The organism is Microbacterium sp. BR1, assembly GCF_002812725.1.
Classification (GTDB): domain Bacteria; phylum Actinomycetota; class Actinomycetes; order Actinomycetales; family Microbacteriaceae; genus Microbacterium.
In genome coordinates this window covers 1-228,797 of the sequence record NZ_NMUN01000005.1, presented here as the reverse complement: position 1 = coordinate 228,797, position 228,797 = coordinate 1, and the positions used below count along the sequence as shown (strand labels likewise).

The following is a 228,797-nucleotide window of genomic DNA, read 5'->3' as shown; positions in this document are numbered from 1 at the left end:
GCGAGCGGCACACCGTCTCGCGGCTGGTCGGTGCCCCTCCGGGGTACGTCGGCTACGACGAGGCCGGGCAGCTGACCGAACGCGTGCGGCGCAACCCCTACGCCGTCGTGCTGTTCGACGAGATCGAGAAGGCGCATCCGGATGTCTTCAACCTGCTGCTGCAGGTGCTCGACGACGGACGCCTGACCGACGGGCAGGGCCGCACGGTCGACTTCCGCAACACGGTGATCGTCATGACCTCGAACATCGGTTCCGAGTTCCTGGCTTCTCGCTCCGGCGCGATCGGCTTCATCGCCGACGGCGGCGGATCGACCGGGTTCGGAAGCGAGAAGGACCTGCGCGACCGGGTGATGGGCAAGCTCCGCGAGGCGATGCGCCCCGAGTTCTTGAACCGGATCGACGAGATCGTGCTGTTCCGCAAGCTCGAAAAGGAGCAGCTCCGCGAGATCGTGAGCCTGATGCTCGGTGCGACAGCGCGTCGCCTGACCTCGCGCGAGGTGTCGTTCGAGGTGTCGGATGCCGCGATCGACTGGCTGGCCGAGCACGGCTACGAGCCGGAGTACGGGGCGCGCCCGTTGCGCCGCCTGATCCAGCGCGAGGTCGACGACCGCATCGCCGACCTGTTCGTCTCGGGCGCCCTGAGCGACGGGGGAGCGGTGAGCGTGGATGCCTCGGGCGGCGAGCTCGCGGTGACGAGCCTCGCCCTCGCCCGGGCGGCATAAGAACGACCGAACGCACGCGCCGGCACGGAGAGCATCCGTGCCGGCGCGTGGTGCGTTAGCGCGCCGCCTCGTCTCGGCGTCTTCCCTCTTCTCGGCGCCTTTGCCCCTCGCTACGCTTCTCCCGAGATGAAGATCGACCTGAAGAAGCAGATCGCGACATACGCCGCGCCCCGCGGCCGCTTCGAGATCGTGACGGTTCCGCCCCTGCGGTACCTCGCGATCGACGGCGCGGGCGATCCGAACACGGCGCAGGCGTACGCGGATGCGTTGGCCACGCTGTATCCCGTCGCGTACGCCCTGAAGTTCCTGAGCAAGCGCGAGCTCGACCGCGACTACGTCGTCATGCCGCTCGAGGCGCTCTGGTGGTCGGACGACATGGCCGCGTTCACGGCCGCGCGGGACAAGACCCGCTGGCGCTGGACCGCGATGATCCTCGTGCCCGACTGGATCGACGACGCCCGTGTCGAGGTCGCCGCGCAGGCGGTGCGGACGAAGGGCGGGGCGCCCGCGATCGACGCGCTGCGGGTGGAGGCCCTCGACGAGGGGCTCTGCGTCCAGACGTTGCACGTCGGGCCCTACGACGCGGAGGGCCCCGTGCTCGAGGCGATGCACGACGACTTCATCCCCGAGCACGGCCTGCGGATGACCGGACGCCACCACGAGATCTACCTCGGCGATCCGCGGCGCACGGCGCCCGAGAAGCTCCGGACGATCCTGCGGCAGCCCGTCGAGCGGGTCGGCTGAGGTCGCCCGCATCGATTGAACGGTCGCGACTCGCCGTGTGCCATCGGCGCGAGCGGCGTGTCGCGACCGTTCGCGCGGTGCTTCGACGCCCGCCGTCGTGGAACACTGAGGACGTGGTGGAACGCGCATCGACAGACCCCGCGGGGATCGCACGCACGGTCGGGCGCGGGGCGCTCGCGGCCCTGCTGATCGGCGCGGGGGTGTCGCACCTCACCTGGGGTCGTCGCGGGTACCGCATCGTGGTGCCGGAGTGGGCGACGCGGATGCTGCGGCTCGACAAAGACGCGATCGTGATCGGCTCGGGGGTCGTCGAGGTGATGCTCGGGGCCGCGCTCGTCGTCCTGCCGCGCGAGCGCCGCCGCATCGGTGCGGTCGTCGCGGCCTTCTTCGTCGCCGTGTTCCCGGGCAACGTCCACCAGTGGCGCACCGGCCGCCCGGCACCCCTCATGCGCACCGATCGTGCCCGATTCATCCGTCTGCTGCTGCAGCCCCTGCTCGTCGCGTGGGCGCTGTGGAGCACACCGTCACCCTCCTCCCCATCCCGACCGTCCCCGCGATCGCAGAAAGGCCGCAGATGAGCGCCACCGCATCCTCCCGACACGTCCGTTCCCTCCGCACCGCCGAGGCGCAGCACGACAGCGAGCTCGGCAGTATCCGTCGCCTGACGGTCGACAACTTCCCGATCCTGCGGCGGCTCTCCATCAAACGGCTCGTGCTGGCGCCCGGCAGCGTCCGTGAGCCGCACTGGCACGCCAACGCAGACGAGCTCGGCTACTGCCTCGCGGGGTCCGTCCTGGTGTCGATCGTCGAGAACGGCAGCGTCTTCTCGTCCTTCACGATCACGGCGGGGCAGATGTTCACGATCCCGTCCGGGGCCCTGCATCACATCGAGAACATCGGCGACGCCGAGGCCGAGATCGTGGTGGCCTTCTCGAACGAGGCGCCCGAGGACTTCTCGCTGCGCGCGGCGTTCGGCGAGATGTCGGATGCCGTGCTGGGCAACACCTACGGGCTCCCGGCATCGGACTTCGCAGCCTTGCCGCGCGACACGACCTCTCGCGACATCGTCCGCCGGGAGGGCCCGCCCGTGGTCCCGGACACGGCAGGCTACGGCAACCCGCACAAGTTCGACATCGCGTCGCAAGAGGCACCGCTGCAGCATCCGTTCGCCGCCGTCAAGCTCGCGCGCAGCCAGTACTGGCCCGCCCTTTCGAGCATGTCGATGTACTCGCTCACTATCCGCGACGACGGGATGCGCGAACCGCACTGGCACCCCGGCACCGCCGAGATGGGCTACGTGCACCAGGGACGCGCCCGGATGTCGATCCTCGACCCCGACGGCACCGTCGACACGTACCTGCTCGAGCCGGGCGATTGCTATTTCGTCCCGCCCGCGTACCCGCACCAGATCGAGGTGATCGGGGACGACGAGATCCACTTCCTGATCTTCTTCGATCAGCCGACGCCCGGCGACATCGGCTACCGCGAGTCGGTCTCGGCGTTCTCCCGCCCCGTGCTGGCCGCCACCTTCGGTGTCGCGGTCGATCAGCTGCCCGCGTTCCCGTTCACCCCGGTCGATCCGCTGCTGGTCGAAAAGGTGAACCCGACCGATCCGGTCTGACCCGCCCTCGACCCCGCCTTCGGGCGAGGGCCTCGTGGCCCGATGTGTAATATGTTGCATTCCCGACCCCTGGAGAACCATGCCGCTCAGTGACTTCCCGCGCCACTCGCTCACCTTCGGACCGAGCCCCGTGCATCCGCTCGACCGCTTGAGCGATCACCTCGGCGGCGCGCGGGTGTGGGCGAAGCGCGAGGACGTCTCGAGCGGCCTCGCGTACGGCGGCAACAAGGTGCGCAAGCTCGAATATCTCGTGCCGGACGCCATCGCGCAGGGGGCCGACACGCTCGTGTCGATCGGGGGCGTGCAGTCCAACCACACCCGGCAGGTCGCCGCGGTCGCCGCGCATCTCGGCATGAAGGCCGTCCTCGTGCAGGAGAACTGGGTGGACTGGCCCGATTCCGTGAACGACCGCGTGGGCAACATCATGCTCTCGCGCCTGATGGGTGCGGACGTGCGGCTGGATGCCTCGGGCTTCGGCATCGGGTTCAAGGACTCGTGGAAGCAGGCGATCGCGGATGTCGAGGCATCCGGCGGCACGCCCTACGCGATCCCGGCGGGGGCGTCGGATCACCCGCTCGGCGGACTCGGATTCGCGAACTGGGCGCACGAGGTCGCCGCTCAAGAGGCCGAACTGGGCGTCTTCTTCGACACGATCGTCGTCTGCAGCGTCACCGGATCGACCCACGCCGGCATGATCGCGGGCTTCGCCGACCTGGTCGAGAACTTCGGCGGCCGCGAGCGTCGGGTGATCGGCATCGACGCGTCCGCCAAGATCGACGAGACGCGCGATCAGGTCGCCCGGATCGCCCGGCGCACGGCCGACATGATCGGCGTCGGTCGGGACCTGCGCGATGACGAGATCACCGTGCTCGAGGGGTGGGCCGGGGACTACTACGGCATCCCGGTCGCCTCGACGGACGAGGCCATGCGCCTGACCGGCAGCCTCGAGGGCGTCATCATCGACCCGGTGTACGAGGGCAAGTCGATGGCGGGACTCATCGACCTCGTGTCCTCGGGCGAGATCCCGCGCGACTCGCACGTCCTGTACGCGCACCTCGGCGGCCAGCCCGCTCTGAACGCGTACAGCGGCCGGTACCACTGACCGGGCGCTACTGACCCGGTACCACTGCCCGCGTTCCGGGTGTTGACTGAGGGCATGGCCGCACACGACATCGCATCCTCGCCCCCGCGCACGATCGCTCGCTGGGCACTCGGCGGCGCGCTCGCCTTCGCCGGTATCTCTCACCTGTTCTGGGCGCGCAAGGAGTTCCAGGCGCAGGTGCCCGACTGGACGACCGAGTACACCCCGCTCGACAAGGACGCGGTCGTCGTGGCATCCGGAGCCGTCGAGATCATGCTCGGGGCGGCCCTGATCGCCCTGCCGAAAGAGAGGTCGCGCATCGGCCTGCTGCTCGCGGCGTTCTTCGTCGCGGTGTTCCCGGGCAACGTCGAGCAGTACGCCAAGAAGCGCGACGGGTTCGGTCTCGACACCGACCGCAAGCGATTCGTCCGGCTGTTCTTCCAGCCGGTGCTCGTGGCGTGGGCGTACTGGTCGACGCGCTCGCGCTAGCTCAGCGCTTGTCGGGAACCAGCCGCACCAGGCGGATGTTGTCGGTCTCGTTCATCTCGACGATCGCCGGGTGGGCCTTGATGAAGTCCGAGAACGACTTGAAGCCGAGCCCCTTCTCGCTGAAGGACGGGTCCATCCGCTTGATGAGGTTCTTGATGACCGAGCTGTGCATCCAGTCGGCATCGGTGCGCTCGTGTTCGAGGCGCAGCGCACGCTCGAGCAGGTCGGCCGCCGGGTCCTTGCTGCTGCGGCGCCTCTGGCGCACGGGAGTATCGGATGCTGTGGCATCCGGTTTCTGCTGCGGCTTGTCGGTGGGCACCGAAACGCCGGGCAGGGCGTCGTAGGCATCGAACTGGTCGCACGCGGCCGCGAGCGACTTGGCGGTCGAGCCCGCCACTCCGACGCCGACGACGAAGCGTCCGAGCCGCTTGCAGCGCTGCGCGAGGGGCACGTAGTCGGAGTCGCCCGCGACGATCACGACGTGCGTGAGATCGGGGAGTCGGAACATGTCTTCGACAGCGTCTACCGCGAGGCGGATGTCGGCGCCGTTCTTCGCGTAGGCGGCGGCGGGGAAGAGCTGCACGAGGTCGACCGCGCGGGCGACGAGCTGACTGCGGTAGACCGCATTGACCGGTGACGACCAGTCCGCGTAGGCGCGGGTCAGCACCAGGGTGCCGAACGATGCCGCGTAGTCGATGATCGCGCCCACGTCGATGACGGCCTGGCTCAGGCGTTCCGCGATCTCGGGCTCGGCCGGATTCTCGGCGATGCGTTGACGGTCGCGCCCATAGGCGTTTCGGCCGTGCACGCGGTCGTACCAAGAGATGACGATGTTGTCGAAGTCGAGATAGACCGCGACGCGGCCGCCTTCGGCCATCTCAGGCCTCGCTCGGGTAGACGAGGCCGATCTGGCCCCGGATCTCGTCGAGTGTCGCCATGATGTCCACCGTCTCATCGATCGTCAGGAGGTCGCCGACCAGATTGCCTTCGGCGACGAGTCGCTCGGCCGCGAGGGCCTGATACTGCATGCCGCGACCCTGCACGTGCGAGACGTAGTGTTCGCGCAGCGTGCCATCGGGTCCGGTCAGCCGGAACGACGTCGCGTTGTACCAGGTGCGATCGACGTCGATTCGACCCTCGGTGCCCACGATATGCGCCGTGTTGGGCCCGGCCGCGCGCGACGACGAGATCGTGGTCGAGATCGCCCCGGACGCGTGCGTGAAGATCGTCGCCACCTCGGTGTCGGCGCCCGTATCGCTCTTGCGAGCGGACGCGAGGACCGTCTCGGGCCGACCCAGGATGTTCCAGACGAACGACACGGGATAGATGCCGAGATCGAGCAGTGCGCCACCGCCGAGCTCGAGGGCGTTCAGGCGGTGCCGGGGATCGGCCGTGATCTGCTGTGTGTGGTCGGCGAAGACCGTCCGCACCTCGCCGACGGCGCCGTCGGCGATCAGCTCGCGGATCCGCGCCATGTGCGGCAGATAACGGGTCCACATGGCCTCGAGGACGAGCACGCCGCGCGCTGCCGCGGCGTCGCGGACGGCGGCGGCCTCGGCGGCGTTCAGGGTGAACGGCTTCTCGACCAGCACGTGCTTGCCCGCGGCGATGACCGCGAGCGCGTTCTCTGCGTGCGACGGATGCGGCGTCGCGACGTAGACGATGTCCACGTCCGGATCGGCGAGGAGGGCCTCGTACGAGCCGTGTGCGTGGGGGATGCCGAACTCTTCGGCGAACGCCCGCGCCGAGACATCCGATCGCGACCCGACCGCGACGATCTCTCGGCCCGCGACGTGCAGGTCTTGGGTGAAGGTGCGGGCGATGCCGCCCGTCGCGAGGATTCCCCAGCGCAGTCCGCTCATGCCCCGAGCCTACCCGCGGGGTGGGACGTGCCGCGGGGTCGTCGCGCTGTGCTCGAGTCTTCGCGCGGATGGCACGAGCGGGGCCCGGGCGCCGCGACCTACCCTGGAGCTGTAGACGGGAGAACCATGTCCGACATCCTCATCACCCCCGACGCCCTCGCCGCCCTGATCGCCGCGGGTGCGCCCGTGCGCGTGCTCGACGTGCGGTGGCGCCTGGATCGACCGGACGGGCGCCCCGAATACCTCGGGGGGCACATTCCGGGGGCCGTGTACGTCAGTCTCGACGACGACCTGGCGGCGCACGGTGAACCGACGGACGGGCGTCACCCGCTTCCGGACGTCTCGGCATTGCAGGCCTCGGCGCGCCGGTGGGGGATCGACGACGGCGACACGGTGGTCGTCTACGACGACCTGAAGTCGCTCTCGGCCGCGCGGGCCTGGTGGGTGCTCACCGACGGCGGCATCGTGGACGTGCGGATCCTCGACGGGTCACTGCGGGCGTGGACCGCCGCCGGGCTGCCCCTCGAAGCGGGCGATGTCGTGCCGGCACCCGGGTCCGTGACCCTCTCGGCAGGGCACCTCGCACAGGTTTCGATCGACGAGGCCGCGGAACTCGCGGCATCCGGCGCCCTGCTCGACGTGCGCGCACCCGAGCGCTATCGCGGCGACGTCGAGCCGATCGATCCACGGGCGGGTCACATCCCGGGGTCGCTCAACGCGCCGACCACGGGCAATGTCGACGAGGACGGGTGGTTCCTCCCGCCCGGCACCCTGCGAGCCCGCTTCGAAGAGCTTGGCATCGACGCGTCGGCACCCGTCGCCGTGTCATGCGGATCGGGCGTCACGGCATCCCACGCCTTCGTCGCTCTCACCCTGGCGGGACTCACGCCGCGGCTCTACCCGGGCTCGTGGAGCCAGTGGTCGAATCTTCCCGATCGTCCCGTCGTCACGGGGCCGAACCCGGTATAGGTCCTCAGGGGACGATGACGATCTTGCCGTCGACGCCGTCCTCGATCGCTCGGTGAGCCTCGGCGGCCTCGTCGAGCGAGAACGACGGGCCCTCCTCGATCGAAAAGGCCCCCGCGGCGAGCAGCGCCATCGTGACGGGGAATGCCTCGGCGCGCCACGCGAGCTCGGTTTCGGTCAGGGGCGTGGAACTGCCGCCGCCGAAAGCGCGTACGCCGTAGTCTCCGGCATCCTGTCCGCGCACGATCGTGCCGATGCGGTTGCGGTCGGGGACGAGTTCGCACGACACCTCGAGCGCCTCGTCGGTTCCCGCCGCGTCGAACGCCACCGTGACCCCCTGCGGTGCGGCCTCGCGAACGCGCTCCAGCAGTCCATCGCCGTACACGACCGGAGTCGCGCCGAGCGCACGAACGCGATCGAAGCGCCCCTCGCTGGCGGTTGCGATGACGGTCGCGCCCCAGAGCACGGCGTACTGGATGGCGGCCTGGCCGACGGATCCGGATCCGGCGTGCAGCAGAAGGGTGTCGCCCGCGCGCACGTCGAGCGAGCGCAGCACCTGGTAGGCCGTGCCGACGGGGATGCCGATGCCGGCTCCCGCGGCGGCCGAGACCGACGGCGGCCGCGGGATCGCGTTGTGCGCGGCTACCCTGACCTCGCTCGCGTAGGTGCCCGATGTCTCGCGGAACGCGACCGGGTCGCCGACGCGGAAGCCCTGGACGTCATCGCCGACCGCGACGACCACGCCGGCGCCGTCACGTCCGATGTGGCGGGGTGCGTCGATCGTGGCGGACGGGCGGATCCCCGCGCGCAGCTTGGCATCGATGGGGTTTACGCCCGCAGCCTCGACGCGCACGATCAGGTGGGCCGGGCGGATGTCGGGAGTCGGAGTTTCGACGACGGTCAGGACGTCGGGACCGCCGAACTCGGCGTAGACGACTGCACGGGTCATGGTGATGAGTTCTCCCTCGTCGGCGACAGCGCTGTGTCTCGAGCGTAGCCCTCGGTGTCGCGCGCGAGCCCCGAACCGGGGCGGCCGGTGTGCTGTGGGGCGCGGCAGAACCTGCCCCGCAGCATCCGAGCCGCCCCACATCCCGCCGGAAGGATGACCGACGGGCGTGTCAGGAGTCGCCGCGCAGGGCCTTCGTGATGCGGGGGAGCGAGACCGGCTCCGCCGTTCCCAGGCGCTGCGCGAACAGGCTCACGCGGTACTCCTCGAGCAGCCAGCGCGCGTGCACGAGGGCGGGTGATGCATCCGGACTCACCGGGATCGTGCCGCCTGCCTCGGTATATGCCGCCGCGGCGCGCTCGTACTCGGTGAGGCGCTGCCGGTCGCGGCCCGGGGTGTCGGCGAGCTCCTCGAGCCGCAGCCGAGCCCCCTCGAGGTAGCGCGGAAGCTGCGCGAGTCGGGCGGTGCCGGTGCGCAGAACGAAGCCCGGATAGATCAGGCCGGCAACCTGCGCGCGCACATCGCCGAGGGCCGCGAGCAGGGTCATTGCGTTCTGGCCGCGCAGCGCCCGGTCGACGTCGCGTGCGGCGAGCAGGATGCGTGCGGTCAGCGACACGGCGGCGAACAGGGAGTCGACGATCCCTGCCGAGACGGCGTCGCGAACGCGCGCGAAGTCCTCCGCGTTGCGCACGACACCGGTCGGCGCCACGGTCCGGATGAGCGCGTCGGCCGCGGCCGCCCGGCAATCCTCGATCAGCGCCTTTGCCGACGCGTACGGCGAGGCCGCGAGGGCAAGCTTCTCGTTCGCGGTCAGATGCTCCTGCACGTACGACACGGGTGAGGGAACGGCGAGCAGAACGAGACGCCGGATGCCCACGCGCAAAGCACGCTCGGCCGCATCCGGGGTGGTCTCGATGCGTAGCGAAACGCTCGAGCCCTGGTCGACGAGCGTCGGGTACCCGCGGACGACCCCGCCGGCCACGCGCGTGTCGACGACCGGCGGCAGCTCGCCGAGGTCCCAGGCGGTGATTCCCTCGCGTTCGCGGACGGATGCGTCGCCTGCGGGCGACGGGCCGACCGGTGCGGCGGGGCCGCGGCGGGGCTTGCCTGTCGAGGGCGGGGCCGCGAGTCGGGTCGCGACGCTCTCGCGGGCGCGTCCCGACAGGGTCTCTTGCAGGTCGCGCAGGTCGCGACCCGATCCGACCGTGCGTCCGCGCTCGTCCACGACACGGAACGTCGGGCGCAGGTGCGCGGGGACGCGGTCCATCTCGAAGTCATCGACCGTCACGGGCTGATTGGCGACTCGCTGGATGAGCTTCGCCAGCGCGGCAGCGAGGGACGTCGGGGGCAGGCCCGCGTGATTCTCCGGCCCCGCGCCGGCCAGGTCGTCGGCGAACTTCGCGGCCCAGTCGGCCGCGGGCACGACGTGCCGCCGGATGGACTTCGGCAGCGCGCGCAGCAGCGCCGTCACGAGATCCGGTCGCAGCCCCGGAACCTGCCAGTCGAAGCCATCCGGGCGAACACTCGCGAGGAGCGCCAGCGGCACGATCACCGCGACGCCGTCGTCGGGCGCGCCCGGCTCGAAGCGGTAGGCGAGCGTCAGGGTCTGATCGCCCTGGGTCCACCGGGTCGGGAAGTCCGCCGCATCCGATCGCGCCTCGCCCTCGAGCAGGTCCTGCTCGCGCATCGTGAGCAGTTTCGGGGTGCGGGCGGATGCCTCGACCCACCAGTTCTCGAACGAGCGCACGTCGAAGACATCGCGCGGGATGCGTGCGTCGTAGAAGGCGAACACGGCCTCGTCGCCGGCCAGGATGTCGCGGCGCCGTTCGCGCTCCTCGACGCGTTCGAGACGACGGCGCAGCTCGTCGTTGGCCCGCGCGAAGCTCGTCAGGCGCTTGTCGATCTTCGACGGATCCCACTCGCCCTCGACCAGGGCGTGGCGGACGAAGAGCTCCCGCGCACCCGCCCGGTCGATCCGGGCGAACTGCACACGACGGCGGGGGATGATCTCGACCCCGAAGAGCGTGACCTTCTCGTAGGCGACGGCGGCCCCGGCATCCTTCGACCAGTGCGGCTCGCTCACCTGGCGCTTCGCGAGGTCGCCCGCGAGGGGCTCGGCCCAGGCGGGATCGATCGCGGCGACCGTGCGGGCGTACAGGCGCGAGGTCTCGACGAGCTCGGCGGCCATGACGGCCTTCGGGCGGGCCTTGCGGAGCCCCGAGCCGGGGAAGATCGCGAAGCGGATGCCTCGGGCGCCGAGGTACTCGGGGGACGGGGCGCGGCGGGCGGGAGCGGCGCTCTTCTGGGCGGTGCCCTTCTGCGCCGCGCGCTCGTCGATCAGACCGATGTGCGAGAGCAGGCCGGCGAGGATCGCGCGGTGGATCGCGGCGGGGTCGGTGGCTTGCCCGTCGGCGGTGGAACCGGCACCGTCTCGGTCGGAACGGGCACCCTCGCGCGGGCGCTTCTGCGCGGGGACGAGGCTGCGGATCTGCCGATGGACGTCGAACCACTCCCGCACGCGGACATAGTTGAGGTGCTCGGCGCGGCACAGGCGCCGGAACGCGCTCGATCCGTTCTCGCGCTGCGCCTCCTGCAGGTGATTCCAGAGGTTGAGCAGCGCGACGAAGTCGCTCGTCGGATCGGCGAAGCGCGCGTGCAGCCGGTCCGCCTCTTCGCGGCGTTCCTCGGGGCGCTCGCGGACGTCCTGGATCGACATGCCCGCCACGATCGGCAGCACCTCGTGGATCGCGCCGGTGCGCTGAGCCTCGATGAGCATGCGGGCGAAACGCGGATCGATCGGCATCCGCGCGATGTCGCGCCCGATGCGCGTCAACCGCGGCGCGCCACGCCCGGGCTCGACCGCGCCCAGCTCGCCGAGCAGGTCGAGCGCGGCCTTGACCCCGCGGGAGTCCGGCGGCGTGAGAAACGGGAAGGCCTCGATGTCGCCGAAGCCGAGCGAGAGCATCTGCAGGATGACCGAGGCGAGGCTCGTGCGCAGGATCTCGGGCTCGGTGAACTCCGGGCGCTTGGCGAAGTCGTCCGCGGCATACAGGCGGATCGCGATGCCCGCGCTCGTGCGTCCGGCGCGGCCGGACCGCTGCTGAGCGGATGCCTGCGAAACGGCCTCGATCGGCAGGCGCTGCACCTTCGCGCGATTGCTGTAGCGCGACATCCGGGCGGTGCCGGTGTCGATGACGTAGCGGATGCCGGGCACGGTCAGGCTGGTCTCGGCGACGTTCGTGGCGAGCACGACCCGTCGCCGCACGCCGGCGACACGCGAGGGCTCGAAGACGCGGTGCTGCTCGGCGGACGACAGCCGCCCGAAGAGGGGGAGGACCTCGGTCGGTGCCGTGGCCTGCGCGTAGGCGCCGCGGACGGCGTCGGCGGCGTCGCGGATCTCGGCCTCGCCCGGCAGGAAGACGAGCACATCGCCCGGGGCCTCGCGCTCGAGTTCGCGCAGCGCCTGCACGATCCCGGCCACCTCGTCGCCCTCGACGTCGTACGGTGCCTCGTCGATGGGTGCCTGCTCCGCCGCATCCCGGACATCACGGAGGTCCGATGGGGCTGGAGTCGTGTCATCGGCCGCGTCCGGCACGTTCTGCGCGGGTCGCTCCTTCGGGATGTCCGCCTCGCGGACGAGGGGGCGGTACCGGATGTCGACGGGAAAGGTCCGCCCCGACACCTCGACGATGGGGGCGGGTGTGCCCGAGGCATCCGCGAAGTGCTTTGCGAAGCTCTGCGGGTCGATCGTCGCGGACGTCACGATGACCTTCAAATCGGGCCGCTCCGGCAGGATCCGCGTGAGGTACCCGAGCAGGAAGTCGATGTTGAGGCTGCGCTCGTGGGCCTCGTCGATGATGATCGTGTCGTAGCGGCGCAGCAGCCGGTCGCGGTGGATCTCGTTCAGCAGGATGCCGTCGGTCATGAGTGCGACGAGCGTCTGGTCCGACACGTTGTCGGTGAAGCGCACCTTGTACCCGACGAGGGTGCCGAGCGGCACCTCGAGCTCTTCCGCGATGCGCTCGGCGATCGTCCGGGCGGCGAGCCTGCGCGGCTGTGTGTGCGCGATGCGGGTGCGGCCGAGCTCGAGGCAGATCTTCGGCAGCTGCGTCGTCTTGCCCGACCCGGTTGCTCCGGCGACGATCACGACCTGGTTGCCCTCGATGGCGCGCGCGATCTCTTCCCGGGCGGCGCTGACGGGCAGCTCCGGCGGGAACGTGATCACGGGGACGGGCGCGGGCATAGCCCTCCATCGTATGACGCGCGCGCCGTGGCAGGACGTGCGGTCACGGGGGACGGGCTGGCGCGACCCTAGGATGACCGCATGGGCTCGGAGGGTTTCGCACACGTGCGTTTCATCGGCTACGCGATTCCGACGGCCCCGGCCATGATCGTGCCGCTCGGAAACCCCGACCGCGGCTCGGCTGTGGGCGGCACGTATCTCGGGCTCGCCGATGTGGACGCGGATGTCGGGGGCCGACTCTCGGTCATGCGGGCCGCCGTCCACGCCGCACGTGACGCCCTGCCGGCGGGCGAAACCGATGTGCTGAACGTCTTCGTCGCCCCCGAGTTCTTCTGGCACGGTCCGCAGGGCCCCTACCTGCACGCGACCGGCGCGCCCGATCCGGTCGACCGCATCCTCGAGCGCCTCGTCGCCGAGTTCCCGCCGGCCGAGTACCCGAACTGGGTCTTCGTCTTCGGCACGGCGGTCACCGCCGCAGCGGATGACCCGCGCGAGGTGTTCTCGCGCGCCACGACGACCGTCCGCAACGGCGTCGTCGCCGACCTCGCGCACCGCTACCGCCAGGCCGCGGCCGATGACGCCGCGAAGGTCTTCGACATGATCGACGACTACCTGCAGTGGGGCCACGCGCATCCGGTCCTGCAGGTCCGCAACCGGGCGGTGATCGTCAGCGCCACCCCGCTCGGATCGCCGGGCGCGGCGTTCGCCGCCCACGCCGCCACGACCGACAAGGTCTTCGACTCGGCCGAGGATCTCGTGCTCTGGGACGTCACGGGCCGCGACGACGTCGTGACCGAGCAGATGACGGCCCATCCGTACGTCGACCTGTCGGCGGGCGACCTCAAGCGCGACCCGTTCGACGCCCACGCGATTCTGCGGTTGGGAACCGGCGAGGGCGCGGCCACGGACATCGCCGTCGAGATCTGCCTCGATCACGCCGACGCCCGCCTGCGGGGAGCGCTGTCGCGAACGCGCTGGCCCCGCGGAGACGGATTCGTCGACGAGGGCATCGACATCCAGATCGTGCCGTCGTGCGGCGCGGCTCTGTCGCTCGGTTCCATCGCGTCGATAGCGGGCGGCTTCGCGTTCAACGTCGACGGTCAGATCGCGGCGGGCGACAGCATCATGCCCACCGGGTCGGGGCCGGTGTTCGGGGTGCAGAGCGCCTACGGCAACTACATCGATCCCGCAAACCCGCGCTATCGCGCGCACACGCAGCTCGCGGGTGTCGTGAGCCCGGCGGTGGGGGATGACGGTCGGTCACCGAGCTCGTCGGATGCCCAGCTCGCACGATTCGCCGATGACCTCGTCACCGTGGTCCCGGTGGCGGCGCCGCCGACGCTCGACACGTTCTTCGCCGGTGGCCCCGGCGCCGTGCACGTCTACGGCCTGCGCGCTCCGCTCGCGCTCGGCCCGCCTGCACCGCCCGCGGGTTGACTCGTCGCCGTCGCGACAGGTCAGCCCCGTGAGTGGACGCAACATGCCGCGTGGGCGGCGGGGCGCACGGCATGTTGCGTCCGTTCGCCGCGCCGTCGGGGATGTCAACCCCCGCCCCACGGATGCGCGAGGCTCCCTAGGCTGGGCGGATGACGATTCCCACCATCGCACTCCGTTCCGGCTACGACATCCCGCAGCTCGGCTACGGAGTCTTCAAGGTTCCCGCCGACGAGACCGAGCGGGCCGTTTCCGAGGCGTTCGAGATCGGCTACCGCCACATCGACACCGCCGCGATCTACGGCAACGAGGAGGGCGTCGGCGCCGCGATCGCCGCCAGCGGCATCCCGCGCGACGAGCTCTTCATCACCACGAAGCTCTGGAACGACCGGCACGACGGCGACGAGCCGAACGCGGCGATCCGCGAGAGCCTCGACAAGCTCGGACTCGAGCACGTCGACCTGTACCTCGTGCACTGGCCGACGCCCGCCGCCGACAACTACGTGCACGCGTGGGCGAAGCTGATCGAGCTGCGCGACGCCGGGCTGTCGCGCTCGATCGGCGTCTCGAACTTCCTCGTGCCGCACCTCGACCGCATCGTCGCCGAGACCGGCGAGGTGCCCGCCGTCGACCAGGTCGAGCTGCACCCCGCGCACCAGCAGCGCGAGGTCGTCGCCTGGGGCGAGCAGAACGACATGCACGTCGAGGCGTGGGGGCCGCTCGGGCAGGGCAAGTACGACCTGTTCGGGCTCGCGCCGGTGCACGAGGCATCCGTCGCCCACGAGAAGACCCCGGCCCAGGTCGTGCTGCGCTGGCACATCCAGAAGGGCTTCATCGTCTTCCCGAAGTCGGTGCGCCCCGAGCGCCTGCGCGAGAACGCCGACATCTTCGACTTCGCCCTCTCGGACGCCGAGATGGTGGCGATCGATGCGCTGGACGCGGGCGACGGCTCGGGGCGCGTGAGCGCCCACCCGAACGACGTCAACTAGCGCACATGGCCTCCCGCCTCGCCGAAGCGCGGAGCCCCTACCTGCGCGCGCACGCCGGCAACCCGGTCGCCTGGTACCCGTGGGGCCCCGAGGCGTTCGCCGAGGCTGCCCGGCGGGACGTGCCGGTGCTCGTCTCGATCGGGTACTCGACCTGCCACTGGTGCCACGTGATGGCCCGCGAGTCGTTCTCGGATGCCGCCATCGCCGCGCAGCTGAACGAGGGGTTCGTGGCCATCAAGGTCGATCGTGAGGAGCATCCGGATGTCGACGCCACCTACCTGGCTGCGGCAGCCGCCTTCACGCCCCACCTCGGCTGGCCGCTGACCGTCTTCGCCACGCCGACGGGGGTGCCGTTCTACGCCGGCACGTACTACCCGCCGGAGGCGCGCCCGCCGGTGCCGGCCTTCCGCGACGTGCTGAACGCCGTGCGCGAGGCGTGGACCGACCGTCGTGACGAGGTCGACGGCACCGCCGCCGCGATCGCCGAAGCCCTGCGCGCCGTGCCGGACGGCGGTGACGGGTCGCTCCCGACCCTCGAAGACCTCGCCGCCGCGGTGGAATCGGTCGCCGCGGCCGAGGACGCCGAGTTCGGCGGTTTCATCTCGGGCGGGTCCGCGGATGCGCCGAAGTTTCCGATCGCGACCGTGCTGCGCTTCCTGCAGGCGCCCGGACTCGCGGACAAGGACCCGGCTGCGGCCGCGCTCGCCGCGCGCACCGTCCGGACGATGGCCGCATCGCCGCTGCGCGACCCCGTCGAGGGCGGGTTCTTCCGCTACGCGACGCGGCGCGACTGGTCGGTGCCGCACTACGAGCGCATGCTGACCGACAACGCGCAGCTGCTCGACGCGGCCGTGCGTGCGGGGGACGAGCCCGTCGCGGCCGGCATCGCTTCGTTCCTGATCGAGGTTCTGCAGCAGGCGTCCGGCGGGTTCGGCGCGGCGCAGGACTCCGAGTCCGTGATCGGCGGGCGACGGAGCGAGGGCGGCTACTACGCACAGGATGCGGCGGGTCGGGCGGTCCTGTCGCCGCCGGCGGTCGACGGCAAGGTCGTCACCGGCTGGAACGGGCTCGCGATCGGTGCGCTCGCGCGTGCGGGGGCGCGGCTCGGACGCCCGGCCTGGATCGAGGCGGCGGCCCGCGCCGCCGAGGACGTGCTGCAGAACAACCTGCGCCCCGACGGCACGCTCGTGCGGGCCTCGCTCGACGAGATTCCCTCGCGCGCCCCGGCGGTCCTCGCCGACTACGGGCAGCTGGCCTCGGGACTCGTCGCGCTCTCGATCGCGGCTGCCGAACCCGCGTTCGCGGTGGCAGCGCGCACGCTCGTCGACCTCTGCGTCGAATCCGGCGTCGACTCGGGCGACGGCCCCGCGACGGGGACTCTGCGCGCGCCCGGCGGGGGCGACACGGTACTCGGCGCGCAGGGTTTCGCCGCGGCGGCGGGGGAGTCGGACGGCGACGAGCCCTCGGGCCACGCCGCGATCGCGGGCGCGTGCCTGGACCTCTGGCTGCTCGGAGCGGGCGAGGAGTATCGTGCCCGCGCATCCGTCGTCGTCGCGTCGCGCGCTGCCGAAGCACTCGCCCGGCCGCTGGGCTACGGCGCCCTGCTGGCCGTCGCCGTCGGGCTCGCCGCAGCCCCGCGGCAGGTCGTCGTCGTGGCGGATGACGCGGACGACCCGCTCGCACGGGCGGCTCGGGTCGCCAACGCGGACATCGTGGCCGTGGTCCCGCCACACCGCGCCGCGCAATTCGCGGGCGCGGGATTCTCGCTGTTCGAAGCGAAGACCCTCAGCGGTGGCCGGGCAACCGCGTACGACTGCCGTGCGTTCGTGTGCCGTCTGCCGACGACGGACCCCGAAGATCTCGCGGATGCTCCACGCCTTGGCTGATTCGGGAGGCTAGCGGGACGTCGTGACGTGCGTCAGATCCAGCTGAACATCCAGTTGTGCAGCCGCCAGAATTCGTACGGCACCTCGAGGGCGGTCCACAGCGGATACCAGAAGACCGACACCGCGAACGCGACCAGCAGGAACGCCGCGACCGCGCCCTGGCCGCTCGTACGGCGGTCGGTCGGGGCACCGGGCGGACCGGCGATGCGACGCAGCGCGAGCACGAGCGCGAGGATCAGGAACGGCACGATCACGATCGTGTAGAACTGGAAGATCGTGCGCTCGGGGTAGAGCAGCCAGGGCAGGTAGGTCGCCGCGACACCGGTCAGCACGAAGGCCGATCGCCAGTCCCTCGATCGCCCCGTGCCCGGCCAGGCGAGGCGGACCGCCAAGAACACGATCGCGCCGACGCCCGCGTACCAGATCAGCGGGTTCGGGATGCTCGAGATCGCCTGCACGCAACCACCGGCCATGTCGCATCCGTCGACACCCTGCTCGGTCTTCTGCCAGTACATCGACGTCGGGCGCAGCAGCAGCGGCCATTGCCAGGCCGGTGAGGCATAGGAGTGACCACTGGTCAGTCCGACGTGGAAGTTGTAGATCGCCTGGTGGTAGTTCCACAGGGCGAGCAGGGGATTGGCGTCCGAGTCCCGGTCGTAGCCGCCCTGGGTGACGAGCCATCCCGTCCAGGTCGTGAGGTAGACGATCGCCGCGACCGGCACCAGGAGCAGGAACGTCGCGGGCCCCTGGCGGAGTGTCGCATCCGGAAGCCAGCGCCGGATGCCCGCGCGGCGGCGCGTGAGAGCATCGGTCACGACCAGGTAGATGCCGAGCGCCGCCAGCACATAGAGGCCCGACCACTTGACCGAGGTCGCCGCGCCGAGAGCCGCACCCGCGGCGAGGATCCACGGGCGAGACCACAGCATCGGGCCCCAGGCCGGCGGGTCGTCGCCGGTCGCCGCGAGGGCGATGCGGGTCTGCATCCGTTCGCGATCGATCAGGACGAACCAGAACGCCAGCAGCACCAGCAGCATCAGGAATCCGTCGAGCAGAGCCACACGGCCGAGGACGATCCCGAGCCCATCGACCGCGAGGAGCAGGCCGGCGATGCACGCCCAGACCGTCGAGCCGGTCAGTCTGCGGGCGATCAGGATCAGCACGAGCACGGCCGCGGTGCCGGCCAGCGCGGCCGCGAGGCGCCATCCCCACGCGGTGTCGGCGCCGAAGACGCCGTAGCCCAGGGCGATGAGCCACTTGCCGAGCGGGGGATGCACGACGAAGCTGCCGTCGGTCAGGAAAGACATGGTGTCGCCGGACAGGAAGGCCTTGTCGGCGCCCTCGGGCCATTTCGACTCGTAGCCGAGGTGCGCGAGCGTCCAGGCATCCTTCGCGTAGTACGTCTCGTCGAAGACGAGCGCGTGCGGATGGCCGAGGTTGGCGAGGCGCAGCACAGCCGCGAGGAGCGTGACCAGGGCGGGCGCGAGCCAGTGCCAGAGGCCGCCGACGCGGGGCAGACTCCGGAGTCGCCGCCCGAATCGCTCGAACACGGTCGGGCGATCCGGCGGCAGCAAGGGATCTGCGGCGATCGGGCCTGTCGCGATCGGGCCCGTGGCGACAGGGCCTGTGGCGATCGGTCCCGTGGCGATCGGGCCTGCGCCGGCCGCGTCGGTGCTGACGGGACCCGTGCGTGCGGGGTCGAGGTCGCTGGCCGGCTGCACGCGACAAGCCTATGGCTGCGCGGCGCGAGCTCTGTCGAACCGGCCAGCGAACATCCGGAAGGTACCGTCGGCCGCGTGCAGCCCAGCGGTCGGCGTGTCGGGACTTTTCGGGCTCGTCGTTCCTCCCGGATGCACGGGCGTGCTGACCAAGGGTGCGAGACTGGCGGCGTGCTGATCCTCGCCGCGACCCCGATCGGAAACCTCGGGGATGCCTCGCGCCGACTGGTCGAGGCGCTCGAAGCCGCCACGATCATCGCCGCCGAGGACACCCGCACGACGCAGCGCCTGCTGGCGGGCCTCGGCATCACCAACCGACCGCGGCTGATCGCCCTGCACGATCACAACGAGAAGCAGCGCGCCGCCGAGATCGTCGACCTCGCGGCCGAGCAGGACGTTCTCGTGTTGAGCGACGCGGGGATGCCGACGGTGAGCGATCCGGGCTTCGGGCTCGTCGCCGAGGCGGCCGCCCGAGGCGTGACGGTCACCGCGCTGCCCGGCCCGAGTGCGGTCCTCACGGCGCTCGCCGTGGCGGGGCTGCCGACCGATCGCTTCACGTTCGAGGGTTTCCCCGGGCGCAAGCAGGGCGAGCGCCGCTCGGCATTCACGGCGCTGGCGCGCGAGCCCCGCACGATGGTCTTCTTCGAGGCCCCGTCCCGGATCGCCGCGACCCTGGCCGACATGGCCGCTGTCCTCGGTGCCGATCGCCCGGCGGCCGTGTGCCGCGAGCTGACGAAGATGTACGAAGAGGTCAAGCGCGGCGGCCTCGCCGAGCTCGCGACCTGGGCCGAGGACGGCGTGCGCGGCGAGTGCGTCATCGTGGTGGGCGGTGCGTCGAACGCCCGGCCGCCGCTCGCCGAGGCCGTCGCGCAGGTGCTCGAGCTCGTTGCCGCGGGCGGACGACTGAAGGATGCCTGCACAGAAGTCGCCGCCGCCACCGGACACGCGTCGCGCGAGCTGTATCAGGCGGCCCTGGCGGCCAAGTCCGACGCGAAGTCCGACACCAACTCTGACGCGAAGCAGAAGTAACCTGGCGGGCATGAGTCGTCGCGGTGGAGTCGCACTCGTGCTGATGGTCGGGCTGCTGCTGACCGGGTGCATGCCCGAACCGGGCGGCACCGAACCGGGTGATGCGGGCTCGACCGTGCCCTCCGGTGGGCCCTCCGATGCGCCCGCGCCCGAGGCATCCGTCGGCACGGGATCGGCCGTCGTTGTGCCCGGCGACTGCGGCGAGGTGCTGAGCGATGCCGAGCTCAGCGAGCTGACGGGACAGGAGCAGTACCTTGCTCCGGACCTCCCGTCGCTCGAGGCGCTGCCCGGCCCGGTCGCGCGCGAGACGGCGCAGCGGGCGGACGAGCGCCTCGACTGCATGTGGTGGGTCGTGAACGTGTGGGAGGGGTCGCTTCCGCTGTTCATCTCACGCACGACCGCTGAGGCGCAGGCGGCGCTCATCGACGGACTGCTCACCTCGACGCTCTACACCGAGACGACGGTCGGCGGCGAGCGGGCGTTCACTTCGTCGTACACCGACGAGATCGCCGTGCACCAGGTCGTGTACGTCTTCGTCGAGGATGTCTGGATCGCGGTGGTCGCGGCGGTCGCGCCCGCCACCGCCGTCGCGATCGCCGAACGGGCACTGACCGCTGTCACGGGCTGATCCCACCGCCGGGCCCGAGCAGGGCCGACGAGCCGCCGGCCCGGGCGTTCGTCACACCGCGGAGCCGACGCATCCGTCCCGCCTAGAATCGACGGGTGACTTCCGGCCGTTCGTTCTACATCACCACCCCCATCTACTACCCCAGCGACGTGCCCCACATCGGGCACGGGTACACGACGGTGGCGGTCGATGCGCTCGCGCGCTGGCACCGCCAGGCGGGCGATGACACCTGGATGCTCACGGGCACCGACGAGCACGGCCAGAAGATGATCCGCGCGGCGTCGGCGAACAACGCCACCCCGCAGGAGTGGGTCGACAAGCTCGTCGCCGAGTCGTGGTTCCCGCTGCTCGAGACCCTCGACATCGACAACGACGACTTCATCCGCACCACGCAGGAGCGCCACGAGACCCGCGTGCAGACCTTCCTGCAGGCGATCTACGACCGCGGCTACATCTACGCAGGCGAGTACGAGGCGCTGTACTGCGTCGGGTGTGAGGAGTTCAAGCCCGAGTCCGAGATCGTCGACGGCACCGGTCCGTTCGAGGGCCTGAAGGTCTGCGCCATCCACTCGAAGCCGCTCGAGCTGCTGCAGGAGAAGAACTACTTCTTCAAGCTCAGCGAGTTCTCCGACCGGCTGCTCGAGCTCTACCGCGACGAGCCCGACTTCGTGCGCCCCGAGTCCGCGCGCAACGAGGTCGTCTCGTTCGTGCGCAGCGGCCTGAAGGACCTCTCGATCTCGCGCTCGACCTTCGACTGGGGCATCGAGGTGCCCTGGGACTCTTCGCACGTCATCTACGTGTGGGTCGATGCTCTCCTCAACTACGCCACCGCCGTCGGCTACGGCGCGGATCCCGAGACGTTCGAGCGCCGCTGGCCGGCGTATCACGTGGTCGGAAAAGACATCCTGCGCTTCCACGCCGTGATCTGGCCTGCCATGTTGATGGCGGCCGGGCTCGACGTGCCGCGCGGGGTGTTCGCGCACGGCTGGCTGCTGGTCGGCGGAGAGAAGATGTCGAAGTCCAAGTTGACGGGCATCGCGCCATCCGAGATCACGGATGTCTTCGGTTCGGATGCGTACCGGTTCTACTTCCTCTCGGCGATCGCCTTCGGCCAGGACGGCTCTTTCTCGTGGGAGGACCTGTCCGCCCGCTACCAGGCCGAACTCGCGAACGGTTTCGGCAACCTCGCCTCACGCTCGATCGCGATGATCGAGAAGTATTACGAGGGGATCGTTCCGCCGCCGGGGGAGTACTCCGACGCCGACCTGGCCGTGCAGAAGATCGTCGCGGATGCCGCGGCCACCGCGGACGCGGCGATCGACCGATTCCGCATCGACGAGGCGATCACCGCGATCTGGACGATCGTCGACGCGCTCAACCTGTACATCACCGAGAACGCGCCGTGGGCCCTGGCGAAGGACGATGCCCAGCGCGAGCGGCTCGGCACGGTGCTGTACACCGCCGCCGAGGGTCTGCGTGCGCTCGCCGTGCTGCTCTCGCCCGTGACGCCCGAGTCCACCGAGAAGCTCTGGATCGCTCTCGGCGCTGCTGAGAGCATCGGGCGGCTGCGCGATCAGCCGATCCGCGAGGCCGGAGCTTGGGGGGTCCTGCAACCCGGCACGAGTGTCAACGGTCTGGCGCCCCTGTTCCCGCGCGTCGAGCAGAGCGTGTGAGCGACCCGCGCCATCGCGAACGGTCGCGACACGCCGTCCGCCCTCGGGGTGACGCGGCGAGTCGCGACCGTTCGTGGTGCCCGACGGGGCGAGGCGACATGGACGGCGCGACGTGACCGACCCGAGCCAGTACGTGCGCGAGCGCACGCAGGAGGGGCGGCGAGACATCCGGTATCCGGATGCTCCCGAGCCGCTGCGCGTCGCGGTCTACGACAACCACGCTCATCTCGAGATCATGGACGGCCCCGACCCGCTGAGCCTCGACGAGCAGCTCGAGCGGGCCGCGGAGGTCGGCGTGATCGGGGTCGTGCAGGCGGGCGGCGACATCGAGTCCAGTCGCTGGTCCGCGTGGGCCGCGGCGTCGCACCCCCGTGTGCTCGCCGCCGTCGCGATCCACCCCAACGAGGCGCCGGCCTACGCCGCGGCCGGCCGCCTCGACGAGGCCATCGCCGTGATCGACGAGCTCGCGGCGCAGCCCCGCGTGCGCGCGATCGGCGAGACGGGCCTGGACTTCTTCCGTACTGAGGAGGAAGGGTTGCCCGCGCAGTTCGAGAGCTTCGAGGCGCACATCGCGCTCGCCAAGAAGCACGGCATCGCGATGCAGATCCACGACCGCGACGCGCACGCCGCCGTCCTCGAGACGCTCGAGCGCGTTGGTGCTCCCGAGCGCACGGTCTTCCACTGCTTCTCGGGTGATGACGTCATGGCGCGAACCGCGGCGGAGCGGGGCTACTACCTCTCGTTCGCGGGAAACGTCACGTTCAAGAATGCCCAGAACCTGCGCGATGCCCTCGCGGTCACCCCGCGCGAGCGGATCCTGGTCGAGACCGATGCCCCGTTCCTGACGCCGGTGCCGCATCGGGGGCGCCCCAACGCTCCGTATCTGATCCCGGTGACGGTCCGCTTCATGGCCGCCGAACTCGACGTCGACGTCGACGAGTTGTGCGCGCAGCTCGCCGCCAACACCGTCGCGGCGTACGGCGAGTTCTGACCTACCGCGCGCGGGCGGCCTTCGCGGCGGCGCGGTCGTCGGCCGCGACGGTGAACAGCGTCTCGGTCTGCTCGAGCTCCATGCCCTTGGTCTCGGGGATGCGCAGGAGCACGTAGAAGAACGACAGGGCCGCGAACACGGCGTACATCAGATAGGTGAGCGGAAGCGACCATCCGGACATCGCCGGGAAGCTGACGGTGATCAGGAAGTTGGCGATCCACTGCGCCCCGGCGGCGACGCCGAGCGCCTTGCCGCGGATGCGGCTGGGGAAGATCTCGCCGAGCAGAACCCAGACCAGCGGGCCCCACGACGCACCGAAACCGATCACGAACAGGTTCGCCGCGACCAGCGCGATCGGACCCCACGCGCCGGGGAGCGACACCTCTCCATCGACCGTCTCGGCGAAGGCGAAAGACAGAGCCATGGCCCCGAGGGAGACGGCCATCATGACGGAACCGGTCAGCAGGATCGGTTTGCGCCCGACGCGGTCGACCAGCACGATCGCGACGATCGTGACCGCCACGTTGGTGACGGAGGTGATCACGCCGATGAGGAGCGAGTTCTGTTCGGTGAAGCCCACGGCCAGCCACAGCGTCGTCGAGTAGTAGAAGATCACGTTGATGCCGACGAACTGCTGGAAGACCGACAGGATGATGCCGGTCCAGACGATCGGCTGAAGCCCGAGCGCCTTGCCCCGGAGCGAAACGCCCCGTGACTTCTTGTCCTGCTGGATCTTCTGGTCGAGCTCGCGCATGGTCTGCTCGAGGTCGGCCTCGGGCACGAGTCGTGCGTATACCGCGCGGGCCTCGTCGTAACGCCCCTTCGCGATGAGGAAGCGGGGGGATTCGGGCATCGTGAACGCCAGTACGCCATAGACGAGCGCGGGAACGGCCTCGACGAGCAGCATCCAGCGCCACGCCTCGAGTCCGAACCACAGCTGCGACGACGCGCCACCCGCGACTCCCGCGAGAACGGCGTTGGAGAGGAGGGCGCCGAAGATTCCGAGGGTGATCGCGAGCTGCTGGAGCGAGCCGAGCGTGCCGCGGATCTGGCGCGGCGCGACCTCGGCGATGTAGGCCGGCGCAACCACGGAGGCGATTCCGATGCCGAGTCCGCCGATGAAGCGCCAGACCGTGAGGTCGATCGCGCTGACCGCGAGTCCGGAACCGATAGCGCTCGCAAAGAACAGCACGGCGCCGATCATCATGACCCGCAGGCGACCCCACCGGTCGCTCAGGACGCCCGCGAGCACGGCGCCCAGGGCGCAACCGAGCAGCGCGATGGCGACGACGAATCCCGTGACGACGGCATTGAGGCCGAACTGGTTCTCGATCGACGCGACAGCGCCGTTGATGACCGACGAATCGAAGCCGAAGAGGAACCCGCCGACGGCCGCCGCTATGGAGAGCCCCACCGCCCGTCGCCCGAAAGGGCTCTTCATCGAGAACGCTTGCGTGGGGATGGCTCCGGTGCTCACGACCGAAACACTACCCCCGCGTGCGGGAGGTGGCACGCATCACGGACCGGGCGATTCGAACATCACCCGGGCAGCGCAGCCAGCCACGCGAGGAGGAGGGAGCGGGCGTTCCCCGCGTCGATCGCCGAATCGGGGAGCGAGTCCAGCGCCTCTGCCGCCCCGGATGCCGCATCCGCTCCGCCCAGCGCCGCATATGCCAGGACGTAGTCGCCGAGCGCCCTCGTGAAGGCATCCGCGCCACCCGCCTCGGCGACGTTGCGCCGCACGCTCTCGGGGTTCTCGGCCAGGTAGGCGTAGCCGATCGGCGACACGGGGATCAGCTGGATGCCGAGAATCGCGGACGGCTCGGCGCTGAACCAGGTCGCGTAGTCACGCTTGCCACCCCACATGAGAGACAGCATGCCGTGCGAGAAGGCATCGCGGTTCGGGATGTCCGCCAGATCCGGTTCGAGCCAGAGCGTGCGAGCGGCGTACGCCTCGGCCGACAGCATCCAGGTCGCCTGCTCGCTCAGGGCCCCGTCGCCGACCAGGTCAGCCCAGAGCGCCAGCGCGTTCCAGGCCATGACCGCTTCCGAGGTCGATTCCTGGTTGTTGCCGTCGGCGAAGGGCGCGAGACCGGATGCCCAGGAGTGCCCCCGATAGGGGTCGAAATGGCGCAGACGGGGCAGGGACTCACCGTCGCCCGCGGCGATGTCGGCGGCCAGTGCCGAGATCACGGGGCGCATGCCGTCGATGCGGTCGGGGTCGAGCGCCGCGAGGGCCGTCGCCGCCGAGAGGAAGTAGCCATAGTGGAAATGGTGGTCGTTGGCCTCTTCCGAGCCGAACGACGGGGTCAGCCCGACGACGGTGCGCAGGACGGGGTCGTAGACGAAGCAGCGCGCTTCGCGCTTCTCGCAACCCGCCGGGTCCATCCACTCGGCCAGCTCGGACCACAGTCGGCCCGCCGCCTGGTCCGCGAGTTCCGTTTCGCCGAGACTCTGAGCGAGCAGACCGAGCGAGCCGATCCGGGCCATCGCCTTGCCGCCGCCGTAGGTGTCGGAGGGCAGCGTGGGCGTCGCGGCCAGGTCCTCGCGCAGTGCGTCGGTGATCCGCTCACGCGTGATGGCATCTGCGCCGGCTGGCGTGTCGATGTCCCCGAGGTCGAAGCTCGCCGTCGGCGTGAGCCGCGGTACGGATGACGTGAGTTCGGCGCCGGGGCAGGGTATTGCCGTGCCGTACGCGGTCGCGAAGGTGCCGAGAGCGCACGACGCATCGTCGCGCTGCCCGGGCGCGGCAACCAGGATGGTCGATCCGCTCCCGGTGTACGCGAGGCGGGTCGTTGCGGAGGTGTCGTCGAGGGCGAAGGATGTCTGGACTCCCGTGACCGGTTGACCCAGCGCATCCGCCCATGCCTCGATCGTCGAGTCCTCGGGAACCGCGAACCACTGAGCGCTCGCGCCCGCGCGCAGCCGCAGCGTGGATCCGCTCACGTCGGCATCGGGGGCGACGACGCCGTAGGTCTGGCCCTGAGCTGCGACGCTCCAGGTGCCGTCGCCCTCGGCGACGAGCGACGCGGGTGCCGACAGCGCGGTGTCGCGCTCCGCCACGAACCCGACGACGGGCCATCCCTCGGCGATCGTCAGGTGGCCGACCGGACCCGTGTCGTCCCGGTACTCCAGCGTGATCGAGACGGGGTCGTGACGGGTCGCGGCGAACGATGTCGCGTCCGTCTCGATCATGAGACCGACGCCGGCGGACGCCGCGATGGTCGTCGGGGTGACCGTGACCTTCGGAAGCTCGACCGAGAACGACGAACCCGTGGCGCGGAAGGCGAGCGGGTAGGGATAGACGGCCTGGGGTGCGTCGCCGAAGACCAGCCCGGAGTACCAGCGGTTCGTCGGCGGCACGTCGCCGTCGGCGAGACGCATCGTCACGCCCGCGGCGACCTGTCGTTCGGGAAGGGGCGCCCATTCCACGATCGCGGCGGCATCCGGCCCCCGCGGGGTGTGCTCCGCGGGCGCGGGAGACAGCGAGCAGGCGGCGAGGATGCACCCGAGCACAGCGACGCCGGCCGCAGCGACGACGCTGCGGCGCGCGCCGGAGGTCACAGCCCGACTTTTCGCAGCAGGTCGCTCACGGCGTCCGCGACACCGGCGAAGGGGCCATCGTCACGCAGCTCCAGGGTCGCCACGACGGGTGTCCCGGGCTGGAAAGGCCCGGTCGTCAGGGCGCCGGCGAGCTCGTCGCTCTCGATCCGCAGCGTCGACAGTGCCTGGCCGTCGACCGTCGTGACCTGGATCGCCGTGACCGTACCGGGCAGCGTGGACTGGTTGGGCAGACGGAGCGAGACGGAACTGCCGACCTCGATGCGGCCGTAGTCGCGCGCCGTGAGGACGAACTCGGCCTCGACGAACAGGCTGCCCGCGCGGTCCACCGTCGCGAGGACACCACCGGCCTGAGCGAATCCGCCCTGCGGGACATCGATCGAGGACACCGTGCCATCGACCGTCGAGACGACGGTGGCGGTGCCGTCGGCGTCGACGGTCGCGATCCCATCGCTCTCGTCGAGCGAGGCCGTTGCCGTCTCGCGCTGCAACTGCAGGCTGCGGACGGCGAAGAGCGGCTGACCGGCCACGACCTCATCGCCCTCGTCCACGAGCTGTTCGACGACGATCCCGCCGAAGTCGGTGCCCACCGGGTAGCGCTGCGAGACGAGCATCGCGCTCGCGCTCTGCACCTGGTGCTGCCGCTGATTGAAGACGAGCGTGCACGCGGCGACGATTGCGAGGGTCAGCACCAGACCGACCGCGAGACGGACCCTGTTACCCCACGTCATCCGACAGAACCCCCGCCGGCGAGCTGCGCCTGTGCCCGTGCGCGCCGAGCTTCGGCCCGGGTCGCCGGAATGGGCGCAGGTGGGGGAGTGATCGAGGGGACGGTCGTCGAGGGGAGGGGGGTTGCTCGGGCCGTCGCCGAGGATGCTGTCGCGGACGGGGCGGTGGCCGGAATCGCCACGAAGCCCGGACGGGAGACCACGGTGCGGTTCGTGCTCGGCATCGTCGGCGTGAGGCTCGAGAGGTCGCGCGGAAGCTGCCGTCTGATCCATCGCGATTCGCGTGAGACCGCGATCAGGAAGGCACCGAGGATCACGGTGTTCGTCGCGTTCCAGGCCGTGGCCAGGGTGAAGGTCTCGTTCTGGGTATCGCGCCAGACCGCCACGACGGTCGTGAGCGCCAGGAAGACGAAGAACATCATCTGCGGCAGGACGAAGTTGAACGGCGACCGTCTGGACGACGAACCCGTCACATGCCAGCCGACATCCTTGCCCGAGATGACGTTGACGAGGGCTTTGGTGTAGATCGGGAACGACACCGTCGCCAGGGTCAGTGTCTCCCACTTGAAAGATCCGACCGCGAACCATGCGAGAAGGATCTGCATCACATAGAAGCCGGCGTAGTACAGGAACCAGGTGCCGACACTGAGTTCCATCGTGACCGGACGCAGGTCGAAGTAGATCTCGAACGGCGGCACCAACAGCAGGAGCAGTGGCGAGATGCCCGTCAGATAGAAGCTCGCGGTGACGAGGTACTGGATGCGCTGGTCCATCGTCAATCGCCGGGCCGGACTGAGCGGGTTGTACCTGAGCAGGATCTCGAATCCGCCCGTCGCCCAGCGCAGCTGCTGCTTGCTGTAGGCCTCGACGGTCTCGGGCGCGTCGCCGATCGCCAGGACATCGGGGATGAACACGGACCGCCACCCGGCCTCGTGCAGGGTCAGGGTGGTCCAGACGTCCTCGGACTTCGAGTCGGTGTAGAGCCCCCCGATCTCGTCGATCGCGCGCCGCCGGAAGATGACGTTCGTGCCCACGCAGAGCGCGGCGTTGAAGCGATTGCGGCCGGGCTGGACGAAGCGGTAGAACACGCTCTGCATGTACGCCGCGCCCCGCGAGATGACCGTGTTCAGGTTGCCGTACACCTGCGGCGTCTGCACGAACGCGACGCCTTCTTCGACGAAGAACGGCACGGTCTCCAGCAGGAATCGGGGCGACGGGACGAAGTCCGCATCGAGCACGACGAAGAAATCACCCTTCGCCAGCGTGAGGGCGTGGTTGACGTTGCCGGCCTTGGCGCCGTGCGAGGTCAGGCGGCGGACGTAGCGCGCACCGAGCTCCGCCGCCAACGCGCGCACGTCGTCGGAGCGGCCGTCGTCGAGGATCCACGTGTGGTGGCGTCCCTCGATCGCGATCGCCGCCGTGACGGTGCGGCGGATGATGCCGAGATCTTCGCCGTAGACCGTGATGAGCACGTCGATGTCGACGGGTCGACCGCTCAGCGAGAGCCTGCCATCCGGTCCCCGCAGGCGCGCCGCCGCGTCGTGATAGGCGAACGTCCGCGGGTCGCGCGCGCCCGAGAGGATCGTCCACATCGACAGCAGGGCATGGAAGACGAGGATCGACTCCGCCACGATGACCATCACGTACGGAATTGTGTCGCCTCGGTGCTCGGGGCTGAGCAGGAAGAACGAGTAGGCGAGGATGCCGATCGTCGCCACGACGACCATCAGCGTCATGACGGGAGTGGGACCCCCGCGTGCCGCCGCGTGCTGGTCGTAGGCGTTGGTTCGAGGCGAGCGCCGGTCGGCTCGTAGGGGCGGCTCGGCCGTCAACTCGGGGGCGTCGACGACGGGCCGTGCGGGCGCCGGATGGACGCCGGGGTGCAGCGCCGCCGGAACGGAGCGCTCGGGGGCAGCGGGATCGAGGGCGGGGGCGGGTGGGGAGCGGCGCAGGGCGAGTCCATCGCCGCGGGCGCGGGCATCCGCGATGGATGACACGCGGGCCAGGGGCGACTCGGGCGAGGGCGGAGCCGCCGTGCGCGCTTCGCCCGCGATCTGATCGTCCGATTCGTGTGACGCGCGCTGCTGCGTGAGCGTCGTCGTATCCAAGACGATTGCCATTCATCCCCCAGTGGTCCCGCTATCCCCGTTTGCGATCGCAGCCTCACGGGCCGCTCGGGCTTCCGGCCCCAGATGAGCAGCTTCCCCGGCCGCTGAGCTTCGAGGTTAGCGGGGAGCGCCGCCCACGACAGTCCCCGGTTTGTGAACATCATGTGACGATTCGCGCGGGGCGGACCCGCATCGCGGACGGGCGATGGGCACGGTGTCGCGGGGAACGCACGGCCTAGGCTGGATCCCATGTCGGTGACACTGCTCGGCGCCTCCGAGATCCGCCGATTGGCCGCGGAACTGGACGTGACCCCCACGAAGAAGCTCGGCCAGAACTTCGTCGTCGACGCCAACACGGTCCGACGCATCGTGCAGATCGCTCGCGTGGCCGAGGGCGATCGGGTCCTGGAGGTGGGGCCGGGTCTCGGATCCCTCACCCTCGCGATCCTCGAGACCGGAGCATCCGTCACCGCCGTCGAGATCGATCATCGCCTCGCCGCTCGCCTGCCCGAAACGGCGCGCGCGCACGGCGTTGCGGACGGCGCGTTCACGGTGGTCGACGCCGATGCGCTGCGGGTCACCGAACTGCCGGGCGATCCGCGCGTGCTGGTCGCGAACCTGCCGTACAACGTCTCGGTGCCCGTTCTGCTGCACCTGCTCGAGCATTTCCCCGGCCTCGGGCGCGGGGTCGTCATGGTGCAGGCCGAGGTGGGCGAGCGTCTCGCGGCGCCCCCGGGGTCGAAGGTCTACGGCGCCCCGAGCGTCAAGGCGGCGTGGTACGGCACGTGGCGTCTCGCCGGGATGGTCTCGCGCCAGGTGTTCTGGCCCGTCCCGAACGTCGACTCGGTGCTCGTCGCGTTCGAACGCGACGACCAGCCGCGGGGGAGCGACGACGATCGCCGCGCGGTGTTCGCGATCGTCGATGCCGCGTTCCAACAGCGCCGCAAGATGTTGCGCCAGGCGCTCGCCGCCGTGCTCGGCGGCAGTGCGGCGGATGCCTCGGCCATCCTCATCGCGGCGGGTGTCGCGCCGACCGCGCGCGGCGAAGAGCTCGGCATCGACGAGTTCGAACGCATCGCCGCCGCTTTGCGCGAGGCATCGCCTGGTGCACCGGGGATCGTTAGCCTGGGTGGATGAGCGACAGCAACCGGTTTGCCCCCACGACTGAACTGCACCGCCCGTACGCGGCCGCCGCGGAACGCTACAGCGGCACCGGATACCGCCAGGTCGGCACATCCGGGCTCTACCTGCCCCCGATCTCGCTCGGCCTGTGGTGGAACTTCGGCGACAACATTCCCTTCGACGACCAGCGCGCGCTGCTGCGCGGCGCGTTCGACCGGGGGATCACGCACTTCGACCTGGCCAACAACTACGGCCCCCCGTACGGCTCGGCCGAGACCAACTTCGGGCGGATGATGCGCGAGGACTTCGCGCCCTATCGCAACGAACTGATCATCTCGTCGAAGGCCGGCTACGACATGTGGCCGGGACCGTACGGCAACCACGGTTCGCGCAAGTACCTGATCGCGTCCGCGGAGGAGTCGCTCACGCGCATGGGGCTCGACTACGTCGACATCTTCTACTCGCACCGGGCGGACGCCGTGACCCCGATCGAAGAGACGATCGGCGCGCTCGACACACTCGTCCGGCAGGGTAAGGCGCTGTACGTCGGAATCTCGTCCTACAGTGCCGCGCGCACGGCCGAGGCCGCCGCGGTGGCACGCTCGCTCGGCACGCCGCTCGTCATCCACCAGCCGTCGTACTCGATCCTCAATCGCTGGGTCGAGGACGGGCTGACGGGTGTTTTGCGCCAGGAGGGCATGGGCGCCATCGCGTTCACGCCTCTCGCGCAGGGCCTGCTGACGTCGAAGTACCTGGGCGACGGATCGGCCGATCGCGCGCAGAAGCGCGGGTCGCTGCCGAGCGGGCGGCTCTCGGACGACGCGGTCGCGAAGCTCCGGGGCCTCGACGTCATCGCGAAGGAACGCGGTCAGACGCTGGCGCAGCTCGCGCTGCAGTGGGTGTTGCGCGACGGCGTCGTGACGTCGGCACTGATCGGGGCATCCCGCACGGAGCAGCTCGACGAGAACATCGCCGCTCTGGCGGGCCCGGCGTTCGACACCGAGGAACTGGAGCAGATCGACGCCTTGTCGGATTCGCTCGACGTCAACCTGTGGGCGGAGTCGTCCGCGCTGTGAGCACCGCTGGCCCGATGATGCCCGAAGCTCAGCGCGTGCACGTGCGTGCGCCGGGCAAGGTGAACCTCTTCCTCGAGGTCGGTCGGGTCATGGACGATGGTTACCACGAGCTGGCGACCGCCTTTCAGGCCGTCTCGCTGTTCGAGGACGTGTGGGCCACGCCATCCGATGACTTCTCGGTCTCGGTCCACGGTCCGGTCGACACCTCGGGGGTGCCGCTCGACGATCGCAATCTGGCTCTGCGCGCGGCGCGGTTGCTGGCCCGCAAAGCGGGTTACGGCGGTGGTGTGCACCTCGAGATCCGCAAGGGCGTGCCGGTCGCGGGGGGCATGGGCGGCGGTTCCGCGGATGCCGCGGCGGCCCTCGTCGCGTGCGACGCGCTGTGGGACACGCGCCTGACGACCATCCAGTTGCAGAGCCTCGCGGCCCGACTCGGAGCAGACGTCCCCTTCGCGTTGCAGGGCGGGACGGCGGTCGGCACGGGTCGCGGCGATGAGCTGAGCGCGGCGTTGGCCCGCGGCCGATTCGAGTGGGTCTTCGTGACGGATGACGGGGGCCTGTCGACCCCGCAGGTCTATGCCGAGCTCGATGCGCATCGCGAGCGCGGTCGCACCGACATCGCGCCCGCGGCCCGCCCCCCGGTGGTCGATGCCGATGTCCTGCACGCATTGCGCGCGGGGGATCCCCTCCGTCTGGCGGCGTCGCTGCGCAACGACCTGCAGATCGCGGCACAGAACCTGCGTCCGGACCTTGCCGCCCGGATTGAGCAGGGGGAGCGCGCGGGAGCCCTCGCGGGCATCGTCTCGGGGTCGGGCCCGACGACCGCGTTCCTGTGCGCCGACGCCGAGGCCGCGCTCGACGTACGCGTCGCCCTGTCGGCATCGGGGCTCGTCGCCTTCGGCGCGCACGGTCCGGTGCCCGGCGCCCGCGTCGTCCCCTGATCCCTTCGCGCCGCCCCGCCGAGATCGCCGCTCGTCGCCGAGTCCGCCGGATGCTTGCTGCGGACAACCGGCGGGCTCGAGGCCGGCGGGCGATCTCGACGGGGAAGGTGGTGGTGCGAGCGAAGTACATCTGTCCTCAAGTTGGATCCACTCGTGGTAGTTTTGGATCCTCACTGTGAAGGGCGATGGCGGATGGAACCGATCGAGGCGGCGCACGTACGTCCCGTTGACGCGAGTGCCCCGGTCGCGGACGCCGCGCTCGACGCACACACCGTTATCGATGTGGCCGCCGAACGCGCGCGCACCGTCGGCGCGGGCCTGTCGCACCACTTCAACGCCGCGGGTGCGGCTCTGCCCTCCGCCGATGTGGTCTCGACGGTCATCGATCACCTGCGGCGCGAAGAACGCCTGGGCGGGTACGAGGCCGCCGCGGCGATGCGGGATCAGAGCGATGCCGTGTACGACGCGGCCGCCGCGCTGATCGGGGCATCCGCACCCGAGATCGCGATCTTCGACAGCGCATCCACCGGCCTGCGCGTGCTGATGGACGCCCTGCGCCCGACGCGGAGCGATCGGATCGTCGCGTCCAGCACGACCTACGTCAGCCACGCACTGCAACTCATGACGATGGCCCGGGAGCAGAACGTCGACCTCGTCGTCGCTCCCGTCGATGAGCACGGACGGATGGATGTCGCGGCGCTCGACGCTCTGCTCGCCGATGGTCGCCCCTCGGTCGTCACGGTCTCGCACATCCCGACCTCGTCGGGTCTCACCGAGCCGGTCGAGCGGATCGGAGAGGTCGCGCGTCGGCACGGTGCCACCTACATCGTCGACGCGACGCAATCCATCGGCCACCTCGCCGTGGACGTCGACCGGATCGGATGCGACGCGCTCGTCACGACGGGACGCAAGTTCTTGCGAGGGCCGCGCGGCACGGGCTTCGGCTACATCCGTTCGTCCCTGCTGGAGCGGCTCACGCCGACGGCGCCGGATGTTCGCGGCGCGAAGTGGACGGGCCCGACCGACTGGGAGCTGAGCCCCTCGGCTCGCAGATTCGAAACCTGGGAGAGCTCGGTCGCCACGCGGCTCGGGCTCGGCGTCGCGCTGCGCGAGGCACTCGAGCGCGGGCCCGAAAGCACCGAGTCGTGGCTGCTCGAGCGCGCCCTGCTGTTGCGCCGCTCGCTGTCTCTCATCCCGGGCGTCTCTGTCGTGGACCCCGTGGGTTCGACCTCGGCGATCGTGACCTTCGTCGTCGAGGGAGTCGCGGCGGGCCGGGTCGTCGAAGCGCTCGCCAGCGTCGACGTCCGCGTGGTCGCCGTTCCGGACACCCACGGGCAGTGGGATCTCGGGGCGCGCGCGATACCCTCTGTCGTGCGCGCATCGATCCACGTCTACAACGACGAAGCGGATCTGGACGCGCTGCTGGCGGCCGTCGAGGGGGTCAGTCCCGCTTCTCGACCCCGGTGGGAGGTGACGTCATGAGCGAACGCATCGACGTCGTCGTCGCCGGTCTCGGAATCCACGGCAGCGCGGCGGTGGCGAGCCTCGCTCGCCGCGGGCGTCGCGTCGTCGGCATCGACCGGTTCGACGACGGGCACGCGCGCGGATCGTCGCACGGACGCACCCGCATGATCCGCCGCGCCTATCCGAACCCCGTCTGGAACGGCCTGGTCGACAACGCCTACGAGGCCTGGGCCGCGCTCGAGCGCGAGACGGGGCGCAAGCTCGTCTACCGGACCGGCGGCATGTATGCACACGCGGGCGACTCGCAGCTGCAGGGTCCCGACTGCGAACTGATCGATGACCGTCAACGGATGCAGAAGCGGATGCCGGCCTTTGCCGTCCCCGAGGGGTATCACGCCGTCTTCGACCCGCACGCCGGGATCATCGAGGCCGAGCGTGCCCTGATCTCGCTGCGCGAGGTGGCCACCAAACGTGGCGCCGAGCTGCGATTCGGCGAGTCCCTGCTCGGCTGGGAGCCGCACGGTGATGGCGTGCGCGTGCGTACCTCGAGCGGCGTGGTCGATGCCGGTCGCCTGGTGATCGCGGGTGGCCCGTTCATGGGGGCCCTCATCCCGCAGCTCGCCCCGCTGCTCGAGGTCTGGCGCATCCTGACCCTCACGGTTCCGTCCGGACAGTCGCTCGGGGGCCCACCGAGCCTGGGCGCATTCTCGGTCGATCGCCCCGAGGGCCTGGTCTTCGGGATTCCCGATGTGGATGGCAACGGCACCAAGATCGGCGTCGACGCCGGGCTCGTCTGGGATCCGGAAGAAGCGCCCGACCCGCCCACGGCGGCAGAGATCGAATCGCTCCAGGCGCTGCTGTCGGAATACGTTCCCGGCATCGACACGACGCCCGTCGAGGCAGCTTCCTGCCTCTACACGATGACCGAGGATCGCCGCTTCGTGATCGGTGAGCTCGCCGATCAGCCCGGCGTGATCATCGCATCGGCCTGTTCCGGTCACGGGTTCAAGTTCGGCCCCGCGGTCGGCGACGCCCTCGCCGACCTGAGTGACGGCGTCACGCGCGACGACCTCTCGTTCGTCTCGACCGAGAGGAGAGGGTTGTGAGCACCGAGCGGGTCGTCGCTCTCGCCGCACCGCACCGCGAGGCCGTGGCGGCCGGGCAGCGGGCGAGCGCGGCCGGCGGCAATGCCATCGACGCCGCGCTTGCCGCGGCCACGATGCTCACGGTCGTCTACCCCCACCAGTGCGCCCTCGGCGGCGACCTGATCGCGCTCGTCCGGACGCCGACGGGCGAGACCCTCTCGATCGTGTCGGCGGGCGCGGCACCGCGCGACATCCTGTCGGCCGCGGGCGAATGGTCGACGATGCCGCGCCAGGGCGCGCATCCCGTCACCGTGCCGGGGATCGTGGCGGGATGGCTCGCGCTCGAACGTCTCGGCGCGCGCCTGCCGCTCGGCGAGGCCCTTGCCGAGGCGGCGGCCGTCGCCGCGAACGGAACCGAGGTCAGCCCCGGGCTCGAACGCGCGATCGACTCCCGGATCGACGCGGTGCGTGCCGACCCGGGACTCTCGGCCGTGTTCGCGCCGGGCGGGCGCCCGCTGCGCGCGGCCGACACCCTCGTTCAGCCGGCCCTCGCGGCGACGCTGCGCCGCCTCGCCGCCGACCCGCAGGACATCTACACCGGCGACACCGCCCGTTTGCTCGTCGCGGCGCTGCGCGCGGCGGGTGGGACGCACGACGTCGCCGACTTCGCCGAGCACGTCGCCGAGGTGGCGCCGAGCCTCGAGGTCGAGACCGCGGGCGCCCGCTGGCATGCCGCGCCGCCTCCATCCGTCGGGGCCGTGCTGCTGGGTCTCGTGAAGACGTTCCACGAGGATGGCCGCATCGAGGGGCCGTCGCTGCTGGACGCCGCGCTCCGCGGGGTCGACGCGCGTGCCGAGTACCTCGGGGACCCCCGCACGGCGCCGGTGAACGTCTCGGCGATGCTCGCGCTCGGCGGTCTCGATCCTCGCGTCCTGGACGAACCGCCCGCGCAGGGCGACACCGTCGCCGTCACCGCGTCGGACGACGAGGGATGGGGCGTGACGCTCATCCAGAGCGTCTTCCACACCTTCGGCTGCGGCATCCTCGAACCCGAGACCGGCATCGTGCTGCACAATCGCGGCGCGGCCTTCTCGCTCGATCCCGCCTCGCCCGCGCGGCTCACGCCCGCCTCGCGCCCGCCCCACACGCTCTGCCCCGTGATCGTCGAGGATGACTCGACCACCGTGATCGCCGGGTGCCAGGGCGGTCGCGCCCAGCCGTGGATCCTGTCGCAGCTGCTGCCGGCCCTCCGCGACCCCGGCTCCGCGCTCGACGATACGCTCGCGGTGCCGCGCTGGTTGGTCGGCGATGTCGATCTCGGTCAGCCGCGGCTCTCGCTCGTCATCGAACCGGGCGTCGACCCTCTGGTCGTCGAGCGGGCCGAAGCCATCGAGCTGCCGATCGCGCGATTCCCGGGACCCGACGACTCCGCGGGGCACGTTCAAGTCATCCGTCGCACCACCGCAGCGGGCGCCACCCGCCTCGAGGCGGCCAGCGATCCACGCGCCGACGGCGCGGGCATCGTCGCCACCTTCCCGAGCCCGCACGACCGAGAGGACCCGTCATGACCGCCCATCTCAGCACCGAGCATCCCCGCACCGAGCAGCTCAGCACCCCGCACCTCGACATCGGGACACGTCGCTGGAGCGACCCGCTCACCACGGCCGAGATCGAGGGTGTCGTCGCGCTCGTCAAGCGGGACGAGCGCATCGGCGAGCACCCGCGCTTCTGGGGCATGGCCGTCGAGGAGAGCCTCGCGCGGAGCCTCGCGCCGGGCCAGGGACGGCCGGTGCGGCTCGTCGTGATGAACCCCCACGCGCACGCCGCGTGGGAGGTCACGGGCTGGACCACGGGCACCGACCGCGAGGCATCCGTCGCCGCGTGGGCGCCCGTCGATGCCAAGCGCCCCGGCGTCTCCTCCGACGAGGCGCGCCTGATCGCGCAGGCCGCCAAGAACCACCCCCTCGTCGTCGAGGCGCTGGCCAAGCGCGGCATCACCGACACCTCGCTCGTGTGGGTCGACCCCGAGTCGATCACCGGCTTCGAGCCCGAGGATCTGGCCGACCGCCGCCTGTCGTGGGGCACGGTCTGGTACCGCGAATCGGTCGACGACAACGGATATGCCCGGCCCGTCGCGGGCCTCGTGCCGATCCTCGACCTCGAGACCCTCGACGTCATCCGCATCGAGGACCACGGTGTCATTCCCATGGCGAGCGAGGGCGGCAACTACCGCTCCGGCACGTGGGGCCCCGACCGCACGGTCGCGCCGCTCGAGATCACGCAACCCGAGGGACCCGGTTTCGCGGTCGACGGGCACGAGGTCACCTGGCAGAACTGGTCGTTCCGTATCGGCTTCACGCACCGCGAAGGTCTCGTGCTGCACGACATCGCCTACAAGGACGGCGACACCGTCCGTCCCGTCATGCGCCGTGCATCCGTCAACGAGATGTACGTGCCGTACCTCGACTCGGACCCGACCGCGTACCGCAAGAACTTCTTCGACTGGGGCGAGTACGGCGCGGGGCCGCTGACGGCGTCGCTCGAGCTCGGTTGCGACTGCCTCGGCGAGATCCGCTACTTCGACGCCCACGTGCTCGACGGGCTCGGCGCGACCAAGACGATCAAGAACGGCGTGTGCCTGCACGAAGAGGATGCCTCGATTCTCTGGAAGCACGTCAACACCCGCACCGATGAGGCCGATGTGCGCCGTTCGCGGCGCCTGGTCATCTCGTTCTTCGCGACGGTGGCGAACTACGACTACGGGTTCTACTGGTCGCTGTACCAGGACGGCAACATCGAGCTCGAGATCAAGCTCACCGGCATCCTCTCGGTCTCGGGGATCGACGACGGCAAGATGCCGTCGTTCGGCCGCATGGTGAGCCCGAACGTGCAGGCCCCGACGCACCAGCACTACTTCGCCGTGCGCCTCGACACGGCGGTCGACGGGTCGAGGAACCGCCTGGTCGAGGTGCACGCCGAGGTCGAAGACGACGACGAGCTCAACCCCTACGGCAACGCCGTCAAGATGGTCGCCGAGACGATCGCCTCCGAGAAGGACGCGGGTCGGATGGCGGATGCCTCGCGCGCGCTGCACTGGCGCGTCGAGAACACCGAGAAGACGAACCGGTTCGGGGAGTCGACGGCGTACCGCCTCTACCTCCCGCACACGACGCGGCTGTTCGCCAAGCCCGGCAGCGTCGTCGCCCGCAAGGCGCCCTTCGTCGCCAAGCACCTGTGGGCTACGGCGTACGACGCGAACGAGCGCTTCATCGCGGGGGAGTACCCCAACCAGGCCCCGCTCGAGGCCGAGGGCATCACCGCGTGGCAGCAGGCCGACCGGCCGCTGGATGGCGCAGAGCTCGTGCTGTGGCCGATCGTCGGCATACATCACTACCCCAAGCCCGAGGAGTGGCCGATCATGCCCGTGCACCGCATCGGGCTGCGCCTCGAGCCGGACGGATTCTTCACGCGCAACCCCTCGCTCGACCTGCCGCCCTCGTCGCCCGGTCACTGCGCACCCGGCGCGGGCCACGATCACTCGGGCCACGATCACTCCGCGCACGATCACCACTGAAGCCCGTGAGCGAGTTCCTGCACCTCGCGGCGCTCGCACCCGCGGGAGTTGCGGCGTGCTGCGTGGCATCGGGTCGGGGACGCCGCCGCGGGCGGACGGTCGAGATCGCCGTCGCCGTGCTGATGCTCGCGGCGATGATCGACGTATCGCGCTCGGCGCCCCTCGTTGCGCCGGTGCTGTGGGCGGGCCTGCTGCTCCTCGGCGGGCTCACGCTCGCGGCCACGACGGGGCGCCGATCGGGACCCGCGCGTGCCGAGCCGGGCACGCCTGCGTTCGCGCACGGGTCGATCCACGGGGCCCTCGGGTGCGTCGTCATGGCGGCGCTCGTGATGGTCATGGTCGCGCCGACACAGGGCGCGAGCGCGGGTGTGGCGAGTCATCACGGGGCTCCGCTCCTGGGGGCCTCGGCATCGGTCCTCACCGTTGCGATCGGCGCGGGCGTGCTCGCGTACGCCGTGTACTCGGTCGTCGCGCTCCGGCATGGACCGGTGCGCGAACGCATCCAGTTCGCCGCGATGGGCGCGTCGACGCTCGGGATGGCCGCCGCCGTCCTGCTCTGACGTCGAGCATCCGCGTGCCCCTCGCACCCCGCCGGCCCTCTTCGCCGAAGCCCCAGATTCGCGGCGAAACACCCACCGTCGTGGGGTGTTTTGGCGCATATGGGGCGTTTTGCGCAGGAGCGGCACGTGGTCGCCTGTGTCGGGCGATGCTTCGTCGCGCAGCGACGAAGCGAAATACGGGCTCGGGGCGACTCAGCCGACGAAGACGGTGGAGGAGCGCTGCTCGTACCAGCGCGCGAGGTGCTCGCCCGCTGCGAGGACGTGCGCCCTCATCTCGGTCCGCGCGCGGTCGGCATCGCCGCTCTCGAGCGCCTCGATGATGCGCTGGTGCTCGAGGAAGTTCTCTTCGCGGTGGCGCGCATCGTGCACCAGCAGCTGAGCCGAGACGTTGCGCGGGAAGGTGTCGTTGATCTCCTCGATCGATCGCGCGAGCCGGTTGTTCGCGGCGACGCGGGCGATCGTGGTGTGGAAGGTGTCGTTCTCTTGACGGCTTTCGAGTGCGGCCTCGGTGCCCGGCTCCGACTCGGTCAGCGGACGATCGAACATCTGCTGGTTCGCGAGCCTCAGGGTGTCGAGATCACCACGCGAGATGCGGCTCACCGCGCGAGATGCGGCGAGAGCTTCGAGTTCGGCACGCACCTCGTACGCCTCGCGCACCTCCCAGGGCACGGGCACGCGCACAATGGCGCCCCGGTTGGGGACGACCTCGATCAGGCCGCCGCTCTGCAGTTGGCGAAGGGCCTCGCGCACCGGAGTGCGGCTGACGCCATAGTCGCTGGCGAGCTCGGCCTGGCGTAGCTGCGCGCCGATCGGGATGTCTCCCGACATGATCCGCGCGCGAATCTTGGCCGCGATCTCGTCCACCAGGGCATGACCCGTGGCTCCCGAAATGAGCGTGTCCTCGTCCGACGCCATGCCTTCCCCCTGGTTTCCGCGCCTGTTCTGCGCGTTCGAACGGTAGCAGACAGGTCCGGGGCGGGGAACGATCGGCGCACCTTTGCGTCCGCTTTCCGAAGTATTGGATCCAGAAGTACGTGAATCGGATCCACGCGCTGCTAGGCTTCTCGCATGGTCACCCACGACGATGCCCCCGACATCGCGGTGCGCGTGCGCGCTCTCCGCGTCGAGGCGGACGGCGTGATGTCGGTCGAACTCGACGCGCTCTCGGGAGTCCTTCCTCCCTGGGAGCCCGGCGCGCACATCGACCTCGTCGTGCCCGGCGCCCCGGTCCGCCAGTATTCGCTGAGCGGCGACCCCGCGGCGCCCCACTACCGGATCGCCGTGCTCCGCGAGAGCGACAGCCGGGGTGGGTCGCGCTACGTGCACGAGACCCTGCGCCCGGGTGACGAGGTGGCCATCCGCGGCCCCCGCAACCACTTCGCGCTCGAACCCGCGGACGAATACCTGTTCATCGCCGGAGGCATCGGTATCACGCCGATGCTGCCGATGGTGAGTGCCGCGGCAGCGGCCGGCGCGCGCTGGCGGCTGGTCTACCTCGGATCCGCGTGCTCGCGCATGCCGTTCGTCGACGAGCTGACGGCGCTGGGCGGAGACATCCGCCTCGCGCCCCGCGACGAGGTGGGCCGTGCGGACCTGGTCGAAGAGATCGTCGCGCGCCCCGACGCGCTCGTCTACGCGTGCGGACCGGAACGGATGCTGAGCGCCCTGCGCGAGGTGATCCCCGACGATGCGAGCGGCAACGGACGGCTCCGCTACGAGTACTTCTCTGCTCCGGTCGTCGAATACGAACCCGGTGGGCCCTTCGTCATCCGTCTGGAGACGACCGGGGTCGATGTCGAGGTCGACCCCGACACGAGCGTGCTCGAAGCGTTGCGATCCGTCGGCGTGGAGGTGCTCTCGGACTGCGAAGAGGGCATCTGCGGCAGCTGCGAGACGCACGTGATCTCGGGTGAGGTCGAGCACCGGGACTTCGTCCTGACCGCCCAGGAGAAGGAGCGCAACGACTGCATGATGGTCTGCGTTTCGCGTGCCGCCTGCCCATTGCTCGTGCTCGACGCATAGAACTTGGATACAATATGGTGAACATCGGATACCGAAGGAGTCGCGGGTCATGCTGAAGCAGGAAGACAACGACAAGATCACGCGCTCGGGTCCGGGGACGCCCCTGGGCAACCTCCTGCGTTCGTACTGGCAGCCCGCGGGTCTCGTCTCCGAGATGCCGGGGGATCGTCCCGTCAAGCAGGTCCGCATCATGAGCGAAGACCTCGTGCTGTTCAAGAAGCGCGAGGGATGGGGCCTGATCAGTCGCTACTGCGCCCACCGCGGCGTGGACCTCTCCTACGGGCGACTCGAAGAGGACGGCATCCGCTGCCTGTACCACGGCTGGCTCTACGACGGCGAGGGACGCTGCGTCGAGCAGCCCGCCGAGCCCGAGCACAGCCAGTTCCTCGGCAAGATCCGCATCGCGAATTACCCCTGCATCGAGCGCAACGGCATCATCTTCACGTACATGGGCGCGGGCGACCCGCCCCCGTTCCCGCACTACGACTGCTTCGTGGCGCCCGAGGAGTACACCTTCGCGTTCAAGGGACTGTGGGACTGCAACTGGCTGCAGGGGCTCGAGGGCGGCATCGACCCGAGTCACGTCTCGTTCCTGCACCGTTTCATTCAGGAGGACCCGCGCGAGGTCTACGGCCAGCAGTTCAGCGAAGAGGTCGAGGGCACCGGCAAGAAGCTCTCGATGCTCGTCGGCGAGAGCTTCCGGCCCGACATCGAGGTCGAGAGCGCCGACCACGGCCTGCGCGTCTTCGCCATCCGCCAGCTGACCGAGGACATCAAGCACGTCCGCGTCACCAACCTGATGTTCCCGAACGCGTTCGTCGTGCCCTTCGGCAACTCGAAGGTGTTCACGCAGTGGCACGTGCCGATCGACGACGAGCACCACTACTGGTACATGATCTGGTATGACTTCGCCGAGGTCACCGACAAGGACACGCTGCTCCAGCAGCGCCTCGAGGGCGTGAGCCTGCCCGACTACCGGCCGCTGCGCAACCGCGACAACAACTGGGGCTTCGACCCGCAGGAGCAGAAGGACCTCACGTACACGGGTATGGGCCTGGACATCAACGTCCACGACCAGTGGGCCGTCGAGAGCATGGGCCCGATCCAGGACCGCACGGTCGAGCGCCTCGGCGTCTCGGACCGCGCCGTCACGGCGAACCGGCGTCTGCTGCTGCGCGCGATCGACTCGTTCGCGTCGGGCGGCGAGACGCCCTCGCATCCGATCAGCGAAGAGGATGCCGCAAAGCTCACCGGCCCGCTCGCGATGGACACGATCGCCGCCAATGACGCATGGCAGACCCGGTGGATCGAGCGCGAGCAGCAGCGTCGCGACGCCTCGCCCTGGGCCGCGCCGCAGGCCAGCGCCGAGGTGAGCATCGATGCATGAGCGCAACGTCGACGAGCGCGCGGTCGCCGAGGGCGGCGGCGGGATCTCGGCGCGCCCCATGCTCGCGAAGGACCGCGACGGGTTCATCCACCGCCACGACCTCTGGACCGAGGCGCAGTACGCCGCGGCGGGCCAGATGCGCCGCGTCATGGACGAGATCGGCATCGAGATGGTGCGTTTCTCGTTCGTCGACCAGCACGGGATCCTGCGCGGCAAGACCCTGACCCGCGCGGCCGTCCCCACGGCCCTGCGCTCGGGCGTCACGGCGCCGAGCTCCCTCCTGCTCAAGGACACCTCGGGCCAGTCGGTCTTCTCGGTCTTCTCGGAAGACACCGGGGTCGGCGTCGAGGGCTTCAGCGGCGCGGGCGACATCGTGCTCGTGCCCGACCCCCTCACGTTCCGCGTGCTGCCCTGGGCCGATGGCACCGCCATGGTGCTGTGCGACCTGCGTTTTCCGGATGGCTCGCCCGTGCCGTTCTGCAGCCGTTCCATCCTGCGCACGGAGCTGACCGCGCTCGCGGCGCGCGGCTACGGCATGACGGTCGGTGCCGAGTTGGAGTTCCACGTCTACCGCGACGACCAGACCCCGCTCGCGGCCGAGGACATCGGCGCCCCGGGGCGCCCGGGTGCCGCCGCCGCGGGTCTGCCGACGACGCGCGGCTCGCAGCTGCTGCACGAGGAGGGGCTCGATGCGATGCAGCCCCTCGTCGACGCGCTCTACCGCGGCCTGACGCTGCTCGATCTGCCCCTGCGCTCGATCGAGCTGGAGTTCGGACCCAGCCAGTTCGAGCTGACGATGGAAGCGGGGGACGCCGCGCAGATCGCCGACGCGATCGTGCTGTGCCGCAGCGCCGTCCGCCGGATCTGCGCGCGGATGGGCTACCACGCGACGTTCATGTCCCGCCCGCAGGGTGCCGAGGGCGCCTCGACCGGATGGCACCTGCACCAGTCGCTGTACGAACTCGAGACCGGACGCGGCGCCTTCGTGCCGGATGCCGAGGGCACGACGCTCTCTCTGGTCGGGTCGGCATACCTTGCGGGTCTGCTCGAACACGCGCCCGCGGCATCCGCCTTCGCCACCCCGACCGTCAACGGCTACAAGCGCTACCAGCCGTTCTCGCTCGCACCCGACCGGGTCGCGTGGGGGATCGACAACAAGGGCGCCATGATCCGTGCCGTCGGCGGCGTCGGCGACCCGGCGACCCGCCTCGAGAACCGCTCTGGCGAGCCCGCCGCGAACCCGTACCTCTACATCGCGTCGCAGCTGATCAGCGGGATGGACGGCATGGAGCGGGGCCTGATCCCGCCCGCGCCGACGACCAACCCCTATACGGCGGACGCCCCGCGCCTGCCCGCGAGCCTGGCCGCCGCCGTCGATGCGCTCGTCGTGGACGAGGCGTTCCGCTCGGCGCTCGGGCCCACCGTGGTGGACTGGTACGCGACGATCAAACGTGCCGAGTTCGACCGGTATCTTCGGCACGTCTCGGACTGGGAACAGCGCGAGTACTTCGGGATCTTCTAGGCCCGCCCCGGACAGCCCGCCGCACACCGCACGACGAAGAAGGATGAAGACATGACCTTGAGAGCCGGCGTCACCGCCCTGCCCCCGTACGAGCCGTTCCTGCTCGGAGGAGTGTGGACCGAGCGCGGCGAGCGTGACGTGCTCGACATCTTCGACCCGGCGACCGAGGAGCTGCTGACGACCGTCGCTCAGGCGACGGACGCCGACGTGGACGCGGCGGTCTCGTCTGCGGTCGCCGCGCACCGCGACCGGCGGTGGATCGGCCTCGCCCCGCTCGAGCGCACCCGCATCCTGCACCGCGTCGCCGACCTGATCGAGGAGCGCCTGGAAGAACTGGCGATCCTCGAGACGCGCGACAACGGCAAGCCGATCGAGCGCTCCCGCGCCGATACGGCCAGCGCGGCACGCACGTTCCGTCACTTCGCCGGCGCACCCTCGCGCCTGGGCGGAACCGTCATCCCGATCGACGGCGGCGCCCACCACGTCTACACGACGCTCGAGCCGGTCGGTGCGGTCGCGATCATCCTGCCCTGGAACTTCCCGATCATGACCGCCGCGTTCAAGCTCGCCCCGGCGCTCGCCGCGGGCTGCACGGTCGTCGCCAAGCCCGCTGAGGACACTCCGCTGACGCTCCTGCGCCTCGGCGCCATCATGATCGAGGCCGGCGTGCCCGAGGGCGTCGTCAGCATCCTCACCGGGGACGGCCGCGTCGGCGCCGCGCTGACGAAGCACCCCGGCATCGCGAAGGTGTCGTTCACCGGATCGACCGAGGTCGGGCGCAGCGTCATGTCCGCCGCCGTCGACGGGTTCAAGCGCCTGACCCTCGAGCTCGGCGGCAAGAGCCCCAACATCGTCTTCGAGGACGCCGACCTCGACGCCGCGGTACTGACCGCTATGCGCGCTTCGTTCGGCCACTCGGGGCAGATGTGCACGGCCGGCAGTCGCCTGCTCGTGCAGCGCTCGATCCTCGACGAGATGACCGAGCGCCTCGCGGCGGCCGTCGCGAAGGTGCCCGTCGGCGACGGCCTGGATGGCGGCGTCACGGTCGGCCCGCTCGTGTCGGAAGAGCAGCGCCAGCGCGTGCTCGGCTACATCCGCGAGGGCGAGCGCGAGGGCGCGACCCTCATCGCGGGCGGCGGAACGCGCGGGCCCGGGTTCTACGTCGAGCCAACCCTCTTCTCGGGTGTCACGAACGACATGACGATCGCGCGCGAGGAGATCTTCGGCCCCGTCGTCGGCATCATCGCGTTCGACGACGAGGCCGACGCCGTCCGCATCGCCAACGACACGAACTACGGTCTGGCCGCGGGCGTGTGGACCCGCGATCTGGGGCGCGCCCACCGCATGGCCGCCGCGATCCACGCCGGAACCGTCTGGATCAACACGTACAACATCTTCGACCCCGCCCTGTCGTTCGGTGGGGTGGGCGAGTCCGGCCTCGGGCGCGATCTCGGCGACGAGGGCCTGCGCGGGTTCTGCGAGTCCAAGAGCGTCGTCATCGCGATCTGATTCGCCCGGCCCGCTCCACCCCACCTCCCCGAAAGGAACCCGATGGACACCGTCCAGAGCGTGACCGGCCCGCTGCGCCCGGAGCAGTTGGGTGTGACGCTGCCGCATGAGCATGTGTTCATCAACATGACGCTGACAACACCGCAGGATGGCTATCTCAACGTCTGGGACGAGATGGCGACGGAGCTCGCGACCTTCACCGCCGCGGGCGGGTCGACGATCATCGACATGACCAACGGCGAGTTGAGCGACTATGCGGCGCCCATCGGCTGGGCGGACCAGCACGACATGCAGCAGAACGCCGACACTGGCTCGCGCTCGGTGGCGAACGTCCTGGCCACCAAGGCGATCGCCGAGGCGACCGGCGTGCAGGTGATCCTCGGCACCGGCCATTACTACGACCACTATCTCGACAAGCGCTGGTTCGACCGCAACTCGGTCAACGCGATCGCGGACTACCTGATCGGCGATCTCGTGCACGAGATCCCCGGCACGGGCGTGCGGGCGGGGATCATCGGCGAGATCGCGTCCGACCTGTCGCACATCACGGCGACCGAGGAGCGATCGTTCCGTGCCGCCGCGCGCGCCTCGCTCGAGACGGGCGCCATGATCTCGACCCACGCGGCGACGTTCCCGACCGGTACGGCGCAGCTCGACATCCTGATGGAAGAGGGCGTGGACCCGGGTCGCGTCGTGATCGGCCACGCCGACACCGTCAAGAGCGTCGACTACGCGCTCGATCTGCTGCGTCGCGGAGCGTTCATCGAGTACGACTGCCTGATGACCTGCCGCATCGGCGGAAACCTGGTGATGCCGCAGATCGAACGCCGCATCGACTACCTGAAGCAGCTGATCGCCGCCGGCTACGCGGACAAGATTCTGCTGTCGCAGGATGTCTGCCAGCGATCGCACATGCGGTCCCTCGGCGGGCCCGGTTACACGTTCCTGTTCGAGGAGTTCGCCGCGCTCGCGATCGAGCGGGGGATCGATCCCGAGATCCTGCGCGGCATCCACGTAGACAACCCCCGTCGCGCCGTCTTCGGCGCGTAGGGTTCGAAGCCCCGAGGAGATCCATGCCCATCCACACCGTCCTCGGCCCGATCGAGGCAGCCGATCTCGGCCCCACGTCGATGCACGAGCACCTGCTGAGCGACCTCCGTATCTGGGCCAAGGAGCCCCAAGAGCTGCCGCCCGTGGGCGTGCCGATGGGCCCCGAGCTCATGGCGTACCTGCGCTGGAACTTCCTCTCCATTCCCGAGAACATCGTGCTCGACGATCCGGATGTCGCGGCGCAGGAACTCGCGCACGTCGCGTCCGCCGGGGGGTCGGGAGTGGTCGAGCTCACGCTCGACGGCATGGGTCGCCGCCTCGCCGAGTTGCCCGAGATCTCGCGGCGCGCGGGCGTGCACGTCATGGTGGGCTGCGGCTTCTACGTCGAGGACACCATGGCCGACGACGTCAAGACGGCATCGGTCGACGAACTCGCCGCGCGTCTCATAGGCGAGTTGACGGACGGCATCGGCGACACCGGGATCCGTCCCGCCCTCCTGGGCGAGATCGGCACGAGCTGGCCCGTGACCGATGCCGAATGGCGTGTGCTGCGCGCCGCCGCTCGAGCCGGGGTCGAGACGGGGTCGACCGTGTACACGCACCAGTCCTTCCGGGGCAAGGGCGGCACGGCGGTGCTCGAGGTTCTGCTCGAGGAGGGGATGAGTCCCGACCGCGTCATCATCGGCCACTTGGACGAGTTCTGGGACAAGGGCTATCACCGCGAGGTCGCCCAGGCGGGTGCGGTGCTCGCCTACGACACGTTCGGCTCGGACTTCTACTACGGCAGCGCAGCGATGCGGAACCCGACCGACGGAGAGCGGCTCGAAATGGTCGAGTGGCTGCTCTCCGAGGGATACGCCTCTCAACTCGTGATCGCGCAGGATGTCTGGGCCCAAGCCAACCTGCGCCGCAACGGCGGCAACGGCTACGACCACCTCTTCCGCAGGATCGGACCGGCGATCGCACAGATCGCCGGGGACGCATCCGTCGCCGACCAGATCCTCATCCACACCCCTCGACGACTTCTGGAGCGGCCATGACCAAGCCCATCGCGTCCACCACGCCCCAACGCGCGCACATCGTCGGGCGGGCCGTTCTCATCGTCGTCGACATCCAGGGGGGCGCCGGCGAGTCCGCACCCGGCGAGGGCGGCATCCCCATCATGGGCGGTCGCGCGGAGCGCGCGCCCCGGCAGCTCGCGCTCGTCGAGGCCGCACGCGCCGCGGGAGTACCGGTCGTATTCATCCAGGAGGTGCACAAGCCATCGCTCGTGGACATCGGTCGTGAGCTCGACGGGGTCGAGGGCCCGCACTGCATCGAGGGCGACGACGGCACCGAGTTGGCCTCCTGGCTGCTGCCGGAGCCGGAGGAATTCCTCATCCGCAAGCGGCGCTACTCGGCCTTCTTCGGCACGGAGCTCGAGATCGTGCTGAAGGCGTACAAAGCCGAGACGCTGATCCTGATAGGCGGGCTCACCGACGTGTGCATCCACTACACGTTCGTCGATGGCCACCAGCACGACTACCGCGTGCGCGTCGTGCAGGACGCCGTCGGGGGATCGAGCGAGCGCGCGCACACCGCGTCGCTCGAGGCGATCGAGTACCTGCAACGGGACGCCCTCGTCGACACGGCCGACGTACTGGCGTACTTCGGCACCGTCGCCGACGCGAACGCCGTGGGTTCCGACGCGCTCCTGTCGCGATGACCGCGGGCCTTCCCTCCGAAGCGGCGTTCGTCGTGGTCGGCGGCGGCACGGCGGGCAGCGTCGTCGCGGCGCGCCTCGCCGAGGCCGGGCACGACGTGCTCGTGCTCGAGGCGGGTCCGGACTTCGGTCCGGAGGGTGATCCCGCCTGGCCGGCCGACTTCGTCGACGCGACCCGGCTCGGCCGATCGCACGACTGGGGCTACGACTCGGGCGACACGTACCCCTGGACGGTCGGTTTCGAGCGTGCCCGCGCGATCGGCGGCAGCTCCGACGTCAACGGATGCACGCAGACGTGGGGGCATCGCCGCGACTACGACGCCTGGGCCGAATCCGGTCTCGTCGGCTGGGCCGCCGACGATCTGGTTCCCCTTTTCGAGGAGGGCATGCGCCGGATGCGGGTGCGCCAGTTCACCGCGACCGAGCTGACTCCCTGGCAGCACGCCTGGTACGACGCGGCACCGGCCGTCGGGATGCCGCGGCTCGCCTCGCTCAACGGCCTCGACGAGTCGGCGGGCTTCGCCCCCGAGGCGATGAACATCCAGGACGGCGTCCGCGTCAACGCATCCTTCGCCTACCTCGACGCCGTGCGGTCGCTGCCGACCCTGCGGATCGTGGGTGACGCGCTCGTTGACCGGGTGCTGGTCGAGAACGGCGCGGCCACCGGGGTCGTCGTGCGGTACGGGGGCGAGAACGTCGTCGTTCGCGCGGGCACGGTCGTGCTCGCGGGCGGCGCCTACAATTCGCCGACCATCCTGCTGCGCTCCGGGATCGGCCCGTACTCCCAGCTGGCACCCCTCGACATTCCGCTCGTGCAGCACCTGCCGGGCGTCGGCGAGAACCTCCACGATCAGCCGTTCCTCCTCATGAGCTTCGCGGGGTCGGATCGGATGGCGGACGAGATGCGCGCCGCGCGGGAGGCCGGCTGGACCCCCGACGAGCAGGCGATGGGCAAGGCGGCATCGAGCTTCGAGACCGAGGCCTTCGACCTGCATTTCCTTCCGTACAGCCCCACGCACCGCGGCGACGACAAGCGCTGGAGCATCGGGACATCCGCCCTGCTGCCGCGCTCGCGCGGATTCGTGCGTGTACGCAGCGCCGATCCCGAGGCGAAGCCGTGGATCGACCACCGGTTCCTCTCCGACGCCGAGGGCACCGACGTGGCGATGCTCGCCGAAGGGGCGGAGATCCTCCGTGAGCTCGCCGCGACATCCGCCCTGTCCTCCCTTGTCGGCGCCGAGATCCATCCCGGGCCCGAGACGTTCTCGCGCGCGGCGCTGACCACGCACCTGTACCGGCATCCCGACAACTACTGGCACCCGGTCGGCACGTGCCGGATGGGCGTCGACGGCGACCCGCGCGCGGTGGTCGACGCCCGCGCCCGCGTGCACGGGATCGCGGGACTGCGCATCGCCGACTGCTCGATCATGCCGCGCATCCCGCGCGCGACGACCGCCATGCCCGCGATCGTGGTGGGCGAGAAGGTTGCTCGCATGTTGCTCGAGGACGCGTCATGAGTCGCCAACGAACCGGAGGAACGAGATGACCGTACCGAAACCGACCGGATCCGCACTGACCGAGCTGACGATGCGGGCGCTCGCCGAGGGCATCCGCACCCGGGCGTTCAGCGCCGAAGAGGTCGTCGCGGCGCATCTCGACCGCATCGAAGAACGGAACCCGCAAATCAACGCGATCGTGTCGCTGCGCGCCGAAGAAGCACTCGACGACGCGCGCGCTCTCGACGCCCTCACCGCCCGCGGACTCTCGCGGGGACCGCTGCACGGCATCCCGATCGCAGTGAAGGATCTGATGGACGTCGCGGGGCTGCGCACGACCCACGGCTCGCGGATCTACGTCGACCACGTGGCGACGGCGGACAGCGTGATCGTGTCGAAGATGCGCGAGGCCGGCGCCGTGTTCGTCGGCAAGACGAACGTGCCCGAGTTCGGTGTCGGGTCGCACACGTTCAACGAGGTCTTCGGCGTCACCCGAAACCCGTACGACACCGCGCGTTCGGCGGGCGGCAGCAGCGGGGGTGCGGCCGCCGCGGTCACGAGCGGCATGCTGCCCATCGCCGACGGATCGGACCTGGGCGGGAGCATCCGCAATCCCGCATCGTTCGGCAACCTCGTGGGCCTGCGCCCCACCGCGGGGCGCGTCGCGTCCGCCCGTCCCGGGAACGCGTGGGACCCGGGCTCGGTCCTCGGCCCGCTGGCCCGCAACGTGTCGGACGCCGCGGCCCTGCTCGGCGTGATCTCGGGGCCGGAGCGTCGAGCGCCGATGGCGATCGACGAAGACCCCGCGCAGTTCTTCGCCCTCGCCCCGCGGCCGTTCGCGGGAACGCGGATCGCCTACAGCGCGGACCTGGGCGGTCTGCCCCTCGACCCGGAGGTGCGCGCGGCGACGGATGCCGCTGCCCGACTGGCCGCGGACCTCGGGGCGGAGGTCGTCCCCGTCGACGTCGACCTGTCCGAGGCGGATCTGGTGTTCGAGACGTTCCGGTCGCTGGAATTCCTCGACGGCCACGGCGAGGAGGCGGCGGCGCATCCGGAGCTCGTCAAGCAGACGCTCAAGGACGACATCGCGTGGGCCAGCGGATTCGACGCGGCGCTGATCGCCCGGGCCGCGGGGGCGCGCACGCGCCTCTTCCGCCGGTTCCAGGCGCTCTTCGAGGACTACGACATGGTGCTCGCGCCCTGCGTGCAGGTCCTGCCGTTCCCGGTCGAGTGGGAATACCCGACCGAGATCGACGGGGTCACGATGGACCGCTACTACGCGTGGCAGCGCTCGTGCAGCCGGATCACCGCGACCGCCATGCCGTCCCTCGCGATGCCGATGACGTTCTCGCGGGCGGGTCTGCCGATCGGCGTGCAGTTCGTCGGACCGTACCGGGCAGACAGGGCGTTGCTCGAGTTCGGTCTGACGTGGGAGGCGGCCGTCGCCGACGTCATCGCCCGCCGCCCCGTGCTCTAGGTGCGCGGGTCAGAATCGGGTGGCGTGGCGCGCGGCGTTGACTCTGGCATCGCGCGCTGACGGTCGCGAACGGGAACGGGCGGGCCGTTGCGGTGTGAGAGCGTGCGGGATCGCACGGCGAGGGGCTCGTGGCGACTGTCGGTGCGTGCTGTGACGCCCAGGGACCCCTGGGGAGGCCTATGCGGGCGCCAGCCCGGCGGCTGTAGCGACGCGGAGCTTGCGGAGGTTGTGGCAGATCGTGTGGAGTAGCCATTCGCCTTGGGCGCCGGCGAGTCCGCGTAGCCGGAGCTGTCCGGCGTTTTGCCGGGTCTTCATCTGCCCGAACGCGGGTTCAACGATGGCTTTGCGGCGCGCGTAGTCGGTGCGGCCCTGCTCGGTGCGCAGCGCGTGCGCCATCCGCTCCCGCCGGCTCGCGTCCTCTGGGGCCGGGTCCGGGGCGCCGGCGGTAGGGAAGCTCTCGCCGTGACGTTGCCGTCCCGTCGCGATCAACACCTGTGCGTCCAGATCGTCGGCGGCTTCGAGGTTGGCTTCCGAGCAGTAGCCCGCGTCAGCGAGGACGACCTCTGGGGAACGCTCGATTCCTGCCGCGTCGAGGTTCCGTAGGGTCTGCTCGGCCATCGGGACGAACTGCTGGATATCGGTGGCCTGCTGGGTGACCTCGGCGCTCAACACGATCTGGTGGCCCTCATCGACAACGGCCTGCGCGTTGAACGCGTAATCGAAGCCGCGGACCGTCTTCATCATCCGCGCCTCAGGATCGGTGAAATTGCGTTGCGCTTTCGGCTTCGGCGCCGCCGTGTCCACCGCAGTCGCGACGGCCGCGTCGGCCTGCTCAGGGGGCTGACCGGCGGCGTCGGCCTTCTTCCGCGCCACGGCTGCCGCCTTCTCGGCGGCGTCGGCCTCGATCGCGTCCTTCGCGGCACGTAGTTTTGCCAGGCGCCCCTCACGGCGGGCCAGCTCCGGGGCGACCTCGTCCCCGCGCCGGTCCTGGCCGAACTGCTGATCCTCGGCCTCATCGACCGCCTCCGCCTCGGCGAGCAGCGCAGCGACCTCGGCTTGGAGCTGATCGATCTTCGGCACGATCCGGTCATAGCTCATCGCCTTATGCCGCGACGCGTTCGCAGCCAGCTTCGTGCCATCCAGCGCGACCCGCCCCAACCGCACCAGCCCCGCCTCCGCGCAGACCCGCAGCACCTGCAGGAACAACCCCGGCAGGGCATCCAGGTGACGCCGACGAAACCGGGCCAGCGACCGGTAGTCGGGCGCCTGGTTGCCCGACAGCCACCGGAAGGCGATATCGCGCTTGCAGCGCCGCTCCAACTCACGAGACGAGGTCACGCCCGTCGCGTACGCGAACAGCAGCAGCTTCAACATCATCCGCGGGTCATACGGAGGCGCACCCGAGGCGGACGCGTACGACGCGTAGACCGGCGTCAGATCCAAGAGCTCTTCGACGACCTCGGAGATGAACCGGGCCTCATCATCCTCGTCCAGCCAGTCATCCAGACTCGGCGGGAGCAGGAAACACTGCCCCTGGTCATACCCACGGAACGTCTTGCCCGCACCCGCCGGTGCAGCCGATCCCGGCGCCCGCGCCTCACCCGGCTCGACCTCGAACAGACCCTCCAGGCTGGCAGTCACCGTCATGAATCGATTCTCCCAGCACCCCGCGCTATCCACCGGATTCACCCCGGCGCGTTAACGGAAGGATCTGACCCACGCACCTAGCCGAGGTTCCGTCCGCCACACGCACGCCACAGACGAGGAAGCGCATGACCGCACCGTTCAGCTGGACCGCCCCGAACCCCGCGATCCTCGGAACCCGCCACTCGGCGAGTTCGGGGCATTACCTCGCCTCGTCCGCCGCCTTCGCGATCCTCGAGGCCGGCGGCAACGCAGTGGACGCGGGTTGCTGCGCGGGGATGGCGCTCGCGGTCCTGCACGCCGACGAGGTCAACTTCGCCGGCGTCGCTCCGATCATGATCCGCATGGCCGACGGTGAGACCGTGAGTCTCGACGGCCTCGGGGTGTGGCCGCGGCGGATACCCGCGGACCTGTTCATGACCGAGCACGACGGCACGATCCCCACGGGGCTGCTGCGCACGGTGGTGCCCGCGGCGCCCGATGCCTGGATCACAGCGCTCCGCGACTACGGCACGATGACCTTCGCCCGCGTGGCGGAGGCGGCGCTCCGTCTCGCCCGGGACGGCTTCGCCGTGTTCCCGCTGCTCGCGAACGGGATCGCGAACCGCCAGGCGGGGTACCGCAAGTGGCCGGCGAACGAGAAGATCTACCTGCCGGCCGGTCGGCCGCCGGAGGTCGGCGAGCGCTTCGTGCAGCGGGATCTCGCGCGCACGATCCAGCTCATGATCGATGCCGAGCGAGCGGCGGGCGGTTCGCGTGCGAGCGCGCTCGAGGCGGCGCGTGCCGTCTTCTACGAGGGTGAGATCGCCGAGCGGATCGTCGCTTACCACGAAGAGAACGGCGGATACCTCGGCCGCGACGACCTCGCCGAGTTCCGTTCGCGGTACGAGCCGGTCGTCGAGACGCGGTGGCGCGACTTCACGCTGCTGACGTGCGGGGCGTGGTGTCAGGGGCCGATCCTGGCCGAGGCGCTGCTGATCCTCGAGGCGTTCGGTCTCGACGGGATGGAGCACAACGGGGCGGAGTACATCCACGCCTCGATCGAGGCGCTCAAGGCCGTCTTCGCCGATCGCGAGCACCACTTCGGTGATCCGGCGTTCGTCGATGTACCCCTGGAACGCATCCTCGGGCGGGAGCACATCGCCATGCGAGCCGCGGGAATCGATCCCGATCGCGCCCACCCGGGGCTGCCGCCCGCACTCTTCGGCGAGACCCAGACGCTTCCGGACGCGATCTCCGCCGCCGAGCTGCGCCACATCGGCGAGGGTGGCACGAGCTACGTGTGCGTCGTCGACCGGTGGGGCAATGCGTTCTCAGCGACGCCGTCGGACGGAGCCTCGACGGCCCCCGTCATCCCCGGCACGGGCATCGTGCCGTCGCTGCGCGGACTGCAGTCGCGGCCCGACCCGGCGCATCCCGCGGGTGTCGCGCCCGGCAAGCGCCCGCGGCTCACCCCGAACCCGGCGATGGCCGTGCGAGACGATGGCAGCGTGATGCCGTTCGGATGCCCCGGCGGCGACATGCAGGTGCAGGCCATGCTGCAGGTCTTCGTGAACGCGTTCCACTTCGGGATGGACCTCCAGGAGGCCGTGAACGCGCCGCGATTCTCGACCTGGAGCTTTCCGAACTCGTTCGCCCCGTTCGACTACCTCGCGGCGCACGTCTTCCTCGAGGACCGCTTCGACGACGAGGTCTACGTCGAGCTCGAGCGGCGCGGTCACGACGTGCGGCGCTGGCCGCCGTACACGCGGGACGCCGCGGCGGTCGAGGCGATCTACCTCAACGCGCGGACGGGATTCCTCGAGTCGGCCGCGGACCCCCGCCAGCCCGCGCAGGCGGTGGTGTCGTGAACGAGCCGATGCCCCGCGGGCCCGTGGTCTTCCGTGCCCGCGTCGTCACGATGGATCCGGAACGCCCGGAAGCGGAGGCGTTCGCCGTCGATCGCGGGCGGATCGTGGCGGTCGGCGCGGCCGACGACGTCGCGCGTTCCGTGCCCGGGGCACGCGTCGAAGACCTCGAGGGTGTCGTGCTGCCGGGCCTGATTGATGCGCACCTGCACATGGAGCGCGGGGGGCTGAAGGCTCTGACCTTCCTGGCTCCGGGCGCGGGTGTGGACGAGTTCATCCAGACGATGCACGACACCTTCGACGAGGAGGACGATTGGCCGGCGGGTACGACCCCGACGCTGGCCGACAGGGTCCGCGGGCTGGGCGTGGTTCAACCCCTGCTCCACGCGCTCGGCATCACGGGCGTCGTGGATCCCGCCGTCACGATCGACGAGATGCGCGGCTACCAGGAAGCCCACCGGCTCGGGGCCCTCACGATGCGCACCGTCGCGATGCCCTATCTGGAATTCGGATCCGTCGCCACGCCGGATCTCGCCGCCGTCCTCGCCCACCTCGACGGAACGGGCGTCTCGACGGGGTTCGGGGACGACATCCTGCGTCTCGGCCCGATCAAGGTCTACGCCGACGGCGAGGCGCTCAAGGGTCAGGCGCTGCTCGATACGCCGTGGGATGGCTCGGGGTACACCGGGCTGCAGCGCATCTCGGAGGACGATTTCGGCACGCTCGTGCGTTTCTGCGCCGAACGCGGGTGGGGCGTCGGCACCCACGCCGTGGGGGCGGGCGCGATCGCCTTCGTGACACGCGCCTATGCGGCGGCGGGAGGGGCGGTGCGCGATCGTCGATTCCAGCTCATCCACGCCTATCTCGAACCCGGCTCCGCGACGATGCGCTCCGCCGCCGAACTCGGCGTCATCGCCTCCCTCCAGCCCTCGATCATCTGGCACAACGGTGTGGGTCTGCGGGAGAAGATCGGCGCCCGCGCCGAGACGGCGAACCCTGTGCGTTCGTGGCTCGACGCGGGGGCGACGGTCGCATTCGGCTCGGATGGCCCCTACTTCGCCTTCGACCCGCGCCACCTCATGTGGCAGGCGATCACCCGCCGCGTCGCGGGATCCGACGTCCCGCTCGCGGCGAGTGAGGCGATCACGATCGACGAAGCGCTCGGCGCGTACACGACGGGTGCCGCGTACGCCAGCCTCGCCGAGAACGACCGCGGAGTGCTCCGAGCGGGCATGTACGCCGACTGGGCCCTCTGGTCGGCCGATCCGCGCACGGTGCCGGTCGACGACATCCGATCGCTGCGCGTACATCGGACGGATGTCGGGGGTCGCACGGTCCACCGGAGCACGTCGTGATCGAGACGGTCCTCGGCCCGATCGAACGCACGGCACTCGGAGTCGTCTCGACGAACGAGCACGTGCTCACCGACTCGCGCCACCTGCTGCGCCCCACCCGCGAGGGCGGCATGCTCGAGGGGCCGATCCGGCCCGAGATGCTCGGCGACCTGCGATGGAGCTGGATGTCGCTGCCCGACAACCTCACGCTGGACGACGCGGATGACGCCGCCCGAGAGCTGCGCGAGGCATCCGGCGCCGGCCTCGGCACCATCATCGAGGCCACGTCGTGGGGGATGGGTCCCGCTCACGAGAACGGGCCCGCGGCCCTGCCGGACATCGCGCGGGCCAGCGGAGTGAACATCGTCGCGGCATACGGGAGCTACATCGACAAGACCCTGCCCGCCTGGTGGGCGGAGCTCGCCGAGGAAAGGATGCAGGAGCTGTTCGAGACCGCGCTCACCCGCGCGATCCCGGGCACCGAATACCGGGCGGGGGTGCTCGGCCTGCTGGGGACGAGCGCCCAGATCACGCCGGCCGAGGGGCGGGCCCTCCGCGCGGCGGCACGGGCGGCCGCGGAGAACGGCGTAGCCGTCACGATCCGGCTGGACGCGGCAGCGCGGCGTGGACCCGAGGTGGCTCGGATGCTGATCGGCGAAGGCCTGCCGGCCGACCGCATCCTCTTCTGCAACATCGACAAGGTGCTCGACGCGTCCTACGTCGGCGACGTCCTCGACACGGGGGCGGTCGTGGAGTTCGCCTTCGGCAGCGAGCACGCGTTCGCCGACCGTGCTCGGGACGCGACGGATGCCGAGCGGATCGACTTCCTGCTCGCGCTCCTGGCCGACCGCCCCGACGCCGCCGTCACACTCTCGTGCTCGGTGTGGACCAAGGGGCAGCTCACGCGCCATGGCGGCATGGGCTACGGGCACGTCGTGCGCCGCGTCGCGCCCGCGCTGCGGCGGCTCGGCGTGACCGACGAACGCATCGACGAGATGCTCATCGCGCGGCCCGCCGCGCTCCTCGACCGAACGGACATCCCATGACGAACACCGACACCCCGTTGCACGCGTGGAGCGTCGTCGACCTCGCCGCCGGGATCCGGTCGCGCGACGTCTCGGCCGTGGAGGTCATGCGCGCGCACCTCGACCGCATCGAGGAGCACAACGACGCCCTCAACGCGATGGTCGCGATGATCCCGGAGTCGGCTGCGCTCGCCGCGGCCGAAGAGGCCGACCGGGCCGTCGCCCGGGGCGACGAGCTCGGCATCCTGCACGGCCTCCCCACCGGAGTGAAGGATCTGATGGATGCCGCGGGCCTACCGACGACCCACGGGATGGTGGCGCACGCCAACGACGCGGCCGCGGCATCCGATTCGTTCATCGTGCGGCGGGTCAAGGCAGCCGGCGCGATCGTGATCGGCAAGACGAACACGCCCGAGGTGGGCCTCGGGACGCTGACCTTCAATGATCTGCACGGCGTCTGCCGCAACCCGTGGGACACCTCCCGCCACGCCGGCGGGTCGAGCGGCGGGTCGGCCGCCGCGGTGGCCGCGGGCATGCTGCCGTTCGCCGACGGCTCGGACAGCGGTGGAAGCCTGCGCTACCCTGCCGCGTTCTGCAACGTCGTGGGCCTGCGCCCCACCGCCGGCCGAATCGCGAGCGGGCGCCCCGACAACGGCTGGACCGCTCACGGTGTGCTCGGGCCCATGGCCCGCACGAGCCGGGACGCCGCAATCGTCATGGCGGCGATGGCCGGGTCCGACCCGTACGCGCCCATGTCGATCCCCGAGGACCCGGCGCAGTTCCTCGACGTCGCACCGACCGATCCGTCACGCGTGCGCATCGGGTGGAGTGCCGACGCCGGGGGAGTGCCGATCGCCGACGACGTCGCGCGGACGCATGCCGAGACCCGTCGCGCGCTCCTCGTCGCGGGCTACGACGTGGTCGACCTGGACCTCGCGCCGTCACTCGAGCGGGCGGAGGAGGCGTGGGAGACGATCGAGGTCTTCAACTTCTTCGCCTCGTGCCGCGAAGACGTGGCGAAGTACCCCGAGCTGTTGCGCCCGGACCTGGTGCGAAACGTCCGCCAGGGCGAGGCGCTGACCGCGGCGCAGATCGCCGACGCGCTGCGCATCCGCACCGACATCTTCCGCCGCTGGGAACGGCTCTTCGACGATGTCGACCTCGTGATCACACCCGCGACGCCCGTCGTCGCGCCGCTCGCGGAGGTCGAGTGGGTCGACCGCGTCGGGGACGTGACCTACGACCGCTATTTCCGCTGGCAGATGCTCGCGAATCGGCTGACGGTCACGGCGCATCCGGTGCTCGTCACTCCCGCGGGTTTCTCGCACGGCCTCCCGGTGGGAATGCAGGTGGTCGGGCGGCACCGCGGCGAACGTGACCTGTTGGCCCACACCGCGGGCATCGAGTCCGTGTTGGGTCTGGTCGGGCGAAGCCCCGCGATGACTTCCGCAAGCGTTACCGGAGCGTAACGAAGAGGACTCAAGAAAGGATCCATTCAGGAGTACTTTGGATCCAAATCTCACACCTTCCCGAGGAGCAGCCCGTGTCGCACATCTTCCGTCGCACCATCCTCCCCATCGCCGGACTCGTTGCCGTCGCCACTCTCGCCGCCGGATGCGCCGGGTCCGGCGGCGACGCCGCGTCCGACGCGTCCCCGGTGCCCGAGCTGTCGGGTCCCCTGATCTGGGCCGACTACGGCGGTCCGACCAACGAGAGTCGCCAGATCGCGTACTTCGACGGCTTCTACGACGAGACGGGCGTCGAGGTCACGTCGGTCTCGCTGGAGGACGCCGTCTACTACGCCATGCTCGAGGGCGATGAGGGCGACTACGACGTCGTCCAGACGAGCGGCGCGGACGTGCTCGCCTACCAGGACAACCTCATCGAGGTGCCCGAGGACATCCAGGGCGACCTCCTTCCCGAGGACATTCGGCCGTACATCGTCGGCGGATTCGTGTTCGGGATCGCGCAGGGCTGGATGACCGACACGTTCCCGAATGGCGGACCACAGGACTGGGCGGACTTCTTCGACACCGAGAAGTTCCCGGGCAAGCGGGCTTGGCCAGGCGCTCCGGGCAGCTTCGACGCGTCGTACGAGATCGCGCTGCTGGCCGACGGCGTGGCCGAGGAAGACCTCTACCCGCTCGACATCGAACGGGCCGAGGCGAAGCTCGACACGCTGCGCGACGACATGGTCTTCTATCAGTCCTACCCCGAGGTGCAGCAGCTGCTCACGAGCGACAGCGCCGCCATCGCCGTCACCGTGACGGGGCAGTACAACGCCCTCAAGAACGCCGGCGAAGACGTGACCGTCCAGTGGAACCAGGCGTTCATCGTCCCCAGTGGGTTCACGGTGCCCGCGTCGTCCGCGAATCCCGATGCCGCCTTCGCGCTCGCCGCGTGGATGAACGAGCCCGAGTACCAGGCCGTCTTCACGGAGCGCACCGGCTATGGTCCGGTCAACTCCGAGGTGTTCGACCTGCTCTCGGACGATGTCGTCGACGGACTCGTCAATTCGCCCGAGCACGAGAAGGCCGGCATCTACTGGGACACGCAGTGGCGAGCGGACAACCTCCAGACGCTGCTCGACTCGTACACGGCCTGGCTGGCAGGCTGAGCGCGGACGAGCGACATCGAAGGGCGGGGGACCGGCGTCTCCCGCCCTTTGTCGTGGTCGCGACGTACCCCGGCACGCGTTACACGGAAGAAACACAATCGATACCAAAGAGGATCCAGTTAGCGCTACATTGGATCCACGCACCAATGTTTCGTCCAAATCCCGAGGAAGAGCATTCGACATGACATCCACCATCCGCATTCGCCGCCTGGCGACATCTGGCCTGGCCCTCGCCGCCGTCGCGGCGCTCGCCGTGGGCTGCGCCGGCTCCGGCGGCGACACCCCGAGCGGAGACGCCAGCGGCGCCGAGATCAGCGGCTCCGTGATCTGGGCCGACTACGGCGGTCCCACGAATGAGAGCCGTCAGATCGCCTACTTCGACGGCTTCTACGACGAGACCGGCGTCGAGGTCGTCTCGACGTCGATCGAGGACGCGATCTACAACGCGATGCTCGCCGGCGACGAGGGAGACTACGACGTGTTCCAGGTCGCCGCGGCAGACGTGCTGTCATACGGCGACAACCTCGTCGAGATCCCGGCGGACAGCCAGGGGGATCTACTCGACCCCTCGCTGCAGCCCTACTTCGTCGGCGGATTCTTCATCGGCATCGCGCAGGGCTGGCTGACCGAGACCTACCCGAACGGTGGTCCCACAGACTGGGCCGACTTCTTCGACACCGAGAAGTTCCCCGGAAAGCGGGCCTGGCCGGGCGCTCCGGGCAGCTACGACCAGTCGTTCGAGATCGCCCTCCTCGCGGACGGCGTCGCTCCCGAAGATCTGTACCCGCTCGACTTCGAGCGCGCCCGGGCCAAGCTCGACGAGCTCCGCGGCGACATGGTGTTCTACCAGTCCTACCCCGAGGTGCAGCAGCTGCTGACGAGCGGGAGCGCCGCCATCGCGGTGACCGTCACGGGGCAGTACACGGCCCTCGAGCGGGCCGGCGAGGACGTCACGATCCAGTGGAACCAGGCGTTCGTCAATCCGAACGGCTTCGTGATCCCCAAGAACGCGTCGAACACGGATGCCGCGCTGGCTCTCGCCGCCTGGATGCGCGACCCCGAGAACCAGGCCGTCTTCGTCGAGCGCACCCTCTACGGGCCGGTGAACGAAGACGTCTTCGACTACCTCGACGCGGATGTCGCGTCGAAGGTCGCGAACTCGCCCGACCACGACAACGTCCTCTACAACGACGACCAGTGGCGAGCCGACAACACGGCCGACCTGGTCGACAACTACACCGCCTGGCTCGCCGGGTAACACCGCACACAACACATGACGGACGCCGAGGGGTGGCCGGGGTCTCACTGCCCCGACCACCCCTCGGTCGTTCCGCCCGCGGGGTGCAGACCCCGCCTCCGATGACGACCAGCTCGACCACGACGACAGAACGGATGATCGATGCAGACGCTCAACACGGTCAGCGGACCCATCACCCCGGACCGGCTCGGGGTCACCCTGCCGCATGAGCACCTCTTCGCCAACGGGACCCGGATGATCCCCCGCGACGGCTTCTCGACGATCTGGGCCGAACGGGCGGATGACATCGCCCGATTCCTCGCGTCCGGGGGCAGGACCCTCGTCGACCTCAGTTGCGGCGAGCTGACCAATCACGCGGCACCCGTGCTGTGGGACACGGACCCCGAGCATCAGCTCCAGAACCGGGTCACCGGCTCGCGGTCGATCGTCAACGTCCTCGCGACGCGGGCTCTCGCCGAGGAGACGGGCGTGCAGGTCGTGCTCGGCACGGGTCACTACTACGACGCGTACATGGATCACGACTGGATGGATCAGACCAGCACGTCCCGCATCGCCGACTACCTGATCGCCGATCTCGTCGACGAGATCCCCGGGACAGGTGTGCGTGCGGGAGTCATCGGCGAGATCGCCTCGGACTTCGCCCACATCACGCCGCGCGAGGAGAAGTCCTTCCGCGCTGCAGCCCGGGCGTCACGGGAGACGGGCGCGCTCGTGAGCACGCACGCACCGACCTTCGCCGTCGGCCTGGCGCAGGTCGACCTGCTGGTCGACGATGAGGGGCTGGACCCGAGCCGGCTGGCGATCGGGCACACGGACACGGTCAAGAGCGTCGAATACTCTCTCGCGCTCGCCCGCCGCGGGGTGTTCGTCCAATACGACTGCATGATGGCCTGCAAGACCGGCGGCCAGCTCGTGCCGACAGAGCTGCGTCGTCGCGTCGAACACCTGAAGATCCTCATCGACGCCGGGTTCGAGTCGCAGATCCTGCTCTCGCACGACGTGTTCCAGCGCAGCCATCAAGCTGCGCTGGGCGGGCCGGGCTTCGTCTTCCTGTTCGAGGAGTTCGCCGATCACGCGGAGGCCGCGGGAATCCCGCGCGATGCGCTGCACCGCATCCACACCGACAACGCCCGTAGGGCCCTGTTCGGCGAGTGAGCGAATGTGGGCGTGAGGCTGATTCCCGCCACGGCGTAACCTCCTCGAAACACGACAGCAACAGGATCGGATCCATGTATTCCTATATTGGATCCACGGGGGTACATTGTCGGAAAGACATGTCGCCTACGGAAACACCACCGCAATCTCGACCCGGGAGCATGACGGAGTGAGTACCTCAACCCTGGCCTTACCGCAGACGCGGAGCAAGTACTCCGCGCGTGCGGCCCTCGGCGCCTCGCGCGCGGAGACACGGTGGTTGCTGTGGCCACCGCTGATCTTCTTCGGCGTAGCACTCGGTCTGCCGGTGATCGCACTCCTGATGCAGTCGTTCGAGACGGGCGGAGCGGCCTACATCGGCATGTTCTCAGTGCCGGCGTTCGTGGCATCGCTCATCCGCACGGTCGTCCTGGCCGTGATCGTCATGATCCTCACGATGCTCTTCGGCACCGCCTATGCCCTTGCCATCAGCGCATCGGCGACCTGGCTGCGCCTGGTGCTGCTCGCGGCGCTGATCCTGTCGTTGTGGACGTCGGTCATGGTCCGATCGTTCGGCTGGATGCTGCTGGAGCTTCCCAAAGGTGCGATCTATTGGTTCCTGAATCTGGTGGGGCTGACGGACGAGCCCGTGGAGTTGTATCAGACGACCATCGGGATGTATCCCGCCATGATCGCCGTCATGCTGCCGTTCGCGGTGCTGCCCGTGATGTCGGCCCTGCAATCCCTCGACCGCGAGCAGCTCAACGCCGCGACGATCTTCGGGGCCGGACCGTGGTTGACGTTCCGCACGGTCACCTGGCCCCAGATCCTGCCCTCCGTCATCAGCGGAGGCGTGCTGGTCTTCGTGATGTCGCTCGGCTTCTACGTCACGCCTCTCCTTCTGGGCGGTCCCGGCAACATGACGGTGTCGGGCGTCATCAACGCTCAGATCAACCAAGCCAACCGACCTGAACTCGGCGCGGCCATGAGTATCCTGCTCGTCGCGGGAACGATGCTCGTCTACCTGATCGCCGATCGCCTGTTCAAGGTGAGCGAGAAGTGGGGCTGACCGCATGAAGAACCCTCTCGCCAGATCTCTCGGCTGGTACCGCAGCCCGATCATCCTCGTCGCCGTCCTGGCCAGCCTGCTGTTGATCGTGCCGTTCCTCGTGCTCGTCTCGACGTCCTGGACCTCCGGCAGCTTCATCCTGTTCCCGCCCGAGGGCTTCTCTCTGCAGTGGTACGCCGAAGTGCTCTCCGATCGGCGATGGATGGGATCGTTCTGGCTCTCGCTCTGGACGGCGACGATCTCGACGGTGCTGGCCGCCGCCCTCGGGACCGCGGGGGCGATCGGACTGACGCGCGTGCGCAGCCGGACGGCCCAGCGCTGGATCCGCACCCTCTTCATCGTGCCGATCGCGCTGCCGCCGATCGCGTACGCGGTCGGCCTGTACGGCGTCAACCTCGAGCTCGGCTTCCTGCGGGGGACTCTGGTCACGCTGATCGTGGGCCACGCACTCATCGCTATGCCCTATGTGTTCGTCATCGTGTCGGGCGGCATCGCGCGCATCGACCCGGCACTCCGACCGGCCGCGAGCACGCTCGGCGCGCGGTGGCCGCTCATCCTCTGGAAGATCGAGCTTCCGGCGCTCCTGCCGTATCTGCTCTCGGGTGCGCTGTTCGCGTTCATCATCGTGTTCGACGAGGTCGTCCTGGCGGTCTTCCTACTGCCTCCGGGCATGCAGACCCTGCCGCTGCGCATGCTGAACGCGTCTCAAGAGGCCTTCTCGCCCGAACTGACGGCCGCCTCGACACTGGTCTCGCTCCTGGCCATCCTCGTCCTCGGCCTTCTCCCGCTCTCGAACGCGCTCCGCAGGCGTCGTGCCGGTCGGTCCTCATCCGCATCATCCTCATCGTCTTCACGCCGGCGTCCCCGCCCGGCCGTGCTGGAAGGAGTCATCGAATGACCATCGCCCTCTCCATCTCCGACGTCCACGTCACCCTGGGCCAGAATCACGTCCTCAAGGGGGTGTCACTCGACGTCCGCCCCGGTGAGTTCGTGACCCTGCTGGGCGCGAGCGGCAGCGGCAAGTCGACCCTGCTCAATGTCATTGCGGGCCTTCAGGCCGTCGACAGCGGCCATGTCATGTTCGACGCGGTGAACGTCGAGCGCCGCCCGCCGCAGAAGCGCAACGTCGGCGTGGTGTTCCAGTCCTACGCCCTCTTCCCGCATATGTCGATCGGCGAGAACGTCTCGTTTCCACTGCTGGCCGCACGCCGCCCCGACAAGGAGCGTCGTGCCGTCGCGGACGAGATGCTCGCGCTCGTCCAGCTGCCCGGCATGGCCGATCGCTCACCGGCCTCTCTGTCGGGAGGTCAGCGCCAGCGCGTTGCCCTCGCACGGGCGATCGCCGCGAACCCGGGCATCCTGCTGCTCGACGAGCCGATGGCCGCTCTCGACAAGCAACTGCGCGAGCACATGCAGGTGGAGGTCACGCGCATCCAGCGCAAGGTCGGCATCACCACGGTCTCGGTCACGCACGACCAGACCGAGGCGCTCACGATGTCCGACCGTGTCGCGATCATGTGCGATGGGCAGCTGGTGCAGGTCGCATCTCCCGAGGACCTCTACCGCCACCCGGTGAACGCCTACGTCGCGGGCTTCCTCGGTGAGGCGAACCTGCTGCCCACGTCGGGCGGGCGCATCCTCGACGACGAGGCCGGGGCACGCCTCGACGGGACCGCCGTGCTGCGACCCGAGGACCTCGAACTCGTGTCGGCCACCGAGGCCGCCCCCGCCTGGTCGGTGGAGGGTACGGTCCGGCTGCTCAGCTTCCAGGGCACACGCTTCCGCCTCGAGCTGCAGACCGATGGCGGGCGCAAGGTCGTGTGCTCGCTTCCCACATCCCTGGATGTCTCGACGCTCGGCGTCGGCGCGCGCGCCCGCGTGGCATGCCGCAACCCCGAGCGGGTCCACGTCATCCCGGCCGCCGACGAGCCGGCGCGCGAGGCGATCGCCGCCTAGCGCGCGAGCGGCACGAAAGGACCCCGCGGGACCTCGCCAGGCGAACGAGCCGCGGGTTCTCGCGGGTTTTCGCCTGCGTTTACCCGAAACGGGCCCGAGCGCAGGGAGTCTCGACCGTGCGTGTCAGGCTGCCGGGTCGCGGGGCTCTTCGGCGTCGAGCGTCGAGCGCGGTGTCTCGTCGCGGGTGAAGATGGTGACGACGGCCAGCGCCACGAGCTGCAGGCCGGCCACGAGCAGGAACGCCCACATGGACGACGCGAATCCGATGACGAATCCGCCGACGAGCGCCCCGCCGGCGTAGCCGACGCTGGTGAAGCTCGAGAACAGGCCGAGGCCCATGGCGCGGTTCTCGGCGGGCAGACCGCGGGTCGCGAGCATCGTGAGCGAGGGATACAGCGGGGAGAAACCCACCCCCATGAGAGCCGCGCCGGCCGCCGCGACCCAGAAATCCTGGGCGAACGCGAGCGTCGTCAGGCCGGCGAAGAGGGCGCTGAGCGAAATCGCGGTCGAGCGGAGCGGGCCGATGCGGTCGGGCATGGTCGCGAGCACGAGGCGGGCGCCGATCACACTGACGGCGAAGACGCCGAAGACGGATGCGGCGCCCAGCAGGCCCGTGGCGGGAACGCCGACACCCTGCAGGTGGATGATCAAGAAGGCGAGGATGAGGCCCTCGCCGCACCAGGCGGCGGCGGCCACGACCCCGGGCACCCAGACGGCCCGGAAGGCGCCGAGCAGGTTGCGGACGCCGCGGGGCGGGGTGGTGACGTCTCGGGGCGTGATCAGGGTGGGGCGGGGGAGCCCCATGATCAGCGATACCGTGATCACCTCGATGACGGCGCAGACGGCGAACACGGACGCCGGCCCCCACAGCTGGTTGACGAACGTGCCGAGCTGCGGCCCGAGCGCGACGCCCATCCATACGCTCAGCCCGTAGATGCTGAGAGCCTTGCCGCGCTGTCCGGGCGGAGCGAGGGCGACGAGCCAGGCCATGATGAGCGTCATCGCCGCGGAGTTACCGAGTCCGAAGATCAAGCGGCTCGCGCCGGCTGCCCAGAGCTGCGGCACGGTGGCCAGCAGGACCAGCGCGACGACCGCCATGGATCCCCCGACGAGGGCCACGGTGCGATAGCCGCGCCGATCTGCCAACGACCCGGCCAGAGGCATCGCGAGGATCGACGACAGCGCCGCGAGCGCGATGATGAATCCCGACAGTGATGCGCCGCCGCCGAGCACCTCGCCGACGTAGACGGGGATGATCGGGGTGCTCGCGGCGTTGGTCATCGCACCCAGCGCCGAAGCGCCGAAGATCAGCCAGAACGGGACCGTCCGGGTGATGTCCCGCGGGGTCATGCCGGAATGGAAACGGGTGGGGTCGAGTCGGGCGCGCACTCCAGGCTGAGCCACAGTTCGAAGCAGTTGTTGCGCGACAGCGCGGTCGCGCCGATGGATGCCCGGCCCATGGCGCCCGCGACCGGCCCGAACACCTCGATGAAGAGATCGCTCGCCCCGGCCGACACCTCGTGCAGAAGTTCGAATCCCGGCGGGCACAGCACGAAGCACAGGCCGCGCGACAGACTGACCACGTTATCGAGCGAGCCCAGGGCGTAGCGGATCATGCCGAGGGTGTGGACGGCCGTCAGGCGCGCGGCTTCATATCCCTGCTCGATCGTGATGTCGACACCGACGGATCCGGGGTGCAGGCGGTCGCCCGCGCGATTCTCCGGGGTGAGCCCGCTGAGTTCGAGGAGATTCCCGATGCGGTGGAAAGGCTTGAGCGGTCCGTACCGAAGTCCGTACGGGGGGTTCGCATAGTCGGGGATCTGCAGACCCAGTTCTCGAACGCGTGCCTCAGCACCCATCTCACACCATCCCTAGAATGTATCCGATATCAGCTACTATGGATCCATTCTATCGGAACGGAGTCGGCTCATGTCGTGGAGTGCGGAAGCCCGCGTCGCAGAGCTGGGCCTCCAGGTTCCCGACTACGCCGACCCGCCGTACGGCGAACGATATGCGGCGATGAGCGCGTTCCGGCGGTCGGGACGGATCCTCACGCTCGGCAGCATGACCCCGGAGGACCGCTGGGGCGCGCGGGTGCACCCGGGGCGCGTGGGCGTGGACGTCACCCTCGAACAGGGATATGCCGCGGCCCGGTATGCGGCCGTGAACGTCCTGGGTCTCATCCGATATGCCGTCGGCTCGCTCGACGAGGTCACGGGCTTCGTGCGCACCCTGACCTTCGTCGCGGTCGGGGGAGGCTTCACCGACATCAACAAGGTCACCAACGGCGCGGCGGACCTGTGGGTGGAAGTGTTCGGCGACGCGGCCGGACGCTCGACATCCGCCGGCATCGGCGTCACGAGCCTGTCGGGCGGCAACGTCTTCGAGATCACGGCGAGCGTGCAGACCCGCTTGAGCGCCGACGCATGAACAACGAAAGAGCAGGAGACCGGATGTCCTGGAGTGCCGAAGCCCGAGCCGCCGAGCTGGGGCTCGTGATCCCCGATTACGCGAACCCGCCGTACGGCGAGCGCTACGCGACGATGAAGGGTTTTCATCGCACCGGGCGGACGCTCACGATCTCGGGCATGACACCGGAAGACCGTCAGGGCAACAAGGTGTTCCCGGGGCGCGTCGGCGACACCGTCACCCTCGAGCAGGGGTACCAGGCGGCGCGCTACGCGGCGATCAACGTGCTGGGGCTCATCCGCTTCGCGGTCGGCTCGCTCGACGAGGTCACCGCAATCGTGCAGACGCTCGCGTTCGCGGTCGTCACTCCGGAGTTCACCGACGTGAACCTCGTCACCAACGGCGCTACCGACCTGTTCGTCGAGGTCTTCGGCGACCGGGTCGGACGCTCGACCTATGCGGGTATCGGCGTCTCGAGCCTGTCCGGCAACAACGTCTTCGAGATGGTGACCGTCGTCGAGACCCGTACGAGCCCCGAGGGGGAGTAGAGCATGCGAATCGACACCCACCTGCACGCCTACGCCGATGCGGCGGAGGGCGAGCACGACCTGACGACCTACCCGATCGTGGAGTACGGGGACAAGGACGTCGCGTTCGCCGGTGTCGCCGGCACGATCGACGACGCCCTCGACGCCCTCGCCTCGGCGCGCTTCGACTACGCCGCACTACTCGGGAGCTTCGAACTCCCCGATCTGCCGCATCCGGCGGACGATGCGCGGCATTGGCCCGCGCAACCCGCCTACGCGCACCTGCGCGACGAGCTGGTCGCCTACAACCGCTGGCTCTGCGATCAGGGGGCGGCGCACCCCGTGCTGCTGCCGTTCGTCACGGCGAACCCCGCGGTCATGACGTCCGACGAGTCGCGCGAGCACCTGAGTGAGGCTTTCGGATCGTGGGGCGCGCGGGGGATGAAGATCCACCCCATCGCGATCCGCACCTATCCGGACGACCCCGGGATGGAGGGCGTGTACGACGCGCTCGAAGAGGCGGACGCCCCCATCGTCTTCCACGGCGGCCCCGATAAGCGCGGGTACGGATGGTCGGTCCCGAGCGCCTTCGCCGGACTGGCCGAGCGGCGGCCGGGGCTGAAGATCGTGGTCGCACATCTCGGCGGTGCGTCGTGGCGGGACACGGCGACTCTCGCCGCGGCCTACCCGCAGCTCATGTTCGACCTCTCGGAGGTCGTCATCTGGAGCGGCGCCCCGCTCGCGCCGACTCCCGAGCAGATCGTCGCGCTGGTGCGCGAGATCGGTGCGGAGCGCGTCGTGCTCGGGTCGGACTTCCCCTGGTACACGCCGGGCGAGACGGCCCGGATCGTCGAGGAGGACCTGCCGGGTCTCTCGGCGGACGAGCAGGCCCTCGTCCTGGGCGACAACGCCGCCCGGCTGTTGCGCCTGACCTGAGCCTCGCGTCCGTTCGTGGGGACCGCGGTGCCGACTCAGGCCGAGCGCAGGCCTCGCTCGCGCAGGAGCGGCAGGATGTCGGTCTCGAACCGCGCCATGCCCGACTCCCAGAGCGGCCAGCCGAGGAGGCATCCGTCGATCCCGACGTCCGCGAGCCATTCGAGACCGTCCGCCACCTGCGCGGGCGTGCCGATGAGCGGCACGCCGCCGTCGCCCGCGACCCAGTTGAAGCGGCGCGCGGCGGTGGAGTTGTCGCCCGCGACGGCCGCCTCCATGCCCATGATCGTCAGCGCGTTGATCGCCGCGTCGTGCATGCCGTGCTCCTGCGCGTAGTGGTGCAGGAAGTCGCGGGCGTCCTTCTCGGTGTCGCCGTCGACGACATAGCCGAAGGTCCAGACCTCGATCTCGCGCCCGAAGCGCTCCCGTGCCTGGCCTTTGATGTCGGCGACCTGCGCGGCGGCGGCGTCCCGGTCGTCGCGGAGTTTGACGTAGATCACGTCGGAGTTCTGCAGGGCGAAGTCGAGCCCGCGGCCCGACATCGCGGCGTTCATGATGCGCGGGCGCGCGCCGAGCGGCTTGGGCATGGAGAAGAGCCCCTGCAGCTGGAAGTAGTCGCCCGCGACGTCGAATTCGTCCGACTCGGTCCAGAGGCGACGCACGATGTCGATCCACTCGTCCGCCATGTCGTAGCGGGCGTCGTGCTCGAGCAGGTCGCCGCCGAACATCGGCATCTCGGGGCGGTACCAACCTCCGAGCACATTGACCCCGGCCCGACCCCCGGTCACGTGATCGATCGTCGCGAGCTGCTTGGCGGCGATGACGGGATGCACGATCGGCATGGAGACGGTGGCGAAGATCCGGGCGGATTTCGTGACGGCCCCGACGGCGGCGGCCCAGGTGAGGGTCTCGTACGCGTCCGAATGCGGGTTGTGCTCGCCGCCGTAGCCCTTCCATCGCGAGATCGGCACGATCGCTTCGAAGTCCATGGCCTCCGCGGCGAGCGCGAGGTGGCGCACGCGTGACCATTCGGTGGTCAGCGCACCCGGGATCGTGGTGAACGTGATGCCCGGCGCGAGGTTGGTGCCGAAGGTGCCGAGCTGGAGGCGGTTATTGTCTGACATGATTGGATCCCATTATTGCACAAATGGATCCGCACATATGGTGGAACACAACCCGAGGGGGACGTCCATGATCATCGACGCGTACAACACCACCCAGAACGTGCGAGGGCGCTCGGACTACCTCACCGGAGCGCGGCCGGGAGAAGAACCGCCCGTACACGTGCCTTTCGATCCGCAGCGGATCCTTTCGCGGATGGATGCCGCGGGTGTCGACATGGCGATGGTCTGCTCACTTGCGCAGCGCATCGAGAACGATTTCATCATCGAACTGCAGCAGGCGTACCCCGACCGTTTGATCGGGTTCGGCCAGGTCCTGCCTCAGGACGACAACGCTCTTGCCGAAATCGAGCGGATGGCGGCTGCCGGTATCCGCGGTCTGAAGCTGCACCCGAGCATGCACGGGTATCACGTGGCCGATCACGGCCTTCTCGATCCCGTGTTCCGCCTCTGCGCCGAGTTCGGCATGACCGTGCTGATCAATGCCCTCGACGATGCCTTCTGCGCCCCCTTCGCGATCGAGGAGATCGCCAAGGACCACCCTGAGGTGCCGACGATCATCGCCCACATGGGCGCGGTCTGGAACGTTCCCGAGGCCATCATCGTCGCCGAGCGCCGCCCGAACGTGTACCTCGAGACATCTGCGACCCTCCTCGCCGACGTGCGGCGCGCCTATGCCCGCGTGGGCGCCGAGAAGATCGTGATGGGCTCGGAGTGGCCGGGCTCGGACTTCGATCTCGAGCGGATGAAGATCGCCAAGGCGATCGCGGACGACGGTGACCGCGCGCTGATCGAGGGTGGGAATCTCGCCCGCATCCTGCGGATCCCGACATGAGTCGACCGGAACTGAGCGGCCGGCCCGCGGGCATGGGGGAGTCAGACGCCGAACTGCTCTCGGCCGCGCGCGATCTCCTCGGACGGGTCTACCTGGCCGGGCGGCACGAGGTCGCGACGGCGTTCCGGATGTCCGACGGCGCGATCCTCACGGGGGTGCACGTCGACGGGACCGCGCGCCGCAGCACCGTGTGCGCCGAAGGCGTGGCCTCCGGCGCGGCGATCGCCCATGCCGCGGGACGCGACGTCGGGGTCGTCGCGCTGGTGAGCGTGCTGCGGCGCCCGGTCGGCACCGAGCACCTGATCGACCCGTGCGGGGTGTGCGCGGAGCTGCTGAGCGACTACTGGCCGGATGCGCGCGTGTGGGTCACGGAGGGCGATGACGCCCGGGCCGTGCCGGTTCGCGACCTGGTGCCGTTCAAGAAGGTGCGCGAGAGCTGAGTCGGGTCGGTACGGCGTCTCGCTGCGCTCACTCGACGGTCGGGACGTTCTCGGCCATGGACCGAGGAGCGCGGCGACGAGTCGAAATGGCGCTTCCGCAGCAGTCGGCTTATTTGTAGACCACGTACAGCTTGCGGAGCTTCTCGGTGACGGTCCACACGCCCGTCCACCCGATGGGGAAGTATGCGGCGTCGCCGGGCGTCAGGTCGACGGGATCCTCGCCGTCGCGCTGCACCGTCATGGCGCCCGACACGACGTGGATGATCTCGCCGCGGGTCAGGAACTCCCAGCGCGATGTGCCCGGCTCGCATTCCCAGATACCCGAGATGACGGTCTTGTCGTCGTTCATGAACACGACCTTCGACCTCGTCGTGATCGGGCCCGACAGGGGCTCGGCGCTCGGCGGTGCGAGAGGCTTCTCGTCGAGGTCTGCGGGGGCGATGTCGAGGGGGCGCGTCACGAGGGTCATGATTGGATCCTAAGTGCGTAAGAATGGATCCGCAATCGTCGGTGAACAATCGCGGTCAACAGCCGTGGTGGAGAAGAGGGTGCTCGTGATCGAAACCGTGCTCGGCCCCGTGCCCGCAGAGAACCTGGGCCCGACGTCCTTCCACGACCACCTGCTGAGCGACGCGGCCACCCTCCGTCGTGACGGCGCGGTGCCGCGCCCCGACAGCGATCGCGTGGGTCCGGAGACACGCGGGTACCTGCACACCAACATGCTCGCGCTGGCCGACAACCTGCGGCTCGACGATCCCGACCTGGCGGTCAACGAGCTCGAGGCCGCCGTCGCCGCGGGACAGCGCGCGGTGGTCGATCCGACGTCGTGGGGATTGGGGCCGAATCACGCGGGCTTGCCGGACATCGCCCGTCGCACCGGCATGACGATCGTCCGCGGGTACGGCGACTATGTGATCCGCACCCTCCCGGCCGAGAGGCTGGATCTCGGTGAGGACGGCTGGGAGCGCGACTTCCTCGGCGCACTGCGCGATCGTGTGCCGGGGGCCGACTACCGGGCGGGGATGCTCGGAATCCTCGGCACGACGGGCGATCTGCCGCCGGTGGAGCGGGCTCTGTTGCGTGCCGCGGCGCGCGCGTCCGCCCGCATGGGCGCATCCGTGAGCGTGCGTCTCGATCCCGACCGGGTGCGTGGGATCGAGGTGCTCGAGATCTTCGCTGCAGAAGGTCTGTCGGCGGATCGCGTCGTGTTCACGAACGCGGACGAGTATCCCGATGCCGCTGTGTGGGACGAGCTCGTCGGCGCGGGCGCGGTGCTGGAGATGTGCTTCGGCACCGAGGACTCTCACGGCGACCGCGTCGTGAACATGACGGACGCAGATCGACTGGACTACTTCGTCGCGTTCTGCGCCACGCATCCGGGATCGCGACACGTGCTGGGTCAGTCGGTGTGGACCAAGACCCAACTGAGCGCGTACGGAGGGCGCGGCTACGGGCATCTCTTCGGCGAGATCGTCCCCGCGCTGCGGGCGGCCGGCATGGCGGCCGAGCGGATCGACGCGATGCTCGTGGACGAGCCGCGTCGCCTGCTCGACCGGCCCGCGGGGGACCGGCTCAGGCGCTGAAGACGGCGCGACCGCCCACGACGGTGCGCAGGACGGATGCATCGAGCAACGCGTCGTCCTCGCACGTCAGCGGGTCGACCGACACCTCGGCCCAGTCGGCGAGCATGCCGGGCGCGAGCGCGCCGCGCCGATCCGCGAAAGCGGCATACGCAGCGTCGATCGTGCAGCCGCGCAGTGCCTCTTCCGGGCTCAGCCGCTGGTCCGCGCCGAGCGGTTCGGCGATGTCGCGGCTGCGCCGCGTGCGGGTGAACCACATGACGCGCAGGGGATCGAAGGGGAAGTACGGACCGTCCGAGCCGAGGGCGACGCGCACACCCCCGTCGATCCACCCGCGCAGCGGGTTCGCGTCCGCCGCCGCCGCGCCGAGCGTCTCGACGAGCCACCTGCCGCTCTTCCACTGGATCGCGGGTTGCGACGACACGAGCACGCCGAGCCGCGCCGCGCGCGCGATCGTCTCGGCGGAGGGTTCGAGGTAGGCATGAATCAGACGGAAGCGGAGGTCCGCGATCGGGGTGCGCTCGTCCACGCGCTCGAAGGCGTCGAGGGCGAGACGCATGGCGCCGCCGCCGATCGCGTGCACGCCGAGTGCCCAGCCGTGCTCGGCGCAGAACGCCGCGATGCGCTCGAGGTCGTCCATCGCGATCGCCTGCACGCCGTGGTCGTCCGTCCCCGGCCAGGGCTCCTCGCGCAGCGCCTGCCGTCGGCGTCCCTCACCATCGGCGTAGACCTTCAACGCTCCGAAGGCGAGCGTGTCGTCGCCGAACCCGGTACCGACACCCAGTCCACCCACCGCTGCCATGACCTCGTCCGGAGTCGTGAGATGGTCGCGCAAGCCCTCGAAGTACGGCATGCACGTCACCCGCATCGTCAGCTCGCCGGCTCGGTGGGCAGCTTGGTAGGTCGACATCTGTTCGGCCGTCGCCCAGGGATCGGCGATCCCGGTGATGCCGAGCGCGTGCAGCAGCGGCTGGACGCGTCGGAGCCCGTCCCGCCTTTCCGCGACCGACGGTGCGCCGTCCGGCCAGTCCGGATCGAGCGCCGTGTCGGCCATTGCGCGCTGGAACTCGTCGGCGTCGGGATCGCGGTCGGGGAACTGATCGGCCAGTTTGATGCCCGCTCGCTGCAGGTAGAAGTGCGAGTCGATGAATCCGGGCACGACGGTGCCGCGGGCCGCGATGACGGGGGAGTCGTCGGGGCTCGCGGCGAGGACGTCGTCGAGGTCGCCCGTCTCGGCGATCCGCCCGTCCACCACCCGCAGGGCCCGTGCGCGCGGGCGACCGGGGTCGAGCGTGATGATGTCGCCAGTGAGGACGAATGAGGACGCCGAGATCTGCGATGTTGGATCCATGTATCCTACTTTAGGATCCAAACGGGAGGCGAGATGCGCGATGTCACGGTCATCGGCGCGGGAATCATCGGACTGACCGCCGCCCTCACGCTCGCGGAGCGCGGGCACGCGGTGCGCGTCGTCGCCCGCGAGATCGCGGAGGGCACGGCGTCCGCCGCCGCAGCGTCGCTGTGGTCCGCCCCCCTGGTCGAACGGACCGAGCGGGCGCGCCGCTGGGCATATCTCACCCTGGCGCGACTGCGCGTCGATGCGCTCGACGAGACGGCGGGCGTGCGGGATCAACTCGCTCTGGCCGCCGGCATCGTGGCCGGACCGCCCGATCCCTGGATGCGTGCCTTCGCCCCTCCGTTGCGCGCGGCGGCACCCGGCGAGTTGCCTCCCGGTACCGCGGCGGGGACGCTCTCCGTCATGCCGCTCATCGACACGGCGGCCTACTTGCCGTGGCTTCGCGCGCGCTGTGCGGTCGCGGGCATTGCGCTGGAGCACGGCACCGTGACGTCGCTCGCCGGCTTCGCCCGTCCCGGCGATGCTGTCGTGGTCGCGGTGGGGGCGGGTGCGGCCGCGCTCGTAGGGGACGACACGCTCCGTCCCGTTCGCGGACAGGTCGTGCACCTCTCGAATCCCGGTCTCACGCGCACGCTGGTCATCCGCGACGGCGAGTTCGGTCCGCTCTTCGTGGTTCCGCGGGCAGCGGACGTCGTGGTCGGTGGGCCCGCGCAGGACGGGGTCTGGGAGCCCGAGGCCGACGCCGCGCTCGAGCAGGACCTGTTGCGCCGCGCGCGCGCCGTCGAACCCCGTCTCGAAGATGCCGCCGTGCTCGGTCGCGCGGTCGGTCACCGCCCGGTCCGCGACACCGTCCGCGTGGAACGCGAGGATGTCGGCGGGGCGCGGTTCGTGCACTGCTACGGCCATGGCGGTGCCGGCGTCACCCTGTCGTGGGGCTGCGCGGCCGACGTCGCCGATCTGGTGGGGGCGGCATGAGTAGGCACGTCATCGCGGTCGACATCGGCGGGACGCACACCGACGCCGCCCTTCTCACCGCGGACGGTCGCCTGCACGTCCGGAAGGTGCGCTCGACGCCGGCGGACCCGGGTGTCGCCATGGTCACCGCCGTCGAGGCTCTCGTCGACGCCGCGGCGATCCGTCTCGATGAGGTCGCCGCGGTCGTGCACGGCACGACGGTCGCCACGAACGCCGTGATCGAGGGTGACTTCGCCCGAGTCGGGCTGGTCGTGACGGAAGGGTTCGAGGACATCCTCGACATCGGTACGCAGCAGCGTCCGGATCTGTACGACCCGTGGCGCGCGAAGGGCACCGGAATCGTTCCCCGCGACCGCGTGTACGGTGTGCGCGAGCGCACCGGCGCCGACGGTGCCGTCGTCGATCCGCTGGACGAGGACGGCGTGCGTCGCATCGCGGGCGAGCTGCTCGGCACGGTCGATGCGGTCGCGATCGTGTTCCTCTTCTCGTTCGCCGATCCGACCCACGAGCGCCGGGCGGCCGAAATCCTGCGCGACGCGCTCCCCGGCATCCCGGTGACGCTCTCGAGCGCGGTCGCCCCCGAGTTCCGCGAGTACCCGCGCGCGGCCACGACGGTGCTCAACGCGGCGCTGCTGCCCCGCACGGGCGGGTACATCGCGCGCCTCGACGACAGGCTCCGGTCGCTCGGATTCGGCGGCGCCTTCCAGCTCATGACCTCGAGCGGCGGTGTCATCCCCGCATCCGTCGCCCGCGACCTGCCGGTGAGCCTGCTCGTGTCGGGCCCGGCCGCGGGGGCGGTCGCGGCGGCCGAACTCGGACGACGACTCGGGATCGACGACCTCGTGATGCTGGATGTCGGGGGCACGAGCGCCGATGTCGCGCTCGTGCAGGCGGGCGCGCTGCGGCGCCGCTACCGCGGGGACGTGGCGGGGATGCCGGTCGCGCTGCCCCAGATCGACGTGCTGCCGATCGGAGCGGGCGGCGGGTCGATCGCTCGAGCGGACGCGTACGGATCGCTCGCCGTCGGACCCGAGAGCGCGGGCGCGGATCCCGGGCCCGCGGCATACGGCACGGGCGAGCGTGCGACCGTGACCGACGCCCATCTGGTTCTCGGCTCGCTCGATCCGGCGGGTCTGCTGGGGGGAGCGCTGCCCCTCGATCCCGAGCGGGCGCGCACCGCTATCGGGATCGACGTCGCCGAGCCCCTCGGCATCGATGTCGAGACGGCGGCCGGCGCCCTCATCCGCATCGCGAACGGACGGATGGCCGAGGCCCTGCGTATGGTCACCGTCGTCCGCGGCGTGGACGTCCGTTCGTGCGCCCTCATGGCGTTCGGCGGTGCCGGCCCGTTGCATGCCGTCGCGATCGCCGATGAGCTCGACATCACGCGGGTGGTCGTGCCGCGGTACCCGGGTCTGACATCGGCGCTGGGTCTGCTCATGGGCGATGCGCGATACGAACTGGGCCGGACGTTCGTCGCGCCCCTGCGCGGTCTCGATCATGACCGAGTCGACGCGCTCATCCGCGAGCTCGCCGCCGAGGCCGCAGCGGCGCTCGGCGTCGATGATGCTTCCACGGGGGATGCCGGACCGACGATCAGCCTCGATCTGGACCTGCGCTACGCGGGTCAGGCGTACGAACTCACCGTTCCCGTTGCAGATGCAGCAGCATTCCACGCAGCCGACGTGGACCGGGTCGAAGAGAGCTTCCACGTCGCCCACGACGCGATGTACGGGCATTCCTGGCGCGGGGCGAGCGTCGAGCTCGTGACCATCCGGGTGCGCGCGGGCCTGCCGCGTATCGCCGTCGACTGGCAGGGCAGCGATGACCGGGGCGATGGGTCGAAGCGGGAGCGTGCCGGGCGAGACGCCGCGGGAGCCGAGGTCGCTTACGCGGTCGTCGATCGGGCCGGCGTGGCCGAGGGGATGCGGGGACCCGCGATCGTGACCCAGGTCGACACGACCACCCTGATCCCCGCGGGATGGTACGTCGAGCGCACCTCGGGCGTCGCCATGGTCCTCACCAACATGGTGCTCGCGAAGGAGGCATGATGCGCGTCACGGATCCCGCCACGCGAGAGTTGCTGTGGCACGGTTTCCAATCCGTCGTCGACGAGATGGCGCTCATCCTGCAGCGCAGCTCGTTCTCACCGATGATCCGCGAGATGCTCGATTTCTCGTGCGGCTTCCTCGACGCCGACGGACGTCTCGTGGCCGATTCGTGCCTGATCCCGGCGCAGGCGGGCACGCTCGAGTTCGCGCTCGCCGGGGTTCTGGCCCGTACCGGGCCGCTCGCCGAGGGGGACGTCGTCGTGACGAACGACCCCTACTCGGGCGCGACCCATCTACCGGACGTCGAGCTGTTCGTGCCCGTCTTCGTCGGCGACGACCTGCTGGGTTATGTCGCGACGGTGGCCCACCACGTCGACATCGGCGGGATCGCCGCGCGCAACAGGGGAACCGTCCCGGGCCAGAAGACCGCCTCTCGTGACCTGTACGAGGAGGGTCTGCAACTCCCGCCCGTGCGCCTGTACCAGGGAGGTGCGCGCAACGAGGCCCTCTGGGACGTGCTGCTGCGGAACGTCCGCGATCCCGACTCGGTCGCCGGCGACGTGGCGGCCCAGTTGTCCGCGTGCCGCCGCGGCGTCGAGCGCGTGCGGGAGCTCGCGGGGCGGCACGGGGCGTCGACCGTGCAGCAGGCGATCGACGATCTCATCGACGACACCTCGGCGCGAGCAGGTGCCCTGATCGCTTCGTGGCCCGACCGCACCGTGACGGTCGCCGGGTTCCTGGACGGAGATGGGCTGCACTACGACACGCCCCTGCGGGTGCAGGCGGATGTCTCGGTGAGCGGTGATCGTCTGATCGTCGACCTCTCGGGGTCGTCCGAGCAGACCACCGGGACGTTCAACGTGCCCTGGTCGAGCACCTACTCCGGCCTCTACTACGCGCTAAGGTGCTTTCTCGGCACCGGCATCCGGCAGAACCACGGCTATATGCGCCACATCCAGGCCATCGCGCCCGAGGGGTCGCTGTTCAACCCGCGTCGGCCCGCGGCCGTGGTCTCACGTCACATGCCCGTTCAGGTGCTCACCGACACGGTGTTCCGCGCCCTGGGCGAGCTGCTGCCCGACCAGGCGGTCGCCGCGAGCCACGTGTCGTTCCCCGTTCTGCTCATGCGCGGGGTGGATCCGCGCACCGGCGCCGAGAAGACCCTGATGGACACCGTCGGCGGCGGGGGCGGGGCACGCTTCGGGTTGCCCGGCGACGACGGCATCGATTCCTACACCTCGAACTGCGCGCTCATCTCGGCCGAGGTCATCGAGATCGAATACCCCTGGCGCATCCGGGCGAGCGAGCTCGTCCGCGGCAGCGGGGGTGCCGGGCGATGGCGCGGCGGGCGTGCGGTGCGCCGTGACTACGAGCTGCTCGCCGAAACGGCGAGCGGCCGGGTCGCGTGCGAACAGCGCACTCCGGCGCATGCCGCGCAGGGCATCGCGGGCGGTGGGCCCGGAGCGCCCGCGTCGGTCGCGGTCCGTCGGGGCGCGGAGCCGTGGCGTGAGGTCGGAGTCGAAGAGTCGTCGATCACCCTCGTGCGCGGCGATGTCGTGCGCATGACGGCGGCGGGCGGCGGCGGGTACGGTGAGGCCGAGACGACCGGGCGAGAGGGAACGATGTGACCGATACATCCGAGCCGGGCGCGCCGACGTCCGGGGCGAAGACGCCGTCGGCTCCCCAGCGCGCTCCCGCGCCCATCGCGTGGGCGGATGCCGCGCCCCTGGCGCTCGCCGGACGTCCGCGGCGCGTCATTCCCTTGGTCGTGGGATTCGAGGTCATCGCCGAGGCCATCTCGGTCGCCGGTGGCAGCAGCTTCCGGCATCTGATGGAGCCGGTGACCGCGGCGGCGGTCGTCTTCGACGAGGGATGGGTGCTGGTCGACGGGGGTTTCGATCCCGCGCGCATCCGGCATCGCTCGCTGCGCGTCACGAGCTTCGATTACGAGAACTACGCCCCGGTCGTGCCCGCGGGCGACCCGCTCGTCGACCAGGTCGCCGCAGCGGGCCTCGCGTGGTCCGACCTCGCCGCGGCCGCCGTCTCGCACGCGCATTTCGACCACACGGGCGCGGGACGGATGCTGCGGCCCGATCAGCCTCTCCTCATCCAGCGCCGGGAGTGGGAGCACGCGCTCGCGGTCACGCAGCCGCGCGCGCACTTCCTCTTCCTCGACGACCTGGTGCGGTCCAACGTCCAGCCCGTCCTGCTCGACGGCGACACGCGTATCGCCGAGGGCTTCGACGCGCTCGACACCGCGGGGCACACGCCCGGCCACCAGTCCTTCTCGATCGACCTGGAGGAGCGGACCATCGTCCTGGCCTGCGACGCGGCCGACCTGCGGGTCAACATCGAGAAGATCATCCCGTGCGGTTCCACGGCTGGTCCCGACGCGGCGCGCCAGGCCGAGGCATCCATCCGCCGCCTGCACGAGCTCGACGCGCTGCCCGACACCGAGGTGTGGCCCGGCCACGACCCCGAGTGGGGCCCGTGGCGCGAGGTCATCGACGCCCAGTCCTGACCTGCCCCTCTATCCGGATCCGCCGGGGTTTCGCAAGCCCGGCCCCCGTGTCTGCGGGGGCCGCTAGGCTCGGACGCACCGCTCTCCGAGGAGGAACGATGCGCGCAGTCGTGGGCGACCTGGTGGTCGCAGAAGCACCCGAAGAAGACCTCGTCCGGATCGAGGGGAACTGGTATTTCCCGCGGTCCAGCCTCACCGAGGGGCTGCTGGTCGAGAGCCCCACCCCCTACACCTGCCCGTGGAAGGGCGCCGCGCAGTACTGGCACCTCCAGACGGACGACGGAATGATCGAGGACGTGGCGTGGAGCTACCCCGATCTGTACGACGGTGCCGTCGAGCGTGTTGGTCGCGACTTCGCAGGCCACGTCGCCTTCGGGAAGGATGTCTCGGTCGTCCCGTGACGGCTGAGCCCCGACGATGATCGAGTTCCGCTCGGTCTCCAAGGAGTATCCGGACGGCACCGTGGCCGTCGATGACTTCTCGCTGACCCTGCCCGCCCACCAGACGACCGTGCTCGTGGGATCGTCCGGCTGCGGCAAGACGACCCTGCTGCGGATGATCAACCGGATGGTCGAGCCGACCGGTGGGTCGATCGTCATCGACGACGAGGACATCCGTTCGCGAGACGCCGTGCAGCTGCGGCGCAGCATCGGCTACGTCATGCAGAACTCCGGCCTCTTGCCGCACTTCTCGGTCATCGACAACATCGCCACGGTGCCGGTTCTGCAGGGGACTCCCCGCAAGCAGGCGCGCGAGCGTGCACGAGAACTCATGGACACGGTCGGGCTCGATCGCGCCATGGCCGACCGCTACCCGAGTCAGCTCTCGGGTGGCCAGCAGCAACGCGTCGGTGTGGCCCGCGGATTGGCCGCCGATCCGAACATCCTGCTGATGGACGAGCCCTTCGGCGCGGTCGATCCGATCGTGCGCGCGGAGTTGCAGGAAGAGCTGCTGCGCCTCCAGCGTGAGATCGGCAAGACGATCGTGTTCGTCACCCACGACATCGACGAGGCGTTCCTGCTCGGCGACCAGGTCGTGATCCTCGAGAAGGGGGCAGCGGTCGCACAGGTCGGCAGTCCCGACTCGATCATGGAGTCTCCCGCGAACGACTTCGTGGCGAGCTTCATCGGCGCAGACAAGGGCAAGCGGGCGCTCCGTCTCAAGCAGACCGATCACGGCACGGTGGTGATCGACGCCGAAGGCCGCACGCAGGGCGCGCTCGTGGATCGGACGATGACGTGAATCGGGCGCTGACGTGAACTGGGTCGGCGACAACCTCGACCTGATCGCCGAGCTCACGCTCCTGCACCTGCGTCAGAGCGTCATCGCGATCGTGGTCGGCTTCTTGCTGGCGGTGCCGCTGGGCTGGGTGGCCTTCCGATACAAGCTCCTGCGGAGCGGCCTCATCACGGTCGTCGGACTGCTCTACACGATTCCTTCGCTCGCGCTGCTCATGCTGCTGCCCGCGGTGTTCGGGTATCGAGCGACGAGCCCGACGAACCTCATCATCGCGCTGACCATCTACGCGATCGCGATCATGGTCCGTTCGGTGTCGGACGGCCTGCAGTCGGTCGATCCGGCTCTCCGTCAGGCATCCACGGCCCTCGGGTACGGTTCGTTCCGCCGGTTCTGGGCGGTCGAATTCCCGCTCGCGGGCCCCGTCATCCTCGCGGGTCTCCGAGTGACGGCCGTGAGCACGATCTCTCTGGCCACCGTGGGGATCCTCATCGGCGTCGAGAACCTCGGCTATCTCTTCACCAACGGGTTGCAGCGGCGGATCATCCCCGAGGTGCTCGCGGGTGTGGTGGCGGTCGTGGTCATCGCGCTGATCCTGGACTACCTGCTCGTGCTCGCGGGTCGTGCCCTCATGCCGTGGGCCCGCAAGCCCAGCCGACGCGCCGAGCGTCGCGCCCGCCGGGCGCAGGCCGCGACGGAGGTCACGGCATGAACCTGATCGTGGAAGCCTTCGCGTGGATGCTCGCGCCCGAGCGCTGGTCGGGCCCGATGGGAATCCCCGTCGCTCTCGCGCAGCACCTCGGGTTCACCTTCCTCTCGGTGCTGATCGCCGCCGCCGTCGCGGTTCCTCTCGGCTGGATCATCGGACACACCGGCAGGGGACGAGAGATCGCCGTGGCGATCTCCGGTGCGGCGCGCGCCATCCCGTCGTTCGGTCTGCTCGTGCTGCTGGTGCTCGTCATGGGGGTGCTCCAGACTCCGGCCGCCGCGGTGATCACGTTCGTCTTGCTGGGGATCCCGTCGATCCTCGCGGGCGCGTACACCGGGTTCGAGGCCATCGATCGTCGGGTCGTGGACGCGGGGCGGGCGATGGGCATGACGGAATGGCAGATCCTGTGGCGCGTCGAGGTGCCGCTCGGGCTCCCCCTGCTCGTCTCGGGCCTGCGCGCCGCGACGCTGCAGATCGTCGCGACCGTCACGATCGCGGCCTACGTCGGCCTGGGCGGGCTCGGGCAGTACATCATCCAGGGAATCAACCTCAATCGGTTCAACCAGGTGCTCGCGGGCGCGATCCTCGTCGCGGCCCTCGCCCTGGTGCTCGACGGAATCTTCGCGATCGCCGAACGGCTTGTCGTGCCGCGCGGGGTGAAGGCCGGGCTCGTGAGCGGATCGGGCGCCCGGGGGCGCAAGCGTGGCGCGCGCGTGTCGACCTCACCGAGGGTCTCCGCCGCCTGACCGGGGGGACACCGATCCGGAGCAGACCGAACACCCACCCAGATCACCAGACCCAGCACAGATCCATCACAGAGAGAAGGACAGCACCATGCTCACAGCGAAGAACAGGCTCGCGCTCGGCGCGGCCGTCGCCGCCACCGCAGCGCTCGTGCTCGCGGGGTGCTCCTCGAGCAACCCGCTTGAGGAGGACACCGCCGGCGGCGGGCCCGCCGCCGGCGACACGATCGTCGTCGGTTCGCAGGCGTACTACTCCAACGAGATCATCGCCGAGATCTACGCTCAGGCGCTCGAGGGCGCCGGGTTCGAGGTCGAGCGTCAGTTCAACATCGGCCAGCGTGACGCCTACATGCCCGAGATCGAGTCCGGCGCCATCACGCTCTTCCCCGAGTACAGCGGAAACCTGCTGCAGTACTTCGACGAAGGGACCGAGGCTCGCACGTCCGAGGACGTCTACGCCGCCCTGCAGGAGGCACTGCCCGACAATCTCACGGTTCTCGATCAGGCCGAGGCGAGCGATCAGGATTCGTACACCGTCACCGCGGCTTTCGCCGATGAGAACGGCCTGACGTCGATCGCCGACTTGGCAAACGTCACCGTTCCGCTCACGCTGGGTGGCCCGCCCGAGCTCGCCGAGCGTCCGTATGGCCCGACCGGCCTCGCCGACGTCTACGGCGTCGAGGTGACCTTCTCGCCCACGGGTGACACCACGGTCGAGAACCTCGTCGCCGGGACCGTCAACGTCGCGAACGTCTTCACCGCCGACCCGCGCATCCAGACCCAGGACCTCGTCGTGCTCGAGGACCCCGACGGCCTGTTTCTCGCGTCCAACGTCGTCCCCGTCGTGAACGCGGATGTCGCTGACGAGATCGCGGACGTCATCAACGCCGTCAGCGCGGCCCTCACGGCGGACGCCCTGGTGGCGTTGAACGTCCAGAGCACGGAAGACGAGATGTCGCAGGACGACATCGCGGCGCAGTTCCTCGAGGAGAACGGCCTCGTCTGAGGTTTGACGGGACCTTCCGCAGCACGAGGCGCCCGGCGGCATACACCCCGGGCGCCTCGTGCTTTCTGCGAGCGCGTTCATCCGGGTCGCATAGCCTAGAGCGGATATGGCTCATCTTCTCGGGGCTGAGGCCCTGCACCTCGAATTTCCCACCAAAGTCGTCTTCGACTCGATCTCGCTCGGCGTGAACGAGGGCGACCGCATCGGTATCGTCGGCCGGAACGGCGACGGCAAGTCGAGCCTGCTCGCCATGCTCGCCGGGCGTCTCGAGCCCGACGGCGGGCGGGTCACGGTGCGCGGGGGCGTGCGGATCGGCGTGCTCGACCAGGGCGACACCCTCGACGATGACGAGACCATCGGTGGCGCGGTCATCGGCGACACTCCCGAGCACGAGTGGGCGGGCGATCCGCTCGTCCGCGACGTCGTCTCGGGGCTGCTGGGCGACCTGCCGTGGGAAGCCAAGCTGGGCGCCCTCTCGGGTGGTCAGCGCCGCCGCGTCGCGCTGGCGCGCCTGCTCGCCGGGGACTGGGACATCCTGGCCCTCGACGAACCCACGAACCACCTCGATGTCGAGGCCATCGCCTGGCTCGCCGAACATCTGAAGCGACGGTGGGCTCCGAACTCCGGCGGGCTGCTCGTCGTGACCCACGACCGGTGGTTCCTGGATGAGGTCTGCAACACGACCTGGGAGGTGCACGACCGCATCGTCGAACCCTTCGAGGGCGGCTATGCCGCGTACATCCTGCAGCGGGTCGAGCGCGACCGCCAGGCGGCGACGATCGAGGCGCGTCGTCAGAATCTCGCCCGCAAGGAGCTGGCGTGGCTGCGTCGGGGGGCGCCGGCTCGCTCCACCAAGCCCAAGTTCCGCATCGATGCCGCCAACGAACTCATCGCCGACGTGCCCGAGATTCGCGACCGCGTTTCGTTGCAGTCGCTCGCGGTGACGCGGCTCGGCAAGGACGTGGTCGACCTGCTCGACGCATCCGTCGCCTATGACGGGGTGCCCGTTCTGAACGACGTGGAATGGCGCATCGCGCCGGGCGAACGCACCGGAATTCTGGGTGTGAACGGCGCCGGCAAATCGACGCTGCTCGGGCTGGTCGCGGGGACGCTCGAGCCCACGACAGGCCGGGTGAAGCGCGGGAAGACCGTGAAGGTCGCGACCCTCACACAGCAGATGGATTCGCTCGAGCCGTACCTCGCCGACCCCGTCCGGGTCGTGATCTCGGGATTGCGGACGAGCTACACGATCGGTACGGGCTCGAAGGCGCAGGACCTCACCCCGGGTCAACTGCTCGAGCGGATGGGCTTCGCATCCGAGCAGCTCTCGACGCCGGTCAAGGATCTTTCGGGCGGCCAGAAGCGCCGCCTCCAACTCCTGCTCATCTTGCTCGACCAGCCGAACGTGCTCATCCTCGACGAGCCCACGAACGACCTCGACACCGACATGCTCGCGGCGATCGAGGACCTGCTCGACTCGTGGGCGGGCACGCTCATCGTCGTCAGCCACGACCGGTACTTCCTCGAGCGCGTCACCGATCAGCAGTACGCGATCCTCGACACGCGGCTGCGCCACCTGCCGGGCGGCGTCGAAGAGTATCTGCGCCGTCGACGTGAGCAGCAGAAGGCCGGCGGTGCGCAGGCGGCATCCGCCGCCGTGGGGACGAAAGCCGCGGCCGCGGGGCTCAGCGGAGGTGAGCTGCGCACCGCACAGAAGGAACTCGCGGCGATCGAACGTCGGATCGCGAAAGTCGATGCCGAGATCACGGCGAAGCGCACGGCCCTCGCCGACCACGATCAGGCGGACTTCGTCGGGCTCGGGGCGAAGATGACGGCTATCGGGCAGCTCGAGGCCGAGAACGTCAGTCTCGAGGAGCGATGGCTGGAGCTCTCGGAGCAGCTCGAGTAGTCGAACCGCGGGCAGCTCCCGCGTCAGTGCACGGCGTAGTTCAGGATCATGATCGCCAAGCCGAGGATGGCTGTGCCGACCGCCCCGATGATCCGCACGACGTGCCCCGCGCCGCGGCGCTCATAGGCCGAGTAGCCGAGCACACCGAGCACGATGGTGGCGACGAGCAGGGCGAGGCCGACCGAGTCATCCGCATCCATCCGCGTCGTCGCGCCCGCGATCAACACGATCGTCGAGGGGATCGCGGCGTACAACATCCCCGCAGACTCGCGCACCCCGCCCTCGAGCGCGTGCCAGAAACCATGCTCGCCGTGGTCGCTCAGCGTGTGCGCGAAGACGTGGGCGATGAAGAAGATGATCAGGGAGAACAACGAGACGATCAGCACTTCGAGGCTGTCGGTGGATTCGTCCGAGACGCCCGCGATGAGGGCGGAGTACAGGATCAGCCCGTAGACGGCGGATGGGCCCCCGAAGACCCGGCGGAGCCATCCACGAAGGCCGGTCTCGTCCGATCGGGTTGCGTTCGTCATAGCGGTCTCTCTTCGATCGATCCGGTCGGTCGGGATGATGGGCGCCGCGCCCGAGTCGACGGCTGCGGCCGTGTCATCCGGCGTCGAATCCCAGGCTCAGTTTGCGAAGCAATCCTGCCAGTCGTTCGCGGTCGGAGCGCGACAGTTCCGAGAGCAGATGTGATTCGGCATCGACCAAGCGGGTGATGGCGGCGTCGACGCGCGTCCGTCCCTCGTCGGTGAGCGTCACGAGCACGCTCCGCCCGTCGCCGGGATCGGCCTCGCGACGCACCAGTCGTCGGCCGACGAGGCGGTCGATGCGGTTCGTCATCGTGCCGCTCGAGACGAGCGTCTGCTGCAGGAGTTGCTTGGGGCTGAGCTGGAACGGCTCGCCGGCGCGGCGCAGGGCTGACAGGACGTCCCATTCCCACGAGACGAGCTCGCTCCGCCCGAATGCGGCGCGGCGTGCGCGGTCGAGATGGCGGGACAGCCGGTCGACGCGAGAGAGCACCTCGAGCGGCGAGAAGTCGAGGTCGGGACGCTGCGCGGTCCACGCGGCGACGATCCGGTCGACTTCGTCGCTCTCGCGTGGCATCCCCCCATCATGGCATCGGGCGTCGTTTCGTCTCGCCTGCGGCTCGCGGGGCGATCGGGCGCGATGAAACGCCGGAGGTCCGCGCCGGGCTCTGGCAGACTTGAGGGGCGATCCACGGTGGTCGCGGTCCGCCGTGGTGTAACGGCAGCACGACAGCCTTTGGAGCTGTTAGGTCTAGGTTCGAATCCTGGCGGCGGAGCATGACTGATCAGAATCTCGCCATCGTCGTCCTCGCCGCGGGTCAGGGCACGCGGATGCGATCGCGAACGCCCAAGGTTCTGCACCGCATCGGCGGCAGGTCGCTGCTGCAGCACGTGCTCGACACGGCGGGCGCGCTCGACCCCGATCGGCTGCTCGTCGTCGTGCGGCACGAGCGCGATCTGATCGCGGACGCGGTTCAGGATGTCGCGCCCGAGGCGATCGTCGTGGATCAGGACGAGATCCCGGGCACCGGTCGCGCCGTGCAGGTTGCGCTCGAGCATCTGACGGAGTTCGGCGGCGACATCCTGATCCTGAGTGCGGACGTGCCGCTGCTCGACGCCGAAACCCTCGCCGAACTCGTCGCCGGGCACCGCGCGGCGGACGCGGCGGTCACGCTGCTGAGCGCCCGTGTCGAAGACCCGACGGGGTATGGCCGCGTCATCCGCGCGGCAGACGGCGCCGTCACCGGCATCGTCGAGCAGCGGGATGCTTCGCCCGACGAGCGCGCGATCGCCGAGATCAACGCCGGGGTATACATCTTTCAGTCCACCCCGCTGCGGCGAGAGATCGTCGCGCTCCGCGACGAGAACGCGCAGGGCGAGCGGTACCTGACCGACGTCGTCGCGCTCTTCCACACGGCCGGGATGACGATCGGTGCCACGCTCGCGCCCGACCCGGCGGCCGCACTCGGCATCAACGATCGTGTGCAGCTCTCGGCGGCCGCCGCTGAGCTCAACGCCCGCACGGTGCGCCGCTGGCAGCTCGAGGGCGTCACCGTTCAGGACCCCGCCACGACGTGGATCGATGTGACGGCATCGCTCGCGCCCGACGTGACGGTGCTGCCGAACACGCATATCCTGCGCGCCACGAGCATCGCCGAGGGTGCCATCATCGGCCCCGACACGAGCCTTGTGGACTGCGAGGTGGGCGAGGACGCCACCGTCACGCGCACCGACGCGACGCTCGCCGTGATCGGCGCGCGCGCGACCGTCGGCCCCTTCGCGTACCTGCGGCCCGGCACCTACCTGGGCGCACGCGGGAAGATCGGCACGTTCGTCGAGACGAAGAACACCCGCATCGGCGACGGCAGCAAGGTGCCCCACCTGTCCTACCTGGGCGATGCCGAGGTCGGCGTGGGCGCCAATGTCGGCGCGGGGACGATCATCGCCAACTACGACGGCGTCGAGAAGCACCGCACGCAGGTCGGCGACCACGTGCGTACCGGCGCACACAACGTGTTCGTCGCGCCCGTTAGAATCGGGGACGGGGCCTATACCGGTGCCGGTACGGTCGTGCGGAAGGACGTTCCGCCGGGCGCGCTCGCACTGACCGTGGCCTCGCAACGCAACGTCGAGGGCTGGGTCGTACGCAACCGACCCGGCACTGCCGCGGCTCAGGCCGCAGAGAAGGCCCCCAATGGCTCGCAAGAAGAAGACGGTTGACCTCGATCGCGATCTGGACATCGCGCCCGGACTCGTCGCCAAGACGAAGAAGCGGCTGGTCGTCGTCTCGGGACGCTCCGCACCCGACCTCGCCAACGAGGTCGCCGAGGCTCTCGGGATCCAGCTCGCGCCGACCGAGCACCGCACGTTCGCGAGCGGCGAGATCTACACGCGCTTCGAGGTCTCGATCCGCGGCTGTGACGTCTTCGTCATCCAGTCGTTCGGACACCCCGTCAACGAGTGGCTCATGGAGCTGCTCATCATGCTCGATGCCCTGAAGCGCGCCTCCGCCAAGCGCATCACGGTGGTCGCGCCGTACTACCCGTACTCGCGCCAGGACAAGAAGGGCCGTGGGCGCGAGCCGATCAGCGCGCGCCTGATCGCCGACCTGCTGCGCACGGCGGGTGCCGACCGTGTGATGAGCGTCGATCTGCACGCCGCGCAGATCCAGGGCTTCTTCGACGGTCCCGTCGACCACCTCTTCGCCAAGCCCGTCCTGCTGGAGTATTTCCAGCGGACGCTTTCACCGGAAGACCGGGCAAAGCTGACCGTCGTCTCGCCCGACATGGGTCGCGTGCGCGTCGCCGACACCTGGTCCGACAGCCTCGGGGCGCCGCTGGCGATCATCCACAAACGCCGCGACCCGAAGGTCGCCAACACGGTCACCGTGCACGAGATCGTCGGTGACGTCGAGGGGCGCGTCTGCCTGATCGTCGACGACATGATCGACACCGGTGGCACGATCGTGAAGGCCGCGCAGGCTCTCAAGGCCGCGGGTGCCGAGCGCGTCATCGTCGCGGCGACCCACGCGGTCTTCAGCGATCCCGCGTCCGAGCGCCTGCAGGACGTCGCCATCGACGAGGTCGTCGTCACCGACACGATTCCGCTCTCCGAGAGCCGCCGCTTCCCGGGCCTGACCATCCTGCCGATCGCGCCGATGCTCGCGCGCGCTATCCACGAAGTGTTCGAGGATGGCTCGGTCACGAGCATGTTCGACGGCGCGGCCTGATCCGCAGGGCATCCGGCTACCGAATCACCCGCTGGTTGCTCCGAGATAGTTCATAGGAAGCTCGACCAGTATCGGGGAAGCGGCGTTCGACACCCGGCTCATCGGGCTGTGGACCCCGGTCCATCCCCGAAGGAGTCCCCAGATGATCCGCGATACCCTCGCCCCCCGCCCGCTTCGTATCGGCGTCGCCCTGGTCGGCGTTGCCGGAACCCTCGCGCTCGCCGGATGCAGCACCGCGGCAACCGGGGCGACGGACGCGGCCAGCACCGGCTCGTCGTCCTCGCAGCAGTCCTCGGGCACCTCGACGGCAGCCGCGACGTACAAGGATGGCACCTACACGGCGGCGGGTTCGTACCAGACTCCCGAAACCGTCGAGAAGATCGAGGTCACGATCACTCTCGCCGATGACGTCGTCACCGCCGTCGAGGTGAAGGGTGACCCCCAGGCATCCGAGTCGAAGCGGTACCAGTCCGAGTTCATCGGCGGTATCACCGGCGAAGTCGTGGGAAAGAACATCAACGAGCTCTCGGTCGACCGGGTCGCCGGCTCGTCGCTGACGAGTGGCGGTTTCAACAAAGCGCTCGACGAGATCAAGGTCGAAGCGGCAGGCTGACCGTGTCCCCGCTGGCGCGCTCCCCGGGGCAGCTCCCGGCGACGTGGGAGTTCGACGCGATCGGCACGCGCTGGCGTGTCGATACGGTCGATGACCTGTCCGCGGATGCTCGCGCGGCCGTGGATCGGGTCATCGGAGAGTTCGACGCCGCGTGGTCGCGCTTCCGCTCCGACTCGCTCGTCTCGCTGCTCGCGCGCGGTGGGGGGCCCGTACCCGTTCCGTCCGACGCCGCGGCGATGTTCGAGGCGTTCGAAGAGCTCTCGCTCGCGACATCCGGTGCCGTCAACCCGCTCGTCGGGGCGTCGCTCGAGCGCCTGGGTTACGACGCGGAGTACTCGCTCCGGGCCGCGGAGCCGCTCGCGGCGCCCGGAGACTGGTCCGCCCGCGTGCGGTGGCGCGATGCGCGCCTGGCGCTCGATGCGCCCGGCACGATCGACGTCGGAGCGCTGGGGAAGGGCCGACTCGTCGACATCGTGGCGCGCACGCTCGAGCCCTGGACCGACGGCCGCGTCGTGGTCGATGCGAGCGGCGACCTGCTCGTGACCGGCGTTACACAGCGCATCGCGCTGGAGCATCCGTTCGATGCCGCGCGCGCGATCGGCGTGTGGTCGGTCACCGATGCGGCGCTCTGCGCGTCGGCCGCGAATCGACGCGCGTGGGGCGACGGCTTGCACCACGTGCTCGACGCCCGCACCGGCGTGCCCGTGCGGACCGTCGCGGCGACGTGGGTCGTCGCCGACACGACGATGCGGGCGGATGCGCTGGCCACCGCCCTCTTCTTCGACGGCGGTGACGCGCTCGCACGTCGCTGGGGGGCCGAGTGGGTGCGGATGCTGACCGATGGGCGCGTGGAGTGGTCGAACGGATGCTCCGCCGAACTGTTCACGAGCGCCGCTAGCCTGCGAGACCGACCCACGGGCGCCTGACCTGACCTGACCTGACCTGATCTGATCCGTCCTGACCTGACCTGACCTGACCGACGTAGGAGAAACTCGTGATCGCAATGGTGGTGGGCGTGTGGACGCGCGTGCGCGGATACCTCGGACGCATGTCGATGTATCGCCTCGTGCTGCTGGCGCTCGCGGCGCTGACCCTGGTCGCGCTCGTGCTGTCGTTCTTCGGGCTGGTCGTGCCCGGACCGCTCGAGCTCGTGGCCACTCTCGCGGTACTGCTCGTGGCGACCGTAGGGGCGAACGCGCTCGTGCAGCGGCTGCTGAAGATGCCGATCCGGCACGAGTCGTCGCTGATCACCGCGGGCATCCTGCTGTTCATCCTGCGCCCGACGCTCGTTCCGCTCGAACTGGTCTGGATCGCTTTCGCCGCTGTCGTCGCGGTCGCGTCGAAATACCTGATCGCGTGGCGCGGCCGACACATCCTCAATCCCGCCGCCGTCGGCGCCGCCGTGCTCACGATCACGGGCCTCGGCGCATCGGCGTGGTGGGTCGGATCGCCCGTGCTGGCGGGTCCGGTGCTCGTGCTCGGGCTGTTCGTGCTGATCCGCACCGAGCGGCTGCGGGTCGTGGCGACGTTCTTCGTCATCGCGGTCGGGGTCTCGGTGCTGCGCCTCGCGGTGCAGTCGCAAGCGGCGGGCCTCGCGGTCGACGCGGGGCAGGCACTGCAGTTCGCACTGTGGTCGTCGCCGTTCCTGTTCTTGGGCGCGTTCATGCTCTCGGAGCCCCTGACCTTGCCGCCCCGCCGCTGGCAGCAGCTGACGGTCGCGGCCGTCGTGGGTGTTCTCGCGGGCTGGCCGATCCCGGTCGGATCGTTCACGCTCGGGCAGGAGCGTGCGCTGCTGATCGGGAACCTGCTCGCATTCCTCTGGGCCGCACACCACACGGTGCGGCTGCGTCTGGCGGATGCGCGCATGATCACGCCGTCCGTCCGGCAGCTGACGTTCGAGGCGCGTCGCCCGGTGCGATTCGCGGCCGGGCAGTACCTGGAACTCGAGGTGCCCCACGCTAAAGCCGACGCCCGCGGCACGCGACGGGAGTTCAGCATCGTCTCGGCACCGAGCGACGCGCCGACCGTGCGGATCGCGTACCGCGTCAAGGCGGGTGTGGGTGCGGTTGCGGGTGCTGGTGCTGGTGCTGGAGCGGGTACGGGGGCCGGAGCGGGCGAGAGCACCTACAAGAAGGCGCTTGCCGTCGCGTCGCCGGGTGTGGACTATGCCGCGACGGGCGTGTGGGGCGACTTCCTCCTGCCGCGGAACCCGAACGCGCCCGTCCTCCTGGTGGCGGCCGGCATCGGCATCACCCCCTTCGTCTCGCAACTGCGCGAGGCGCGGGCGCGCGGCATCGAACGTGATGCGGTGCTGATCTACGTCGCGTCCGAGGCGTCCGAGCTGGCGTTCCGCGACGAGCTCGAGGCATCCGGAATCGAGGTCATCGTCTTCACGCGAGACCAGCCGCGCGACCTGCCGGCCAACTGGGTGTGGGCGCGAGGCGTCCGCCTGGATGCCGAGGGTTTACCGCGCGTCGTGCCCGACCTGTCGTCCCGCCACGCCTATGTGTCGGGCCCGCCCCAGCTGATCGCCGAGCTCGCCCCGGCGCTCGACAAGGCTCGTTCGCTCACGACGGACGCGTTCGCGGGGTACTGAACCGCCCGCGCCGATTCATGAGCCCGCCCGGTCGCGCGGTCTCGCCCTGTTCGCGGGACGAGGGCACTCCGGCGGCTCGCTCGTTACGAACGGCCGGTCGCGAGCATGAGCGAATTCGGCGACGCGCGGGGCGATGCGGGTCTCGTGCGGTGATGCGGATCTCGTCCGGTGGGCAGGGTGGTGCCTAGAACGGTGGTGGGGGTTCGGTGGGGGTTCGGTGGGGGTGAAGCGGACGCGGGATGGTGGGTCGTCGATGTAGATGGCGCCGGTGGGGCTGGTCCATTCGAGGACGCCGCCGCCGAGATTCCTGACTTGCCACGGGGTCGCGTGCTTGAGGGTGTGGTGGCGTCGACAGAGGTGATGAAGGTTGTGAGCACACGTCGTGCCGCCGTGGGCCCAGTCGTGGCCGTGGTCGATGTCGCAGCGGTGGGCGGGTTGGCGGCATCCGGGGAATCGGCAGTGTTCGTCGCGTGCGCGGAGGAAGCGTTTGAGGTCGGCGTTGGGGGTGTACCGGTCGACGGCGAGGATCCCGCCGTGAACGGGGTCGCTGAGCACTCGATCCCACCCGGTCGCGCGGCCCGCGAGGCGGCGGGCGGTGTCGATGTCGATCGGCGCACGTCCGACGAGTTCGGCCGGCTCGTCGCTCAACCCGGCGAGGGCGAGCGCGGGGACAGTGACGTGCACGATCGCCCGGATGGCGCCGAGCCCGCCGAACCCCAGCGACGGATCGGCGGCCGAGTCGAGGGTGGGGTCGTCTTGTGGCGCGCTGGTGAGCAGCATGTCGGCGAAGACGTCGGCGCGGAGCTGGTCGATCGTGCGCGAGTCGGGGGCGAGCTCGGGTGTGCGGTCAGAGGTATCGACACCCGCACCATCCGTCGTGGCGGCACCCGTGCCCCGGCCCGCGCTCGGATCCACGGCGGCGGGCCCGAACGACGCGCCCGGCTGAGCGGCGTTGCGGACGGCGCGTGCTTGCTGTGTGAGGCGGTCGTAGATGCCGTGGACGAGGGTGGCGGGGCCGATGTAGATGAGTTCGCCCATCCCGTCGGGCCGGTCGGTGACCGTGACCGCACGGTCGGCGCGGGCGTCGCGGTGCCGTTCGGTGACGGTGCGGGGTTGGAGGCGTTCGGCGAGAGCCTCGACCGCGGGGCGCAGGCGTGCGGGGGAGAGGTTCTCGGCCCGTGCGACCGCGTCGGCGGCAAACACGAGGCGGGCCTCGGGGTCCTGGATCGGCGTGCCCGCGTCGAGGATCACGCGCGCGTGGCCCACGAAGATCCGGCCCTCTTCGAGGGCTTCGAGCACCGGGGTGAAGTCCTCGGCGAGCACGACGGCGTCGTTGATCTGGCGTTGCACCGTCCGGTCGGAGGCGCGCACCGCGAGCGCGAGCTCCGCCGCGATCGAGCGCAGGTGCATCTCACGCTCCCGCGAATCCGAACGCAACGCCGCCGAACGGGATGCCGCGAGTTCGCCCGCCGTCGCGAGCAACCGAACCTCGGCCGCGTGGACCTGTGCTGCTTGTTTGCGCAACGCCACGATTCCCTCGACCAGACCGAGAACGGAGGCATCGTCGAGCGCCTCCACGTCCAGGGTCTGATTCGAACTCATGTTCGATACTCTACGAACGACCTCCGACATCCGAGGCCGAAAATCCGCGTCATCGCGGCCCATTTCAGAGCTCGCGGATGAGAGTTCTCTCACCGAACCGGCGGTCGCAAGAGTTCCCGCGTTCAGTCCTCGGGGTCGCGCGGCTTCGCGGGGAGGCGGACCTCGAACTCGGTGTCGCCGGGCGCACTCCGCATCGTGATCGTGCCGTCGTGCGCCTCGACGATCGCCCGCACGATCGAGAGGCCGAGCCCGGACCCTCCGGTCTGGCGGGCCCGTGAGGTGTCGCCGCGCGAGAATCGCTCGAACAGCTCGGCCTGCAGAGCCGGATCGATGCCGGGCCCATCGTCGTGCACACGCACGACGGCATCGGATCCCTCGCGCACGACGCTCGCCGTGACGTGTGTTCCCGCGGGGGTGTGCGTGCGGGCGTTCGCGAGCAGGTTGGCTACGACCTGGTGCAGTCGCGCGGTATCCCCGGCGATCAGCACGGGCTCGTCGCCGACCTCGATGCTCCAGGCATGGTCGGGAGCCGCCACCTGCGCGTCGCCGACGGCTTCGACGACCAACCGAGACAGGTCGGATGTGCCGTAGACGAGCTCCTGCCCCTCGTCGAGGCGCGCGAGCAGCAGCAGGTCCTCGACGATCCCCGTCATCCGGAGCGACTGTGCCTGGATGCGCTGCAGCGACTGCTCGCTGGTCTCGCTCAGGGTGCGATCGCGCAGCGACAGCTCGGAGTAGCCGCGGATCGAGGCGAGGGGCGTGCGCAACTCGTGGCTCGCGTCGGCGACGAACCGGCGCATCCGCTCTTCGTTGCGTTGGCGGGCGTCGAGGGATGCGTCGACGTGATCGAGCAGCGTATTGAGTGCCGCACCCACCCGGCCGATCTCGGTGCGGTCGTCGGCCTGTGCCTCGGGAACACGCTCGAGGATCGTGACCGCACCCTGGTCGAGGGGTTGGCGGGCGACGCGCGACGCCGTGTCGGCGACGGCGTGCAGCGGCCGGAGCCCGCGCCGGATCGTCCACGCGGTCGCGACGCCGAGCAGCACCAAGCCGCCCGCCGTCAGCAGGGCGATCGCCGTCAGCAGGCTCGCGATCGTCTGCTGGACGTCTTCGAGCGGCAGACCGAAAGCGCCCACGGTCTCGTTCGTCGCGCTGTTGCGGACCGTGATGATGCGATAGTCGCCGAGTCCGCCGCCGACGTTGACCGTCGAGATGCCCCCGGTTGCGGCATCCATGATCCGTTCGACCTGCGCCGCGTTGAGCCTGCTCACCCCGAGCGTCTCGTCGTCGACGACGGCACCCGTCGTCATGCCGTCGGCGCCCTGCAGCGCGAGGAGGAACCCGGGCTCTTGCCGTCCGGCCTCGAGGATCTGGTACGCGGTGGCGTTCGCGCCCGGAAAGCCCGGCGGCATCGAGAGTGCACTGGTGCCGAGCGTCGCCAACCGGTCGTCGACGTTGCCCTCGAGCACGCGCCCGAGCACCGCGCTCGTCACGATCGACACGAGCACCAGGATGAGCGACACGATGCTCACGACGGTCAGGATCAGCCGTCGCTGCAGCGTCCACGGTGTCCGCGGGCGGCGGCTCTCGGGGGGCGCGGATTTCGAAGCATCCGTCGGCGCGGGAGAGTCGACCGCGGGTGGCGCGGGTGTGGTCACTGGGGCGCCTTGATCATGTACCCGACGCCGCGGACGGTGTGGATGAGGGGCGGATGTCCCGCGTCGATCTTCTTGCGCAGGTACGAGATGTACAGCTCGACGACGCTCGATCGGCCGCCGAAGTCGTAGTTCCAGACGCGGTCGAGGATCTGCGCCTTCGAGACCACGCGGCGCGGGTTGCGCATGAGAAAGCGCAGCAACTCGAACTCGGTCGCGGTCAGCTCGATCTGGGTGCCGGCGCGCTCGACCTCGTGGCTGTCCTCATTGAGTGACAGGTCGGCGACGCGCAGGATCGGCTCGGCCTCGTCCGCGAACGCCGATCCGGCCCGGCGCATGAGGCCCCGCAGGCGCGCGACGACCTCTTCGAGGCTGAAGGGCTTGGTGACGTAGTCGTCCCCGCCGGCCGTGAGCCCGGCGACCCGGTCGGCCACGGCGTCCTTCGCGGTGAGGAACAGCACGGGCACGTCGTCGCCGGACTGCCGCAGCCGGTGCAGCACGGCCATGCCGTCGAGGTCCGGCATCATGATGTCGAGCACGAGCGCGTCGGGTTCGAAGTCGCGCACGAGCTGCAGCGCTTCGTAGCCGCTCGCCGCGGTCTTGACCTCCCAGCCCTCCATGCGCAGCGCCATCGACAGCAGGTCGGTCAGCATCTGCTCGTCGTCGACGACGGCGATGCGCAGAGCGGTGCCGTCGGGGCGGTGCAGGGCGGGAGCGGCGGAAGTCATGTGCCCATTGTCGGCCGAAATCTATGTGCTTGCTATGGAGCCGGATATGCGTTCGCTGTGAATGCGTGTCCGCACATCAGAAACGCATAAGCGGATCTTGAGGCGCGCATCAGCGCTCTCCCTAGCGTCGAACCCGTTCCGGTCGCCGGGCCGGACAGGAGGAGAGACATGTACGGGACCTATCTACGCCGCGAACTCGCGGGCCGTCGAAAGCAGACGATCATCGTGGCGGCCGGGCTCGGCGTCGCGATCGCGCTCGTCATCATCGTCAACTCGCTGTCGGCGGGGGTGCGTGATGCCCAGGCCCAGGCGCTCGAGTCGGTCTACGGGGTGGGGACCGATCTCACGGTCACCGGCGCGACGACCGCGCCCGGCGCGGGCGGGGGACCGCAGTTCGAGTTCGAGGATGGCGAGGGCGAGACATCCGACGGCACCACCTCGCTCAGCCAGTCGCGCCTGATGGCCGATCGCGTGCGCGGGACGCTCGACGCTTCGACCCTCGCAACGGTCGCGAGCCTCGACGGTGTCTCGGGCGCATCGGGTGCGCTGAGCCTGACCAACACCACCTTTTCGGGGGAGATGCCCGACATGTCGCAGATGGGCCAGCCCGGTGAGGGCGGCGAGCCGCCGGCGCGCGGGCCGGATGGCGCGGGTGGCAGCGCCTTCGACATCCAATCGTTCACGGTGCTCGGCATCGATCCTTCAGCCGTGTCCGTGGGCCCCCTCTCGGCCGTGACGCTCCAGGACGGTCGGGCTCTCGGCACCGACGACGTGGGACAGAACGTGGTCCTCGTCGACGCGACCTACGCGGCGGCCAACGCGCTCGCGGTCGGCGGCACCATCGATGTGGGCGGCACCGCCATGCAGATCGTCGGCGTCGTCGCCTCCACGTCGAACGAGGCCGACACCGCCGCGAACGTCTACCTGCCCCTCGATGTCGCCCAGGCGCTCTCGGGCGTCGGCGACGTCATCTCGACCGTGTACGTGCAGGCCGACTCGGCCGATGCGATCGCGACGGTACAGGCGGAGCTCGCCGGGGCGCTGCCCGACGCCACCGTCAGCTCGCAGGCCGACCTGGCCTCGTCCGTCTCGGGATCGTTGTCCAGCGCGAGCTCGCTCATCACCAACCTCGGCACCTGGCTCTCGGTCATCGTCCTCGCCGTCGCCGTCCTGCTCGCCGTGCTCTTCACGATCTCGGGCGTCTCTCGGCGCACCCGCGAGTTCGGCACGCTGAAGGCGATCGGATGGTCGAACGGACGCGTCGTCGGCCAGGTCGCCGGGGAGTCGTTCGTTCAGGGACTCATCGGCGGCGTCGTCGGTCTCGTTCTCGGGCTGGCGGGCGTTCTGGCCATCAATATCGTCTCGCCGACCATCTCGACGGCCACCTCGACAGCCACCGAGGCCACGACGCAGACCGGCCCGGGCGGCGGGGGCATGGGCGGCTTCGGGGGACCTCCCGCGGCTCAGGCCGCGACGGACGTCGTCCTGAGCGCACCCCTGACCCCCGCGGTGATCGTCGCGGCCATCGGGCTCGCCGTTGCCGGCGGCCTCATCGCCGGAGCCTTCGGCGGCTGGCGCGCGGCGCGGCTCAGCCCCGCCGAGGCCCTGCGCTCGGTGGGCTGATCCATGACGGACACGACAGGAGAGAAGACGATGACCATGATCGAGACTGGCGCGCACCCCAACCCGGATGCCCCGGCATCCGTCCTCTACCGGCTCAGCGGCGTCGGCAAGACGTACGTGCAGAAGGGGCGGCAGGTCCGGGCTCTGCACGATGTCGACCTGGAGATCGAGCAGGGCGACTTCATCACGATCCAGGGACCGACGGGTGGCGGCAAATCGACGCTGCTGCAGCTGCTCGGTGCACTGGATCGCCCCACCGAGGGGTCGGTCGTGCTCGGCGACACGGACATGGCGTCCGCGTCGAACGCGGAGCTCGGTGCGCTGCGGGCGCGCGAGATCGGGTTCGTGTTCCAGGGGTTCAACCTGCTCCCGACGTTGACGGCGCACGAGAACGTCGACATGGGGCTGGAGCCGCTCGGGCTGGATCGTGCGGAGCGCGAGCGTCGGGTCACCGAGGCGCTCGGTCATGTGGGCCTCGGCGACCGGGGTGACCACCGGCCCGGCGAGCTGTCGGGAGGCCAGCAGCAGCGCGTCGCGATCGCCCGGGCGATCGTGAAGCGTCCCCGCGTGCTCCTCGCCGACGAGCCGACCGGCAACCTCGACGAGAGCATGCGGGACGAGATCCTGCGCCTTCTCGAGGGGCTGCACCAGTCGGGGCTCACGCTCATCGTGGTGACGCACGACTCGGCGGTCGCTCGCCGCGCGAAGCGTCGGCTGCGGCTCGAAAAGGGTGCTGTGCGCGACATCCCGCGCTGACCCGCCCTCCATGTCCCCCTTTTCGGGGCGTGTGTCCCACTTTCGCTCGCTACAGGCAACTCTTTGCGAGGGAAAGTGGGACATCGTCGTGGGGCTTGTCCCACTTCGGCGGGAGGGTACAGCCGGGACCGGTGCTCCTAGCCGGCCGAGTCCGCGTGCTCGACCATGCGGTCGAATGCGGCGTCCAACTCGGCGTCGACGATCTGCAACCCGGGGTTCGCGTCGTAGTGGTTCAGGATGCGTCGCGCACCCTCGTCGAACGTCACCGTCGTGCGGAATTCGGGCACGAGGGCTCGGATCTTCGCGTTGTCGAAGACCATGGAGTGCGCCTTGTCGCCGACGAGCCCCGGGCCCAGATCGGGGCGGAACGCCGCGATCGTCTCGGACGCGATGTGCACGAGTCGCGGTTCCGCGACGCCCGCGGCCCGCGCGAGCCATCCGTAGATCTGATCCCACGTCGGTGCGTGATCGCCGGTGATCGTGTATGCCTCACCGATCGCCTCGGGCGCGCCGAGCAGACCCGTGAAGGCGACGGCGAAATCGTCGCTGTGGGTCAGTGTCCAGAGACTCGTGCCGTCGCCGTGCACCACGACGGGCCTGCCCGCGCGCATCCGGGCGATGTCGGTCCATGCGCCCATCGTCGGCAACAGTGCGTGATCGTAGGTGTGCGACGGGCGGACGATCGTCACCGGCAGCCCCCGGTCGCGGTATGCGCCGACGAGCACGTCCTCGCAGGCGATCTTGTCGCGCGAGTACTTCCAGAACGGGTTGCGGAGGGGAGTGGACTCCGTCACGGGCAGGTGCCGGGGCGGTTTGTCGTACGCCGACGCGGAGCTGATGAAGATGTACTGCCCGGTGCGTCCCTCGACCAGCCGCAGGGCCGTCGCGACATGCTCGGGAGTGAACGACAGGAAGTCCGCGACGACATCGAAAGACGCGCCACCGAGCGCCGCGCGCGTGGCGTCCTCGTCGCGGATGTCGCCCACGATCTCGCGCACCTCCGGCGGCAGTGGACGTCGTCCCGAGCCGCGGTTGAGCACGCTGACCTCGTGTCCCGCGTCGATCGCGGCACGTACGCAGGCCGCGCTGATGGTTCCGGTTCCGCCGATGAAGAGCACACGCATGTGCCCGACGCTACCCCGGCGAGTTCCCGAATGACAGTCAGGCGCTGCGGCGTCCGGCGCGGCGCGGCGTGTGCACCGGGCGCGTGAGCGGCGCCTCCATCAGGGAGAGCGCGTCGAGGTGCAACTGCTCGGCGAGGCGCTCGACCGTCTGAAGGGTCATGTTGCGCTCGCCGCGCTCGACCGCCCCCATATACGTGCGGTGCACTCCGAGGAGTTCGGCGAACTGCTCTTGAGAGAGGCCGAGGGTCTCGCGATGGCGTCGGAGATTGTGACCAATCGTCGTCTGAAGGTCACCGATCACGCCTTCCACGGTGATCCGTTGCTACTTATGTATCTACAGACTTATGAGTAGCATCTGCATGTGCTATTTATACGTAGCGCTCGGCCGAACGGTCGGCGCCGTGGCGAGGAGGCCATGTCGCCGCCCGAGAAAGCCGCGGCACCCGGTTGGTATCTCGACGGCCGCGGGACGCTCCACTGGTGGAACGGGCTGCGATGGACGCAGGACGAACCGGATGATGCGGCTCCGACGACGCCGGATCGGACGATCGACTGGGGCTCGACGAGCATCCTGACGATCCTGGCGCTCGTCCTATCCGTCGTCGTCGCGCCCGTCGGTCTCGTACTGGGATGCGTGTCGATCGCGATCGCGCGACGCCAGCTGCGACCGACGCCGCTTCTCGCCGTCGTCGCAGCCGCCGCCGGAGTCCTCGGGACGACGGTCGGCGTCTTCTCGGTCCTCGCCCTCGGAGTCCTTGCTCAATAGAGGGCGGCCCGGCTCAGTGCGTGTCGGTCGCTTCGACCTCGGTGCGGTCTCCCGACCACAGCGTGTGGAACGTGCCGGGCTTGTCCACGCGCTTGTAGGTGTGCGCGCCGAAGAAGTCGCGCTGACCCTGGATGAGCGCGGCCGGCAGGCGTTCCGCTCGCAGTCCGTCGTAGTACGCCAGCGAGGACGAGAAGGCGGGAGCGGGGATGCCCGCGGTCGCGGCCGCGGAGACGATCCGGCGCCACGCGCCCTGGGCGCGGGTGAGCGCGTCGACGAAGTACGGCGCCGTGAGCAGGACCGGCAGGTCGGGAGTCTCGGCGTAGGCATCCGCGATCCGGTTGAGGAACTGCGCGCGGATGATGCATCCCGCACGCCAGATCTTCGAGACGGCACCGAGGTCGATCTGCCAGTCGTACTCGGCGGCGCCCGCACGGATCTCGTCGAAGCCCTGCGAGTACGCCACGATCTTCGAGGCGAAGAGCGCGAGGCGTACGTCCTCGATGAACGCGTCCTCGTCCTCGAGCTCGAGTTCTTCTTCCGCACCCGGCAGGTCGCGGGCGACCGACCGCTGCTCGGGGTGCGATGACAGCGAGCGCGCGAACGTCGCCTCGGCGATGCCCGAGACGGGGACCCCGAGGTCGAGGGCCGTCTGAACCGTCCACGCACCGGTGCCCTTGGCCCCGGCCTGGTCGAGGATCACGTCGACGAGCGGTTTGCCGGTGTCGAGGTCGACCTGGCGCAGCACCTCGGAGGTGATCTCGATGAGGTAGGACTCGAGCTCGCCGGTGTTCCACTCGGCGAACACGTCGGCGATCTCGGCGGGGGACTTGCCCGTGCCGCGGCGGATCAGGTCGTAGGCCTCGGCGATGAGCTGCATGTCGGCGTACTCGATGCCGTTGTGCACCATCTTCACGAAGTGCCCCGCACCGTCGTGGCCGATGTGCGTCACGCACGGCTCTCCCTCGGCGACCGCGGCGATCGAGCGCAGGATCGGACCGAGCGTGACCCACGACTCGTCCGAACCACCGGGCATGAGGGACGGACCCTCGAGGGCACCCTCCTCGCCACCCGAAACGCCCATGCCGACGAAATTGATGCCCGTCTCGCGCACGGCGCGCTCGCGGCGGATCGTGTCGGTGAACAGCGAGTTCCCGCCGTCGATGATGATGTCGCCCGGCTCGAACACCTTGACCAGCTCATCGATCACGGCATCCGTCGGCCCGCCCGCCTTGACCATGATGAGCGCGGCGCGCGGCTTCTGGAGAGATGCGGCGAACCCGGAGTAGTCGAAGGTCGGGACGAAGCCCGCCTCGGGGTGCGTCGCCGCCAGGTGTTCGGTCTTGTCGTGGCTGCGGTTGTAGATCGCGACCGTGTTGCCCTCGCGGCGGGCGAGGTTGCGGGCGAGGTTCGATCCCATGACGGCGAGGCCGACGACGCCGATGTTCGCGACCGCTGCGCCGCCCTCACCCGGGCCCGTGGGGGTGGATGTCTCGCGCGTGACGTCTTCGGGTCGAGGGGCGCCCTCGTGCTCCGGCGCCGAACCGGGGGAGTCCTCCCGGTCGGTCGAGGTGTTGACCTGCGGGGACGGATCGTTCTGCGACACGCGCGCTCCTTGCGTTACAAGAGGGGAGGGTTCCAGGCTATCGCGCCGGTCGACCGGCGAGAGTGCCCGTTGTCGTCGATTCATCCGCTCTCCGACCGTCGATGTTCGACGGGCTCGCCGACATCCCGCGGCCTCGCCGGAGTCCGGCGCACTCGGCCGCGCGGTCGGGGTCAGTCCTTGCGGTAGCCGGAGCGGCCCATGGACCAGAACGCACCGGCCGTCAGGACGGCGCCGATGACGGTGAGCGCTCCGATCGACCAGAGGAGGACGTGAGAGAGAAGGACGCCGTCGATCATGATCTGCTCCGGTGATGGTTCGGGCCGTGGGTGGTCGGGCCAGGTGTATTCACGCTACAGGCAACTCCGGTAGGATGGTGTTCACCCTCGGCGAGGGATGTCGTCGTGCGGCCGTCCGGCTGAGCGAGGCATCCGTGATCGACGTGGCGATGTGGGCCCCGGTGGCACTCCTCCCGCGTAGGCGTTTGAGTCGAGAACCCCAGACCTACGCGACGCATCCGTCGTGTGCCCACAAGGAGAATCATCATGTCGGAAGACAAAAAGGACGACACGAAGGTCCACGCCGCGCTTCGCACCAGCTTCGGTAAGGGCTTCGCCCGTCGCCTGCGCGCCGCGGGCAAGATCCCGGCCGTCATCTACGGTCACGGCGAAGACCCCGTCCACGTCGCGCTTCCGGGCCACCAGGTCGCGCTGCTGCTGCGGCGCGCCAACGCGGTGCTCGAGCTCGATGTCGAAGGCACCCAGCAGCTGGCGCTCGTCAAGGACGTCCAGAAGGATCCCGTGCACCAGATCATCGAGCACATCGACCTGCTCGTCGTGAAGAAGGGCGAGAAGATCCAGGTCGACGTGCCCATCAATGTCGTCGGTGAGCCCTTCCCCGGAACGATCGTCAACCTCGACAACAACACCGTGTCGCTCGAGGTCGAGGCCACCCACATCCCGCAGTCGATCGAGGTCGACGTCGAGGGACTCGAGGATGGCACGCACATCACGGCCGCCGATCTGAAGCTGCCCCGTGGCGCTACGCTCGCTGGCACCCCCGAGATGCTGATCGTCGCGATCTCGGTCCCCGCCTCGACCCTCGCGGCCGAGGAAGAGATCGCCGAGGCCGACGCCGCCGTTGCGGCCGAGCAGGCCGAAGAGGCCACGGAAGAGTCCGCCGAGTAAGCACCGCGCACTGCGCAACCGGAGCCCGTTCTCGCCGATACGGTGGGGGCGGGCTCCGTGCGTGGAGCGAATCCGACGAGTGAGGGAGTGGACGTGGCTGACGCCTGGTTGGTGGTGGGGCTCGGCAACCCCGGGCCGCGCTATGAGAGCACCCGCCACAACGTCGGGCAGATGGTCGTCGACGAGCTCGCGCGCCGGCGAGGTGCCACATTCAGGTCCCACCGTGCGAACGCACGTGTGGCGGAGACGTGGCTCGCGCCGGGTCGGCCGAAGCTCGTGCTGGCGAAGCCGAACTCGTTCATGAATGTCTCGGGCGGACCCGTCTCGGGACTCGCGGCATTCTTCGGGATCGATCCCGAGCGGATCATCGTCGTTCACGATGAGCTCGACATCCCGTTCGACACGATAAAGCTCAAGATCGGCGGCGGGCACGGAGGTCATAACGGTGTTCGCGATGTCGCGAAGGCGCTGGATACGCCGGAGTTCACGCGCGTTCGCGTGGGGATCGGGCGCCCGCCGGGGCGTCAGGATGCCGCGGACTGGGTCCTCGATCCGTTCGGCACGACCGAACGGGCGCAGCTGCCCCTGCTGATCGGTGATGCGGCGGATGCGGTCGAACTCGTCGTCGGCGAGGGCCTGCTCGCCGCGCAGCAGCGCTTCCACGCCCCACGGGAGTAGCCGTCTTGCGGCGCGCGGCGCCGTCCCCTTTCTGGCCCGGGGCGTCGGCCCTTTCCGGCCCGGGGCGTCGTCCCTTTCCGGCGCGCGGCGCCGTCCCTCTCTGGCCCGGGGCGTCGGCCCTTTCCGGCGCGCGGCGCCGTCCCTCTCTGGCCCGGGGCGTCGGACGCCCGTTGGGGCGTGGCAGCCCGCGCCCCAACGAGATTCTGGCGCCCCGAGCGGTGAGCTTCCGGGGGTCAGGCGCCGATGCCGGAACCCGACGTCATGCTCGGGCCCGTGGCGATGCCCGCGATGCCTGCTCCGTAGACGACCGTCAGGAAGATGAACAGGGCGACGACGGCGACCGCGACCGCCGCGATGCCCGTGCCGCGCCCGCGACGCTTCACGATCGCGACGATGCCCTGCACGATCGCCCAGATTCCGAGCGCGGTGCCGGCCCAGAACGCGATTTCGCCGAGCAGCACCCACTCGCGGACGGGGGAGAGGAACGACAGATCCGCCCACGCGCTGCTGGGCATGGTCTCCATGCGGGACCAGCTCCAGCTGCCGTTGCCGACCTGGAATGCCGCGACGGCACCCACGATCGGCGCGACGACGGCGGCGGCCAGGGCGAGCAGAAGGGCCGTCAAGCCGAGGCCGCCCGGCTGCTTCGCCGGTGCTGCCGCCGGGGACGGCCCCGCGGCATACCCCTGCGGATACGTGCCGGGGTAGTACCCGGCGGGCGCACTCGGATAGGCGGGTGCGCCGGGGTACTGCGCCGCGCTGGGGTACTGCGGTGCGCTGGGGTACTGCTGCGCGCCGGGGTACTGCGCCGCGCTGGGGTACGGATAGGGCGGAGTCGCGTGCTGAGGGTTCGGGTCGGACGAAACCGGGGGAGCGACAGGCGGAACCGGCGGTGAAGGCGGAGGTGGGTAGCCGCCCGCGGTGGGCGCATCCGTGGGCGGCGTCTGGTCGCTCATGCCCTCATCCTAGGGTCGCGGAAGCCCGCGGTGTCGGTGGTGCCTCGTAGACTGGTCGTGTGTCAATTCACGGAATTACGCGCGCCTTGGCGCGCTCAGAAGCGTTCCGTGAGGGACTCGATGAGGCCTCCCGCGACGCCGAGCTCTCCCTGATCGAGGGGCTCGTCGCGCCCGTTCTGGCGGCCCTCGTCGAGCGGCGCGCGGCCTCGGGGCGTCCGCCGGCGCTGCTCGCGATCACGCCGACCGGGCGACGCGCCGATCAGCTCGGCCCCTCGCTCGCGGCCTACCTGCCCGACGCCCTGGTGCTCTCGTTCCCGGCGTGGGAGACCCTGCCGCACGAGCGCCTGAGCCCGAGCCCCGAGACGGTCGGCGCGCGCCTCGAGGTGCTGCGCCGGGTCGCGGAGTGGGACGGATCGCGACCCCTTGTCGTGACGGCGTCGGTTCGCGCCGCGCTCCAGCCGATCGCGTCCGGTCTCGAGAACGTTCGTCCCGTCGAGCTCGCGGTGGGCACACGCGGACACGACCTGACATCCCTGGCGGAGCGCCTCGTCGAGCTCGCGTATACCCGCGTAGACATGGTCTCGCGCCGCGGCGAGTTCGCGCTGCGCGGAGGCATCCTGGACGTCTTCCCCGCCATCGCCGACCACCCCTGCCGCGTCGAGTTCTTCGGTGACGAGGTCGATCAGATCCGGGCGTTCGCGGTCGCCGACCAGCGGTCGCTGCCGGGCGCGATCGAGTCGATCGCGCTGCCGCCGAGCCGTGAGCTGTTGCTGACGGCCGAGGTGCGCGCGCGGGCGAAGGCGCTCCAGGGCGAGCTGCCGGGGCTCGCGGGAATGCTGGAGAGGATGTCGGAGGGCATCGCCGTCGAAGGTATGGAGTCGCTGACGCCCGTGCTCGCCGACGGCATCGTGCCCCTCGTCGACTATCTCCCGGCGGGCACCGCCGTGGCGCTCGTCGACCCCGAGCGCGCCGTCGCGCGCGCCATCACGCTGCAGGACACGAACCGCGAGTTCCTCGAGGCAGCCTGGAGCGCCGCGACCGCGGGCGCCGACACCCCGATCGACCTCGGCAAGGGCGACTTCTTGACGCTGCCGGGGCTGCGCGAGGCCTCGGCGGACCGCGGGGGCGTGTGGTGGACGCTGAGCGCGTTCGATTCCGGCGCCGTGGACGCGGCCGCCGAGGGTGTGCTCGACGCGGGGGAGTCCTCCGCCATCCGCTTCTCGGGAGCGAGCATCCCGTCGTTCCACGGCAATATCGACGGGGCCACGGCCTATGTCGGGGACCTGTTGGCGGATGGCTGGGGTGTCGTGGTCGCGGCAGCGGGTTCCGGTCTGGTCGACCGCGCCCGCGACGTGCTGTCGGAGCGCGGCTTCGCGGCTCGGGTCGTCGAAGATGTCGCCGAGCCCCCCGAGCCAGGTGTCGCCCTTCTCGTGAAGGCGCCGATCGAGGCGGGCTTCTCGTTCGCCGACGCCAAGCTCGCGGTGCTGACGGAGTCGGACTTCTACGGCCGCACGATCAGCGCCGACTCGCGCGTCGTCAAGAAGCTGGCGTCGCGTCGGCGGAACGTCGTCGATCCCCTGCAGCTCAAGGCCGGTGACTTCGTGGTCCATTCCACGCACGGCATAGGCCGGTTCGTCGAGCTGGTGCAACGCGAGGTCTCGTCCGGCGGGCGCAACCCGGTCAAGACCAAGCGCGAGTACCTCGTGGTCGAGTACGCCCCGAGCAAGCGCGGCTTCCCGGGCGACAAGCTCTTCGTCCCCACCGATCAGCTCGATCTGCTGTCGAAGTACGTCGGGGGAGAGGCCCCGACCCTGTCGAAGATGGGCGGGAGCGACTGGGCGGCAGCGAAGGGCAAGGCCCGCAAGGCCGTCCGCGACATCGCGGTCGAGCTCGTCAAGCTGTACTCCGCGCGCATGTCTGCCAAGGGGTACGCGTTCAGCCCAGACACCCCCTGGCAGCGCGAACTCGAAGAGGCCTTCCCGTTCGCCGAGACCCCCGACCAGCTGCAGACGATCGACGAGGTCAAGGCCGACATGGAGCGCCCGATCCCAATGGACCGGCTGCTCTCGGGGGACGTCGGCTTCGGCAAGACCGAGGTCGCCGTGCGCGCCGCGTTCAAGGCGATCCAGGACGGCAAGCAGGTGGCGATGCTCGTGCCGACGACCCTGCTCGTCAAGCAGCACCTCGAGACCTTCACCGAACGCTTCGCCGGCTTCCCCGTGCGCGTGCGGGCGCTGTCGCGGTTCCAGACCGACAAAGAGGCGCGCGAGATCGTCGCGGGGCTCGAGGACGGCTCGATCGACATGGTGATCGGAACCCACCGCATCCTGACCGAGAAGGTGTCGTTCAAGGATGTCGGGCTGCTCATCATCGACGAGGAGCAGCGCTTCGGGGTCGAGCACAAGGACGCCCTGAAGAAGCTGAAGACCAACGTCGACATCCTGGCGATGAGCGCCACGCCGATCCCGCGCACACTCGAGATGGCGGTGACGGGCATCCGTGAGATGTCGACGCTCGCGACGCCGCCCGAAGACAGGCATCCGATCCTGTCGTACGTCGGACCGCGCAACGACAAGCAGATCGCGGCCGCGATCCGCCGGGAACTCCTGCGCGAGGGACAGATCTTCTACGTCCACAACCGCGTTTCGTCGATCCAGCGGGTGGCGGCGCACCTGTCCGAACTCGTGCCGGAGGCGCGCATCGCGGTCGCTCACGGGCAGCTCGGCGAGCACGCCCTCGAGCAGGTCGTCGACGACTTCTGGGAGCGCAAGTTCGACGTGCTCGTGTGCACGACCATCATCGAGACCGGGCTCGACATCTCCAACGCCAACACGATCGTCATCGATCGGGCCGACAAGTACGGCCTGTCGCAGCTGCACCAGCTGCGCGGTCGCGTCGGCCGTGCGCGCGAGCGGGCGTATGCGTACTTCCTCTACGACGACATGAAGCCGCTGTCCGAGACGGCGGCCGACCGCCTCGAGACGATCGCGGTCAACAACGACCTCGGCTCGGGCATGCAGGTGGCGCTGAAAGACCTCGAACTGCGTGGCGCGGGCAACCTGCTCGGCGCCGAGCAGGCGGGACATATCGCGGGCGTCGGCTTCGACCTGTACCTGCGGATGATCGGTGAGGCCGTTGCGACGTTCCGCGGCGACGATGTCGAGGGCCCGACCGAGTTGCGCCTCGAGCTGCCCGTCCGCGCACGCATCCCGGAGTCCTACATCGACAGTGAGCGGCTGCGGCTCGAGGCGTACCAGAAGCTCTCGTCCGCGGCGACGGCGACGGCGGCACCCGATGCGATCGACCTCGTGGTGGAAGAGTTGCGCGACCGGTACGGCGAGCCGCCCGCCGAGGTCGCCGGCATCGTCGCGGTCGCTCGGCTGCGTCGCCGCGCCGCGCGGTCGGGCCTCACGGACGTCGTCGCGATGGGTCCGAACCTGCGGGTCGCGCCGGCACACCTGCCGGACTCGCTGCGGGTCCGGATGCAGCGGCTGTACCCCGGGGCGAAGCTCATGTCGGGCGGTGAGGCGCTCGTGGTGCCGATGCCGCGATCCGGCAACGACGCGCTCCCCGACGACGAACTGATCGCGTGGACGGGGCAGCTGCTGACCGCGCTGTTCCCCGAGCCGACACCCGAGGCCGCCGCCGCGGGTGGGGCACAGGAGTCCGCGCCCGCGACATCCGCGTGATCTGCCGCGGCCGGGTCCGCCCCCCGACCCCCCGCCCCGGCCCGCCCGGCCCCGCGGGTCAGACCCGCCGTACCCCGCCCTGTGCTCTCGTAGGCGCGCTCGTGCCTTCGTTGCCTGACTTTTGGGGCGTTCGAGGCCCGTTGGGGCGTGATGTCCCGCGCCCCAACGGTATTGTGACGCCCCGGGTGGTGCTGGCATGACCGGGGCAGACGGCGGGAACCGCGGGACCGCAGGAGGCGGGCGGAGTAGGTTGTGCCCATGCAGTTCGAGCACCTCGGGGCGCGGCCCCGCATAGATCCCTCCGCCGTCATCGCCGAGACGGCGGTCATCTCGGGTGATGTCGAGATCGGCCCCGACTGCCAGGTACTGCACGGCGCCGTGATCACCGCCGAGGGCGGCCCGATCACGCTCGCGGCCTGCGTCATCGTGATGGAGAACGCCGTCATCCGGGCCACCGCTGCCGATGCCGTGCACATCGGCGACCACACGCTGATCGGCCCCGGCGCGACCGTCAGCGGGGCCGTCATCGGCTCGGAGGTGTTCCTCGCGACGGGCACGCGCGTGTTCAATGGTGCGCGCATCGGCGACCGTTGCGAGGTGCGCATCGGGGCGATCGTGCACCTGCGTACGACGCTCCCACCCGAGACCGTGGTTCCGATCGCGTGGATCGCGGTGGGGCATCCGTTCGGTCTGTATTCACCCGACCGGCACGACGAGATCTGGGCGGCGCAGAAAGAGCTCGACTTTCCGGGCTACGTCTTCGGTCTCGACCGCGAGACGCCCGATCTGATGGTGCAGCTCACCGAGCGTTACGGCCGCGGCCTCTCACGACACCGGCAGGACCGCCGCGTCGACTGACGCCGGATCCGCGTTCCTCAGGCCCAGTCGGCACCGCAGGACAGGCAGCGGAACTCGAGGGCGGGTTCATCCTCGTACAGCTCATCGCCACTGCTCTTGCCGCCACGGGTTTCTTCACCGCGCAGCTCTTCGTCACGGTCGAGCTCGAGGACGAACCACCTGAGCTCCACCGTCGCGACGCGTGTGTCGTCGCAGACGGGGCAGATCTCGGCGGCGAGGTCGCTGACGTCTTCTCGTGTCTTGATCATGTCCACACGTTAGGCCGGACCTCCGACATCCGTCCGACCGCCACTCGATCAGACCCGCACGAACGGTCGCGACTCGCCGCGCGCGAGCGCACCGGCACGGCGAGTCGCGACCGTTCGGGGGATCAGCCCGTGTTCTGCAGGCCCGCCGCCACGCCGCTGACCGACAGCAGAAGCAGCCGCTGCTGCTCGGGATCGGGCGTCGCGCCCGCCACGGCGGAGGCACGCAGGGCACGCAGGGCCCGCAACTGCAGCAGCGACAGCGCGTCGACGTAGGGACTGCGCATCTTGACCGCTCGCTGCAGCACGGGCTTGTTGGCGAGGAGTTCGCCGCCGCCCGTGATGCGGATGACCCAGGCGCGCGTCGACTCCATCTCGTCCAGCACGAGTTCGGCCAGCTCATCGCGGTCGCCGAGCTTCAGATACCGGCGCGCGATACGCGGGTCGGCCTTGGCGAGACTCATCGCGACGTTGTCGATCATGGTGCGCAGCAGCGGCCACTCGTCGTACGCCTCGCGCAGGAGGGCCTCGTCGCCGACGGCGTCGAGCGCCGTGCCGAGGCCGAACCATCCGGCCAGGTTGATGCGGGCCTGCGTCCACGCGAACACCCACGGGATGGCGCGGAGGTCCTCGAGCGACTCGACCGAGAGTCCGCGGCGTGCCGGACGCGAGCCCAGCGCGAGCAGGCCGACCTCTTCGAGCGGCGTGACGGTGGCGAACCACGGCGCGAAGCCGGGGGCGCGCACGAGCGAGAAGAAGCGTTCGCGGGATGCTGCATCCATCGTCGCCGCGATGTCGGCGTACCGCGAGGCCGCCGCCTCGTTGCGCCGCTCGATGGACGGGGACGAGGCCAGCAGGGTCGCCGCCGCGACCTGATCGATGTGTCGCATCGCGATCGCCGGGTCGCCGTAGCGGGCGAAGATGACCTCGCCCTGCTCGGTGAGCTTGAACCGACCCTCGACCGAGTGCGGCGGCTGCGCCAGGATCGCGCTGTTCGCGGGCCCGCCACCGCGCCCGAGGGCGCCGCCGCGACCGTGGAACAGGGTCAGCTCGATGCCCTCCTCGAGGGCCCAGGCGGCGATCGCGGCCTGCGCCTCGTACAGGGCGAGGTTGGCGGCGACGGGACCGACGTCCTTCGAAGAGTCGGAGTACCCGAGCATGACCTCCAGGCGGCGACCCGTCTCGTCGAGGCGGGCGGCGAACTCGGGATGCGTGACGATCTCCGCCAGGATCCGGGGTGCCGCCTGCAGATCGGCGAAGGTCTCGAACAGGGGGATGACGTCCAGCACCGGGCCGGACGCATCCGGTCCCGCGGCGTACCGGGCGAGGCGCCGCACGTTCGCCAGGTCCTCGGCGGACTGCGTGAACGAGACGATGTAGCGCCCGGCGGCGCGGGGACCGAAACGGTCCTGCACGAAGGCGACGGCACGGAAGACCTCGAGAACCTCTTCGGTGGTCTCGCTCAGTTCGCCCCCGCCCTCGAGCTCTTCGAGCGCCCTGCGATGCACCTGCGAGTGCTGACGCACCTCGAGTTCGGCCAGATGGAACCCGTACGTCTCGACCTGCCAGATCAGCTGCTGCAGGCCTCCGTAGGCGTGTCGTTCGGCCGAGGCGGCGACCAGCGACTCCTGCACGACGCGCAGGTCGGCGAGCAACTCGTCGGGGTCGCGGAAGGCGAGGTCGGCGTCACGGGTGCGGGTCGCCGCGATCCGGCGGGCGAGCAGCAACAGGATGCGTCGGTGCGGCTCGTTGGGGGAGCGCTTGGCGATCTCCGCCGCCGCGTCCTCGTCGGCCGCGCGCAGCCGATTCCACAGGCCGACGAGTGCGGGGCTCGGGGGAGTCGTCCCGGCGTCGAGGGTCAGCGATCTGCCGACGCGCGACGCAGTGCGCTCGAGACCGAGCAGCACGTGCTCCGACGCGATCGCGGCGGCCTTGCGCGTGACCTTGGCGGTGACGAACGGGTTGCCGTCGCGATCGCCACCGACCCACGAGCCGATCCGCACGAAGGGGCGCACGATCGGTGCGCGGCGGCCGGCCTCGAGTCCCTGCAGTGCGTCGTCGACGCGGCGGTACACGTGCGGCACGGCGGTGTAGAGCGTCTCGTCGAAAACGGCCATGATCGCGCGGACCTCGTCGGTCGGCGAGGGCTTCTCGGCGCGGAGCGGCGCCGTCCGCCAGAGCGTGTCGATCTCTTCGAGGATGCGTCGGCGCGCGCGCCGCTCATCGGCACCTCCGCTCAGCGACGAGTCGAGCGTCTCGAGCAGCGCGGCGATGCGGCGCACGGTCGATGAGATCGCGCGGCGGCGGGCCTCGGTGGGGTGTGCCGTGAAAACGGGGTGGAACCGCAGCCCCTGAAGTCGCTCGAGGGCGGTCTCGTCGCCCACCTCCTCGGAGAGGCGCATGAACGCGGCGGCGATGGAGTCGGTCGCGTTCTCTTTCTCGGGGCGGCCGTCGCGCTCGCGCAGGACGCGCACGCGCTGGTGCTCCTCGGCCAGGTTGACCAGGTGGAAATAGCAGGTGAAGGCACGTGCGACCTCATCGGCACGCTCGACCGTGAACGATTCGACGATCGCCTCGGCCCGCTCGAAGGCCTCCGAACTCGGGTCGGTGTAGGCCTGGATCGTCGCGGTGCGCAACCGCTCGACATCGTCGTACAGGCCGGGCGCGCCGCTCTCGCGAAGCACCTGACCGAGCAGGGCGCCCAGCATCCGCACGTCCGCGCGCATCGACTGGGGCAGCTCCTGACCGGCGTCGAAGCGGCCGACGAGATCGATCGCTTCGGTGGGTGTGGGATCGGGCATGGTTTTCAGGGTAGTGCGGGAGTGTTACCGGTTCGTCACGACCGACGGCGCATGCGGCCCCGGACGGGTCCGCCTCTGATCGACCCTGAACGTGCCCAGGGTCGAGCGGTAGACTGGGCCATTGGTGTGCCGGGAAGTCTGGTCGGCGGTGGTGCGAGCGCGCCCACCGACCGTCGCGGGTGAAACCGCATGGACCCAACCGAAAGGACCCCGTGGGCCTCCTTCGTTCTGCACGTTTCCCCGCCATCATCCTGCTGGCAGCCGCCGTCGCGGCGCTGATCGTCGCCAACTCGCCGCTCGGTGCGGGGGCTGAAACGATCAAGGAGACGTACCTCGGCATCCCGGGCGTGTTCGAGATGTCCGTCGGGCACTGGATCCAGGACGGTCTGCTGGCGATCTTCTTCTTCGTCGTCGCGATCGAACTGCAGTTCGAGCTGACGGCGGGCGAGCTCAACTCGGCGAAGAAGGCGCTGCAGCCCGCGATCGCCGCGGCGGGCGGTGTGCTCGTTCCGATCGCCATCTACCTCGTGTTCACCGCGGGTTCGGATGTGTCGCACGGATGGCCCATCCCGACCGCGACCGACATCGCCTTCGCGCTCGGTGTGCTGGCGGTCTTCGGCAAGGGTCTGCCCTCGGGCATCCGGATCTTCCTGCTCGCCCTCGCGATCCTCGATGACATCGTCGGCATCCTCTTCATCGCGGTCCTGTTCACGAAGGACGTCAACGTCGGGTTGCTCGCGATCGCGGTGGTCGCCGTGGTGATCTTCGGCGTGCTCAGCCGTCGCCTCGACACCTCGGCGCGCGTGCCGATCGCCGTGATCCTGGTGCTGCTCGGCATCGCGACGTGGGTCCTGGTCTACCTGTCGGGCGTGCACGCGACGATCGCGGGCGTCGCGCTCGGCCTGGCCTTCGCGCAGACCCCCGCGCTGCGGACGCGGCACGCCCTCGAACCGTGGGTCAACGGCATCGTGCTGCCGCTGTTCGCCTTCTCGGCCGCGCTCGTCGTCATCCCGATGGTGTCGCCGACGCAACTCTCGCCCGCATTCTGGGGCATCCTGGTCGCGCTTCCGGTCGGAAAGATCATCGGCATCTCGCTGTTCAGCTGGATTTCGCTCCGCATCGCTCATCGCGGATCGACGCCGCACCTGTCCTTCGCCGATCTGCTCGCGGCCGGGTCGCTGGGCGGAATCGGGTTCACCGTCTCGCTGCTGCTGTCCGAGCTGGCGTTCGCGGGCGATCCGCTCGTCCGCGACGAGGCCACCCTCGGCGTGCTGGCGGGGTCGGGCGTCTCGCTCGTCGTGGCCGCGGTGCTCGTGTCGCTGCGCGCCCGGCACTTCCGTCGTGTCGCGCACCTCGAGCCCGACGAGATCGACGTTCCGCCCACGTCCACGCCGACGGGCGGTCAGCTCGCCTGAGCGCACCCGTCCCGCCGCCCCGTGGGGCAGGATGGTGCGATGCAGGAGCGAGAGGAAGCCAGCGCGGCGCAGCACGCCGGAGAGCTGACCGCGCGGCGCGCCGGAGAGCTGAGCGTGCGCCGCGCCGAGGCCCTGGCCACGGCGGCCGAGACGATGCGGCTGGTTCGTGATCGTTGTGTCTGGACGCAGCAGATCACACACCGCGACCTCGTCCCGTACCTGATCGAAGAGAGCGCCGAACTGGTCGACGCCGTCGAGGCCGGGTCGCGCGACGAGCTGCGCGAAGAGCTCGGTGACCTGCTCTGGCAGGTGCTGTTCCACGCCGAGATCGCCGCGCGCGACGCAGAGGACCCCTTCGACATCGCGGATGTCGCGGACGGGTTGACGGACAAGATGGTGCGCAGGCATCCGCACGTCTTCGGCGACGACGTCGCCGAGACCCCCGAGCAGGTGCTCGTGCTCTGGAATGCGGCGAAGGCGGCCGAGAAGAGCGAGCGGCGGAGCGTGCTCGATGGCGTGGCCCCGGGGATGCCGTCGCTCGCGCTGGCGCAGAAGCTGCTCGGCAAGGCGTCTGGGCTCGTGCCGGCACCGGCGCCCACCGTGACGGTCCCGGACTCCGAGGCCGAGCTCGGCGACTCACTCCTCGTTCTCGTGGCACAGGCCCGGGCCCGGGGATGGGACGCTGAGCGGGCGCTGCGGGAGCGCCTGCGGACCCTCGACTCCGACATTCGCGCGGCCGAGGCCGACTGAGGTGCTCTTCGGCGGGATGAAAGGATAGGGACGTGGCATCCGTGAACCCGCCGCGCGGCATGCGCGACTTCCTCCCCGCCGAGAAGGCCCGTCGCGAGCGCGTGCTCGCCGTCATCCGCGACCGCTACCGCGCGCACGGTTTCGACGAGATCGAGACCCCCGTCGTCGAGGACTACGAACGCCTGCACGCCGGAATCGGTGGCGACAACGAGAAGCTCTCGTTCAGCATCCTGCGCCGCGGCCTCGACGCCGACGGAATCCGGGCCGCGGCGGACGACCCGGCCGCACTCGCCGACCTCGGCCTGCGCTACGACCTCACGGTGCCGCTCGCCCGCTTCTACGCGTCCCACCGCGCCGAGCTCCCGACCGTCTTCCGCGCCGTGCAGATCGCGCCGGTCTGGCGCGCCGAGCGCCCGCAGAAGGGCCGCTACCGCCAGTTCGTGCAGTGCGACATCGACGTTCTGGGCGATGCGACGCCCCGCGCCGAGGCCGAGCTGATCGCCGCGACCCTCGACACACTCGATGCGCTGGGGCTCGCGGGTGGGACCGTGCGCATCAACGACCGGCGCGCGCTCGACGCGATGCTCGCGGCATTCGGTTTCGCGGACACAGAGCGCCCCGGGGTGCTGATCACGATCGACAAGCTCGACAAGGTCGGACCCGACGGCGTCGTGGCCGAGCTCCGCGAGCGTGGCGCGACCGCGGCCGCGGTGGATGCGTTCGAGGCGTTCCTGCGCCGCCCGCAGACGCGGGAGTTCACCCCCTACGGGGAGCGGCAGATCCGCAGGGCGCTCCCGGAGGGCGTCCCGGACGAGGTCGTGGCGCACCTCGTCGGCCTCGGCGATGCGGTGGCAGCGGCTCGACCCGCATCGGACGCATCCGGGATCCCCCTCGTCTTCGACCCTTTCCTCGTGCGGGGGATGGGGTACTACACGGGCACGATCTTCGAACTCGCGCACCCCTCGGTCGGGTATTCGCTCGGTGGCGGCGGGCGCTACGACGGGATGATCGGGCGGTTCCTCGGCACCGACGTTCCGGCGGTGGGGTTCTCGATCGGGTTCGAGCGCATCGTCGACCTGGTCGAGGCGGGAGAGGATGCCGCGGCCACCGCGGTCGTCCTGGTGCACGACTCGGACGTCCCCGTCGCCGAACTGCTCGCGCTCAAGGCGGCGTTCGTCGCCGAGGGCGCACGTGTTCGACTCGAACGGCGCACGAAGAACCTGAAGCCGACACTCGAGCGCGCGGTGTCCGACGGTTACACGGCTTTCGCGAGCGTCGGCGCGGGTACCACACGCGCCTCGCTCGAGCTGAAGCCGCTCACCTGATCCGGCGCGCCCGGCTCCCGGAGCCCGGTTCGCGCACGCAGGCTTCGCCGCCGCGACAGACGGTGTTCACCTCGCCGGGGTGCAATCGCGGGTATGAGCCGCACACGCATCGCGCTGATGATCGGCGCGACACTGGCGGTCGTGGCGGCCGTCACCGGCGGGTTCGCGATCGGCGCACGGGTGCTTCTCACCCGTCAGGCGGCCGTGGCGCGGCGAAGGATCGGCAAGCCCCTGGGTGAGCTCGCCCCGCGTTCGGACCGGGTGTGGCGCAAGCAGTTGCCGGGTCGGCCGGTCGAGCTGCTCGTGCTCGGTGATTCGATCGCGGCGGGACTCGGAGCCGATCGGCGCAAGGACACGCTGGGCGCCCGTCTCGCCAAGGGCATGGCGGTGCGCCTGGGCCGCCCCGTGCGGCTGCGCACAGCCGCGATCGTCGGGTCCGAATCGTCGGCGCTCGCGGAACAGATCGACGGCCTGCCCGCGCGGTATGTCGCCGATGTCGCCGTCATCGTGGTGGGGGGCAACGATGTCACCCACCGCATCCCGGTGGCGGTCTCCGCCGGGCACCTGCGGGCGGCGATCGTGCGCCTGCACGAGCGCGGCATACCGGTCGTCGTGGGCACGTGTCCCGATCTCGGGGCGCTCCGCCCCGTGCCTCAGCCCTTGCGGACGCTCGGATCGCAGATGTCCCGGCAGCTCGCCGCCGCGCAGGCCGCGGTCGCCGAGAGGTCCGGTGCGACCGCGGTTTCGCTCCGGCGCGCGGTGGGCGCCGTGTTCTTCCAGCAGCCGGACGAGATGTTCGGCGTCGACCGTTTCCACCCGAGCGCGCTCGGGTATCGGCGTACCGCCGAGGCACTTCTGCCGGTCGTGATCGAGGCGGTGCGGGTCCGGGCCGAGGTGCTCGACGCCGTGTGACGCAAGCCCTCGCGGTCGCGTCGACCCGGCTGATAGCGTGCTCACCACGAATGCCGGAACATCGACACTCACGACGCGGGAGCAGCATGGCGCGGATCGCGAAAGACCAGCAGACGGATGCCTCGACGCAGTCTCCGGACAGCAGGCCGCGCGAGCAGTGGACGGGCCAGGTCGGGTTCATCCTGTCGGCGATCGGTTCCGCCGTCGGGCTCGGCAACATCTGGCGGTTCCCGGGTGTGGCGTATGAGAATGGGGGCGGCGCGTTCCTGATCCCGTACCTCATCGCGCTGCTGACCGCGGGAATCCCGATCCTGTTCCTGGACTACGCGATCGGCCACCGTTTCCGCGGTGCCGCGCCGACCGCCTTTCGGCGCCTCGGGGGACGGTCCGGGCGCTGGATGGAATCGCTCGGATGGTTCCAGGTCACTATCGCCTTCGTGATCGGTCTGTACTACACGGTCGTCATCGCGTGGTCGCTGAGCTTCTTCGTCTTCTCGTTCGACCTGCGGTGGGGCGACGACCCGGCCGCATTCCTGACGGGGGAGTATCTCCAGGCCGGCGACCCCGGCTTCAGCCTCGAGTTCGTGCCCGGCGTGCTCATCCCGCTCGCGATCGTCTGGGTCCTCGCCATCGTCGTGCTCGCCGCCGGAGTCGCGAAGGGTCTGCAGCGCGTGAACGTGATCGCGCTTCCCATCCTGGTCATCGCGTTCCTCATCCTGGTCGTGCGCGCGCTCTTCCTCGACGGCGCGGCCGAGGGACTGGGCGCCCTCTTCACCCCGGACTGGGCGGCGCTCGCCGACCCCAACGTCTGGATCGCGGCGTACAGCCAGATCTTCTTCTCGTTGTCGATCGCGTTCGGCATCATGATCACCTACGCGTCGTATCGCAAGCGGCGCTCCAACCTCACGGCGCCCGGCCTGGTGGTGGCGTTCTCGAACTCGTCGTTCGAGATCCTCGCGGGCATCGGGGTGTTCGCGACGCTCGGATTCTTCGCCTTCAGCCAGGGCGTGACGATCGACGAGCTCGAGGGGCTCACCGGGGTGGGCCTGTCGTTCGTCACGTTCCCGGCGATCGTGTCGCAGATGCCGGGCGGACCGCTCTTCGGCTGTCTGTTCTTCGGGTCGCTGACCCTCGCCGGCTTCACCTCGCTGGTGTCGGTCCTGCAGGTCGTTTCCGCGGCCGTGCAGGAGAAGTTCGGGCTCTCGACCCGCCGGGCCGCGCTGACCATCGGCATCGTCTCGGCCATCCTGTCGATGCTGATCTTCTCGACCACGACAGGGCTGCTCGCCCTCGACGTCGTCGACCAGTGGGCGAACAACATCGGCATCGTGGCATCCGCCATCCTGACGACCGTTCTGGTGCTCTGGATCGCGCGGAAGGGACCCGAGCTGCGCTACCACCTCGACGCCCTGTCCACCTTCCGGGTCGGTCGCGTCTGGATCTTCCTGGTGAGCGTGCTCGCCCCGGTCGTGCTCGGCTACATGCTCGTCTCGCGAATCGTCGTGCTCGTCACCGAGGGGTACGGGGGTCTGCCGCCCTGGTATCTGCTCGTGTTCGGCTGGGGCACCGTCCTCGTGCTCGTCGTGGGCGCCGTGGTGCTGTCGGTCCTGCGCTGGAAGCCCTCGCCGGACGACTTCACCGCGTGGCCGGACTATCCGCCCGCGAGATTCGCGTCGACGCCGACGGCTGCCGTGGTCGGCGCGGAGGCGCCTGGCGCGACGGGAGCACGGTCATGAACCCGTTGGCGGTCGTGTTCCTCGCCCTCTCGATCGTGATCGTGTGGGGAGGGATGGTGACGAGCATCCTTTTCCTGCGACACCGGCCCGAACTCCCCGAGTACCCGCCGGGAGCCGTCGACGACGACCGGGAGTCCGCCGGCATCATCGAGCACGACACATGACGCGAGACATCATGCGACACAGGACGGTGGGCTCGACGCGATGACGGAATCGAATCCCGCGAACTGGCGTCGCACCGACGAGTACCTCGTAGACACGCTCGTCGGCCATGACACGGCGCTCGAGTCGGCGATTGCCGCGCAGACGGCGGAGGGTCTTCCCGCGATCGAGGTCGCGCCCGTGGCCGGAAAGCTGCTGCACCTGCTGGCGCGCATCGCGGGCGCTCGGCGCGTGCTCGAGATCGGGACGCTCGGGGGGTACTCCACGATCTGGCTGGCGCGGGCGCTCGATGAGCCGGTTCGCGCGGGAACGGGCGGATGCGTCGTCACGATAGAGGCCGAGGCGCACAACGCGGCCGTGGCCCGCGCCAACCTCGACGCCGCCGGAGTGGGGGAGCGGGTCGACATCCGAGTGGGGCGCGCGGCCGACGTGCTGCCGACGCTCGTGGGCACGGAGCCGTTCGACCTCGTCTTCATCGACGCAGACAAGGAATCGAATACGACCTACCTCGACTGGGCGGCGAAGCTCGGGCGTCCGGGCACCGTGATCGTGCTCGACAACATCGGACGCGAGGGCGAGATCGTCGACCCGCACACGACCAACCCGCAGGTCGCCGGCACGCGCGCGGCCCTCGAGATGCTCGGCGCGGATGCCCGGTTCGACGCGACGGCGCTCCAGACGGTCGGGCTCAAGGGCTGGGACGGGTTCGCCGTCGCGCTCGTCACGGACGCGCCGACGCCTAACGCCCGGTGAACGGCGCCCGCGCAGCCTGGACGACCGCGACCGCCTCGCTAGACTGACCGAGGACCGACGACGCTCCCAAACCACCCGCAGTGCACGAGCAAGGAGTCAAACACGTGGCACTCATCGAGGCAGTAGGCGCCCGCGAGATCCTCGATTCGCGAGGCAACCCGACAGTCGAAGTGGAGGTGCTGCTCGACGACGGAATCGTTCAGCGGGCCGCTGTTCCCTCCGGCGCATCCACGGGAGCGTTCGAGGCGTACGAACTGCGCGACGGCGACAAGAGCCGCTACGGCGGCAAGGGCGTCCTCAAGGCGGTCGACGCCGTCATCGACGAGCTCGGCCCCGCCCTCGAGGGCATCGAGGCGAGCGAGCAGCGCATCGTCGACGAGATCCTGATCGAGACCGACGGCACCGAGAACAAGAGCCGTGTCGGCGCGAACGCCATCCTCGGCGTCAGCCTCGCGGTGGCCAAGGCCGCGGCCGACTCGGCCGACCTGCCCCTCTTCCGCTACCTCGGCGGCCCGAACGCGCACGTCCTGCCCGTTCCGCTCTTCAACGTCATCAACGGCGGATCGCACGCCGACAACGGCATCGACATGCAGGAGTTCTTCCTCGCCCCGATCGGCGCCGAGACCTTCGCCGAGGCGCTCCGCTGGGGCACCGAGACCTACCACGTCCTCAAGGGCGAGCTGCTGAAGGCCGGCTACGCCACGGGCCTCGGCGACGAGGGCGGGTTCGCCCCCGACCTGCCCAGCAACCGCGAGGGCCTGGACTTCCTCATCACGGCGATCGAGAAGGCCGGGTTCAAGCCCGGAACGGAGATCGCGCTCGGCATGGACGTCGCCGCGACGGAGTTCTTCAAGGATGGCGCGTACGTCTTCGAGGGCAAGAACTGGACCGCAGAGCAGCTCACCGACTACTACGTCGAGCTCGCCGACGCGTACCCGATCATCACGATCGAGGACGCTCTCGCGGAGGACGACTGGGATGCCTGGAAGCACCTCACCGAGAAGCTCGGATCGAAGATCCAGCTCGTCGGCGACGACCTGTTCGTGACCAACCCGACCCGCCTGGCGGACGGCATCAAGCGTGGCGTCGCGAACTCGCTGCTGGTCAAGGTGAACCAGATCGGCACCCTGTCCGAGACGCTGGACGCCGTCGACATGGCGCACCGCGCGGGCTACACGACGATGTTCTCGCACCGTTCGGGTGAGACCGAGGACACCACGATCGCCGACCTCGCCGTGGCGACCGGCTCGGGTCAGATCAAGAGCGGCGCGCCCGCCCGCAGCGAGCGCGTCGCGAAATACAATCAGCTTCTGCGTATCGAAGAAGAGCTCGGCGACGCCGCGGTATTCGCGGGTCGCTCGGCCTTCCCCCGCTACCAGGGGTAACGCACCGAAGCAGGAATGAAGGAGGGGGGAGCCGTGGCGAAACGACCGGCTCCCCCCTCTTCCGCTTCCCGCCCGGCCGCCGCCCGGCGCCCGAAGGCTTCGCGCGCCACCGATCGCGAACGCAGCGTGCGCCGCGTCGATGTGCGCGGGTGGCTCGGCGGGGTGCGGCTCTCGGGGTTCATGGTCGTGATGATGAGCCTCGTGGTGCTCGCCGCATTCGTTCTGGTGCCGACCTTCGGCAACTTCGTGCAGCAGCGCCAGACGATCGCCGCGCTCGAGGCATCCGTCGTCGCGGGGCAAGAAGAGGTCGAGCGGCTGAGCCAGCAGCAGGAACGGTGGGGCGACCCCGCCTACATCACGACGCAGGCGCGCGAGCGGCTCTACTACATGCGGCCCGGGGAGGTCGTCTACCTGGTCGTCAACGACCTTCCCGCGGAACTCCAGCCGACGGACGCGAAGCCCGTCAGCGCCGACGTCATCGAGACCCCGACCGACTGGATGACCCAGCTGCTGGCGTCGGTGACCACGGCCGGACTCGCCCAGACGGTGACCGAGCCGACGATCGGCGTGCCAGACCCCGAGCCGTCCACCGATGCGCCCGCTCCGTGACGCACGCGCGGTCCGCACGGTCTCTGGCGATTACCCTGGTCAGGTGACGACTCCGCCTTTCGCCGCGCCCACCGAGGCCGAACTCGCGGTCGTCGGCGCGCAGCTGGGTCGTCCCGCCCGCGGTGTGCTCGGCATCGCCGCGCGGTGTGTCTGCGGGAATCCGACCGTGGTGGCGACGTCCCCGCGGCTGCCCGATGGAAGTCCGTTCCCGACGTTCTACTACCTCACGCATCCCGCCGCCACGGCCGCGATGAGCGAGCTGGAGGCGACGCACGTCATGGCCGAGCTCCAGGACCTGCTCGTCGACGACGACATCTCCGACGAATACGCGCGCGCTCACGCGGCGTACCTCGCCGATCGCGCCGCCTACGGCGAGGTCGACGAGATCGCGGGCATCTCGGCCGGGGGCATGCCGGTCCGTGTCAAGTGCCTGCACGCCCTCGCCGGACACGCGCTCGCCGCCGGACCGGGCGTCAACCCCATCGGCGACCGCGCCCTCACCCGGTCGAGGTGGTCGCCCGACGTGTGCGAGTGCGAGACGCCGGGTTCCCGGTCGGATTCGGCGTCGGAGCCCACGTCGTGAAGCGCTGGCGTGCCCTCGCACTGCTGCTCGCGACGGTGATGGCCGCGACGCCGATCGCCGTCGCGCCCGCCGCCGCGGCCTCTGCGTTTCCCGACGACGCGGCCGATCCCGTACGCGCCGCCGAGTACTGGCTCGATTCGCTGGGCGTGCGCGCCGCGTGGCAGACCACCCGCGGAGCGGGACAGACGATCGCGATCATCGACACCGGTATCGGTTCGGGCCCGCCGGAGTTCCAGGGCGCGGTCACCGGGGGAACGGATGTCTCGGGTCTCGGCAGCTCGGATGGCCGTACCCCCGTCGGGGTCGTCGACTCCAATCACGGCTCGTGGGTCGCGTCGCTCGCCGCCGCACGCGGTACGGCGAACGGCACCGGCATGGTCGGGGTGGCGCCGGAGGCGGAGTTACTCTCGGTGTCGCTCGGCTTCGGCTCATCCGCGACCGTTCCGTTCGTGGAGCAGGTGGCCACCGCCATCCGCTGGTCGGTGGACCACGGCGCCACCGTCATCAACCTGTCCTTCACGACGAACACGCTGGCCTGGGATCCGCTCTGGGACAGCGCCTTCGAGTACGCGTTCGACCACGACGTCGTGGTCGTCGTGGCTGCCGGAAACCGCGGCAGCGGGACGACGCGTGTCGGCGCCCCCGCGACGATCCCCGGGGTCCTGACCGTCGGCGGCGTCGACCCGCAGGGCAACGCGAGCGTGCAGGCGTCGACCCAGGGGTACACGATCGGGGTGTCCGCGCCGAGCGAGAACCTGCTGGGCGTCTCCGCGGACGGACGGATCGTGCAGTGGAGCGGAACGAGCGGCGCGGCGCCGATCGTCGCGGGCATCGCGGCGCTGGTGCGGTCGGCGCATCCGGAACTCGACGTCGCGAACGTCATCAATCGCCTGATCAAGACTGCCCGCCCGGCGGCCGGAACCGATCCGCTGCTCTACGGGGCCGGGATCGTCGACGCGGCCGGTGCGGTCTCGGCGAGCGTCGCGACGGTCACCGAGAACCCGATGGGCAGCCTCTCGGAGTGGATCCGGGTGTACCGTCGCGCGGACTCCGGCCCCGTTCCGGATCAGACCGTTGCGCCGGTCGAGGTCGAGGCGCTGCCGCCCGCGGATCAGGCGACCCCGGCCCGGTCGCCCCTGCTACCGTCGCAGGAAAGCCTCATCTACGGCACTCTGCCGCTCGCCGCGATCACGCTGGCTGGTATCCTGGTGGCGCTCGGCGTCACTGCAGCTGCCCGGCGAGTCAGAACGGCGCGCGATTCACGCACGCCGAGCAGTTGAACTGTCAAGGAGTTCCCTTCACGTGACTAACATCGCGCCCGTGACTAAGACCGTGCCCAAGGTCCTCGTCGTCGGCGGCGGATATGCCGGTTTCTACACCGCCTGGAAACTCGAGAAGCACCTCCGCAAGGGCGAGGCCGAGGTCACGATCGTCGACCCGCTTTCGTATATGACCTACCAGCCGTTCCTTCCCGAGGTCGCGGCCGGATCGATCGAGGCGCGGCACTCCGTGGTGTCCCTCCGTCGCCATCTGAAGCGCACGAAGGTCGTCACGGCGAAGGTGACGGGCATCGACCACGCGAACAAGACCGCCACGATCACGCCCTCCGTGGGTGACCCGTGGCAGGAGACGTACGACCAGATCGTCGTCACCGCCGGTGCTGTGTCGCGCACCTTCCCGATCCCGGGCATCGCCGACAACGCGATCGGTCTGAAGACGATCGAAGAGGCGGTCGCCATCCGCGACCGCCTGATGTCGAACTTCGACAAGGCGGTGCTGCTGCCCGCCGGTCCCGAGCGCGAGCGCCTGCTCACGGTGGTCGTGGTCGGTGGCGGGTTCGCCGGTATCGAGGTGTTCGCCGAGCTGCGCTCGTTCGCCTCGGCGCTGCTGAAGAACTACCCCGAGCTCAGCTTCGACGAGACCCACTTCCACCTCATCGAGGCGATGGGTCGCATCATGCCCGAGGTCTCGCTGAAATCGAGCGAGTGGGTCCTGGCGGACCTGGCCAAGCGCGGTGCGTACGTGCACCTCGACACCCAGGTCACCGGCGCGGTCGATGGAAACGTCGAACTGTCGACGGGTGAGGTCATCCCGAGCGACATCATCATCTGGACCGCCGGTGTCATGGCGAACCCCGAGGTCGTTCGTGGTGGCGACCTGCCGGTCGAAGAGCGCGGACGCATCCGCACCCGTCCCGACCTGCGCGTGGGCACCGACGACGACATCGTCGAGGGCGCCTGGTCGGCAGGCGACGTATCTGCCGTGCCCGACCTGACGGGCAATGGCGTCGGCGGGTACTGCGTGCCCAACGCGCAGCACGCCGTCCGCCAGGCGAAGCTGCTGGCCAAGAACCTCACCGCCGTGCTGCGGGGCGAGCTTCCGCAGGATTACATCCACCACAACCTGGGTGCAGTCGCGGGTCTCGGTCTCTACAACGGCGTGTTCCAGTCGAACAAGATCGCGCTCAAGGGCTTCATCGCGTGGCTCGCGCACCGCGGGTACCACATGCTCGCGATCCCCTCGTGGGAGCGCAAGTTGCGCGTCTTCGGCGGCTGGTGGAACAACTTCTGGCTGGGCCGCGACCTCGTGAATCTCGAGACGGTGCAGACGCCGCGTTACGTTTTCGAGGAGTTCGCGGCGCGTCCGCGACCGGCACAGGCAGCACCGAGGACGGATGTCCCGGCACCCGCCGTGGACAAGCCTGCCGGGGCCGCAAAGGGTGCGAAGTCCGCTCCCGTCGAGAAGGCGGCGGCTTCGCGCTGACCTCCCGACTCGCGGGCGCGCGAGTCGATAACGTGAGCGCATGGAAGAGACCACGCCCCACGACAAGCTGCACGCCGTCTTCGTCGTCGGCACCCGGCCCGAGGCGATCAAGATGCTGCCGCTCATCGTGGCGGTGCGCGACAGTACCCGGTTCGAGCCGATCGTCGTCTCGACGGGCCAGCATGCCGAACTGGTCGCGCACGTCCTCGCGATCGGAGGGATCACTCCGGACGTCACGTTCGATCTGCCGCCGGCGCCCCGCACCCTGAACACGCTGTTCGCAGCGGTGCTCGTGCGGCTCGAGGCGTTCCTCCACGACCGCTTCGGACCGCCTCTGCCGCCCGCAGAGGCGCCCTATGCGACCGGCTATCCGGCCGCGGCCTTCGTCCACGGCGACACGACCAGCGCCGCAGCATCGGCTCTCGCGTCTTTTCATCTGCACCTGCCGGTCGTGCACGTCGAGGCGGGTCTGCGGACGAACGACACCCTGTCGCCGTTCCCCGAGGAGCTCAACCGCCAGCTGATCAGCCGGATCGCCGCATGGCACCTGGCGCCGACGGAACGCAACAAAGAGAATCTGATCCGCGAGCACATCGCCGGGTCCCGCATCTTCGTGACGGGCAACACCGCGATCGACGCTCTCCACATCGCGGCGAGCCTCGACGTGCCCTACGACTATCCGCAGCTGGCGGACATCGAGGATCCCGACGGACCGAGGGTCGTCGCCGTCACCGCGCACCGGCGCGAGAACTGGGGTGCGCCGCTCGAGCGCGTCGCCGATGCCGTCGGGATACTCGCGATGACGCACCGGGACGTCCGCTTCGTGGTCGCGCTGCATCCGAATCCGGACGTCGCCGCCGTCATGGTGGCGCGCTTGTCGAACGAAGAGAACGTCTCGCTCGTGGGACCGATGGGCTACGAGCAGTTCGCGAAGCTGCTCAAGCGCTCGACGATCGCGATCACGGACTCCGGGGGTATCCAAGAAGAGGCGCCCTCCCTCGGTACACCCGTCATCTGCGTGCGCGAGACGACCGAGCGGCACGAGGGCGTCGAGGCGGGCACCGTGCAGCTGGTCGGCACCGACACGGCGCGGATCGTCGCCGCGGCATCCCGTCTGCTCGATGACGAGAGGGCCTATGCCCTCGCGACGACCCGACGCAACCCCTATGGCGATGGGCATGCCGCCGAACGCATCGTTCGCGGGCTCGAGCACGTGATCTTCAACACCCGCCCGCCGCAGCCTTTCGGCCCGCCCGGATTCGATCGGCTCTCGGTTCTGCGCGCCGCGGGCAGCGAGGATCCGATCGAGCTGGGCCTCGTGCATCCGTGGGGCGATTCGTGGTGATCGGGGTGTCTGCGCGCGATGCTTGACATCTTCGAGGGCCTGCCGATCTGGGTGCAGGTGTTGTTCTGGGCGGTTCTGGCGATCACCGTCTCGTCACTCGTGTCGGTCGTCTCGCTGCTCGTCCTGGCGAGCCGCTTTCGCAACCGTGTTCGCGGTGACGTGCGACGAGACCCCGGCGGGGCCGTCGAACAGAACTTCTTGTGGGTGTTCCTCGTTCCCGCGCTCAACGAAGAAGTGACGATCGCCGACAGCGTCGCGCGTCTGCGTCAGGTCGCCGCCACGCACGCGATGTTCCTCGTCATCGACGACGGGTCGGAGGATCGCACCGGCGAGATCCTCGCCGGGATCGACGACCCGCGCCTCAACGTCCTGACCCGCACGGCCCCGCACGCCCGCGAGGGCAAAGCCGCAGCCCTCAACGCCGCCTACGCACACGTCCGCTCGGCGCTGCGCGAGGATCCCGCGCTCGCCAAGTGGGACGAGGACCACGTGATCGTCGTCGTCGTCGACGCCGACGGGCGGCTCGATCCCGAAGCACCGCGCTCGGCGGCACGACATTTTCACGATGGCGGGATCGGGGGAGTGCAATCCCTCGTTCGCATCTACAACCGGCGCGGATGGCTCACCTGGGCGCAGGACGTGGAGTTCTCGTCCTTCGGGCTCGTCTTCCAAGCGGGGCGTGCGTGGTGGGGCACGGCGAACATGGGCGGCAACGGTCAGTTCAACCGCCTGTCCGCCCTCGCGAGCATCGATGCTGGCCCCGGTCCATGGCGCGATCGACTGACCGAGGACCAGGACCTCGGCGTTCGCCTCATCCAGGCCGGGTGGGCCGGTGTGCAGGACAACTCCGTCGCGATCGACCAGCAGGGGCTCAATTCGCTCCGCCGCCTGTACCGCCAGCGCGTGCGCTGGGCGCAGGGCAGCTGGCAGGCGCTCGGGCTCCTCCGCGGCACGCCGCGCCTCCGCGTACCGTTCCTGGCGCGTGTCGACAGCGTCTACTACCTGCTCACTCCAGCCCTGCAACTGCTGACCGGGTTCGCGCTCGTCGTGTCGGTCGTGTTCGCGTTCCTGAGCGGGGTGCCCTATCGGCCCTCGCACTGGTGGATCCTGATCTTCTTCATGACGCTGTCGTTCGGTCCGGGGGTGGCGACGCTCGCGCTCCGCGGCGGCCGCTGGTACTCGCCGTTCGTGGCGCTCGTCCTGGTCATCCCGTACACGGCGTACTCGTGGATCGTCTTCCCGGTACTGGCCGTGGGGCTCTTCCGGCAGCTGTCCGGGCGGCGGTCCTGGGCGAAGACGGCGCGCGAGACGCAGGGGATGGATGCCTCGGGCTCCGCGGGCACGGGAACCGTCGGCGATACTGGAGGGGATCGCGGTACGCACAGAGGCCGCGAGGTCACGCCCCCGTAGCCCAACCGGCAGAGGCAGGCGACTTAAAATCGCTCGAGTGTGGGTTCGAATCCCACCGGGGGTACCCGTCGCGGTGCCGTTCGGTCGGGCCGAGCGCGGGCCTAGGCTGGGGGCGTGCTCGATCTGACCGCACCAACGACGTCCGACTCGGTCGGCGATCCAACGCCCTGGATGACACCCGCGGCCTACTGGCCCCGCCTCACCGCGGCCACGGCACACCTCCCGGCGCCGGTGGCTGCGCTCGACCTCGGAGCACTCCGCTACAACGCGCTCGACATGCTCGTGCGGGCCGGGGGCGCCCCGATCCGGGTCGCGAGCAAGTCCGTGCGCGTGCGCGAGGTCATCGATGCGGTGCTGCGCCTCCCGGGCTACCGGGGCATCCTCGCATTCACGCTCGCCGAGGCGCTGTGGCTCGCCGAGACACACGACGACGTCGTGATGGGATACCCGACCGTGGACCGCGCGAGTCTGGCCCGGCTCGCGGCCGACGAGCAGCTCGCGGCCCGGGTGACGCTGATGGTGGACGACCTCGCGCAGCTCGACCTCGTCGACGCTGTTGCCGCGCCCGGTTCGCGCCCGACGATCCGGATCGCGATCGACGCGGATGCCTCGTGGCGGGCACCCGCGCTGGGGCACATCGGTGTGCGTCGCTCGCCCCTGCACACGGTCGCCGAGGTGCGGGATTTCGGGCGCGCGGTTACCGCACGCCCGGGCTTCGCCCTGGTCGGGCTGATGATGTACGAGGCGCAGATCGCCGGGCAGCCCGACCACGACGGGCGCGGCGACGCGATGATCCGCTGGATGCAGGGCCGATCGATCGCCGAGTTGCGCGAACGCCGCGGCGGCATCGTCGCGGCGTTGCACAGCATCGCACCCCTGGAGTTCGTGAACGGCGGCGGAACGGGATCGCTCGAGCTCACCGCCGCCGACACCGCGGTGACCGAGGTCACGGCGGGGAGCGGTCTTCTCGCCGGGCACCTCTTCGACCGCTACCGTGCCTTCGCCCCGGCACCCGCGCTCGCCTTCGCGTACGACGTCGTACGGCGCCCGACCCCCGACATCGCCACGATCCTCGGTGGCGGATGGGTCGCCTCGGGCCCCGCGCTCGCCTCGCGCCAGCCGCTTCCGGTCTGGCCCCCGGGCCTGCGCACCCTCGACCGCGAGGGCTCGGGCGAGGTGCAGACCCCGCTCCAGGGCGAGAGCGCGAGGCTGCTCGCCGTGGGCGATCGTGCGTGGCTGCGCCCGTCGAAGAGCGGCGAGCAGCTCGAGCGCATCGCCGAGGTCCAGCTGGTGGACGGCGACGCGATCGTGCGGGCGCTGCCGACCTACCGCGGCGAAGGGCGAACGTTCCTGTGACCCGGATGGGTGGCACCTGGCGCAACTGGGGCCGGACCGCGTCGGTTCGTCCCCAACGCGTCGAGCGCCCGGCCGACACGGCGGCCGTCGTGCGCTCGGTGCAGGCCGCGATCGCTCGCGGGTTGCGGATCAAGGCCGTCGGCGCCGGCCACAGCTTCACGGGGATCGCCGTCGCGCCCGGCGTTCTGCTCGACCTCGATGACCTGAGCGGCGTCGTCGATGTCGACCGCGAGCGCTCGCGCGTGCGCGTGCTCGCCGGAACACGGCTGCACCAGATGCCGCGCCTGCTCGCCCCGTACGGCCTCGCGATGGCGAACCTCGGCGACATCGATCGCCAGTCCATCGCGGGCGCGACCTCGACCGGCACGCACGGCACGGGATTGCGCTTCGGGGGCATCTCGACGCAGATCGTCGGCGCGACCCTCGTGACGGGAACGGGTGACCTGCTCACCGTGAGCGACGACGAGAATCCCGAGCTGTTGCCCGCCGTCGCGCTCGGTCTCGGTGCCCTCGGCATCCTGGTCGACGTCACGCTGCAGTGCGTTCCGGCCTTCGTGTTGCACGCCGTCGAGCGTCCCGAGCCGGTCGATGACGTCGTGGCGGCGCTGGATGAGCGGGCCGAAGCATCCGATCACTTCGAGTTCTACTGGTTTCCGCACACCGATGTCGCCCTGACGAAGACGAATACGCGCCTGCCCGAGAGTGCGCCGCGCTCGCCCCTGCCCCGTGCCGCGCGCTGGGTCGATGAGACACTGCTCGCGAACGGTCTCTTCCGCGTGACGTGCGGGTCGGCATCGATCGTACCCGCGGTCGCGCCCCGGATCAATCGCCTTGCGACGCGGCTCACGGGCGATCGCGAGTACACGGATGCCTCGACGCGCGTGTTCACGCAGGACCGCACCGTCCGGTTCCGTGAGATGGAGTACGCCGTCCCGATCGAGAACCTCGCGGCCGCGTTCCGGGACGTCCAGGCCGCGATCGACGCATCCGATCTGCGGGTGTCGTTCCCGATCGAGGTGCGCGTCGCGGCGGCGGACGACCTCTGGATGTCGACGGCCCATGGACGGGCGAGCGGATACATCGCCGTGCACCGCTACTGGCGCGAGGACCCCACCGAGTACTTCGCGGCGATCGAACCGATCATGCTCGCGCACGGCGGGCGCCCGCACTGGGGCAAGATGCACACGCTCGGCGCCGCCGACCTCGCCGAGAGATACCCGCGATTCGGCGACTTCGTGGCGCTGCGCAACAGCCTCGACCCCGACCGGCGCTTCACGAACGCGTACCTGAATCGGGTGCTCGGCGAATAGTTCCCAGGGGTTCGGCGGGATGCGCCGGTAGGATGGGGGCACGAACGACACACTCGCGTCTGACTACCTCGCTTATGGAGACACCCATGTGGGAATGGCTCATTCCGGTCCTGATCGTCGTCGCCCTGGTCGCCATCGTCGGCATCTACCTCTGGGCGACCTACAACTCGCTGGTGCAGCTGAACGTGCGCGTGGACGAAGCGTGGAGCGACATCACGGTGCAGCTCAAGCGTCGAGCCGACCTGCTCCCCAACCTGATCGACACGGTCAAGGGGTACGCGGCGCATGAGAAGGCCGTCTTCGAGAATGTGACGCGTGCGCGCGCCGAGACCCTGCAGGCGCAGGGCCCGGCCGATGCGGGCGTCGCCGAGGGGCACATGCAGCAGGCGCTGAAGTCGCTGTTCGCCGTCGCCGAGGCCTACCCTCAGCTGCAGGCGAGCCAGAACTTCCTGCAGCTGCAGCAGTCGATCGTCGACACGGAAGACAAGATCCAGGCATCCCGCCGGTTCTACAACGGCGGCGTGCGCGAGCTGAACACCAAGATCAAGGTCTTTCCGAACAATATGTTCGCCCGGAACCTCGGGTTCCACGAGCGTGAGTTCTTCGAGGTCGAGAACGGCGCGGCGATCTCCGAGCCGCCGCGCGTTCAGTTCTGACGCGAACTGTCCGACGTGACGCGCATCCCGGTCTGACGAGAGTCCAGCTCAGCCGTGTATTCCGCGATCGCGCGCAACAAGCGCAACACGTGGTTCATCATGATCGCGTTCGTCCTGATCATCGGCGGACTCGGGCTGTTGGCGGGATGGCTCGCCGCCAACAACTGGTGGATCACCGCGTTCGTCGTGATCGGTGCCGTCGGGTACGCGACGCTGCAGTACTTCGTCGCCGATCGCGAGGCCCTCGCCCTGGCGGGTGCGGTCGAGATCCAGAAGGCAGACAACCCGCGCCTCTGGAACATGGTCGAGAACCTGTGCATCGCGACGGGCACCCCGATGCCGAAGGTCCACATCGTGCAGGATGCGGCACCCAACGCGTTCGCGACGGGTCGGACTCCCGAGCGTGCCGCGATCGCCGTGACAACGGGTCTTCTCGACATCATGGACGATCAAGAACTCGAGGGTGTGCTCGCGCACGAGCTCGGACACATCCGCAATTACGACATCCGGGTCTCGCTGATCGTGTTCGGGCTCGTCGTCGCGATCGGCTTGCTCGCGGACGTGTTCCTGCGCTTCACGCTGTTCGGGGGCGCGCGACGTGGCGGCAACGGCCAGGCGCAGATCGTCTTCCTGATCTTCGGCATCGTCGCGGCGGTCATCGCGCCGCTGCTCGCCGGTGCCGTGCAGGCCGCGATCTCGCGCCAGCGCGAGTACCTGGCGGATGCCACGGCCGCGCTCACGACGCGAAACCCCGATGGCCTCGCCTCGGCGCTGGCGAAGCTGCAGGCGCACGCTCAGCCGTTGAAGAAGGCGAACACCTCGATGGCGCACCTGTGGCTGGCCGACCCGCTCCGCCCGAACGCCCTGACACGGCTGTTCTCGACGCATCCGCCGATCCCGGACCGGATCGAGCGTCTCCACACGATGGGTGGCAGCTTCTAGGCCGCTCACCAGGCCCGGAGGATCAACTCGCCGCCCGTGAAGACCAGGGCGCCACGCAGCGTCCACGCATCGTCACGGTAGGTGAACTCGCCGGGGGTGCCATCACGTTTCGGGCCCGAGACGGTGACGACGTACGAGCCGCCGCTGGCGATGAAGCCGCCGGTCGCGTCGAGCGCGACCGTGGGCAGCGTCTCGATCCGGAACACGAAGCCCTGTGCGCTCGCCAGGTCGGCACCCCAGGGGACGCTGATGCCGCACGACTCCGGGCTCGCCGGCGCGGGCGTTTCGGGCGACGATGCCGTGCACGCCTCCAGATACGCGTCCACGGCGGGTTGGGCCCGCGCGGCGGCGTCGGGCGTCAGCGATGCCGCCACGGCGACCTGTGTCGTCTCGCCGGGCGCCACGACCGCCTCCGCCTCACCGGTCAGGATCCCCGCGGGGGTTGCCGTGACGGCGTACACGGCGGGAAGGGCGACCAGAGTCGCGGATGTCTCGAGCACCACGTCACCGATTTTCACCGCGTCGCCGATCGACGTGGTCGCCGCGAGAGCGCCGAGCGCATCCGCATCGGCCAGCCAGCGTCCGTCCTCCTGTCGAACGGTGAACGTCACGGTGCGCGCCTCCCGCGCGAGCGAGTAGGTCGCAGAGACCGTCGCGGTGCCATCCGCCAGTGTCTCGGTACTCGTCACCGTGGGCTGCCCGAGGTAGCTGCTCGCGGCCTCGAAGGCGTCGAGGGTCGTGTCGCCGGGCATCGCGTCGGCGGTGACCGTCGTCCGGATCTCATCGGCATCACCACGGGCGAGCGCGTCGAGGTATCTCTGCGCACCCGCCTCGGCCGAATCCCCCCGGGTGGTGAACCACAGGACGAGACCGATCGCCGCGGCGAGCGCGATGACGGCGGCCGCGGCGATGACGATGGCCGCACCGCGCCCCGGACGTCGTCGCGGGCTCATGCGATCGCCTCGACCGGCTGCGGTTCGTCGGGTGCGAGCGCGACGGCCTCGGGCCCCGCGACGTGCCGGGGTGCGCCGAGCGCCCCCGCCACCGCGTCGGTCGCGTCGCCCCAGCTCGCCACCGAGATGCCCTCGAGCCCCTGCCAGCGCGCGGCATCCCGCAGGACATCCGCGACACGTGCGGGGGCGTCAGGGCGGAGAGGGCCCTCCTCCCACCACGCGGACTGTACGAGAAGGCTCGACCCGGCCCTGTCGGCCTTGAGATCGACACGCCCGACGAGCTCGTCATCGAGCAGCACGGGCAGGGAGTAGTAGCCGTAGCGGCGCCGCGGCGCGGGTGTGTAGATCTCGATCCGGTAGTCGAAGCCGAAGAGGCGCTGGGCCCGATCGCGGAACCACACCATCGGGTCGAAGGGTGTCAGGACGGTCGCGGCATCGATGCGGCGGGGGAGCGCCGCATCGCGATGCGCCCACGCGGGCAGCGGCTTGGCGCCGCGATCCCAGCCCTCGACGGTGACGGGCACGAGTTCTCCCGCGTCCACCAGTTCGGCCGTCGCGCGCTTGACGGCCTTGCGGTCGCGCAGACGCCAGTAGTCGTCCAGGTCGGACTCCGTTGCGACGCCGTAGGCGGAGGCCGCGCGCGCCACGAGCTCTCGGATCGCCTGCGGCCGGTCGATCTCGCGTTCGAGGGCGGACGCGGGGATGACGTCGGCCGCGAGCGCATACCGACGCTCGAAGCCGCGGCGTCCGGCCACGGCCACCTCGCCGATCAGCCACAGGTATTCGAGGGCCCGTTTGACGCCGTCCCAGTCCCACCAGGGCCCGCGCGCGCCGCGCCGTGAGTCGTGTTCGATCTCGGCGGGGCGGAGCGGGCCGCGCGCACCGAGTTCGGCACGCACCCAGTCCACGATCGCCAGGTTCTCGGCGAACCACGTGCCGGGCGCCGTGAAGCGTGCGCGATGGTCGTCCATGCGGAACCGGAAGAGCTGCCAATCGTTCGCCGGGATGAACGCGGCGACGTGTGCCCAGAACTCCACGTAGGGCGAGCGCCGGGCGAACAGGAGCCGATCGAGCAGCGCGGTGTCATAGGGCCCGAGGCGGGAGAAGAGCGGCATGTAGTGAGAGCGCGCGTAGACGTTGACCGAGTCGATCTGCAGCGTGTGCATGCGCCCGAGCATCGCGTTGAGCTGGCGCGTGCCGGCGACGGCGGGGGAGCGCCGCCCGAATCCTTGCGCGGCGAGCGCCATCCGCCGCGCTTCACGCGCGCTCAGCGACTGTTTCATCGGCGTCAGCCTAGCTGCGGCATCCGACATCCCCGTGGCGATCTCGACACCGCGCACGAGGGCGACCCGAATGGCCGGGCGAATCCGCGTGATAACGCGGGCCTCGTTCGGACTCCTAGACTTGCTGGGTGAACGAAGCGCCCGAATCTCCGCGTCGAAGGCTGGTCGACGTCATTCGCGAGCGCACGGTCTCGAGCGATCTCACGCCCTCCGTGCCGCGCGGCCTGCGCCTGGCAGCCGCGTATGCGTGGCGCATGATCGTCATCGCAGCCGCTGCCTCGATCGTGATCTGGCTCGTCATCCAGCTCAAAGTCATCGTCATCCCGCTGCTGGTGGCCATCCTCGTCACCGCGCTGCTGTGGCCGGCGTTCACGTGGTTGCTGCGTCGTGGCGTGCCGCGGTGGCTCGCGATCGTCATCGCCGTGCTCGGCACTCTCGCGATCGTCTCGGGGCTCATCTGGCTCGTGGTCTGGCAGATCAGTCTGCAGTGGGCGAGCGTGCAGGAGCGCACCGTGCAGGCCGTCGAGCAGTTCCGCCAGTACCTCATCGATGGGCCGCTGCACCTGACGTCGGGCCAGATCGATGACGCGCTCGCCCAGGCCTGGACCATCGTTCAGGAGCAGGCGCAGCTGCTGCTCTCGGGGGCGCTCGCGGTCGGATCCACCGTCGGACACGTCGTGGTCGGCGCCCTGCTCACGATCTTCATCCTGCTCTGCACCCTCGCGGACGGCGGCGGCATCTGGAAGTGGACGCTGCGTCTCTTCCCCCGTGCGGCCCGCAAGCCGGTCGACGGCGCAGCCCGAGCCGGATGGGTGACGGTCGTCAACTACGCCCGCACCCAGCTCCTGGTCGCATCCATCGACGCCGTCGGTATCGGTCTGGGTGCGGCGCTGCTCGGGGTGCCGCTCGCGATCCCCGTGGCCGTGCTGGTGTTCCTGGGCTCGTTCATCCCGATCGTCGGAGCCGTCGTCACGGGCGCCGTCGCGGTCTTCCTGGCCCTGGTCTACAACGGTCCGTTCATCGCCGTTCTGATGCTGATCGTCGTGCTCGGCGTGCAGCAGCTCGAGGGGCACGTGCTGCAGCCGATCCTGATGGGTGCGGCCGTCAAGGTGCACCCGCTCGGTGTCGTCCTGGTCGTCGCGGGTGGTGCGCTGGTCGGTGGCATCCCCGGCGCGCTCTTCGCCGTCCCGCTCGCCGCGTTCGTGAACGTCTTCGCCGTCTACATCGGATCGCGCGGGTGGGAGAGACCGGATGGCGTGGTCGCGGGCGAACTGATCTGGAGCACCGTGCCACGAAAGAAGAGAACACCACCCGCCACTGGCGTCAGCACTCGACCCGAGGGAACACAGGGATGACCGCCGTCGAACCGCGTGGGCTGACCATGCCGCTGCTCTCGGAATACGAGGACGCCGCGGAGGGGCTCCGAGATGTGGTGAGCCACACGCCTCTCGAGTACTCGCAACACCTCACCGAAGTGCTCGGAGTGCCCGTCCATCTCAAGCTCGAGAACCTGCAGCGCACCGGATCCTTCAAGATTCGCGGCGCCGCCTACCGGTTGTCGCGCCTGACTCCCGAGGAGCGCGCACGCGGTGTCGTCGCCGCCTCCGCAGGCAACCACGCTCAGGGCGTCGCGCTCGCGGCCCAGGCACTCGGCATCCCCGCCACGATCTTCATGCCGCTCGGGGTGCCCGTGCCCAAGCTGCTGGCGACACGAGGTTACGGAGCAGAGGTGATCCTCGAGGGGGCCACCGTCGATACCCCGCTGCGCCTCGCGGCGGAGTTCGCCGAGCGCACGGGAGCCGTGCTGATCCCCCCGTTCAACCACCGCGACATCATCGTCGGGCAGGGCACACTCGGTCTCGAGATCGCGCAGGACATGCCCGATGTCGAGACCATCGTGCTCGGGATCGGCGGGGGAGGCCTCATCGCCGGGGTCGCCGGAGCAGTCAAGGCGAAGGCCGCCGCCGCGGGCCGGACCGTGCGCGTCATCGGCGTGCAGGCCGAGAACGCCGCACCGTACCCTGAATCGCTGCGCCGCGGCCATCCGATCGAGGTCGAGACTCGGCCGACGATCGCCGACGGCATCCTGGTCAGCCGCCCGGGAGACATCCCGTTCGCGATGATCCAAGAGCTCGTCGATGACGTGGTGACGGTCACGGATGACGACATCGCGCGTGCGATGCTCGTGCTGCTCGAGCGGGCCAAGGTCGTCGTCGAGCCGGCCGGCGCGGTCGGCGTGGCCGCGATCCTGGCGGGCAAGGTCGAAGCGCACGGGCCGACCGTCTCGGTGCTGTCGGGCGGCAACATCGACCCCCTGCTGCTCCAGCGCGTCGTCGCCCACGGGCTCGCCGCATCCGGTCGCTACATGAGCATGCGGATTCCTCTGCCCGACCGTCCGGGGCAGCTCTCGCGCGTGTCCGACCTGATCGCGGAGGCGGGTGCCAACGTGATCGAGGTGCTGCACACGCGCCACGGTCAGGGCTTGCAGATCAGCGAGGTCGTGCTGCAGATCAGCGTCGAAACGCGCGGCGAAGAGCACAAGGCCCTGACGCTGAAGACGCTGAAGGATGCGGGCTTCCACCCCGTCGTCGTCCCCGACTGACCTCGCACGACCGCGCGAGACTTCACTTATGTCTCGAAATGCGGGGGCAAAGAGGACTTAGCTGAAGTTTCGCGCGCTCTACTGGCCCGTGTAGGTCTCGACCTTGACGATCTCGACCGTCATCTCGCGGCCGTTGGGGGTCTCGTAGCTCGTGGTCTCGCCCTCGCTCTTGCCCAGGATCGCGGCGCCGATCGGGCTCGCCTCGCTGTAGACATCCAGCGCGGAGTCAGACGCCAGCTCGCGGTTGGCCAGCAGGAATCGCAGCTCGCGGCCGGCGACCTTCGCGGTCACGACGGTCCCCGGCACGACCCTGCCGGTCGAGGTGGGTGCATCGCCGACGACGGCCGTCTTCAGGAGCTGCTGCAGGTTCCGGATGCGCGCCTCGATGCGTCCCTGTTCGTCTTTCGCGGCGTGGTATCCGCCGTTCTCCTTCAGGTCGCCCTCTTCGCGGGCGGCCTCGATGCGCTTGGCGATCTCTTCGCGTCCCTCCGTCGCGAGCGTCTCGAGCTCTGCGGCGAGGCGGTCGTAGGCGTCCTGCGTGAGGAAGGTCACGGGTGCGTCAGTAGACACGGCGTTCTCCTTCTGTGGTTCGTGTCGTGCGGGAGTCGTGAGGGGCCAGGGTTGTCTCGTCGCCCATATGCCGAACGCCCCGGCATCGAGCCAGGGCGCACACTTTGATCCGGTCAGCCTAGGGGAGCCAGCAGGAGTTCACCAAACCGGTCGTCGCGAGACCCACGGTGGGAACGGATACGTCATACGCCCGTGTCTGCTCGCCGCTCGGGGGGTAGACCACGACCTTCCACCCGACGATCCCGAAGTCCTCGTCGAGTGCCTCGATGGCGCAGGCGACCTCGCGGTCGGCGTGGCCGGTGACCTGGAACGACACCGTGGCGGTGTGCTGGTCGACGAGCGAGAACGCGAGGACATCCACGTCGACATCCGATGCCGCGGTCGACACCGTGGACCATGCGAGCGCCCCCGTTGTGGCGGCGACGATCACGCCGAAGATGATCCAGGCGAACACGCGACGACGGCTCGCGCGGCCGCGACCGTACCGCTCGTCGAGACGGGCTTGGATCGTCATCGTCTGGCCCCTTCTCGACTGCTCGGCGACGTGTGCACGGACTGGTTAGGCTGGTGATACCAGGCTATGCGTTGCAGGATGCCGCCCGTGCCATCTCGGGATCGGTCGCCGTGCGGAAGGACCCTATGCTCCCGTTCTCGTGGATCGCCTCGATCGCGACTTCAACGCCCACGCCCACACCCGTCGTCGAACCGGATCCCGAACTCGTCACCCCCGGGTTTCTCGGCTTCGCGATCGTCGCCGTTCTCGTCGTGGCGGTCATTGCGCTGGTATGGGACATGCAACGCCGTATCCGTCGTACCCGCTATCGCGCCGAGATCGATGCCGAACTCGATGCCGAACAGCAGGCGGACGCGGCCGTACGGGCCTCGGACACCGACGACCAGGTGGTCGATGCCGCGGACGACGACGGATACCGCGCAGACCCGAACCCGCCGCGCGCCTGACCGTCGGCGCCCGGATGTCCGCGTCGGCGGACGTTCGCGTCAGCCGGAGAGGCGCGTCAGCCGTAGACCGGGTCGAGCGCGATGATCAGCGCCGCGGTCCAGTGGCACAGGAACGCGAGCACGGTGCAGACGTGGAAGATCTCGTGGAACCCGAAGTGCCCGGGCCACGGATTGGGTCGTTTGACGGCATAGACGATCGCGCCTGCCGTATAGAGCAGACCGCCGACGAGCACCAGCGTCATCATGATCGCGTTCGCCGCGAAGAGGTCGCCGATGTACATCATCGCGGCCCAGCCGAGCACGAGGTAGAGGGCGACGTACAGCCAGCGCGGCGCGCCGATCCAGAAGACACGGAACAGGATGCCGAGCAGCGCGCCGCCCCACACCAGAGACAGCAGCAGCGTCGCCTTCTCGCGGGGCAGCGCGAGCACGGCGATCGGCGTGTACGTGCCGGCGATCAGCAGCAGGATGTTCGCGTGGTCGATGCGCTTCAGGACCGCCCGGGTGCGGGGACCCCAGTCGAAGCGGTGGTACAGCGCCGAGTTGCCGAAGAGCAGCAACGAGGTCGCCATGAAGATCGCCGACGCCCACTTCGCCGCGGTGCCGTCCGCGAGCACGATCAGGACGATGCCGGTCACGATCGCAACAGGGAAGGTGGCCGCATGGATCCATCCGCGCCACGTCGGCCGGATGTCGACGTGCGCGTCGACGGCGGCAGCCTCCATCAGCGGAAGGGACGGGACCTCGGGGGTGTGGGAACGCGCGCGACGGTTCACGCATCCAGCGTAAGCGTTACCGTAGGGGGGTGAGTACGGGTGGGTCGAACCAGGGTCGCGGGCCGCTCTACCGTCTGTACACCGGGCGCCTGCGCCGGAGTCTGCGCGATGATCCCGTCCCGCGCCACGTCGCGATGATGATCGATGGAAACCGTCGCTGGGCGCGTCAGCTCGGATACGATTCCGCGGCACACGGTCATCGCGCCGGGGCCGCGAAGATGCGTGAGTTCCTCACCTGGTGCGACGACGTCGGGGTGCGGGTCGTGTCGCTCTACCTGCTCTCGCACGACAATCTCGCCAAGCGCGAGTCCCGTGAACTCGCCGACCTGCTCGAGATCATCGCCGAGTTGGCGGATGAGCTCTCGCGCGAGCGCGACTGGCGGGTTCAGCATGTGGGGCGCTCCGAAAACCTGCCACCGGACCTCGCTCGCGTTCTGCACGAGGCGAGCGAGCGCACGCGCGACAACACCGGGATGCACGTGAATCTCGCGGTGGGTTACGGCGGACGAAGCGAGATCGTGGATGCCGTACGCAGCATCATCGCGAAGCACGATCAGAGCGGCGGCTCGTTGGAAGAGCTGGCCGCCAGCCTCACCCCCGAGCAGATCGGCGAGCACCTGTACACGGGTGGGCAGCCCGATCCGGACCTGGTGATCCGCACATCGGGAGAGCAGCGACTCAGCGACTTCCTCCTCTGGCAGAGCGCCCACAGCGAGTTCTACTTCGTCGAGGCGCTCGGCCCCGATCTGCGCGAGGTCGACTTCTTGCGCGCGATCCGCGACTACGCCCGGAGAGAGCGCAGATTCGGTAGCTGACCTGCCCCGCTCCGGGCATGGCAGAATGGGTCGGTGGCAACCATCGAGGATTACGCGGCGTCGTTCGACCTCGAACCGGGATATCTGGACTGGGCGTCGTTCGGGCCGCTCTCGCCGACGGTTCGGCAAGAGAACATCGCAGACCTCGAACTGCTCGCGACGGGGCGTCGCTCGAGCATCGACAACGTGGTGGAGCACGCGGCATCCGCACGCTCGCTCGTGGCCGAACTCCTCGGCGCCGTCGAAGAGAACGTGACGCTTCAGCCATCCACGACCCACGGACTCATGCAGGCGGTCTTCGGTGTCACCGGGGGGCTGCTCGTCTCGCGCGCCGAATACCCGAGCCTGACCGTCGCCGCCACCCGCGCGCACGAGGCACTGCACGTCGTCGAGCCGCAGTGGATCGATCCGCCCGCCGGGTATGTCACGCCCGAGGTCGTTCGCGACAACATCACGTCGTCCACGGCGGCGGTCGCGGTCAGCCTGGTCGACTTCCGCACGGGCTATCGCGCCGACCTCGCGGGTATCCGCGACGTCATCGGTGATCGACTGCTGATCGTCGATGCGGTGCAGGGATTCGGCGTCGTTGGTGCCGATTACCAGGCCGCCGATGTCGTCTGCGGCAACGGGTACAAATGGCTCCGCGCCGGACGCGGCACGGGTTTCGCGTGGTTCAGCGACCGGGCGCTCGCCGAGCTGACGCCCGTGTTCTCGGGTGCGACGGGGACGGACGTCGCGCTGCCGATCGACGAGGTGCCCCCCGCATCCGCCGGCGCGAACGCGTTCACGGTGAGCGTGCCCGACCACATCGCCGCGGCACGGCTGTCGGCGTCGCTGCGCGAGATCATCGACACCGGCGTCGATCAGATCGAAGAGGCGATGGCGACCCGTACCCGTGAGGTTCTCTTCCTCGCGGAACGCTACGACATCCCGACACTGACTCCCCGCGAAGCCGTGCACCGTGCGGGAATCGTCACGCTCGCGCCGCCGGCGCAGGATGTCGCGGCCCTCGCGGCCTCGCTCGCGAACCACGGCGTCACCTGCACGACGCGCAGCGGTGCGGTGCGCATCGCGCCGCACGTCGGCACCGCGGCGGACAGCATGGTGATGCTCGGTGACGCGCTCGCCGACTTCGCGCACGCACGCACCTGGTAGCCGCGCGGAATTAACGCGGACGTAACCTGCGTCGAGGCGTGTCGATTCGCGACCCGGCGAGTCCCGGTCGTACGTTCATCTCATCGGGCAAGTAGCCCGGTCGAGTCGGCCACCAGAGTGCGACTCGCTACCTCACGGTGGTCGACTTTGCGGATGCCGGGTATGAACCCGGGTCGGGAGCAGGTTGTGACCACAGGGGCAGCACGCCAGCAGGACACGCTTTCCAGCAGCGCGACGATCACACACGACACGAGCTTCGAGCGTGCCGACTCGATCGAGTCGGATTCCGCTCTACGCACCTACGTGCTCGATACGTCCGTGCTGCTGTCGGATCCACGGGCGTACTTCCGATTCGCCGAACACAACGTCGTGATTCCCGTCGTCGTCATCACCGAGCTCGAGGGTAAGCGGCACGACCCCGAGATCGGGTACTTCGCACGTCAGGCTCTCCGTCACCTCGATGAACTCCGTATCGAACACGGACGCCTGGACTTCCCCGTCCCGGTCGGCACGGACGGCACGTTGCGCGTCGAGCTCAACAACACCGACCCGACGGTCCTGCCCTCGGGGATGCGTCTCGCCGACAACGACAGTCGCATCCTCGCCATCGCGATGCACCTCGCGCAGGACGGCCAGCACGTCACGGTCGTCTCGAAGGACCTCCCCATGCGCGTGAAGGCCGCGTCGCTGGGCATCCAGGCCGAGGAGTACCTCGCCGAGCAGGCCGTGGACTCGGGATGGACCGGGATCGCGGCGATCGATCTCTCCGGCGACGAGCTGAGCGACCTGTACGAGAGCGAGGTCGGCAGCCACGACACGGTCACCGGACTGCCGATCAACACCGGCCTGATCATCCACTCCGAACGCGGATCGGCGCTCGGACGCATGACGGGCCCGTCGGAGTTCCGCCTCGTCCGCGGCGATCGCGAAGTGTTCGGTCTGCACGGGCGCTCGGCCGAGCAGCGGATCGCGATCGACCTGCTGCTGGACCCCGAGGTCGGCATCGTCTCGCTCGGCGGCCGGGCCGGTACCGGCAAGTCCGCGCTGGCCCTCTGCGCCGGACTCGAATCGGTACTGGAACGCCAGCAGCAGAAGAAGATCATCGTGTTCCGGCCGCTGTTCGCCGTCGGCGGCCAGGAGCTCGGCTACCTTCCCGGCGACCAGGCCGAGAAGATGAACCCCTGGGGGCAGGCCGTCTTCGACACCCTCGGGTCGGTCGTATCGGGCAACGTCCTGGAAGAGGTCGTCGAGCGGGGCCTGCTCGAGGTGATGCCTCTCACCCACATCCGCGGGCGGTCGCTCCACGATGCGTTCGTGATCGTGGACGAGGCGCAGTCGCTCGAGCGCAACGTTCTGCTCACCGTCCTCAGTCGCATGGGCCAGAACTCGCGGGTGGTCCTCACGCACGATGTCGGGCAGCGGGACAACCTGCGCGTCGGCCGCCACGACGGCGTCGCGTCTGTCATCGAGACGCTCAAGGGGCACTCGTTGTTCGGCCACGTCACGCTATCGCGGTCCGAGCGCTCCGAGATCGCCGCCCTCGTGACAGACCTGCTGGAAGCCGGCGAACTGGCGTAAACGCGACGAGGCGGGGAGGGCGGATGTATTCATCGTCATGAGAGAATTCTCATCGCCTTCCTCGCCTCTTCACATTCCCGCTGGTCATAGTTGTGGGAGAGAAATGAATACTCCCGCGAGAGCGGGTCGATGATCCGCCAAAAATCCCCCCAGTTTGTGGCTGATGATCGACATGCCAGCCAGCCCTATCCCGACGGGCGTGGTTGACGATCGAGGCGTAAGTCCCCCAGATAACCCGCCTCAGCCCCCGGTGCATCCCCCCAAGCGCCGGGGGCTTCACCTTTCCCCGGGCATGCTCCCGGCGGCTTACTCCCAGCGGTAGCCGGCGCCGCGAACGGTCGCGATGTGCTCCGCGCCGAACTTGCTGCGCAGGTATCGCACGTACACGTCGACAACGTTCGAACCCGGATCGAAGTCCAGGCCCCACACGCGGCTCAGGAGCTGCTCGCGGCTGAGAACCTGTCCGGGGTGGCGCAGAAACTGCTCGGCGAGGGCGAACTCGCGAGCCGACAGATCGAACTCCCGGCCCGCGGCGCGAGCGCGGCGGGTCAGCGGGTCCAGGCTGATGTCGCCGTAGACGACGCCGATCGAGCCCGTGTTGACGTTCTCGCGCAGACGGGAGCGGACGCGGGCGAGAAGTTCGTCGAACTTGAAGGGCTTCGCGACGTAGTCGTTGGCCCCCGCATCGAGACCCTGAACCGTATCGCGGGTGCTGCTCCGCGCCGTCAGCATGACGACGGGCACGTTCGCCCCCTGCCCACGCAGGTGGCGGAGAACCTCGAAGCCGTCCATACCGGGGAGTCCGACATCGAGCAGGACGAGGTCGACATCGCCGCTCAGGGCGAACTCGAGGGCGGAGTCGCCGCTCTCGACGATCGTCGTCGTATAGCCGGCGGATTCGAGTCCACGGCTCACGAACGCGGAAATGCGCGGTTCGTCCTCCGCGATCAGAATGTGCGTCACCCCGTTGCCTCCCTCTGCAACACCACGTCCCCGGCCCGGACGGGGGATGGCAGCGTCTCGCTGCGTCCCTGCGTGATGGGCAGGGTGATCGTGAAAGTCGCGCCGCCGCCTTCGGTGTCGGTGACGGCGCATGTCCCCAGATGTGCCTTCGCAATCGCATCGACGATCGCGAGGCCCAGTCCCGATCCCCCCACTGTACGGTGATCCGCACGGGCGAAGCGATGAAAGATCCTGCGACGAGCGGCTGGGGGAATGCCGGGGCCGTGATCCCGTACCCACAGGTGCACGGACGCGATGTCGAGGGTGCTGCCGATTTCGATCGGCGAACCCTGCGGGGTGTACTTCGCGGCGTTGTCGGCGAGCTGAAGCCACGCCTGCAAGAGACGGTCGTAGTCGCCCTCGATGACGCCCCGCGCGATGGCCGCGACACTCCAGCTGTGACCGGGGAAACCGCCCACCAGGTCGCCCATCCGCTCGGTGAGCTCGCGCACGTCGACCAGAGAGATCTCGAACTGGTCACCCTCCGCGGACGAGAGCAGGTCGATGTCTTCGACGAGACGCGTCATCCGGTCGAGCTCGGCGATCCCGATGTCACGGGTGCTGGCGACGTCGGCCGGGTTCTCGACATCCATCATCTCGAGGTGCCCGCGCACGATCGTGATCGGCGTCTTCAGCTCGTGCCGGACGTCGTCGAGCAGCTGACGCTGGTTGTCCATCGACCCCTCGAGCCTGTCGAGCATGGAGTTGACGGTGCGGCTGAGATCCGAGATGTCGTCGTTTCCGTCCGCCGGAATGCGCGCTCGCAGGTCCGTCGGCGTGATCGAGTCTGCCGTCTCGCGCATGCGACGGATGGGGGAGAGGATGCGTCCGGCGACGAACCATCCAACGATCCCGATCGCGGCCAGTGTGGCGAGGGCGGCCGCCGTGTATGTCACGAGCGAAAGCGTCACCGGCTCGAGTTCGCGCGTGACATCGACGGCGCGGATGTAGACCCCGGAATGATCGTCTCCGGGCAGGTTGACGGGGACGGCGATGTAGCGCACGTCGGTCGAGCCGATCCGCGCGCTCGCGATCACGGCGGGATCGGCCGGTCGTGCCGTCGCAACGGCCTCCGCGACGAAGTCCGGGTCGTCGGCGATCTGCTGGCTCAGGGTGTTCGCGCTCCGGAAGGCGATCCTGCCGTCGATGACCGCGATGGACGCCTCGTTGCGACCCGGGATGAGGCGCAACACCGCCGCGCGCAGGTACGCCTCGAGGTCGGTGAACTCATCGGGGGTGTCTTGCGCGCTCGTCACCGCACCGCCTTCGACGACGACACGAAGCTCATCCACCTGATCGAGTGCTTCGATCTGCGAGATCAGACGTTCGTCGATGTCGGTGAGGGTGCGATCCCTCTGCGCGAGGAACGTCACCCCGCCGACGATCGTGAGCCCGAGTGCGGCGACCGCGAGGATGGCGCCGACGATCAACGCCCTCGCCGGGATCGGCCGTCGCTCGCGGGTCATGCGCTTATTATCCGACTCCGCGGCACGTCGATGTGCAGGGGGAGGCGAGCTCTCATCCGGGGTGGGTCATCGAGAGCAGATCGAGCTTCTCGTCGAGCTGCTCTTCGGTGATCTCTCCACGCGAGACGTAGCCGAGGTCCACGACGGCCTCGCGAACGGTGATGCCCTTCGCGACCGAGTGCTTCGCGATCTTGGCCGCGGCCTCGTATCCGACGATCTTGTTCAGCGGCGTCACGATCGAGGGCGACATCCCGGCGAACGCTGCGGCACGCTCGAGGTTGGCCTCGAGGCCGGCGATCGTCTTGTCGGCGAGCACGCGCATCGTGTTCGCGAGGAGCCGGATCGACTCGAGCAGCGCGGTGCCCATGACGGGGATCGCGACGTTGAGCTCGAACGAACCCGAGGCACCCGCCCAGGCGATCGTCGCATCGTTGCCGATGACCCGGGCGCACACCATGAGCGTCGCCTCGGGGATCACCGGGTTGACCTTGCCCGGCATGATCGAGGATCCCGGCTGCAGGTCGGGGATGTGCAGTTCGCCGAGACCGGTGTTGGGGCCCGACCCCATCCAGCGCAGGTCGTTGGTGATCTTCGTCAGCGACACCGCGATCGTGCGGAGCGCCCCGGATGCCTCGACCAGTGCGTCACGGTTGGCCTGTGCCTCGAAGTGGTCGACCGCTTCGGTGATGGGCAGACCGGTCTCGCTCACGAGCAGCTCGAGCACCTTCTGCGGGAACCCGACCGGGGTGTTGATGCCCGTGCCCACGGCGGTGCCGCCGAGCGGCACCTCGGCCACGTGCGGGACGACGGCCTGGACGCGCTCGATGCCGAGGCGGATCTGGCGGGCGTATCCGCCGAACTCCTGACCGAGCGTGACGGGTGTCGCATCCATCAGGTGCGTGCGGCCGGACTTGACCGCGCCCTTCCAGAGGTCGGCCTTCGCCTCGAGCGCGACGGCCAGGTAGTCGAGCGCCGGAATCAGATCGTTCAGGAGTTCCTCTGTGACGGCGACGTGCACCGATGTCGGGAAGACGTCGTTGGACGACTGCGAGGCGTTCACGTGATCGTTCGGGTGCACGGCCGAGCCGAGCGAACGGCTGGCGAGGGTGGCGAGCACCTCGTTCATGTTCATGTTCGTCGATGTGCCGCTACCGGTCTGGTAGACGTCGATCGGGAACTGGTCCGCGGCACCGCCGCCGATGACCTCATCCGCCGCGGCGGCGATCGCATCCGCGATCGCCGCGTCGAGCGTGCCGAGCTGCTTATTGGCGAGCGCCGCCGCCTTCTTGATACGCGCGAGCGCGATCAGCTGCGCGGGGTCGAGGCTGTCGCCCGAGATGGGGAAGTTCTCCACCGCACGCTGCGTCTGCGCGCCGTACAGGGCGGCCGCGGGAACCCGCACCTCGCCCATGGTGTCGTGCTCGATGCGGTACTCGATGCCAGCTGCGGTGTCAGTCACTTCGTTGTTCCTCCGGGGTCTCAGGCGTCCGCGTCCATCGCGGCGCCCAGCAGGATGTCGGGCACGGCCGTGCCCTCGGCAAGACGATAGTTCGCACCCACGATGGCCAGGCGGCCCTCGGCGACGGCGTCGCTGATCAGCTCGGACGTGCGCAACAGCTCGGTGACGGTGGCGCGCAGGTGCTCGCGGCCCACAGCCTCGGCGTCGATCGTCGCGGGTGTCACGCCTTCGGCGGCTCCGGCCGAGAGAACGCGGCGTGCGGCGGGCACGATCGGGGCGATCTGGCGCCACACCTGCGCGGGGAGGGCGGGTGCATCGATGCCCGTGCTGTCGATCGCGGCGCGCACGGCTCCGCACTCGTCGTGCGCGAGAACGATGATCAGGGGAACCTCGAGCACCGCGACCGCGTACTCGAGGCTGCCGACGACGGAATCCGAGATGACCTGGCCGGCGTTCCGCACGACGAACAGGTCGCCGAGGCCCTTGTCGAAGATGATCTCGGCAGCCAGTCGCGAGTCCGAGCAGCCGAAGAGCGCCGCGCGTGGCTTCTGAGCCGCGGCGGTCTGGTGCCGGCGTTCGACATCCTGGCGCGGATGCCGGGGCTCGCCCGCGACGAAGCGCGCGTTGCCGCGCAGCATCTCGGCCCAGGCGCGTGCGGGGGTCGGGGTATCGCTCATCGGGTGGCTCCCTGGAGTTCTTTCACGTCCGAGGCAACGATCGCTGCCAGTTCGGCGGTCTGCTCGGGAGTCGCGGCTCCGTAGAGCAGCACGTAGTCGGAACCCGCTTGGGTTCCGAGTGCGTAGGAGATGTTCGCCGTGCGGCTCGGGTCGGCCGGCTCGAAGACGTCCCACTCGACGCCGTCGATCTGGAGGGTGTCCGCCGGTGCGGAGCCCGCCAGCGCACTCCGCGCCCAGACCTCGTCGGTGTCGAACGCCTGCGCGAACCGGATGAAACCCTCATCGTCGGGTACGTACGCGATGGACCACGACGACGAACCGCCGTCCGATGACACCTCGGCCGCGTTCACCCGCCAGTCCGAGGGCACGGCGGGCACGATGACGGTGCGCCCGAGACTCTCGCCGGCCTGCGCAGCGATCGGGGCCGGGTCGATGCCCTCGCGCTCGGGCAGTTCGCCGCGCGGGACGCCGAAGATCACGATGAAGACGACCGCGACCGTGACGATGATCGCGGCGATCAGATTGCGGAACGTCTGGCTGGAGCGGTAGATGCGGGATGACTCGGCCTTGCGGGCCGCTGTCTCGTCGGGGGTCTCGGGGCGCCCCAGCTCGGCGACCACCCGCTGTGTCGTACGCGGGGACACTACGCGTCACCCCCGGCCGCCGGTGCGTCGGTGGACGCGGATGCCGCATCCAGGCGCTGTTTCGCGCCGAGCAGCCAGTCCTCGCACCGACGGGCGAGCGCTTCTCCGCGCTCCCAGAGCCGCAGGGATTCTTCGAGCGTCGCCGAGCCCTGCTCCAGCCGGGCGACGACCTGCTGCAGCTCGTCGCGGGCCTGCTCGAAAGAGAGCGCGGCGATGTCGGCTGCCTGCTCGGTCATGTCTTCATCCTATGGCGCGCGCTCACGCCTCCACCTCGCCCCGCGAGGTCGCGGCGAACCGGCCGCGGGCCACGGTGACCCGGGCCTCAGCGCCCTTCGGTGCGCTCGCCGCATCGCGAACGATCTCACCCGCGACCTCGACGATCGCGTATCCACGATCGAGGGTGTGCTGAGGGCTGAGAGCGCGGAGCCCGGCGCGCAGCTCCGCCACGTCGGTCGTGCCACGGGCGAGTGCCCGGGTCGTTGCCGCGCGACCGCGGGCGATGTGCTGTTCGATCGAGGACGCCCGGTCGTGCAGCATCCGTTCGGGGTGGCGGAGCACGGGGCGTGAGCGGAGCTGCTCGAGGTGCACGCCCTCGTGGTGCAGCTTCTGGGCGAGGCGCGCGGCGAGGCGGCCTCGGACCTGACGGACGATGGCGATCTGTTCGGCGACATCGGGGACGATGCGTTTGGCCGCGTCGGTCGGAGTGGAGGCGCGCAGGTCCGCCACCTCGTCGAGCAGCGGACGATCCGCGTCGTGCCCGATGGCGCTCACGACGGGGGTTCGCGCTTCGGCGACGGCGCGCAGCAGCCGCTCGTCGCTGAAGCCGAGCAAGTCCTGGAAGTCACCACCGCCGCGCGCGATCACGATCACGTCGACGGCCGGGTCGTCGTCGAGTCTGCGCAGTGCCGCCAGCACGGAGGGGACGCACTGGTCGCCCTGCACCGTCGCGTGCTCGACCCGGAAGTTCACATGGGGCCAGCGCAGCTCGGCGTTACGCAGCACGTCTTTCTCGGCATCCGAATTCTTCGCCGTGATGAGCCCGACCAGATGCGGCAGGAAGGGCAGTCGACGTTTTCGCTCGGGATCGAACAGTCCCTCGGCGCGAAGCTTCGACCGCAGGCGCTCGAGGTTCTCGAGCAGATCACCGAGGCCCACGTGCCGGGCCGACGAGACGTTGTACGACAGGTCACCGGACTTGACGCGATACTCGGGTTTGGCGCACACGATGATGTGGTCGCCCGGCTTGATGTCCTTCGGCAGTCGATCGCGCACGCGGGACCAGATGGTGAGCGAGATCATGGCGTCGCCCTCGAGGTCGCGCAGGCGGGCGAACGTGCCGACGTTGCGGACGTTCCACTCCGTCACCTCGCCCTCGATCCAGGGCGAGCCGAGTTTGGCGACGTAGTCGCGCACGACCGTGCCGAGCGCGGCGACGGAGCACGGATGGTCGGGGCTCGAGTCGCGCGGATGCACGGGGCCGCCTGGCGGCGCGAATGCCGGTCCCGTCCCGCCGAGCGGCGTCATCGCGGTTCCGCCGAGCGGTGTCGAAGCGTCCGTCATCTGGGTCCTCCCGGCCGGGGCGCAGGATGGCCCCCGTAGAATCGAGGAGTGAGCACCCCCGTCGTCCGCATGCCCCTGCCCCGAGTACCGGGCCGCGCGGGGCGTCTTCAGGATATCCCGGTCGAAGGACACAAGAGGGTGCTGCTGGCCGCACCCCGTGGATACTGCGCGGGTGTGGATAGAGCCGTGATCGCGGTCGAGAAGGCTCTCGAGCGCTTCGGCGCCCCCGTGTACGTGCGCAAGCAGATCGTCCACAACGTCCACGTCGTCACCGAGTTGGAATCCCAGGGCGCGATCTTCGTCGATGAGGTCGATGAGGTTCCCCCGGGCGCTCACATCGTCTTCAGCGCACACGGGGTCTCGCCCGCCGTCGTGTCCGCGGCCGCCGATCGGGGCCTGCAGGCGATCGACGCGACGTGCCCCCTCGTCACCAAGGTGCACCGCGAGGCCGTGCGCTTCGCCCGTGACGACTTCGAGATCCTGCTGATCGGCCACGAGGGCCACGAAGAGGTGGAGGGCACCGCGGGCGAAGCGCCCGAACACGTGACGCTCGTCGGGTCGCCGGAAGAGGCGGACACGATCGAGGTGCGCGACCCGTCCAAGGTCGTGTGGCTCTCGCAGACGACGCTCTCGGTCGACGAGACGATGGAAACCGTCCGGCGCCTGCGCACCCGCTTCCCGCAGCTGCAGGACCCGCCCTCGGACGACATCTGCTACGCCACGCAGAACCGCCAGGTCGCGATCAAGAAGGTCGCGCGCGGCGCGGACCTCGTGATCGTCGTGGGTTCGGCCAACTCCTCCAACAGCGTGCGCCTGGTCGAGGTCGCCCTCGAACACGGCGCGAAGGCCGCCTACCGCGTGGACTACGCGGACGAGATGCGCCAGGAATGGTTCGACGGCGTCGAGACGGTCGGCGTCACGAGCGGCGCATCCGTCCCCGAAGTCCTCGTCGACCAGGTGCTCGCCGATCTGGCGGGCGCGGGGTACCGCGACGTCGAACAGGTGAAGACGGCCGAAGAGGACCTGATCTTCTCGCTCCCCAAAGAGCTGCGCCACGATTCGTCGGGCCAGCGCGATGAGCGCGCGCTCGGCGGCCGGGGGGCCACCGCGTGAGCACCCCCGTGCCCGACCGTCCCGCGCGTCCGGCGTACGGCGAATACGCCACGCCCGAAGAGCAGCGCGCGCGCATCCAGCAACCGGATGCCACCGCAGCCCTGTCGTCCGGCCAGTCGCTGGATGCCCCGGCCGCACCGGTTCCGCCCGCCCCACCGTATGGAACGGTCGGCCCGGCGCAGCACCCGGCACCGCCGCCGCTGCAGCCGGGTGCTCCGCCGCCCGTCGTGCCCTCGGCATCCGGTCCCGCGCGCCCGGTCGGTCGCCCGAACATGATCGACCGGGTCGTGACGTTCGGTCTGCTCGGCTACGGACTGTTCAACGTTCTGACGTCGATCCCCGCGTTCACGAACTACGCGACGTACGCCAACACGGTGCTGGGCGTCATGGGTGTCGATGCAGAGTTCGCGGGCGGCGGGCGCGGATGGGGTCTCGCCGCCGCATTCGTCCTCGGCCTCGGGTGGTTGCTGACCGCCACGCTGACGTGGCTGAATCTGCGACGGGGCCGCATCACCTGGTGGATTCCGCTCGTCGGTGGTGTCGTCTTCACCCTCATCACGAGCGTGCTGCTGATGGTGCCGCTGTTCAGTGACCCGACGATCTGGAACGCCCTGGTCGGCTCGGTCCGCTGAGTCGGCTGACCCCCCTCGAGGCCCCACCCCGGCGACTCGATGTCCCACTTTCTGGGGTGTGTGTCCCACTTTCTCTCGGTAACAGGGCGGCATACAGCTGAAAAGTGGGACAGGGTCTGCAGGGGTGTCCCATTTCGGCTCGGTTGAGGGTGCCGCATCGTTGAGCATTCGGGACATCGGTGGATGGTTTCCATACGATGGGCGGATGGCTCGCCTTCTCGCTGTCTGCGTCGTTCATCAACTGCTGCCCGAGGCGGGCAGTGCGGGCGTGACGGCCATCGACAAGCGACCGGTCGCGCGCGGCGCGAAGGTCGGCCCCTTCGGCGTGCGCGGTGACGTGCAGGTCAATCGCAAGCACCACGGCGGGCTCGACAAGGCGCTGTACGCCTACGCGCAGGAAGACGCTGCGCACTGGGAACGGGAGCTTGACCGCGAGCTGCCGCCGGGATGGTTCGGCGAGAACCTGCGCACCGAGGGGATCGACGTCAACGCGGCGCGCATCGGCGAGGTCTGGCGCATCGGCGAGCGCGTCGAGGTCGCCGTGACGATGCCGCGGACCCCCTGCCAGACGTTCGCTCGGTGGCTCGGCGGAGCCGACGAGCGGGGCTGGGTCAAGCGGTTCGCCGCAGAGCGCCGTCTGGGTCCTTACCTGCGCGTCGTGCGCGGGGGCGTCGTGCGTCCAGGGGACGAGATCGTCGTCGTCGATGTGCCCGAGGGCGCGCCGGGACTGCTCGACGACTTCCGCCCACCCGCGTAGAACGACGGATGCCCCGACCCCTGCTCTCGGACGAGCGCCGGGTCGAGGCATCCGTGATGCTGGTGGTGCTGAATCAGCCCTGCGACTTGCCCGCGGAACCGAGCTGCTGCGTCGCCTCGACGACGCGCGCGGCCATCGCCGTCTCGGCGACCTTGCCCCAGGCGCGGGGGTCGTAGACCTTCTTGTTTCCGACCTCGCCGTCGACCTTCAGGACACCGTCGTAGTTGCTGAACATGAAGCCCGCGACGGAGCGCGTGAACGCGTACTGCGTGTCGGTGTCGATGTTCATCTTGATGACACCGTTCGACACCGCGAGCGCGATCTCTTCCGACGTCGAGCCCGATCCGCCGTGGAAGACGAGGTCGAGCGGCTTGGGTCCGGTGCCGAACTTCGCCGCGATGCCCGCCTGGATCTCGCCGAGCAGCTCGGGACGAAGCTTGACGTTGCCCGGCTTGTAGACGCCGTGCACGTTGCCGAAGGTCAGAGCGGCGATGTAACGGCCGTTCTCGCCGAGGCCGAGGGCCTCGACGGCCTTGGTCACATCGGCGACGGTCGTGTAGAGGGCCTCGTTCGATCCCTCGTGCTTGACGCCGTCCTCTTCGCCGCCGACGACGCCGATCTCGACCTCGAGGATCGCGTTGATGTTCTTCATGCGGGGCAGCAGCTCCGCGGCGATCTCGATGTTCTCGTCGAGCGGCACGGCCGAGCCGTCCCACATGTGGGACTGGAAGATCGGGTTGCGCCCGGCCTTGACCTCTTCTTCGGAGGCTTCGATCAGGGGCAGGACGAAACCGGGAAGGGCTTCCTTCGGGCAGTGGTCGGTGTGCAGCGCGACCGTGATCGGGTAGCTCTTGGCGACCTCGTGGACGAAGCGGGCGAACGCGAGAGCGCCCGTCGCGCGGGCCTTGACGGTCTGGCCGGCGAAGTAGTCCGCACCGCCCGTGGTGACCTGGAGGATGCCGTCGGACCCGGCCTCGGTCAGGCCCTGCAGGACGGCGTTGATCGTCTGCGAACTCGAGACGTTGATGGCGGGGTATGCGAAGCCTCCGGCCTTCGCTCGATCCAACATGTCGGCGTACTGCTCGGGGGTGGCGACGGGCATCGAGGTGCTCCTTAGGAATCGGGAGTGTGCGGCTCTCACAGATCGGGAGGGTGCGTGTTCACTCTAGCGAAGCGCGCCGCGTGAGCCACCGGGTGCGGGCGTCGCGCCGACTCCGTTTGCCGCATCGGAAAGAAGCGCGATTCCTTCGCCGTCGGGGCCGGCGAAACCCGGTTCGGGGGCGGAGGGGTGTCGTTAGGCTGACGACATGGTCAGCATCACCGGCGACATGAGCCCGCTTCATCCCGATCGAAACCTCGCACTCGAACTCGTTCGTGCGACCGAAGCGGCTTCCATCCGGGCGGTGCCATTCATCGGACGCGGCGACAAGCTCGCCGCCGACGCCGCGGCGGTCGATGCCATGCGGGCGTTCTTCACGACGGTGAACTTCGACGGCGTGATCGTCATCGGCGAGGGCGAGAAGGACGAGGCGCCCATGCTGTTCAACGGCGAGAGGGTCGGCAACGGCCGGGGGCCCCAGTGCGACGTCGCCGTCGACCCGATCGACGGCACGTCTCTCACCGCCGCCGGTCGCCAGAATGCCCTGTCGGTCATCGCCGTCTCGGACCGCGGAACGATGCTGGATGCTTCGTCGGTCTTCTACATGGACAAGCTCGTCACTGGCCCCGCCGGCGTCGGCGTGGTCGACATCCGTCTGCCCGTCGGCGAGAACATCCGGCTGTTGTCGAAGGCGCTCGGCAAGCCCATCGACGAAATGGTCGTGTCGGTACTGAATCGCCCGCGTCACGAGCAGCTCATCGCGGATATCCGTGCCGCGGGTGCGGGCACGCGACTGATGTCGGACGGCGATGTCGCGGGCGGTATCAACGCCGCGCGCCACAACGCGCGCACGGACATGTGCGTCGGCATCGGCGGCAGCCCGGAGGGGATCGTCACGGCGTGCGCCATCAAGGCGCTCGGCGGGCACATCCAGGGGCGACTGTGGCCGCGCGACGACGTCGAGAAGCAGAAGGGCGCGGACGCCGGTCTGAGGACCGACGGCTATGTCTACGAGGCCAACGAGCTCGTCACCGGCGACAACACGATCTTCGTCGCGACGGGCGTGACGGACGGTCAGCTCGTCGCCGGGGTGCGGCGCGAGGGCGACTTCATCTACAGCGAGAGCGTCGTCCTGCGCGGCCGTTCCGGAACGCTGCGTCGCATCACCTCGGAGCACCTGACGTCCAAGTGGCTCTGATCTGCTGACGCTCTGATCCTCTGGGACGCGGATCTCTGAGCGGTCTACGCACGGCCTTTTCAGCGCAGCGGTGGGCGCCGGATGGTTCCGCACGTTTGCGTAACGGCGCGCGGCGTCACCATGCCTTCACGGGACGGTCTGGCAGAATGGGGCGTGCCAGTCAGCGTTGACGGTGGTCGATCCACAGCAAACACGGGACGGTTCCGCATGACTTCACAGAGCGCTCACACGGGTGCGCATCCCGTAACCGGGGCGCAGGCCGTCGTCGCCGACGCCATCGACCCCGCCCGCCGCCAGGACGTCCTGCTTCGTGTCCGCCGCGAAGAGGGGCACGAGGTGAGCCCCTGGTGGTTGATCGGCGCCTTTGTCGTCGTCTCGGGCACGGTCGTGGCCCTCATGAGCCTCATTCCCGGCGGAGGGTCCTGAGCCGATCCCGTAGCTCGCCGACGTCGGCGAGGGCGATCGGAGGGGTGATTCCGGGGGCAGCGGTGTTCGCGGCCAGGATCCCGGCCTCGGGCTCAGGAGCGTCGGCCGCGGATGATCCGTCCGACACACCGTCGTACCACTCGTCGGTCGGTTCCTCGGTGCCGGACGCGTCGTGGTCGTGGTCGTAGGCATCGTCGTCCGCGATCGACTCCACGAGTTCTGCCGCCGTCAGCGATCGCGGAGACGTCGTGATCGCTGACGCTTCGGGCAGCAGCCGCGTGTCGTCGATCCCCGGGAACTGACGTGCCGTTGCCAGGACGCGCGTCTCGAGCGAGCCGGCGAACTTGTTGTAGCTCTCGACGGTGCGCTCGATCGCGCGGCGCAGCGAGTCGGCGTGACCGGCAAGCGCGCCGAGGCGCTGATACAGGGTCGACCCGAGCTCGAACAGTCGCTTGGCTTCGGCCGAGACATCCTGTTGCGTCCACGAGAATGCGACCGTCTTGAGCACGGCCCAGAGGTTGACCGGGGACGCCAGGGCGACCCGGCGCGAGAACGCGTAGTCGAGCAGCGTCGGGTCTTCGTCGAGCGCCGTCGCGAGCAACGACTCGTTCGGGATGAAACAGATGACGAATTCGGGGCTCGACTCGACGCCCGTCCAGTAGGCCTTCTTCGCGAGCGCGTCGACGTGCGCGCGCACGGCTCGCACATGTCGCTGCAGGAGCGCCTGACGTCGTTCGGCCTGCTCGCCGATCGCGGTGATCGGGATCGCGGATGCCTCGAGGTACGCATCGAGCGGAACCTTCGCGTCGACCGGCACCGACGCGCCCCCGGGGAGGCGGATCACCATGTCGGGTCGGCCGGTTCCGGCATCCGTCGTCACCGAGGTCTGGATCGTGAAGTCGACGTGTCGGGTGAGGCCGGCGGCCTCGACGACGCGGCGGAGCGCCGTTTCGCCCCAGACGCCGCGAGTGCCGTTGGAGCGGAGCGCACCAGCCAGGGACTCGGTCGTGCGCCGCAGTTGCTCGTCCGACTCGAGCGACTGGCGCAGCTGAGCCGCGATCGCGCCGTACTGGGCCCCGCGTTCGCGCTCGAGGTCGGTCACCTGCCGCTGCATCCGATCGAGCGAGTCCTGCACGGGCGCGAGGGCGCGCAGCACGGCCTGGTCGCGTCGTTCCCGCTCGGCACGCTCGGCATCGGCCCCGCGCTGCAGTTGGAGTTGCTCGCGCAAACCCGCGACGAGCGACTCGGCGCCCGTGGCGCGGGCACGAAGCGCTGCCAGATCGGTCTGCGAGCGAGACCCACGCGCGAGCCACCCGACGAGGGCGCCGATGACGAGTGCCGCGAGAGCCAGAGGAAGGATCAGGATGTCCATGGGCTCATCGTCGCAGGGGGGTGCGACATCGGCCGGGCCCGCTCAGGCGACGGCGGCTTGGAGCGCCATAGGCGCGAACGTCGGCCCGGCCGAGACGGGGGCCGGGCCCGCTGCCTCGAGTCGTCCGACCTTGATGCCCGCCAGCTCGGCCAGGTGTGAAACATCCGTTGCTCCGGATCGCCGCGCGGTGTCGATGACGATGTGCGCACAGGCCTCGGCGTCTGCCGTCGCGTCGTGGTGGGCGAAGTCCGTGAAGCCGGCCTCGGCCGCGGCCAGCGGCAGCCGATAGGAGTCCAGCACGTACGACTTGCGCGCCAGCTGCAGCGTGCACAGGTAGCGGTACGGCGGGCATTCGTCGCCCGTCGCGGCGCAAGCCCGGCGCAGCACGTTCATGTCGAACCCGGCGTTATGGGCGACGAGCACGTCGGCACCGGCGAAGGCGCACAGGGCGTCGAGCTGGTGGGTCCACCCGGCAGCGCCCGCGACATCCTCGACGCGGATGCCGTGGATCCGGGTGTTGAACGGGTTGAACTCGTCGTGGCCTGCGGGCGGCCGGATCAGCCACCCGGCTTTCGCGACCACGCGGCCGGCGCGGACGCGCACCAGACCGACGGCGCAGGCGGATGCGGGGCTGGAATTGGCCGTCTCGAAGTCGATGGCGGTGAAATCCAGGGGCACGACCCCACCCTCGCGCGGCCGGAGGCGACGGCGGGGGAGGCGCGCCGTGTTCGGCGGGCAGACCCGGCGTGGTCGTCTGTCGCGTGGCCAGCGGGATAGCGAGAGGCGGGCGAACACCACGAAGGTGCGATGGGGCGCGTGAGCGCCGGTGCGGCGCCGTGGGACGCTCCGGGCTCGGTAGCTCCTTCCGGATGTCCGCTGGTCGAGTCCGTCCCGGTGCGACAGCGCGGGTCGCCGATGCCCCAAGCAGCCCCACGTAGGCTCGCCCCATGACCGATCGCGAACAGATGTCGACGTCGTTCGGGCGGGCCGCCGCTACCTACGAGGCCGGGCGCCCCGAGTACCCCGCCGAAGCGGTGGAGTGGATGCTCGAACCCGTCGAATCGCGCACGCCGCTCGAGGTCGCGGATGTGGGCGCCGGGACCGGCAAGCTCACCCGCGCCGTGCTCGCGACGGGCGCCGAGGTCGTGGCGATCGATCCCGATCCTGCGATGCTCGAGCAGCTCCGCGCCGGACTCTCGGAGGTGCGGACCGTCGAGGGCACGGCGGAACGGATGCCTCTGCCCGATGCATCCGTCGACGCCGTCGTGCTCGGCCAGGCGTGGCACTGGGTCGATCCCGGCGCAGGGTCCACCGAGATCGGCCGTGTGCTTCGACCCGGCGGCGTGCTCGGCCTGATCTGGAACATCCGCGACGAGGGCGTGCCGTGGGTCGCGCGGCTGACCGAGATCATGCACGGCAGCAACGCCGAGCAGCTCATCGCCGACGGCGGTCCCCGGGTCGCCGCGCCGTTCGCGGGGCTCGAGCGCCGCGAGCGGGCGTGGTCGCGACGGATGTCGCGCGAGACCCTCCTCGAGATGGTGCGCTCCCGGAGCTACGTCATCACGGCCGAGCCGGCCGACCGCGCCCGCATCGAACGGCAGGTCCTCGCGCACATCGCCGCGCACCCGTCACCCGCCGCCGACGGATCGATCGAGATGCCGTACGTGACGCACGCGTTCCGGGCCGTTCGCGGCGCCTGACGCAGAGCGCCCGGAGGAAGCGCCCGGCGCACCGCCGTAGACTCGATGCCCGTGGCTCTCACTATCGGCATCGTCGGCCTGCCCAACGTCGGCAAGTCCACCCTCTTCAACGCCCTGACCCAGAACGACGTGCTCGCGGCGAACTACCCGTTCGCGACGATCGAGCCGAACGTCGGGGTCGTGAACCTTCCCGACCCGCGGCTGACCAAGCTCGCCGAGATCTTCGGCAGCGAGCGGATCCTGCCCGCGACGGTGTCGTTCGTCGACATCGCCGGCATCGTCCGCGGCGCGAGCGAGGGGGAGGGCCTGGGCAACCAGTTCCTCGCGAACATCCGTGAGGCCGACGCGATCGCGCAGGTCGTGCGCGGCTTCACCGACGACGACGTCGTGCACGTCGAGGGCGCCGTCAACCCGAAGAACGACCTCGAGACGATCAACGCCGAGCTCATGCTCGCCGATCTGCAGACGCTCGAGAAGGCGATTCCGCGCCTCGAGAAAGAGGTCAAGGGCAAGAAGGCCGACCCGGCCGTGCTCGAAGCGGCGGTCGCGGCGAAGGACGCTCTGGAACGCGGCGTCCTGCTTTCGCACTCGGGCCTCGACCTCGCGGCGATCAAGGAACTCGGGCTGATGACATCGAAGCCGTACATCTACGTCTTCAACGTCGACGAGGCTGTGCTGACGGATGCCGCACGCCTCGCCGAACTCGAAGCCCTCGTCGCCCCGGCCCGCGCCGTCTTCCTCGACGCGAAGATCGAGTCCGAACTGATCGGCCTCGACCCCGAGGACGCGGCGGAGCTGCTGGCCTCGACGGGTCAGGATGAGTCGGGCATTGACCAGCTCGCCCGCATCGGCTTCGACACGCTCGGCCTGCAGACGTACCTGACGGCGGGGCCGAAGGAATCACGCGCCTGGACGATCGGCAAGGGCTGGAAGGCCCCGCAGGCGGCCGGTGTCATCCACACCGATTTCGAGAAGGGCTTCATCAAGGCCGAGGTCATCTCGTTCGACGACCTGGTTGCGACCGGCTCGGTGCTCGAGGCCCGTGCGAAGGGCAAGGCGCGGCTCGAGGGCAAGGACTACGTGATGCAGGACGGCGACGTCGTGGAGTTCCGCTTCAATAACTGAAGCTGACGCCCTCGCCGCCGCTTTCCGTCAGTTTCACCGCGGTGAGTGGCAACGGCGGATATGGCTTTCCACTCCTGCCGCTCGCCCTCACGCGGTAGCCTGCGACATGAGCAACGGCGAGCGACGGTCACCCGCGTACGAAGCCGGGCGCCGGGTGCGTGGGCGCCTGCCGCGACGAGGCCTGGCCGAACTCGTCCTCCCCGTCGACCGGGATCCGCTCGCCATCCTCGATGAACAGCATGCATCGAGACTGAAGGATCTCGTGCCCGTGCGAGTGGGACGGCTGCTGCAATCGCCGTTCGCGTTCTATCGGGGCACGGCGGCGGTCATGGCCGCCGACCTGCGCGGTGCCCCCACCACCGACCTCGAGGTCGTCTCCTGCGGCGACGCCCACATCTCGAACTTCGGTTTCTTCGCCTCGCCCGAACGCGCGCTCGTGTTCGACCTCAACGACTTCGACGAAGGCGGCGTCGCGCCGTGGGAGTGGGACGTGCGCCGGCTCACCGCGAGCGTGCACATCAGCGGGCGCGACATCGGCTTGAGCGAGGACTCATGCCGCGCGGCCGCCTTCGCCGCGGCCGACGCGTACCGCGAGACGTTGCGTGAGTATTGTCGACTCTCCACGCGGGAGCGGTACTACACCCGGGTCGACATGTCCGCGGTCGCGCGTCACCTCGGGGAGAAAGGCGAGCGGACGGTCCGGAAAGCGGCGAAGAAAGCCCGTGCGCGCACGTCGGAGCGGCTCCTGCAGCGCCTGACGACGATCTCGGTGGACGGCGGCATCCGCATCGTCGACCAGCCTCCCGTCCTGCGCCACGTCGATCATGCGACGTTGGGTGAGGTCACAGACCTCTTCACCCAATACCGGGCCACCCTGCGCGAGGACATCGCGTTCCTGCTGGAGCAGTACCGCGTGGTCGACTTCGCCCTGCGGGTCGTCGGTGTCGGCAGCGTCGGCACGCGCTGTTACCTGATCGCGGTCGAGGGCCCCACCGGCGACATCCTGTTCCTGCAGGCCAAGGAGGCCCCGCCGTCGGTCCTGTCGACGTACGGGGGCCGGCGCTCGCTCATCCCGGGTCGCCCCGGCGTGACGGAGTTCATCGAGGGCCACCGTGTCGTCGCCGCCCAGCGGATCCTGCAGGCCAACTCCGACCTCTTCGTCGGGTGGATGCGGGGCTGGGCGGGCGACGTCGCGGACCGGTACCGGGTGGACTACTACTGGCGGCAGTTCCGCGACATGAAAGGATCGATCGAGCCGGACTCGCTCGACGCCGATCAATTCCGCTCGTACGGTGCGCTGTGCGCCGCGCTCCTGGCTCGGGCGCACGGGCAGTCCCCGGCCTCGGCCGCGATCGTGGGGTACCTCGGCGGATCAGACGAATTCGCCGAGGCGACGGCGACGTGGTCGGCCGCCTACGCCGATGTAGCCGAGGCCGACTTCGAGCTGCTGCGTAAAGCCGTCGCATCCGGCCGCCTCCCCGCAGAGACCGGCGTCTGAGCCGAGTTCGCGAACTCTTCCACTCAGAGGGCGGGGTCAGCGGACTACGGTGGAACACACCCACGACGACCGCGTCATCGAAGGAGATCGAAATGGCCAAGACCGAGGAAGTTCTATCCCAAGGCGCCAAGGTTCTCGCTGAGGCCAAGGCCATTTCCGTGGGAGCAAAGGTGGGGCTCGCCGTGGTCGGCGTCGTTCAGCTGGCCTTCGCGTTCCTCGCCTTCTGGGACCTGGCCTGGCGCAACGAGAAGGACGTGGTCGGCCCGAAGCCCGTCTGGATCCCGGTCATCCTGGTCAACTGGATCGGCCCCGCCGCCTACTTCCTCTTCGGTATCCGCCACCGGCGCTGACGCCCACCGGCCGCGGGACCGTTCGCCGCCGCTCTCCGCGATATTCTGGGGAGTTGGACGTAGAGGAGCAACGACCATGACCGAGACCCAGATCTTCGAGCCCGATGGACGCGCGATCCCGTACGCCGCCGAGGGGGAGGGCCCTGCCCTCGTGCTGGTGCCCGGTCGGGCATCCGACATCGACATGTTGGGTTCGCTGGCGCACTCGGTCTCACAAGAGGACTTCCGCGTCGTTCGGATCGGGTTGCGGGCAGCCGCGGACGATACGGACGCCGTGGCCCCGTCGTTCCGTGACTTCGCACAGGACGTCGTGGATGTCATGGACCACCTCGGTATCGACGACGCCTGGGTCGGTGGCCACGCCTTCGGCGGTTCGATCGCCCGCCGGGTGTCGCTCGACCACCACGCGCGGGTGAACGGTGTCCTCCTGCTCGGCGTCGAGTCGGCCGACATGGCGCCCCCGCTCGCGGACGGGCTGCCCGTGCTCGTGGTGCAGGGGACCGAGGACGAGGTCACCCCGCCGCTCAACGGCGAGACGCTGCAGGCGACCGCACCCGGCCTCGTCAGCGTCGTGCCCATCGAGGGCGGCGGCCACATGTTCCCCGCAACCCATGTCGGCGCCACATCCTGGGCCATCGAGGACTACCTCGACTGGGACTGACGCCCGCGCTCAGGCGCGGTCTGTTCGGGCCATCCACTGCGCGAGATGCGTCCGCGTCGCGACGGAACGCCCACGGTGCGGGGACGTCCCGACCGGGTGACAAGATCGAACCATGACCGCAACACTGGTGGCCCGTGCGCTCGCCGGCGGCTACGGCCACCGCACGCTCTTCGACGACCTCGATCTGACCGTCGCCCCCGGTGATGTGGTCGGTGTCGTCGGCGCGAACGGGGCCGGCAAGTCGACGCTGCTGCGGCTGCTCGCCGGGATCGACGAGCCCCAGGCCGGCAGCGTCTCGCTGGCGCCGGCCGACGCCTTCGTCGGGTGGCTGCCGCAGGAGCACGAACGCATTCCGGGCGAGAGCGTCGCGGACTACATCGGACGACGAACCGGGTGCGCCGAGGCGACGGCGGCGATGGATGCCGCGGCCACAGCGCTCGGCGATCCCAGGGACATGAGCGGCACCGGTGCCGACCCGGCCGATGTCTACTCTGCGGCGTTGGACCGCTGGCTGGCGAGCGGTGACGCGGACCTCGACGAGCGGATTCCGGTGGTGCTCGCCGACCTCGGCCTCGATCTCGGCGGTGTCGGCGCCGAGCACGCCGACATGACGTCCCTCTCCGGCGGGCAGGCCGCACGCGTCGGCCTCGCAGCGCTCCTCCTCTCGCGGTTCGACATCGTGCTGCTCGACGAGCCCACGAACGATCTCGACCTCGACGGGCTCGAAAGGCTGGAGGCGTTCGTCCGCGGGCTCCGCGGCGGCGTCGTGCTGGTGAGCCACGATCGGGAATTCCTCGCGCGATGCGTCACGCGCGTGCTCGAACTCGACCTGGCCCAGTCCTCGAACCGCGTTTTCGGCGGCGGATACGACTCGTATCTCGAGGAACGCGCGACCGCGCGGCGTCACGCGCGAGAGAAGTACGACGAGTTCGCCGACAAGAAGGCCGACCTCGTCGCGCGCGCTCGCACCCAGCGGGAGTGGTCGAGCCAGGGCGTGCGCAACGCGATGAAGAAGTCGCCCGACAACGACAAGATCCGGCGCAAGGCCGCCACCGAGTCGAGCGAGAAGCAGGCGCAGAAGGTGCGTCAGATGGAGAGCCGTATCGCGCGTCTCGACGAGGTCGAAGAGCCCCGCAAGGAATGGCAGCTCGCGTTCACGATCGGGGAGGCGCCGAGATCGAGCTCGGTGGTCTCGACACTGAGCTCCGCGGTGTTCCGGCAGGGCTCGTTCGCGCTCGGACCGGTGTCGCTCCAGGTCAACGCGGGGGAGCGCATCGGGATCACCGGGCCCAACGGTGCCGGAAAGTCGACGCTGCTGCGGGCGCTGCTGGGCAAGCAGTCGCCCGATGAGGGGTCGGCGAGCCTGGGCGCGAACGTGCAGATCGGAGAGATCGACCAGGCGCGGTCGCAGCTGATCGGACCCGGACCCCTCGCATCCGTGTTCGAGGGGTTCGTTCCCGCGCTCGCCTCGGCCGAGGTGCGCACCCTGCTCGCCAAGTTCGGCCTGAAGGCCGACCACGTGGGGCGCCCGGTGGATGAGCTGTCGCCCGGAGAGCGGACCCGTGCGGCGCTCGCGCTGCTGCAGGCGCAGGGTGTGAACGTGCTCGTGCTGGACGAGCCCACGAACCACCTCGACCTGCCGGCGATCGAGCAGCTCGAGCAGGCGCTGGAGTCCTACACGGGCACACTTCTGCTCGTCACCCACGACCGACGGATGCTCGAGACGGTGCAGACAGACCGGCACTGGCGCGTCGAGGCCGGGCGGGTCGTCGAACGGTAGTTTTCGCCGGGTTCGCTTCGTCGCTTGCGGGCTAGCGGCCCTGGCGCTTCTTGAACGGCTTCGGCTCGCCCTTCACGACGGGGGCGCGCCCCTTGCCCTTCGACGCCTTCGCCTTGCCGCCGGCTGGCGCGACCTGTTTCGCCGCGGGTGCGGGTGCGTGCGCGATCTGGTGCTTCGCCTCGATGAGCAGGAGCTTTCCCGCCGGGGTGAGCGTCCATCCGGCCTTGTTGCGCGTGAAGAGCGGATGCCCGACCTCCACCTCGAGCTTGTCGATCGACGTGTAGAGCGATGCGAGGGGGATGTCGAGAGTCTTCGCGGCGCGCGGGAAGTGCAGGTCTTCGGATGCGACGGCCACGAACCGTCGAAGCAGCGTGATGTTCACAGGGGCCCTTCGATCATCCGCACGGATCGTTTCCGGTCGCAGCTGCGACGGCGACACGTGCCGTCACGTCGCTCTCCAGAATAGGCGTCCCGCATCCTGATCCGACCGGGTAACGCGAAGGTCCGCGCTCGCGGCGAGACGAGCGCGGACCTTGCGGGTCCGGCCGAGGACGTGTTGCCAAACGTTTGGCGAGGTGGCGCGCTGGCGTGGCTCGTCGTGTTCGGTGCGGGTTCGCGGCGGGGCGGGCGGATAGGCTCGCGGCATGACATCGACCGAGCCTGTTACCGTCGAGAACTTCGTCCGCGCGGAGACTGACCGCATGTTCGATTTTGTCTTGAAGGACACCGGCGCGATCAATGCGTGGGCGCACAACCGCGTGCCGACGCCGCTTGATCATCAGCCCGTCATTCGGCAAAACCGCGACACGTTGTACAGCGCCGCGGTCGTGGACGTGTCGAAGGGGGCAACGCTCACCGTCCCCGAGAGCGGCGATCGTTACGTGTCGGCCATGGTGATCAGCCAGGACCACTTCGTGCCGTTCATCATCCACGCCGCCGGTGATCACGCCCTGTCGCGGGAGAACTGCGGCACCGACTACGTGACGATCGCAGTCCGCACGCTCGTCAACCCGGACGATGCGGCGGATGTGGAAGCCGTGAACGCGCTCCAGGACCGGTTCGCAATCCAGGCGAACTCTGCGGTCCCGTTCACTCATCCCGCATACGACGAGGAGTCGTTCAATGACACCCGGGGACACCTCCTGGCGCTCTCGAAAGGGCTCCCCGACTTCCGGAACGCGTTCGGCAAGGAGGGCGAGGTCGACCCAATCCGGCACCTACTGGGGTCCGCGTCCGCATGGGGCGGATTCCCTGAACACGAAGCCATCTACCTGAACGTCGAGCCGAAGCTTCCCGTCGGGCACTACGAACTCACAGTGCGAGACGTCCCGGTCGATGCGTTCTGGTCCATCACCGTGTACAACCCTGCCGGCTACATGAGCCAGAACGATCGCGGTGTCGTCAGCGTCAACAGCGTCACGGCAGCGCCGAACGCTGATGGTTCGGTGACCGTTCGCTTCGGCGACGGCGACGAACCCAACGCCATCCCGACGCCCGAAGGGTGGAACTACATGGTTCGCCTGTACCGCCCCCGCCGTGAGGCCCAGTCACGCGAGTGGATCTTCCCCTCGATCACGGCGTAGCGAGCCCCGCCAGGACGGGGTCGACCCACTGCATCGTGGCGGCTAGACAGAGGCCGGCGTGGTAATTGCGGGCGGTCTTGTCTGAGCGCATCGCAATCCCCCGCCACTGCTTGAGCTTGTTGAAGCACCGCTCGACGACATTGCGGCCCCTGTAGCGCTCTCGTTGTCCGGCACTGAAGTCGATCGGCCGCCCGGGCTTCTTGCGACGATGCGCGATCTGGTCGGCGCGGTCCTTCCCGTCGCAGACCAGGTGGTTCTTCGTCGTCAACCCGCCGCGGGCGCGACCGATCGAATGATCCGGTGGCTCGTCACCGAACTTCTTGTAGTTCGACGGTGCCCCCTGTGGTGCGGGGAAGGGTCGCGCCGTGTTGATGCACTCGCACGATCGTGGAGTCGATCGACGCAACCCAGTCCACGTTCCCGAACTGCTGCGCGAGCGCTTGCGTCTTCTCCAGTACCTGCGCCCACACGCCCTGCTCAGCCCACCGGTTGAAGTTCTTGTAGATCGTGTTCCCGTTCCCGAACCGCTCCGGCACGTCCCGCCACGGCGCCCCGATGCGGAACCGCCACGCCGTCGCCTCGACCACCGTGCGCCGGTCCACCGGCGGACGGCCCGTGGCCTTCACCGTCGGGGACAGCGGCCCGATCACTGCCCACGCCTCGTCAGAGATCACATCACGCGACACGACATCCAGAATCACCCGTGAGCCACCGAGATGCGTATAGCAACACGGCCTAGGGGGTCGGTTCCACCGTCTCCGGGGCGGGTGCCGGTGCCGTATCCGGTTCCGGCGTTTCGACCGCGTCCGAGTGTGCCGTCGCCGACGCATCCGTTTCGCTCTTCGCGTGCCACGGGCGTTGCGTCCAGAATTCCAGAAGCTGCGCCCCGAGGCCGAAGAACACCATCGCGAGCCAGACCGGCACGTTCAGCCACGGGATCTGGAGTGCGACGATCAGGATGAGGCCACCGAGCAGCGCCTTGACGACCGGATGGTGCCCGCCGCGCAGGATCAGCCGTCCGAGGTAGTACGCGCCGAAGACGAACGTGGCGAGTGTCAGCACGATCCACACCAGGCCGAGGGCCAGGGCGAGGGGGGCGCCGATGATCGTGACCAGGAGGAACAGCAGGGCGAAGGGGACGGCGATGGATGCCACCAACCCGACGAGGAGCGCCTTCCAGGGCGAGGGAACGAGGTGATCCGTCACCCGGTTCAGCCACCGGGGGATGAGGAGCCCGGCGAACAGCGTCACCACGCTGAGGGCGACGAGCGCGTACAGCACCCCGAGCACCCAGCCGGCGAAGAGCACCCAGGGTGAGACCTGCACGTCAGCGGACTGACGCGTCTGCACGAAATCGACGGTGCCGGCGACGGATCCGTCGGCGATCTGGGCCTCGCGTTCGCCGAAATAGGTCACGTTGCCACCGACCGTGCCATCGATCCTGAGGTGGCCGACGGAGAGGTATGCGTCGCGCCCGACCTCGCCCCCTATGCGGACATCGTTTGCGGCTCCGACGATGTCGGTGCCGAACGATCCCGTGTCGGTGACCGTGACGCTGGCGGCGAAGACGGTGCCGCTGCGGTCGACTTCGCCGCTGATCGTGACGTCCTGAGCCGCGAGCCGCACGTTGCCGTCGACCGTGCCCGTGATCGTGATGGTCTGCGCCGCGGCGATCACATCGCCCGTGACGTCGCCGCTGATCGTGACGCTCTGGCCCGCGGCATAGACGTCACCGTCGACGTTGTCCGAAACGTCGATCGTCGCGCCGCTGTAGAACTGCGGACCCTCGAGGTCGCCGGTCGCGGCGGCATACGACGTGGGCGCGGCGACGGGCGGTGGGGCCGCAGCCACGGCGCCCGTCCCGGTGCCGAGGACGAGTATGCCGACTGCGAGCGCGGCGGAGGCGAATCGGTAGGTCTGTGACAGGACGCTCATGGCAGTGCCTTTCTGTGATCTGGATCGGTGTGACGCGCTATCACGCGCGAGTGGGTGCGGCGAGTTCTCGGGCGATCTGTGTCGCCCACGCGTCGATGTCGTTCCAGTCGCGGAAGTCGCCCGCGGGCAGGGACTTCGCCGCGGCGGGCGCGAGCTTCATCATCCGTTCGGCCATTCCGACCGGCGGAGCGTCCGGGTCCCACGCGCCGAAGAAGACCTTCTGATCGCGCGGATGCAGCAGGTCGGCCAGCTCGTCGAACTCCTTCGGGCGCGTGCTCTCGCGCGGATCTTTGCCGTCTGCGCCGATAGATTCTGAGCCGAGGGGACCGCTGCTGAACAACCAGACCGGTCGCGCCGCGAGCAGGTGGCGGTGATGCTCGACGAACGACATCGCGTCTTTCAACCAGTGCGTGATGTACGCGGCGGCCCCGATGACGAAGGCGTCGTACTCATCGAGGTCATCGATTCGCGAGACGGGCCGGGCCTCGGCCGGTACGCCCGCGTCCGTCAGGACCTCGGCGATCCGTTCGGCGATGCCCGCCGTGGACCCGTGTCGGCTGGCGTATGCGACGAGAACGGCCATCGCTCAGCTCTCCGGGGTGGGGTGTGCGCTGCCGACGCGCGGCATTCGAATCCTGCGGTGGCTTGCCATCGTGCGCTCCTCGCTCGAAAGGGCTCGTGTGCTCAAGCCTCTGCCCGCCCCGGCGGCTTCGGCAGGGCCGTTGGTCCCGCCGGGATGTCGATCGCGGGACCTTCGCCCCAGCGATGCCGGTTCCGGGCAACGGATGCTGGGGGCATGACGGTTTCGACTCCGCGGCCATCCGCGCCGCACACCTACACGGTTCATGCCGGGGCGACGCCTGGAGGACCCGCGGTCGCGCACGCGGGCTCGGAAACGATCACCTTCGACGGAAGTTGGGATGTCGCGGTGCCGAGTGGGCTCCCGGGACCGGCCGACCTGCTGGCATCCGCGTTCGCCGCGTGCCTATTGAAGAACGTGGAACGGTCGTCGAAGCTGATGCCGTTCCGGTACGAAGACGTCGATGTCGTCGTCATGGCGCATCGGCAGGACAGTCCGCCGCGGTTCACGGGCATCCACTATGAGCTGTACATCGTGACCGACGAGCCGCCGCGGCGCATCGAACTGCTGCACGAGAACCTGCGCCGGTACGGCACGGTGTACAACACGCTCGCGAGCGTGTGCGAGGTCGAGGGCACGATCGTCGCGACGCCCGCGACAGCGGCCTAGTCGCGCGGGGTGCGCGTTGCGGAATACCGCGGACGCGGGCACGAGTCAACCCGGGGGCGCGGCACCCTCGCGGGTGAGACGCTCGGGCTCCGACCATCGAGAGGAACGACCATGTCGCAGGAGCGAGACCCCGCAGACGAACAGCAGATCGCGGACGAGCCGCACGACGCCGTGGAGCCCGGCGAGGCCGGCCCCGCGATCGATGCCGTGGGCATGGGTGAAGAAGACCCCGACGGGCCCGATCTCGATGCCGCCTGGGTGAGCACGGACGAATAGCACTCCCGGTTCCCGCCGAGTGCGCCGCTTGCCGCCGAACACGCCGGTTGTGCGCCGCGCGGATCCGGCGCACTCGGCGCTATCCGGCGTCGTCGGGGCTACGCGCGGCGGACCTCCGGCGGCAGGGGATAGCGGCGCCGCAGGATCAGGCGCTGCGCGAGTGTCCACGTGACCGTCACCGTCAGGTAGAGGGCTGCGGCGAGCGGCACGAACAGCAGCACGACGGCCGTTGCGTACTGCAGGAGGCCCATCACGCGTCGGGCGCCCGCGGATGTCAGGGGTGAGACATCCGTATCCGCACCTGCACCCGCACCCGCACCCGCGGCGGCGATCGGGCGGAAGGCCCGGCGGGTGACCTCGGCGACAGCACACACGATGAGCACGAGGACGCCGAAGACGACCCACGTCGCCGGGTCGGGGGCGCCGAGCGATCCGAGCACGGACGTGCCAAGGGGCACACCGGCGAGTTGCTCGGTGAGGAGAGCGTTCGCGTGGCCCGCGATCGAGGTGTGCAAGAACAGCGCGTAGATGACGCCGACCACGGGAGCCTGGGCCAGCATCGGCAGGTATCCGGCGAACAGTGAGGAGTTCTCGTCGGCGTAGAGCCGCATCATCTCGCGCTGCTGGCGCTCGCGGTCGTTCTTGTAGCGCTTCTGGATCTCGCGCAGGCGCGGCGCGAGGCGGGCGCGCGTCTGCTCGGCTCGTGCCTGCGAGATTCCGACGGGGATCAGTGCGGCGCGCACGAGCAGCGTCACGAGCACGATGGCCGCGGCGGCGGATGCGTCGCCCGCGATGGGGGAGAGAAGGTCGGTCAGCCACATCATCGCCGCATACACGGCGTCGAGGATGGCGGCGAGAGGGGGTAGGGCGAAGAGGTCCACGGAGGTTTCCGATCGTCGAGTCTGGGTGGGCGGCGTGTTGCCGCGACAGACGTCGGCGAGGAAACCCCGTGGGCGGGGGCGTGAAACCGAGGGCTACGCGGCCGAGGCCGCGATACCCGGGGCTCGAGGGCGGGAGTGGCCCGCGGCATCCGGATCGCTCTGCGCCGGGGGAGTGGCGATGCCGAGCGAACCGTCCGGGTCGATCCGGGTGCCGGACCCGGATGCGTGGAGCCGCACCAGGTGCGCGAGCACCGCAAGCGTCGCGACCGCCGCGACGACGATGACGACCAGACCGATCGTCGCCCCGGATTCGAGGGTGGACGTGGCGCCGGCGGCGACGAGCACGAGCGTCAGAAGGGCAGAGCACAACTCCCGCACCGCTGATCACCTCCGCCCGATCGTGGCTTCACGCTAACAGGAGCGAGCTCGGCGGCGCACGGGATGGGGATGCCGCGGGGTCCTGTATCGACCGCATGGGCCGCGGGACCCGGAGCGTTAACCCGGCGGACACCGCACGGTTCCCGACCGTCCAGGCGACCTCGATGGTGTGGACGGAACCCGTTCTCACCATCTTCAGGAGCCTCATGCCCCGCCTGTCTTCCGGGCTCGCCGCCACGGTGGCGTGCGCCCTCGGCGTTGCCGCCGTCGTCGCGCTGCCGGCCACCGCTGTCGCCGATCAACCCGGCATCCGTATCAACGAGATCGAATCATCGGGCGGTACCCCGGGTGACTGGATCGAGTTCTACAACCCGAGCGACACGCCGATCGTTCTCGACGGGTACGTGGTGAAGGACTCGACGGATGCGGATTCGTACACGATCCCGGTCGGCACGACCGTGGCCGCGGGAGAGTTCCTCGTGCTCGACGCCGTCGTCTCGGGCGCGGGCGACTTCGCTTTCGGCCTCGGCGGCGGCGATTCCGTGCGGCTGTTCGACGCGTCTGCGAACCTCGTCGACGAATACACCTGGACGTCGCACGCCGCCACGACCTGGGGCGTGAACGACGCGGGCGAATGGGCGCTCACCAGCGAGGCGACCAAGGGCGCGGCGAACACGTTCGCGGCGGCGGAGCCCGACCCCGACCCGTCCGGTTCGACGGACCCGGACCCCGATCCGTCCGGCTCGGCCGATCCCGACCCCGACCCCGTCGCATCCGATGTGGTCGTCAACGAGATCTACTACGACGAGATCTCGGGCTATACCGACCGGATCGAGCTCTTCAACCGGGGCACCGCAACGGTCGACCTGACCGGATGGCGCGTCGCCGACGACAAGCGCACCGAGTTCGGCGACCTCGCCGCGGGAACCATGATCCCCGCCGGTGGCTTCGTCATGCTCGTCAAAGACACCGACTTCCCCTTCGGGCTCGGCAAGGGTGACGAAGTCGTGCTGTACGACGCATCCGGAACCGAGGTCGACGCTTACGCGTACGCGAACACCGCGCCCCTCGCCATCTGGGCGCGCTGCCCCGACGGGACGGATGCCTGGGCCCCGGCCACGGTCGCCACGCCCGGCGCCGCGAACGACTGCGCGCCGATCCCCACGCCCGGCTCGGTCGTGATCAACGAGATCGACTCGCAGCCGGCCGACTGGGTCGAGTTCTACAACCCCGGCACGGAGGCGCTCGACATCTCGGGCTACGAGATCCGCGACGACTCCGACGATCACCGCTGGCAGTTCCCGGCGGGAACGTCGATCGCGGGTGGTGGATACGTCCTGGTTCAGGCCGACACGGTCGGCCTCGTGGGCGGGTCGGTTGCCCGTTTCGACACGGCCGTCGGGATCGGCAGCGCCGACCGCATCCGCCTCTACGACGCCTCACTCGCGCTGATCGACGACTCGCTGCCGTGGTCCGGACACGCCGCGATCGACGGTGACGCCGCAGCGGCGACGCTCGCGCGCTGCCCCGACGGGGAAGGGCCGTTCGTTCTCGCCTACCCGACGCCGGGCGCCACGAACTCGTGCGTGCTGCCCGACGTGCAGATCAACGAGATCGAATCGAACGGTGACGCCACCGACTGGATCGAGATCATCAACATGGGTGCGACCACGGTCGACCTCTCCGGCTGGTCGGTCATGGACAGCGACCCGATCGGTCACGCGTCCGAGACCACACCGCTGCCGAGCGGAACCACGCTCGCGCCGGGTGCGCTGTTCGTCTTCGATCAGCCGACCGACTTCGTGTTCGGGCTGGGCGGCGGCGACACCGTCACCGTCCGGAACGCGCAGAACGTCACGGTCGCCGAGTACGCCTACTCCGCGCATGCCACGGGTGTCTGGGCGCGCTGCGCCGACGGAACCGGCGACTTCGTCGACCTCGGCGTCTCGACCAAGGGCCTGCTGAACGCCTGCGGCAACCCCGTCCGCATCAACGAGGTGGAATCGGACGGCGGTGAGCCCGGTGACTGGGTCGAGCTTGTGAACCCGACCTCGACCGTGCTGGATGTGGGCGGAATCGTCGTGAAGGACAACGACGACACCCACGCGTACGAGATCCCGGCGGGCACGACCATCCCCGCCCTGGGCTACCTCGTGATCGAGGGCGAGACGCTGGGCTTCGGCCTCGGGAAGGACGACAGCGTCCGCCTGTTCGAGGGCGACGCGCTGCGCGACTCCACGACCTGGGGTCCCGACCACGCCGCGACCACGTGGGGCCGTTGCCCCGATGTGTCCGGAACGTTCGCCGCGACAGCCGAGCCGACGAAGGGCGCCGCGAACATCTGCGTCGGCGACATCCCCGTTGGCGAGTGGCCCGGATCCGGCACGGTCACGGTCGTCGACACGGCCCCGATGTTCCTCGCGGACAGCTCCGGACTCGACACGCAGCTGACGTCGGACGGCACCTTCCTCTGGGCCGTCGACAATGGCACGGGCACGTTCTGGAAGCTCGAGGTCGGTGCCAACGGCTCGGCGACGTTCGTCGACGGGTGGGCCGATGGCAAGCGCGCACGCTTCCAGCGGGATGCCTCGAACCCCTCTGCGGCGGGTCCCGACACCGAAGGCATCACGGTCGACGGCTCCGGCTGGGTGTACCTCGCCTCCGAGCGCGACAACAGCGCCAAGGGCGTCAACCAGAACGTCGTCCTGAAGGTCGACCCGGACGCGCCGGGCCCCGACGTCGTGGCAACCCAGGAATGGGACCTCACGACCCTGCTGCCGAGCGTCGGCGCGAACCTCGGTATCGAGGCGGTCGAGTGGATTGCCGACGGCGACCTCACGGGTCTGATCGACACGACGACCAACGCGGCGTACGACCCGACGCGCTACCCCGGCCACGGTGACGGCCTGTTCTTCGTCGCGGTCGAGGACGGTGGCGGGGTGTTCGCCTTCGCCCTGAACGCGAACGGCACGGCACAGCTCGTCGCGACGCTCGACCCGGGACTCACGGGTGTCATGGCGCTCGATTACGACACCGTGCTCGATGTGCTGTGGGCGGTCTGCGACAACGGATGCCAGGGCACCGCCGCGCAGATCACGCTCAACGGCACCCCTCAGCCCGCGATCGTGCACGTCGCGCGACCCGCGAGCATGCCCGACATCAACAACGAGGGCTTCGCCACGGCGCCCTCGGCGGTCGCCGGGTTCGCCCGCGCGGCGTGGTGGTTCGCGGACGGCTTCACCTCGAGCGCCCTGCACTCCGGTACGGTGTCGGCGAGCGTCGTCGACCCCGGAACGGGCACGCCCGGCACCGGCACCCCCGGCACCGGCACCCCCGGCACCCCGGGTCTTCCACAGACGGGATCGGGTGCGCCGCTCGCCGGCGAGCAGCTGGTCGAGGCCAACAGCGGTGATGTCACGGCGCCGATCGCCGCCGAGGCGGGTGGGCGTGTGACGATCAACACCGGCTCGCAGAATGCGGGCACCCCCGTAACGGTGTGGATGTACTCGACACCGGTGCAGATCGCATCGGGCACGCTCGATGCCTTCGGTCGGATCGCGGTCACGATTCCGTCGAGCGCCGAGATCGGGACGCACCGCCTGGCCGTCTTCGCGGCGGGCGGCGAGCTGCTGGGCTGGACCAGCATCCGGATCGTGGCGGCTGGCACGCTCGCCCAGACCGGTTCGGAGGAAAACGGCACGGGCCTGGCTCTGGCGCTGTTCCTGATGCTCGCGGGCCTCACCGCGGTCGTCGTGCGCAGGCGCGTGCGCTCGGCCTGACGCATCCGTCGGTCGAATCGGGCGGTGCCGGTGGAGCGGATCCACGGGCACCGCCCGACTCGGCATGCAGGGCATGCATGGGCATGGCGCGCGAGCGTTCGGTAGCGTGGCCGCATGCGTGATCGACGACGGACCTGGACTCTCGGCGGCATGGGGCTCATCGTCTGCGGTGTACTCGGGATGCTCCGCTCGACCGGCCCGGGGATGCCGGGCGTGTTCGTCCTCGGCGGCGTCGCGGACCTCGTCTACGCGGTCGCGGTGATGCTGTTCGCTTTCGGAACCACGGCCGCGGCGAGCGTGGTGGCCCGACGTCCGCTCGGTGTCACGACGATGACGATCGTGGCCGTGTGGCCGCTGATCGACACCGTAGCCGTCCGGTTGCTGCCGCAGGACGGAACGTCGCTCGGTGCCTGGACGACCTATGGATACGTCACCCTGGTCGTGCAGACCGGCGCCGCCCTGATCGCGGCGACCCAGATCGCCCGGGCCGGCGTCGTGGCGTCGCGCTGGTGCTGGGCTCCGCTGTGGGTTCTGGGGTTCCAAGCGCTCGCGTGGGCCGTGCCGCAGATCGTCTTCGTCTCGGTCGGGCCCGGCGCGATCCAGAGCTGGGCGGATCTGCTCGCGCTCGTCGGAACGCTCGCTGCCCTGAGCGGGACCCTGGGCCTCGGCATCCTGTCTCTCGTCCTCGCGGTGCAGCAGCGGCCGGACACCGTCGAGGTCTACCGCTCGGCCTGAGGCACGGAGGGCGAACCGGGGCAACCCCCGTGCGGTGATCACGAGGGTCTGCGACCCTGGCACACGCCGATCCACCCTCGAACGGAAGCAGGCGCACATGTGGTTCGATTCCTGGTCCGACCTCGGGCGCATCCTGGTGCTCGGGACGGCCGCCTACCTCACGGTCATCGTCGTGCTGCGCATATCGGGCAAGCGCACACTGGCCCAGCTGAACGTGTTCGACTTCGTCGTCACCGTCGCACTCGGATCGATCCTGGCGACGGCCCTGCTGAGTTCCACGGTGTCGTGGGCGGACGGGGCAACGGCGTTCGGCCTGATCGCAGCCCTCCAGTTCGTCATCGCGTGGATCTCCTCCCGTTGGCGCGGCGCACGGCGCATCCTCACCTCGGAGCCCGTGCTGCTCCTCTCGCACGGAGTCATGCGGCCGGACGAGCTGCGGCGTGCGCGACTGGCCGAGTCGGAGGTCTTGCAGGCGATCAGGAGTTCCGGGTCGGGCGATCCGTCCGACATCGCGGCGGTCGTGCTCGAGACGAACGGGAAGATCAGCGTGATCAGCACGGAGAAGCTCGGTGACGGCTCCGCGCTCGCGGGCGTGGTGGGCGCCGACGGGCACGCGCGACCCGAGGCGTGACGACTGATCCATGGCGACGCGACTGCTGCTGATCTCCGACACGCACGTTCCGGATCGCTCGCGTGGCGTACCGGACGAGGTGCGGGCCGCCGCCGACGCCGCGGACCTGATCGTCCACGCGGGGGACTGGACCCGGGCATCCGTGCTCGACGACCTGTCCCGATACGGCGAGATGCTCGGCGTCTACGGCAACAACGACGGACCGGACCTGCGCGCCCGGCTGCCCGAGATCGCCCGGCGCGAGATCGAGGGGGTGCGGTGCGCGGTCATCCACGAGACCGGTGACGCCAAGCGTCGGCATGCGTGGACGGATGCCTCATTCCCCGACACAGACGTCCTGATCTTCGGGCACAGTCACATCCCGTGGGACACGGTCAGTCCGGGCGGTGTTCGTCTGCTGAACCCGGGCTCGCCGACCGACCGGCGCCGGCAGCCGCACCGCACGATGATGACCCTCGTCATCGACGACCGCGGGGTGCGCGAGGTGACACTCGTTCCCCTCGACTGACCGCGCGGCGCTCATCGTCCGCGATGTACCGTTATCCCATGGGCCGTCCGCGCAGCTTCGACGAGCAGCACCTCCTCGATGTCGCCGAGGATCTCTTCTGGTCGCGCGGCTACGAGCGCACGTCCATCGAGCTGATAGCCGAGCGTTCGGGCGTCGCGAACGGCAGCCTGTACAGCGCCTACGGCAGCAAGCTCGGGTTGTTCCTGAAGACCTTCGAGCGGTACTGCGATCAACGCGTCGAGCTGGTCGAGAACGTGATTGCGGATCACGCGGGCAGCTTCGAGGAGGCTGTCGTGAACTACCTCGACAAGATCGTGCGGGATTGCACCTCCGGCGCTGAGCGACGCGGATGCCTGATGCTCAACAGCATCGGAGAACTCGCCGCGCGCTTCCCCGACGTCGTGGTCGTCGCATCCCGGACGATCGAACGCATGGAGAATGTGGTCGCGGCTCGCGTCGCGGAGAGCGTCGCAACGGGCGAGATCGACCTAGCCGAAGATCGAATCAATCCGCTCGGTGCACACGTGGTGATGGTTTCGCAGGGCCTCATCCAGCTCAGCCGGGTGGGTGTATCCGCGGCGCGTCTGCAGACACTGGTCGAAACTTCGGGGCGGCTCTCGGCTCTGCTCCGGGTCGCCTGACGGCGTCGGGATTGCGCGGGTCGCCTCTTCAGCCTCGAGCGAGCGCATCCCAGTTGATGTCCATCCGCTCGGGACGGGTCGTCGAGATGCGCGCAGGCAGTATGCCCCCGACTCTGGGCCAGTGTTTGCGCGTCGTTACGACCTCGGTCGCAACACGCACGGGCTCGATCCCGGGCGCATCCGGCACGATCTCGATCTGGCAGGCTTGGTACCCCCAGCGGCGGGTCGGCTCGGACACCGAGACGATCATCACCGTGCCCGCCACGGCGTCGGCGATGGGGTCGCCCAGCAGCCGCTCCAGCTGTCGGGTCATGTTCTCGATCTCGTCCACAGCTGGAGCCTAGCCCGGCTCGAGGCGTTGCCGTCCCGGGGATTCCCCGCTCAGGAGCCGAGCGAGAGGTTCGGCCAGGCCTCGATCCCGAACTCGTGTCGCAGAGCGCTGCGCGCCGCGAGCCATCCGCCGAGGCCGTGTACGCCCGGGCCGGGGGTGACGGACGCGGACGCCAGATACACGCCGGGCAACGGCGTGCGCCACGGATCGGAGCTGAGGACCGGACGGCGGACGAGCTGGAACAGATCCGGAGTTCCCGCAGAGATATCGCCACCGGGATAGTTCGGGTTGTGCCGCTGCAGATCAGCCGCCGTCCACGACGACATGCCCAGGATCGTGTCGCGGAAGCCCGGGGCGAAGCGCTCGATCTGTCGAATGACGGCCTCGCCGCGATCGGCGGTGCTGCCCGAGGGCACGTGGGTGTAGGTCCACAGCGTGTGCATGCCCTCGGGAGCCCGGGAGTCGTCGAAGACGGACGGTTGCGACGCGAGGACGTACGGCAGCCCGCTCAGGCGTCCGTTCGCGACCTCGTTCTCGCTCGCCGCGATCTCTTCTCGAGAGCCGCCGAGATGCAGGGTACCCGCGCGGCGCAACTCGGGATGCGTCCAGGGAACGGGTTCCGACAGGGCGAAGTCGACCTTGGCCGATGCGTTGCCGTATCGGAAATTCGAGAGCGCTCGCCGGTAACGGTCGGGCAGCCGCGGGCCCGCGAGCCGCACGAGCGAGCGTGGCGTCAGGTCGAGTAGCGTCACGCGCGCGCGGGGCAGGTCGGCGAGGCTCGTGACCTCGACGCCCGTCTCGACGGCCCCGCCGTGCGCCAGGATGTCGTCGACCATGGCGTCGGCGATCGCCTGGCTGCCACCGCGGGGAATCGGCCAGCCGCGCGCGTGGGCATACGCGGTCAGGGCGAGTCCCGCACCGGCGGACGCGAGGCTCGGGAGCGGAAGCGACGTGTGGGCGGCCGCGCCGGTCAGCAGCGCGGGCGCGGCGCGTCCCCGGAAACGTGCGTTCCACGCGGGAGTTCCCTGCTCGAGCGTCGCGGCGGCGAAGGCGAGCGCCGTGACCGGACTCGTCGGCACCCGCAGCAGCGACTGTCCGGTGAGGTCGGCGACGTGGCTCGAGCGCTCGGCGAGGGGACCGATGAGCGCGGCATACGCCGCACCATCCGACCCGAGCCCCTCGCGAGTGCGCTCGAGATCGCGGTACGCGATCGCGGCGGCGCCCCTGTCGAGCGGGTGCGCGAAAGACACATCCGGGGTGACGAAGTCGACGCGTCGAGTGAGCTCGAACTCGCGGAAGAAGCGCGATTCGAACGCGAGCGGATGCACGGCCGAGCAGACGTCGTGGACGAATCCCGGCAGGGTCAGTTCACGCGAAGACGTTCCACCACCGACGCGCGCCGCGCGCTCGAACACGCGCACCGACAGGCCGGCCCGGGCGAGCGTCACCGCGGCCGCAAGACCGTTGGGACCAGCTCCGACGATGACCGCATCGACCTCGGTCGCCCGTTCCGCGGCGCGCATCGCGCTCACGCGTCGTCGCCTCCGCGTGGGTCGGTGTCGCCGTCGACGGCGCCCGTGCCCTCCTCGTCCGCGGTGGATTCCTCGGGCGAGGTGCTCAGCCCCTCGGCCAGGTACGCCAGACGATGGAGGGTCTCGGCGTTCCGCCAGCGCAGCATCGCATCGGCGATCGGGCGGGGGATGAGCGTCGCGGGGCCGGCGACAGCGTGCTCCTGGATGCGGACGACGCAGCCCTCGTCGCGGGGCTTCACGTCGATCGTCACCCGCGCCTCGCCGATCGGCCAGCCCTTCGCGCGCATGACCATGCGGTGCGGCGGGTTCCACTCGATCGAGGACGTCTCGTCGTCTATCAGCGCAGGCCACACCCCGACGGAATGATGCAGGCGACCGCCCGCTTCGGGCCATCCGGCATCGACGTCCCGCATGCGCGTCGCGCCCACGACCCAGGCGGGGTAGAGCCATCCGTCCTCGAGAACGCGGAAGACGGCTTCGGGCGGGCAGTGCAGGACTCTGACGTTGCGGGCCATGGGGTCTCTTCCGTTCTGCGGGCGTAACCGATTGTCCTATGCCTCGAGCATCCGCGCCCGGGGGTTGACAGTCCAGAGCACCTGGATCGTTCGCGGGGATTGTGGCGGCCCCGGCGTCCGGGCGCAAGTGGGTGGCGCGGATGGGATGGGAAGGCGAGTGTGGGCACCGGCCGACGCCCCCGTCGGCGGGAGATGAGGATTTTCATGAAGGCACTCACCTGGCAGGGCAAGCGTTCCCTCGCGGTCGAGGAGGTTCCCGATCCGCGGATCGAATTCGCGACCGACGCCATCGTCAAGATCACCTCCACCGCCATCTGCGGATCGGACCTGCACCTGTACGAATTGCTCGGGCCGTTCCTCGATCGCGGGGACATCCTCGGCCACGAGCCGATGGGCGTCGTCGTCGAGGTCGGATCCGACGTCACGGACCTCGCCATCGGCGACCGCGTCGTCGTGCCGTTCAACATCTCTTGCGGGCACTGCTTCATGTGCCGCCGCGGACTGCAGTCCCAGTGCGAGACCACGCAGGTGCGCGAGTACGGCAGCGGCGCGGCACTGTTCGGCTACACCAAGCTCTACGGGCAGGTGCCCGGCGGCCAGGCCGAGTACCTCCGGGTGCCGCACGCGGACTACAACCACATCCGCGTCGGCCGCGATCTGCCGGACGACCGCTACCTGTTCCTCAGCGACATCCTGCCCACCGCGTGGCAGGGCGTCGAGTACGCCGACGTGCCCGAGGGCGGCACCCTCGCCGTGATGGGTCTCGGGCCGGTCGGGCAGTTCGTCGCGCGTATCGGCGTGCATCGCGGGTTCCGCGTGCTCGCCGTCGATCCCGTGCCCGAGCGGCGTGCGATGGCCGAACGCCACGGAGTCCTGGCCTATGACCTGACGGACGATGTCGTCGCGGAGTTGCGGGACCTGACCGAGGGTCGTGGCGCGGACTCCGTCGTGGACGCCGTCGGGCTCGAGGCCCATGGCAATCCGGGCATCAAGGCCGCCCAGACCGCGATCGGGCTGCTGCCGGACGTGGTGTCGCAGCCGCTGATGGAAAGGGTGGGGATCGACCGGCTCGCGGCGCTGCACGCGTCGATCGACCTCGTGCGCCGCGGCGGCACGGTCTCGCTCAGCGGGGTGTACGCCGGGGATGCCGACATCATGCCCATGAAGACCATGTTCGACAAGCAGATCGGCATGCGCATGGGGCAGTGCAATGTGAAGCGGTGGATCGATGACATCCTTCCGCTCGTCGAGGACTCCAGCGACCCCCTGGGTGTCATGGACCTCACGACGCATCGCGTTTCGCTGGATCGTGCTCCCGAGATGTACGAGACGTTCCAGAAGAAGGCGGACGGATGCATCAAGGTCGTGCTGGAGCCGTGACCCGCTCGCGGGGGGCGACCGGGGTGCGTGATGTGCCCCGGCCCCTCGCCGTGGCCGTCGCGCTCGTTCTCGTCGCGCTTCTCGCGGGTTGCGGGATCCGGATCCCGGCGGATCCGGATGGTGCGCTCGATCGTGTCTCGGGCGGGGTGCTGCGCGTGGGCGCGTCGCCCGACAGTGCCCTGGTGAGCATCGAGGCCTCCGGTGGCCAGACCGCCGACGAACGTATCGGTGGCGCGGCCGCCGAGCTCGCGCGGGGCTTCGCCGACGCCCTCGACGCTCGCATCGACTGGACGGTCGGCAGCGAAGAGACGCTCGTCGGCGAGATGGAACGCGGTGAGCTCGATCTGATCGTGGGAGGTATGACGGGTGCCACGCCCTGGGCGGACCGCGTCGCTGTCACCCGGGAGTATCCCGGCATACCCGGTGCGGACGGGCGCGCGATCGTCATGTTCGTGCCCCTCGGCGAGAATCGGTTCCTGTCGGCGCTCGAACGCTACCTGGACGAGGAGACGTCCCCGTGAACACCTTCGGCCGGGTGGACCTGCCGCAGGATCAGGCCGACGCCCTCCGTCGGGCCGTGCGCCTCGAATGGATCACGATCGGATTCACGAGCGTGACCATCGTGCTGGTTGCCCTGGTCGTGGGCAACTCCCAGGCGATGAAGACCGCGTGGATCGAGGACATGCTGTCGCTCATCCCGCAGATCGCATTCCTCGTCGCCCTGATCTTCGTGCGGCGGCGCCCGACGCGCAGATTCCCGTACGGCCTGCACCGCACGATGGGCATCGGACATCTCGTCGCGGGCGTCGCGCTGCTCGCGGTGGGAGGGAGCCTGGCGGCGGAATCGGTCATCGGCCTGCTCGCGGCCGAGCATCCGACGATCGGGACGGTCGTCGTGTTCGGCACCGCCGTGTGGCTCGGCTGGTTCATGATCGGCGTGATGGCCGTGATCGTCGTGGGCCCGCTGATCTACGCCCCGGCGAAGAGTCGCCTGGCGCCGCTTCTGCACAACAAGGTGCTGTTCGCGGACGCCGACATGGCGAAGGCGGACTGGACGACCAACGCCGCCTCGATCGTCGGGGTGCTCGGCATCGGGATCGGATGGTGGTGGCTGGATGGCGCCGCCGCCCTTTTCATCTCGGCGGGAATCCTGTGGGACGGTGTGAAGAACACCCGCACGGCGGTTCGGGATCTGATGGATCAGCGTGCTCGATCGGTCGATGATCGTGAGCCGCACCCGCTCATCGAGGAGATCATCGCGGCCCTGTCGCGGGTGAGCTGGATCCGCGAGGCCGGCGTGCGGGTGCGGGACGAAGGCCAGGTGTTCCACGTCGAAGCCTTCGTCGTGCCACGGACGAAGCGGGTGAGCGTCAGACGCTTGACCGCCGCGACGGAGGCCATCGTCGCGCTCGACTGGAAGGTGCAGGATGTCTCGCTGATCGTCGTGGCGAAGCTGCCGGACGAAGCCGAACGCTGACGAATCCGAACGCTGACGGGCCAAACGCCGAGGGGCCGAACGCTGACGGGGATCAGTCGCCCTCGGGTGCCGGTCCGGGGCGGACCGGCGCGTCGTCGGCGATGTCGATACGCGTGTTGCCGTCGTGCTTCGAGACCTCGATGCGGGGGGCGGCGTCGGACTCGACGGCGTCGGGCGCCGCGAGCAACTGGTCGCGGCGCTTCTCTTCGGCCGTCATGTCGACATCGCCGGTGTCGTTCTTGTCATTCATGGTCTTGTCATCCCGGGCCTGGTCATCCATGGTCCCGACCCTAGACGTCGGAATCGTCGGTGCGCGCGGGCTGGTGCCGGGTGGGCGGATCGTGCTACCGACGCCCGCCTCTCTGGAGATGATTAGCATGGAGATCATGAACACGTCGCCCGAGAACGCCCCCGTGCAGACCCTCAAGCCCATCTCCGACGACAAGAACCTGCTGATGACGAACGCAGAGGATGCCGCGGGCTCCTGCTGCGGTGGTGCGTGCTGCAGCAGTTGACGCGCGCCATCCTCTGACTTTCGGCCGGTCCCCGCTATCCGCGGCGGACTCGCCGGGTCTTGTCAGGCGTGCTGGCCCTCGTGGCGCCCCTCGGAGATCTCCTCGATCACCTTGGCGTTGAACGCGGGCAGATCGTCGGGGGTGCGGCTCGAGACGAGCCCCTGGTCGACGACGACCTCTTCGTCGACCCAATCCGCTCCCGCATTCTTCAGGTCGGTCGCCAGGCTCGGGTAGCTCGTGATCGTCCGGCCGTCGACGACGTCCGCCTCGATCAGGAGCCACGCCGCGTGGCAGATGGCGCCGACGGGCTTCGAGGCCTCGAAGAACGCCTTCGCGAAGGCGACGGATGCCGCGTCCATGCGCAGGTGATCGGCGTTCACGACGCCCCCGGGCAGGACGATCGCGTCGTATGCGCTCGGATCCGCGGATGCCGAGATCTCGTCCACCTGCTGCGTGTGGCCGTTCTTCCCCTCGATGGATCCGGCCTCGGGCGCGATCATCACCGCGGTTGCCCCGGCGTCGGTGACGGCGGCCCAGGGGGACGTGAGTTCACTGTCCTCGAAGCCGTCCGTCGCGAGAAAGGCGATTCGTTTTCCTGTGAGATCAGTCATGCTGTTGACGCTACGCAACCGATGCGCGAGACCCCAGGGGCTTGACAGCGTCCACGGACGTTCCTGCCCCGCGCGACCCGCTCAGTGGACGGGCGGCGCGCCGACCGAGTCGGCAGGCTTGCGGATGAAGAACGCCAGCACGACGGCGACGGTCGACACGATCGCCGAGATCATGAACGCCGCGCGAACGCCGGATGCCTCGGCCGCGACCTCGCCCATGCCCTCCGCCACGGCGCCCGCCGCGACCGATGACATCACGGTGATGAGCAGCGCGATACCGGCAGCCCCTGCCACCTGCTGCGTGGTCGCGAGGACGGCACTTCCGTAGGAGTACAGCCTCGGCTCGAGGGAGGCGAGCGAGGCGGTGAACAGCGGCGTGAAGGAGAATGCGAGCCCCACGGACAGCAGGGTCTGGGCGATGACGATCATGAGGATCGAGGTGTCCTCGCCGAGGGTCGTGTAGAACCACAGCGTCGCGCTCGAGATGATCGAGCCCGGAATGAGCAGGACGCGCGTGCCGAAGCGGTCGTAGATGCGTCCGATGACGGGACCGAGCAGTCCCATGGCGAGTGCGCCGGGAAGGACGATCAGGCCCGTTTCGAGCGCCGTCACGCCGATCACACGCTGCAGGTACAGCGGCAGGACCGTGATGGCACCGAAGAACGCCATCGCGACGACCAGCATCTGCGTGATCGCGAGTGAGAAGTTGAGCGAGAGGAAAACGCGCAGATCGAGCAGGGCCTGGTCGCGGCGCTGCAGGCGCAGCTGCCGCCACACGAACAGTGCAAGGGCCACGACGCCCACGACGAACGACACGGTGAGCGTCACGGTCGAGAGCGAATCCGCCGCGGCATCACCGCCATGGCCGCCGCCGATCTGGCTCAGGCCGAAGACGATGCCACCGAATCCGAGGGCCGACAGCACGACGGAGAGGATGTCGATGGGAGCCTTGCGCGTCTCACCGAGATTCGTCATCCAGCGCGCTCCGGCGCCGAGCGCGACGAGCGCGATGGGAAGGACGAGGCCGAAGATCCAGCGCCAGCCGACCGTTTCGAGCAGGAAGCCCGAAACCGTGGGGCCGATCGCGGGCGCAAGCGCCATGACCACGCTGACGCGCCCCATCATGCGTCCGCGCAGGTGCGGCGGGACGATCGTCATGAGGGTCGTCATCAGCAGGGGCATCATGATCGCCGTGCCCGACGCCTGGACGACCCGGGCGCCGAGGAGCATTTCGAAACCGGGGGAGACGAAGGCGAGGAGGGTTCCGAGCGAGAACAGCCCCATGGCCGCGAGGAAGACCTGGCGGGTGGTGTAGCGCTGCAGCAGGAACCCGGTGATGGGGATCACGACGGCCATCGTCAGCATGAAGGCCGTGGTCAGCCACTGCGCTGCGACGGCCGTGATCGAGAGGTCGTCGATGAGGTGCGGGATCGCGACACCCATCGTCGTCTCGTTCAGGATCGCGACGAAGGCGGCGGCCAGCAGCAGCCAGATGATGCGGTTCTGGGCGGCGGTCAGGCCGTGCGCCCCGACCGGCACGCTGCCGGTGGGTACCGCGGGGCCGCCGATCGCGGGGACGCTGTCGGTTCTCGTCGAGGACATCGTTCGTCTCCAGGATTCTCAGGGCAGGGCTCGATAGCCATCCGAGGATGGCGAACAGTCAGGCTAACCGCGACGACCGACATCGCATTCCCGTGCGCAACGGAAATCCTGCGGGTCGTGCGTGTACGCGCTCGGACGGGGCTCGCGGCCACCGGGCGCACTCATCATAGCCGCGGCCGATCCGGCGTCTGCGGGCGAGATTAGGCTGAGCGGATGACCATGGCGCGCGGGGGATTCGGCGGGGGGCTGACCCGCGGGGTCGACTCCGACGCCCAGCGCGAGCGCAACGCCGAGGCCCCCGACATCCCGTTCCTGGGTCGGCGCATCGTCGTCCTGTTCCGTCCGTATCGCGGCAAGCTCGCCGTGACGGCCATGCTCGTCGTCGTCAGCGCGGCGATCGGCGTCGTTCCCGCGCTCATCATCGAGGTGATCTTCGACTCCGCACTCTTCCCGGCGAACGATGCCGGCCCGAACCTCGGCCTGCTCGTGGAGCTCGTACTGCTCATGATCGGCCTGTTCGTGGCATCCGCGGGTCTGAACGTGCTGCAGTCCTGGCTCACCTCGACCGTCGGCAACCGCGTCACGGGGGATCTGCGCGTCCGCCTGTTCACGCACCTGCAGGCCATGGACCTGTCGTTCTTCACGCGGACCAAGACCGGCGTCATCCAGTCCCGCCTGCAGAACGACGTGGGTGGCGTCGCCGGGGTGCTGACCAACACGATGACGAGCATCCTGGGCAACACCGTCACCGTGATCGCGTCGGTCGTCGCCATGGTGCTCATCGACTGGCGACTGACGCTGATCGCGATCGGGCTGTTGCCGGGATTGGTGTTCGTGCAGCGGAAGGTGGGCCAGGTGCGCGCGCGCATCGCGGCGCAGACGCAGGAGTCCCTCTCGCAGCTCACCGCGATCACGCAGGAGACACTGTCGGTTTCCGGCATCCTGCTCGCGAAGGCCTTCCACCGCCAGGGCGCCGAGATCGAGCGCTACACGCTCGAGAACGGCAACCAGGTCGTGCTGCAGGTGCGACAGGCGATGTCGGGACAGTGGTTCTTCGGGATCGTGAGCATCATCATGTCGTCGGTCCCCGCCATCATCTACCTCGTCGCCGGTCTGTTGATCACCGGAGGCAGCGCCGACATCTCCGCGGGCGTCATCGTGGCGTTCACGACGGTGCAGGCGCGACTGCTCTTCCCCCTGATGGCCTTGATGCGGGTGGCGCTCGACCTGCAGACATTCAAGGCCCTGTTCGCGCGCATCTTCGAATACCTCGACCTCGAGCCGACGATCTCCGAGTCGCCCGTCGCGATCGACGTCGCGGACGCACCGGGGCCGCTCGGGCGCGTGGAGTTCCGCGATGTGAGCTTCCGCTACCCCGATGCCTCGGGGACGAGTCGTCCGACCCTGGACCGCGTCTCGTTCGTCGCCGAGCCCGGGCAGCACGTCGCCTTCGTCGGACCGAGCGGGGCCGGCAAGACGACGATCCTGTACCTCGCGCCGCGCCTCTACGAGGCCTCGTCGGGCTCGGTTCTCTTCGCCGGTGCCGACGTCCGGGACCTTCGTCAAGCCTCGATCATCGAGAACATCGGCATCGTGTCGCAGGAGACCTATCTGTTCCACGCGACGGTGCGCGAGAACCTCGCCTACGCCAAGCCGGAGGCCACGCAGGCCGAGCTCGAAGAGGCCTGCCGTGCGGCGAACATCCACCACGTGATCGAACGCTTCGCGGACGGATACGACACCGTCGTCGGCGAACGCGGCTACCGTCTCTCCGGGGGCGAGAAGCAACGCATCGCGATCGCGCGGGTGCTGTTGAAGGACCCGCCCGTGCTGCTGCTCGACGAGGCGACGAGCGCGCTGGACACGGTCTCGGAGCGAGTCGTGCAGCAGGCGCTGGATGCCGCGGCCCGGGGCCGCACGACCCTGTCGATCGCGCACCGCCTCTCGACCGTGGTGGGCGCCGACGTCATTCACGTGGTCGAGGGCGGGCGCATCGTCGAGACGGGCACGCACTCCGAGCTCATGGCGGACGGCGGCCTGTACGCCGAGCTGGCGATGCGCCAGGTCGAGGCATCCAGCGGGCTCGGCTGAGCGAGCGAGTCGGGCCAGGACCTGCGGGTCAGCTCGGGGGACGCGCGACCCCGGCGGCAGGGAGCAGGATGCCGTCGATCACGGAAATCTGGTACTCGCGGTCGATCGGCTTTCGCTCGACCAGCCCGCGGAACGCGGCCAGAGCGGGGAGGAGTCTCGCGAGCGCGTCCAGATCCGCGTCCGCCCGGATCTCGCCCCGCACGCGAGCGCGGTCGAGCAGGACCCGGATCGCCGCGATACGCGGCGACATCAGCACGGCGTTGGCGGCCTCGGTCAGTTCCGGCTCGCGGGTGAGGAGAGCGGCGACGCCCGCCATGACGCGGAGCCGACGCTCGGAGTCCTCGGCGGTGTGGGGCTTGATCATGCCGACCAGGTCGCCCCGAAGCGTGCCCGTGTCGGGCAGCTTGTCGGGCGAGAGATCGGCGGCCTTCATGCATCCGATCGCATCGAGCACGAGCTCGGCCTTGGAGGGCCATCGTCGATAGAGCGTTGCTTTTCCGGCCTTCGCGCGGGTCGCGACCATGTCGATCGTCATGCCGTCGAAGCCTTCTTCGGCGAGGATCTCGATCGCCGCCTGCAGGATGTCGGCATCGCGCGAGTGGTCGCGTTTCCGGCCGAGGCGGGTCGGTTCCTCGTCGGCGACAGCGGGTGCGGGCTGCGTCATCGCGGTCCTCCTCGTGTTCGCGGCGTCCACGCGTGTGTTCGCGCTCCGTTCGTGCTGTGTTCCATCCTAATCCAGAACGCTTGGTATCCGGAACGGATGATTCTCGTATATGGTTTTCGGCATGTCACAGACCTCCTCTTCCGTTGGCGCCACGACGACGGCGCCCTCGTCCCGCCGGTGGTGGACTCTCGCAACCGTCGGACTCGCTCAGCTGATGGTCGTGCTCGATGCGACCGTCGTGAACATCGCCCTCCCGGCCGCGCAGGCCGACCTCGGTTTCTCGAACGGCGACCGGCAGTGGGTCGTCACGGCCTACGCGCTGGCGTTCGGAAGCCTTCTGCTGCTCGGCGGCAGGCTCTCGGACCTGATCGGGCGCAAGCGCACGTTCGTCATCGGACTGGTCGGTTTCGCGCTGGCATCGGCCCTCGGCGGAGCGGCGCCGACCTTCGGCGTGCTGGTCGCGGCCCGAGCTCTCCAGGGCGTCTTCGCGGCCATGCTCGCGCCAACCGCGCTCGCGATGCTGACGACGACCTTCACCATCCCGCGCGAGCGCGCCCGCGCCTTCGGTGTGTTCGGCGCGATCGCCGGAGCCGGCGGTGCGATCGGCCTGTTGCTCGGGGGATTCCTGACCGAGTACTTCGACTGGCGCTGGAATCTCTACATCAACGTCTTCATCGCGCTCGTGGCCATCATCGGCGCGACCCTGTTCGTCGGTCACGTGACCCGCACGGGTCCGCGTCCGACCCTCGACATCCCGGGCACGCTCGCGGCATCGGGTGCCCTGTTCCTGCTCGTCTACGGCTTCTCGAACGCCGAGACGGATGGCTGGGACTCGCCGTTGTCGTGGGGGATGCTCGCGGGGTCGGGCGTGCTGCTCATCGCTTTCGTGCTGTGGCAGCGCCGCTCGCGTCACCCGCTCCTGCCATTGCCGATCGTGCTCGACCGCAACCGCGGAGCGTCGTACATCTCCGTGCTGATCGCCGGAGCCGGGATGTTCGGGGTCTTCCTGTTCGTCACGTACTACCTGCAGGTCTCGCTCGGCTACACCGCGATGCAGACGGGGCTCTCCTTCCTGCCCATGATCGTGATGCTGATCCTCGCGGCGCAGCTCTCGACGAACATCTTCCTGCCGCGCTTCGGACCGAAGATCATCGTGCCGATCGGCATGGTCCTCGGCGTGATCGCCATGATCCTCCTGACGCGGTTGGGTCACGACAGCGGCTACATCGGCGACATCCTGCCCGCGCTCATGGTGATGGGACTCGCGATGGGATCGATCATGCCCGGGGCGATGCAGACCGCGACGCTGGGCGTCGATCCGCAGTTCGCGGGTGTCGCTTCCGCCATGGTCAACACGAGCCAGCAGGTCGGCGGATCGATCGGCACGGCGCTGTTGAACACCCTGGCCGCGACGGCCCTGACCGCGTACGTGACGGCCAACGGTCCCGCTACGCCGGAGGTGCTCGCAGAGGCGGCCATCCAGAGCTACAGCGTCGCGTACTGGTGGGGTGCGGGCTTCTTCGCGATCGGTTTCGTCGTCGCCGCGTTCCTGTATCGACGGCGGGGCGATGGCATCTCGCTCGCACACGGTCGACCGGCGGCGACGGAGGCCGAGCCCGTCATCGCGCACTGACCGCCCCGCCCGGGCCCTGCGCGGGCTCCGAGCACCGCGAGGGCTGCAGTTCGGGGCATCCGCTACGTCGATCGACGGCGCGGATGCCGAGAACTGCAGCCCTCGCGGTGTAGATCCGGATCACCGGTGCCGTCGAGCGCGGCGCTCGTTCACGGGGCGGGGTCTACCAGAGCGAGACCGCGGCGACCGTCGTGGCCGCGTCCGAGTCCAGTGCGGAGCGGGTGGACTCATCCGCCGCCAGCCACACGGCTCGAGTGAACGTCCCGAGCGAGCGCCGGTAGGCGTCGTCGGGGTGTTGGCGCGCGATCGCGGCGAGTCGCGGTACGTCCATCGTCAGGATCAGGGCGGCGCGGGCCTGCACGGCTCGCGCCGCCCCCGCCTCGCGCAGCAGCCCGAGCCCGGCGCTCATCGCGTCGAGCGCGTCACGGAGCACGGACAGCTCTCCCTCTCGTTGGGTGATGGATGTGCCATCCGCTCGCACACGCCACTGCACGACGACATCGGGGATGACATCGAACGCCCGCGCGCGGGTGTACATGGCCTGCGCCACGATCTGGTCTTCGTAGAGGCGTCCCTCGGGAAAGCGCAGCCCGGTCCGACGCCAGAAGTCGGTGCGGCTGACCTTCGACCACGCGACGATGTTCCCGGATGCCTCGGGGTGCTCGTCGATCGTCGTCGCCGAGCGTTCGGGGTCCGTCGCGGCGGCGACCCACGGTTGCACCGCGCCGACCGCATACCCCGGTCCGTCCGGCCTCAGCCGCACGTACGCACCGGCCGCGAAGTCGCTGCCGGTCCGCTCGAGCGTCGCGACGAGCCGGGCGAGAGCGTCCGGAGCAAGGATGTCGTCCGCGTCGAGAAACCCGACGAACGGGGTGCGCACGCGGGCGAGTCCCGCGTTGCGGGCGGCGCCGAGTCCCCGGCGGTCCGACGGTTCCTCGAGCACGAAGCGGTCATCCGTCGCGGCCGCGTCGGCGAAGATCTGTCGCGTGTCGTCCGTCGACGCGTCGTCGATCAGGATCGCGCGCCAGTTCGCGAGGGTCTGTGCTCGCACCGAATCCAGCGCCTCGCGGGCGTAAGGCGCGACATTCAACCCCGCCACGACGAGCGTGACGACCGCATCGGTGCTCATGCTCATGCGGCCGATTGTACGGCGGAGACCGAGGCCGCGACGGCGTCGGCCAGCGTGTGAGCAGCGGCAATGGTTTCGAGGGAATCCGTCCGTCGCGCCGAGAAGGTGAAGCGGACGGATGTCTGCGCCACCTCGGCGGGAATGCCGACCGCGAGCAGCACGTGCGAGGGCTCGTCGCTGCCGGCCGCGCACGCCGACCCGCTCGATGACACGATGCCTCGGCGTTCGAGTTCGAGCAGCACGGCTTCGCCGCTCGTTCCCGCGAACGTGAAGCTGGCCGTGCCCGGTAGCCGATGAGCGGGATCGCCCGTCAGCCGAGCCGTCGGCACGGTATCGAGGACACGCGCGATGAACCCGTCGCGGAGCGCCGCGACCCGAGCGGATGCGTCGGCGCGTTCGGTCTCGGCGAGCGTCAGAGCGGTCGCCAGCGCGACCGCCCCGGCGACGTTCTCGGTGCCGCTCCGGCGGCCGCGTTCCTGGCCGCCACCGTGCATGAGGGGCTCGAGCGGAACCCGCCCGCGAACGGCGAGCACGCCGGTGCCCGCGGGAGCGCCGACCTTGTGCCCCGCGATCGAGATCGCGTCGACGCCGAGGTCGGCGGCCGACAGATCGAGCCATCCCGCGGCCTGTACCGCGTCGATGTGGATCGGGACCCGTCGTCCGCGGGCGATGGCGGCGAGAGCCGAGACATCCTGAATCGTCCCGATCTCGTTGTTGGCGTAACCGAGGGTCACGAGCGCCGTGTCGTCGCGGAGCGCAGCCTGGAGGTCGGCGGGATCGACCCGTCCGAATGCGTCGACCGGGAGCTGTGTGACCGCGAAGCCGTGGACACGGCGCAGGTAGTCGACGGACTCGAGGATCGACTCGTGTTCGATCGGTGTCGTGATCACGTGACGGGCGTCGCGGGCCAGTCGTGCGGCGATCGCGATGCCCTTGACGGCGAGGTTGTTCGCCTCGGTACCACCCGACGTGAAGACGACATCGCTCTGCCGCATGCCCAGCGCCCGGCCGACCGCCGCTCGGGCCGTTGCGAGTGCCTCGGCGGCGCGCTCGCCGACGGTGTGGTGGCTCGACGGGTTGCCGAATTCGGTCGTCACGTACGGCAGCATCGCGTCGAGCGCCTCGCGGCGAACCGGTGTCGTCGCGGCGTTGTCGAGATACAGCATGTGCGTCAGCTCTCGGCGGTCGTCGGATCGTCCGCGGCGGGGTCGTCCACACGTACGTCGAGGCCGAGATCGAGCGCGCGGGCCGAGTGGGTCAAGGCTCCGACCGAGATGACGTCCACGCCCGTTTCGGCGATCGCTCGCACCGTGTCGAGCCGAACCCCGCCGCTCGCGTCGACGATCGCGCGGCCAGCGACCTGCTCCACGCCGCGCCGGAGGTCATCGATCGAGAAGTTGTCGAGCAGGATCGTCCCGATACCGGCCGCCAGCACGGGCTCGATCTGGTCGAGGCGATCGACCTCGACCTCGACGTGCGTCGTGTGCGGCAGCCGCGCGATCGCGCCTTGCAGCGCGGCCGTGACCGATACGCCGTTGCGCTGGAGGACCGCGAGGTGATTGTCTTTGGCCATCACCGCGTCCGACAGGGAATGCCGGTGGTTGTGGCCACCGCCGCTCGTCACCGCGTGGCGTTCGAAGGCGCGCAGCCCCGGCGTGGTCTTGCGGGTGTCGGCGATCCGGGCCCCCGTGTGGGCGACCTCGGCGACGAAGCGCGCCGTGAGGGTCGCGATTCCCGACATCCGCTGCGTGAAGTTCAGGGCGACACGCTCGGCCGTTAGCACGCCCCGCGCCGGCCCCTCGGCGATCGCGAGGACCGCGCCCGGGGCGAACTCGTCGCCGTCGGCGACCAGGAGCTTCACGCGAATCGCGGGATCGGTGAGCCGGAAAGCGGCGGCGAAGACCCCGCCGCCGCTGAAGACCCCAGGCTCGCGCGCGATCAACTCGGCGCGGGCGGTCGCCGTCGCGGGGATGAGCGATTCGCTGGTGATGTCGCCCCAGGGCGCGTCTTCTTCGAGCGCCGCAGAGACGGCACGATCGATCGCGGCGCGGGTCAGCATCCTGCGCTCCCCACGAGGGCGGGGTCGGCGGGGGTGACGGATGCCGCGGGCTCTCGTCGCGCGGTGCGGAGGGACGCATGGCCGGGGTCGTCGCTGCGGTAGTGCGCCCCGATCGAGTGGCGTCGTGCGAGGGCGGCACGGATCGTCGCGGCCGCGAGTTGCAGCAGGTTGTCGTCCTCGAAGTCGGCCTGCGAGGCGGGCGCGGCGGTGCCCGAGCCGGAGCCGGAGCTGCTGCTGATGCTGGCGCGCTGCGCGAGCCAGCCGTCGACCAGGCTCTGCGCCCGGAGCATCCCGCGCTCGTCCCGCACGACCCCGGCGCCCTCCCACATCACCCGCTGCAGCCCGGCCCGCGTGAACGGTGGTCGGACCCGCTCGCCTGGCAGTCGGTGCGATGTCGTGGGGCGGGAGGTGGCATCTTCTGCCAGGGGAGCGGGATCAGTGGGACGGGTGAGGGGAGCGGGACGGGCGGGGCGCGATGCGGCCAGGGCGGCGGCGGCACGGGCGCCGAAGACGGCACCCTCGAGCAGCGAATTCGATGCCAGGCGATTCGCCCCGTGGACGCCCGTGCGCGCGGCCTCACCGACCGCATACAACCCCGGCAGGCTGGTCCGGCCGTCCAGATCCGTCACGATCCCGCCCATCAGGTAGTGCGCGGCGGGCGTGACGGGAATCGGCTCGCGTGCCCAGTCCAGCCCGCGGTCGCGCACGGCCGCGTCGATCGTGGGGAAGCGACGCGCCAGGAACGATGCCGTCGATGCGCGTCCGGCCGGGCCCGATCGAGTCGAGCCCAGTCGTGTCGCGTCGAGGTGCACGGGCCGACCCCCCTGCTCGCCCATCCGCAGCGCGATCGCGCGGGCGACGACATCGCGCGGGGCGAGCTCGCCGTCGGGATGCGCGTCGAACAGGAATCGGCGGCCATCGTCGTCGATGAGGGTGGCCCCCTCGCCGCGGACGGCCTCCGAGATCAGGAACGGCTCGCCCGCCGCGAGCACCGTGGGGTGGAACTGGACGAACTCGAGATCGGTGACCTCGGCACCCGCGCGCATCGCCGCGGCGATGCCGTCGCCGGTCGCGACGGACGGGTTCGTCGTGTGCGCGTACAGCTGGCCCGCCCCGCCGGTCGCGATCACGACGGCGTCGGCCCGGAGCATCCGCCGGCCGTCCTGGGTGAGCAGATCGACACCGGTCACGGCGCCGTCGTCCTCACGCACCAGGTCGACGAGAAAGGCGTGTTCGAGGATCGCGACGCCCGCGACGCGAACCGCCGCGACGAGCGCGGTCTCGATCGCCGTACCGGTTGCGTCGCCGCCCGCGTGCAGGACGCGCGGGTACGAGTGCGCGGCCTCGAGTCCCTTGACGAACGCTCCGGATGCGTCGCGGTCGAACGCGACCCCGAGCGCGATGAGTTCGCGGATGCGTTCCGGCCCCTCGGCCACGAGCACCTCGACAGCGGCGGGGTCACCGAGTCCGGCGGCCGCGGCGAGAGTGTCGCGCGCGTGATCGGCCGCCCGATCGTCGGCGAACATGACGCCCGCGATGCCGCCCTGCGCGTACCGGGTGTTGGCGTGCTCGAGCACGTCCTTCGTCACGAGCGTGACGTGCACACCGGCGCGCGCGGCGTGCAGGGCGACGGTCAGTCCCGCGATGCCGCTGCCCACGACGATCGCACGCGTGGTGCCTGCCGTGTTCGTCACGGCTTGGCCGCCAGCATCCGCTCCAGCGCGATTCGTGCCGGCTCGGCAACGTCCGCCGCGACCGTGATCCGATTGCACACGGTACCCGCGACGAGTTCCTCGAGCACCCACGCGAGGTATCCGGGATGGATGCGGTACATCGTCGAGCACGGGCAGATGACGGGATCGAGGCAGAAGATCGTGTGCTGCGGATGCTCCGCCGCGAGCCGCTGCACGAGGTTCACCTCGGTGCCGATCGCGAACGTGGTGGGCTCGGTCGCGGCCTGGATGGCTTTGCGGATGTAGTCGGTCGATCCGGCCTCGTCCGCCGCGTCGACGACCGGCATCGGGCACTCGGGGTGCACGATGACGCGGACGCCGGGATGCTCGGCCCGCGCCTTGTCGATCTGATCCACCGTGAAGCGGCGGTGCACCGAGCAGAACCCGTGCCAGAGGATGACGCGGGCGTCGTCGAGCGCCGCCTCGTCATTGCCGCCGAGCGGACGGTTCGGGTTCCACATCGGCATCCGCTCGAGGGGAACGCCCATCGCCTTGGCGGTGTTGCGGCCCAGGTGCTGGTCGGGGAAGAACAGCACGCGGCGCCCGCGTGCGAAGGCCCACTCGAGCACGGTACGGGCGTTGGACGAGGTGCAGACGATCCCGCCGTGTCGGCCGACGAACCCCTTGATCGCGGCGGACGAGTTCATGTAGGTCACGGGGATGACGGGCACCCGGCCGTCCGCGTCCACGGCATCCATGGGGCCGTAGACATCCTCGAGCTGCTCCCAGCAGTCCTCGACCTGATCGATGTTCGCCATGTCGGCCATCGAGCACCCGGCGGCGAGATTCGGGAGGATGACCGCCTGTTCAGGGCGTGAGAGCAGGTCCGCGGTCTCGGCCATGAAGTGCACCCCGCAGAACACGATGGCCTCGGCCTCGGGGTGCGCCTTCGCGGCATTCGCGAGCTGGAACGAGTCCCCGACGTAATCGGCGTGCAGGACGACTTCTTCGCGCTGATAGAAGTGCCCGAGGATGACGACCCGGTCGCCGAGCACACGCTTGGCGGCGACGATCCGCTCGTGCAGGTCGGCCTCCGAGGCCTCGCGATACGCGACCGGCAGCTCGCCCTGGCGGGGCGAGCCGACCGGGATGACATCGCCCATCGACGACCCGGGGCCGTATCCGGGTCGTCCGTCGAAGTTCCACGGCCCCGCGGCGAGGTCGGTGTTGCAGGTCTCCGCATCGGAAAGTCCGGCGGTGATCCGCTGGATCTCGTGATCGACGGAGGGCGAGAGCGTGAGGGGAGTGGCGTTCATTTCGTCCTCGATTCGAAGGATGCGCGGCCCGCTGGGCGGGCCGACGACGGTGTCGCGAGGGGGCCGCGTTCGGCGAGCTCCACATCCTGGTTGTAGCGGTACAGGCGGGCGGGGCGATGGCTGCCGGTGCGGAAGCCATCGGTGGGGATCAGCGTTCCGGAGTTCTCGACCTGGCGTCGGAAGTTCGCGGGATCGAGCTTGCGGCCGAGGATCGACTCGTACACCTCGCGCAGCTCGGCGAGGGTGAACTCATCGGCCAGCAGGCCGTGGGCGATACGGGAGTAGCCGGCCTTGTTGCGGAGGCGCCAGAGGGCGTACTCGACGATCTGGTTGTGATCGAACGCGAGGATGGGCAGGTGGGCGGCGTCGAACCAGGCCACGTTCTCGGGAGCATCGCCCGCTGCCGCGTGAGCCGCGACCTGTGCATCGACCTCGGCCGAACGCAGAAGGGCCCAATAGATGATCGAGACGACGCGTGTGGGCGAGCGATCGACATCGCCGAACGCATACAGCTGCTCCAGATAGCTGGGTGAGAGGCCCGTGGTCTCGCCGAGGGTGCGGGATGCCGCGGCATCCAGTCCCTCCGTCGCGTCCAGCCATCCGCCGGGCAGGGCCCAGAGCCCCGCGTGGGGGTCGCGTGTGCGCCGGACGAGCGGCAGAACGACGGCGGCGGAGTCATCCTCGGCACGCCGGCGAAGCGTGAAGATCACCGTCGACACCGCCACACGCGTCGCATCGACGCCGGTCGCGGGGGATACCGCGGCGGTCGCGTCGGGCGAATGGGTGAGAGGAGGAGTCATGTTCCCTGCGGTTTGTGTCACGGCGACTTTAACCACCCTCGATCTTAGTGTCATGCTGACTCGAAGGCAAACGCCAGCCGCCATCCTCATGCCGAGCGCGCCGGTTGGCGACGAGAGGGCCGGGAATCTCCTGCGGGCAACGGGCGATCTCGGCGCGAAGGGGCGCGCTCGGCGCCCGGGCGGCGTCGTGGTCGCGGCATCGGGTGCGGCGCCGAGACGCGGCGCGTGCGGCGCCTGCCGCGACTTCTCAGCGACGCCATTTACTGTGGGATTGCGCGCGCCGATTTCACGCGCAGGTCCGGGTGCGGGGGAGGGAGCACGGCGTGCAGATCGTCGACATCGTCGTGCTCGTTCTGCTTGTGGTCGCTCTCATCGTCGGGTTTCAGCGGGGCCTTCTCGCGAGTCTCGGCACCCTCGTCGGACTCGGCATCGGGGCGGTCGCGGCCTACTGGCTCATCCCGCTCGTGACCGCGGCGGTGCCCTGGCCGATGTGGCGCGCGCTCGCCGCGCTCGCCGCGACGCTGCTGCTCTTGGCGGGATGTGCCGCGCTCGGTTCCGCGGCGGGCACCGCTCTCCGACGTGGTGTCGACCGCACACCGTTGCGCGGTGTCGACCGCGTGCTCGGGGGAGGGTTGACCCTTGTCGCGGCGGCTCTCGCGGTATCGCTCGTCGGCTCGGGGCTCGCGGCGACGGGGACCCCCGTCGTCTCGACCGCGATCGCATCGTCCCGTGTGCTGACCGTCATCGAGAATCTCGTGCCCCGCCCCCTGCAGGCGGGGTTGGCCGAGCTGCGCGGCGCCGTGCTCGGGGACGCGATACCGACGCTCGGCGGTCTGCTGCTGCCCGGGACGGCCGTCGTCGAGCCCCCCGTTCGGCTCGACGACCCGGAACTCGCTGAGGCCGCGGCATCCGTCGCCCGTATTACCGGAGTGGCATATGCCTGCGGTATCAGTTCGAGCGGCTCCGGATTCGTGATCGCGGAGGACCGGGTCGTGACCAACGCGCACGTCGTCGCGGGGGTCGATCGCCCGGTCGTCGAGCTACCCGGTCGGGAGGCGCGCGACGGTCAGGTGGTGTATTTCGATCCGGTGGGCGACATCGCGGTCATCGCGGTCGGCGGCCTCGATGCCGATCCGCTCGACGTCGTACCCGTACTGCAGGCCGGGTCCTCGGCCGCGGTGCAGGGGTATCCGCACGGGGGTCCGTTCGAATCCATGTCTGCGGCGGTGCTCGCGATCGGAGTCGTGCCCGTTCCCGATATCTACGACGACTCGTCCCACCCGCGGGAGATCTACACACTCGACGCGAACGTTCGGCCCGGCAACTCCGGTGGCCCGCTACTGACCGCTCAAGGCGACGTCGCGGGACTCGTGTTCGCCCGTGGAGGGGATGCGGAAACCCGGGGATACGCCTCGACGTCGACGGAACTCGCGCCGATCGTGGCGGGTGCTGCCGGGTGGCAGAGTCCCGTGTCATCCGGTACCTGCACGCGCTGACCGCTAGGTGCCCGGCGCGCCTCCGCCCCGCTGCCGCCGCTGCCCCACCCGACCGCCCTCGCCCCGGCCCCGCGCCGAAACACCCCTGCCGCGGCGAAACACCCCAGGCAAGGGGTGTCTCGCCGCGCAAAGGGTGGTTCGGCGGCGTACGGGCCATGCGGCGACGGCGGGCCGGCTCGGCATGTCGTCGGGAGATGGGGGCGCGTCGGGATCTGTCGCGCGGCGCGGCTGTGGGTATGCTGGCCGCGTCGGACCCTCCGCGGTCGGGCAACAACTGAATACCGGCCCTATGACCCCTTGCGGGAGAGCCCCGGCACCGCTTCGCGCCGGGCACCGAAGGAGCAAGCCTCCCCGCCAATCTCTCAGGTATTGCGTACCGCGGGGGTCGGGCCACTCTGGAAAGAGATCCGTTTCGTGCGGATCCGCCGACGGTGAAAGTCGGGTCATCCTCGAGGATGTCTCGGCGAAACTCTCAGGCAGATGACAGAGGGGGAGTTCATCGGGCGTCGATCGGCGCCCGCCCGCACCACCACGGGAGAACTCATGCCAGACCCCACCCCGCCGCCAACGGTCCCACCCGGCGCGACCACGCCGCCTCCGTCGCCCGAGTCGGCGCCGCCGCGCCGCACCCCGCTCGCAGCCGCCCACGAGCGCCTCGGTGCATCGTTCACCGACTTCGGCGGGTGGTGGATGCCCGTGCGGTACAGCTCGGAGCTCGCCGAGCACCACGCGGTCCGCACCGCCGCGGGACTGTTCGACATCTCGCACATGGCCGAGTTCGTCGTCACCGGCCAGAAGGCTGGCGAGTTCCTCGACTACGCCCTGTCGGGCCGGCCGTCGGCGATGCGCCTCGGCAAGGCCGCGTACGGCCTCGTGCTCGCGGAACAGGGCGGCATCGTCGACGACGTCATCGTCTACCGCCTGGCCGACGACCATTTCGTCGTGATCGCGAACGCCGGGAACCGGGATGCCGTGGCAGCCGCACTCGCCCAGCGTGCAGCATCCGTTCCCGCCCCCGGCACGTCCAGCACCGACGCTGGCGGTAGCTTCGGCTTCGTCGCTGGCGAACCGGGATTCCGCCTCGAGGATGTCTCGGACGACACGGCGCTCATCGCGGTGCAGGGACCGGTTTCGGCCGCGGTTCTCGAGGCGACGGAGGGCCTGGTCGAGTTCTCGCCGCTCCTGGACGACCTCGGCTACTATGCCGCGGCGACCGCTCGGTTCGACGGTGCGCCGGTGCTCGTCGCTCGCACCGGGTACACGGGCGAGGACGGCTTCGAGCTCGCGGTCCCCGTCGCGCGCGCCGAGGAGCTGTGGGAAGCGCTGCTCGCGGCGGGCGAACCGCTCGGGCTCGTGCCGGCGGGCCTGGCGGCCCGTGACACCCTGCGACTCGAGGCCGGGATGCCGCTGTACGGCCATGAGCTGTCGCTCGACATCCGCCCCGCACAGGCGGGGCTCGTCCGCGCGGTCGCCACCGAGGGCGACTTCGTCGGGCGAGAGGGCGCGAGCGCACCGTTGGATCCGGATGCTCGCGTGCTCGTCGGCCTTGCTTCCGAGGGCCGCCGAGCCGGCCGCGCGGGTTACGCCGTTTTCGCCGGCGAGGCCGCGGCCGGCACCGAGGCCGGCACCGGGGTGGGCACTGAGGTGGGCATCGTCACGAGCGGCGCGCTCAGCCCGACGCTGGGGCATCCGATCGCCCTCGCTTACGTCGACCCCGGCTCCGCCGAGCCCGGCACCCCGCTCTTCATCGATGTCCGCGGTACGCGCATTCCCGCGACCGTCACACCCACCCCGTTCTACCGGAGGAAGAAATGACCGATCTCACCGCACTTTCCTATACCGCCGAGCACGAGTGGATCTCGATCGACGGCGATGTCGCGACCGTCGGCATCACCGACTACGCCGCCGAGAAGCTCGGCGACGTCGTCTTCGTCGAGCTGCCGACCGTCGACTCCGGCGTGAGCGCGGGACAGGTGTGCGGCGAGATCGAATCCACGAAGTCGGTAGGCGAGCTCTACGCGCCCCTCACCGGCGACGTCGTCGCGGTCAACGACGCGGTCACGGACGACCCCGGTCTGATCAACTCGTCGCCGTTCGAGGACGGCTGGCTGCTGAAGATCCGGATCGATTCGTCGGCCCCGGCCGAGCTGCTCGACCGCGCCGCGTACATCGGCCTGACGGGACAGGCTTCGTGACGGTCCCCGACGGCGGGCGCGTGAGGGCGGGTGCATTCGCCGCCCGCCACATCGGGACGGATGCGTCGGCGCAGGCCGCGATGCTCGATGTGCTCGGATACCCGAGCGTCGATGCGCTGCTCGATGCCGCCGTGCCGGGAGCCATCCGCGTCCACGAGCGCACGACGAGCGACATCCCGCCCGCCGCGACCGAGGCCGAGGCGCTCGCCGAGCTGCGCGAGATCGCATCGACCAACCGCACGGCCCGGCCGATGATCGGACTCGGCTACTACGACACCTTCACTCCCGCGGTGATCACGCGGAACGTGCTCGAGAACCCGTCCTGGTACACCGCGTACACGCCGTACCAGCCCGAGATCTCGCAGGGTCGGCTCGAGGCCCTCATCACGTTCCAGACGATGGTGACCGACCTGACCGGACTCGATATCGCGGGAGCATCCATGCTCGACGAGTCCACCGCCGTGGTCGAGGGGATGCTCGTCGCCCGCCGTGCCTCGAAGTCGGACTCGAACGTCTTCCTGGTCGACGCGGACGCGCTGCCGCAGACTCGGGCTCTGCTGGAGTCGCGCGCCGCGGCGCTCGGGATCGAACTGCGGACGATCGACCTGGCTTCGTGCGACGCTGCGGCCCTTCCCGAGGCCTTCGGCGTTCTCGTCCAGTACCCCGGCGCCTCCGGCCGCGTCTGGGATCCGTCCGATGTGATCGCGGCGGTGCAGGCGCGGGGCGGCCTCGCCGTCGTCGCGGCGGACCTGCTCGCCCTCACGCTGATCGCATCGCCCGGATCACTCGGCGCCGACATCGCGGCCGGAACGACGCAGCGTTTCGGCGTTCCGCTCGGCTACGGTGGGCCGCACGCGGGCTATCTCGCCCTGCGTCAGGGCCTGGCGCGGCAGCTGCCGGGGCGCCTCGTCGGCGTCTCTCGTGATGCCGCGGGGCACCCCGCCTATCGGCTGGCTCTGCAGACGCGCGAGCAGCACATCCGTCGTGAGAAGGCGACCTCGAACATCTGCACCGCCCAGGTGCTGCTCGCGGTCATGGCGGCGATGTACGCCGTGTATCACGGCCCCGAGGGGCTGCGCGCGATAGCAGCGGATGTCGCGGGCAAGGCGGCATCGCTCGCCACCGCCCTGCGGGACTACGGGCTGAACCTCGCGTCGGAGGAGTTCTTCGACACGCTCCGCGTCTTCGTCCCCGGCGACGCCGGTCGCGTGATCGAGCGCGCCCGGTCGCGTGGTTACCAGCTGCTGTGGGTCGACGAGGCGACCGTCGGGGTGTCGGTCGACGAGACCACGACCCTGGTCGATCTCGACGCCGTCGCGTGGGCGTTCGGTCTGCCCGATGCTGCCGTTTCGGGGTCCCCCGCTTCCGAGCCAGCGGTCGGCGCGCCTGAATCCTCTGACATCGCGTCGCGGGAGCCGGCGGACGACTCGATCGGCGCCCTCCCGGTCGGTCTGCTGCGCGAGGACGACTACCTCACGCATCCGGTCTTCCACGCCCATCGCAGCGAGACCGCCATGATGCGGTACCTGAAGACGCTCGCGGATCGCGACTACGGCCTCGACCGCGGCATGATCCCGCTCGGGTCGTGCACGATGAAGCTCAACGCGGCGACCGAGATGGCCGCCGTGTCGTGGCCGGAGTTCGCCCGTATGCATCCCTTCGCCCCCGAGGCCGACGTGCGCGGCTACCTCGGCCTGATCGAGCAGCTCGAGACGTGGCTCGCCGAGGTCACGGGGTACGACGCCGTCTCGCTGCAGCCGAACGCCGGATCGCAGGGCGAGCTCGCCGGGCTGCTGGCGATCCGGGGGTACCACCGCTCGCGCGGTGACCTGGGGCGCGATGTCTGCCTGATCCCGTCGTCGGCGCACGGCACCAACGCGGCATCGGCCGTGCTCGCCGGAATGCGCGTCGTCGTCGTGGCGTGCGACGAGGCGGGCAACGTCGACCTCGACGACCTGCGCGCGAAGATCGAGGAGCACGCCGCGACGCTGTCGGCGCTGATGATCACGTACCCGTCGACTCACGGCGTGTACGAGCACGACGTGCTCGACATCACGCAGGCGGTGCACGACGCGGGCGGTCAGGTCTACGTCGACGGTGCGAACCTCAACGCCCTGCTCGGCTACGCGCGGTTCGGCGACCTCGGCGGCGACGTCTCGCACCTCAATCTGCACAAGACGTTCGCGATTCCGCACGGCGGTGGGGGGCCGGGTGTCGGCCCGGTCGCGGCGAAAGCGCATCTCGCACCGTTCTTGCCGGGGCATCCGTTCTCGCCCCGGGCAGATCACGCGGGCGGCTTCGTCTTCGATGGCGCGCCGATTTCGGGTGCGCCGCACGGGTCGGCCGGGATCCTGCCGGTGTCGTGGGCGTATGTGCGGATGATGGGGGCCGCGGGCCTGCGGAATGCCACGGCCGCCGCCGTGCTCGCCGCCAACTACGTCGCGGCCCGGCTGCGTGCGCACTTCCCGGTGCTGTACACGGGCGAGAACGGACTGGTCGCGCACGAGTGCATCCTCGACCTGCGTCCGCTGCGCGACGCGACCGGGATCACGGTGGACGATGTGGCGAAGCGCCTGATCGACTACGGATTCCACGCTCCGACGATGTCGTTCCCCGTCGCGGGGACGCTGATGGTCGAGCCGACCGAGAGCGAGGACCTCGGCGAGCTCGAGAGGTTCGTCGAGGCGATGATCGCGATCCACGCCGAGGCGCATGCCGTCGCGGCGGGGGAATGGCCCGCGGACGACAACCCCGTGGTGAATGCGCCCCACACCGCCGAGTCGGCGATCGCGGGCGAGTGGGACCATCCGTACTCCCGTGAGCGCGCCGTCTATCCGGTGCACGCGCTCGTGCGCAACAAGTACTGGCCGCCCGTGCGCCGGGTGGACAATGCGTGGGGCGACCGCAACCTGGCCTGCGCCTGCCCGCCCGTGGAGGCCTTCGCCTGACCCGGCCCGCTGGCTCGTGCTTCGGGTGGCGCCCGGCGGGGAGATCCGACAGTCGGACCCCATCCGGCGGGACTGCTCTGCCGAATGGGCCCCACCATCCGCGGCCGCCACGTGCCACCCCTCGGCGCCCGATCATCGCCGTACGGTAGCGAGCATCGCGTTGTCACGAGGGGCGACGAGGGGAACGCCCGCACGGACAAGCTTCCGTTCGACAGGCGCGACGCGATGCGTGTCGGGCCAATCCCCTCGAGCAGAACCGCGCCACCACGTGGCGAGCGCGTAGACACCGGGCCGCACGCGCGCGAGTTCCCGCCGGGCCGCCCGCGTGTACAAACCGGACGGTACTCGTCGCTCGTCAGAGGCGAGCAGAAGTCCGGGTTCGTCCGGTGCGAGAGGATGCCGCATCGGTCCACCATCCCGCAAACTCCTCCGCTCGAGTGGCGCTGCGCGGTGGCCCGGGGACAGGCATCCGGGGCGCATCCCTGTGGAGGATGCGTCGAGGCACACAGGTGTCCGAGGTCACCGCCGGCAACACCGCCACGAGACCCCCATCTGTGTCGAAACACCCTGTGGCGAGAGGTGTTTCGCCGCAGATGAGCTGTTTCGGCGCGAAACCCGGCCGCCCGCGGTCAGGGCGTTGCGGACGGCGACGGAGATCCCGATGGCGCGGGCGAGGGACCTGCCGGCACACCGAAGACCCCGGGCCACAGGGCCGCGGCGAGGGGGTACCCGACGAACGCGATCACATCGATCAGCGTGTGCGCGATCACGAGCGGCATGACCCGGCCCCAGCGCCGGTAGCACCACCCGAAGACCACGCCCATCACGAAGTTCCCGATCATCGGGCCGAACCCCTGGTAAGCGTGATACGCGCCGCGCAGCGCCGCGGTCGACAGGATGATCGTCCACCAGCCCCACCCCAGCCGCCGCAGCCGATCGAAGAGGTACCCGATGAAGGTGACCTCCTCGGTCAGCCCCGCGCGCACCGCCGCGAGCAGGATCAGAGGGATCGTCCACCATGACGGATCGAGGGGCGAGGCATCGACCTGCAGGGTGATGTCGAGAGCGCGGCCGATCGCGTAGAGGCCCAGCCCCGGCACGCCGATCACCAGGATCAGCAGGACGCCCCGCCCGACGTCGCCGCCGAAGCGGCGGAAGTCCAGGCCGATGCGCCGGAACGCCGACGTGCCGGGCTCCCACAGCAACCAGATCGCCAGCGCCACCGGCACCAGCGCGAAGAACTGCGACAGGAACTGGTATAGCACCGGCCAGAATTCGGATGCCGCGGCCCCGGGATTGACCGACGTCGACTGCTGGCCGAGCGACTCCTCGCGCTCCAGCGACTGCACGAGCTGCAGGACCGAGTAGAGGGCGGACCGACCGACCGACAACGCCAGGACGATGCCGATCTCCCACCACAGTCGAACCCGCGCGGGGCGGTCGAGTCTCATCGCGCCGTCGACGGGCCTCACGGGTTCCACTTCGACAGATTGCCATATAGACGGCATCCTGAGTTAAGGCTATGTAACGGTTTTGCTCATGATTTGGAGCATTCGGACCAGGATGCCTAGGGTTTCTCTATCCCGCGCAGAACCATGACCATGACTCTGCGCGTAACAGCACTCTTAACAGGAGGACAAGTGAAGCGCAACAAGATTGCCCTGTCGGGGCTCGCGCTCCTCGCCGTCGGAGGGCTCACGCTCGCCGGCTGTGCGGGCAGCGGAGACTCGGGCGACACCGACGGTGGCGGCGCGAGCGACGCGATCATCACCACGAACGGTTCTGAGCCGGAGAACCCGCTCATCCCCACCACGACCAACGAGGTCGGCGGCGGCAAGATCCTCGACGCGATCTTCGCGGGCCTGGTGGCCTACGAAGCGGATGGCTCGCCCGTCAACGACATGGCCGAAGAGATCACGGTCGATGACCCGCAGAACCTGACGGTGAAGATCAAGGAAGGCCAGACCTTCACGGACGGCGAGGAAGTCACCGCTGACAACTTCATCAAGGCCTGGAACTACGGCGCACTCGCGTCGAACGAGCAGCTGAACAGCTACTTCTTCGAGGACATCGAGGGCTTCAGCTACGACGAGGACTCCGAGCTCACGGGTCTCGAGCAGGTCGACGACTACACGTTCACGATCGCGCTCAACAAGCCCGCCTCGGACTTCGCTCTGCGCCTGGGCTACTCGGCGTTCTACCCGCTGCCGGATGTCGCGTTCGAAGACATGGCGGCCTTCGGCGAGAACCCGATCGGCAACGGCCCGTACATGCTCGCCGGTGACGACGCGTGGCAGCACGACGTGCAGATCGACCTCGTCAAGAACCCCGACTACAAGGGTGTGCGTGAGGTGAAGAACGGTGGCCTGACCATCGTCTTCTACGCGTCGCAGGACGCGTCGTACGCCGACCTGCTCGCGGGTGAGGTCGACGTCGTCGACCAGATCCCGACCGGTGCTCTCGCGACCTTCGAGTCGGATCTCGAGGATGTCGGCGGCACGGCTGTCAACCAGCCCGCCGCGGTCTTCCAGTCCTTCACGGTGCCCGAGTACCTGCCGCACTTCGCGGGCGAAGAGGGCCAGCTGCGTCGCCAGGCGATCTCGATGGCGATCAACCGTCCCGAGATCACCGACGTGATCTTCGAGGGCAGCCGCACGCCGGCGAGCGACTTCACGTCGCCGGTCATCGACGGCTGGTCGGACTCGCTCGAGGGTGCCGAGGTGCTCGCCTACAACGAGGACGAGGCAAAGGCCCTGTGGGCCGAGGCCGACGCCATCTCGCCGTGGGAGGGCTCGTTCCAGATCGCGTACAACTCCGACGGCGGCCACCAGGCATGGGTCGATGCGGTGACCAACTCGATCAAGAACGTGCTCGGCATCGAGGCATCGGGTGCTCCCTACCCGACCTTCGCCGAGCTGCGCGAACTGGTCAACGCCCGCACGATCACGACCGCGTTCCGCACGGGTTGGCAGGCCGACTACCCCGGTCTGTACAACTTCCTCGGCCCGCTCTACGCGACCAACGCGGGCTCCAACGACGGCGACTACTCGAACGCCGAGTTCGATGCGCTGCTCGCAGAGGGCATCTCGTCGACGGACGCCGGTGAGGCCAACGAGCTGTTCCAGCAGGCACAGTCGATCCTGCTGAAGGATCTGCCCGCGACGCCGCTCTGGTACTCGAACGTGACCGGCGGTTACGCCGACACGGTCCAGAACGTCGAGTTCGGCTGGAACTCGGTGCCGCTGTACCACGAGATCACCAAGGGCTAACTCCCGATCTCACTCGCGAGGCGGTGACGGATACACGTCACCGCCTCGCGACATGTTGCCTGGGGCTCGCGCTCGCCCACCCGACGCGGCACGATGCTCTTAGTGGGTTCGCGCGCGCCGATAGGGTGTGCGCTCGCCCCGTATCCGAAGGGAGTGAGGGTGCTCGCGTACATCCTCCGACGACTGCTGCAGGTGATCCCCGTGTTCTTCGGGGCGACCCTGCTGATCTACTTCATGGTTTTCGCCATGCCGGGGGACCCGATCCTCGCCCTCTTCGGCGACCGGACCCCGAACCCCGCTCTGCTCGAGCAGATACGGGCGCAGTACCACCTGGACGACCCGTTCCTGGTGCAGTACTTCTACTACATCACCGGTGTGCTGCGAGGCGACTTCGGGGTCAGCTTCTCCGGTCAGCCCGTCGGGGAGATCCTGTTGCGCACCTTCCCGGTGACGGCGCGTCTCGCGATCATGGCTCTGGTGATCGAGTTCACGTTGGCGATCATCATCGGCACGCTCTCGGCGCTGCGCAAGGGCAAGCTGTTCGACAACGCGTCACTCGTCGTCGCCCTGGTCTTCGTCGCCGTCCCGATCTTCGTGCTCGCCTTCCTCGCGCAGTACTTCCTCGCGATCCAGCTCGGGTGGTTCAGACCCACGGTGGGGGCGCGGAACGGATGGTTCGACCTGCTCCTCCCCGCCATCGTGTTGGGGGTGAGCCTGTACGCGACGAGCATGCGACTGATGCGCGCGTCGACGATCGACACGCTCAATCAGGACTGGGTCCGCACCGCGTACAGCAAGGGGCTCTCGCGTCGTCGCGTCGTCCCCGTGCACGTCATGCGCAACTCACTGCTGCCCGTCATCACCAACTCGGCCACCAACTTCGGTGTGCTGCTCGTCGGCGCGACCGTCACCGAGGGAATCTTCAACGTTCCCGGTGTGGGGAACACGCTGTACGAGGCGATCACGCGACAGGAGGGGCCCACCGTGGTCTCGTTCGTGACTGTTTTCGTGGTCGTATACGTGCTCGTCAATCTCGTCGTCGACCTGCTCTATGGTCTGCTCGATCCGAGGATCCGCTATGCCAAGTGATCGCATTCCCGCCCCGCACTTCGTTGCCCCCGTACGTGACGCGACGATCGCCGTCGACGAGGTTCGCGTCGCCGCGAAGCGCAGCAACCTCTGGCTCGACGCCTGGCGCGACATGCGTCGTCGCCCGACCTTCTGGGTTTCGAGCATCGTCGTCGTGATCATCGTGATCATGGCGTTCGCGCCGACCCTGTTCACGCAGGTGCCGCCGAACTCGCAGTGCTTCCTCGAGAACAGCAACGGCGGACCGGCCCCGGGTCACCCGCTCGGCTTCACCTTCCAGGGGTGCGACGTCTGGTCGCGCATCGTGTGGGGCGCGCGCACCTCGATCTCGGTCGGCCTGATCGCAACCGTCATCGGCACGACCGTGGGCCTGGTCTTCGGCGCACTTGCCGGCTTCTACGGCGGATGGCTCGACTCGCTGCTCTCGCGCATCGGTGACATCTTCTTCGCCATCCCGTACATCCTCGCGGCGATCGTCGTGATGAGCGTGTTCTCGCAGAACCGCACGGTCTTCACGCTCGCCTTCGCAATCGGTGGGTTCGCCTGGGCGTCGACGGCGCGCATCATCCGCGCCGAGATCCTGCGTGTGCGGCAGGCGGACTTCGTGATGGCGTCCCGCGCGCTCGGCCAGTCGCGCTTCCGGACACTCGTCTCGCACGTCGTTCCGAACGCGTTGCCGCCCGTGCTGGTCGTCTCGACCATCTCGCTCGCAGCCGCCATCGTCGCCGAGGCGACGCTCGCGTTCCTGGGCGTCGGGCTCGGGAGCGAGACGATGTCGTGGGGCAATGACATCAGCCAGGCGCAGCAGTCCCTGCGTGTCGCGCCGATGGCGCTGATCTACCCCTCGATCGCGCTCACGGTCACCGTGCTCGCATTCATCGTGCTCGGCGAGCTTCTCCGAGATGCCATCGATCCGAAGGCGAGGGCCCGCCGATGAGCGAGCGAATCGACGTCCCGCTTCTGAGCATCCGCGATCTGACGGTCGCCTTCGGTACCAACGAGGTGCTCCACGGCGTCAGCCTCGACATCTTTCCGGGCGAGACCGTCGCGATCGTGGGGGAGTCCGGCTCGGGCAAGTCCACCACGGCCTCTGCCGTGGTGAACCTGCTTCCCGGCAACGGGCTCGTGACGGGCGGAAGCATCCAGTTGGATGGGCGCGAGCTCACCGACCTGAACGCCGGACAGATGGAGCGCATCCGCGGGCGCGAGATCGGCTATGTCCCGCAGGACCCGATGTCGAATCTCAACCCCGTGTGGAGCATCGGCTTCCAGGTGAAAGAGGCGATCCGCGCGAACGGGATCGCCTCGAGCCGCAAGGACGTCGACGCGCGGGCCATCGAGGTTCTGCAACAGGCAGGACTTCCGGATGCCGCGAAGCGCCTGCACCAGTTTCCGCACCAGTTCTCGGGCGGTATGCGCCAGCGCGCCCTGATCGGCATCGGCCTGGCGGCCGACCCCAAGCTGCTGATCGCCGACGAGCCGACATCGGCTCTCGACGTGACGGTGCAGCGCGTGATCCTCGATCACATGGCCACGCTCACCCGCGACAAGGGCACCTCGGTGCTCCTGATCACGCACGACCTCGGACTCGCCGCCGAGCGCGCGGAGAAGATCATCGTGATGAACCGGGGCGAGATCGTCGAGATGGGTCCGAGCCGCGAGATCCTCGAGAACCCGCTGCATCCGTACACGCAGCGCCTCGTCGCCGCGGCGCCGAGCCTCGCGTCGAAACGTATTCAGACGCGTGTGCAGGATCGAGGCATCGAGACCAGCGCGGACGTCGCGGCGATCCCGCCCGCGATCGAGGTGCGGGATCTCGTCAAGGAGTACAAGATCCGACTCGGCGGGTTCCGCAGCGAAGCGTTCCGGGCCGTCGACGGCGTCTCGTTCCAGATTCCGCGCGGTAAGACGCTCGCTCTGGTGGGGGAGTCGGGTTCCGGCAAGTCCACGGTGGCGAAGATGGTGCTCAAACTCGAGGATCCGACGTCGGGTGACGTCCTCGTCGACGGCCAGGACGTCGCCAAGCTGGGCGGCCGCGAGTCTTTCCGGCTGCGCCGTCAGATGCAGCCGGTCTTCCAGGACCCGTACGGATCGCTCGATCCGCTGCGCAACATCGGCAACACGATCTCGGAGCCGCTGAACATCCACAAGGTCGGCGACCGCGCGTCGCGCCGGGCCCGCGTGGCGGAGCTGCTGGACCAGGTCTCGCTGCCGCAGTCGCTCGAGTCGCGCTACCCGAACGAGCTTTCGGGCGGGCAGCGTCAGCGCGTCGCCATCGCGCGTGCGCTCGCGCTCAAGCCGGACGTCGTGGTGCTCGACGAGGCCGTCTCGGCGCTCGACGTGCTGGTGCAGGATCAGATCCTGCAGCTGCTCGCCGAGCTGCAGAGCGAGCTCGGCCTGACGTACCTGTTCATCACGCACGACCTCGCCGTCGTCCGTGTCGCCGCCGACATGGTGGCCGTCATGGAGCGGGGCAAGATCGTCGAGCAGGGCACGGTGGACGAGATCTTCGCGAACCCGGCCGAGGAGTACACGCGTCGGCTGCTGGCGGCGATCCCGGGGGCGTCGATCCCGCTCGGTGGTGTGTGAGGCGCGTGCCTTCGCCGTCGACGCCGGATAGCGATGTCCGTGTCTTTCGGGCGCCGTCGGCGACGATCGGCCTGATCGTCGCCGCGCTCGTCGCGCTCGCGTTGCTCGTCGACGCGGGCGTGCGCGCCGGGGTGGGCGAGATGTTGCTGCTCGCGCCCTGGGTTCTGCTGGTGCTCTGGTTCGTCTACGTGCTGGTCTACGCACCGCACATCCGCACCGACGCATCCGGTGTCCGCGTGCACAACCTGCTGCGCATCGTGGAGTTCCCGTGGAGCGCGGTGCGAGACATCGAGCTGCGCTGGCAGGTGCGCTTCCGCCTGAGTTCGGGACAGGATGTCTCGAGCTTCGGCGGTCCGGTCGCGGGGCGCCCCGGCCGGCCCCCCTTGCGCTTCGGCGGGGGAGAGAGACGCGAACCGCCGGCATTGCGCGACATGGAGTTGCTGAGGGAGCAGTGGATCTCGGCGACCGAAAGCCGAGCGGATCACGGAATCGGGTCCCAGGTGGACGCGTCCTCTGGCGGAGCGCACACCGCACCCGTGATCCGTCGCCGTTGGGACGTTGCGGCGCTCGTCGCGCTCGCTGTCATCGCCATCTGGGCCGTGAGCGCTGTGACAATCGTTAACGTCGTTCAATGAATGTAATGCGTAGGTTCTAACGGTCATCTCGCGCATTTCTCGCAGGGGGCGAGATTGTTACGTTCGTGAAAAGACCGGCGAATGTGTGTGACTGTCTCGATGTGCCGGGTTAGGGTCTATGAATCGCCGGCACCCACGGCGGGCTGAAAGCCAGCCTTCGTGACACTGAGTTCCAACCCGGAACTGCTTCCGAGAGATCCACGATGACGTACGCAACCTCCCCCGCTGCATACCGCGACACACCCGCCAGGCCCGCCCGGTGACGCTCTATGTGGTCCGCAGGTTCATCCACTACGCGATCCTCAGCCTGATCGCGACGTGCCTCGCGTACATCCTGGCCAGCGTGCTGCTGAAGCCGGCCGACCGGTTCTATGGAATGAACCCCCGTCCGCCGCAGGCCTCGATCGATGCGAGCCTCGACGCGATGGGTGTGAATCCCGACGTGCCCGTGCTCGTGCGATTGTGGAATTGGCTCGTCAACCTGTTCACGCAGTTCTCGCTCGGCGAGACGGTCGGCGGGGCGCAGGTCACGGCCGAGATCGCGGCGCGTTCGGGCGCGAGCCTGCGTCTGCTGCTGATCGGGTCGATCCTCGGCGCGATCGTGGGCGTGCTCCTCGGCGTCTGGGGGGCCGTGCGGCAGTACCGCGCGAGCGACCAGATCGTCACGTACTCCTCGTACATCGTCTTCGCGACGCCGACCTTCGTGATCGGCGTTCTGCTCATGATCGCCGCGACGTCGTTCAACAACGCGCTGGGAACCCAGGTCATCCGCTTCACGGGCGAGTACACCGCCGGGATTTCTGGCGGCTGGTGGGACATCGCGCTCGACCGGGCCATCCATCTGCTGCTGCCGACGATCGCGCTCGTCCTGATCAGCGCCTCGTCGTATTCGCGCTATCAGCGCAGCGTGATGCTCGACGTTCTGGGCGCCGACTACATCCGCACGGCCCGCGCCAAGGGCCTGCCCCGTTCGAAGGCGCTCGTGCGTCACGGGGTGCGCATCGCGCTCATCCCTATGTCTACGTTCTTCGCCTACAGCTTCGGCACGCTCATCGCCGGCTCGGCGATGCTCGAGATCGTCTTCTCGTGGCGGGGGATGGGGCAGTTCCAGCTGAACGCGGTGACCCAGAACGACATCAACGCGGTCGCCGGCTCGACGCTGTTCGTCGCGGTTCTCGTGCTGCTGTCGTCGACGCTGTCCGAAGTGCTCTACGCGGCGCTCGACCCGAGGGTGAGGGCCTGACATGACCATGCAGCAAGAGGCGCTCGAGGCGCCGCTCGAGCCCCGCGACCCGGTCACCCGGGAGCGCAAGCCCCTCTCGCGCAACCGCCTGGTGTGGGCGCGGCTGCGCGGCATGCCGCGATTCTGGGTCGGGGCATCCGTCTTCGCCCTGATCGTGCTGTGGGCGATCATCGGGCCGCTGGCGTACCCGTGGGGTGTCACCGACCGCGACGCGCTGAACATGGGCATGGGGCCGACCCTCCGCCACTGGTTCGGCACGAACGCGATCGGTCAGGACATCTACGCCCAGACCATGTCGGGGCTGCAGAAGTCGCTCATCATCGGGCTGCTGGCCGGTGTCGGCGCCACCCTTATCGCGGCGATCGTGGGGTCGCTCGCGGGGTATCTCGGGGGGCGCGCGGACAGCGTGATCGGATGGTTCATCCACCTGCTGCTCGTGATCCCCTCGTTCTTCATCCTCGTGCTGCTGAGCCCGCTGACCCGCGGGCTGTCGTGGCTGGCGCTGACCTTCTTCCTGGCGATCTTCAGCTGGATGATCATGGCGCAGGTCGTCCGCAACCAGACCCGGTCGCTCCGGAACCGCGACTTCGTGCGCGCGGCCCGGTACATGGGCATGCCGACGCGCAAGATCCTCGGCCGGCACGTCCTGCCGAACGTCGCCTCGCTGCTCATCATCGACGCCACGCTCGGCATCGTGGCCTCGATCATGGCCGAGACGTCGCTCAGCTACTTCGGGTTCGGCGTGCAGAAGCCGGATGTCTCGCTCGGCACGCTCCTCGCCGACGGGACCGCCGCGGCGCTCACCCGGCCCTGGCTCTTCGTCTTCCCCGCGGCGGTGCTCATCGTCCTTCTCTTCGCCATCAGCCTGATCGGCGACGCCCTGCGCGACGCCATCGACCCGACCTCGGGGGTGAACCGTGGCTGAGTTCCACGTCGGTCGCACTGCCGCCGTGCGCACGCCCCTCGTCGGTGCGCCGCTGCTCTCCGTCCGCGACCTGAGCGTGACGTTCCCGCAGCGCGGGGGCGAACCGGTACGCGCCGTCCGCGGCATCTCATACGACGTGCACGCGGGGGAGTTCCTCGGCATCGTGGGGGAGTCCGGTTCCGGAAAGTCCGTTTCGTCGCTCGCGGTCATGGGACTGCTGCCCTCGTCAGCCGAGATCACGGGCGCCATCGAGTTCGAGGGGAGCCCGCTCCTCGGCATGGGCGACAACGAGTTGTCGCGCATCCGCGGCGCCGAGCTCGCCATGGTGTTCCAGGACCCGCTCTCGGCGCTGACCCCGGTGTATTCGGTCGGCGACCAGATATCCGAGGGGCTTCGCCTGCACGACTCCTCCCTCTCGGTACAGGCCGCGCACGCGCGCGCGGTCGAACTGCTGAAGATCGTCGGGATTCCGGACGCCGAGCGCCGCGCTCGCGCCTTCCCGCACGAGTTCTCGGGCGGGATGCGTCAGCGTGCCATGATCGCCATGGCCATCGCGAACGACCCGAAAGTCATCATCGCCGACGAGCCGACGACGGCGCTCGACGTGACGATCCAGGCACAGATCCTCGAGGTGCTCGAGACCGCCCGCGAGATCACGGGCTCCGCCGTGGTCCTCATCACGCACGACCTCGGCGTCGTCGCGGGGCACGCGGATCGTGTCGGAGTGATGTACGCGGGCAAGCTCGTCGAGCTCGGTACGACCGACGAGGTCTTCCACGAGCCGCACATGCCGTACACGATCGGCCTGCTGCGCTCCGTGCCGAACATGCTCACCGCGGGCACGCAGCGCCTGGTGCCGCTCGAGGGGCGACCGCCGTCGCTGAACGCCCTGCCACGAGGCTGCCCGTTCGCGCCGCGCTGCCCCGTGTCGATCGCCGCGTGCCACGACATCGAGCCCGAGCTCGTCGACCACGATCCGGGTTCGGTTCCGCCGCACGTCTCGGCGTGCATCCGCGCCGGTGAGATCGCGCGCGGTGAGCTGCCGCGGGCCGATGTGTTCCCGCGTCCCGAGCCGCTGCCACAGGAGGAGCGTGCGGAGACGACGGACGCTCCCGTCGTCCGCGTCACCGATCTCGTGCGGCACTTCCCGCTCATGAAGGGGTCGATCTTCCCGCGCCGCATCGGCACCGTGCGTGCCGTCGACGGTGTCTCGTTCACGCTCCAGGCAGGGCGCACGCTCGGGCTCGTCGGTGAATCCGGATGCGGCAAGACCACCACGATCCTCGAGATCATGGAGATGGTTGCGCCGCAGGGCGGAAAGATCGAGATCACGGGCAAGGACGTGGGCGAGCTCGGCAAGGGCGCGCGTCACGCGTTGCGTGAAGACATCCAGATCGTCTTCCAGGACCCGATGGGCGCGATCGACCCGCGCCTGCCGATCGGCGAGGTCATCACCGAGCCCCTGTGGGTTGCGGGCAAGCCCAAGGCCGAGCGCGACCGGCGCGTCGTCGAGCTGCTGGAGCTCGTCGGGCTGGACCCCGCCATGGCCGACCGGTACCCGCACGAATTCTCGGGCGGACAGCGCCAGCGCATCGGCATCGCCCGCGCGCTCTCGACGAACCCCTCGATCATCGTGCTCGACGAGCCCGTCTCGGCACTGGATGTCTCGATCCAGGCCGGCATCATCAACCTGCTCGAAGACCTCAAGGACCGCCTGGCCCTGTCGTTCCTGTTCGTCGCGCACGACCTCGCGGTCGTCCGGCAGATCGCCGACGATGTCGCCGTCATGTACCTCGGTCGCATCGTCGAACACGGCCCGATCGCCGAGGTGTTCAACGAGCCGAGGCATCCGTACACGAAGGCCCTCATCTCGGCCGCACCGATTCCCGACCCGCGCATCGAACGCGCCCGCACACGCATCCTGCTGCAGGGGGACCTCCCGAGCCCGACGCAGGAGATCTCGGGGTGCCGCTTCCGCACCCGCTGCCCGCTGTACGCGTTGCTCGATGACGCATCGCAGCAGATGTGCCGCGGAAGCGACCCCGAACTGACCCGGCACGGACGCGCGAGCGTCGCCTGCCATCACGCGGATCGCTCCGCGCTGATGGATCGGGCGGCGCTCGGCCGCGCCGGGTGAACGCCCGAGGTGGCAGCACCCTGCCGCCCCGGTCTTCCCCAGAAAACACGAGAGGAAACGATCACATGAGAACTCGAAGTGCGAAGGCGCTCGGCGCTCTCGCGATGCTCGGCGCGACCGCGCTCATCATCGCGGGCTGTTCAGCGGGCAACACAGGGGGTCCCAGCGACGCCGCGACCGATGCGGCTGAGTTGCCCTCGACGGACTGGGTCCGTGCGGACGCCGCGGGCGTCCAAGACGGCGGAGACCTGACCCTCGCGGTCTCGGCCCTGCCGGTGAACTTCAACATCTACCAGATCGACGGCAACGAGTCGGACACGAACGACATCGTGGAGACCACGCTCGGTGGTCCGTTCAAGATCGACGAGTCGGGCGCACCCGTGCTCAACGAGGACTACGCCACGTCCGCGGAGCTCACGAGCGAAGACCCGCAGATCGTGGAGATCAAGCTCAACCCCGACGCGGTATGGGAAGACGGCACGCCCATCACGGTCGCCGACTACGCGGCCACGTGGCTCGCCAACAACGGCTCGAACGAGGAGTTCGTCGCCGTCTCGACCGCGGGGTGGGACCAGATCGAGTCGATCGAGCAGGGCGACGACGAGTACCACGTCGTCGTGACCTTCTCGTCGATCTACGCCGACTGGCAGGGTCTGTTCACGAGCGTTCTCAAGGAGAGCATCGCGAGCGACCCCGCGGCCTTCAACGAGGGCTTCCTCACGCAGGGAATGCCCTCGAGCGGTCCCTTCATGTTCACCGACATCGACGTGACCGGCCAGATCATCACGCTGGAGCGGAACCCGCTGTGGTGGGGCGAGACCCCCAAGCTCGACCGCATCCTGTTCCAGGCAGTGAGCCAGGACCAGCAGGGCGCGTCGTTCTCGAACGGTGAGATCGACGCGCTGTACATCTCGTCGAACGCCGACCTGTACGAGACGGCTCAATCGGTCGACGGTGCAGACATCCAGGCCACCAACGGTCTGACCTGGACGCACGTGACGATGAACGCCAAGGAGGGCCCGCTCGCGGACGTCAACGTGCGCAAGGCGGTCGCCTCGATCGTGAACCGTGAGCAGATCGCGGCCGCGGCCAACACGCCGGTCGGAGTTCCTGCCGTCACACAGGGTGACTACATCTTCATGCCGGGTCAGGACGGCTACGTCGACGACGCCCTGCCCTACGACCTCGACGCGGGCGCTGCCTTCCTCGAGGAGGCCGGCTACAGCAAGGACGGCGACTCGTGGGTCAAGGACGGCGACCCGCTCGCGCTGAGCGTCACCGTTCCGGCCGACACCGCGACGAACATCCAGCGCGCCGAGCAGGTCCAGGCCGACCTCGGCGAGTTCGGCATCCCGGTGGAGATCGTCTCGGTTCCGGTCGCCGGCTACTTCAGCGACTACGTGATCCCCGGCGACTTCGAGATGGTCACCTTCTCGTGGGTCGGCACGGCATTCCCGGTCTCGACGACCGAGCCGCTGTTCTACCCGCTCGACTCGGAGCAGAACTTCACCGGCACGACGGAGGAGTCGCTCGGCGAGATGTGGGACCGCGCGAACGCGGAGCTCGACCCCGATGCGCGCATCGAGATCGCGAACGAGATCAACGCGGCCATCTGGGAGTACGTCCCGATGTTCCCGATCGCGCCGCTCCCGAACGTCTGGGCCGTCAAGGACGGTCTCGTCAATTACGGGGCCACGCAGTTCGAGACGATCGACTGGTCGCTCGTCGGCTGGGCCGCGGAGTAATCTGCGGTTGTCGTTCGAGCGGGGCGGGATCCTTCGGGGTCCCGCCCCGCTTTCGTTCCCCGCGCACGCGCTTTCTGATGTGCGCGGGCTTCGAAAGCGCGCACTCGCCGGGCTCACAGCGCGCTGCGATAGGCTGGCGAGGACTGGACCCTTCGACAACGGCTGCTGAGCCTGTCGAGACACCGGGCCGTCTCTCACACTTCCCATCACTGCAAGGACCTTTTCATGGCGCGTGCCTTCCGTTCCGATCTCCGCAATGTCGCGATCGTCGCGCACGTCGACCACGGCAAGACGACCCTCGTCGACGCCATGCTGCGCCAGACCGGCTCGTTCGGCTCGCACGAGCACACCGAAGAGCGCGCGATGGACTCGAACGACCTCGAGCGCGAAAAGGGCATCACGATCCTCGCCAAGAACACGGCGGTGACCTACAAGGGCGTGCATGCGACAGACGGCCCCGTGACGATCAACGTCATCGACACTCCCGGCCACGCCGACTTCGGCGGCGAGGTCGAGCGCGGCCTGTCGATGGTCGACGGCGTCGTGCTGCTCGTGGATGCCTCGGAGGGCCCGCTGCCCCAGACGCGCTTCGTCCTTCGCAAGGCCCTCGAGGCCAAGCTGCCCGTCATCCTGCTGGTCAATAAGACGGACCGCCCCGACGCCCGCATCGCCGAGGTCGAGGAAGAGAGCCACGACCTGCTGCTCGGTCTCGCGTCCGACCTGGTCGACGATGTGCCCGACCTCGATGTCGACGCCCTGCTCGACGTCCCCGTGGTCTATGCCAGCGGTCGTGCCGGTGCGGCATCGCTGAACCGTCCCGCGAACGGCGCACTGCCCGACAACGACGACCTCGAGCCGCTCTTCGGCGCGATCCTCGAGCACGTCCCCGCGCCGTCGTACGACGACGACGCGCCGCTGCAGGCCTGGGTCACGAACCTCGACTCGAGCCCCTTCCTCGGCCGCCTCGCCCTGCTCCGTGTCTTCAACGGCACGCTCAAGAAGGGTCAGACGGTCGCCTGGGTGCGCTCTGACGGCACCACGAGCAACGCCCGCATCACCGAACTCTTCAAGACCCGTGCGCTCGAGCGCTACCCCGCGGATGACGCGGGCCCGGGTGACATCGTCGCTATCGCCGGCTTCCCCGACATCACTATCGGTGAGACCATCGCCGACCCCGAAGACGTGCGGCCGCTGCCGGCGATCACGGTCGACGACCCCGCGATCTCGATGACGATCGGCACGAACACGTCGCCCCTCGTCGGCAAGGTCAAGGGACACAAGCTGACCGCGCGCATGGTCAAGGACCGCCTTGACCGCGAACTGATCGGCAACGTGTCGCTCAAGGTCGTCGACATCGGACGCCCGGATGCCTGGGAGGTGCAGGGTCGCGGAGAGTTGGCCCTCGCCATCCTGGTCGAGAACATGCGTCGCGAAGGCTTCGAGCTGACCGTCGGCAAGCCGCAGGTGGTCACGAAGCAGGTCGACGGCAAGACGCACGAGCCGTTCGAGCACCTGACGATCGACGCGCCGGAGGAGTACCTCGGCGCGATCACGCAGCTGCTCGCCACCCGCAAGGGCCGTATGGACAACATGACCAACCACGGCACCGGCTGGGTGCGCATGGAGTTCATCGTCCCCTCGCGCGGCCTGATCGGCTTCCGCACCGAGTTCCTCACCACGACCCGCGGCACCGGCATCGCGAACGCGATCTCGCACGGCTACGAGCCCTGGGCGGGCACGATCGTCACGCGCCAGAACGGCTCGATCGTCTCCGACCGTTCGGGTGTCGTCACCCCCTTCGCGATCATCGCGCTGCAGGAGCGCATGTCGTTCTTCGTCCAGCCCACGCAGGAGGTCTACGAGGGCATGGTCATCGGCGAGAACTCGCGCGCGGACGACATGGACGTGAACATCACGAAGGAGAAGAAGCTCACGAACATGCGTGCCGCGAGCTCCGACACCTTCGAGTCCATGACGCCGCCGCGCCAGCTGTCGCTCGAGGAGAGCCTCGAGTTCGCCCGCGAGGACGAGTGCGTCGAGGTCACGCCCGAGATCGTCCGCATCCGCAAGGTCAACCTCGACGCCAATGAGCGCGCCCGCGCGACGGCCCGCCTCAAGCGCCAGGCCTGATTCGGTTCTAGCTGCACCAACGGTCGCGACACGCCGCGTGGTTTCGACGCACAACGGCGAGTCGCGACCGTTCGAGCGTGTAGGTGAGCGGATGTCGGGGGCTCAGCGGAGCTCCGACACCAGCACCGCGCTCGTGCCCGGCAGCAGCGCCTCGAACACGTGCGGGGCGTCCCCGGCATAGGCGAGGTAGTCGCCGGGCTCCAGCACGTGCGGGGCATCGGCCGGGCCGACCCGCGCCCGTCCGCTGACGAGGACGAGGTGTTCGGTCGTGCTCCGCTGGTGCGGGTCCGACACGCGCGCCTCGCCGGGTTCGGCGCGGATCAGGTAGATGTCGCGGCGCGCGTTCGGGGGACTGGCCGACAGGAGCGACGCCACATACGGCGCGGCGGACGACGGGATGCCCGCGCTCGATCCGGATCGCGAGCTCGCGCGCACGAGCGTCGGCGCCTGGGCCTCTTGATCCACGAACACGGCAAAGGGCACGCCGAGCGCCACGGCGAGGGCCCACAGCGTCTCGACGCTCGGATTGCCCGATCCGCCCTCGAGCTGCGAGACCGTCGCCTTCGACACGTCGGCGCGCCGGGCGAGCTCGGAGACGGAGATTCCGATGGCCTCGCGTTCACGACGCAGAGTCCGGGCGATGCGGGCACCGAGCGTTTCCATGCGTTCATTATGGCAAACGATCGTTCGACTTGACAGACATCCGCCGACTGTTCAGACTCGCTTTCATGAGTGCGGGCCGGCGAGCGAAGCGGACCGCCGAGCCGGATCGCCAACCCGATCCCGAGGCCCGGCGTGCCCGGCGCCAGGCGCTCGGCGTCGCGCTCGCGACGAGCGTCTACGGCGTCTCGTTCGGCGCGCTGTCGGTGGCATCCGGGCTCGACGTCTGGCAGACGTGCGTGCTGAGCCTCGTGATGTTCACGGGCGGCTCGCAGTTCGCCTTCGTCGGCGTGATCGGAGCCGGGGGACTGGTGGCGGCGCCCGCGGCGATCGCCTCGGCCGCGCTGCTCGGGGTCCGCAACGTCGCGTACGGGATGCGGATGTCTCCGGTCATCGGCCGGGGAGTGCTCCGGCGCGCGGGGGCCGCGCACTTCACGATCGATGAGTCGACCGCCGTCTCGCTCGCCCAGACCACGCCGCATGCCCGCACGCTCGGGTTCTGGCTGACGGGCCTCGGCATCTACCTCGGGTGGAACGTCACGACGCTGGTGGGGGCGCTGCTCGGTGACGTGCTCGGTGATCCGAAAGCGTATGGCCTCGATGCGGCCGCCGCGGCGGCGTTCCTGGCGCTGCTGTGGCCCCGGCTGCGCGGACGGCAGGCGATCGCGGTCGGTGTCGCCGCGGCGGTCGTCGCGACCGTGCTGACCCCCGGTCTGATGCCGGGCATGCCCGTGCTGCTCGCGGCCGTCGTCGCGATCGTCGTGGGGTGGTTCAACTGGCTCGGGCGCGACGACATGCCGCCCACCGAGTCATCCGATGTCCGCGAACGCGAGGGCCTGCCATGACCCTCTGGACCGCGGTGCTGCTCGCATCCGTCATCTGTCTCGCCCTCAAAGCCGTCGGCTATCTGCTGCCGACCGCGTGGGTGCAGGCCCCGCGCCCGGCGCGGATCGCCGACCTGCTCACCGTCGCGCTGCTCGCGGCGCTCGTCGCCGTGCAGACGCTCGGGGCGGGTCAGGCCCTCGCGGTCGATGCTCGTGTGCCCGCCGTGTTGGTCGCCGCGGGACTGCTCGCCCTGCGCGCTCCCTTTCTCGTGGTGGTCGCGGCCGCAGCGGCGACGGCGGCCCTGCTGCGTCTCGCGGGCTGGGCCGTCTGAGCCCGCGCCGCGCGGGGTATCGTCGAGCCCATGCCGAAGTTCGTCTCACGCATCCCGACCTTCCTGATCGCCGCACTCGCGGGCGCCGTCTTCGGCGTCGTCGGTACGGTCGCTCACGCGGCGACCATCTGGGGCATTCCGGTGGGGCTCGTGCTCGGGATCATCGGCTCCGGGGCGCTCATGCTCGCGATCCGTCTGCTCGCCGATCGGTGGGCGTCGGTCGCCGCGGGGGTTGGAATCACGCTGGCCGTGATCGTGTTCTCGGGCGAGGGGCCCGGAGGCTCCGTCATCGCGCCCGCGGGCATGGCCGCCGTCGTCTGGACCGTGGCCTGCCCGCTCGTGGCGGTGCTGATCGTGGCCTGGCCCGAGCTGCCGGCATCCACCCGGTCGACGGCGGGATCCCGGGTCGGAGCCGCGACGGGAGTCGACGCCGGCCGGATCTGAGCCCGTCCGCGCCGACATAGACTGGACGGGTGACCTACGTGATCGCCCTCCCGTGCGTCGATGTGAAGGATCGTGCCTGCATCGACGAATGCCCCGTCGACTGCATCTACGAGGGCGAACGGTCGCTGTACATCCACCCGGACGAGTGCGTCGACTGCGGCGCCTGTGAGCCCGTGTGCCCGGTCGAGGCCATCTACTACGAAGACGACCTGCCCGCCGAGTGGAGCGACTACTACAAGGCGAACGTCGAGTTCTTCGACGACATCGGGTCCCCGGGCGGCGCGGCCAAGGTCGGCGTGATCCACAAGGACCACCCCGTCATCGAGGCGCTTCCCCCGCAGGAGCACTGATCGTGGGGGTCCTGGGACTCCCCGACTACCCGTGGGACCAGGTCGAGCCCTACGCGGCTCGGGCACGCATGCATCCGGATGGCATCGCCGATCTGTCGATCGGATCGCCCGTCGATCCGACTCCCGACATCATCCGTCACGCGCTGTCCGAAGCAACCGACGCGCACGCGTACCCGCAGACCGTGGGCACTCCGGCGCTTCGTGAGGCGATCGTGGACTGGTTCGCGCGTCGTCGAGACGTCGTCGGTCTCGAGGCACGGAACGTGCTGCCGACCATCGGCTCGAAGGAGCTCGTCGCGCTGCTGCCCACCCTGCTGGGGCTCCGCGAGGGCGACGTGGTCGTGCATCCTCGCGCCGCCTACCCGACCTACGAGATCGGAGCGCGCGTCGCGGGCGCCATCCCGTTCGCCTCGGACGCGCCCGAGGAGTGGCCTGCTGCGACGCGCCTGGTCTGGCTCAACTCGCCGGGGAATCCCGACGGGGGAGTCCTCGATGTCGATCAGCTCGCTCGCGCCGTCGCCCGCGCCCGCGAGCTCGGTGCCGTGATCGCGGGTGACGAGTGCTACGCCGAACTGGGCTGGGACGGGCCGTGGGCGAGCGAACCGATCCCGAGCATCCTCGATCCGCGTGTGACGGGCGGAGACACCACGGGCGTCCTCGCCGTCTATTCGCTCAGCAAGCAGTCGAACCTCGCCGGGTATCGCGCGGCGTTCCTGGCAGGCGACGCCGACCTGATCACCCGGCTCGCGAACGTGCGCAAGCACCTCGGTCTGATGCTGCCCGGTCCGGTGCAGGCGGCGATGATCGTGGCCCTCGGCGACGATGCGCACGTCGCCGCGCAGAAGGAGTTGTACCGCGCGCGCCGCGCCGCGTTGAAGCCCGCGCTCGAGGCCGCCGGATTCACCGTGGACCGCAGCGAAGCAGGTCTGTACCTGTGGGCGACCGAGGGTCGCGATGGCTGGGACAGCATGGCCCGGCTCGCCGAGCTGGGCATCCTCGCGGGGCCGGGCGTGTTCTACGGCGATCACTTTCCGCAACACGTCCGGCTCTCGCTCACCGCGACCGACGAGCGCATCGCGAGCGCTGCAGCACGCCTGCGCGCATCCGTTTCGTAGATATCCACCATCGAATTCGCGGACGCTTTGGCCGGTTCGATAGTAGGCGCGATGGCCCACTAGGCTGTAACGACGCGGATGTCTGGGGCCGATCAGTCCTTGGCGCCGCCGCTCCGGTCGGCGCACCAACGGCTCCGCACCGAGCGAACGCCGCCCCGGGCGGCAGAACCCCCCCAGACGACGACAATCGCAAGGAGGCGCCGTGAGCAACGATGTCAATGAAGACGCCACGCAGAATGACTCGGGCAACGGTCCGGCTGACCCGCAGCCGACGAAGGCGTTCTTGACAATCGCTGATCGAACGGCGGAATTCCCCATCGTGCCGGGGAGCGACGGCACCCCGAGCATCGACATCTCGAGCTTCACGCGCCAGACCGGGCACACCACGCTCGACTACGGATTCGTCAACACCGCGGCGACCAAGTCGGCGATCACCTTCATCGACGGCGACAAGGGAATCCTGCGCTACCGCGGGTACCCGATCGAGCAGATCGCGCAGCACTCCAGCTATCTCGAGGTCGCCTGGCTGCTCATCTACGGCGAGCTGCCGAGCGCCGACGAGCTCGCGGCGTTCGATGATCGCATCCGTCACCACACGCTGTTGCACGAGGACCTCAAGCGATTCTTCTCGGCCCTGCCGCACACGGCACACCCGATGTCCGTGCTGTCGTCGGCCGTGTCGGCTCTCTCGACCTACTACGAGGGCGAGTCCGACCCGAACAACCCCGAGCACATCGAGCTCAACACCATCCGGATGCTCGCCAAGCTCCCCGTGATCGCGGCATACGCGCACAAGAAGAGCGTCGGGCAGGCGTTCCTGTACCCGGACAACTCCCTGAGCTTCGTCGACAACTTCCTCAAGCTCAACTTCGGCGTGCTGAGCGAGATCTACGAGCCGAACCCGGTCATGTCGCGCGCGCTCGAGCGCCTGCTGATTCTGCACGAGGACCACGAGCAGAACGCATCGACCTCGACGGTCCGGCTCGTCGGCTCGACCGGGGCCAACCAGTTCTCGTCGATCTCGGCCGGCATCAACGCGCTCTACGGCCCCCTGCACGGCGGCGCCAACGAGGCCGTGCTCGACATGCTCGCGCGCATCCGCGACTCGGGCGAGAGCGTCGCGCGGTTCGTCGAGCGGGTCAAGAACAAGGAAGACGGGGTCAAGCTCATGGGCTTCGGTCACCGCGTCTACAAGAACTACGACCCGCGCGCCAAGCTCGTCAAGGAGTCGGCCGACGAAGTGCTCGAGGCACTCGGTGTCAGCGACCCGCTGCTCGACCTCGCGAAGGAGCTCGAAGAGCTCGCGCTGAGCGACGACTACTTCAAGGAGCGCCGCCTGTATCCGAACGTCGACTTCTACACCGGCGTCATCTACAAGGCGATGGGCTTCCCGACGCGCATGTTCACGGTGCTCTTCGCCATCGGTCGGCTGCCCGGCTGGCTGGCGCACTGGCGCGAGATGCAGCTCGACCCGCAGACCAAGATCGGGCGCCCGCAGCAGCTCTACACGGGTGCGCGCGAGCGCAACTATCCCGGCGTGTGATCAGCCCAAGCGGGCGATGATCTCCGCGGCGTAGTCCGGCACGGCGTTGTCGTCGTCCCGCGGCGGGCGCTCGTAGCCCCCGGAGGCCGGGCGCTCCGGGATCACGATGTGCTCGCGAGAGACGGGTTCGGACGGAATCCGCGACAACAGGTGCGCGATCATGTTCACGCGCCCGCGCCGCTTGTCTTCGTTGTCGACCTCGAACCACGGTGACTCGGGGATGTCGGTGTGCACGAACATCGTGTCCTTGGCGCGGGAGTAGTCCTCCCATTTCGTGATCGATGAGACATCGTTCGGGCTGAGCTTCCAGCGGCGCATCGGATCGCCCGCGCGGTCGTGGAAGCGGCGCTCCTGCTCGACGTCGGACACCGAGAACCAGTACTTGAGCAGGATGATCCCGTCTTCCACCAGCATCCGCTCGAAGATCGGCGCCTGGTGCAGGAACCGGTGATACTCGGCGCTCGTGCAGTAGCCCATGACGTGTTCGACGCCCGCGCGGTTGTACCAGGACCGATCCATCAGGACGATCTCGCCCGCGGCGGGAAGGTGCGGCACGTAGCGCTGGAAGTACCAGCGCGTCTTGTCGCGCTCGCTCGGCGTCGGCAGCGCCACGATGCGCGTGACGCGCGGGTTGAGGTACTCGGAGACGCGCTTGATCGTCGAGCCCTTGCCCGCGGCATCCCGCCCCTCGAAGATGACGACGATGCGCGCACCGGAGGACTGCACCCACGCCTGCATGTCGACGAGACGTGCCTGCAGCACTTTCAGTTCGGCCTTGTACAGGTCCTTGGGCATGCGCTTACTCATGGCGCCACCTTACGCGGGCGTCACTCCGGACGCGCCCTTCGACAGGCTCAGTGAGCGTCAGCCGCCGTCGGGTCAGGCGTGCAGCGCCTCGTTGAGGGTCACGCCGACGCCCGCGCGACGCACGGCCTCGACCGCACCCGATACCGAGTTGCGACGGAACAGGATGCCGTCGCTGCCCGACAGCTCGGCGGCCTTCACGACCGGCGTCGTGCCGTCGGCCGCGGGAGCGGCGTCGACGAGCGCGACCTTCGTCCCGGCCGTGACGTAGAGTCCCGCCTCCACGACGCAGTCGTCGCCGAGCGAGATGCCGACGCCCGCGTTCGCGCCGAGCAGGGTACGCGCCCCGATCGAGATGCGGTGCGTTCCGCCGCCCGAGAGCGTGCCCATGATCGACGCGCCGCCGCCGATGTCGCTGCCGTCGCCGATCACGACGCCCTGCGACACGCGACCCTCGATCATCGACGAGCCGAGCGTGCCGGCGTTGAAGTTGACGAAGCCCTCGTGCATGACGGTCGTGCCGGGGGAGAGGTACGCGCCCAGCCGGACGCGCGAGGCATCCGCGATCCGGACGCCGACCGGCGTGACGTAGTCGGTGAGGCGCGGGAACTTGTCGAGCGAGCCCACCTGGATGCCGTCGCGCAGCAGAAGGGGCCGCAGGCGCGTCGCGTCGTCCGGATGCATCGGCCCGGCGTTCGTCCAGGCGACGACCGGCAGGTGACCGAAAATCCCGTCGAGGTTGACCTCGTTCGGCGCCGCGAGCAGGTGCGAGAGGACGTGCAGGCGCAAGTATGCGTCGGAGGTGGACGCGGGAGCCGCGTCGAGGTCGATCTCGACCGTGACGGCCTCGATCGTGACCCCGCGGCGGTCGTCCGGAGCCGCCAGGCGATCCAGGTCATCCGCGATCGCCGCGTCGCGCCCGAGCGGCACGCGTCCGAGTTGCGGCTCCGGGTACCAGGTGTCCAGCACCGTTCCGTCGCTCGAAATCGTGGCGAGTCCCTCGCCCCACACCCACCGCTCGCTGCTCATGAGTCCACGCTATCGAACCGCTCGCACCCCCGACGCGCACGGAGGGCGCCGGTACACTCGGGGGATGCCGCAGCTCGACCTCTCCGTGTCACCCGTCGAGCTCACCCGGGTGCTCTGTGACATCCCGAGTGTCTCGGGCGACGAGACCCCGCTCGCCGATGCGATCCAGGCCGCCGTTTCGGCCCTGTCGCACCTCGAGGTGATCCGCGACGGCGACACGATCGTCGCCCGCACAATGCTCGGCCGGGACCAGCGGGTCGTGATCGCCGGGCATATCGACACCGTGCCGATCAACGACAACCTGCCGACGCGCGACGTGGTCGTTGACGGCGAGGCATGCATCTGGGGCCGCGGAACGGTCGACATGAAGGCCGGGGTCGCGGTGCAGCTCGTGCTCGCCGCCGAGCTCGTCGCGCCGCGGGCCGACATCACGTGGATGTGGTACGACCACGAAGAGGTGGATTCGAATCTCAACGGCCTCAAGCGGCTGGCGGAGCATCGACCCGACCTGTTCGCGGCGGACTTCGCGATCCTCGGTGAGCCCTCGGGCGGTCAGGTCGAGGGGGGATGCAACGGCACCCTCCGCGCGCTCGTGCGCACCCACGGCATGCGCGCGCACTCGGCCCGTTCCTGGGTCGGCGAGAACGCGATCCACCAGGCCGCTCCGATTCTCGAGCGCCTCTCGCAGTACCGCGCGCAGACGATCACCGTCGAGGGCCTCGACTACCGCGAGGGGCTGAACGCCGTTGCGATCTCGGGCGGCATCGCGGGCAACGTGATCCCCGACCTCTGCGAGGTCGAGGTCAACTTCCGGTTCGCCCCGAGTCGGTCCGAGTCGGAGGCCGAACAGCACGTCCGCGACGTGTTCGCGGGGTTCGAGGTCGAGATCGTCGACCTCGCGCCCGGCGCGCGCCCGGGGCTCGACGCGCCGCTTGCGCGGGAGTTCGTCGCGGCCGTCGGCGCCGAGCCGCGTCCCAAGTACGGGTGGACGGATGTCGCGCGCTTCTCGGCCCTCGGAGTCCCCGCCGTGAACTACGGCCCCGGTGATCCGCAGCTCGCGCACCACGACGAGGAACGGGTGCCGATCGCCCAGATCGACGCGGTGGCGCGTGGACTGCGGGCGTGGTTGACGGCGTGAACACCGGGCCGGAGGCATCCGTGTCCGGCGCCGATCCGTTGTCGACGCGAGCGCCCCGGGGGCCGGGGTTCGGCTTCTGGATCGTGATGATCTACCTGGGCGCTCGGCTCGTGACGACGGGGCTGATGCTCCTCGCTTCGGCGATGTCGGGCCCGGACTCGCGATTCGGGGTGAACCCGGGCCTGGCGCCGTTCATCCTCGGGTGGGATGCCCAGTGGTACTGGCTGGTCGCGGTCAACGGTTACCCGGCCGAGCTACCGCTGACCGAGACCGGCGCCGTGGCCGAGAACGCCTGGGCCTTCATGCCGCTGTACGCGTTTCTGTCGCAGGCGGTCAGCCTGCCATTCGCCCTGCTGTCGCAGGCGGTGGGCATACCCTTTGCCGCTTGGGGAGTGGGCGGCTTCCTGGTGGCGATCGCGGCGGGCCTGGGGTGCTGCTTCGTGCTGTTCCAGATGGTGCGCGATCGCATCGGTGACACGGCTGCCCTCTGGTCGGTGGCTCTGTTCGCATCGGCCCCGCTCGCCGCACTGTTCCAGGTCGCGTATGCCGAATCGCTGTTCCTGCTGTGGCTGCTGTTGTCCCTCTGGTGTGTACGGAGGCGGCGATACGGATGGCTGTACCTGCTGATCCCCCTGATGGCATTCACCCGTCCGGGTGTGCTGGCGTTCGCGCTGTTTCTCGGCCTGTTCGGCCTCTGGCGATGGTTCCGTCGCGACCGCGAACCCCTCGGTCGGACCGAAGTCGTGCACATCCTCGCGCTCGGCGGGTTGGCCGTCGTGACGGGTTTCGCCTGGCAGGTCATCGTCGGGATCGTGACCGGGGATCCGGGCGGATACCTCGCCACCGAGCTCGCGTGGCGTCGCAACTGGGTCACGGACGGCGGTGTTTTCATGCCCTTCCACGGGTGGTTCGCCGGCGCCGAGTTCTGGTTGCGGTCGTGGGGTGCGCCGGCCGGCTTCGGGATCGCGGCCGCGGTCGTCCTGATGCTGGGGGCGGCCGCGATCCTGCTGTTCGAGCCCCACGTCCGGCGGCTCGGTGTGGAGGTGCGGCTGTGGTCTGCGAGCTATCTCGTATACCTGTTCGCGGTGTTCTTCCCGCAGTCCAGCATCTTTCGCCTGCTGTTCCCCCTCTCGCCACTCTGGGGCGCGGTCGCGACCCCGCGGTCCACGATCTGGCGGGTGGGGGCCCTGGCGGTGTGTCTCGCGGGTCAGTGGTGGTGGATCTGGAACATGTACGGACTGGCGAACATGTACTGGCAGGTGCCCTGATATACCGCTCGGCCGTATTACGTCGGTCGGCAGGATAAACTGGACCGAGCTAGATTTCGCGACGAAAGGGGCCGCTATGGCAGCCATGAAGCCGAGGACCGGCGACGGACCGATGGAGGCTGTGAAGGAGGGGCGCCTGATTATCGTGCGGGTGCCGCTCGAAGGTGGGGGGCGTCTCGTGGTCTCGGTCAACGACGCCGAAGCCAAGGAGCTTCACGATGTGCTCTCGGGAGTCGTCTCCGCCTAGAGTTCGTCGTCAGGCCGGTTCCGTTCGCGGGACCGGCCTTTCTGCGTCCCGGGCCTCTTCCTGAGTTCGCGCCGCGTGGACGCTGAAAACGCCGGTTGTTCGCGAGCGCGCCCGTTATCGCCGACGTGCACGCGGCGCACTCGGCGCGAACCGGCCGACTCGGTGCGCACCGGTCACGGCGGCGGGCGCGGCGCTACTCGGTGATCTTGGTGAGCTGCAGCAGCCCGTCGCCGACGATCGACAGGGCGGGCATGACGGCCTGAGAGCCCTGTGTCTCTTGGATCAGGGATCGGAACGCGGTCGTGACCGGATCGCGCTGCACGGGATCCGCGACGCGCCCGTTCTGCAGCGCGCGGGGGATGAGCACCGTGCCACCGACGCGCACCAGCCGAAGGCCGTGCGCGACGTATTCGAGAATGTGCTCCGGGTCGGCGTCGATCAGCACGATGTCGTATGCCGACTCGTTCATGCGCGGCAGGACTTCGGCGGCCCGACCGGTGATGAATCGCGCCCGTGCCGGCGGGATGCCCGCATCCGAGAACGCCTTGCGCGCAGCCGCGAGGTGCTCGGGTTCGGCGTCGATCGTGGTCAGGATGCCTCGGGCGCTGCCGTGCAGCAGCCACATGCCCGAGACGCCCGCGCCCGTGCCGATCTCGACCAGGTTCAGCGCATCGGAGGCAGCGACGAGGACGGCGCACTGGGCGCCGATGGCCGGATCGATGGGCACGATGCCCAGCTCGAGGGAGTGCGCGCGAGCCTTCGCGATCGGATCGGGCTCTGTCACCTGTTCCGTCGCGTACCGCCAGCTGGCCTGCTGTCCGCTCACGCGCTTGTCCATTTTCCCTAGATTACGGGGCTGGCGCGGACTCCGGCCGCAGGCGCGGCGAGTAACCTGTTCTCATGTTCTTCGGGTTGACGATCGAGAAGCTCCTGCTGATCGGTGTCATCGCCGCCCTGCTGGTGGGGCCCGAGAGACTGCCTCGCTACGCCGAGGGTTTGGCCAAGATGCTCGGGCGATTGCGCGAGTTCTTGCGCGGGGCGAAGACACGGGTGCGCGACGAGATGGGTGAGGACTTCGACGACGTCGATTGGCGTCGGCTCGATCCGCGCCAGTACGACCCCCGGCGTATCATCCGCGAGGCCCTGCTCGATGAGCCGCCGCTCAAGCCCGTCAGCCCGGGAGCCCCCCGCCCGGCTACCGCGGCGCTCGGTGGTGCGGGCGG

Annotated in this window: 208 protein-coding genes, 2 tRNA genes, 1 pseudogene and 2 riboswitches (1 of these 213 running past the window's edge); of the genes and pseudogenes, 144 read left to right on the top strand and 67 right to left on the bottom strand. The window is 69.5% G+C overall.

All coding sequences use genetic code 11. The features are described from left to right. From CGU35_RS10795 to CGU35_RS10770, 6 genes are all read left to right on the top strand, one after another. Positions 1-722, top strand: partial view of an ATP-dependent Clp protease ATP-binding subunit gene (locus CGU35_RS10795; RefSeq protein WP_100811570.1) — the 3' end only. It extends 1,843 nt beyond the left edge of the window; only the last 722 of its 2,565 coding nucleotides appear in the window; the start codon falls outside the window, past its left edge; its stop codon occupies positions 720-722. Between the two features lie 126 nt (positions 723-848). Beyond that, complete coding sequence (locus CGU35_RS10790; RefSeq protein WP_100811569.1) at positions 849-1,466, top strand: GyrI-like domain-containing protein; 618 nt, start codon at positions 849-851, stop codon at positions 1,464-1,466. A gap of 113 nt (positions 1,467-1,579) precedes the next feature. Then, complete coding sequence (locus CGU35_RS10785; RefSeq protein ID WP_100811568.1) at positions 1,580-2,044, top strand: DoxX family protein; 465 nt, start codon at positions 1,580-1,582, stop codon at positions 2,042-2,044. Then, a complete protein-coding gene (locus CGU35_RS10780) occupies positions 2,041-3,087 on the top strand; it encodes a cupin domain-containing protein (protein ID WP_100811567.1) in 1,047 nt (348 codons plus the stop codon). The genes CGU35_RS10785 and CGU35_RS10780 overlap by 4 nt, the downstream gene beginning before the upstream one ends. A 79-nt stretch (positions 3,088-3,166) precedes the next feature. Then, the gene (locus CGU35_RS10775; RefSeq protein WP_100811566.1) at positions 3,167-4,189 is read left to right on the top strand and encodes a 1-aminocyclopropane-1-carboxylate deaminase; all 1,023 of its coding nucleotides are present in this window, start codon (positions 3,167-3,169) and stop codon (positions 4,187-4,189) included. Between the two features lie 54 nt (positions 4,190-4,243). Next, positions 4,244-4,657 carry a DoxX family protein gene (locus CGU35_RS10770; protein ID WP_198519562.1) on the top strand — a complete coding sequence of 138 codons (414 nt, stop codon included), beginning with the start codon at positions 4,244-4,246 and terminating at the stop codon, positions 4,655-4,657. Position 4,658: 1 nt separating this feature from the next. On the opposite strand, the gene CGU35_RS10765 is transcribed toward CGU35_RS10770, so the two are convergent. Continuing rightward, entirely contained in the window at positions 4,659-5,534 is an 876-nt protein-coding gene (locus tag CGU35_RS10765; protein ID WP_100811565.1) for an NYN domain-containing protein, read from the bottom strand. A 1-nt stretch (position 5,535) separates the two neighbouring features. Continuing rightward, positions 5,536-6,519 carry a Gfo/Idh/MocA family protein gene (locus CGU35_RS10760; RefSeq protein ID WP_100811564.1) on the bottom strand — a complete coding sequence of 328 codons (984 nt, stop codon included), beginning with the start codon at positions 6,517-6,519 and terminating at the stop codon, positions 5,536-5,538. Between the two features lie 126 nt (positions 6,520-6,645). Here CGU35_RS10760 and CGU35_RS10755 point away from each other — a divergent pair, with 126 nt between their 5' ends. Beyond that, positions 6,646-7,488 carry a sulfurtransferase gene (locus tag CGU35_RS10755; protein ID WP_100811563.1) on the top strand — a complete coding sequence of 281 codons (843 nt, stop codon included), beginning with the start codon at positions 6,646-6,648 and terminating at the stop codon, positions 7,486-7,488. Positions 7,489-7,492: 4 nt separating this feature from the next. Here the strand turns inward: CGU35_RS10755 and CGU35_RS10750 are convergent, their stop codons facing one another. Next, positions 7,493-8,434, bottom strand: coding sequence for a quinone oxidoreductase family protein (locus CGU35_RS10750; protein WP_100811562.1), 942 nt, complete (start codon positions 8,432-8,434; stop codon positions 7,493-7,495). 169 nt (positions 8,435-8,603) lie between these two features. Continuing rightward, positions 8,604-12,674 carry an ATP-dependent RNA helicase HrpA gene (hrpA, locus tag CGU35_RS10745; RefSeq protein ID WP_100811561.1) on the bottom strand — a complete coding sequence of 1,357 codons (4,071 nt, stop codon included), beginning with the start codon at positions 12,672-12,674 and terminating at the stop codon, positions 8,604-8,606. 81 nt (positions 12,675-12,755) lie between these two features. Here hrpA and CGU35_RS10740 point away from each other — a divergent pair, with 81 nt between their 5' ends. From CGU35_RS10740 to CGU35_RS10730, 3 genes are all read left to right on the top strand, one after another. Continuing rightward, positions 12,756-14,111: a hypothetical protein gene (locus CGU35_RS10740; protein WP_100811560.1), complete on the top strand. Its 1,356-nt coding sequence runs from the start codon at positions 12,756-12,758 to the stop codon at positions 14,109-14,111. A gap of 149 nt (positions 14,112-14,260) precedes the next feature. After that, the gene (locus CGU35_RS10735) at positions 14,261-15,097 is read left to right on the top strand and encodes an aldo/keto reductase (RefSeq protein WP_100811559.1); all 837 of its coding nucleotides are present in this window, start codon (positions 14,261-14,263) and stop codon (positions 15,095-15,097) included. 5 nt (positions 15,098-15,102) lie between these two features. Beyond that, positions 15,103-16,983, top strand: coding sequence for a thioredoxin domain-containing protein (locus CGU35_RS10730; protein ID WP_100811558.1), 1,881 nt, complete (start codon positions 15,103-15,105; stop codon positions 16,981-16,983). A 32-nt stretch (positions 16,984-17,015) separates the two neighbouring features. Here the strand turns inward: CGU35_RS10730 and CGU35_RS10725 are convergent, their stop codons facing one another. Continuing rightward, positions 17,016-18,701 carry a dolichyl-phosphate-mannose--protein mannosyltransferase gene (locus tag CGU35_RS10725; RefSeq protein WP_308455390.1) on the bottom strand — a complete coding sequence of 562 codons (1,686 nt, stop codon included), beginning with the start codon at positions 18,699-18,701 and terminating at the stop codon, positions 17,016-17,018. A 168-nt stretch (positions 18,702-18,869) separates the two neighbouring features. Here CGU35_RS10725 and rsmI point away from each other — a divergent pair, with 168 nt between their 5' ends. The 4 genes from rsmI (at position 18,870) to CGU35_RS10705 (ending at position 23,019) form a co-directional block, all read left to right on the top strand. Continuing rightward, on the top strand, positions 18,870-19,727 hold the full coding sequence (gene rsmI / locus CGU35_RS10720) for a 16S rRNA (cytidine(1402)-2'-O)-methyltransferase (protein WP_100811557.1): 858 nt from the start codon (positions 18,870-18,872) through the stop codon (positions 19,725-19,727). A 10-nt stretch (positions 19,728-19,737) separates the two neighbouring features. Then, positions 19,738-20,355: a hypothetical protein gene (locus CGU35_RS10715; RefSeq protein ID WP_100811556.1), complete on the top strand. Its 618-nt coding sequence runs from the start codon at positions 19,738-19,740 to the stop codon at positions 20,353-20,355. Positions 20,356-20,450: 95 nt separating this feature from the next. After that, positions 20,451-22,028, top strand: coding sequence for a methionine--tRNA ligase (metG, locus tag CGU35_RS10710; protein ID WP_100811555.1), 1,578 nt, complete (start codon positions 20,451-20,453; stop codon positions 22,026-22,028). Positions 22,029-22,140: 112 nt separating this feature from the next. Next, positions 22,141-23,019, top strand: coding sequence for a TatD family hydrolase (locus CGU35_RS10705; protein ID WP_100811554.1), 879 nt, complete (start codon positions 22,141-22,143; stop codon positions 23,017-23,019). Between the two features lies 1 nt (position 23,020). Here the strand turns inward: CGU35_RS10705 and CGU35_RS10700 are convergent, their stop codons facing one another. The 4 genes from CGU35_RS10700 to CGU35_RS10680 all read right to left on the bottom strand — a co-directional run bounded on the left by CGU35_RS10700 (position 23,021) and on the right by CGU35_RS10680 (position 29,428). Further along, entirely contained in the window at positions 23,021-24,460 is a 1,440-nt protein-coding gene (locus CGU35_RS10700) for a sugar porter family MFS transporter (protein WP_100811679.1), read from the bottom strand. Between the two features lie 98 nt (positions 24,461-24,558). Further along, positions 24,559-26,583, bottom strand: a complete 2,025-nt coding sequence (locus CGU35_RS10695; RefSeq protein ID WP_100811553.1) for a glycosyl hydrolase — start codon at positions 26,581-26,583, stop codon at positions 24,559-24,561. Continuing rightward, on the bottom strand, positions 26,580-27,311 hold the full coding sequence (locus CGU35_RS10690) for an HlyD family efflux transporter periplasmic adaptor subunit (RefSeq protein ID WP_100811552.1): 732 nt from the start codon (positions 27,309-27,311) through the stop codon (positions 26,580-26,582). Before CGU35_RS10690 ends, CGU35_RS10695 begins: the two co-directional genes overlap by 4 nt. After that, on the bottom strand, positions 27,308-29,428 hold the full coding sequence (locus CGU35_RS10680) for a glycosyltransferase family 2 protein (protein ID WP_232711262.1): 2,121 nt from the start codon (positions 29,426-29,428) through the stop codon (positions 27,308-27,310). Before CGU35_RS10680 ends, CGU35_RS10690 begins: the two co-directional genes overlap by 4 nt. A gap of 237 nt (positions 29,429-29,665) precedes the next feature. Between CGU35_RS10680 and rsmA the strand changes: the two genes are divergently transcribed. The 8 genes from rsmA to CGU35_RS10645 all read left to right on the top strand — a co-directional run bounded on the left by rsmA (position 29,666) and on the right by CGU35_RS10645 (position 39,238). Continuing rightward, complete coding sequence (rsmA, locus tag CGU35_RS10675; protein WP_100811551.1) at positions 29,666-30,553, top strand: 16S rRNA (adenine(1518)-N(6)/adenine(1519)-N(6))-dimethyltransferase RsmA; 888 nt, start codon at positions 29,666-29,668, stop codon at positions 30,551-30,553. After that, on the top strand, positions 30,550-31,614 hold the full coding sequence (locus tag CGU35_RS10670; protein WP_100811550.1) for an aldo/keto reductase: 1,065 nt from the start codon (positions 30,550-30,552) through the stop codon (positions 31,612-31,614). Before rsmA ends, CGU35_RS10670 begins: the two co-directional genes overlap by 4 nt. Before the next feature lie 17 nt (positions 31,615-31,631). Then, positions 31,632-32,555, top strand: coding sequence for a 4-(cytidine 5'-diphospho)-2-C-methyl-D-erythritol kinase (locus CGU35_RS10665; RefSeq protein ID WP_100811678.1), 924 nt, complete (start codon positions 31,632-31,634; stop codon positions 32,553-32,555). A 192-nt stretch (positions 32,556-32,747) separates the two neighbouring features. Then, positions 32,748-34,037 (top strand): aminotransferase class V-fold PLP-dependent enzyme, encoded by a 1,290-nt coding sequence (locus CGU35_RS18165; RefSeq protein WP_146047995.1) that lies wholly within the window; start codon positions 32,748-32,750, stop codon positions 34,035-34,037. Then, complete coding sequence (gene solA / locus CGU35_RS18160) at positions 34,034-35,125, top strand: N-methyl-L-tryptophan oxidase (protein WP_146047996.1); 1,092 nt, start codon at positions 34,034-34,036, stop codon at positions 35,123-35,125. Before CGU35_RS18165 ends, solA begins: the two co-directional genes overlap by 4 nt. Continuing rightward, the gene (locus tag CGU35_RS10655) at positions 35,122-36,672 is read left to right on the top strand and encodes a gamma-glutamyltransferase (protein ID WP_100811548.1); all 1,551 of its coding nucleotides are present in this window, start codon (positions 35,122-35,124) and stop codon (positions 36,670-36,672) included. Before solA ends, CGU35_RS10655 begins: the two co-directional genes overlap by 4 nt. Further along, on the top strand, positions 36,669-38,678 hold the full coding sequence (locus CGU35_RS10650) for a primary-amine oxidase (RefSeq protein ID WP_100811547.1): 2,010 nt from the start codon (positions 36,669-36,671) through the stop codon (positions 38,676-38,678). The genes CGU35_RS10655 and CGU35_RS10650 overlap by 4 nt, the downstream gene beginning before the upstream one ends. Before the next feature lie 5 nt (positions 38,679-38,683). Beyond that, positions 38,684-39,238 carry a hypothetical protein gene (locus tag CGU35_RS10645; protein WP_100811546.1) on the top strand — a complete coding sequence of 185 codons (555 nt, stop codon included), beginning with the start codon at positions 38,684-38,686 and terminating at the stop codon, positions 39,236-39,238. A 192-nt stretch (positions 39,239-39,430) separates the two neighbouring features. Here the strand turns inward: CGU35_RS10645 and CGU35_RS10640 are convergent, their stop codons facing one another. Further along, the gene (locus CGU35_RS10640; RefSeq protein ID WP_100811545.1) at positions 39,431-40,153 is read right to left on the bottom strand and encodes a GntR family transcriptional regulator; all 723 of its coding nucleotides are present in this window, start codon (positions 40,151-40,153) and stop codon (positions 39,431-39,433) included. A gap of 153 nt (positions 40,154-40,306) precedes the next feature. Here CGU35_RS10640 and CGU35_RS10635 point away from each other — a divergent pair, with 153 nt between their 5' ends. The 9 genes from CGU35_RS10635 to CGU35_RS10595 are packed head-to-tail and all read left to right on the top strand — an operon-like array spanning position 40,307 to position 51,403. Next, complete coding sequence (locus tag CGU35_RS10635; protein WP_100811544.1) at positions 40,307-41,260, top strand: PDR/VanB family oxidoreductase; 954 nt, start codon at positions 40,307-40,309, stop codon at positions 41,258-41,260. A gap of 49 nt (positions 41,261-41,309) precedes the next feature. Then, on the top strand, positions 41,310-42,647 hold the full coding sequence (locus CGU35_RS10630) for a Rieske 2Fe-2S domain-containing protein (RefSeq protein ID WP_100811543.1): 1,338 nt from the start codon (positions 41,310-41,312) through the stop codon (positions 42,645-42,647). Next, a complete protein-coding gene (locus CGU35_RS10625) occupies positions 42,640-44,169 on the top strand; it encodes a glutamine synthetase family protein (RefSeq protein WP_100811542.1) in 1,530 nt (509 codons plus the stop codon). The genes CGU35_RS10630 and CGU35_RS10625 overlap by 8 nt, the downstream gene beginning before the upstream one ends. A 51-nt stretch (positions 44,170-44,220) precedes the next feature. Continuing rightward, positions 44,221-45,678 carry an aldehyde dehydrogenase family protein gene (locus CGU35_RS10620; protein WP_100811541.1) on the top strand — a complete coding sequence of 486 codons (1,458 nt, stop codon included), beginning with the start codon at positions 44,221-44,223 and terminating at the stop codon, positions 45,676-45,678. A gap of 42 nt (positions 45,679-45,720) precedes the next feature. Continuing rightward, positions 45,721-46,728, top strand: a complete 1,008-nt coding sequence (locus CGU35_RS10615) for a phosphotriesterase family protein (RefSeq protein ID WP_100811540.1) — start codon at positions 45,721-45,723, stop codon at positions 46,726-46,728. A 23-nt stretch (positions 46,729-46,751) separates the two neighbouring features. Then, positions 46,752-47,768 (top strand): phosphotriesterase family protein, encoded by a 1,017-nt coding sequence (locus tag CGU35_RS10610; RefSeq protein ID WP_100811539.1) that lies wholly within the window; start codon positions 46,752-46,754, stop codon positions 47,766-47,768. Further along, positions 47,765-48,433 (top strand): cysteine hydrolase family protein, encoded by a 669-nt coding sequence (locus tag CGU35_RS10605; protein ID WP_100811538.1) that lies wholly within the window; start codon positions 47,765-47,767, stop codon positions 48,431-48,433. The genes CGU35_RS10610 and CGU35_RS10605 overlap by 4 nt, the downstream gene beginning before the upstream one ends. After that, entirely contained in the window at positions 48,430-49,947 is a 1,518-nt protein-coding gene (locus CGU35_RS10600) for a GMC family oxidoreductase (RefSeq protein WP_100811537.1), read from the top strand. The genes CGU35_RS10605 and CGU35_RS10600 overlap by 4 nt, the downstream gene beginning before the upstream one ends. Positions 49,948-49,972: 25 nt before the next feature. Further along, positions 49,973-51,403 (top strand): amidase family protein, encoded by a 1,431-nt coding sequence (locus CGU35_RS10595; protein WP_100811536.1) that lies wholly within the window; start codon positions 49,973-49,975, stop codon positions 51,401-51,403. A 177-nt stretch (positions 51,404-51,580) separates the two neighbouring features. Here the strand turns inward: CGU35_RS10595 and CGU35_RS10590 are convergent, their stop codons facing one another. Further along, a complete protein-coding gene (locus tag CGU35_RS10590; protein WP_036294992.1) occupies positions 51,581-53,050 on the bottom strand; it encodes an IS1182 family transposase in 1,470 nt (489 codons plus the stop codon). 125 nt (positions 53,051-53,175) lie between these two features. On the opposite strand from CGU35_RS10590, the gene CGU35_RS10585 reads away from it, so the two are divergent. From CGU35_RS10585 to CGU35_RS10540, 10 genes are all read left to right on the top strand, one after another. Then, positions 53,176-54,897 (top strand): gamma-glutamyltransferase family protein, encoded by a 1,722-nt coding sequence (locus CGU35_RS10585; RefSeq protein ID WP_100811535.1) that lies wholly within the window; start codon positions 53,176-53,178, stop codon positions 54,895-54,897. Further along, positions 54,894-56,249: an amidohydrolase gene (locus CGU35_RS10580; protein ID WP_100811534.1), complete on the top strand. Its 1,356-nt coding sequence runs from the start codon at positions 54,894-54,896 to the stop codon at positions 56,247-56,249. The genes CGU35_RS10585 and CGU35_RS10580 overlap by 4 nt, the downstream gene beginning before the upstream one ends. Beyond that, on the top strand, positions 56,246-57,274 hold the full coding sequence (locus CGU35_RS10575; RefSeq protein ID WP_100811533.1) for a phosphotriesterase: 1,029 nt from the start codon (positions 56,246-56,248) through the stop codon (positions 57,272-57,274). The genes CGU35_RS10580 and CGU35_RS10575 overlap by 4 nt, the downstream gene beginning before the upstream one ends. Continuing rightward, complete coding sequence (locus CGU35_RS10570) at positions 57,271-58,722, top strand: amidase (protein WP_100811532.1); 1,452 nt, start codon at positions 57,271-57,273, stop codon at positions 58,720-58,722. The genes CGU35_RS10575 and CGU35_RS10570 overlap by 4 nt, the downstream gene beginning before the upstream one ends. Positions 58,723-58,796: 74 nt before the next feature. Then, a complete protein-coding gene (locus CGU35_RS10565; RefSeq protein ID WP_157813939.1) occupies positions 58,797-59,870 on the top strand; it encodes an extracellular solute-binding protein in 1,074 nt (357 codons plus the stop codon). A gap of 181 nt (positions 59,871-60,051) precedes the next feature. Next, positions 60,052-61,128, top strand: a complete 1,077-nt coding sequence (locus tag CGU35_RS10560; protein WP_146047997.1) for an extracellular solute-binding protein — start codon at positions 60,052-60,054, stop codon at positions 61,126-61,128. 141 nt (positions 61,129-61,269) lie between these two features. Next, on the top strand, positions 61,270-62,283 hold the full coding sequence (locus CGU35_RS10555; protein ID WP_100811529.1) for a phosphotriesterase family protein: 1,014 nt from the start codon (positions 61,270-61,272) through the stop codon (positions 62,281-62,283). A 169-nt stretch (positions 62,284-62,452) separates the two neighbouring features. Beyond that, the gene (locus CGU35_RS10550; RefSeq protein ID WP_103662946.1) at positions 62,453-63,331 is read left to right on the top strand and encodes an ABC transporter permease; all 879 of its coding nucleotides are present in this window, start codon (positions 62,453-62,455) and stop codon (positions 63,329-63,331) included. Between the two features lie 4 nt (positions 63,332-63,335). Next, on the top strand, positions 63,336-64,229 hold the full coding sequence (locus tag CGU35_RS10545) for an ABC transporter permease (protein WP_100811527.1): 894 nt from the start codon (positions 63,336-63,338) through the stop codon (positions 64,227-64,229). Beyond that, complete coding sequence (locus CGU35_RS10540; protein WP_100811526.1) at positions 64,226-65,287, top strand: ABC transporter ATP-binding protein; 1,062 nt, start codon at positions 64,226-64,228, stop codon at positions 65,285-65,287. The genes CGU35_RS10545 and CGU35_RS10540 overlap by 4 nt, the downstream gene beginning before the upstream one ends. A gap of 123 nt (positions 65,288-65,410) precedes the next feature. Here the strand turns inward: CGU35_RS10540 and CGU35_RS10535 are convergent, their stop codons facing one another. Together CGU35_RS10535 and CGU35_RS10530 are read right to left on the bottom strand one after the other, a co-directional pair. After that, a complete protein-coding gene (locus tag CGU35_RS10535) occupies positions 65,411-66,637 on the bottom strand; it encodes an MFS transporter (protein WP_100811525.1) in 1,227 nt (408 codons plus the stop codon). After that, a complete protein-coding gene (locus CGU35_RS10530) occupies positions 66,634-67,146 on the bottom strand; it encodes a RidA family protein (protein ID WP_100811524.1) in 513 nt (170 codons plus the stop codon). The genes CGU35_RS10535 and CGU35_RS10530 overlap by 4 nt, the downstream gene beginning before the upstream one ends. A 70-nt stretch (positions 67,147-67,216) precedes the next feature. On the opposite strand from CGU35_RS10530, the gene CGU35_RS10525 reads away from it, so the two are divergent. The 3 genes from CGU35_RS10525 to CGU35_RS10515 are packed head-to-tail and all read left to right on the top strand — an operon-like array spanning position 67,217 to position 69,159. After that, positions 67,217-67,717: a RidA family protein gene (locus CGU35_RS10525; protein WP_100811523.1), complete on the top strand. Its 501-nt coding sequence runs from the start codon at positions 67,217-67,219 to the stop codon at positions 67,715-67,717. A gap of 23 nt (positions 67,718-67,740) precedes the next feature. Then, positions 67,741-68,244 (top strand): RidA family protein, encoded by a 504-nt coding sequence (locus tag CGU35_RS10520; protein WP_157813938.1) that lies wholly within the window; start codon positions 67,741-67,743, stop codon positions 68,242-68,244. A gap of 3 nt (positions 68,245-68,247) precedes the next feature. Further along, entirely contained in the window at positions 68,248-69,159 is a 912-nt protein-coding gene (locus tag CGU35_RS10515) for an amidohydrolase family protein (protein ID WP_100811521.1), read from the top strand. A gap of 35 nt (positions 69,160-69,194) precedes the next feature. On the opposite strand, the gene CGU35_RS10510 is transcribed toward CGU35_RS10515, so the two are convergent. Then, a complete protein-coding gene (locus tag CGU35_RS10510; RefSeq protein ID WP_100811520.1) occupies positions 69,195-70,280 on the bottom strand; it encodes an LLM class flavin-dependent oxidoreductase in 1,086 nt (361 codons plus the stop codon). Between the two features lie 67 nt (positions 70,281-70,347). On the opposite strand from CGU35_RS10510, the gene CGU35_RS10505 reads away from it, so the two are divergent. Both CGU35_RS10505 and CGU35_RS10500 read left to right on the top strand, forming a co-directional pair. Then, on the top strand, positions 70,348-71,112 hold the full coding sequence (locus CGU35_RS10505) for an amidohydrolase family protein (protein ID WP_100811519.1): 765 nt from the start codon (positions 70,348-70,350) through the stop codon (positions 71,110-71,112). Further along, positions 71,109-71,552, top strand: coding sequence for a cytidine deaminase (locus CGU35_RS10500; RefSeq protein ID WP_100811518.1), 444 nt, complete (start codon positions 71,109-71,111; stop codon positions 71,550-71,552). Before CGU35_RS10505 ends, CGU35_RS10500 begins: the two co-directional genes overlap by 4 nt. Positions 71,553-71,661: 109 nt before the next feature. On the opposite strand, the gene CGU35_RS10495 is transcribed toward CGU35_RS10500, so the two are convergent. Beyond that, a complete protein-coding gene (locus CGU35_RS10495) occupies positions 71,662-72,021 on the bottom strand; it encodes a cupin domain-containing protein (protein ID WP_100811517.1) in 360 nt (119 codons plus the stop codon). Between the two features lie 64 nt (positions 72,022-72,085). Here CGU35_RS10495 and CGU35_RS10490 point away from each other — a divergent pair, with 64 nt between their 5' ends. Then, complete coding sequence (locus tag CGU35_RS10490) at positions 72,086-73,135, top strand: hypothetical protein (protein ID WP_198519561.1); 1,050 nt, start codon at positions 72,086-72,088, stop codon at positions 73,133-73,135. Here the strand turns inward: CGU35_RS10490 and CGU35_RS10485 are convergent. Then, a complete protein-coding gene (locus CGU35_RS10485; protein ID WP_100811516.1) occupies positions 73,125-74,483 on the bottom strand; it encodes an amidohydrolase in 1,359 nt (452 codons plus the stop codon). The two genes, CGU35_RS10490 and CGU35_RS10485, sit on opposite strands and share 11 nt — an antisense overlap. Before the next feature lie 33 nt (positions 74,484-74,516). Between CGU35_RS10485 and CGU35_RS10480 the strand changes: the two genes are divergently transcribed. The 10 genes from CGU35_RS10480 to CGU35_RS10435 all read left to right on the top strand — a co-directional run bounded on the left by CGU35_RS10480 (position 74,517) and on the right by CGU35_RS10435 (position 85,639). Beyond that, complete coding sequence (locus CGU35_RS10480) at positions 74,517-75,464, top strand: FAD-dependent oxidoreductase (protein WP_100811515.1); 948 nt, start codon at positions 74,517-74,519, stop codon at positions 75,462-75,464. Next, a complete protein-coding gene (locus tag CGU35_RS10475) occupies positions 75,461-77,515 on the top strand; it encodes a hydantoinase/oxoprolinase family protein (RefSeq protein ID WP_100811514.1) in 2,055 nt (684 codons plus the stop codon). The genes CGU35_RS10480 and CGU35_RS10475 overlap by 4 nt, the downstream gene beginning before the upstream one ends. Next, the gene (locus CGU35_RS10470; RefSeq protein WP_157813937.1) at positions 77,512-79,143 is read left to right on the top strand and encodes a hydantoinase B/oxoprolinase family protein; all 1,632 of its coding nucleotides are present in this window, start codon (positions 77,512-77,514) and stop codon (positions 79,141-79,143) included. The genes CGU35_RS10475 and CGU35_RS10470 overlap by 4 nt, the downstream gene beginning before the upstream one ends. Continuing rightward, on the top strand, positions 79,140-80,036 hold the full coding sequence (locus CGU35_RS10465; RefSeq protein ID WP_100811512.1) for an N-acyl homoserine lactonase family protein: 897 nt from the start codon (positions 79,140-79,142) through the stop codon (positions 80,034-80,036). The genes CGU35_RS10470 and CGU35_RS10465 overlap by 4 nt, the downstream gene beginning before the upstream one ends. Before the next feature lie 98 nt (positions 80,037-80,134). Continuing rightward, the gene (locus CGU35_RS10460) at positions 80,135-80,437 is read left to right on the top strand and encodes a DUF427 domain-containing protein (protein ID WP_100811511.1); all 303 of its coding nucleotides are present in this window, start codon (positions 80,135-80,137) and stop codon (positions 80,435-80,437) included. Between the two features lie 16 nt (positions 80,438-80,453). Then, a complete protein-coding gene (locus CGU35_RS10455; RefSeq protein WP_100811510.1) occupies positions 80,454-81,278 on the top strand; it encodes an ABC transporter ATP-binding protein in 825 nt (274 codons plus the stop codon). 13 nt (positions 81,279-81,291) lie between these two features. Further along, positions 81,292-81,984, top strand: coding sequence for an ABC transporter permease (locus tag CGU35_RS10450; RefSeq protein WP_100811509.1), 693 nt, complete (start codon positions 81,292-81,294; stop codon positions 81,982-81,984). Then, positions 81,981-82,727, top strand: coding sequence for an ABC transporter permease (locus CGU35_RS10445; protein ID WP_100811508.1), 747 nt, complete (start codon positions 81,981-81,983; stop codon positions 82,725-82,727). Before CGU35_RS10450 ends, CGU35_RS10445 begins: the two co-directional genes overlap by 4 nt. Positions 82,728-82,815: 88 nt before the next feature. Beyond that, positions 82,816-83,730 (top strand): ABC transporter substrate-binding protein, encoded by a 915-nt coding sequence (locus CGU35_RS10440; RefSeq protein ID WP_100811507.1) that lies wholly within the window; start codon positions 82,816-82,818, stop codon positions 83,728-83,730. 106 nt (positions 83,731-83,836) lie between these two features. Further along, positions 83,837-85,639 (top strand): ABC-F family ATP-binding cassette domain-containing protein, encoded by a 1,803-nt coding sequence (locus CGU35_RS10435; RefSeq protein WP_100811506.1) that lies wholly within the window; start codon positions 83,837-83,839, stop codon positions 85,637-85,639. A gap of 23 nt (positions 85,640-85,662) precedes the next feature. Here the strand turns inward: CGU35_RS10435 and CGU35_RS10430 are convergent, their stop codons facing one another. Both CGU35_RS10430 and CGU35_RS10425 read right to left on the bottom strand, forming a co-directional pair. Continuing rightward, positions 85,663-86,169, bottom strand: coding sequence for a hypothetical protein (locus CGU35_RS10430; RefSeq protein WP_100811505.1), 507 nt, complete (start codon positions 86,167-86,169; stop codon positions 85,663-85,665). 73 nt (positions 86,170-86,242) lie between these two features. After that, on the bottom strand, positions 86,243-86,743 hold the full coding sequence (locus tag CGU35_RS10425) for a MarR family winged helix-turn-helix transcriptional regulator (RefSeq protein ID WP_100811504.1): 501 nt from the start codon (positions 86,741-86,743) through the stop codon (positions 86,243-86,245). Between the two features lie 127 nt (positions 86,744-86,870). Between CGU35_RS10425 and CGU35_RS10420 the strand changes: the two genes are divergently transcribed. From CGU35_RS10420 to CGU35_RS10395, 6 genes are all read left to right on the top strand, one after another. After that, positions 86,871-86,942: transfer RNA gene (locus CGU35_RS10420), tRNA-Gln, on the top strand. A 1-nt stretch (position 86,943) separates the two neighbouring features. Beyond that, the gene (gene glmU, locus CGU35_RS10415) at positions 86,944-88,386 is read left to right on the top strand and encodes a bifunctional UDP-N-acetylglucosamine diphosphorylase/glucosamine-1-phosphate N-acetyltransferase GlmU (protein ID WP_100811503.1); all 1,443 of its coding nucleotides are present in this window, start codon (positions 86,944-86,946) and stop codon (positions 88,384-88,386) included. Next, positions 88,361-89,395, top strand: a complete 1,035-nt coding sequence (locus CGU35_RS10410) for a ribose-phosphate diphosphokinase (RefSeq protein ID WP_100811502.1) — start codon at positions 88,361-88,363, stop codon at positions 89,393-89,395. Before glmU ends, CGU35_RS10410 begins: the two co-directional genes overlap by 26 nt. Positions 89,396-89,537: 142 nt before the next feature. Continuing rightward, a complete protein-coding gene (locus CGU35_RS10405) occupies positions 89,538-90,008 on the top strand; it encodes an FMN-binding protein (RefSeq protein ID WP_100811501.1) in 471 nt (156 codons plus the stop codon). Further along, positions 90,005-90,934 (top strand): FAD:protein FMN transferase, encoded by a 930-nt coding sequence (locus CGU35_RS10400; protein ID WP_374935759.1) that lies wholly within the window; start codon positions 90,005-90,007, stop codon positions 90,932-90,934. The genes CGU35_RS10405 and CGU35_RS10400 overlap by 4 nt, the downstream gene beginning before the upstream one ends. A 77-nt stretch (positions 90,935-91,011) precedes the next feature. Further along, positions 91,012-92,604, top strand: coding sequence for an FAD-dependent oxidoreductase (locus tag CGU35_RS10395; RefSeq protein WP_181003362.1), 1,593 nt, complete (start codon positions 91,012-91,014; stop codon positions 92,602-92,604). Between the two features lie 15 nt (positions 92,605-92,619). Here CGU35_RS10395 and CGU35_RS10390 read toward each other — a convergent pair whose 3' ends face one another. The 3 genes from CGU35_RS10390 to CGU35_RS10380 all read right to left on the bottom strand — a co-directional run bounded on the left by CGU35_RS10390 (position 92,620) and on the right by CGU35_RS10380 (position 96,589). Continuing rightward, the gene (locus CGU35_RS10390) at positions 92,620-94,206 is read right to left on the bottom strand and encodes an HNH endonuclease signature motif containing protein (RefSeq protein WP_157813936.1); all 1,587 of its coding nucleotides are present in this window, start codon (positions 94,204-94,206) and stop codon (positions 92,620-92,622) included. 122 nt (positions 94,207-94,328) lie between these two features. Continuing rightward, complete coding sequence (locus CGU35_RS10385; RefSeq protein WP_232711260.1) at positions 94,329-95,864, bottom strand: sensor histidine kinase; 1,536 nt, start codon at positions 95,862-95,864, stop codon at positions 94,329-94,331. Then, entirely contained in the window at positions 95,861-96,589 is a 729-nt protein-coding gene (locus CGU35_RS10380) for a response regulator transcription factor (protein ID WP_100811498.1), read from the bottom strand. The genes CGU35_RS10385 and CGU35_RS10380 overlap by 4 nt, the downstream gene beginning before the upstream one ends. A 168-nt stretch (positions 96,590-96,757) precedes the next feature. Here CGU35_RS10380 and CGU35_RS10375 point away from each other — a divergent pair, with 168 nt between their 5' ends. Then, positions 96,758-98,212 carry an ABC transporter permease gene (locus tag CGU35_RS10375; protein ID WP_100811497.1) on the top strand — a complete coding sequence of 485 codons (1,455 nt, stop codon included), beginning with the start codon at positions 96,758-96,760 and terminating at the stop codon, positions 98,210-98,212. A gap of 30 nt (positions 98,213-98,242) precedes the next feature. Further along, entirely contained in the window at positions 98,243-98,968 is a 726-nt protein-coding gene (locus CGU35_RS10370; protein WP_100811674.1) for an ABC transporter ATP-binding protein, read from the top strand. Positions 98,969-99,105: 137 nt separating this feature from the next. On the opposite strand, the gene CGU35_RS10365 is transcribed toward CGU35_RS10370, so the two are convergent. Together CGU35_RS10365 and CGU35_RS10360 are read right to left on the bottom strand one after the other, a co-directional pair. Further along, positions 99,106-100,092: an SDR family oxidoreductase gene (locus CGU35_RS10365; protein WP_100811496.1), complete on the bottom strand. Its 987-nt coding sequence runs from the start codon at positions 100,090-100,092 to the stop codon at positions 99,106-99,108. Positions 100,093-100,129: 37 nt separating this feature from the next. Then, positions 100,130-100,393: a helix-turn-helix domain-containing protein gene (locus CGU35_RS10360; RefSeq protein ID WP_100811495.1), complete on the bottom strand. Its 264-nt coding sequence runs from the start codon at positions 100,391-100,393 to the stop codon at positions 100,130-100,132. A 114-nt stretch (positions 100,394-100,507) separates the two neighbouring features. Between CGU35_RS10360 and CGU35_RS10355 the strand changes: the two genes are divergently transcribed. Then, positions 100,508-100,858, top strand: a complete 351-nt coding sequence (locus CGU35_RS10355; protein ID WP_100811494.1) for a hypothetical protein — start codon at positions 100,508-100,510, stop codon at positions 100,856-100,858. Between the two features lie 13 nt (positions 100,859-100,871). Here CGU35_RS10355 and gndA read toward each other — a convergent pair whose 3' ends face one another. Together gndA and CGU35_RS18735 are read right to left on the bottom strand one after the other, a co-directional pair. Continuing rightward, positions 100,872-102,299 carry an NADP-dependent phosphogluconate dehydrogenase gene (gene gndA / locus CGU35_RS10350; protein WP_258034408.1) on the bottom strand — a complete coding sequence of 476 codons (1,428 nt, stop codon included), beginning with the start codon at positions 102,297-102,299 and terminating at the stop codon, positions 100,872-100,874. Between the two features lie 332 nt (positions 102,300-102,631). Continuing rightward, positions 102,632-102,757 (bottom strand): hypothetical protein, encoded by a 126-nt coding sequence (locus CGU35_RS18735; RefSeq protein WP_258034389.1) that lies wholly within the window; start codon positions 102,755-102,757, stop codon positions 102,632-102,634. 246 nt (positions 102,758-103,003) lie between these two features. Between CGU35_RS18735 and CGU35_RS10345 the strand changes: the two genes are divergently transcribed. Together CGU35_RS10345 and pth are read left to right on the top strand one after the other, a co-directional pair. Then, entirely contained in the window at positions 103,004-103,645 is a 642-nt protein-coding gene (locus CGU35_RS10345) for a 50S ribosomal protein L25/general stress protein Ctc (RefSeq protein ID WP_100811492.1), read from the top strand. A gap of 93 nt (positions 103,646-103,738) precedes the next feature. Beyond that, entirely contained in the window at positions 103,739-104,323 is a 585-nt protein-coding gene (gene pth / locus CGU35_RS10340) for an aminoacyl-tRNA hydrolase (protein ID WP_100811673.1), read from the top strand. A gap of 233 nt (positions 104,324-104,556) precedes the next feature. Here pth and CGU35_RS18575 read toward each other — a convergent pair whose 3' ends face one another. Further along, positions 104,557-105,279, bottom strand: a complete 723-nt coding sequence (locus CGU35_RS18575) for a hypothetical protein (RefSeq protein WP_100811491.1) — start codon at positions 105,277-105,279, stop codon at positions 104,557-104,559. A 59-nt stretch (positions 105,280-105,338) separates the two neighbouring features. On the opposite strand from CGU35_RS18575, the gene mfd reads away from it, so the two are divergent. Both mfd and CGU35_RS10325 read left to right on the top strand, forming a co-directional pair. Next, positions 105,339-108,968, top strand: a complete 3,630-nt coding sequence (gene mfd / locus CGU35_RS10330; RefSeq protein ID WP_100811490.1) for a transcription-repair coupling factor — start codon at positions 105,339-105,341, stop codon at positions 108,966-108,968. A gap of 258 nt (positions 108,969-109,226) precedes the next feature. Then, the gene (locus tag CGU35_RS10325; RefSeq protein WP_100811489.1) at positions 109,227-109,826 is read left to right on the top strand and encodes a gamma carbonic anhydrase family protein; all 600 of its coding nucleotides are present in this window, start codon (positions 109,227-109,229) and stop codon (positions 109,824-109,826) included. Positions 109,827-109,843: 17 nt separating this feature from the next. On the opposite strand, the gene CGU35_RS10320 is transcribed toward CGU35_RS10325, so the two are convergent. Then, positions 109,844-110,074: a hypothetical protein gene (locus tag CGU35_RS10320; protein WP_100811488.1), complete on the bottom strand. Its 231-nt coding sequence runs from the start codon at positions 110,072-110,074 to the stop codon at positions 109,844-109,846. A 122-nt stretch (positions 110,075-110,196) separates the two neighbouring features. Then, entirely contained in the window at positions 110,197-112,872 is a 2,676-nt protein-coding gene (locus CGU35_RS10315) for a phosphoenolpyruvate carboxylase (protein ID WP_100811487.1), read from the bottom strand. A gap of 212 nt (positions 112,873-113,084) precedes the next feature. On the opposite strand from CGU35_RS10315, the gene nhaA reads away from it, so the two are divergent. The 19 genes from nhaA to CGU35_RS10225 all read left to right on the top strand — a co-directional run bounded on the left by nhaA (position 113,085) and on the right by CGU35_RS10225 (position 132,284). After that, complete coding sequence (gene nhaA / locus CGU35_RS10310) at positions 113,085-114,287, top strand: Na+/H+ antiporter NhaA (protein ID WP_100811486.1); 1,203 nt, start codon at positions 113,085-113,087, stop codon at positions 114,285-114,287. Positions 114,288-114,440: 153 nt separating this feature from the next. Then, positions 114,441-115,037, top strand: a complete 597-nt coding sequence (locus CGU35_RS10305) for a MazG family protein (RefSeq protein WP_232711274.1) — start codon at positions 114,441-114,443, stop codon at positions 115,035-115,037. A gap of 59 nt (positions 115,038-115,096) precedes the next feature. Then, positions 115,097-116,362: a histidine--tRNA ligase gene (hisS, locus tag CGU35_RS10300; RefSeq protein ID WP_219811459.1), complete on the top strand. Its 1,266-nt coding sequence runs from the start codon at positions 115,097-115,099 to the stop codon at positions 116,360-116,362. A gap of 93 nt (positions 116,363-116,455) precedes the next feature. After that, complete coding sequence (locus CGU35_RS10295; protein ID WP_100811483.1) at positions 116,456-117,274, top strand: SGNH/GDSL hydrolase family protein; 819 nt, start codon at positions 116,456-116,458, stop codon at positions 117,272-117,274. Between the two features lie 86 nt (positions 117,275-117,360). Next, positions 117,361-119,010, top strand: coding sequence for a sodium-dependent transporter (locus tag CGU35_RS10290; RefSeq protein WP_100811482.1), 1,650 nt, complete (start codon positions 117,361-117,363; stop codon positions 119,008-119,010). Further along, positions 119,007-119,174 (top strand): MetS family NSS transporter small subunit, encoded by a 168-nt coding sequence (locus tag CGU35_RS18145; RefSeq protein WP_103662950.1) that lies wholly within the window; start codon positions 119,007-119,009, stop codon positions 119,172-119,174. The genes CGU35_RS10290 and CGU35_RS18145 overlap by 4 nt, the downstream gene beginning before the upstream one ends. Before the next feature lie 40 nt (positions 119,175-119,214). Then, positions 119,215-119,925, top strand: a complete 711-nt coding sequence (locus CGU35_RS10285) for an O-methyltransferase (RefSeq protein ID WP_100811481.1) — start codon at positions 119,215-119,217, stop codon at positions 119,923-119,925. A gap of 104 nt (positions 119,926-120,029) precedes the next feature. Then, a complete protein-coding gene (gene eno, locus CGU35_RS10280; protein ID WP_100811480.1) occupies positions 120,030-121,310 on the top strand; it encodes a phosphopyruvate hydratase in 1,281 nt (426 codons plus the stop codon). Positions 121,311-121,343: 33 nt separating this feature from the next. Further along, on the top strand, positions 121,344-121,919 hold the full coding sequence (locus tag CGU35_RS10275; RefSeq protein ID WP_232711259.1) for a septum formation initiator family protein: 576 nt from the start codon (positions 121,344-121,346) through the stop codon (positions 121,917-121,919). A 43-nt stretch (positions 121,920-121,962) separates the two neighbouring features. Then, positions 121,963-122,502, top strand: a complete 540-nt coding sequence (locus CGU35_RS10270; protein ID WP_100811671.1) for a DUF501 domain-containing protein — start codon at positions 121,963-121,965, stop codon at positions 122,500-122,502. Between the two features lie 38 nt (positions 122,503-122,540). Next, on the top strand, positions 122,541-123,782 hold the full coding sequence (locus CGU35_RS10265; protein WP_100811672.1) for a S8 family peptidase: 1,242 nt from the start codon (positions 122,541-122,543) through the stop codon (positions 123,780-123,782). A 40-nt stretch (positions 123,783-123,822) separates the two neighbouring features. Then, on the top strand, positions 123,823-125,265 hold the full coding sequence (locus CGU35_RS10260; protein ID WP_374935754.1) for an NAD(P)/FAD-dependent oxidoreductase: 1,443 nt from the start codon (positions 123,823-123,825) through the stop codon (positions 125,263-125,265). A gap of 40 nt (positions 125,266-125,305) precedes the next feature. Next, positions 125,306-126,610, top strand: a complete 1,305-nt coding sequence (gene wecB / locus CGU35_RS10255) for a non-hydrolyzing UDP-N-acetylglucosamine 2-epimerase (RefSeq protein WP_100811478.1) — start codon at positions 125,306-125,308, stop codon at positions 126,608-126,610. A gap of 18 nt (positions 126,611-126,628) precedes the next feature. After that, complete coding sequence (locus CGU35_RS10250; protein WP_100811477.1) at positions 126,629-128,020, top strand: glycosyltransferase family 2 protein; 1,392 nt, start codon at positions 126,629-126,631, stop codon at positions 128,018-128,020. After that, positions 128,011-128,084: transfer RNA gene (locus CGU35_RS10245), tRNA-Leu, on the top strand. Before CGU35_RS10250 ends, CGU35_RS10245 begins: the two co-directional genes overlap by 10 nt. Positions 128,085-128,191: 107 nt before the next feature. Next, the gene (locus CGU35_RS10240; protein ID WP_100811669.1) at positions 128,192-129,376 is read left to right on the top strand and encodes an alanine racemase; all 1,185 of its coding nucleotides are present in this window, start codon (positions 128,192-128,194) and stop codon (positions 129,374-129,376) included. Further along, entirely contained in the window at positions 129,373-130,686 is a 1,314-nt protein-coding gene (locus tag CGU35_RS10235) for a D-arabinono-1,4-lactone oxidase (protein ID WP_100811476.1), read from the top strand. Before CGU35_RS10240 ends, CGU35_RS10235 begins: the two co-directional genes overlap by 4 nt. Before the next feature lie 86 nt (positions 130,687-130,772). Continuing rightward, a complete protein-coding gene (locus tag CGU35_RS10230; RefSeq protein ID WP_100811475.1) occupies positions 130,773-131,342 on the top strand; it encodes a LemA family protein in 570 nt (189 codons plus the stop codon). A gap of 54 nt (positions 131,343-131,396) precedes the next feature. After that, positions 131,397-132,284, top strand: coding sequence for a M48 family metalloprotease (locus tag CGU35_RS10225; RefSeq protein WP_100811474.1), 888 nt, complete (start codon positions 131,397-131,399; stop codon positions 132,282-132,284). 5 nt (positions 132,285-132,289) lie between these two features. Here the strand turns inward: CGU35_RS10225 and CGU35_RS10220 are convergent, their stop codons facing one another. Continuing rightward, entirely contained in the window at positions 132,290-133,237 is a 948-nt protein-coding gene (locus CGU35_RS10220) for a nuclear transport factor 2 family protein (RefSeq protein WP_100811473.1), read from the bottom strand. Next, positions 133,234-134,520, bottom strand: coding sequence for a winged helix-turn-helix domain-containing protein (locus CGU35_RS10215; RefSeq protein ID WP_100811668.1), 1,287 nt, complete (start codon positions 134,518-134,520; stop codon positions 133,234-133,236). Before CGU35_RS10215 ends, CGU35_RS10220 begins: the two co-directional genes overlap by 4 nt. Positions 134,521-134,648: 128 nt before the next feature. On the opposite strand from CGU35_RS10215, the gene CGU35_RS10210 reads away from it, so the two are divergent. Together CGU35_RS10210 and ilvA are read left to right on the top strand one after the other, a co-directional pair. Next, positions 134,649-135,875: an AI-2E family transporter gene (locus tag CGU35_RS10210; RefSeq protein ID WP_100811472.1), complete on the top strand. Its 1,227-nt coding sequence runs from the start codon at positions 134,649-134,651 to the stop codon at positions 135,873-135,875. After that, entirely contained in the window at positions 135,872-137,122 is a 1,251-nt protein-coding gene (gene ilvA, locus CGU35_RS10205; RefSeq protein ID WP_100811471.1) for a threonine ammonia-lyase, read from the top strand. The genes CGU35_RS10210 and ilvA overlap by 4 nt, the downstream gene beginning before the upstream one ends. Positions 137,123-137,200: 78 nt before the next feature. On the opposite strand, the gene greA is transcribed toward ilvA, so the two are convergent. Then, positions 137,201-137,692, bottom strand: a complete 492-nt coding sequence (greA, locus tag CGU35_RS10200) for a transcription elongation factor GreA (RefSeq protein WP_100811470.1) — start codon at positions 137,690-137,692, stop codon at positions 137,201-137,203. 118 nt (positions 137,693-137,810) lie between these two features. Continuing rightward, complete coding sequence (locus CGU35_RS10195) at positions 137,811-138,206, bottom strand: DUF4307 domain-containing protein (RefSeq protein ID WP_100811469.1); 396 nt, start codon at positions 138,204-138,206, stop codon at positions 137,811-137,813. A gap of 125 nt (positions 138,207-138,331) precedes the next feature. On the opposite strand from CGU35_RS10195, the gene CGU35_RS10190 reads away from it, so the two are divergent. Beyond that, positions 138,332-138,652, top strand: a complete 321-nt coding sequence (locus CGU35_RS10190; RefSeq protein WP_100811667.1) for a hypothetical protein — start codon at positions 138,332-138,334, stop codon at positions 138,650-138,652. A 56-nt stretch (positions 138,653-138,708) separates the two neighbouring features. On the opposite strand, the gene trhA is transcribed toward CGU35_RS10190, so the two are convergent. After that, entirely contained in the window at positions 138,709-139,377 is a 669-nt protein-coding gene (gene trhA, locus CGU35_RS10185; RefSeq protein ID WP_100811666.1) for a PAQR family membrane homeostasis protein TrhA, read from the bottom strand. An 80-nt stretch (positions 139,378-139,457) separates the two neighbouring features. Here trhA and CGU35_RS10180 point away from each other — a divergent pair, with 80 nt between their 5' ends. From CGU35_RS10180 to CGU35_RS10170, 3 genes are all read left to right on the top strand, one after another. Beyond that, positions 139,458-140,243 (top strand): isoprenyl transferase, encoded by a 786-nt coding sequence (locus CGU35_RS10180; protein ID WP_100811468.1) that lies wholly within the window; start codon positions 139,458-139,460, stop codon positions 140,241-140,243. 33 nt (positions 140,244-140,276) lie between these two features. Continuing rightward, entirely contained in the window at positions 140,277-141,398 is a 1,122-nt protein-coding gene (locus CGU35_RS10175; RefSeq protein ID WP_100811467.1) for an aminotransferase class V-fold PLP-dependent enzyme, read from the top strand. A 153-nt stretch (positions 141,399-141,551) separates the two neighbouring features. After that, the gene (locus tag CGU35_RS10170) at positions 141,552-142,976 is read left to right on the top strand and encodes a PhoH family protein (protein ID WP_232711257.1); all 1,425 of its coding nucleotides are present in this window, start codon (positions 141,552-141,554) and stop codon (positions 142,974-142,976) included. 306 nt (positions 142,977-143,282) lie between these two features. Here the strand turns inward: CGU35_RS10170 and CGU35_RS10165 are convergent, their stop codons facing one another. From CGU35_RS10165 to xseA, 7 genes are read right to left on the bottom strand one after another with little or no spacing between them, the layout of a single operon-like run. After that, positions 143,283-143,939, bottom strand: a complete 657-nt coding sequence (locus CGU35_RS10165) for a response regulator transcription factor (RefSeq protein WP_100811466.1) — start codon at positions 143,937-143,939, stop codon at positions 143,283-143,285. Further along, positions 143,936-145,444: a sensor histidine kinase gene (locus CGU35_RS10160; protein WP_100811465.1), complete on the bottom strand. Its 1,509-nt coding sequence runs from the start codon at positions 145,442-145,444 to the stop codon at positions 143,936-143,938. Before CGU35_RS10160 ends, CGU35_RS10165 begins: the two co-directional genes overlap by 4 nt. Positions 145,445-145,496: 52 nt before the next feature. After that, on the bottom strand, positions 145,497-146,903 hold the full coding sequence (locus CGU35_RS10155; RefSeq protein ID WP_100811464.1) for a class II fumarate hydratase: 1,407 nt from the start codon (positions 146,901-146,903) through the stop codon (positions 145,497-145,499). A 20-nt stretch (positions 146,904-146,923) separates the two neighbouring features. Further along, the gene (locus CGU35_RS10150; RefSeq protein ID WP_100811463.1) at positions 146,924-147,580 is read right to left on the bottom strand and encodes a carbonic anhydrase; all 657 of its coding nucleotides are present in this window, start codon (positions 147,578-147,580) and stop codon (positions 146,924-146,926) included. Beyond that, on the bottom strand, positions 147,577-148,224 hold the full coding sequence (locus CGU35_RS10145; RefSeq protein ID WP_100811462.1) for a DUF4245 family protein: 648 nt from the start codon (positions 148,222-148,224) through the stop codon (positions 147,577-147,579). Before CGU35_RS10145 ends, CGU35_RS10150 begins: the two co-directional genes overlap by 4 nt. Then, positions 148,224-148,460: an exodeoxyribonuclease VII small subunit gene (locus tag CGU35_RS10140; RefSeq protein WP_100811461.1), complete on the bottom strand. Its 237-nt coding sequence runs from the start codon at positions 148,458-148,460 to the stop codon at positions 148,224-148,226. Before CGU35_RS10140 ends, CGU35_RS10145 begins: the two co-directional genes overlap by 1 nt. A gap of 22 nt (positions 148,461-148,482) precedes the next feature. Continuing rightward, on the bottom strand, positions 148,483-149,784 hold the full coding sequence (xseA, locus tag CGU35_RS10135; protein WP_232711256.1) for an exodeoxyribonuclease VII large subunit: 1,302 nt from the start codon (positions 149,782-149,784) through the stop codon (positions 148,483-148,485). Positions 149,785-149,853: 69 nt separating this feature from the next. Here xseA and CGU35_RS10130 point away from each other — a divergent pair, with 69 nt between their 5' ends. The 3 genes from CGU35_RS10130 to CGU35_RS10120 all read left to right on the top strand — a co-directional run bounded on the left by CGU35_RS10130 (position 149,854) and on the right by CGU35_RS10120 (position 152,286). Beyond that, a complete protein-coding gene (locus tag CGU35_RS10130) occupies positions 149,854-150,897 on the top strand; it encodes a 4-hydroxy-3-methylbut-2-enyl diphosphate reductase (protein WP_100811663.1) in 1,044 nt (347 codons plus the stop codon). Then, positions 150,894-151,529: a DUF6264 family protein gene (locus tag CGU35_RS10125; RefSeq protein ID WP_232711255.1), complete on the top strand. Its 636-nt coding sequence runs from the start codon at positions 150,894-150,896 to the stop codon at positions 151,527-151,529. The genes CGU35_RS10130 and CGU35_RS10125 overlap by 4 nt, the downstream gene beginning before the upstream one ends. 205 nt (positions 151,530-151,734) lie before the next feature. Next, complete coding sequence (locus tag CGU35_RS10120; RefSeq protein ID WP_100811460.1) at positions 151,735-152,286, top strand: MOSC domain-containing protein; 552 nt, start codon at positions 151,735-151,737, stop codon at positions 152,284-152,286. Positions 152,287-152,359: 73 nt separating this feature from the next. On the opposite strand, the gene fbaA is transcribed toward CGU35_RS10120, so the two are convergent. Next, positions 152,360-153,388 (bottom strand): class II fructose-bisphosphate aldolase, encoded by a 1,029-nt coding sequence (gene fbaA / locus CGU35_RS10115; protein ID WP_100811459.1) that lies wholly within the window; start codon positions 153,386-153,388, stop codon positions 152,360-152,362. A 205-nt stretch (positions 153,389-153,593) separates the two neighbouring features. Between fbaA and glpX the strand changes: the two genes are divergently transcribed. Together glpX and CGU35_RS10105 are read left to right on the top strand one after the other, a co-directional pair. Continuing rightward, positions 153,594-154,583 carry a class II fructose-bisphosphatase gene (gene glpX / locus CGU35_RS10110; protein ID WP_100811458.1) on the top strand — a complete coding sequence of 330 codons (990 nt, stop codon included), beginning with the start codon at positions 153,594-153,596 and terminating at the stop codon, positions 154,581-154,583. A 207-nt stretch (positions 154,584-154,790) separates the two neighbouring features. Next, a complete protein-coding gene (locus CGU35_RS10105; protein ID WP_100811457.1) occupies positions 154,791-155,009 on the top strand; it encodes a UDP-N-acetylmuramyl pentapeptide phosphotransferase in 219 nt (72 codons plus the stop codon). Here CGU35_RS10105 and CGU35_RS10100 read toward each other — a convergent pair. Next, positions 154,987-156,381 (bottom strand): DNA recombination protein RmuC, encoded by a 1,395-nt coding sequence (locus CGU35_RS10100; RefSeq protein ID WP_100811456.1) that lies wholly within the window; start codon positions 156,379-156,381, stop codon positions 154,987-154,989. The two genes, CGU35_RS10105 and CGU35_RS10100, sit on opposite strands and share 23 nt — an antisense overlap. A 42-nt stretch (positions 156,382-156,423) precedes the next feature. Continuing rightward, on the bottom strand, positions 156,424-157,059 hold the full coding sequence (locus tag CGU35_RS10095; RefSeq protein WP_100811455.1) for a 3'-5' exonuclease: 636 nt from the start codon (positions 157,057-157,059) through the stop codon (positions 156,424-156,426). Positions 157,060-157,328: 269 nt separating this feature from the next. Between CGU35_RS10095 and CGU35_RS10090 the strand changes: the two genes are divergently transcribed. The 6 genes from CGU35_RS10090 (at position 157,329) to CGU35_RS10065 (ending at position 163,495) form a co-directional block, all read left to right on the top strand. Further along, positions 157,329-158,081 (top strand): class I SAM-dependent methyltransferase, encoded by a 753-nt coding sequence (locus CGU35_RS10090; protein WP_100811454.1) that lies wholly within the window; start codon positions 157,329-157,331, stop codon positions 158,079-158,081. A 51-nt stretch (positions 158,082-158,132) separates the two neighbouring features. Next, positions 158,133-159,206 carry a redox-regulated ATPase YchF gene (gene ychF / locus CGU35_RS10085; protein ID WP_100811661.1) on the top strand — a complete coding sequence of 358 codons (1,074 nt, stop codon included), beginning with the start codon at positions 158,133-158,135 and terminating at the stop codon, positions 159,204-159,206. A gap of 106 nt (positions 159,207-159,312) precedes the next feature. Beyond that, the gene (locus tag CGU35_RS10080) at positions 159,313-160,704 is read left to right on the top strand and encodes a DUF2252 domain-containing protein (protein WP_100811453.1); all 1,392 of its coding nucleotides are present in this window, start codon (positions 159,313-159,315) and stop codon (positions 160,702-160,704) included. A gap of 92 nt (positions 160,705-160,796) precedes the next feature. After that, positions 160,797-161,054: a PLDc N-terminal domain-containing protein gene (locus tag CGU35_RS10075; RefSeq protein WP_100811452.1), complete on the top strand. Its 258-nt coding sequence runs from the start codon at positions 160,797-160,799 to the stop codon at positions 161,052-161,054. 76 nt (positions 161,055-161,130) lie between these two features. Further along, a complete protein-coding gene (locus tag CGU35_RS10070) occupies positions 161,131-161,715 on the top strand; it encodes an alpha/beta fold hydrolase (protein WP_100811451.1) in 585 nt (194 codons plus the stop codon). A gap of 112 nt (positions 161,716-161,827) precedes the next feature. Then, positions 161,828-163,495, top strand: coding sequence for an ABC-F family ATP-binding cassette domain-containing protein (locus CGU35_RS10065; protein WP_100811450.1), 1,668 nt, complete (start codon positions 161,828-161,830; stop codon positions 163,493-163,495). A gap of 31 nt (positions 163,496-163,526) precedes the next feature. On the opposite strand, the gene CGU35_RS10060 is transcribed toward CGU35_RS10065, so the two are convergent. Next, positions 163,527-163,877, bottom strand: a complete 351-nt coding sequence (locus CGU35_RS10060) for a LysR family transcriptional regulator (protein ID WP_100811449.1) — start codon at positions 163,875-163,877, stop codon at positions 163,527-163,529. A 262-nt stretch (positions 163,878-164,139) separates the two neighbouring features. Here CGU35_RS10060 and CGU35_RS10055 point away from each other — a divergent pair, with 262 nt between their 5' ends. Next, positions 164,140-165,078 (top strand): DUF1214 domain-containing protein, encoded by a 939-nt coding sequence (locus CGU35_RS10055; protein WP_100811448.1) that lies wholly within the window; start codon positions 164,140-164,142, stop codon positions 165,076-165,078. On the opposite strand, the pseudogene CGU35_RS10050 reads toward CGU35_RS10055, so the two are convergent. The 3 genes and pseudogenes from CGU35_RS10050 to CGU35_RS10040 form a co-directional block, all read right to left on the bottom strand. Then, positions 165,068-165,764 (bottom strand): annotated as a pseudogene (locus CGU35_RS10050) (IS5 family transposase). The gene CGU35_RS10055 and the pseudogene CGU35_RS10050 overlap by 11 nt on opposite strands. 49 nt (positions 165,765-165,813) lie before the next feature. Continuing rightward, positions 165,814-167,013, bottom strand: a complete 1,200-nt coding sequence (locus CGU35_RS10045) for a polymer-forming cytoskeletal protein (protein ID WP_100811447.1) — start codon at positions 167,011-167,013, stop codon at positions 165,814-165,816. A 40-nt stretch (positions 167,014-167,053) separates the two neighbouring features. Next, entirely contained in the window at positions 167,054-167,596 is a 543-nt protein-coding gene (locus CGU35_RS10040) for a flavodoxin domain-containing protein (RefSeq protein ID WP_100811446.1), read from the bottom strand. Positions 167,597-167,809: 213 nt separating this feature from the next. Between CGU35_RS10040 and CGU35_RS10035 the strand changes: the two genes are divergently transcribed. After that, positions 167,810-168,262: an OsmC family protein gene (locus CGU35_RS10035; RefSeq protein WP_157813935.1), complete on the top strand. Its 453-nt coding sequence runs from the start codon at positions 167,810-167,812 to the stop codon at positions 168,260-168,262. 111 nt (positions 168,263-168,373) lie between these two features. Beyond that, positions 168,374-168,538: a hypothetical protein gene (locus CGU35_RS18140; protein WP_157813934.1), complete on the top strand. Its 165-nt coding sequence runs from the start codon at positions 168,374-168,376 to the stop codon at positions 168,536-168,538. Positions 168,539-168,636: 98 nt separating this feature from the next. Here CGU35_RS18140 and CGU35_RS10030 read toward each other — a convergent pair whose 3' ends face one another. Together CGU35_RS10030 and CGU35_RS10025 are read right to left on the bottom strand one after the other, a co-directional pair. Further along, positions 168,637-169,419 (bottom strand): YidC/Oxa1 family membrane protein insertase, encoded by a 783-nt coding sequence (locus CGU35_RS10030; RefSeq protein ID WP_100811444.1) that lies wholly within the window; start codon positions 169,417-169,419, stop codon positions 168,637-168,639. Positions 169,420-169,512: 93 nt separating this feature from the next. After that, complete coding sequence (locus tag CGU35_RS10025) at positions 169,513-169,788, bottom strand: DUF6412 domain-containing protein (protein ID WP_157813933.1); 276 nt, start codon at positions 169,786-169,788, stop codon at positions 169,513-169,515. Positions 169,789-170,003: 215 nt separating this feature from the next. Between CGU35_RS10025 and CGU35_RS10020 the strand changes: the two genes are divergently transcribed. The 5 genes from CGU35_RS10020 (at position 170,004) to CGU35_RS10000 (ending at position 176,091) form a co-directional block, all read left to right on the top strand. After that, positions 170,004-173,576, top strand: coding sequence for a lamin tail domain-containing protein (locus tag CGU35_RS10020; RefSeq protein WP_198519560.1), 3,573 nt, complete (start codon positions 170,004-170,006; stop codon positions 173,574-173,576). 114 nt (positions 173,577-173,690) lie between these two features. After that, positions 173,691-174,311: a hypothetical protein gene (locus tag CGU35_RS10015; RefSeq protein WP_157813932.1), complete on the top strand. Its 621-nt coding sequence runs from the start codon at positions 173,691-173,693 to the stop codon at positions 174,309-174,311. A 97-nt stretch (positions 174,312-174,408) separates the two neighbouring features. Next, positions 174,409-174,942 (top strand): DUF421 domain-containing protein, encoded by a 534-nt coding sequence (locus tag CGU35_RS10010; RefSeq protein ID WP_100811440.1) that lies wholly within the window; start codon positions 174,409-174,411, stop codon positions 174,940-174,942. 10 nt (positions 174,943-174,952) lie between these two features. Continuing rightward, the gene (locus CGU35_RS10005; protein WP_100811439.1) at positions 174,953-175,450 is read left to right on the top strand and encodes a metallophosphoesterase family protein; all 498 of its coding nucleotides are present in this window, start codon (positions 174,953-174,955) and stop codon (positions 175,448-175,450) included. Between the two features lie 38 nt (positions 175,451-175,488). After that, positions 175,489-176,091, top strand: coding sequence for a TetR/AcrR family transcriptional regulator (locus CGU35_RS10000; protein WP_157813931.1), 603 nt, complete (start codon positions 175,489-175,491; stop codon positions 176,089-176,091). A gap of 28 nt (positions 176,092-176,119) precedes the next feature. Here the strand turns inward: CGU35_RS10000 and CGU35_RS09995 are convergent, their stop codons facing one another. From CGU35_RS09995 to CGU35_RS09985, 3 genes are read right to left on the bottom strand one after another with little or no spacing between them, the layout of a single operon-like run. After that, a complete protein-coding gene (locus CGU35_RS09995; protein WP_100811437.1) occupies positions 176,120-176,422 on the bottom strand; it encodes a hypothetical protein in 303 nt (100 codons plus the stop codon). 50 nt (positions 176,423-176,472) lie between these two features. Next, entirely contained in the window at positions 176,473-177,945 is a 1,473-nt protein-coding gene (locus CGU35_RS09990; RefSeq protein WP_100811660.1) for a phytoene desaturase family protein, read from the bottom strand. Positions 177,946-177,950: 5 nt separating this feature from the next. Further along, positions 177,951-178,469, bottom strand: a complete 519-nt coding sequence (locus CGU35_RS09985) for an SRPBCC family protein (RefSeq protein ID WP_100811436.1) — start codon at positions 178,467-178,469, stop codon at positions 177,951-177,953. A gap of 204 nt (positions 178,470-178,673) precedes the next feature. On the opposite strand from CGU35_RS09985, the gene CGU35_RS09980 reads away from it, so the two are divergent. The 3 genes from CGU35_RS09980 to CGU35_RS09970 are packed head-to-tail and all read left to right on the top strand — an operon-like array spanning position 178,674 to position 181,326. Continuing rightward, on the top strand, positions 178,674-179,849 hold the full coding sequence (locus CGU35_RS09980) for a zinc-dependent alcohol dehydrogenase (protein ID WP_100811435.1): 1,176 nt from the start codon (positions 178,674-178,676) through the stop codon (positions 179,847-179,849). A 23-nt stretch (positions 179,850-179,872) separates the two neighbouring features. Beyond that, the gene (locus tag CGU35_RS09975) at positions 179,873-180,370 is read left to right on the top strand and encodes a hypothetical protein (RefSeq protein ID WP_232711254.1); all 498 of its coding nucleotides are present in this window, start codon (positions 179,873-179,875) and stop codon (positions 180,368-180,370) included. After that, complete coding sequence (locus tag CGU35_RS09970; RefSeq protein ID WP_232711253.1) at positions 180,367-181,326, top strand: cation diffusion facilitator family transporter; 960 nt, start codon at positions 180,367-180,369, stop codon at positions 181,324-181,326. The genes CGU35_RS09975 and CGU35_RS09970 overlap by 4 nt, the downstream gene beginning before the upstream one ends. Before the next feature lie 52 nt (positions 181,327-181,378). On the opposite strand, the gene CGU35_RS09965 is transcribed toward CGU35_RS09970, so the two are convergent. Then, a complete protein-coding gene (locus CGU35_RS09965) occupies positions 181,379-181,606 on the bottom strand; it encodes a multidrug transporter (protein ID WP_232711252.1) in 228 nt (75 codons plus the stop codon). Positions 181,607-181,712: 106 nt separating this feature from the next. On the opposite strand from CGU35_RS09965, the gene CGU35_RS18730 reads away from it, so the two are divergent. Continuing rightward, positions 181,713-181,841, top strand: a complete 129-nt coding sequence (locus CGU35_RS18730; RefSeq protein ID WP_269800326.1) for a hypothetical protein — start codon at positions 181,713-181,715, stop codon at positions 181,839-181,841. 62 nt (positions 181,842-181,903) lie between these two features. On the opposite strand, the gene CGU35_RS09960 is transcribed toward CGU35_RS18730, so the two are convergent. Beyond that, positions 181,904-182,452 (bottom strand): type 1 glutamine amidotransferase domain-containing protein, encoded by a 549-nt coding sequence (locus CGU35_RS09960; protein WP_100811434.1) that lies wholly within the window; start codon positions 182,450-182,452, stop codon positions 181,904-181,906. A gap of 81 nt (positions 182,453-182,533) precedes the next feature. Next, positions 182,534-184,054 (bottom strand): DHA2 family efflux MFS transporter permease subunit, encoded by a 1,521-nt coding sequence (locus tag CGU35_RS09955; RefSeq protein ID WP_100811433.1) that lies wholly within the window; start codon positions 184,052-184,054, stop codon positions 182,534-182,536. 213 nt (positions 184,055-184,267) lie between these two features. Between CGU35_RS09955 and CGU35_RS09950 the strand changes: the two genes are divergently transcribed. Then, positions 184,268-186,145 carry an ABC transporter ATP-binding protein gene (locus CGU35_RS09950; protein WP_100811432.1) on the top strand — a complete coding sequence of 626 codons (1,878 nt, stop codon included), beginning with the start codon at positions 184,268-184,270 and terminating at the stop codon, positions 186,143-186,145. A gap of 28 nt (positions 186,146-186,173) precedes the next feature. Here CGU35_RS09950 and CGU35_RS09945 read toward each other — a convergent pair whose 3' ends face one another. Then, positions 186,174-186,809 (bottom strand): TetR/AcrR family transcriptional regulator, encoded by a 636-nt coding sequence (locus tag CGU35_RS09945; RefSeq protein ID WP_100811656.1) that lies wholly within the window; start codon positions 186,807-186,809, stop codon positions 186,174-186,176. A gap of 121 nt (positions 186,810-186,930) precedes the next feature. On the opposite strand from CGU35_RS09945, the gene CGU35_RS09940 reads away from it, so the two are divergent. After that, on the top strand, positions 186,931-188,442 hold the full coding sequence (locus CGU35_RS09940) for an MFS transporter (RefSeq protein ID WP_100811655.1): 1,512 nt from the start codon (positions 186,931-186,933) through the stop codon (positions 188,440-188,442). A 163-nt stretch (positions 188,443-188,605) separates the two neighbouring features. On the opposite strand, the gene CGU35_RS09935 is transcribed toward CGU35_RS09940, so the two are convergent. Genes CGU35_RS09935 through CGU35_RS09910 form a run of 6 tightly spaced genes read right to left on the bottom strand, consistent with a single transcriptional unit; the run spans position 188,606 to position 195,338 of the window. Then, entirely contained in the window at positions 188,606-189,577 is a 972-nt protein-coding gene (locus CGU35_RS09935) for a glycosyltransferase family 2 protein (protein WP_332870755.1), read from the bottom strand. Continuing rightward, positions 189,574-190,737, bottom strand: a complete 1,164-nt coding sequence (locus tag CGU35_RS09930) for a cysteine desulfurase family protein (protein WP_100811431.1) — start codon at positions 190,735-190,737, stop codon at positions 189,574-189,576. Before CGU35_RS09930 ends, CGU35_RS09935 begins: the two co-directional genes overlap by 4 nt. A 5-nt stretch (positions 190,738-190,742) precedes the next feature. Continuing rightward, positions 190,743-191,630, bottom strand: a complete 888-nt coding sequence (gene nadC / locus CGU35_RS09925) for a carboxylating nicotinate-nucleotide diphosphorylase (protein ID WP_100811430.1) — start codon at positions 191,628-191,630, stop codon at positions 190,743-190,745. Next, positions 191,624-193,324, bottom strand: a complete 1,701-nt coding sequence (gene nadB / locus CGU35_RS09920; RefSeq protein ID WP_100811429.1) for an L-aspartate oxidase — start codon at positions 193,322-193,324, stop codon at positions 191,624-191,626. The genes nadC and nadB overlap by 7 nt, the downstream gene beginning before the upstream one ends. Continuing rightward, positions 193,321-194,619 carry a quinolinate synthase NadA gene (gene nadA, locus CGU35_RS09915; RefSeq protein WP_100811428.1) on the bottom strand — a complete coding sequence of 433 codons (1,299 nt, stop codon included), beginning with the start codon at positions 194,617-194,619 and terminating at the stop codon, positions 193,321-193,323. Before nadA ends, nadB begins: the two co-directional genes overlap by 4 nt. Beyond that, the gene (locus tag CGU35_RS09910; RefSeq protein WP_100811653.1) at positions 194,616-195,338 is read right to left on the bottom strand and encodes an NUDIX hydrolase; all 723 of its coding nucleotides are present in this window, start codon (positions 195,336-195,338) and stop codon (positions 194,616-194,618) included. The genes nadA and CGU35_RS09910 overlap by 4 nt, the downstream gene beginning before the upstream one ends. Before the next feature lie 404 nt (positions 195,339-195,742). Here CGU35_RS09910 and CGU35_RS09905 point away from each other — a divergent pair, with 404 nt between their 5' ends. The 4 genes from CGU35_RS09905 to gcvP all read left to right on the top strand — a co-directional run bounded on the left by CGU35_RS09905 (position 195,743) and on the right by gcvP (position 202,058). Then, positions 195,743-196,915: a MarP family serine protease gene (locus CGU35_RS09905; RefSeq protein ID WP_100811427.1), complete on the top strand. Its 1,173-nt coding sequence runs from the start codon at positions 195,743-195,745 to the stop codon at positions 196,913-196,915. Between the two features lie 290 nt (positions 196,916-197,205). Continuing rightward, positions 197,206-197,304: riboswitch (glycine riboswitch) on the top strand. Then, positions 197,305-197,412: riboswitch (glycine riboswitch) on the top strand. It abuts the riboswitch before it with no gap. 46 nt (positions 197,413-197,458) lie between these two features. Continuing rightward, a complete protein-coding gene (locus CGU35_RS09900) occupies positions 197,459-198,730 on the top strand; it encodes a glycine cleavage system aminomethyltransferase GcvT (protein ID WP_100811652.1) in 1,272 nt (423 codons plus the stop codon). Further along, positions 198,727-199,110, top strand: coding sequence for a glycine cleavage system protein GcvH (gene gcvH / locus CGU35_RS09895; RefSeq protein WP_100811426.1), 384 nt, complete (start codon positions 198,727-198,729; stop codon positions 199,108-199,110). The genes CGU35_RS09900 and gcvH overlap by 4 nt, the downstream gene beginning before the upstream one ends. Before the next feature lie 80 nt (positions 199,111-199,190). After that, positions 199,191-202,058, top strand: a complete 2,868-nt coding sequence (gene gcvP / locus CGU35_RS09890; RefSeq protein WP_232711272.1) for an aminomethyl-transferring glycine dehydrogenase — start codon at positions 199,191-199,193, stop codon at positions 202,056-202,058. Positions 202,059-202,687: 629 nt separating this feature from the next. Here the strand turns inward: gcvP and CGU35_RS09885 are convergent. Then, the gene (locus tag CGU35_RS09885) at positions 202,688-203,509 is read right to left on the bottom strand and encodes a CPBP family intramembrane glutamic endopeptidase (protein WP_100811651.1); all 822 of its coding nucleotides are present in this window, start codon (positions 203,507-203,509) and stop codon (positions 202,688-202,690) included. A gap of 189 nt (positions 203,510-203,698) precedes the next feature. Between CGU35_RS09885 and CGU35_RS09880 the strand changes: the two genes are divergently transcribed. From CGU35_RS09880 to typA, 10 genes are all read left to right on the top strand, one after another. Beyond that, a complete protein-coding gene (locus CGU35_RS09880; RefSeq protein ID WP_100811424.1) occupies positions 203,699-205,327 on the top strand; it encodes a peptide ABC transporter substrate-binding protein in 1,629 nt (542 codons plus the stop codon). Positions 205,328-205,486: 159 nt separating this feature from the next. Further along, positions 205,487-206,416, top strand: a complete 930-nt coding sequence (locus tag CGU35_RS09875; RefSeq protein ID WP_100811423.1) for an ABC transporter permease — start codon at positions 205,487-205,489, stop codon at positions 206,414-206,416. Continuing rightward, entirely contained in the window at positions 206,406-207,353 is a 948-nt protein-coding gene (locus CGU35_RS09870; RefSeq protein WP_100811422.1) for an ABC transporter permease, read from the top strand. Before CGU35_RS09875 ends, CGU35_RS09870 begins: the two co-directional genes overlap by 11 nt. Next, positions 207,350-209,005, top strand: coding sequence for a dipeptide ABC transporter ATP-binding protein (locus CGU35_RS09865; RefSeq protein ID WP_100811421.1), 1,656 nt, complete (start codon positions 207,350-207,352; stop codon positions 209,003-209,005). The genes CGU35_RS09870 and CGU35_RS09865 overlap by 4 nt, the downstream gene beginning before the upstream one ends. Positions 209,006-209,010: 5 nt before the next feature. After that, on the top strand, positions 209,011-209,640 hold the full coding sequence (locus CGU35_RS09860) for a PH domain-containing protein (protein WP_232711250.1): 630 nt from the start codon (positions 209,011-209,013) through the stop codon (positions 209,638-209,640). 259 nt (positions 209,641-209,899) lie between these two features. Next, on the top strand, positions 209,900-210,883 hold the full coding sequence (locus CGU35_RS09855; protein ID WP_100811419.1) for an ABC transporter permease: 984 nt from the start codon (positions 209,900-209,902) through the stop codon (positions 210,881-210,883). A gap of 1 nt (position 210,884) precedes the next feature. Beyond that, on the top strand, positions 210,885-211,808 hold the full coding sequence (locus CGU35_RS09850) for an ABC transporter permease (RefSeq protein WP_100811418.1): 924 nt from the start codon (positions 210,885-210,887) through the stop codon (positions 211,806-211,808). Beyond that, positions 211,801-213,945: a dipeptide ABC transporter ATP-binding protein gene (locus CGU35_RS09845; RefSeq protein ID WP_232711249.1), complete on the top strand. Its 2,145-nt coding sequence runs from the start codon at positions 211,801-211,803 to the stop codon at positions 213,943-213,945. The genes CGU35_RS09850 and CGU35_RS09845 overlap by 8 nt, the downstream gene beginning before the upstream one ends. A gap of 65 nt (positions 213,946-214,010) precedes the next feature. Further along, complete coding sequence (locus CGU35_RS09840; RefSeq protein ID WP_100811417.1) at positions 214,011-215,690, top strand: ABC transporter family substrate-binding protein; 1,680 nt, start codon at positions 214,011-214,013, stop codon at positions 215,688-215,690. Positions 215,691-215,915: 225 nt separating this feature from the next. Next, positions 215,916-217,820, top strand: coding sequence for a translational GTPase TypA (typA, locus tag CGU35_RS09835; protein ID WP_100811416.1), 1,905 nt, complete (start codon positions 215,916-215,918; stop codon positions 217,818-217,820). 102 nt (positions 217,821-217,922) lie between these two features. On the opposite strand, the gene CGU35_RS09830 is transcribed toward typA, so the two are convergent. Further along, positions 217,923-218,483, bottom strand: a complete 561-nt coding sequence (locus CGU35_RS09830; RefSeq protein ID WP_100811415.1) for a helix-turn-helix domain-containing protein — start codon at positions 218,481-218,483, stop codon at positions 217,923-217,925. Between the two features lie 65 nt (positions 218,484-218,548). Here CGU35_RS09830 and CGU35_RS09825 point away from each other — a divergent pair, with 65 nt between their 5' ends. The 6 genes from CGU35_RS09825 (at position 218,549) to CGU35_RS09800 (ending at position 223,088) form a co-directional block, all read left to right on the top strand. Then, a complete protein-coding gene (locus CGU35_RS09825; protein WP_100811649.1) occupies positions 218,549-219,325 on the top strand; it encodes an AzlC family ABC transporter permease in 777 nt (258 codons plus the stop codon). Continuing rightward, positions 219,322-219,636, top strand: coding sequence for an AzlD domain-containing protein (locus CGU35_RS09820; protein WP_100811414.1), 315 nt, complete (start codon positions 219,322-219,324; stop codon positions 219,634-219,636). Before CGU35_RS09825 ends, CGU35_RS09820 begins: the two co-directional genes overlap by 4 nt. A gap of 30 nt (positions 219,637-219,666) precedes the next feature. Next, on the top strand, positions 219,667-220,080 hold the full coding sequence (locus CGU35_RS09815) for a histidinol dehydrogenase (RefSeq protein ID WP_181003333.1): 414 nt from the start codon (positions 219,667-219,669) through the stop codon (positions 220,078-220,080). Positions 220,081-220,109: 29 nt separating this feature from the next. Further along, complete coding sequence (gene fdxA / locus CGU35_RS09810; RefSeq protein ID WP_036298533.1) at positions 220,110-220,430, top strand: ferredoxin; 321 nt, start codon at positions 220,110-220,112, stop codon at positions 220,428-220,430. Between the two features lie 2 nt (positions 220,431-220,432). Beyond that, positions 220,433-221,545 (top strand): succinyldiaminopimelate transaminase, encoded by a 1,113-nt coding sequence (gene dapC, locus CGU35_RS09805; RefSeq protein WP_100811413.1) that lies wholly within the window; start codon positions 220,433-220,435, stop codon positions 221,543-221,545. A 283-nt stretch (positions 221,546-221,828) separates the two neighbouring features. Beyond that, entirely contained in the window at positions 221,829-223,088 is a 1,260-nt protein-coding gene (locus CGU35_RS09800) for a citrate synthase (protein WP_232711270.1), read from the top strand. On the opposite strand, the gene ppk2 is transcribed toward CGU35_RS09800, so the two are convergent. Together ppk2 and dapD are read right to left on the bottom strand one after the other, a co-directional pair. Continuing rightward, a complete protein-coding gene (gene ppk2 / locus CGU35_RS09795) occupies positions 223,089-223,883 on the bottom strand; it encodes a polyphosphate kinase 2 (RefSeq protein WP_100811411.1) in 795 nt (264 codons plus the stop codon). A gap of 84 nt (positions 223,884-223,967) precedes the next feature. Then, positions 223,968-224,921 (bottom strand): 2,3,4,5-tetrahydropyridine-2,6-dicarboxylate N-succinyltransferase, encoded by a 954-nt coding sequence (gene dapD, locus CGU35_RS09790; RefSeq protein WP_100811410.1) that lies wholly within the window; start codon positions 224,919-224,921, stop codon positions 223,968-223,970. Between the two features lie 64 nt (positions 224,922-224,985). Between dapD and dapE the strand changes: the two genes are divergently transcribed. From dapE to CGU35_RS09775, 3 genes are all read left to right on the top strand, one after another. Continuing rightward, positions 224,986-226,059 (top strand): succinyl-diaminopimelate desuccinylase, encoded by a 1,074-nt coding sequence (dapE, locus tag CGU35_RS09785; protein WP_100811409.1) that lies wholly within the window; start codon positions 224,986-224,988, stop codon positions 226,057-226,059. Further along, positions 226,044-227,327 carry a hypothetical protein gene (locus CGU35_RS09780; protein ID WP_232711248.1) on the top strand — a complete coding sequence of 428 codons (1,284 nt, stop codon included), beginning with the start codon at positions 226,044-226,046 and terminating at the stop codon, positions 227,325-227,327. Before dapE ends, CGU35_RS09780 begins: the two co-directional genes overlap by 16 nt. 76 nt (positions 227,328-227,403) lie before the next feature. Then, a complete protein-coding gene (locus CGU35_RS09775; RefSeq protein WP_081766366.1) occupies positions 227,404-227,574 on the top strand; it encodes a DUF3117 domain-containing protein in 171 nt (56 codons plus the stop codon). A gap of 193 nt (positions 227,575-227,767) precedes the next feature. On the opposite strand, the gene CGU35_RS09770 is transcribed toward CGU35_RS09775, so the two are convergent. Continuing rightward, positions 227,768-228,412 carry an O-methyltransferase gene (locus CGU35_RS09770; protein WP_374935756.1) on the bottom strand — a complete coding sequence of 215 codons (645 nt, stop codon included), beginning with the start codon at positions 228,410-228,412 and terminating at the stop codon, positions 227,768-227,770. A gap of 62 nt (positions 228,413-228,474) precedes the next feature. On the opposite strand from CGU35_RS09770, the gene CGU35_RS09765 reads away from it, so the two are divergent. After that, on the top strand, positions 228,475-228,797 hold a 323-nt coding region (locus CGU35_RS09765), incomplete at its 3' end, for a twin-arginine translocase TatA/TatE family subunit (RefSeq protein ID WP_100811646.1).

Excerpts from the sequence above, each read along its gene's own strand:
- CGU35_RS10790 (WP_100811569.1), top strand. The coding sequence starts at position 849 with ATGAAGATCGACCTGAAGAAGCAGATCGCGACATACGCCGCGCCCCGC.
- CGU35_RS10780 (WP_100811567.1), top strand. The coding sequence starts at position 2,041 with ATGAGCGCCACCGCATCCTCCCGACACGTCCGTTCCCTCCGCACCGCC.
- CGU35_RS10775 (WP_100811566.1), top strand. The coding sequence starts at position 3,167 with ATGCCGCTCAGTGACTTCCCGCGCCACTCGCTCACCTTCGGACCGAGC.
- CGU35_RS10770 (WP_198519562.1), top strand. The coding sequence starts at position 4,244 with ATGGCCGCACACGACATCGCATCCTCGCCCCCGCGCACGATCGCTCGC.
- CGU35_RS10765 (WP_100811565.1), bottom strand. The coding sequence starts at position 5,534 with ATGGCCGAAGGCGGCCGCGTCGCGGTCTATCTCGACTTCGACAACATC.
- CGU35_RS10760 (WP_100811564.1), bottom strand. The coding sequence starts at position 6,519 with ATGAGCGGACTGCGCTGGGGAATCCTCGCGACGGGCGGCATCGCCCGC.
- CGU35_RS10755 (WP_100811563.1), top strand. The coding sequence starts at position 6,646 with ATGTCCGACATCCTCATCACCCCCGACGCCCTCGCCGCCCTGATCGCC.
- CGU35_RS10750 (WP_100811562.1), bottom strand. The coding sequence starts at position 8,434 with ATGACCCGTGCAGTCGTCTACGCCGAGTTCGGCGGTCCCGACGTCCTG.
- hrpA (WP_100811561.1), bottom strand. The coding sequence starts at position 12,674 with ATGCCCGCGCCCGTCCCCGTGATCACGTTCCCGCCGGAGCTGCCCGTC.
- CGU35_RS10740 (WP_100811560.1), top strand. The coding sequence starts at position 12,756 with ATGGGCTCGGAGGGTTTCGCACACGTGCGTTTCATCGGCTACGCGATT.
- CGU35_RS10735 (WP_100811559.1), top strand. The coding sequence starts at position 14,261 with ATGACGATTCCCACCATCGCACTCCGTTCCGGCTACGACATCCCGCAG.
- CGU35_RS10730 (WP_100811558.1), top strand. The coding sequence starts at position 15,103 with ATGGCCTCCCGCCTCGCCGAAGCGCGGAGCCCCTACCTGCGCGCGCAC.
- CGU35_RS10715 (WP_100811556.1), top strand. The coding sequence starts at position 19,738 with ATGAGTCGTCGCGGTGGAGTCGCACTCGTGCTGATGGTCGGGCTGCTG.
- CGU35_RS10700 (WP_100811679.1), bottom strand. The coding sequence starts at position 24,460 with ATGAAGAGCCCTTTCGGGCGACGGGCGGTGGGGCTCTCCATAGCGGCG.
- CGU35_RS10690 (WP_100811552.1), bottom strand. The coding sequence starts at position 27,311 with ATGACGTGGGGTAACAGGGTCCGTCTCGCGGTCGGTCTGGTGCTGACC.
- CGU35_RS10680 (WP_232711262.1), bottom strand. The coding sequence starts at position 29,428 with ATGGCAATCGTCTTGGATACGACGACGCTCACGCAGCAGCGCGCGTCA.
- rsmA (WP_100811551.1), top strand. The coding sequence starts at position 29,666 with ATGTCGGTGACACTGCTCGGCGCCTCCGAGATCCGCCGATTGGCCGCG.
- CGU35_RS10670 (WP_100811550.1), top strand. The coding sequence starts at position 30,550 with ATGAGCGACAGCAACCGGTTTGCCCCCACGACTGAACTGCACCGCCCG.
- CGU35_RS10665 (WP_100811678.1), top strand. The coding sequence starts at position 31,632 with ATGCCCGAAGCTCAGCGCGTGCACGTGCGTGCGCCGGGCAAGGTGAAC.
- CGU35_RS18165 (WP_146047995.1), top strand. The coding sequence starts at position 32,748 with ATGGAACCGATCGAGGCGGCGCACGTACGTCCCGTTGACGCGAGTGCC.
- solA (WP_146047996.1), top strand. The coding sequence starts at position 34,034 with ATGAGCGAACGCATCGACGTCGTCGTCGCCGGTCTCGGAATCCACGGC.
- CGU35_RS10650 (WP_100811547.1), top strand. The coding sequence starts at position 36,669 with ATGACCGCCCATCTCAGCACCGAGCATCCCCGCACCGAGCAGCTCAGC.
- CGU35_RS10640 (WP_100811545.1), bottom strand. The coding sequence starts at position 40,153 with ATGGCGTCGGACGAGGACACGCTCATTTCGGGAGCCACGGGTCATGCC.
- CGU35_RS10635 (WP_100811544.1), top strand. The coding sequence starts at position 40,307 with ATGGTCACCCACGACGATGCCCCCGACATCGCGGTGCGCGTGCGCGCT.
- CGU35_RS10630 (WP_100811543.1), top strand. The coding sequence starts at position 41,310 with ATGCTGAAGCAGGAAGACAACGACAAGATCACGCGCTCGGGTCCGGGG.
- CGU35_RS10625 (WP_100811542.1), top strand. The coding sequence starts at position 42,640 with ATGCATGAGCGCAACGTCGACGAGCGCGCGGTCGCCGAGGGCGGCGGC.
- CGU35_RS10620 (WP_100811541.1), top strand. The coding sequence starts at position 44,221 with ATGACCTTGAGAGCCGGCGTCACCGCCCTGCCCCCGTACGAGCCGTTC.
- CGU35_RS10615 (WP_100811540.1), top strand. The coding sequence starts at position 45,721 with ATGGACACCGTCCAGAGCGTGACCGGCCCGCTGCGCCCGGAGCAGTTG.
- CGU35_RS10610 (WP_100811539.1), top strand. The coding sequence starts at position 46,752 with ATGCCCATCCACACCGTCCTCGGCCCGATCGAGGCAGCCGATCTCGGC.
- CGU35_RS10605 (WP_100811538.1), top strand. The coding sequence starts at position 47,765 with ATGACCAAGCCCATCGCGTCCACCACGCCCCAACGCGCGCACATCGTC.
- CGU35_RS10600 (WP_100811537.1), top strand. The coding sequence starts at position 48,430 with ATGACCGCGGGCCTTCCCTCCGAAGCGGCGTTCGTCGTGGTCGGCGGC.
- CGU35_RS10595 (WP_100811536.1), top strand. The coding sequence starts at position 49,973 with ATGACCGTACCGAAACCGACCGGATCCGCACTGACCGAGCTGACGATG.
- CGU35_RS10590 (WP_036294992.1), bottom strand. The coding sequence starts at position 53,050 with ATGACGGTGACTGCCAGCCTGGAGGGTCTGTTCGAGGTCGAGCCGGGT.
- CGU35_RS10585 (WP_100811535.1), top strand. The coding sequence starts at position 53,176 with ATGACCGCACCGTTCAGCTGGACCGCCCCGAACCCCGCGATCCTCGGA.
- CGU35_RS10570 (WP_100811532.1), top strand. The coding sequence starts at position 57,271 with ATGACGAACACCGACACCCCGTTGCACGCGTGGAGCGTCGTCGACCTC.
- CGU35_RS10560 (WP_146047997.1), top strand. The coding sequence starts at position 60,052 with ATGACATCCACCATCCGCATTCGCCGCCTGGCGACATCTGGCCTGGCC.
- CGU35_RS10555 (WP_100811529.1), top strand. The coding sequence starts at position 61,270 with ATGCAGACGCTCAACACGGTCAGCGGACCCATCACCCCGGACCGGCTC.
- CGU35_RS10545 (WP_100811527.1), top strand. The coding sequence starts at position 63,336 with ATGAAGAACCCTCTCGCCAGATCTCTCGGCTGGTACCGCAGCCCGATC.
- CGU35_RS10540 (WP_100811526.1), top strand. The coding sequence starts at position 64,226 with ATGACCATCGCCCTCTCCATCTCCGACGTCCACGTCACCCTGGGCCAG.
- CGU35_RS10535 (WP_100811525.1), bottom strand. The coding sequence starts at position 66,637 with ATGACCCCGCGGGACATCACCCGGACGGTCCCGTTCTGGCTGATCTTC.
- CGU35_RS10530 (WP_100811524.1), bottom strand. The coding sequence starts at position 67,146 with ATGGGTGCTGAGGCACGCGTTCGAGAACTGGGTCTGCAGATCCCCGAC.
- CGU35_RS10525 (WP_100811523.1), top strand. The coding sequence starts at position 67,217 with ATGTCGTGGAGTGCGGAAGCCCGCGTCGCAGAGCTGGGCCTCCAGGTT.
- CGU35_RS10520 (WP_157813938.1), top strand. The coding sequence starts at position 67,741 with ATGTCCTGGAGTGCCGAAGCCCGAGCCGCCGAGCTGGGGCTCGTGATC.
- CGU35_RS10515 (WP_100811521.1), top strand. The coding sequence starts at position 68,248 with ATGCGAATCGACACCCACCTGCACGCCTACGCCGATGCGGCGGAGGGC.
- CGU35_RS10510 (WP_100811520.1), bottom strand. The coding sequence starts at position 70,280 with ATGTCAGACAATAACCGCCTCCAGCTCGGCACCTTCGGCACCAACCTC.
- CGU35_RS10505 (WP_100811519.1), top strand. The coding sequence starts at position 70,348 with ATGATCATCGACGCGTACAACACCACCCAGAACGTGCGAGGGCGCTCG.
- CGU35_RS10500 (WP_100811518.1), top strand. The coding sequence starts at position 71,109 with ATGAGTCGACCGGAACTGAGCGGCCGGCCCGCGGGCATGGGGGAGTCA.
- CGU35_RS10495 (WP_100811517.1), bottom strand. The coding sequence starts at position 72,021 with ATGACCCTCGTGACGCGCCCCCTCGACATCGCCCCCGCAGACCTCGAC.
- CGU35_RS10485 (WP_100811516.1), bottom strand. The coding sequence starts at position 74,483 with ATGGATCCAACATCGCAGATCTCGGCGTCCTCATTCGTCCTCACTGGC.
- CGU35_RS10480 (WP_100811515.1), top strand. The coding sequence starts at position 74,517 with ATGCGCGATGTCACGGTCATCGGCGCGGGAATCATCGGACTGACCGCC.
- CGU35_RS10475 (WP_100811514.1), top strand. The coding sequence starts at position 75,461 with ATGAGTAGGCACGTCATCGCGGTCGACATCGGCGGGACGCACACCGAC.
- CGU35_RS10470 (WP_157813937.1), top strand. The coding sequence starts at position 77,512 with ATGATGCGCGTCACGGATCCCGCCACGCGAGAGTTGCTGTGGCACGGT.
- CGU35_RS10460 (WP_100811511.1), top strand. The coding sequence starts at position 80,135 with ATGCGCGCAGTCGTGGGCGACCTGGTGGTCGCAGAAGCACCCGAAGAA.
- CGU35_RS10455 (WP_100811510.1), top strand. The coding sequence starts at position 80,454 with ATGATCGAGTTCCGCTCGGTCTCCAAGGAGTATCCGGACGGCACCGTG.
- CGU35_RS10445 (WP_100811508.1), top strand. The coding sequence starts at position 81,981 with ATGAACCTGATCGTGGAAGCCTTCGCGTGGATGCTCGCGCCCGAGCGC.
- CGU35_RS10440 (WP_100811507.1), top strand. The coding sequence starts at position 82,816 with ATGCTCACAGCGAAGAACAGGCTCGCGCTCGGCGCGGCCGTCGCCGCC.
- CGU35_RS10435 (WP_100811506.1), top strand. The coding sequence starts at position 83,837 with ATGGCTCATCTTCTCGGGGCTGAGGCCCTGCACCTCGAATTTCCCACC.
- CGU35_RS10430 (WP_100811505.1), bottom strand. The coding sequence starts at position 86,169 with ATGACGAACGCAACCCGATCGGACGAGACCGGCCTTCGTGGATGGCTC.
- CGU35_RS10425 (WP_100811504.1), bottom strand. The coding sequence starts at position 86,743 with ATGCCACGCGAGAGCGACGAAGTCGACCGGATCGTCGCCGCGTGGACC.
- glmU (WP_100811503.1), top strand. The coding sequence starts at position 86,944 with ATGACTGATCAGAATCTCGCCATCGTCGTCCTCGCCGCGGGTCAGGGC.
- CGU35_RS10410 (WP_100811502.1), top strand. The coding sequence starts at position 88,361 with ATGGCTCGCAAGAAGAAGACGGTTGACCTCGATCGCGATCTGGACATC.
- CGU35_RS10405 (WP_100811501.1), top strand. The coding sequence starts at position 89,538 with ATGATCCGCGATACCCTCGCCCCCCGCCCGCTTCGTATCGGCGTCGCC.
- CGU35_RS10395 (WP_181003362.1), top strand. The coding sequence starts at position 91,012 with ATGGTGGTGGGCGTGTGGACGCGCGTGCGCGGATACCTCGGACGCATG.
- CGU35_RS10390 (WP_157813936.1), bottom strand. The coding sequence starts at position 94,206 with ATGAGTTCGAATCAGACCCTGGACGTGGAGGCGCTCGACGATGCCTCC.
- CGU35_RS10380 (WP_100811498.1), bottom strand. The coding sequence starts at position 96,589 with ATGACTTCCGCCGCTCCCGCCCTGCACCGCCCCGACGGCACCGCTCTG.
- CGU35_RS10375 (WP_100811497.1), top strand. The coding sequence starts at position 96,758 with ATGTACGGGACCTATCTACGCCGCGAACTCGCGGGCCGTCGAAAGCAG.
- CGU35_RS10370 (WP_100811674.1), top strand. The coding sequence starts at position 98,243 with ATGACCATGATCGAGACTGGCGCGCACCCCAACCCGGATGCCCCGGCA.
- CGU35_RS10365 (WP_100811496.1), bottom strand. The coding sequence starts at position 100,092 with ATGCGTGTGCTCTTCATCGGCGGAACCGGAACCATCAGCGCGGCCTGC.
- CGU35_RS10355 (WP_100811494.1), top strand. The coding sequence starts at position 100,508 with ATGTCGCCGCCCGAGAAAGCCGCGGCACCCGGTTGGTATCTCGACGGC.
- CGU35_RS18735 (WP_258034389.1), bottom strand. The coding sequence starts at position 102,757 with ATGATCGACGGCGTCCTTCTCTCTCACGTCCTCCTCTGGTCGATCGGA.
- CGU35_RS10345 (WP_100811492.1), top strand. The coding sequence starts at position 103,004 with ATGTCGGAAGACAAAAAGGACGACACGAAGGTCCACGCCGCGCTTCGC.
- CGU35_RS18575 (WP_100811491.1), bottom strand. The coding sequence starts at position 105,279 with ATGAGCGACCAGACGCCGCCCACGGATGCGCCCACCGCGGGCGGCTAC.
- CGU35_RS10325 (WP_100811489.1), top strand. The coding sequence starts at position 109,227 with ATGCAGTTCGAGCACCTCGGGGCGCGGCCCCGCATAGATCCCTCCGCC.
- CGU35_RS10320 (WP_100811488.1), bottom strand. The coding sequence starts at position 110,074 with ATGATCAAGACACGAGAAGACGTCAGCGACCTCGCCGCCGAGATCTGC.
- CGU35_RS10315 (WP_100811487.1), bottom strand. The coding sequence starts at position 112,872 with ATGCCCGATCCCACACCCACCGAAGCGATCGATCTCGTCGGCCGCTTC.
- CGU35_RS10305 (WP_232711274.1), top strand. The coding sequence starts at position 114,441 with ATGCGGCTGGTTCGTGATCGTTGTGTCTGGACGCAGCAGATCACACAC.
- hisS (WP_219811459.1), top strand. The coding sequence starts at position 115,097 with ATGCGCGACTTCCTCCCCGCCGAGAAGGCCCGTCGCGAGCGCGTGCTC.
- CGU35_RS10295 (WP_100811483.1), top strand. The coding sequence starts at position 116,456 with ATGAGCCGCACACGCATCGCGCTGATGATCGGCGCGACACTGGCGGTC.
- CGU35_RS10290 (WP_100811482.1), top strand. The coding sequence starts at position 117,361 with ATGGCGCGGATCGCGAAAGACCAGCAGACGGATGCCTCGACGCAGTCT.
- CGU35_RS18145 (WP_103662950.1), top strand. The coding sequence starts at position 119,007 with ATGAACCCGTTGGCGGTCGTGTTCCTCGCCCTCTCGATCGTGATCGTG.
- CGU35_RS10285 (WP_100811481.1), top strand. The coding sequence starts at position 119,215 with ATGACGGAATCGAATCCCGCGAACTGGCGTCGCACCGACGAGTACCTC.
- CGU35_RS10265 (WP_100811672.1), top strand. The coding sequence starts at position 122,541 with ATGGCCGCGACGCCGATCGCCGTCGCGCCCGCCGCCGCGGCCTCTGCG.
- wecB (WP_100811478.1), top strand. The coding sequence starts at position 125,306 with ATGGAAGAGACCACGCCCCACGACAAGCTGCACGCCGTCTTCGTCGTC.
- CGU35_RS10250 (WP_100811477.1), top strand. The coding sequence starts at position 126,629 with ATGCTTGACATCTTCGAGGGCCTGCCGATCTGGGTGCAGGTGTTGTTC.
- CGU35_RS10240 (WP_100811669.1), top strand. The coding sequence starts at position 128,192 with ATGACACCCGCGGCCTACTGGCCCCGCCTCACCGCGGCCACGGCACAC.
- CGU35_RS10230 (WP_100811475.1), top strand. The coding sequence starts at position 130,773 with ATGTGGGAATGGCTCATTCCGGTCCTGATCGTCGTCGCCCTGGTCGCC.
- CGU35_RS10220 (WP_100811473.1), bottom strand. The coding sequence starts at position 133,237 with ATGAGCCCGCGACGACGTCCGGGGCGCGGTGCGGCCATCGTCATCGCC.
- CGU35_RS10215 (WP_100811668.1), bottom strand. The coding sequence starts at position 134,520 with ATGAAACAGTCGCTGAGCGCGCGTGAAGCGCGGCGGATGGCGCTCGCC.
- ilvA (WP_100811471.1), top strand. The coding sequence starts at position 135,872 with ATGACCGCCGTCGAACCGCGTGGGCTGACCATGCCGCTGCTCTCGGAA.
- CGU35_RS10195 (WP_100811469.1), bottom strand. The coding sequence starts at position 138,206 with ATGACGATCCAAGCCCGTCTCGACGAGCGGTACGGTCGCGGCCGCGCG.
- CGU35_RS10190 (WP_100811667.1), top strand. The coding sequence starts at position 138,332 with ATGCTCCCGTTCTCGTGGATCGCCTCGATCGCGACTTCAACGCCCACG.
- trhA (WP_100811666.1), bottom strand. The coding sequence starts at position 139,377 with ATGGAGGCTGCCGCCGTCGACGCGCACGTCGACATCCGGCCGACGTGG.
- CGU35_RS10170 (WP_232711257.1), top strand. The coding sequence starts at position 141,552 with ATGCCGGGTATGAACCCGGGTCGGGAGCAGGTTGTGACCACAGGGGCA.
- CGU35_RS10160 (WP_100811465.1), bottom strand. The coding sequence starts at position 145,444 with ATGACCCGCGAGCGACGGCCGATCCCGGCGAGGGCGTTGATCGTCGGC.
- CGU35_RS10150 (WP_100811463.1), bottom strand. The coding sequence starts at position 147,580 with ATGAGCGATACCCCGACCCCCGCACGCGCCTGGGCCGAGATGCTGCGC.
- CGU35_RS10140 (WP_100811461.1), bottom strand. The coding sequence starts at position 148,460 with ATGACCGAGCAGGCAGCCGACATCGCCGCGCTCTCTTTCGAGCAGGCC.
- xseA (WP_232711256.1), bottom strand. The coding sequence starts at position 149,784 with ATGACGGACGCTTCGACACCGCTCGGCGGAACCGCGATGACGCCGCTC.
- CGU35_RS10130 (WP_100811663.1), top strand. The coding sequence starts at position 149,854 with ATGCCCCTGCCCCGAGTACCGGGCCGCGCGGGGCGTCTTCAGGATATC.
- CGU35_RS10120 (WP_100811460.1), top strand. The coding sequence starts at position 151,735 with ATGGCTCGCCTTCTCGCTGTCTGCGTCGTTCATCAACTGCTGCCCGAG.
- fbaA (WP_100811459.1), bottom strand. The coding sequence starts at position 153,388 with ATGCCCGTCGCCACCCCCGAGCAGTACGCCGACATGTTGGATCGAGCG.
- glpX (WP_100811458.1), top strand. The coding sequence starts at position 153,594 with ATGGTCAGCATCACCGGCGACATGAGCCCGCTTCATCCCGATCGAAAC.
- CGU35_RS10105 (WP_100811457.1), top strand. The coding sequence starts at position 154,791 with ATGACTTCACAGAGCGCTCACACGGGTGCGCATCCCGTAACCGGGGCG.
- CGU35_RS10100 (WP_100811456.1), bottom strand. The coding sequence starts at position 156,381 with ATGGACATCCTGATCCTTCCTCTGGCTCTCGCGGCACTCGTCATCGGC.
- CGU35_RS10090 (WP_100811454.1), top strand. The coding sequence starts at position 157,329 with ATGACCGATCGCGAACAGATGTCGACGTCGTTCGGGCGGGCCGCCGCT.
- CGU35_RS10080 (WP_100811453.1), top strand. The coding sequence starts at position 159,313 with ATGAGCAACGGCGAGCGACGGTCACCCGCGTACGAAGCCGGGCGCCGG.
- CGU35_RS10075 (WP_100811452.1), top strand. The coding sequence starts at position 160,797 with ATGGCCAAGACCGAGGAAGTTCTATCCCAAGGCGCCAAGGTTCTCGCT.
- CGU35_RS10070 (WP_100811451.1), top strand. The coding sequence starts at position 161,131 with ATGACCGAGACCCAGATCTTCGAGCCCGATGGACGCGCGATCCCGTAC.
- CGU35_RS10065 (WP_100811450.1), top strand. The coding sequence starts at position 161,828 with ATGACCGCAACACTGGTGGCCCGTGCGCTCGCCGGCGGCTACGGCCAC.
- CGU35_RS10055 (WP_100811448.1), top strand. The coding sequence starts at position 164,140 with ATGACATCGACCGAGCCTGTTACCGTCGAGAACTTCGTCCGCGCGGAG.
- CGU35_RS10045 (WP_100811447.1), bottom strand. The coding sequence starts at position 167,013 with ATGAGCGTCCTGTCACAGACCTACCGATTCGCCTCCGCCGCGCTCGCA.
- CGU35_RS10040 (WP_100811446.1), bottom strand. The coding sequence starts at position 167,596 with ATGGCCGTTCTCGTCGCATACGCCAGCCGACACGGGTCCACGGCGGGC.
- CGU35_RS10035 (WP_157813935.1), top strand. The coding sequence starts at position 167,810 with ATGACGGTTTCGACTCCGCGGCCATCCGCGCCGCACACCTACACGGTT.
- CGU35_RS18140 (WP_157813934.1), top strand. The coding sequence starts at position 168,374 with ATGTCGCAGGAGCGAGACCCCGCAGACGAACAGCAGATCGCGGACGAG.
- CGU35_RS10020 (WP_198519560.1), top strand. The coding sequence starts at position 170,004 with ATGCCCCGCCTGTCTTCCGGGCTCGCCGCCACGGTGGCGTGCGCCCTC.
- CGU35_RS10015 (WP_157813932.1), top strand. The coding sequence starts at position 173,691 with ATGCGTGATCGACGACGGACCTGGACTCTCGGCGGCATGGGGCTCATC.
- CGU35_RS10010 (WP_100811440.1), top strand. The coding sequence starts at position 174,409 with ATGTGGTTCGATTCCTGGTCCGACCTCGGGCGCATCCTGGTGCTCGGG.
- CGU35_RS10005 (WP_100811439.1), top strand. The coding sequence starts at position 174,953 with ATGGCGACGCGACTGCTGCTGATCTCCGACACGCACGTTCCGGATCGC.
- CGU35_RS10000 (WP_157813931.1), top strand. The coding sequence starts at position 175,489 with ATGGGCCGTCCGCGCAGCTTCGACGAGCAGCACCTCCTCGATGTCGCC.
- CGU35_RS09990 (WP_100811660.1), bottom strand. The coding sequence starts at position 177,945 with ATGCGCGCCGCGGAACGGGCGACCGAGGTCGATGCGGTCATCGTCGGA.
- CGU35_RS09985 (WP_100811436.1), bottom strand. The coding sequence starts at position 178,469 with ATGGCCCGCAACGTCAGAGTCCTGCACTGCCCGCCCGAAGCCGTCTTC.
- CGU35_RS09980 (WP_100811435.1), top strand. The coding sequence starts at position 178,674 with ATGAAGGCACTCACCTGGCAGGGCAAGCGTTCCCTCGCGGTCGAGGAG.
- CGU35_RS09965 (WP_232711252.1), bottom strand. The coding sequence starts at position 181,606 with ATGGATGACCAGGCCCGGGATGACAAGACCATGAATGACAAGAACGAC.
- CGU35_RS18730 (WP_269800326.1), top strand. The coding sequence starts at position 181,713 with ATGAACACGTCGCCCGAGAACGCCCCCGTGCAGACCCTCAAGCCCATC.
- CGU35_RS09960 (WP_100811434.1), bottom strand. The coding sequence starts at position 182,452 with ATGACTGATCTCACAGGAAAACGAATCGCCTTTCTCGCGACGGACGGC.
- CGU35_RS09955 (WP_100811433.1), bottom strand. The coding sequence starts at position 184,054 with ATGTCCTCGACGAGAACCGACAGCGTCCCCGCGATCGGCGGCCCCGCG.
- CGU35_RS09950 (WP_100811432.1), top strand. The coding sequence starts at position 184,268 with ATGACCATGGCGCGCGGGGGATTCGGCGGGGGGCTGACCCGCGGGGTC.
- CGU35_RS09945 (WP_100811656.1), bottom strand. The coding sequence starts at position 186,809 with ATGACGCAGCCCGCACCCGCTGTCGCCGACGAGGAACCGACCCGCCTC.
- CGU35_RS09940 (WP_100811655.1), top strand. The coding sequence starts at position 186,931 with ATGTCACAGACCTCCTCTTCCGTTGGCGCCACGACGACGGCGCCCTCG.
- CGU35_RS09935 (WP_332870755.1), bottom strand. The coding sequence starts at position 189,577 with ATGAGCATGAGCACCGATGCGGTCGTCACGCTCGTCGTGGCGGGGTTG.
- CGU35_RS09930 (WP_100811431.1), bottom strand. The coding sequence starts at position 190,737 with ATGCTGTATCTCGACAACGCCGCGACGACACCGGTTCGCCGCGAGGCG.
- nadC (WP_100811430.1), bottom strand. The coding sequence starts at position 191,630 with ATGCTGACCCGCGCCGCGATCGATCGTGCCGTCTCTGCGGCGCTCGAA.
- nadA (WP_100811428.1), bottom strand. The coding sequence starts at position 194,619 with ATGAACGCCACTCCCCTCACGCTCTCGCCCTCCGTCGATCACGAGATC.
- CGU35_RS09900 (WP_100811652.1), top strand. The coding sequence starts at position 197,459 with ATGCCAGACCCCACCCCGCCGCCAACGGTCCCACCCGGCGCGACCACG.
- gcvH (WP_100811426.1), top strand. The coding sequence starts at position 198,727 with ATGACCGATCTCACCGCACTTTCCTATACCGCCGAGCACGAGTGGATC.
- gcvP (WP_232711272.1), top strand. The coding sequence starts at position 199,191 with ATGCTCGATGTGCTCGGATACCCGAGCGTCGATGCGCTGCTCGATGCC.
- CGU35_RS09885 (WP_100811651.1), bottom strand. The coding sequence starts at position 203,509 with ATGAGACTCGACCGCCCCGCGCGGGTTCGACTGTGGTGGGAGATCGGC.
- CGU35_RS09870 (WP_100811422.1), top strand. The coding sequence starts at position 206,406 with ATGCCAAGTGATCGCATTCCCGCCCCGCACTTCGTTGCCCCCGTACGT.
- CGU35_RS09865 (WP_100811421.1), top strand. The coding sequence starts at position 207,350 with ATGAGCGAGCGAATCGACGTCCCGCTTCTGAGCATCCGCGATCTGACG.
- CGU35_RS09850 (WP_100811418.1), top strand. The coding sequence starts at position 210,885 with ATGACCATGCAGCAAGAGGCGCTCGAGGCGCCGCTCGAGCCCCGCGAC.
- CGU35_RS09840 (WP_100811417.1), top strand. The coding sequence starts at position 214,011 with ATGAGAACTCGAAGTGCGAAGGCGCTCGGCGCTCTCGCGATGCTCGGC.
- typA (WP_100811416.1), top strand. The coding sequence starts at position 215,916 with ATGGCGCGTGCCTTCCGTTCCGATCTCCGCAATGTCGCGATCGTCGCG.
- CGU35_RS09830 (WP_100811415.1), bottom strand. The coding sequence starts at position 218,483 with ATGGAAACGCTCGGTGCCCGCATCGCCCGGACTCTGCGTCGTGAACGC.
- CGU35_RS09825 (WP_100811649.1), top strand. The coding sequence starts at position 218,549 with ATGAGTGCGGGCCGGCGAGCGAAGCGGACCGCCGAGCCGGATCGCCAA.
- CGU35_RS09820 (WP_100811414.1), top strand. The coding sequence starts at position 219,322 with ATGACCCTCTGGACCGCGGTGCTGCTCGCATCCGTCATCTGTCTCGCC.
- CGU35_RS09815 (WP_181003333.1), top strand. The coding sequence starts at position 219,667 with ATGCCGAAGTTCGTCTCACGCATCCCGACCTTCCTGATCGCCGCACTC.
- ppk2 (WP_100811411.1), bottom strand. The coding sequence starts at position 223,883 with ATGCCCAAGGACCTGTACAAGGCCGAACTGAAAGTGCTGCAGGCACGT.
- dapD (WP_100811410.1), bottom strand. The coding sequence starts at position 224,921 with ATGAGCAGCGAGCGGTGGGTGTGGGGCGAGGGACTCGCCACGATTTCG.
- dapE (WP_100811409.1), top strand. The coding sequence starts at position 224,986 with ATGCCGCAGCTCGACCTCTCCGTGTCACCCGTCGAGCTCACCCGGGTG.
- CGU35_RS09775 (WP_081766366.1), top strand. The coding sequence starts at position 227,404 with ATGGCAGCCATGAAGCCGAGGACCGGCGACGGACCGATGGAGGCTGTG.
- CGU35_RS09770 (WP_374935756.1), bottom strand. The coding sequence starts at position 228,412 with ATGGACAAGCGCGTGAGCGGACAGCAGGCCAGCTGGCGGTACGCGACG.